General features: G+C 67.2%; 204 protein-coding genes and 2 tRNA genes (2 of these 206 cut by a window edge). 110 read left to right on the forward strand and 96 right to left on the reverse strand.

What is annotated here, in order from left to right; translation table 11 throughout:
* A protein-coding gene (locus ASG27_RS12730) for a ribonuclease catalytic domain-containing protein (protein ID WP_056417591.1) crosses the window boundary here: on the reverse strand, positions 1-391 show its 5' end (the start). 1,688 nt of this gene lie to the left of the window's left edge; only the first 391 of its 2,079 coding nucleotides appear in the window; it begins with the start codon at positions 389-391; its stop codon lies off the left edge, out of view.
* 136 nt (positions 392-527) lie between these two features.
* Between ASG27_RS12730 and ASG27_RS12735 the strand changes: the two genes are divergently transcribed.
* Positions 528-2,093, forward strand: a complete 1,566-nt coding sequence (locus tag ASG27_RS12735; RefSeq protein ID WP_056417594.1) for a Wzy polymerase domain-containing protein — start codon at positions 528-530, stop codon at positions 2,091-2,093.
* A gap of 66 nt (positions 2,094-2,159) precedes the next feature.
* On the opposite strand, the gene ASG27_RS12740 is transcribed toward ASG27_RS12735, so the two are convergent.
* The gene (locus tag ASG27_RS12740; protein ID WP_235504036.1) at positions 2,160-2,768 is read right to left on the reverse strand and encodes a YqiA/YcfP family alpha/beta fold hydrolase; all 609 of its coding nucleotides are present in this window, start codon (positions 2,766-2,768) and stop codon (positions 2,160-2,162) included.
* A gap of 108 nt (positions 2,769-2,876) precedes the next feature.
* On the opposite strand from ASG27_RS12740, the gene ASG27_RS12745 reads away from it, so the two are divergent.
* The 3 genes from ASG27_RS12745 (at position 2,877) to ASG27_RS12755 (ending at position 7,230) form a co-directional block, all read left to right on the forward strand.
* Entirely contained in the window at positions 2,877-5,330 is a 2,454-nt protein-coding gene (locus tag ASG27_RS12745; RefSeq protein WP_056418314.1) for a serine/threonine protein kinase, read from the forward strand.
* A gap of 172 nt (positions 5,331-5,502) precedes the next feature.
* On the forward strand, positions 5,503-6,690 hold the full coding sequence (gene rodA / locus ASG27_RS12750; RefSeq protein WP_056417596.1) for a rod shape-determining protein RodA: 1,188 nt from the start codon (positions 5,503-5,505) through the stop codon (positions 6,688-6,690).
* Positions 6,691-6,765: 75 nt separating this feature from the next.
* Positions 6,766-7,230 carry a hypothetical protein gene (locus ASG27_RS12755; RefSeq protein WP_056417598.1) on the forward strand — a complete coding sequence of 155 codons (465 nt, stop codon included), beginning with the start codon at positions 6,766-6,768 and terminating at the stop codon, positions 7,228-7,230.
* Positions 7,231-7,282: 52 nt separating this feature from the next.
* Here ASG27_RS12755 and ASG27_RS12760 read toward each other — a convergent pair whose 3' ends face one another.
* The gene (locus ASG27_RS12760) at positions 7,283-8,056 is read right to left on the reverse strand and encodes a hypothetical protein (protein ID WP_056417600.1); all 774 of its coding nucleotides are present in this window, start codon (positions 8,054-8,056) and stop codon (positions 7,283-7,285) included.
* A gap of 316 nt (positions 8,057-8,372) precedes the next feature.
* On the opposite strand from ASG27_RS12760, the gene ASG27_RS12765 reads away from it, so the two are divergent.
* The 5 genes from ASG27_RS12765 (at position 8,373) to ASG27_RS12785 (ending at position 12,845) form a co-directional block, all read left to right on the forward strand.
* Positions 8,373-8,711: a YegP family protein gene (locus tag ASG27_RS12765; protein WP_056417603.1), complete on the forward strand. Its 339-nt coding sequence runs from the start codon at positions 8,373-8,375 to the stop codon at positions 8,709-8,711.
* Between the two features lie 91 nt (positions 8,712-8,802).
* Positions 8,803-10,287, forward strand: coding sequence for a metalloprotease TldD (tldD, locus tag ASG27_RS12770; RefSeq protein ID WP_056417606.1), 1,485 nt, complete (start codon positions 8,803-8,805; stop codon positions 10,285-10,287).
* A 118-nt stretch (positions 10,288-10,405) separates the two neighbouring features.
* Positions 10,406-10,945, forward strand: a complete 540-nt coding sequence (locus tag ASG27_RS12775) for a hypothetical protein (protein ID WP_056417609.1) — start codon at positions 10,406-10,408, stop codon at positions 10,943-10,945.
* A 352-nt stretch (positions 10,946-11,297) separates the two neighbouring features.
* Complete coding sequence (locus ASG27_RS12780) at positions 11,298-12,419, forward strand: 3-deoxy-7-phosphoheptulonate synthase (RefSeq protein WP_056417612.1); 1,122 nt, start codon at positions 11,298-11,300, stop codon at positions 12,417-12,419.
* Between the two features lie 114 nt (positions 12,420-12,533).
* Positions 12,534-12,845, forward strand: a complete 312-nt coding sequence (locus ASG27_RS12785) for a hypothetical protein (protein ID WP_056417615.1) — start codon at positions 12,534-12,536, stop codon at positions 12,843-12,845.
* Between the two features lie 143 nt (positions 12,846-12,988).
* Here ASG27_RS12785 and mpl read toward each other — a convergent pair whose 3' ends face one another.
* The gene (gene mpl, locus ASG27_RS12790; RefSeq protein WP_056417617.1) at positions 12,989-14,416 is read right to left on the reverse strand and encodes a UDP-N-acetylmuramate:L-alanyl-gamma-D-glutamyl-meso-diaminopimelate ligase; all 1,428 of its coding nucleotides are present in this window, start codon (positions 14,414-14,416) and stop codon (positions 12,989-12,991) included.
* Positions 14,417-14,758: 342 nt separating this feature from the next.
* On the opposite strand from mpl, the gene ASG27_RS12795 reads away from it, so the two are divergent.
* The 7 genes from ASG27_RS12795 (at position 14,759) to ASG27_RS12825 (ending at position 21,750) form a co-directional block, all read left to right on the forward strand.
* Positions 14,759-15,358, forward strand: a complete 600-nt coding sequence (locus tag ASG27_RS12795; RefSeq protein WP_056417618.1) for a hypothetical protein — start codon at positions 14,759-14,761, stop codon at positions 15,356-15,358.
* A complete protein-coding gene (locus tag ASG27_RS12800) occupies positions 15,355-15,936 on the forward strand; it encodes a TlpA family protein disulfide reductase (protein WP_056417621.1) in 582 nt (193 codons plus the stop codon). The genes ASG27_RS12795 and ASG27_RS12800 overlap by 4 nt, the downstream gene beginning before the upstream one ends.
* 147 nt (positions 15,937-16,083) lie before the next feature.
* Positions 16,084-16,536 (forward strand): acetyl-CoA carboxylase biotin carboxyl carrier protein, encoded by a 453-nt coding sequence (gene accB, locus ASG27_RS12805; protein WP_056417624.1) that lies wholly within the window; start codon positions 16,084-16,086, stop codon positions 16,534-16,536.
* A 7-nt stretch (positions 16,537-16,543) separates the two neighbouring features.
* Positions 16,544-17,893, forward strand: a complete 1,350-nt coding sequence (gene accC / locus ASG27_RS12810; protein WP_010466452.1) for an acetyl-CoA carboxylase biotin carboxylase subunit — start codon at positions 16,544-16,546, stop codon at positions 17,891-17,893.
* A 244-nt stretch (positions 17,894-18,137) separates the two neighbouring features.
* Positions 18,138-19,040, forward strand: a complete 903-nt coding sequence (gene prmA, locus ASG27_RS12815; protein ID WP_056417627.1) for a 50S ribosomal protein L11 methyltransferase — start codon at positions 18,138-18,140, stop codon at positions 19,038-19,040.
* A 52-nt stretch (positions 19,041-19,092) separates the two neighbouring features.
* The gene (locus ASG27_RS25985; RefSeq protein ID WP_082485976.1) at positions 19,093-20,799 is read left to right on the forward strand and encodes a zinc-ribbon and DUF3426 domain-containing protein; all 1,707 of its coding nucleotides are present in this window, start codon (positions 19,093-19,095) and stop codon (positions 20,797-20,799) included.
* Positions 20,800-20,853: 54 nt separating this feature from the next.
* Positions 20,854-21,750 (forward strand): carbohydrate kinase family protein, encoded by an 897-nt coding sequence (locus ASG27_RS12825; RefSeq protein ID WP_056417630.1) that lies wholly within the window; start codon positions 20,854-20,856, stop codon positions 21,748-21,750.
* 241 nt (positions 21,751-21,991) lie between these two features.
* Here ASG27_RS12825 and ASG27_RS12830 read toward each other — a convergent pair whose 3' ends face one another.
* From ASG27_RS12830 to ASG27_RS12865, 8 genes are all read right to left on the reverse strand, one after another.
* A complete protein-coding gene (locus ASG27_RS12830) occupies positions 21,992-22,600 on the reverse strand; it encodes a hypothetical protein (protein WP_056418320.1) in 609 nt (202 codons plus the stop codon).
* Positions 22,601-22,784: 184 nt separating this feature from the next.
* On the reverse strand, positions 22,785-23,984 hold the full coding sequence (locus tag ASG27_RS12835) for a ribonucleotide-diphosphate reductase subunit beta (protein WP_056417633.1): 1,200 nt from the start codon (positions 23,982-23,984) through the stop codon (positions 22,785-22,787).
* A 135-nt stretch (positions 23,985-24,119) separates the two neighbouring features.
* Positions 24,120-27,062 carry a ribonucleoside-diphosphate reductase subunit alpha gene (locus ASG27_RS12840; protein ID WP_056417636.1) on the reverse strand — a complete coding sequence of 981 codons (2,943 nt, stop codon included), beginning with the start codon at positions 27,060-27,062 and terminating at the stop codon, positions 24,120-24,122.
* 378 nt (positions 27,063-27,440) lie between these two features.
* Positions 27,441-28,073, reverse strand: coding sequence for a 1,6-anhydro-N-acetylmuramyl-L-alanine amidase AmpD (gene ampD, locus ASG27_RS12845; protein WP_056417639.1), 633 nt, complete (start codon positions 28,071-28,073; stop codon positions 27,441-27,443).
* Complete coding sequence (locus tag ASG27_RS12850) at positions 28,057-29,601, reverse strand: sigma-54-dependent transcriptional regulator (RefSeq protein ID WP_056417641.1); 1,545 nt, start codon at positions 29,599-29,601, stop codon at positions 28,057-28,059. Before ASG27_RS12850 ends, ampD begins: the two co-directional genes overlap by 17 nt.
* 11 nt (positions 29,602-29,612) lie before the next feature.
* Positions 29,613-31,316, reverse strand: a complete 1,704-nt coding sequence (locus tag ASG27_RS12855) for a two-component system sensor histidine kinase NtrB (protein WP_056417644.1) — start codon at positions 31,314-31,316, stop codon at positions 29,613-29,615.
* Between the two features lie 3 nt (positions 31,317-31,319).
* Positions 31,320-31,553 (reverse strand): PP0621 family protein, encoded by a 234-nt coding sequence (locus tag ASG27_RS12860; RefSeq protein WP_056417647.1) that lies wholly within the window; start codon positions 31,551-31,553, stop codon positions 31,320-31,322.
* On the reverse strand, positions 31,550-32,347 hold the full coding sequence (locus ASG27_RS12865; RefSeq protein WP_056167431.1) for a cytochrome C assembly family protein: 798 nt from the start codon (positions 32,345-32,347) through the stop codon (positions 31,550-31,552). The genes ASG27_RS12860 and ASG27_RS12865 overlap by 4 nt, the downstream gene beginning before the upstream one ends.
* A 102-nt stretch (positions 32,348-32,449) precedes the next feature.
* Between ASG27_RS12865 and ffh the strand changes: the two genes are divergently transcribed.
* Positions 32,450-33,829, forward strand: coding sequence for a signal recognition particle protein (ffh, locus tag ASG27_RS12870; protein ID WP_056417650.1), 1,380 nt, complete (start codon positions 32,450-32,452; stop codon positions 33,827-33,829).
* Between the two features lie 172 nt (positions 33,830-34,001).
* Here the strand turns inward: ffh and ASG27_RS12875 are convergent, their stop codons facing one another.
* From ASG27_RS12875 to ASG27_RS12935, 13 genes are all read right to left on the reverse strand, one after another.
* On the reverse strand, positions 34,002-34,841 hold the full coding sequence (locus ASG27_RS12875; RefSeq protein ID WP_235504187.1) for a C13 family peptidase: 840 nt from the start codon (positions 34,839-34,841) through the stop codon (positions 34,002-34,004).
* 261 nt (positions 34,842-35,102) lie between these two features.
* The gene (mdoH, locus tag ASG27_RS12880) at positions 35,103-37,175 is read right to left on the reverse strand and encodes a glucans biosynthesis glucosyltransferase MdoH (RefSeq protein WP_056417652.1); all 2,073 of its coding nucleotides are present in this window, start codon (positions 37,173-37,175) and stop codon (positions 35,103-35,105) included.
* The gene (locus ASG27_RS12885) at positions 37,148-38,725 is read right to left on the reverse strand and encodes a glucan biosynthesis protein G (RefSeq protein WP_235504037.1); all 1,578 of its coding nucleotides are present in this window, start codon (positions 38,723-38,725) and stop codon (positions 37,148-37,150) included. The genes mdoH and ASG27_RS12885 overlap by 28 nt, the downstream gene beginning before the upstream one ends.
* Positions 38,726-38,906: 181 nt before the next feature.
* Positions 38,907-40,325 carry a sigma 54-interacting transcriptional regulator gene (locus ASG27_RS12890; protein ID WP_056417655.1) on the reverse strand — a complete coding sequence of 473 codons (1,419 nt, stop codon included), beginning with the start codon at positions 40,323-40,325 and terminating at the stop codon, positions 38,907-38,909.
* A 14-nt stretch (positions 40,326-40,339) separates the two neighbouring features.
* Positions 40,340-41,032 carry a hypothetical protein gene (locus ASG27_RS12895; protein WP_235504038.1) on the reverse strand — a complete coding sequence of 231 codons (693 nt, stop codon included), beginning with the start codon at positions 41,030-41,032 and terminating at the stop codon, positions 40,340-40,342.
* On the reverse strand, positions 41,022-42,488 hold the full coding sequence (locus ASG27_RS12900) for a sensor histidine kinase (RefSeq protein ID WP_056417658.1): 1,467 nt from the start codon (positions 42,486-42,488) through the stop codon (positions 41,022-41,024). The genes ASG27_RS12895 and ASG27_RS12900 overlap by 11 nt, the downstream gene beginning before the upstream one ends.
* A gap of 22 nt (positions 42,489-42,510) precedes the next feature.
* Positions 42,511-43,854 carry a tRNA (N6-isopentenyl adenosine(37)-C2)-methylthiotransferase MiaB gene (gene miaB, locus ASG27_RS12905; protein WP_056418332.1) on the reverse strand — a complete coding sequence of 448 codons (1,344 nt, stop codon included), beginning with the start codon at positions 43,852-43,854 and terminating at the stop codon, positions 42,511-42,513.
* A gap of 94 nt (positions 43,855-43,948) precedes the next feature.
* Positions 43,949-44,404, reverse strand: coding sequence for a hypothetical protein (locus tag ASG27_RS12910; protein ID WP_056417663.1), 456 nt, complete (start codon positions 44,402-44,404; stop codon positions 43,949-43,951).
* Positions 44,405-44,572: 168 nt separating this feature from the next.
* Positions 44,573-44,649 (reverse strand) — tRNA-Met (locus ASG27_RS12915).
* A 26-nt stretch (positions 44,650-44,675) separates the two neighbouring features.
* A complete protein-coding gene (locus tag ASG27_RS12920; protein WP_056417666.1) occupies positions 44,676-45,455 on the reverse strand; it encodes an enoyl-CoA hydratase in 780 nt (259 codons plus the stop codon).
* 126 nt (positions 45,456-45,581) lie between these two features.
* A complete protein-coding gene (locus tag ASG27_RS12925) occupies positions 45,582-47,381 on the reverse strand; it encodes a M61 family metallopeptidase (protein WP_056417669.1) in 1,800 nt (599 codons plus the stop codon).
* Positions 47,382-47,475: 94 nt separating this feature from the next.
* Positions 47,476-48,204, reverse strand: a complete 729-nt coding sequence (locus ASG27_RS12930) for a DsbC family protein (protein WP_056417673.1) — start codon at positions 48,202-48,204, stop codon at positions 47,476-47,478.
* Between the two features lie 58 nt (positions 48,205-48,262).
* Positions 48,263-49,399 (reverse strand): FAD-dependent monooxygenase, encoded by a 1,137-nt coding sequence (locus tag ASG27_RS12935; protein ID WP_056418336.1) that lies wholly within the window; start codon positions 49,397-49,399, stop codon positions 48,263-48,265.
* 106 nt (positions 49,400-49,505) lie between these two features.
* On the opposite strand from ASG27_RS12935, the gene ASG27_RS12940 reads away from it, so the two are divergent.
* From ASG27_RS12940 to ASG27_RS12955, 4 genes are all read left to right on the forward strand, one after another.
* Entirely contained in the window at positions 49,506-50,378 is an 873-nt protein-coding gene (locus tag ASG27_RS12940) for an MOSC domain-containing protein (RefSeq protein WP_056417676.1), read from the forward strand.
* A gap of 83 nt (positions 50,379-50,461) precedes the next feature.
* Positions 50,462-51,556, forward strand: coding sequence for a redox-regulated ATPase YchF (gene ychF / locus ASG27_RS12945; protein WP_056417681.1), 1,095 nt, complete (start codon positions 50,462-50,464; stop codon positions 51,554-51,556).
* 307 nt (positions 51,557-51,863) lie between these two features.
* On the forward strand, positions 51,864-52,751 hold the full coding sequence (gene rarD / locus ASG27_RS12950) for an EamA family transporter RarD (protein ID WP_056417684.1): 888 nt from the start codon (positions 51,864-51,866) through the stop codon (positions 52,749-52,751).
* Positions 52,752-53,033: 282 nt separating this feature from the next.
* Positions 53,034-54,227, forward strand: coding sequence for a GGDEF domain-containing protein (locus ASG27_RS12955; RefSeq protein WP_235504039.1), 1,194 nt, complete (start codon positions 53,034-53,036; stop codon positions 54,225-54,227).
* Between the two features lie 23 nt (positions 54,228-54,250).
* Here ASG27_RS12955 and ASG27_RS12960 read toward each other — a convergent pair whose 3' ends face one another.
* Positions 54,251-54,733: a YqaA family protein gene (locus ASG27_RS12960; protein WP_056418339.1), complete on the reverse strand. Its 483-nt coding sequence runs from the start codon at positions 54,731-54,733 to the stop codon at positions 54,251-54,253.
* Positions 54,734-54,914: 181 nt separating this feature from the next.
* On the opposite strand from ASG27_RS12960, the gene ASG27_RS12965 reads away from it, so the two are divergent.
* From ASG27_RS12965 to ASG27_RS12985, 5 genes are all read left to right on the forward strand, one after another.
* Positions 54,915-55,520 (forward strand): D-Ala-D-Ala dipeptidase, encoded by a 606-nt coding sequence (locus tag ASG27_RS12965; RefSeq protein WP_056417691.1) that lies wholly within the window; start codon positions 54,915-54,917, stop codon positions 55,518-55,520.
* Positions 55,521-55,745: 225 nt separating this feature from the next.
* The gene (dusB, locus tag ASG27_RS12970) at positions 55,746-56,792 is read left to right on the forward strand and encodes a tRNA dihydrouridine synthase DusB (RefSeq protein ID WP_056417693.1); all 1,047 of its coding nucleotides are present in this window, start codon (positions 55,746-55,748) and stop codon (positions 56,790-56,792) included.
* Entirely contained in the window at positions 56,789-57,022 is a 234-nt protein-coding gene (locus ASG27_RS12975; RefSeq protein WP_056167477.1) for a Fis family transcriptional regulator, read from the forward strand. Before dusB ends, ASG27_RS12975 begins: the two co-directional genes overlap by 4 nt.
* A 100-nt stretch (positions 57,023-57,122) precedes the next feature.
* On the forward strand, positions 57,123-58,736 hold the full coding sequence (purH, locus tag ASG27_RS12980) for a bifunctional phosphoribosylaminoimidazolecarboxamide formyltransferase/IMP cyclohydrolase (protein WP_056417696.1): 1,614 nt from the start codon (positions 57,123-57,125) through the stop codon (positions 58,734-58,736).
* Positions 58,737-58,820: 84 nt separating this feature from the next.
* The gene (locus tag ASG27_RS12985; RefSeq protein WP_082485977.1) at positions 58,821-59,333 is read left to right on the forward strand and encodes a c-type cytochrome; all 513 of its coding nucleotides are present in this window, start codon (positions 58,821-58,823) and stop codon (positions 59,331-59,333) included.
* Between the two features lie 160 nt (positions 59,334-59,493).
* On the opposite strand, the gene pobA is transcribed toward ASG27_RS12985, so the two are convergent.
* Entirely contained in the window at positions 59,494-60,690 is a 1,197-nt protein-coding gene (gene pobA, locus ASG27_RS12990) for a 4-hydroxybenzoate 3-monooxygenase (protein ID WP_056417702.1), read from the reverse strand.
* A 117-nt stretch (positions 60,691-60,807) separates the two neighbouring features.
* Here pobA and ASG27_RS12995 point away from each other — a divergent pair, with 117 nt between their 5' ends.
* The gene (locus ASG27_RS12995; protein ID WP_056417705.1) at positions 60,808-61,599 is read left to right on the forward strand and encodes an IclR family transcriptional regulator domain-containing protein; all 792 of its coding nucleotides are present in this window, start codon (positions 60,808-60,810) and stop codon (positions 61,597-61,599) included.
* A 73-nt stretch (positions 61,600-61,672) separates the two neighbouring features.
* On the opposite strand, the gene hemL is transcribed toward ASG27_RS12995, so the two are convergent.
* A complete protein-coding gene (hemL, locus tag ASG27_RS13000; protein WP_056417708.1) occupies positions 61,673-62,977 on the reverse strand; it encodes a glutamate-1-semialdehyde 2,1-aminomutase in 1,305 nt (434 codons plus the stop codon).
* On the reverse strand, positions 62,961-63,917 hold the full coding sequence (gene thiD, locus ASG27_RS13005) for a bifunctional hydroxymethylpyrimidine kinase/phosphomethylpyrimidine kinase (protein ID WP_056417711.1): 957 nt from the start codon (positions 63,915-63,917) through the stop codon (positions 62,961-62,963). Before thiD ends, hemL begins: the two co-directional genes overlap by 17 nt.
* A 94-nt stretch (positions 63,918-64,011) precedes the next feature.
* On the opposite strand from thiD, the gene ASG27_RS25990 reads away from it, so the two are divergent.
* The 7 genes from ASG27_RS25990 to ASG27_RS13035 all read left to right on the forward strand — a co-directional run bounded on the left by ASG27_RS25990 (position 64,012) and on the right by ASG27_RS13035 (position 75,534).
* On the forward strand, positions 64,012-64,185 hold the full coding sequence (locus ASG27_RS25990) for a rubredoxin (RefSeq protein WP_082485978.1): 174 nt from the start codon (positions 64,012-64,014) through the stop codon (positions 64,183-64,185).
* A gap of 57 nt (positions 64,186-64,242) precedes the next feature.
* Positions 64,243-64,641 (forward strand): response regulator, encoded by a 399-nt coding sequence (locus ASG27_RS13010; RefSeq protein WP_034692846.1) that lies wholly within the window; start codon positions 64,243-64,245, stop codon positions 64,639-64,641.
* Positions 64,641-65,006, forward strand: coding sequence for a response regulator (locus ASG27_RS13015; protein WP_056417714.1), 366 nt, complete (start codon positions 64,641-64,643; stop codon positions 65,004-65,006). The genes ASG27_RS13010 and ASG27_RS13015 overlap by 1 nt, the downstream gene beginning before the upstream one ends.
* Positions 65,007-65,021: 15 nt before the next feature.
* Entirely contained in the window at positions 65,022-65,549 is a 528-nt protein-coding gene (locus ASG27_RS13020) for a chemotaxis protein CheW (protein ID WP_056417718.1), read from the forward strand.
* Positions 65,550-65,570: 21 nt separating this feature from the next.
* Entirely contained in the window at positions 65,571-67,859 is a 2,289-nt protein-coding gene (locus ASG27_RS13025) for a methyl-accepting chemotaxis protein (protein WP_056417721.1), read from the forward strand.
* Between the two features lie 54 nt (positions 67,860-67,913).
* The gene (locus ASG27_RS13030) at positions 67,914-74,192 is read left to right on the forward strand and encodes an Hpt domain-containing protein (protein WP_056417723.1); all 6,279 of its coding nucleotides are present in this window, start codon (positions 67,914-67,916) and stop codon (positions 74,190-74,192) included.
* A gap of 172 nt (positions 74,193-74,364) precedes the next feature.
* Positions 74,365-75,534 carry a PilT/PilU family type 4a pilus ATPase gene (locus ASG27_RS13035; protein WP_082485979.1) on the forward strand — a complete coding sequence of 390 codons (1,170 nt, stop codon included), beginning with the start codon at positions 74,365-74,367 and terminating at the stop codon, positions 75,532-75,534.
* Between the two features lie 177 nt (positions 75,535-75,711).
* Here the strand turns inward: ASG27_RS13035 and ASG27_RS13040 are convergent, their stop codons facing one another.
* The gene (locus ASG27_RS13040; protein WP_056417727.1) at positions 75,712-77,196 is read right to left on the reverse strand and encodes a cryptochrome/photolyase family protein; all 1,485 of its coding nucleotides are present in this window, start codon (positions 77,194-77,196) and stop codon (positions 75,712-75,714) included.
* A gap of 21 nt (positions 77,197-77,217) precedes the next feature.
* On the opposite strand from ASG27_RS13040, the gene ASG27_RS13045 reads away from it, so the two are divergent.
* The 6 genes from ASG27_RS13045 to ASG27_RS13070 all read left to right on the forward strand — a co-directional run bounded on the left by ASG27_RS13045 (position 77,218) and on the right by ASG27_RS13070 (position 82,147).
* Positions 77,218-77,817 carry a YqgE/AlgH family protein gene (locus tag ASG27_RS13045; RefSeq protein WP_056167512.1) on the forward strand — a complete coding sequence of 200 codons (600 nt, stop codon included), beginning with the start codon at positions 77,218-77,220 and terminating at the stop codon, positions 77,815-77,817.
* The gene (ruvX, locus tag ASG27_RS13050; RefSeq protein ID WP_056167514.1) at positions 77,814-78,251 is read left to right on the forward strand and encodes a Holliday junction resolvase RuvX; all 438 of its coding nucleotides are present in this window, start codon (positions 77,814-77,816) and stop codon (positions 78,249-78,251) included. The genes ASG27_RS13045 and ruvX overlap by 4 nt, the downstream gene beginning before the upstream one ends.
* Complete coding sequence (gene pyrR, locus ASG27_RS13055; RefSeq protein ID WP_056417728.1) at positions 78,248-78,769, forward strand: bifunctional pyr operon transcriptional regulator/uracil phosphoribosyltransferase PyrR; 522 nt, start codon at positions 78,248-78,250, stop codon at positions 78,767-78,769. Before ruvX ends, pyrR begins: the two co-directional genes overlap by 4 nt.
* A 2-nt stretch (positions 78,770-78,771) precedes the next feature.
* Positions 78,772-79,734 (forward strand): aspartate carbamoyltransferase catalytic subunit, encoded by a 963-nt coding sequence (locus ASG27_RS13060; RefSeq protein WP_056167520.1) that lies wholly within the window; start codon positions 78,772-78,774, stop codon positions 79,732-79,734.
* A gap of 202 nt (positions 79,735-79,936) precedes the next feature.
* On the forward strand, positions 79,937-81,229 hold the full coding sequence (locus tag ASG27_RS13065) for a dihydroorotase (protein ID WP_056417731.1): 1,293 nt from the start codon (positions 79,937-79,939) through the stop codon (positions 81,227-81,229).
* A 177-nt stretch (positions 81,230-81,406) separates the two neighbouring features.
* Positions 81,407-82,147 (forward strand): lysophospholipid acyltransferase family protein, encoded by a 741-nt coding sequence (locus tag ASG27_RS13070; protein ID WP_056417735.1) that lies wholly within the window; start codon positions 81,407-81,409, stop codon positions 82,145-82,147.
* Between the two features lie 224 nt (positions 82,148-82,371).
* Here the strand turns inward: ASG27_RS13070 and ASG27_RS26740 are convergent, their stop codons facing one another.
* Together ASG27_RS26740 and ASG27_RS26745 are read right to left on the reverse strand one after the other, a co-directional pair.
* Positions 82,372-82,755 (reverse strand): DUF6869 domain-containing protein, encoded by a 384-nt coding sequence (locus tag ASG27_RS26740; RefSeq protein ID WP_156370729.1) that lies wholly within the window; start codon positions 82,753-82,755, stop codon positions 82,372-82,374.
* 153 nt (positions 82,756-82,908) lie between these two features.
* Complete coding sequence (locus tag ASG27_RS26745; RefSeq protein ID WP_156370731.1) at positions 82,909-83,334, reverse strand: tetratricopeptide repeat protein; 426 nt, start codon at positions 83,332-83,334, stop codon at positions 82,909-82,911.
* A 252-nt stretch (positions 83,335-83,586) separates the two neighbouring features.
* On the opposite strand from ASG27_RS26745, the gene ASG27_RS13075 reads away from it, so the two are divergent.
* The 3 genes from ASG27_RS13075 (at position 83,587) to ASG27_RS13085 (ending at position 86,128) form a co-directional block, all read left to right on the forward strand.
* Positions 83,587-84,819 (forward strand): Yip1 family protein, encoded by a 1,233-nt coding sequence (locus ASG27_RS13075; RefSeq protein WP_056417738.1) that lies wholly within the window; start codon positions 83,587-83,589, stop codon positions 84,817-84,819.
* A 332-nt stretch (positions 84,820-85,151) separates the two neighbouring features.
* Positions 85,152-85,742 carry a DUF4166 domain-containing protein gene (locus tag ASG27_RS13080; protein ID WP_235504040.1) on the forward strand — a complete coding sequence of 197 codons (591 nt, stop codon included), beginning with the start codon at positions 85,152-85,154 and terminating at the stop codon, positions 85,740-85,742.
* Positions 85,739-86,128 (forward strand): thiol-disulfide oxidoreductase DCC family protein, encoded by a 390-nt coding sequence (locus tag ASG27_RS13085; protein ID WP_056417742.1) that lies wholly within the window; start codon positions 85,739-85,741, stop codon positions 86,126-86,128. Before ASG27_RS13080 ends, ASG27_RS13085 begins: the two co-directional genes overlap by 4 nt.
* 88 nt (positions 86,129-86,216) lie before the next feature.
* Here ASG27_RS13085 and ASG27_RS13090 read toward each other — a convergent pair whose 3' ends face one another.
* Positions 86,217-87,281 (reverse strand): ABC transporter ATP-binding protein, encoded by a 1,065-nt coding sequence (locus ASG27_RS13090; RefSeq protein WP_056417745.1) that lies wholly within the window; start codon positions 87,279-87,281, stop codon positions 86,217-86,219.
* A gap of 130 nt (positions 87,282-87,411) precedes the next feature.
* Here ASG27_RS13090 and ASG27_RS13095 point away from each other — a divergent pair, with 130 nt between their 5' ends.
* Positions 87,412-89,037 carry an ABC transporter permease gene (locus ASG27_RS13095; protein WP_056417749.1) on the forward strand — a complete coding sequence of 542 codons (1,626 nt, stop codon included), beginning with the start codon at positions 87,412-87,414 and terminating at the stop codon, positions 89,035-89,037.
* A 39-nt stretch (positions 89,038-89,076) separates the two neighbouring features.
* Here the strand turns inward: ASG27_RS13095 and ASG27_RS13100 are convergent, their stop codons facing one another.
* The 12 genes from ASG27_RS13100 to ASG27_RS13155 form a co-directional block, all read right to left on the reverse strand.
* Positions 89,077-89,802, reverse strand: a complete 726-nt coding sequence (locus ASG27_RS13100) for a hypothetical protein (protein WP_056417751.1) — start codon at positions 89,800-89,802, stop codon at positions 89,077-89,079.
* A 144-nt stretch (positions 89,803-89,946) separates the two neighbouring features.
* Positions 89,947-91,506 carry a PepSY-associated TM helix domain-containing protein gene (locus ASG27_RS13105; RefSeq protein ID WP_056417753.1) on the reverse strand — a complete coding sequence of 520 codons (1,560 nt, stop codon included), beginning with the start codon at positions 91,504-91,506 and terminating at the stop codon, positions 89,947-89,949.
* Between the two features lie 18 nt (positions 91,507-91,524).
* Positions 91,525-93,795 (reverse strand): TonB-dependent receptor, encoded by a 2,271-nt coding sequence (locus tag ASG27_RS13110; protein WP_082485980.1) that lies wholly within the window; start codon positions 93,793-93,795, stop codon positions 91,525-91,527.
* A 115-nt stretch (positions 93,796-93,910) separates the two neighbouring features.
* A complete protein-coding gene (locus ASG27_RS13115) occupies positions 93,911-94,270 on the reverse strand; it encodes a DUF2946 family protein (RefSeq protein WP_056417756.1) in 360 nt (119 codons plus the stop codon).
* A 140-nt stretch (positions 94,271-94,410) separates the two neighbouring features.
* Positions 94,411-95,349, reverse strand: coding sequence for a hypothetical protein (locus ASG27_RS13120; protein WP_156370733.1), 939 nt, complete (start codon positions 95,347-95,349; stop codon positions 94,411-94,413).
* Between the two features lie 99 nt (positions 95,350-95,448).
* Positions 95,449-96,708 (reverse strand): vWA domain-containing protein, encoded by a 1,260-nt coding sequence (locus tag ASG27_RS13125; RefSeq protein ID WP_056417762.1) that lies wholly within the window; start codon positions 96,706-96,708, stop codon positions 95,449-95,451.
* Positions 96,705-99,125, reverse strand: coding sequence for a DUF5682 family protein (locus ASG27_RS13130; protein WP_056417774.1), 2,421 nt, complete (start codon positions 99,123-99,125; stop codon positions 96,705-96,707). The genes ASG27_RS13125 and ASG27_RS13130 overlap by 4 nt, the downstream gene beginning before the upstream one ends.
* 148 nt (positions 99,126-99,273) lie before the next feature.
* Positions 99,274-100,365: an ATP-binding protein gene (locus tag ASG27_RS13135; RefSeq protein ID WP_056417779.1), complete on the reverse strand. Its 1,092-nt coding sequence runs from the start codon at positions 100,363-100,365 to the stop codon at positions 99,274-99,276.
* Positions 100,362-101,939 carry a DUF5691 domain-containing protein gene (locus tag ASG27_RS13140; protein ID WP_056167564.1) on the reverse strand — a complete coding sequence of 526 codons (1,578 nt, stop codon included), beginning with the start codon at positions 101,937-101,939 and terminating at the stop codon, positions 100,362-100,364. Before ASG27_RS13140 ends, ASG27_RS13135 begins: the two co-directional genes overlap by 4 nt.
* Positions 101,936-103,294: an SWIM zinc finger family protein gene (locus ASG27_RS13145; protein WP_082485981.1), complete on the reverse strand. Its 1,359-nt coding sequence runs from the start codon at positions 103,292-103,294 to the stop codon at positions 101,936-101,938. Before ASG27_RS13145 ends, ASG27_RS13140 begins: the two co-directional genes overlap by 4 nt.
* A gap of 235 nt (positions 103,295-103,529) precedes the next feature.
* The gene (locus tag ASG27_RS13150; RefSeq protein WP_056417782.1) at positions 103,530-104,969 is read right to left on the reverse strand and encodes an aldehyde dehydrogenase family protein; all 1,440 of its coding nucleotides are present in this window, start codon (positions 104,967-104,969) and stop codon (positions 103,530-103,532) included.
* A 245-nt stretch (positions 104,970-105,214) separates the two neighbouring features.
* Positions 105,215-105,943: a FadR/GntR family transcriptional regulator gene (locus ASG27_RS13155; protein WP_056417785.1), complete on the reverse strand. Its 729-nt coding sequence runs from the start codon at positions 105,941-105,943 to the stop codon at positions 105,215-105,217.
* Between the two features lie 131 nt (positions 105,944-106,074).
* On the opposite strand from ASG27_RS13155, the gene ASG27_RS13160 reads away from it, so the two are divergent.
* The 8 genes from ASG27_RS13160 (at position 106,075) to ASG27_RS13195 (ending at position 115,004) form a co-directional block, all read left to right on the forward strand.
* Positions 106,075-106,893 (forward strand): NAD-dependent epimerase/dehydratase family protein, encoded by an 819-nt coding sequence (locus ASG27_RS13160; protein ID WP_056417787.1) that lies wholly within the window; start codon positions 106,075-106,077, stop codon positions 106,891-106,893.
* Positions 106,890-107,798, forward strand: coding sequence for an SMP-30/gluconolactonase/LRE family protein (locus tag ASG27_RS13165; protein ID WP_235504041.1), 909 nt, complete (start codon positions 106,890-106,892; stop codon positions 107,796-107,798). Before ASG27_RS13160 ends, ASG27_RS13165 begins: the two co-directional genes overlap by 4 nt.
* Positions 107,799-107,856: 58 nt before the next feature.
* Positions 107,857-108,834: a TRAP transporter substrate-binding protein gene (locus tag ASG27_RS13170; protein WP_056417793.1), complete on the forward strand. Its 978-nt coding sequence runs from the start codon at positions 107,857-107,859 to the stop codon at positions 108,832-108,834.
* An 82-nt stretch (positions 108,835-108,916) separates the two neighbouring features.
* Positions 108,917-109,405 (forward strand): TRAP transporter small permease, encoded by a 489-nt coding sequence (locus tag ASG27_RS13175; protein WP_056417796.1) that lies wholly within the window; start codon positions 108,917-108,919, stop codon positions 109,403-109,405.
* A gap of 60 nt (positions 109,406-109,465) precedes the next feature.
* The gene (locus tag ASG27_RS13180) at positions 109,466-110,755 is read left to right on the forward strand and encodes a TRAP transporter large permease (protein WP_056417799.1); all 1,290 of its coding nucleotides are present in this window, start codon (positions 109,466-109,468) and stop codon (positions 110,753-110,755) included.
* Between the two features lie 189 nt (positions 110,756-110,944).
* Complete coding sequence (gene garD, locus ASG27_RS13185; protein WP_235504042.1) at positions 110,945-112,519, forward strand: galactarate dehydratase; 1,575 nt, start codon at positions 110,945-110,947, stop codon at positions 112,517-112,519.
* A 380-nt stretch (positions 112,520-112,899) separates the two neighbouring features.
* The gene (locus ASG27_RS13190; RefSeq protein ID WP_056417802.1) at positions 112,900-113,850 is read left to right on the forward strand and encodes a DMT family transporter; all 951 of its coding nucleotides are present in this window, start codon (positions 112,900-112,902) and stop codon (positions 113,848-113,850) included.
* A gap of 11 nt (positions 113,851-113,861) precedes the next feature.
* Complete coding sequence (locus tag ASG27_RS13195) at positions 113,862-115,004, forward strand: aldose epimerase family protein (protein WP_056417805.1); 1,143 nt, start codon at positions 113,862-113,864, stop codon at positions 115,002-115,004.
* A 70-nt stretch (positions 115,005-115,074) separates the two neighbouring features.
* On the opposite strand, the gene ASG27_RS13200 is transcribed toward ASG27_RS13195, so the two are convergent.
* On the reverse strand, positions 115,075-116,022 hold the full coding sequence (locus tag ASG27_RS13200; protein ID WP_056417808.1) for a LysR family transcriptional regulator: 948 nt from the start codon (positions 116,020-116,022) through the stop codon (positions 115,075-115,077).
* A gap of 128 nt (positions 116,023-116,150) precedes the next feature.
* Between ASG27_RS13200 and ASG27_RS13205 the strand changes: the two genes are divergently transcribed.
* From ASG27_RS13205 to ASG27_RS13230, 6 genes are all read left to right on the forward strand, one after another.
* Positions 116,151-116,939 carry an SDR family NAD(P)-dependent oxidoreductase gene (locus tag ASG27_RS13205; protein WP_056417810.1) on the forward strand — a complete coding sequence of 263 codons (789 nt, stop codon included), beginning with the start codon at positions 116,151-116,153 and terminating at the stop codon, positions 116,937-116,939.
* Positions 116,940-117,218: 279 nt separating this feature from the next.
* Positions 117,219-118,745 (forward strand): DegQ family serine endoprotease, encoded by a 1,527-nt coding sequence (locus ASG27_RS13210; RefSeq protein ID WP_056167598.1) that lies wholly within the window; start codon positions 117,219-117,221, stop codon positions 118,743-118,745.
* Between the two features lie 162 nt (positions 118,746-118,907).
* Positions 118,908-119,567, forward strand: a complete 660-nt coding sequence (locus ASG27_RS13215; RefSeq protein ID WP_056417813.1) for a response regulator transcription factor — start codon at positions 118,908-118,910, stop codon at positions 119,565-119,567.
* The gene (locus ASG27_RS13220) at positions 119,567-120,940 is read left to right on the forward strand and encodes an ATP-binding protein (RefSeq protein WP_056417817.1); all 1,374 of its coding nucleotides are present in this window, start codon (positions 119,567-119,569) and stop codon (positions 120,938-120,940) included. Before ASG27_RS13215 ends, ASG27_RS13220 begins: the two co-directional genes overlap by 1 nt.
* Positions 120,941-121,323: 383 nt before the next feature.
* Positions 121,324-122,319, forward strand: a complete 996-nt coding sequence (locus tag ASG27_RS13225) for a 2-dehydropantoate 2-reductase (protein WP_056417820.1) — start codon at positions 121,324-121,326, stop codon at positions 122,317-122,319.
* A gap of 168 nt (positions 122,320-122,487) precedes the next feature.
* Positions 122,488-123,291, forward strand: a complete 804-nt coding sequence (locus ASG27_RS13230; protein ID WP_156370737.1) for a hypothetical protein — start codon at positions 122,488-122,490, stop codon at positions 123,289-123,291.
* A 12-nt stretch (positions 123,292-123,303) separates the two neighbouring features.
* On the opposite strand, the gene ASG27_RS13235 is transcribed toward ASG27_RS13230, so the two are convergent.
* Both ASG27_RS13235 and ASG27_RS13240 read right to left on the reverse strand, forming a co-directional pair.
* Positions 123,304-123,711 (reverse strand): hypothetical protein, encoded by a 408-nt coding sequence (locus tag ASG27_RS13235; protein ID WP_235504043.1) that lies wholly within the window; start codon positions 123,709-123,711, stop codon positions 123,304-123,306.
* A 325-nt stretch (positions 123,712-124,036) separates the two neighbouring features.
* Entirely contained in the window at positions 124,037-124,534 is a 498-nt protein-coding gene (locus tag ASG27_RS13240; protein ID WP_056418353.1) for an Lrp/AsnC family transcriptional regulator, read from the reverse strand.
* Positions 124,535-124,689: 155 nt separating this feature from the next.
* Between ASG27_RS13240 and ASG27_RS13245 the strand changes: the two genes are divergently transcribed.
* A complete protein-coding gene (locus ASG27_RS13245) occupies positions 124,690-125,577 on the forward strand; it encodes an EamA family transporter (RefSeq protein ID WP_056417830.1) in 888 nt (295 codons plus the stop codon).
* A 106-nt stretch (positions 125,578-125,683) separates the two neighbouring features.
* Here ASG27_RS13245 and ASG27_RS13250 read toward each other — a convergent pair whose 3' ends face one another.
* The gene (locus ASG27_RS13250; protein ID WP_056417833.1) at positions 125,684-126,166 is read right to left on the reverse strand and encodes a VOC family protein; all 483 of its coding nucleotides are present in this window, start codon (positions 126,164-126,166) and stop codon (positions 125,684-125,686) included.
* A 325-nt stretch (positions 126,167-126,491) separates the two neighbouring features.
* On the opposite strand from ASG27_RS13250, the gene ASG27_RS13255 reads away from it, so the two are divergent.
* A complete protein-coding gene (locus ASG27_RS13255) occupies positions 126,492-127,211 on the forward strand; it encodes a hypothetical protein (RefSeq protein WP_056417836.1) in 720 nt (239 codons plus the stop codon).
* Positions 127,212-127,406: 195 nt separating this feature from the next.
* Positions 127,407-127,607: a hypothetical protein gene (locus tag ASG27_RS26750; protein WP_056423024.1), complete on the forward strand. Its 201-nt coding sequence runs from the start codon at positions 127,407-127,409 to the stop codon at positions 127,605-127,607.
* A 193-nt stretch (positions 127,608-127,800) separates the two neighbouring features.
* Here ASG27_RS26750 and ASG27_RS13260 read toward each other — a convergent pair whose 3' ends face one another.
* Both ASG27_RS13260 and ASG27_RS13265 read right to left on the reverse strand, forming a co-directional pair.
* Positions 127,801-128,289, reverse strand: a complete 489-nt coding sequence (locus ASG27_RS13260) for an AtaL-like protein (RefSeq protein WP_056417839.1) — start codon at positions 128,287-128,289, stop codon at positions 127,801-127,803.
* 60 nt (positions 128,290-128,349) lie between these two features.
* Positions 128,350-129,219 carry an SDR family oxidoreductase gene (locus ASG27_RS13265; RefSeq protein WP_056417841.1) on the reverse strand — a complete coding sequence of 290 codons (870 nt, stop codon included), beginning with the start codon at positions 129,217-129,219 and terminating at the stop codon, positions 128,350-128,352.
* Between the two features lie 99 nt (positions 129,220-129,318).
* Between ASG27_RS13265 and ASG27_RS13270 the strand changes: the two genes are divergently transcribed.
* Positions 129,319-130,230 (forward strand): LysR family transcriptional regulator, encoded by a 912-nt coding sequence (locus tag ASG27_RS13270; RefSeq protein ID WP_056417845.1) that lies wholly within the window; start codon positions 129,319-129,321, stop codon positions 130,228-130,230.
* Between the two features lie 338 nt (positions 130,231-130,568).
* Here ASG27_RS13270 and ASG27_RS26755 read toward each other — a convergent pair whose 3' ends face one another.
* A complete protein-coding gene (locus tag ASG27_RS26755) occupies positions 130,569-130,742 on the reverse strand; it encodes a hypothetical protein (RefSeq protein ID WP_156370739.1) in 174 nt (57 codons plus the stop codon).
* Positions 130,743-131,245: 503 nt separating this feature from the next.
* Here ASG27_RS26755 and ASG27_RS27295 point away from each other — a divergent pair.
* The 4 genes from ASG27_RS27295 (at position 131,246) to ASG27_RS13285 (ending at position 134,182) form a co-directional block, all read left to right on the forward strand.
* On the forward strand, positions 131,246-131,641 hold the full coding sequence (locus ASG27_RS27295) for a tyrosine-type recombinase/integrase (RefSeq protein ID WP_200912431.1): 396 nt from the start codon (positions 131,246-131,248) through the stop codon (positions 131,639-131,641).
* Complete coding sequence (locus tag ASG27_RS27300; RefSeq protein WP_200912432.1) at positions 131,638-132,309, forward strand: tyrosine-type recombinase/integrase; 672 nt, start codon at positions 131,638-131,640, stop codon at positions 132,307-132,309. The genes ASG27_RS27295 and ASG27_RS27300 overlap by 4 nt, the downstream gene beginning before the upstream one ends.
* Positions 132,310-132,993: 684 nt before the next feature.
* On the forward strand, positions 132,994-133,437 hold the full coding sequence (locus ASG27_RS13280; protein WP_056417850.1) for a hypothetical protein: 444 nt from the start codon (positions 132,994-132,996) through the stop codon (positions 133,435-133,437).
* Positions 133,438-133,843: 406 nt separating this feature from the next.
* A complete protein-coding gene (locus ASG27_RS13285; RefSeq protein WP_156388139.1) occupies positions 133,844-134,182 on the forward strand; it encodes a hypothetical protein in 339 nt (112 codons plus the stop codon).
* Positions 134,183-135,657: 1,475 nt separating this feature from the next.
* On the opposite strand, the gene ASG27_RS26760 is transcribed toward ASG27_RS13285, so the two are convergent.
* Both ASG27_RS26760 and ASG27_RS26765 read right to left on the reverse strand, forming a co-directional pair.
* Positions 135,658-136,128, reverse strand: a complete 471-nt coding sequence (locus ASG27_RS26760; protein WP_156371527.1) for a hypothetical protein — start codon at positions 136,126-136,128, stop codon at positions 135,658-135,660.
* An 85-nt stretch (positions 136,129-136,213) separates the two neighbouring features.
* The gene (locus tag ASG27_RS26765; RefSeq protein WP_156370746.1) at positions 136,214-136,639 is read right to left on the reverse strand and encodes a hypothetical protein; all 426 of its coding nucleotides are present in this window, start codon (positions 136,637-136,639) and stop codon (positions 136,214-136,216) included.
* 239 nt (positions 136,640-136,878) lie between these two features.
* Here ASG27_RS26765 and ASG27_RS26770 point away from each other — a divergent pair, with 239 nt between their 5' ends.
* Positions 136,879-137,277 carry a DUF6228 family protein gene (locus ASG27_RS26770; protein WP_156370748.1) on the forward strand — a complete coding sequence of 133 codons (399 nt, stop codon included), beginning with the start codon at positions 136,879-136,881 and terminating at the stop codon, positions 137,275-137,277.
* Positions 137,278-137,470: 193 nt separating this feature from the next.
* Here ASG27_RS26770 and ASG27_RS13295 read toward each other — a convergent pair whose 3' ends face one another.
* The 8 genes from ASG27_RS13295 to ASG27_RS13330 all read right to left on the reverse strand — a co-directional run bounded on the left by ASG27_RS13295 (position 137,471) and on the right by ASG27_RS13330 (position 148,544).
* Positions 137,471-138,118, reverse strand: coding sequence for a hypothetical protein (locus ASG27_RS13295; RefSeq protein ID WP_056417861.1), 648 nt, complete (start codon positions 138,116-138,118; stop codon positions 137,471-137,473).
* 660 nt (positions 138,119-138,778) lie between these two features.
* Positions 138,779-138,853 (reverse strand) — tRNA-Arg (locus ASG27_RS13300).
* Positions 138,854-138,911: 58 nt separating this feature from the next.
* Entirely contained in the window at positions 138,912-143,441 is a 4,530-nt protein-coding gene (locus ASG27_RS13305) for a translocation/assembly module TamB domain-containing protein (protein ID WP_056417865.1), read from the reverse strand.
* Positions 143,441-145,357: an autotransporter assembly complex protein TamA gene (locus ASG27_RS13310; protein WP_442854091.1), complete on the reverse strand. Its 1,917-nt coding sequence runs from the start codon at positions 145,355-145,357 to the stop codon at positions 143,441-143,443. The genes ASG27_RS13305 and ASG27_RS13310 overlap by 1 nt, the downstream gene beginning before the upstream one ends.
* 207 nt (positions 145,358-145,564) lie before the next feature.
* The gene (locus ASG27_RS13315; protein ID WP_056417868.1) at positions 145,565-146,752 is read right to left on the reverse strand and encodes a vWA domain-containing protein; all 1,188 of its coding nucleotides are present in this window, start codon (positions 146,750-146,752) and stop codon (positions 145,565-145,567) included.
* A 21-nt stretch (positions 146,753-146,773) separates the two neighbouring features.
* Positions 146,774-147,373 carry a GNAT family N-acetyltransferase gene (locus ASG27_RS13320; protein ID WP_056417871.1) on the reverse strand — a complete coding sequence of 200 codons (600 nt, stop codon included), beginning with the start codon at positions 147,371-147,373 and terminating at the stop codon, positions 146,774-146,776.
* Positions 147,374-147,433: 60 nt separating this feature from the next.
* Positions 147,434-147,667, reverse strand: a complete 234-nt coding sequence (locus ASG27_RS13325) for a hypothetical protein (RefSeq protein WP_056417874.1) — start codon at positions 147,665-147,667, stop codon at positions 147,434-147,436.
* Positions 147,668-147,689: 22 nt separating this feature from the next.
* Positions 147,690-148,544, reverse strand: coding sequence for an AAA family ATPase (locus ASG27_RS13330; RefSeq protein WP_056417878.1), 855 nt, complete (start codon positions 148,542-148,544; stop codon positions 147,690-147,692).
* Positions 148,545-148,655: 111 nt separating this feature from the next.
* Between ASG27_RS13330 and ASG27_RS13335 the strand changes: the two genes are divergently transcribed.
* Positions 148,656-149,318 carry a c-type cytochrome gene (locus tag ASG27_RS13335; protein WP_056417881.1) on the forward strand — a complete coding sequence of 221 codons (663 nt, stop codon included), beginning with the start codon at positions 148,656-148,658 and terminating at the stop codon, positions 149,316-149,318.
* Positions 149,319-149,394: 76 nt separating this feature from the next.
* Here the strand turns inward: ASG27_RS13335 and ASG27_RS13340 are convergent, their stop codons facing one another.
* Both ASG27_RS13340 and ASG27_RS13345 read right to left on the reverse strand, forming a co-directional pair.
* The gene (locus ASG27_RS13340) at positions 149,395-152,010 is read right to left on the reverse strand and encodes a putative bifunctional diguanylate cyclase/phosphodiesterase (protein WP_082485982.1); all 2,616 of its coding nucleotides are present in this window, start codon (positions 152,008-152,010) and stop codon (positions 149,395-149,397) included.
* A gap of 140 nt (positions 152,011-152,150) precedes the next feature.
* Positions 152,151-152,585, reverse strand: coding sequence for a DUF1841 family protein (locus tag ASG27_RS13345; RefSeq protein WP_056417883.1), 435 nt, complete (start codon positions 152,583-152,585; stop codon positions 152,151-152,153).
* A gap of 193 nt (positions 152,586-152,778) precedes the next feature.
* Here ASG27_RS13345 and ASG27_RS13350 point away from each other — a divergent pair, with 193 nt between their 5' ends.
* Entirely contained in the window at positions 152,779-153,006 is a 228-nt protein-coding gene (locus tag ASG27_RS13350) for a hypothetical protein (protein WP_200912433.1), read from the forward strand.
* A 261-nt stretch (positions 153,007-153,267) separates the two neighbouring features.
* Here ASG27_RS13350 and ASG27_RS13355 read toward each other — a convergent pair whose 3' ends face one another.
* Positions 153,268-154,068 (reverse strand): IclR family transcriptional regulator domain-containing protein, encoded by an 801-nt coding sequence (locus ASG27_RS13355; protein WP_056417886.1) that lies wholly within the window; start codon positions 154,066-154,068, stop codon positions 153,268-153,270.
* A gap of 90 nt (positions 154,069-154,158) precedes the next feature.
* Between ASG27_RS13355 and ASG27_RS13360 the strand changes: the two genes are divergently transcribed.
* From ASG27_RS13360 to ASG27_RS13380, 5 genes are all read left to right on the forward strand, one after another.
* On the forward strand, positions 154,159-154,857 hold the full coding sequence (locus tag ASG27_RS13360) for a 3-oxoacid CoA-transferase subunit A (protein ID WP_056417889.1): 699 nt from the start codon (positions 154,159-154,161) through the stop codon (positions 154,855-154,857).
* Positions 154,858-154,897: 40 nt separating this feature from the next.
* Positions 154,898-155,551, forward strand: coding sequence for a 3-oxoacid CoA-transferase subunit B (locus ASG27_RS13365; RefSeq protein ID WP_056418360.1), 654 nt, complete (start codon positions 154,898-154,900; stop codon positions 155,549-155,551).
* Between the two features lie 146 nt (positions 155,552-155,697).
* Positions 155,698-156,909: a 3-oxoadipyl-CoA thiolase gene (gene pcaF, locus ASG27_RS13370; protein ID WP_056417891.1), complete on the forward strand. Its 1,212-nt coding sequence runs from the start codon at positions 155,698-155,700 to the stop codon at positions 156,907-156,909.
* Positions 156,910-156,914: 5 nt separating this feature from the next.
* Complete coding sequence (locus ASG27_RS13375; protein ID WP_442854093.1) at positions 156,915-157,646, forward strand: SDR family NAD(P)-dependent oxidoreductase; 732 nt, start codon at positions 156,915-156,917, stop codon at positions 157,644-157,646.
* A gap of 146 nt (positions 157,647-157,792) precedes the next feature.
* Positions 157,793-158,806, forward strand: a complete 1,014-nt coding sequence (locus ASG27_RS13380) for a Bug family tripartite tricarboxylate transporter substrate binding protein (RefSeq protein WP_056417897.1) — start codon at positions 157,793-157,795, stop codon at positions 158,804-158,806.
* A 114-nt stretch (positions 158,807-158,920) separates the two neighbouring features.
* On the opposite strand, the gene ASG27_RS13385 is transcribed toward ASG27_RS13380, so the two are convergent.
* Positions 158,921-159,523 carry a short chain dehydrogenase gene (locus ASG27_RS13385; RefSeq protein WP_056417900.1) on the reverse strand — a complete coding sequence of 201 codons (603 nt, stop codon included), beginning with the start codon at positions 159,521-159,523 and terminating at the stop codon, positions 158,921-158,923.
* Between the two features lie 128 nt (positions 159,524-159,651).
* Between ASG27_RS13385 and ASG27_RS13390 the strand changes: the two genes are divergently transcribed.
* Positions 159,652-160,539, forward strand: a complete 888-nt coding sequence (locus ASG27_RS13390; protein ID WP_056417902.1) for a LysR family transcriptional regulator — start codon at positions 159,652-159,654, stop codon at positions 160,537-160,539.
* Between the two features lie 57 nt (positions 160,540-160,596).
* Here the strand turns inward: ASG27_RS13390 and ASG27_RS13395 are convergent, their stop codons facing one another.
* From ASG27_RS13395 to ASG27_RS13435, 9 genes are all read right to left on the reverse strand, one after another.
* Positions 160,597-161,868 carry a type II toxin-antitoxin system HipA family toxin gene (locus ASG27_RS13395; protein ID WP_056417905.1) on the reverse strand — a complete coding sequence of 424 codons (1,272 nt, stop codon included), beginning with the start codon at positions 161,866-161,868 and terminating at the stop codon, positions 160,597-160,599.
* A 2-nt stretch (positions 161,869-161,870) separates the two neighbouring features.
* The gene (locus ASG27_RS27590; RefSeq protein ID WP_235504044.1) at positions 161,871-162,425 is read right to left on the reverse strand and encodes a helix-turn-helix transcriptional regulator; all 555 of its coding nucleotides are present in this window, start codon (positions 162,423-162,425) and stop codon (positions 161,871-161,873) included.
* A gap of 332 nt (positions 162,426-162,757) precedes the next feature.
* Positions 162,758-163,225 (reverse strand): PaaI family thioesterase, encoded by a 468-nt coding sequence (locus ASG27_RS13405; protein WP_056417908.1) that lies wholly within the window; start codon positions 163,223-163,225, stop codon positions 162,758-162,760.
* The gene (locus ASG27_RS13410; protein ID WP_056417910.1) at positions 163,222-163,932 is read right to left on the reverse strand and encodes a transglutaminase-like domain-containing protein; all 711 of its coding nucleotides are present in this window, start codon (positions 163,930-163,932) and stop codon (positions 163,222-163,224) included. The genes ASG27_RS13405 and ASG27_RS13410 overlap by 4 nt, the downstream gene beginning before the upstream one ends.
* Positions 163,933-164,053: 121 nt before the next feature.
* Positions 164,054-164,701: a trimeric intracellular cation channel family protein gene (locus ASG27_RS13415; RefSeq protein ID WP_056417913.1), complete on the reverse strand. Its 648-nt coding sequence runs from the start codon at positions 164,699-164,701 to the stop codon at positions 164,054-164,056.
* A gap of 129 nt (positions 164,702-164,830) precedes the next feature.
* Entirely contained in the window at positions 164,831-165,181 is a 351-nt protein-coding gene (locus ASG27_RS13420) for a hypothetical protein (protein WP_056417916.1), read from the reverse strand.
* Entirely contained in the window at positions 165,178-166,032 is an 855-nt protein-coding gene (locus ASG27_RS13425) for a hypothetical protein (RefSeq protein ID WP_056417919.1), read from the reverse strand. Before ASG27_RS13425 ends, ASG27_RS13420 begins: the two co-directional genes overlap by 4 nt.
* Positions 166,033-166,189: 157 nt before the next feature.
* On the reverse strand, positions 166,190-167,350 hold the full coding sequence (locus ASG27_RS13430; protein ID WP_056417922.1) for a PepSY-associated TM helix domain-containing protein: 1,161 nt from the start codon (positions 167,348-167,350) through the stop codon (positions 166,190-166,192).
* 35 nt (positions 167,351-167,385) lie between these two features.
* Positions 167,386-169,581 (reverse strand): TonB-dependent siderophore receptor, encoded by a 2,196-nt coding sequence (locus ASG27_RS13435; RefSeq protein WP_056417925.1) that lies wholly within the window; start codon positions 169,579-169,581, stop codon positions 167,386-167,388.
* A gap of 328 nt (positions 169,582-169,909) precedes the next feature.
* Between ASG27_RS13435 and ASG27_RS13440 the strand changes: the two genes are divergently transcribed.
* A complete protein-coding gene (locus tag ASG27_RS13440) occupies positions 169,910-170,425 on the forward strand; it encodes an O-acetyl-ADP-ribose deacetylase (RefSeq protein ID WP_056417929.1) in 516 nt (171 codons plus the stop codon).
* A 138-nt stretch (positions 170,426-170,563) separates the two neighbouring features.
* Entirely contained in the window at positions 170,564-171,523 is a 960-nt protein-coding gene (locus tag ASG27_RS13445; RefSeq protein WP_056417932.1) for a hypothetical protein, read from the forward strand.
* A 262-nt stretch (positions 171,524-171,785) separates the two neighbouring features.
* On the opposite strand, the gene kefC is transcribed toward ASG27_RS13445, so the two are convergent.
* On the reverse strand, positions 171,786-173,690 hold the full coding sequence (kefC, locus tag ASG27_RS13450) for a glutathione-regulated potassium-efflux system protein KefC (RefSeq protein ID WP_056417936.1): 1,905 nt from the start codon (positions 173,688-173,690) through the stop codon (positions 171,786-171,788).
* Between the two features lie 359 nt (positions 173,691-174,049).
* Between kefC and ASG27_RS13455 the strand changes: the two genes are divergently transcribed.
* The 4 genes from ASG27_RS13455 (at position 174,050) to ASG27_RS13470 (ending at position 177,174) form a co-directional block, all read left to right on the forward strand.
* The gene (locus tag ASG27_RS13455; RefSeq protein ID WP_056417939.1) at positions 174,050-174,688 is read left to right on the forward strand and encodes a LysE family transporter; all 639 of its coding nucleotides are present in this window, start codon (positions 174,050-174,052) and stop codon (positions 174,686-174,688) included.
* 171 nt (positions 174,689-174,859) lie between these two features.
* Positions 174,860-175,477 carry a ParA family protein gene (locus ASG27_RS13460; RefSeq protein ID WP_056417942.1) on the forward strand — a complete coding sequence of 206 codons (618 nt, stop codon included), beginning with the start codon at positions 174,860-174,862 and terminating at the stop codon, positions 175,475-175,477.
* A 105-nt stretch (positions 175,478-175,582) separates the two neighbouring features.
* Entirely contained in the window at positions 175,583-176,047 is a 465-nt protein-coding gene (locus ASG27_RS13465; RefSeq protein ID WP_056417946.1) for a MaoC family dehydratase, read from the forward strand.
* A gap of 185 nt (positions 176,048-176,232) precedes the next feature.
* Positions 176,233-177,174, forward strand: a complete 942-nt coding sequence (locus ASG27_RS13470; protein WP_056417948.1) for a LysR family transcriptional regulator — start codon at positions 176,233-176,235, stop codon at positions 177,172-177,174.
* A gap of 405 nt (positions 177,175-177,579) precedes the next feature.
* On the opposite strand, the gene ASG27_RS13475 is transcribed toward ASG27_RS13470, so the two are convergent.
* Positions 177,580-178,107 carry a tRNA (cytidine(34)-2'-O)-methyltransferase gene (locus ASG27_RS13475; protein ID WP_056417950.1) on the reverse strand — a complete coding sequence of 176 codons (528 nt, stop codon included), beginning with the start codon at positions 178,105-178,107 and terminating at the stop codon, positions 177,580-177,582.
* 63 nt (positions 178,108-178,170) lie between these two features.
* Positions 178,171-178,893: a ComF family protein gene (locus ASG27_RS13480; RefSeq protein WP_056417953.1), complete on the reverse strand. Its 723-nt coding sequence runs from the start codon at positions 178,891-178,893 to the stop codon at positions 178,171-178,173.
* A 38-nt stretch (positions 178,894-178,931) separates the two neighbouring features.
* Here ASG27_RS13480 and ASG27_RS13485 point away from each other — a divergent pair, with 38 nt between their 5' ends.
* The 8 genes from ASG27_RS13485 to ASG27_RS13515 all read left to right on the forward strand — a co-directional run bounded on the left by ASG27_RS13485 (position 178,932) and on the right by ASG27_RS13515 (position 185,453).
* Entirely contained in the window at positions 178,932-179,858 is a 927-nt protein-coding gene (locus ASG27_RS13485) for a hypothetical protein (protein ID WP_056417957.1), read from the forward strand.
* Positions 179,859-180,099: 241 nt separating this feature from the next.
* Complete coding sequence (locus tag ASG27_RS13490) at positions 180,100-180,576, forward strand: DUF2244 domain-containing protein (protein WP_056417959.1); 477 nt, start codon at positions 180,100-180,102, stop codon at positions 180,574-180,576.
* Positions 180,577-180,635: 59 nt separating this feature from the next.
* Positions 180,636-181,805: a cytochrome c oxidase subunit II gene (gene coxB, locus ASG27_RS13495; protein ID WP_056417962.1), complete on the forward strand. Its 1,170-nt coding sequence runs from the start codon at positions 180,636-180,638 to the stop codon at positions 181,803-181,805.
* A 33-nt stretch (positions 181,806-181,838) separates the two neighbouring features.
* Complete coding sequence (ctaD, locus tag ASG27_RS13500) at positions 181,839-183,470, forward strand: cytochrome c oxidase subunit I (protein ID WP_056167726.1); 1,632 nt, start codon at positions 181,839-181,841, stop codon at positions 183,468-183,470.
* 10 nt (positions 183,471-183,480) lie between these two features.
* Positions 183,481-183,591 (forward strand): cytochrome oxidase small assembly protein, encoded by a 111-nt coding sequence (locus ASG27_RS27595; RefSeq protein ID WP_232727916.1) that lies wholly within the window; start codon positions 183,481-183,483, stop codon positions 183,589-183,591.
* A gap of 17 nt (positions 183,592-183,608) precedes the next feature.
* Entirely contained in the window at positions 183,609-184,241 is a 633-nt protein-coding gene (locus ASG27_RS13505; protein ID WP_056417965.1) for a cytochrome c oxidase assembly protein, read from the forward strand.
* A complete protein-coding gene (locus tag ASG27_RS13510) occupies positions 184,238-184,468 on the forward strand; it encodes a DUF2970 domain-containing protein (protein WP_056417968.1) in 231 nt (76 codons plus the stop codon). Before ASG27_RS13505 ends, ASG27_RS13510 begins: the two co-directional genes overlap by 4 nt.
* Positions 184,469-184,571: 103 nt before the next feature.
* On the forward strand, positions 184,572-185,453 hold the full coding sequence (locus ASG27_RS13515; protein WP_056417971.1) for a cytochrome c oxidase subunit 3: 882 nt from the start codon (positions 184,572-184,574) through the stop codon (positions 185,451-185,453).
* A gap of 157 nt (positions 185,454-185,610) precedes the next feature.
* On the opposite strand, the gene ASG27_RS13520 is transcribed toward ASG27_RS13515, so the two are convergent.
* Positions 185,611-185,841: a twin transmembrane helix small protein gene (locus tag ASG27_RS13520; protein ID WP_056418363.1), complete on the reverse strand. Its 231-nt coding sequence runs from the start codon at positions 185,839-185,841 to the stop codon at positions 185,611-185,613.
* A gap of 15 nt (positions 185,842-185,856) precedes the next feature.
* On the opposite strand from ASG27_RS13520, the gene ASG27_RS13525 reads away from it, so the two are divergent.
* From ASG27_RS13525 to ASG27_RS13545, 5 genes are read left to right on the forward strand one after another with little or no spacing between them, the layout of a single operon-like run.
* On the forward strand, positions 185,857-186,642 hold the full coding sequence (locus tag ASG27_RS13525) for an SURF1 family protein (protein ID WP_056417974.1): 786 nt from the start codon (positions 185,857-185,859) through the stop codon (positions 186,640-186,642).
* Positions 186,584-187,330 carry a hypothetical protein gene (locus ASG27_RS13530; protein ID WP_056417977.1) on the forward strand — a complete coding sequence of 249 codons (747 nt, stop codon included), beginning with the start codon at positions 186,584-186,586 and terminating at the stop codon, positions 187,328-187,330. Before ASG27_RS13525 ends, ASG27_RS13530 begins: the two co-directional genes overlap by 59 nt.
* Positions 187,331-187,332: 2 nt before the next feature.
* A complete protein-coding gene (locus ASG27_RS13535) occupies positions 187,333-188,514 on the forward strand; it encodes a COX15/CtaA family protein (protein WP_056417980.1) in 1,182 nt (393 codons plus the stop codon).
* Positions 188,511-189,410: a heme o synthase gene (cyoE, locus tag ASG27_RS13540; RefSeq protein ID WP_056417983.1), complete on the forward strand. Its 900-nt coding sequence runs from the start codon at positions 188,511-188,513 to the stop codon at positions 189,408-189,410. The genes ASG27_RS13535 and cyoE overlap by 4 nt, the downstream gene beginning before the upstream one ends.
* Before the next feature lie 5 nt (positions 189,411-189,415).
* Positions 189,416-190,027, forward strand: a complete 612-nt coding sequence (locus ASG27_RS13545) for an SCO family protein (RefSeq protein ID WP_056417986.1) — start codon at positions 189,416-189,418, stop codon at positions 190,025-190,027.
* Positions 190,028-190,152: 125 nt separating this feature from the next.
* Here ASG27_RS13545 and ASG27_RS13550 read toward each other — a convergent pair whose 3' ends face one another.
* Together ASG27_RS13550 and rpoH are read right to left on the reverse strand one after the other, a co-directional pair.
* Positions 190,153-191,211 carry a Bug family tripartite tricarboxylate transporter substrate binding protein gene (locus ASG27_RS13550; RefSeq protein ID WP_082485985.1) on the reverse strand — a complete coding sequence of 353 codons (1,059 nt, stop codon included), beginning with the start codon at positions 191,209-191,211 and terminating at the stop codon, positions 190,153-190,155.
* A 133-nt stretch (positions 191,212-191,344) separates the two neighbouring features.
* Positions 191,345-192,286 (reverse strand): RNA polymerase sigma factor RpoH, encoded by a 942-nt coding sequence (rpoH, locus tag ASG27_RS13555; protein ID WP_056417989.1) that lies wholly within the window; start codon positions 192,284-192,286, stop codon positions 191,345-191,347.
* 557 nt (positions 192,287-192,843) lie between these two features.
* Between rpoH and ASG27_RS13560 the strand changes: the two genes are divergently transcribed.
* Both ASG27_RS13560 and ASG27_RS13565 read left to right on the forward strand, forming a co-directional pair.
* Positions 192,844-193,131 (forward strand): hypothetical protein, encoded by a 288-nt coding sequence (locus ASG27_RS13560; protein WP_056415001.1) that lies wholly within the window; start codon positions 192,844-192,846, stop codon positions 193,129-193,131.
* 91 nt (positions 193,132-193,222) lie between these two features.
* Positions 193,223-193,516 carry a hypothetical protein gene (locus ASG27_RS13565; protein ID WP_056167760.1) on the forward strand — a complete coding sequence of 98 codons (294 nt, stop codon included), beginning with the start codon at positions 193,223-193,225 and terminating at the stop codon, positions 193,514-193,516.
* 113 nt (positions 193,517-193,629) lie between these two features.
* Here the strand turns inward: ASG27_RS13565 and ASG27_RS13570 are convergent, their stop codons facing one another.
* Together ASG27_RS13570 and ftsY are read right to left on the reverse strand one after the other, a co-directional pair.
* Positions 193,630-196,287 (reverse strand): EAL domain-containing protein, encoded by a 2,658-nt coding sequence (locus ASG27_RS13570; protein WP_056417992.1) that lies wholly within the window; start codon positions 196,285-196,287, stop codon positions 193,630-193,632.
* A gap of 122 nt (positions 196,288-196,409) precedes the next feature.
* Positions 196,410-197,546, reverse strand: coding sequence for a signal recognition particle-docking protein FtsY (ftsY, locus tag ASG27_RS13575; RefSeq protein ID WP_442854094.1), 1,137 nt, complete (start codon positions 197,544-197,546; stop codon positions 196,410-196,412).
* A gap of 381 nt (positions 197,547-197,927) precedes the next feature.
* On the opposite strand from ftsY, the gene ASG27_RS13580 reads away from it, so the two are divergent.
* The 3 genes from ASG27_RS13580 to rsmD are packed head-to-tail and all read left to right on the forward strand — an operon-like array spanning position 197,928 to position 201,434.
* Positions 197,928-199,361: a M16 family metallopeptidase gene (locus tag ASG27_RS13580; protein ID WP_056417995.1), complete on the forward strand. Its 1,434-nt coding sequence runs from the start codon at positions 197,928-197,930 to the stop codon at positions 199,359-199,361.
* A gap of 22 nt (positions 199,362-199,383) precedes the next feature.
* Entirely contained in the window at positions 199,384-200,730 is a 1,347-nt protein-coding gene (locus ASG27_RS13585; RefSeq protein ID WP_056417998.1) for a M16 family metallopeptidase, read from the forward strand.
* Positions 200,727-201,434, forward strand: a complete 708-nt coding sequence (gene rsmD, locus ASG27_RS13590) for a 16S rRNA (guanine(966)-N(2))-methyltransferase RsmD (RefSeq protein WP_056418001.1) — start codon at positions 200,727-200,729, stop codon at positions 201,432-201,434. The genes ASG27_RS13585 and rsmD overlap by 4 nt, the downstream gene beginning before the upstream one ends.
* 285 nt (positions 201,435-201,719) lie before the next feature.
* Here rsmD and ASG27_RS13595 read toward each other — a convergent pair whose 3' ends face one another.
* From ASG27_RS13595 to ASG27_RS13625, 7 genes are all read right to left on the reverse strand, one after another.
* On the reverse strand, positions 201,720-202,151 hold the full coding sequence (locus ASG27_RS13595; protein WP_056418004.1) for a hypothetical protein: 432 nt from the start codon (positions 202,149-202,151) through the stop codon (positions 201,720-201,722).
* Positions 202,144-202,578: a lysozyme inhibitor LprI family protein gene (locus ASG27_RS13600; RefSeq protein WP_162240449.1), complete on the reverse strand. Its 435-nt coding sequence runs from the start codon at positions 202,576-202,578 to the stop codon at positions 202,144-202,146. Before ASG27_RS13600 ends, ASG27_RS13595 begins: the two co-directional genes overlap by 8 nt.
* Positions 202,579-202,655: 77 nt before the next feature.
* Positions 202,656-202,976 (reverse strand): hypothetical protein, encoded by a 321-nt coding sequence (locus ASG27_RS13605; protein ID WP_156370752.1) that lies wholly within the window; start codon positions 202,974-202,976, stop codon positions 202,656-202,658.
* An 8-nt stretch (positions 202,977-202,984) separates the two neighbouring features.
* Positions 202,985-204,727, reverse strand: coding sequence for a TPM domain-containing protein (locus tag ASG27_RS13610; RefSeq protein WP_056418014.1), 1,743 nt, complete (start codon positions 204,725-204,727; stop codon positions 202,985-202,987).
* Positions 204,728-204,780: 53 nt separating this feature from the next.
* Positions 204,781-205,956, reverse strand: coding sequence for a helix-turn-helix transcriptional regulator (locus ASG27_RS13615; RefSeq protein ID WP_056418016.1), 1,176 nt, complete (start codon positions 205,954-205,956; stop codon positions 204,781-204,783).
* Between the two features lie 341 nt (positions 205,957-206,297).
* Entirely contained in the window at positions 206,298-207,077 is a 780-nt protein-coding gene (locus ASG27_RS13620) for a DUF3667 domain-containing protein (protein WP_056418019.1), read from the reverse strand.
* 206 nt (positions 207,078-207,283) lie between these two features.
* Positions 207,284-207,730 carry an IPTL-CTERM sorting domain-containing protein gene (locus ASG27_RS13625; protein ID WP_082485987.1) on the reverse strand — a complete coding sequence of 149 codons (447 nt, stop codon included), beginning with the start codon at positions 207,728-207,730 and terminating at the stop codon, positions 207,284-207,286.
* Positions 207,731-207,930: 200 nt separating this feature from the next.
* Here ASG27_RS13625 and ASG27_RS13630 point away from each other — a divergent pair, with 200 nt between their 5' ends.
* Both ASG27_RS13630 and coaD read left to right on the forward strand, forming a co-directional pair.
* Positions 207,931-209,133 carry a helix-turn-helix transcriptional regulator gene (locus ASG27_RS13630; protein WP_235504046.1) on the forward strand — a complete coding sequence of 401 codons (1,203 nt, stop codon included), beginning with the start codon at positions 207,931-207,933 and terminating at the stop codon, positions 209,131-209,133.
* 183 nt (positions 209,134-209,316) lie between these two features.
* The gene (gene coaD, locus ASG27_RS13635; RefSeq protein WP_056161593.1) at positions 209,317-209,817 is read left to right on the forward strand and encodes a pantetheine-phosphate adenylyltransferase; all 501 of its coding nucleotides are present in this window, start codon (positions 209,317-209,319) and stop codon (positions 209,815-209,817) included.
* A gap of 166 nt (positions 209,818-209,983) precedes the next feature.
* Here the strand turns inward: coaD and ASG27_RS13640 are convergent, their stop codons facing one another.
* Positions 209,984-210,940 carry a LysR family transcriptional regulator gene (locus ASG27_RS13640; protein WP_056418028.1) on the reverse strand — a complete coding sequence of 319 codons (957 nt, stop codon included), beginning with the start codon at positions 210,938-210,940 and terminating at the stop codon, positions 209,984-209,986.
* Between the two features lie 111 nt (positions 210,941-211,051).
* Here ASG27_RS13640 and lysA point away from each other — a divergent pair, with 111 nt between their 5' ends.
* Together lysA and ASG27_RS13650 are read left to right on the forward strand one after the other, a co-directional pair.
* The gene (lysA, locus tag ASG27_RS13645; protein WP_056418030.1) at positions 211,052-212,299 is read left to right on the forward strand and encodes a diaminopimelate decarboxylase; all 1,248 of its coding nucleotides are present in this window, start codon (positions 211,052-211,054) and stop codon (positions 212,297-212,299) included.
* A gap of 477 nt (positions 212,300-212,776) precedes the next feature.
* A complete protein-coding gene (locus ASG27_RS13650) occupies positions 212,777-213,466 on the forward strand; it encodes an N-acyl amino acid synthase FeeM domain-containing protein (RefSeq protein ID WP_056418033.1) in 690 nt (229 codons plus the stop codon).
* An 85-nt stretch (positions 213,467-213,551) separates the two neighbouring features.
* Here ASG27_RS13650 and ASG27_RS13655 read toward each other — a convergent pair whose 3' ends face one another.
* The 4 genes from ASG27_RS13655 to ASG27_RS13670 all read right to left on the reverse strand — a co-directional run bounded on the left by ASG27_RS13655 (position 213,552) and on the right by ASG27_RS13670 (position 216,097).
* The gene (locus tag ASG27_RS13655; RefSeq protein WP_056418035.1) at positions 213,552-214,565 is read right to left on the reverse strand and encodes an NAD(P)H-dependent glycerol-3-phosphate dehydrogenase; all 1,014 of its coding nucleotides are present in this window, start codon (positions 214,563-214,565) and stop codon (positions 213,552-213,554) included.
* Between the two features lie 214 nt (positions 214,566-214,779).
* Positions 214,780-215,238 carry a protein-export chaperone SecB gene (gene secB / locus ASG27_RS13660; protein WP_056418039.1) on the reverse strand — a complete coding sequence of 153 codons (459 nt, stop codon included), beginning with the start codon at positions 215,236-215,238 and terminating at the stop codon, positions 214,780-214,782.
* A gap of 109 nt (positions 215,239-215,347) precedes the next feature.
* A complete protein-coding gene (gene grxC / locus ASG27_RS13665) occupies positions 215,348-215,611 on the reverse strand; it encodes a glutaredoxin 3 (protein ID WP_056418042.1) in 264 nt (87 codons plus the stop codon).
* Positions 215,612-215,689: 78 nt separating this feature from the next.
* Positions 215,690-216,097 (reverse strand): rhodanese-like domain-containing protein, encoded by a 408-nt coding sequence (locus tag ASG27_RS13670; protein WP_056418046.1) that lies wholly within the window; start codon positions 216,095-216,097, stop codon positions 215,690-215,692.
* 64 nt (positions 216,098-216,161) lie between these two features.
* On the opposite strand from ASG27_RS13670, the gene gpmA reads away from it, so the two are divergent.
* The 4 genes from gpmA (at position 216,162) to ASG27_RS13690 (ending at position 219,849) form a co-directional block, all read left to right on the forward strand.
* On the forward strand, positions 216,162-216,905 hold the full coding sequence (gene gpmA / locus ASG27_RS13675) for a 2,3-diphosphoglycerate-dependent phosphoglycerate mutase (RefSeq protein ID WP_056418049.1): 744 nt from the start codon (positions 216,162-216,164) through the stop codon (positions 216,903-216,905).
* A gap of 122 nt (positions 216,906-217,027) precedes the next feature.
* The gene (locus ASG27_RS13680) at positions 217,028-218,464 is read left to right on the forward strand and encodes a S41 family peptidase (RefSeq protein WP_056418052.1); all 1,437 of its coding nucleotides are present in this window, start codon (positions 217,028-217,030) and stop codon (positions 218,462-218,464) included.
* 95 nt (positions 218,465-218,559) lie between these two features.
* Positions 218,560-219,309 (forward strand): HesA/MoeB/ThiF family protein, encoded by a 750-nt coding sequence (locus ASG27_RS13685; RefSeq protein WP_056418055.1) that lies wholly within the window; start codon positions 218,560-218,562, stop codon positions 219,307-219,309.
* 114 nt (positions 219,310-219,423) lie between these two features.
* Positions 219,424-219,849, forward strand: a complete 426-nt coding sequence (locus ASG27_RS13690; protein ID WP_056418372.1) for a response regulator — start codon at positions 219,424-219,426, stop codon at positions 219,847-219,849.
* 117 nt (positions 219,850-219,966) lie between these two features.
* On the opposite strand, the gene ASG27_RS13695 is transcribed toward ASG27_RS13690, so the two are convergent.
* A complete protein-coding gene (locus ASG27_RS13695) occupies positions 219,967-220,599 on the reverse strand; it encodes a response regulator (RefSeq protein WP_056418058.1) in 633 nt (210 codons plus the stop codon).
* Between the two features lie 125 nt (positions 220,600-220,724).
* Between ASG27_RS13695 and ASG27_RS13700 the strand changes: the two genes are divergently transcribed.
* The 3 genes from ASG27_RS13700 to ASG27_RS13705 all read left to right on the forward strand — a co-directional run.
* Complete coding sequence (locus tag ASG27_RS13700; RefSeq protein WP_235504047.1) at positions 220,725-222,194, forward strand: sensor histidine kinase; 1,470 nt, start codon at positions 220,725-220,727, stop codon at positions 222,192-222,194.
* 335 nt (positions 222,195-222,529) lie between these two features.
* Positions 222,530-222,694 carry a DUF1328 domain-containing protein gene (locus ASG27_RS26000; protein WP_082485988.1) on the forward strand — a complete coding sequence of 55 codons (165 nt, stop codon included), beginning with the start codon at positions 222,530-222,532 and terminating at the stop codon, positions 222,692-222,694.
* Between the two features lie 56 nt (positions 222,695-222,750).
* Positions 222,751-222,863: the beginning of a hypothetical protein gene (locus ASG27_RS13705; RefSeq protein ID WP_056418061.1), read on the forward strand. Its footprint extends 280 nt past the window's final position; only the first 113 of its 393 coding nucleotides appear in the window; the start codon lies at positions 222,751-222,753; its stop codon lies beyond the right edge, outside the window.

The raw sequence follows: 222,863 nt of genomic DNA on the forward strand, positions 1-222,863 counted from the left end.
GCGCCTGCTGCAGGATCTCGGCCGATGCTTTCTTGAAGCGGCCCTTGCCCGCGCGGCGGAAGTAGTGCGGTGCGTCGTACAGGCGGAACAGGGCGCCGGCCTGCTGGACCAGGGTGGCGTTCTCGGAGAAGTAGTCCCGCGCCAGGTCGGCAAAGCCGAACTCGTCTTCGGGCGCGAACTCCCAGGCCAGGTCCAGTTCGATGGACTCGGCCACGGCCTGCGCCTGGGCGATGAGTTCCGCCGGGGCGGGTTTTTCGAACTTCAGGAGGATGTTGGCGGCCTTGACCTTGACCCGCTTGCCGGAGTCGAGTTCGACCTGGGCCGATGTATCGGCCTCCGACAGGATACGGCCGGCAATGAATTTGCCGGCTTCTTCAAACAGTGCATGCATGGCGGGGATTGTCCCATGGGTGGCCGTGGGGTCCGGCGGGGCGCTCTGGTGGCGGCCCGGGCGGCCCGCTGCCCCTATGATCCGCTGACGCCGCGCCCGGCCTTTCCCACCCTCTACCTGCCTTTTTGCCGCCGAGATGCCTTTTTCCGTCGCACCGTTGTTTGTCCTGGCGGTAGCGCTGCCGTTTCTTTTCTCCATCACCGACTCTCCCACCGGCAACTTCTGGCCGATGCTGGTGTCGTGGATGTGCGGCGGCGGGTTGCTGCTGATGGTGGCCGTGCAGGCGCTGCGGCCCCGGGCGCAGGGGCCTGCCGCGCGCCTGGCGTGGGCCCGGCTCCTGGCGCTGGGGCTGGCCGTGGCGGCCGCGGTGGGCAGCTTCATCGGGCTGATCCAGTACCTGGTCGGCGACGCGGGCCTGGCGCCGTGGATCCATGCATCGACCATCGGGCAGGCCGTGGGCAATCTGCGGCAACGCAACCAGCAGGCCTCGCTGCTCAGTCTGGGCCTGTGGGCGATCCTGTGGTGGGCATTGCATTCGCCGACATGGCGAGCAGCTCCCGGGCCGCTGGCCGGGGCCACGCCGCGCCGGCGCCTGCTGCAGGACATGGCCCCGGTGCTGGCCGTGGCCGCCATGGCCTGGATGGCCCTGGCGCAGGCCGCGACGGCATCGCGCACCGGCGCTGTGCAATGGCTGCTGGTCGTGGCGCTGGTGGCGTGCTGGCGGCGCACCGGGCCGGGCGCCGCGCTGCGTTTGGCGGTGGCGGCGTTGGCTATTTTTGTGGCCGCGGCCTGGGCGCTGCCCGAGCTGCTGTGGCAACTGCAGGGCGTGCGGGCGGATGCGCTGTTCCAGCGTTTTGCCGGCGATTCGCACTCCTGCACAAGCCGCCGCGTGCTGTGGTCCAACATGCTCACCCTGATCGCGCAAAAGCCCTGGCTGGGCTGGGGGTGGGGCGAGCTGGACTATGCCCACTACGTCACGCTGTTCCCGGGCGAGCGTTTTTGCGTGCTGCTGGACAACGCGCACAACCTGCCGCTGCACCTGGCGGTGGAGCTGGGCCTGCCCGCGGCGGTCGCCCTGTGCGGCGGCACGCTGGTCTGGGTGCTTTGGAGCCAGCCCTGGCGCGAGACCGAACCTGCGCGCCAGCTGGCGTGGGGCGTGCTGGCGGTCATCGGCCTGCACAGCATGCTGGAGTACCCGCTGTGGTACGGGCCGTTCCAGATCGTGACCCTGGCGGCGCTGGCGCTGCTGCTGTGGCCCCGCCACAGCGTGGTGTCGGCCCGCGGCGCAGGCGCCGTGCTGGGTGGCGCGGCCCTGGTGTGGGCGCTGTGCGCCCTGGCCGCGTGGGACTACCACCGCGTGAGCCAGCTGTACAAGCCCTATGCCGACCGGGCAGCCGCGTACCGTGACGACACGCAGAACAAGGTGGGCGACCCGGTGCTGTTCCGTGCCCAGGCCGACTTTGCCCGCCTGACCACCATGGCGCTCACCCGTGACAGCGCGGCCCAGGTGAACGCCCTGGCCCACCAGATGCTGCACTACTCCCCCGAGCCCCGCATACTGGAAATACTGATCGACAGCGCCCTGATGCTGGGCCAGGACGACGAGGCCGCCTTTCACATGAAGCGCTACCGGCTGGCCTACCCGCGCGAGTACAACCGTTACGTGGGTGGGCGCGCAGCCAAGGCATCCGCGCCGGGGTGATGGCCGGGTGATGCCGGGTGATGGCCGGGCGAGCCGGGCGATGGGCTTGCTGTGACCTGCTGGCGGTCAGGCCAGCGCCAAAAAGTCCACCACGGCAGGCAGGTATTCCTCGAAATTCACCAGCGCATGCTCGCCGCCCTCTTGCAGCAGCACGCGGGCTTGGGGGTAGCGGGCGACCATCTCGCGCCAGTCCAGCACTTCGTCGCCCTTGGCGATGATGGCCAGCTCACGGCTGGCCGGTGGGTGGCCTGACGTATCCATCGCCTTGAGCTCGTCGATGTATTCGGGCCGGAAGTAAAAACTCTCCGCCGGGTCGTGCCAGCTGGTCTGCTCGCCGATGTAGCGGGCCAGGTCGCGCGCAGGGTGCACGGCAGGGTTGAGCATCACGCTCGGGCACCCCTTGTGGTGCGCCACCCAGCTGGCGTAAAAGCCGCCCAGCGACGAGCCCACCACCCCCATCGCCGCGCCGGGCCACTGGGCAATGCCCTGTGCCACCAGCGCCATGGCCTCGCGCGGCGAGGGCGGCAGCTGCGGGCACCACCAGGTCACGCCCGGATGGTGCCGGGCCACGTGCGAGGCCATCTGGCGGGCCTTAGCCGATTGGGGCGACGAGCGAAAGCCGTGCAGGTACAGAAGGTGGGTGGCGGTGGGGGCGTCGGGGTGCATGGTGGTCATGGCGCAGAAAACGACAAGGCAGGGGAATCACTGCTGCGAAAACGCAGGGACGGGGCATAAGATGCAGGGCATGGGCGCCGTGTCGAAGGGCCCGCAATGATCCCCACCATGACCGATTTTGCCCCGCTTTCCACCGCCAAACGCTGGGCCCTGGGATCCAACAACGACAAGCCGCCTGCGTCGGTGGGCCGGTTCGAACTCAAGAAGATGCTCGGCCGCGGCGCCCAGGCCACCGTCTGGCTGGCGCTGGACCCACGCCTGCAGCGCGAGGTGGCCATCAAGCTCATGCGCCCCGTGCAGGAGCAGGATGCGTCGGTGCTGGAGCAGTGGCTGCGCGAGGCGCGGCATGTGGGGCGCCTGGCGCACCCGTTCATCGTGCCCGTGTTCGAAGCCGACGTGCATGGGAGCCAGCCTTTCATCGTGTTCGAGTACGTGCCGGGCAAGACCCTGGCCGAGCACCTGGCCCAGCAGGGGCGCTGCACGCCGCACGACGCGGTGGCACTGATGGTGGATGTGCTCGATGGCCTGCAGGCCGCGCACCAGGCCGGCATCGTGCACCGGGACTTGAAGCCGTCGAACATCATGATCGACACCCAGCGCCACGCGCGGGTGATGGACTTTGGCATGGCCGCCCCGGTGCATGCCGAGCCCGATGCGCAGCTGGCCAGCGGAACGCCCGCCTACCTGGCACCCGAGGCCGCGGCGGGCGCGGCGCCGTCGCCCGCGATGGACGTGTTTTCCGCGGCGCTGGTGCTGGTGGAGATGCTCACCGGCCAGCCGCTGATCCACCAGAAGGACACCTGGCAGGCGCTGTACCGCATCGCCAACGAAACCCTGCAGCTGCCCCAGGACCTGGGCCCGGGCGTGGACGACGGACTGCGGGCGATCCTGCAGCGTGCCATGGCGCGCGCGCCGGGCGAGCGCTACGGCTCGGCCGCGGATTTTCGGGATGCGCTGCGCACCTGGGCGGCGCCGGCCAGCGCGTCGAGCGCCGCGAGCAACGCCACGCTCGACTTCCTCCTGCGGCGCATGCGCCACAAGAGCGACTTTCCGGCGCTGTCCGATTCGGTAGCCCGCATCCAGCGCGTGGCCAATTCCGAGGACGACAGCATCAGCGACCTCACGCACGAGATCTTGAAGGACGTGGCGCTGACCAACAAGCTGCTGCGCCTGGTCAACAGCGTGCACTACGCGCACGCGGGGCGCGGCACCATCAGCACCGTGTCGCGGGCGGTGAGCCTGGTGGGCTTCAACGCCGTGCGCAACATGGCGCTCAGCCTGGTGCTGCTGGACCACATGCAGGACAAGGCCCATGCCAGCCAGATGCGCGAGGAGTTCCTGCGCGCGATGATGGCCGGCTCGGTGGCCGCCGAGCTCTGCGAGCCCGGCCAGGCGGCGGAAGAGGCCTTCATCGGCGCCATGTTCCAGAACCTGGGCCGCATGCTGTGCGAGTTCTACTTCCCCGAGGAAGCCCGCCAGATCCGCAGCCTGGTGGTTTCCGGCCGCATCGAAGGCGGCGAAGAGTTCGCAGCCTTGCAGGTGCTGGGCCTGGGGCTGGAAGACCTGGGCGTGGGTGTGGCCCGCGTCTGGGCGCTGCCCGACAGCCTGCAGCGCTGCATGCGCAAGCCGCTGGGCTCGCCCATGCAGCGCGCGCCCGAGCAGGGCGTGGAGCGCCTGCGCTGGGTGGCCCTGGCGGCCAACGAGGTCGCCAATACGCTGCTGCTGAGCGAGCCGGGCCAGGCAGATGCCCGCCTGGCGCAGGTCGGCACGCGCTATTCGCGCACGCTGGCGCTGCCGGCGCAGGACATTGCCGACGCCACCGTGCGCGCCCGCCACAAGCTGGTGGCGCTGGCCCAGGCACTGGACCTGCGGGTGGACCCCGGCACGCCGGCCGCGCGGCTGCTGAAGCTGCCCCCGGCAGCCGGCGCTGCAGCCAGTGCGGCGGCCGTGCAGGACGATGCGCTCAAGACGCACGAACTGCGCGAGAGCGAAACCCAGCCGCTGCCCGCGGTGCTGGAGTCGCAGGCACGCAGCGCGGTGTCGGTGGCCCAGATCAACGAGGTGCTGGCCGCCGGCATCCAGGACATCACCAATGCCATGGTGGAGAGCTTTCAGCTCAACGACGTGCTGCGCATGATCCTGGAGACGATGTTCCGGGCGCTCGGGTTTCGCCGCATGGTGTTTTGCCTGCGCGAGGCGCGCACCGACATGCTGACCGGCCGCTTTGGCCTGGGCGAGGGCAGCGAGGCGGCTGTGCGCGCCCTGAAAGTCCCGCTCAAGGTGCCGGGCGACCTGTTCGCGGCGGTGTGCCTGCGGGGCGCGGACACGCTCATCAACGACGCCACCGAGCCCCGCATGCAGGCCCGGCTGCCGGCCTGGTACCGCAGCGGGCTCGATGCCCCCTCGTTCCTGCTGCTGCCCCTGCAGATCAAGGGGCAGACCTTTGCACTCATCTATGCCGACCAGTCCACGCCCGGCGGCATCGTGGTGGACGACAAGGCCCTGGGCCTGCTGCGCACCCTGCGCAACCAGGCGGTGATGGCCTTTAGGCAGGCGGGTTGAGGGGGCTTGTAGCGGCTAGCGAAACTTTGTCTGGCGTCGTTGCCGCGTCTGGTCGTGCTCCTTGTACTGCCCGCGACGCGGCGCTTGGCCAGAACCGCTTCGCCGGGTTTTGTTATCCGTTCTCCATGCCGCTGCGGCCGCTGCAACCGGTGGGGTCGCCGATAATCGGGGGATGTCCGCCGTTTTTGACAAACCCACGCTCGCGCAGCGTTTCATGCCTCTGTTCCGTGGGTTCGACCTGCCACTGCTGCTGGTGGTGATGCTGCTGGCCTGCGCGGGGCTCGTGGCCATGTATTCCTCAGGCTTCGACCATGGCACGCGCTTCATCGACCATGGCCGCAACATGCTGATCGCGGGCGCCATCCTTTTCATGGTGGCCCAGGTGCCCCCGCAAAAGCTCATGGCATTTGCCGTGCCGCTGTATGCCGCCGGGGTGGCGCTGCTGGTGGCAGTGGCGCTGTTCGGCATCACCAAGAAGGGCGCCCAGCGCTGGGTCAATGTGGGCATCGTCATCCAGCCCAGCGAAATCCTCAAGATCGCCATGCCGCTGATGCTGGCCTGGTGGTTCCAGAAGCGCGAGGGCACCCTGCGCCCGCTCGACTTTGCGGCGGCAGGGCTGCTGTTGGTCATTCCGGTGGGGCTCATCATGAAGCAGCCCGACCTGGGCACGTCGCTGCTGGTGCTCGCCGCGGGGCTGTCGGTGATCTTTTTCGCGGGGCTGTCGTGGAAGCTGGTCCTGCCCCCCGTGCTCATCGCGGGGGTGGGCATCTTCACGCTGGTGCTGCTGGGCGACCAGCTGTGCGCCGACGGCGTGCGCTGGGTGGTGCTGCACGACTACCAGCAGCAGCGCATCTGCACCTTGCTCGACCCCACGCGCGACCCGCTGGGCAAGGGCTTTCACATCATCCAGGGCATGATCGCCATCGGCTCGGGCGGGGTGTGGGGCAAAGGCTTCATGGCCGGCACGCAGACGCACCTGGAGTTCATCCCCGAGCGCACCACCGACTTCATCTTCGCGGCGTTCTCCGAAGAGTTCGGGCTGGCGGGCAACCTGTTCCTGAACGTGTGCTTCCTGCTGCTGGTCTGGCGCGGCCTGGCCATCGCCGTGGGCGCCACCAGCCTGTTCGGGCGCCTGATGGCGGGCGCGGTGTCGATGATCTTCTTCACCTACGCGTTCGTGAACATGGGCATGGTCAGCGGCATCCTGCCCGTGGTGGGCGTGCCGCTGCCCTTCATCAGCTACGGCGGCACCGCCATGGTCACCCTGGGCATGGCCCTGGGCATCCTGATGTCGGTGGCGCGGGCGCAGCGGCAGGACCCGAAGGATGCGCGGCCGGCGCTGCTGGGGGCGTCTGGTTAGGTCTCCGCAGTGGCAGGTGAGCCGCGTTCACCCATCAGCAGGCCATGCTCAGCAGCCCCGGGGCTAGACTGTGCAATGCAAAAAATTCCGTTCAGCGCCAAGGCTGCGATTCGTTGGCTGGCCTTGGCCGTCGTGTGCTTCGGCATTGCCACTGTCGCCAAGACGGTGATTTTGTATCAGCTCACGCGCTGGGGGCGGCTGGTCTGCCCGGAGGGCTGGTGGCGCTCATCGCCTGGAATCTGTGCCTTTCCACCCGTATCCATTTCCATCTGGTCGCTGAGCTACGCTGCATTGTCGACGCTGCTCCTGTGCGCTGCCGTGGTGCTCGTCCCCGCGCACAAGCTGAGAGTGTGTGCAACGCTCCTGATGGCGTTGGTGTGTTGGCAAGCCAGTGTGCTTATCTTCCATGCCTTCTCCTGGGTGGCTCTTGGCTCGCTCTGCGTGGCCCTTGGCATCGCGACGTGCTTCAGTCTTGGCGCCTTGGCCTTGCACAACACCCGTTCCGGCGACAAAGCCCTGCCCATCCGCACCCGCGTATAAGGTGCCACCCGTGTGACTAGGTGGCACTGCCAATCGCCCGGCGCGGTTCAGTTCACCAGGGGCGACCCACCACGAAGCGCACCGGTTGCCGCACGGTCTTCATGCCGTCGTACAGCTGCGCCTGCAGCTCCCCCTTGGCCAGCGGTGCATCGAACTTCCATGTCTGGCTGTAGTCCGCGTTCGTACGCTGCCAACCGCCACGCTCGGCCTTGATCATCTGCCCGGACGGCAGCTTGAGAGACAGTGTCTTGATCCGCAGGAGCGTGTCGTTGCCCTGGAAGTGCACGCTGGTGCCATCCACCTTGAACTGCAGGATGTCGACGCTGCCCAGCTTGAGCGGACCAGGGCGTTGGGGGTCCAGCGCCTGGGCGGCCTTGCTGGTGCCGTTGGCCACGCTCAAGGGCAGGGTGCCCTCGAAGATCAGGCCGCTCACCGGTTTGTCGGGCAAGCGGTTGATGACCAGGTTGAAGCTGCGCGTGCGGCCATCCGCAGAGAACTTGGCGAACCCGCTCATCTCGGCATTGCCAAACGCCTGGCTGCTCTTGTCGGGAAAGACTGCGGTCACGTTCACATCGCCCTTGTCGGGGAAGCCGCCCGACGCTTCGACGAATTGGAGGGTGCGGCTCGTGGCGACGGCGTTGATCTCCACCTTTTCTTGCGATGGGGATGCGCCAAACGCCGTGAGGTTCTTGTCACGGCCCGGCGGGGCTTCGATGAAGGTGACGCCCGTCACTTTCAGATCAACGTCTTCGCGGGCATGCAGGACAGGGCTGAAGGCGGCAAAGGCTGCCATCAGGGGGAGGGCGAAGGCTGGAAGGTGGCGCATCGGTAGGGGTGCTGTAGGGGAGAAAGGAAATCCTGTCGGGGCGAGAATTTTCTCTCACAGTTCGATGGTTCGGGAGGGCTGGTTTGGCTCCTGGCAACGGGCAGGCGTCGCGCAAGCGTTGGCGGCAAGGCGCAGCGGCTGCTCGCCATGAGGGAGCCCGCGCAGTGCGGGATGCGCGCGTGCGCCTGGCTGCCTTGCAGTACATCCCGACCCGACCAGGGGTCTCTGCCCCGGCGTTGCATGTGCTGCGGCAAGCGGGTACAACGCGGCTGGCGGTCCCAGCATTTCTTGGCCTGTGCAACCGGAGGGCATCCCCATGGCGGCGAAGTTCGAGCTGAAGAAGTCGAAGAACGACAAATTTGTGTTCAACCTGCTGGCCACCAACGGCCAGGTCATCCTGACCAGCGAGATGTACGAGTCCCGTGCCAGTGCGCTCAATGGCATCGAGTCCGTGCGCAAGCACGCCCCGCAGGGCGGCCGGTTCGGGCGCCTGAGCGCCAAGGACGGATCGCCTTATTTCACCCTCAAGGCCGGCAACGGACAGGTCATCGGCCAAAGCCAGATGTACGCCGGGGCCAAGGCACGGGATGCGGGCATCGAGTCCGTGCAGGCCCATGCGCCCGAGGCGGGTGTGGACGACCAGACGTCCGCCTGACGGCAGTTTTGCGCAGGCGTCTTGCCGGGTCCGCGCAGGGGCTTGTGCGGCGGTGCCGTGCAGTGCGGGGCGGCGCGCCTAAAATGCCCTGATGACTCTCCGCACCTCCACTGCCGCCCCCCAGCGCGCGGCGACCAGCCAGCGCATCGATGTTGCCCGCGAACTGCTGCTGACGCCGTTCGGTCTCGATGAAAGCCACCTCGCCCGTGCCCTGGCCGAGATCCGCACCCACCAGGTGGACGATGCGGACCTGTACTTCCAGTACACGCGCAGCGAAGGCTGGAGCCTGGAGGAGGGCATCGTCAAGACCGGCTCGTTCAGCATCGACCAGGGCGTGGGCGTGCGGGCGGTCAGCGGGGAGAAGACCGCTTTTGCGTACTCGGACGACATTTCCGAGGCGTCGCTGCTGGATGCCGCGCGCACTGTGCGGTCGATTTCGGCTGCATCGCGCTCTGGTAAAGCGCGGGTAGCTCCTAAAAAGGTAGCGGCAGGCCGCAGCCTGTATCCGGGCGTGGACCCGATCGCCTCGCTCGACAGCACCGCCAAGGTGGCGCTGCTGGAGCGGCTGGAGCAGCGCGCCCGCGCCAAGGACCCGCGCGTGGCCCAGGTCATGGCGGGCCTGGCCAGCGAGTACGACGTGGTGCTGGTGGCCCGTGCCGATGGCACCCTGGCGGCCGATGTGCGTCCGCTGGTGCGGCTGTCGGTGACGGTGATCGCCGAGCAGAACGGCCGGCGCGAGGTGGGTTCGGCCGGCGGCGGCGGGCGCTTCGGCCTGGCGTATTTCGACGACGCGCAGATGAACCAGTACGTGGACGAGGCCGTCAACGCGGCGCTGGTGAACCTGGAGTCCCGCCCCGCACCGGCTGGCGAGATGACCGTGGTGCTCGGCTCCGGCTGGCCCGGCATCCTGCTGCACGAAGCCATCGGCCACGGGCTGGAAGGCGACTTCAACCGCAAGGGCTCCAGCGCGTTCAGCGGCCGCGTGGGCCAGCGCGTGGCGGCCAAGGGCGTCACCGTGCTGGACGACGGCACCATCGCCGACCGCCGCGGCTCGCTCAACGTGGACGACGAAGGCAACGCCAGCCAGCGCAACGTGTTGATCGAGGACGGCATCCTCAAGGGCTACATCCAGGATTCGCTCAACGCCCGCCTGATGGGCGTGGCGCCCACCGGCAACGGCCGCCGCGAAAGCTATGCGCACATCCCCATGCCGCGCATGACCAACACCTACATGCTCGGTGGTGACAAGGACCCGCAGGAGATCGTGGCCAGCATCAAGAAGGGGTTGTACGCCACCAACTTCGGCGGCGGCCAGGTGGACATCACCTCGGGCAAGTTCGTGTTCTCGGCCAGCGAAGCCTACTGGGTCGAAAACGGCAAGATCCTGTACCCCGTGAAGGGCGCGACCATCATCGGCAGCGGCCCCGAGTCGCTCAAGAAGGTGACCATGATCGGCAACGACATGCGCCTGGACAGCGGCGTGGGCACCTGCGGCAAGGAAGGCCAGAGCGTGCCGGTGGGGGTGGGCCAGCCCACGCTGCGCCTGGAAGGTCTGACGGTGGGCGGCACGGCCTGATCCGTTCTCGGTTGCCACTCATCCTGCAGCGCAGGCAAGTGTTGCAGGCACCCACCATCGGTTGCACCCGCAGTGCACAAATTGCCTTGACGCCCTGCGGGCGGCGCAAAATACCCGCATGCCCGCCACGATACCGAGCCAGCAGTTGACGCTCCAGTCGTTTGGAGACATCAGCCGCTTTCTGCGCGAGGGCGTGGCCGATGAAGAGTCCCGCCAGCTGCGCGACAGCCTGGGCGCGCTGTCGAGCCAGATCGACGAGGCCGTGCGCACCCGCCGCACCAGCAGCGACACGTCGGCCATCATGCAGCGCGTGGTGAGCCTGGCGCAGTGCGCGCGCGAGCACCAGCTGTTCCTGACCGGCCTGGGGTCGGCCTGGCATGCCTTGTACGAGTTCGGCGCCTACCAGCGGGCCCTGCGCGAGCTGCGCAATGCCATCGCCCACTGGCAGCAGATGCTCGAGCGCCGCAGCGCCAAGGAAAGCGCGGGCTTCGACCAGTTCGAACTCCTGGCCTGGCGCACCCTGGGAGAGGCGCTGCTGCTGATCGACATGTACGAGCACCACAGCGATCCGCCCAGCGATCTGCCCGACGGGGAGCGGCAGGGCAAAGTGCCTGCCCTGCAGCGCGTGCGGGAGTGGTTTCGCCGGTGGCGGCGCTGAACAGGCCGGCCCGTACAGTCACCGCCCACCAACCTGCTGAAGCCGGGCTGAAAACGCGTGCCGCGGGCCCCCTGGCGCGGGTTCTGGCGCACCGCCCTGTTGTGCGGCTGCAACGCACGCCGCTTGCTGCACTGCCGCACTCCTGTGCTACATTGCCTCCCATGCAAGTTCGCAGCGCGTTTTATTTTTGGTTTTTTATCTCAGTCCCCGGCGGATGAGAGGAAGACGCGCAAGCCAACACACCTCCCCATACCAACCGCCGACGCTGCAAAGCCCGGCGGTTTTTGTTTTTTCAGCCCTCCGTTTTTTCCCTTTCTTCACCCAACCAACGACTCCACGAGGAAGCAGCACCATGACGGTCTCCACCACCCCCACCAGCGATGCCTGGTACCGCAGCGTCGAGAAAACCAGCCAGACCGACGACGAACGTATCAAGGACATCACCGTGTTGCCCCCTCCAGAGCACCTGATCCGCTTTTTCCCCATCAGCGGCACGCCGGTGGAATCGCTGATCACCCAGACCCGCAAGAACATCCACAACATCATGGCCGGCGAAGACGACCGCCTGCTGGTCATCATCGGCCCGTGCTCCATCCATGACCCGGCCGCCGCGCTCGAGTACGCCCGCCGCCTGAAGGTGGCGCGCGAGCAGTACAAGGACACGCTGGAGATCGTGATGCGCGTGTACTTCGAGAAGCCCCGCACCACGGTGGGCTGGAAGGGCCTGATCAACGACCCCTACCTGGATGAGACCTACCGCATCGACGAAGGCCTGCGCATCGCGCGCCAGCTGCTGATCGACATCAACCGCCTGGGCATGCCGGCGGGCAGCGAGTTCCTGGACGTGATCTCGCCCCAGTACATCGGTGATTTGATCAGCTGGGGCGCCATCGGCGCGCGCACGACGGAGAGCCAGGTGCACCGTGAGCTGGCCTCGGGCCTGTCGGCGCCCATCGGCTTCAAGAACGGCACGGACGGCAACATCCGCATCGCCACCGATGCCATCCAGTCCGCCAGCCGCGGCCACCACTTCCTGTCGGTGCACAAGAACGGCCAGGTCGCCATCGTCAACACCAACGGCAACAAGGACTGCCACGTCATCCTGCGCGGCGGCAAGGCCCCCAACTACGACGCCGCGAGCGTGGCCGCGGCCTGCAAGGACCTGGAGGCGGCCCAACTGCCCGCTACGCTGATGGTGGACTGCAGCCATGCCAACAGCAGCAAGCAGCACCAAAAGCAGATGGACGTGGCGCGCGACGTGGCCGGCCAGATCGCGGGCGGCTCGCGCAGCGTCTTCGGCCTGATGATCGAAAGCCACCTCACGGCCGGCGCGCAGAAGTTCACGCCCGGCAAGGACGATGCAGCAGCACTGACCTACGGCCTGAGCATCACCGACGCCTGCCTGGGCTGGGATGATTCCCTGCAGTCGCTGGCCGAACTGTCCAACGCTGTGACAGCGCGCCGGGCGCGTTGATCGAAGCTGCAAGGGCCAGGGGCAGGCCACGCGCCGTGGCCCTAAACTGATGGCTGTGGGGCCGGTGCACGGGCACCCCCCACGGCCCCGGTTTCAGAAGAAAGGCAACCCACCATGCACAGCGAAGTCTCCGTCCGTCTGGCCGGCAACCAGGAATTCCGTTTTGACCTGAAGGGCGCCGAGCCCATGGGCCACGAGGCCGGCCGGCGCTGGCTGGATGAGCAGTTCACCGTGCTCGATTGCGAGCCCCTGCGCGCCAGCGGCAAGGTGCTGCTCGCCGACAAGGTGCTGACCGTGGCGCGCGCCGCGGGCGAGAAGCTGCTGGGCGACCCCGCCTGGCTGCAGGACTTTGCGCGCGCAGCCACCGCTGCGCTGGCCAAGCCAGTGGTGCGCGTGGACGTGCCCGCGATGGCCGTGACGTTCTGACGCCGGGCTGTCACCCCGCGGCGGGTGTGCATGGGTCTGCAAGGCGGCGGGTGCGTGGTCAACGCATGGCACTCCTGAAGTGCCTTGGGGCGAGAATTCAGCAGTAAAAAGCCCTCTACCGCTCGTCCAATAAGCGCTAGTAGCTATTTATTTTGTAGCGCCTGCAACAGCTTGGCGTGGACACCGCCGAACCCCCCGTTGCTCATGCACACGATGTGATCGCCCGGCCGGGCGGCCTCGGTGACCTGCTGCACCAGGGTGTCGATGTCTGCGGCCGTCTGGGCGCGCTGCCCTGGGCCCACGCCCAGCGGGGCCAGGGCTTGTGCGGCGTCCCAGTCCAGCCCTGCGGTGTGGCAGAACGCCAGGTCGGCCGGCTCCAGGGACCATGGCAGCTGGGCCTTCATGGCGCCCAGCTTCATGGTGTTGCTGCGGGGCTCGAACACGGCCAGGATGCGGGCATCGCTGCCGCCGATGCTGCGGCGCAGCCCGTCCAGCGTGGTGCGGATGGCGGTCGGGTGGTGCGCGAAGTCGTCATACACGGCGATGCCGCGCACGGTGCCGCGCAGCTCCATGCGCCGCTTGACGTTCTGGAACGCGCCCAGCGCCTGGGCCGCCTGCTGCGGGCCCACGCCCACATGGTGCGCCGCGGCGATGGCGGCCAGCGCGTTGAGCTGGTTGTGCACGCCGGTCAGGCCCCACTCCACGCGCGCGACCTTCTGGCCCCGGTGCAGCACGTCGAACGCATGGGGCGCTCCGTCGGCGGCGAAATCGCTCACCGCCTCGCCGAAGCTGCTCATCTCGCTCCAGCAGCCCATGTGCAGCACGCGGACCAGGCTTTCTTCCAGCCCGTTGACCACCACGCGGCCCGTCGGCGGCACGGTGCGCACGAGGTGGTGGAACTGCCGCTCGATGGCGGGCAGGTCGTCAAAGATGTCCGCGTGGTCGAACTCCAGGTTGTTCAGCACCGCGGTGCGGGGGCGGTAGTGCACGAACTTGCTGCGCTTGTCGAAAAAGGCGGTGTCGTACTCGTCCGCCTCGATGACGAAGAGCGGGGCCTCGCCCAGCGCCGCGTTGCCCGGGGCAGGGCGCCGGGCAGCGCCCAGACGGGCCGACAGGCCGAAGTTGAGCGGCACGCCGCCGATCAGGAACCCGGGCTGCTGGCCTGCGCTGTCCAGAATCCACGCCAGCATCGACGTGGTGGTAGTCTTGCCATGCGTGCCGGCCACGGCCAGCACGTGCCGGCCCTGCAGCACGTGCTCGGCCAGCCACTGCGGGCCGCTGGTGTAGGGCAGGCCGGCCTCCAGGATGGCTTCCATCAGCGGAAACTTCGCCGTTCCGTCCGGCAAGCGGGCGCGGCTGACCACGTTGCCCACCACGAACATGTCCGGCTTCAGGGCCAGCTGGTCGGCGCCGAACCCTTCGATGAGGTCGATGCCCAGCGCGCGGAGCTGGTCGCTCATGGGCGGGTAGACGCCTGCGTCGCAGCCGGTGACCTTGTGGCCGGCCTCGCGCGCCAGCGCCGCCAGGCCGCCCATGAACGTGCCGCAGATGCCCAGTATGTGTATATGCATGGGCGCAGATTCTAAGAGCGTGCCCAGGGTGGCCTGGCCGTGGCGGCGTGCATGGGCATGTGATGGGCGCGGCCCGGATGCGGCAGGGGCAGGCGTCGGGCCGGCGCGGGGGGCGCGCGGCAATGGCGCAGGCATGGCATGGGTGTCGACCTGACGCTGTGCCGGGTGTCCGAGTGCCGTGAAAATCGGCCCTGCCGCTCATCGGTATTGCGGTACCAGCTATGAAAATCGTAGCGTTCGCCGGGGAGGCACACCATCCCGCCACTTCCAAGGGTCAACCCTTACCCCAGGCGGCACTTGGCGCCACAATGCAGTGGTGTCCTTCTTCCATCCTTGCCTGCCATGCACACACCCCTGAGCGAAGAAATCGCCCACACCACGGCCCGGCTGGTGGTGGAAGAAGGCCTGGAGTGGGGGCCGGCCAAGCGCCGGGCGCTGCGCCAGATGGGCCTGCCGGCGCGCACGCCGCTGCCCGACAACGACCTGGTCGAGGCGGCGGTGCGCGAGTACATCGACCTCTTCTGCGCCGATACCCAGCCGGGCGAGTTGCGGGCGCTGCGGCAGCTGGCGCTGGTGTGGATGGAGCGCATGGCGGCCTTTCGCCCCTACCTGGCCGGGGCCGTGTGGCACGGTACGGCCACGCGGCTGTCGGATATCTACATCCAATTGTTCTGTGATGATTCCAAATCCGCAGAAATAGCGCTCATCGACCACCACGTGGACTATGAGCCGCGCACCGTCACGGGATTTCACGGAGAGTCGGTGGAAGCCTTGAGCCTGGGCAGCAAGTCGCCCGAGCTCAATGAAATGATCGGGGTGCACCTCATGGTCTACGACCTGGACGACATGCGCGGCGCGCTGCGGCCGGACACCAAAGGCCGTGTGCCGCGTGGCGACATCGCTGCGGTGCGGCGGCTTCTGCAGGAAAATGCGGCTCCATGAACGCACCGCAATCGCCAGATTCCCCTGTGCCGGCAGCCGCCGCACAACCCCCGTCGCCCGCGCGCCGGCGCATGTTGTATGCGGGCGTGGCGGGCGTTGCCGCGGTCGGTGGCGCGGGCCTGGCCTGGTGGAAGTTCCAGCCGCACGCCATCGACAGCGGCGCGGAACAGGCACTGTGGACGCAGGAATTCGAGCGGCCCGAGGGCGGGACGCTGGCGCTGCAGTCCCTGGCGGGCAAGCCCTTGCTGCTGAACTTCTGGGCGACGTGGTGCCCTCCGTGCGTGGAAGAGCTCCCCATGCTCAACACTTTCTTCCGCGAACAGGCTGCCAATGGCTGGCAAGTGCTGGGTCTGGCGATCGATCAGCCTTCGGCGGTGCGCAAGTTCCTCGCGCGCATTCCGCTGGAGTTTCCGGTCGGGCTGGCGGGCCTGGGCGGAACGGAACTGGGCCGTTCGCTCGGCAATCTCACCGGCGGGTTACCCTTCACCGTGGTCCTGGGTGGCAACGGACGGGTGCTGCACCGTAAAATGGGCCAGGTCACCCCGCAGGATCTGCAGCTCTGGTCCTCGCTGCGCTGAGTTTTTCCGCTGATTCCATGGCTCCTGCGAGCGCAGGCACCGCAAATTGTCAGCAGAAGTTCATGAAAAATAGCCGTGGAAGACGTTGATAGGGTGAAATTGGAGTAAATTCGCGCCCTATTCAGTTTTATAGCCGTTGGAGCTTCCATGGATCTGCGAAAACTCAAAACCCTCATCGATCTCGTGTCCGAGTCGAATGTGTCCGAACTCGAAATCACCGAGGCCGAGGGCAAAGTCCGCATCGTCAAGAGCGGTGGCGCGGTCGTTCAGCAATACGTGCCGGCCCCTGTGCAAGCCCCCGCCCCTGCACCGGCCGCAGCCCCTGTGGGCGAGCTGCCCGCCCCGACCGCCGCAGCAGCGCCTGCGGGCCACATCGTCAAGTCCCCCATGGTGGGCACGTTCTACCGCTCGTCCAGCCCGGGCGCCAAGGCCTTTGTCGAAGTGGGCAGCCAGGTCAAGGAAGGCGAGACCATCTGCATCATCGAGGCCATGAAGATCCTGAACGAGATCGAGGCCGACAAGTCGGGCACGGTCACCCGAATCCTGGGCGAAAACGGCCAGGCCGTGGAATACGGACAGCCGCTGTTCGTGATCGAATAAGGCGCTCATGTTCAAGAAGATTCTTGTTGCCAATCGCGGCGAAATCGCCCTGCGAATCCAGCGCGCCTGCCATGAGCTGGGCGTGAAGGCGGTGATGGTCTACTCCGAGGCCGACCGCGACGCCAAGTACGTCAAGCTGGCGGAAGAAGCGGTGTGCATCGGCCCCGCCCCGTCCCCGCTGTCCTACCTCAACATGCCGGCCATCATCTCGGCCGCCGAGGTGACCGACGCCGAAGCCATCCACCCCGGTTACGGCTTCCTGTCCGAGAACGCCGACTTTGCCGAGCGCGTGGAAAAGAGCGGGTTCCAGTTCATCGGCCCCACGCCGGACAACATTCGCACGATGGGCGACAAGGTCTCGGCCAAGCAGGCCATGATCCGCGCCGGCGTGCCCTGCGTGCCGGGGTCCGAAGGCGAGCTGCCCGATGACCCGGTGCAGATCCGCCGCATTGCCAAGGCCGTGGGCTACCCCGTGATCATCAAGGCCGCCGGCGGCGGCGGTGGCCGCGGCATGCGCGTGGTGCACACCGAAGCCGCCCTGGTCAATGCCGTGCAGATGACCAAGGCCGAAGCGGGTGCCGCGTTCGGCAATCCTGCGGTGTACATGGAGAAGTTCCTCCAGAACCCGCGCCACATCGAGATCCAGATCCTGGCCGACAAGCACCGCAACGCGGTGTACCTGGGCGAGCGCGACTGCTCCATGCAGCGCCGCCACCAGAAGGTGATCGAAGAGGCTCCGGCCCCGGGCATTCCCCGCAAGCTGATCGAAAAGATCGGCGAGCGCTGCGTGGCCGCCTGCAAGAAGATCGGCTACCGCGGTGCGGGAACGTTCGAGTTCCTGTACGAGAACGGCGAGTTCTATTTCATCGAGATGAACACGCGCGTGCAGGTGGAGCACCCGGTGACCGAGTGGATCACGGGCGTGGACATCGTGAAGACGCAGATCATGGTCGCCGCGGGCGAGAAGCTGCCGTTCACCCAGCGCCAGATCGAGATCCGCGGCCATGCCATCGAGTGCCGGATCAACGCGGAAGACCCCTACAAGTTCGTCCCATCCCCCGGACGCATCACCACCTGGCATCCGCCGGGCGGCCCGGGCGTGCGGGTGGATTCGCATGCGTACACCAACTACTTCGTGCCGCCCAACTACGACTCGATGATCGGCAAGATCATCGTGCACGGCGATACGCGCGAGCAGGCCCTGGCCCGCATGCGCACGGCGCTGAACGAGACGGTGATCGAAGGCATCAACACCAACGTGCCGCTGCACCGCGAGCTGATGGTGGACGCCAAGTTCATGGCCGGCGGCACCAACATCCACTACCTGGAAGAGTGGCTGTCGCAGCACAAGCGCTAGGCAGGCGGGGTACAACCCGCTGAGTCGCTTCTCGCGTTCCCCCTTCTCTCGAACCACTGCGTGGTTCGGCAAGGGGATGCCGCCAGCGCTGCGGGGCGGCCCTTGCGCGGCGGTCGCTGGCAAGTTCTGTGCGCTTTTCAAGAGCCATGGCTTTTGCCGGGCTGTTGCTGGCGCGGTGTTGGTTGGTTTACATGCTGGCCTCTGGTAACGGGGGCCGGCATTTCATTTTTTCAGAGAGTCGCCCATGTTTGAGCTCAGCCTGATGTGCCCGGAAGACAGTATCGAAGCGGTCAGCGAGGCGCTGGATGCGCTGGATGCGCTGTCGGTGTCGGTGGAAGACGCCGACGCGCAGACCGATGCCGAGCAGGCGCTGTTCGGCGAGCCCGGCATGCCGCCGCCCAAGGACGGGTGGCAGCGCAGCCGCGTGGTGGCGCTGTTCCCGACCGAGGCTGCGGCCCACGAGGCGCGGGACCTGCTGGCCGTGCAGGACTTCTTCGAAGGATGCCAGGTGCTGGGCGTGGCTGAGGTCGAGGATCAGGACTGGGTGCGGCTCACGCAGTCGCAGTTCGCGCCGGTGGACATCACGCCCGATTTCTGGATCGTGCCCACCTGGCATGAGCTGCCCGCCGAGGCCAAGCGCAGCATCCGGCTGGACCCAGGCCTGGCATTCGGCACCGGCACGCACCCCACCACGCGCATGTGCCTGCGCTGGATCGCGCGCCACGGCGTGACCGACGCGGCCCACGGCAATCCGCTCGGGCGTGTGCTCGACTACGGCTGCGGCTCCGGCATCTTGGCCATCGGCACCGCCAAGTTCGGCGCGACCGAGATCGACGCGGTCGACATCGACCCCGCGGCCGTGGAGTCCACCGCCCTGAATGCGGCCGCCAACGAGGTCGTGCTGCGTGCAGGCCTGCCGGACAAGGCGCAGGGCCAGTACCAGACGGTGCTGGCCAACATCCTGGCCACCCCGCTGCGGGTGCTGGCACCTTTGCTGTGCGGGCACGTGGCGGCTGGCGGGCACCTGGTCCTGGCCGGTATCCTGGAGCGCCAGCGCGATGAGCTCACAGAGGCGTACGCCCCCTGGGTCCAGCTGGAAGTGTCGGACACGGAAGACGGCTGGATCCTGATGACCGCCCGGCGCTGAGCGTGCAGCCCGCCCGTGGCAGGGCGCTATCGGCCCCTACAATCGCCCGCAGATGAGCCAGATCACCCGTTGCCCGTCCTGCTCCACCTCGTTCAAGGTGGTGGCAGACCAATTGCGCATCTCGGAAGGGTGGGTGCGCTGCGGCCATTGCAAGGAAGTTTTCGATGCAGCGGCCCACCTGCTGCCCGCGCCGCCACCGCCTCTGCTGCCCGATGTGTCCCTGACGGACGTGCGCCCGCCACCGTCACCGGTGGTGCGCAAGCCGGATATGGGCCGTGCCTGGGGCGCAGGGGCTCCGGCTTCGCCGCTCCCGGCCGCGCCTGCCAGGCCTGCGGCAACGCCATCTGCGCCGCTGTATGCAGCGCAGGATTTCTCGCTGTTCCCCGCGGATACGTCGGCCGAAGCGGGGGTTGCCGCTGGCGAGGCGCAAGGCTCCTCGGGCCTGCCTGTTTTTCCTGCCGGACCTGCGGAGCATGAAGTCCCGGAGCCGGTGCTGGCAGTGCCCGACCCTGCCGTGCCCGCCTTCCTGGCGGCGCCAGGCCCCGCAGGCCAGCGGCCCGGCGAAGACCTTCAACTCGAACCTCTCACGCCCTTTGGCTGGCGCTCCCGCCCAGCGGGGCAGTCTCCGAAGGCACCCGCTTCGGCGGCGGACGGCGCGGCCTTGCCGGAGCCTGCCGCGCCACCACACGTGCAAACCCCGCCTTCACCGTTGCGGGTCGACGCGGCGTCTGTATCGGAGACCGCCTCCCCGGCCCTCACGTCAGCACCGGCCATGGTTCCAGGGGCTGTGCCCGCTGCAGCCGCCCGCGTTGCTGTACCCCCGGTGCCCGATGTGCCCGCAGGGTACGAATTGCCGTTCGCCGACCTGCGCGATGACGAAGAGCCGCTCGACATGCCGTCGTTCGAATCGACAGTGCCCGCAGAGCTGACGCCCATGGGGTATCCCGCGCTGGAGTTGCCCATCCGGCCGATCGCGGCGCAGCCCTCGCCGGTCGAGACGGCCGCCAGTGCGGAAGAAGAGCGCGCAGCCACGGCCTTGCTGGTCACAGCCTCGGAGAAAGAGCGTGCGGCAGAAGGCCTGCCGCCAGTGGATTTCATTGCGCTCCCTGCGCAGCCGGCGCCGAGCGTGCAGGGGCTGGCCCTGGTGGAGGATGACTCTCCCGCCGCGGTGCTGCAGGCCAAGCCGCGCAAGAAGCCGCTGCGCGACGAGCCGGAGGATGACGAACCCGGGCCGCCTGCCGAAGAGGAGGTGAGCTTTGTCGTTGCCGCACGCCGCAAGGCGTTCTGGCGCAAGCCCGCCGTGCGTGCGGTGCTGGTGGTGATCATGCTGGTGGCCACGCTGGCGCTCGCACTGCAGGTGGCGGTGCAGGAGCGCGACCGCATCGCGGCGATGGATGCGCGGGCGCGGCCCTGGCTGATGAAGCTGTGTGCCCCGCTGCAATGCGAGATCGCGCCGCAGCGCCAGATCGCCGATGTGGTGATCGACAGTTCGTCCTTCAACAAGGCGCGGGGCGACAGCTACCAGCTCACCGTGGGCATGAAGAGCAAGGCGAGTGTTGCGCTGGCGATGCCGGCCGTGGAGCTCACATTGACCGATGCGCAGGACCAGCCAGTCCTGCGGCGGGTACTGCTGCCTGCCGACATGGGGGCGCCTGCCGAGCTGCCAGCGCGTGGCGAGTGGTCTACGGCGGTATCGGTGGTCGTGACCACCGGGGGCGCGCGCGTGGCCGGATACCGGTTGCTGGCGTTCTACCCCTGAGCCGAAGCAGCCCGTTGCTTCTTTCTTTCTTTTTCCCCAACCTACATCACCGATATGGCTGCCCTTATTTGCGGTTCCCTGGCGTTCGACACCATCATGACCTTCGAGGGGCGGTTTGCCGAGCAGATCCTGCCCGACCAGTTGCATATCCTGAATGTGTCCTTCCTGGTCCCGTCGCTGCGCCGCGACTTCGGCGGCTGCGCCGGCAACATTGCCTACAGCCTGAAGCTGCTGGGTGGTGAGCCGCTGCCCATGGCGATGCTCGGCAGCGATGGCGCCGAGTACCTGCAGCGCCTGGAGACACTGGGCATCAGCCAGCGCCATGTGGGCCAGGTGCAAGACACCTACACGGCGCAGGCGATGATCATGACCGACCGTGACAACAACCAGATCACGGCCTTCCACCCTGGCGCCATGATGCAGGCGCATGCCAACCGTATCGAGCGCGACGCAGGGGTGAAGGTCGGCATCATCTCGCCCGATGGACGTGACGCGATGCTGCAGCATGCGGCGCAGTTCGTGGCAGCGGGGATCCCGTTCGTCTTCGATCCAGGCCAGGGCCTGCCCATGTTCAATGGCGAGGAGCTCACGCGCTTCGTCGAGCAGGCCACCTGGGTCACGGTGAATGACTACGAAGGCAAGATGCTGTGCGACCGCACGGGCATGACCCTGGAAGAGCTCTCGCACAAGGTGCAGGGCTTGGTGGTGACGCTGGGCGCCGAAGGCTGCGAGGTGTGGGTGGGCGGTGCCAGGACGCATGTTCCCGCGGTGGCGCCCGCGCAGGTGGTCGACCCCACCGGCTGTGGCGACGCATGGCGTGGCGCGCTGCTGTTCGGCCTGGAAAAGGGCTGGCCGCTCGTGCGCTGCGCAGAGCTGGGCAATCGTGTGGGCGCGCTCAAGATCGCGCAGCGCGGTCCGCAGAACTACACGCTCGACTTCCAGCCGCAGTGATGCAGCAAGGCCTGCGGCGGATCGGTCTGCACTGATCGGCGCTGCGGCGGCTGACTCAGGGATTGGCGTCGCGCAGGGCCTTGTGCTTGGGTGTAGCCTTGTGCGCACGGCTTGTGCAAAGTTGCGTGCAGCTCCTGAACCGAGCCACGCCAGGCGCCCTGCCAATCCTCTCGCCCGACTGCGCGCGGGCATAAAAAAACCCGGTGCACAGGCACCGGGTCGAGGGCGTCATGCGCCTGTATCAGGGCTTGTTGCCCGTAGGGAATGGCCAGGCTGCCTGAGGGTTCAGCGTGGTCTGTGCAGCAGGCGCTGCGGCCGCAGGGGCAGGGGCCTTGGGCGCTTTCTTGGCGGGCGAAGCCTTCTTGGCAGCAGGGGCTGCCTTCTTGGCGGCGGGTGCTGCCTTCTTCGCTACCGTTGCCTTCTTGGCGGGAGCGGCCTTCTTGGCGGGTGCTGCTGCCTTTTTGGCAGGAGCGGCCTTCTTGGCGGGTGCTGCCTTCTTGGCGGGCGCAGCCTTCTTCGCTGCTACTGCCTTCTTGGCGGGAGCGGCCTTCTTGGCTGGTGCTGCCTTCTTGGCGGGCGCAGCCTTCTTCGCTGCTACTGCCTTCTTGGCGGGAGCGGCCTTCTTGGCGGGAGCGGCCTTCTTGGCTGGTGCTGCCTTCTTGGCGGGCGCAGCCTTCTTTGCTGCTACTGCCTTCTTGGCGGGAGCGGCCTTCTTGGCGGGTGCTGCCTTCTTGGCGGGCGCAGCCTTCTTGGCCGGTGCTGCCTTCTTTGCTGCTACTGCCTTCTTGGCAGGAGCGGCCTTCTTCGCGGGGGCTGCCTTCTTAGCAGCGGTCTTTTTCGCAGTTGCCATCATGTTCTCCTTGGGTCAATTTGCAAAGAGCACTTCCTGTCTTCAATGGACAAGAAGCGATCCATGGAGATGGAGGTCGACCCCATCCCCATGAACACGGGAACGCTCCACACGGCAATGCTCTGGGGCGCTGTCGGTGTGGTGCGTGGTGTAGATATCCATGGTGGTGCAATGCTAAAAAGTGCTAGTCCCAGGACAGCGCACCACCAGACTGGTATTCAATAACCCGGGTCTCGAAGAAGTTGCGTTCCTTCTTGAGGTCGATCATCTCGCTCATCCACGGGAACGGGTTTTCTTCATTGGGGAACAGCGTCTCCAGGCCGATCTGCGTGGCGCGGCGGTTGGCGATGTAGCGCAGGTAGCCCTTGAACATCGACGCATTCATGCCCAGCACGCCACGCGGCATGGTGTCTTCGGCGTAGCGGTATTCCAGTTCGACGGCCTTCATGAACAGCGCGTTGATCTCGGCCTTGAACTCGGCGGTCCACAGGTGCGGGTTCTCCAGCTTGAGCTGGTTGATCAGGTCGATGCCGAAGTTGCAGTGCATCGACTCGTCGCGCAGGATGTACTGGTACTGCTCTGCAGCGCCGGTCATCTTGTTCTGGCGGCCCAGCGCCAGGATCTGCGTGAAGCCGACGTAGAAGAACAGGCCCTCCATCAGGCAGGCGAACACGATCAGCGACTTGAGCAGCGTCTGGTCGGTCTCGAACGTGCCGGTGTGGAAGTTGGGGTCCATGATCGCTTCGATGAAGGGGATCAGGAACTGGTCCTTGTCGCGGATCGACGGCACTTCCAGGTAGGCGTTGAAGATCTCGCCTTCATCGAGGCCGAGCGACTCCACGATGTACTGGTAGGCGTGGGTGTGGATCGCTTCCTCGAACGCCTGGCGCAGCAGGAACTGGCGGCACTCGGGGGCGGTGATGTGGCGGTACGTGCCCAGCACGATGTTGTTGGCAGCCAGCGAGTCGGCGGTCACGAAGAAGCCGAGGTTGCGCTTGATGATGCGGCGCTCGTCTTCGGTCAGGCCGTTCGGGTCTTTCCACAACGCGATGTCGCGCGTCATGTTCACTTCCTGCGGCATCCAGTGGTTGGCGCAGGTGGCGAGGTACTTTTCCCACGCCCACTTGTACTTGAACGGGACCAGCTGGTTGACGTCGGTCTGGCCGTTGATGATGCGCTTGTCGGCGGCATTCACGCGGCGGTGCGTGGCAGCGGCTGCAGGAGTTGCCTGGGGGGCTGCGGATGCAATCATCGACGCGTGGACGTCCTGCAGTGAGGGGGTCTGGAAAGACAGGGGCGGCTGCTCCGCCGGGTGGCTTTTGTTCAGTCCACCGTCCAGTTGATTTTGCGATGAGGGCTTGACTTCTTCGTCCCAGGACAACATAGATTTTCCAGTGTTCGGATTATGAAAGCAGTGCTGCAAAAAGGAAAGCACTGCAGCGTTGTGCAGCAACGATTTGTTGCTTCACAGCACCGGAGCAGCGTGCATTGAACGCGATGCACGCTGCTTCGTAGGACCTTACTGACAGGCCTCGCAGCTGACGTCGTCGATCGCGGTGAACTGAACGTCCGTGGCGGGCCGTGCCGCGGCCTGCGCAGAAGCTGCAGTGGCTGCTGCTTCCGACGCGCCGGGCTTGGATGGAGCGGCTGCAGAAGCCTGCTGCGAACCACCCTCGTTGCCGGACGACACGGCGTTGAGCTGGCGTGTGTTCACGGTGCTCATCTCGACGTGCGTGGCGCTTTGCGTGCGCAGGTAGTACGTGGTCTTGAGGCCACGGATCCACGCCAGCTTGTAGGTGTCGTCGAGCTTCTTGCCCGATGCGCCGGCCATGTAGATGTTCAGGCTCTGAGCCTGGTCGATCCACTTCTGGCGGCGCGATGCGGCTTCCACCAGCCACTGCGCCTCGACCTCGAAGGCGGTGGAGTACAGCGCCTTGATGTCGGCCGGCACGCGGTCGATGGGGTGCAGCGATCCCTTGAAGTGCTTGAGGTCCATGATCATCACGTCGTCCCACAGGCCCAGGCGCTTGAGGTCGCGCACCAGACCGCCGTTGATGACGGTGAACTCACCGGACAGGTTGGACTTGACCGACAGGTTGCCGAACGAGGGCTCGATCGATGCATCCACGCCGATGATGTTGGAGATGGTGGCGGTGGGAGCGATGGCCACGCAGTTCGAATTGCGCATGCCGTCCTGCGCGATCTTCTTGCGCAGGGCGTCCCAGTCGAGCGTGGACGAGCGGTCCACGTCCACATAGCCGCCACGGGCCTCGGACAGCATGTCCAGCGTGTCGAAAGGCAGGATGCCGCGGTCCCACAGCGAGCCCTTGTAGCTGGTGTACTGGCCGCGTTCGCGGGCCAGTTCGGTCGACGCCCAGTAGGCGTAGTAGCAGATGGCTTCCATCGACTTGTCGGCAAACTCCACGGCCTGCTGCGACGCGTAGGGGATGCGCAGTTCGTACAGGCTGTCCTGGAAGGCCATCAGGCCCAGGCCCACAGGGCGGTGGCGCATGTTGGAGTCGCGGGCCTTGGGTACTGCGTAGTAGTTGATGTCGATCACGTTGTCCAGCATGCGCATGGCCACGGTGATGGTCTTCTTGAGCTTGTCGTGGTCGATCTGACCATCCTTCAAGTGCTGCAGCAGGTTGACCGAGCCGAGGTTGCACACGGCGGTTTCGGTGTCGCTGGTGTTCAGCGTGATCTCGGTGCACAGGTTGGACGAGTGCACCACGCCGGCGTGCTGCTGGGGCGAGCGCACGTTGCAGGCATCCTTGAAGGTGATCCAGGGATGGCCGGTCTCGAACAGCATGGTCAGCATCTTGCGCCACATGTCGGTGGCCTGCACCGTCTTGGAGGGCTTGATCTCGCCGCGCGCAGCCTTCTGTTCGTAGGCCACGTAGGCCTTCTCGAACGCGGTGCCGAACAGGTCGTGCAGGTCGGGCACGTCGGAAGGCGAGAACAGGGTCCAGGTGCCCTTTTCCATCACGCGGCGCATGAACAGGTCGGGGATCCAGTTGGCCGTGTTCATGTCGTGCGTGCGGCGGCGGTCGTCGCCGGTGTTCTTGCGCAGCTCCAGGAACTCTTCGATATCGAGGTGCCAGGTTTCCAGGTACGTGCAGACAGCGCCCTTGCGCTTGCCGCCCTGGTTCACGGCCACGGCCGTGTCGTTGACCACCTTGAGGAAGGGCACCACGCCCTGCGATTCGCCGTTCGTTCCCTTGATGTGCGAGCCGAGGGCGCGCACGCGGGTCCAGTCGTTGCCCAGGCCGCCGGCAAACTTGGACAGCAGCGCGTTCTCCTTGATGGAGTCGTAGATGCCTTCCAGGTGGTCGGGCACCGTGGTCAGGTAGCACGAGGACAGTTGCGAGCGCAGCGTGCCGCTGTTGAACAGCGTGGGCGTGCTGGACATGAAGTCGAAGCTCGAGAGCACTTCATAGAACTCGATGGCGCGGGCTTCGCGGTCGGATTCGTTGAGCGACAGGCCCATGGCCACGCGCATGAAGAAGCACTGGGGCAGCTCGATGCGGGTCTTGCGCACGTGCAGGAAGTAGCGGTCGTACAGGGTCTGCAGGCCCAGGTAGTCGAACTGCAGGTCGCGGTCGGCCTTGAGGGCGGCGCCCAGGCGGGCCAGGTCGAACGTCAGCAGGCGCTCGTCCAGCAGTTCGTTGTCCACGCCCTTCTGGATGAATTGGGGGAAGTACTCGACGTACGCCTGGCCCATGTCGGCCTGGGCCACTTCCTTGTCCAGCACCTCGCGCACGATGGTGTGCAGCAGCAGGCGGGCGGTGGCGTAGGTGTAGTCAGGGTCTTTTTCGATCAGCGTGCGCGCGGCCAGGATGGAAGCCTTGTAGACCTCGTCCATGGGGACGCCGTCGTACAGGTTGCGCATGGTTTCGGCAACGATGGGGTCGGCCTTGATGTCCGCGCCCAGGTTCACGCAGGCCGATTCGATCAGGCCCTGCAGGCGGTTCAGGTCCAGCGCCACGCGCTTGTCGCCATCCATCACATGCAGCAGCGGTGCCGCTGGCACAGCGGCCTGTTGCTCGGTGTGGCGGGCACGCTCCTGCGTGCGGCGCTCGCGGTAGAGCACATAGGCGCGGGCGATCTCATGGTGGCCGCCGCGCATCAGGCCCAGCTCGACCTGGTCCTGCACGTCTTCGATGTGGAAGGTGCCGCCAGCGGGGCGCGAACGCACCAGCGCGCGCACGACGTTCTGCGTCAGCGTGTCCACGACTTCGCGCACGCTGGCAGAGGCTGCGCCCTGGGTGCCGTGCACTGCAAGAAAGGCCTTCATCATCGCCACCGCGATTTTCTGGGGCTCGAAGGGCACCACCGCGCCGTTGCGGCGGATGATCTGGTAGTGCGGGAGCGATTGGGTGGCGGCCACTGGCGCTGCCTGGGATGCGGGCGCATCGACCGTGGCGGAGTGGGGGGTGACAGGCGTGTTCAAAGCAGCTTGCATGGGTGTCCTCTTCTATGGGCTGTCTGGGGTGTGATGCTCGGCTGGGAATGCAGCCGGGCCGGGAGATCGGTGTGCCGGGCTTTGGGGTGGGCACACTATATATGGTGTGTCTCGTGCGTTCAAGACACTACCGGTAGTGTATCGCGGTAAAACTGCCCCGAGGACGACACGGCTTGTGCTAGGCGTGCGAAGCAGAGGTCGGGCACCTCCGCGCAATCCATTGAAACGCGGGGATGTGGGACACGCAACCCGCATGCCGACACGCGTTGCGCGGGATTTCGCCGCCGAGCCCGCATGGTTCCTGGGGGCCACCCAGCACTGCAACAATGTGCAAGCGCACAAAGAAAAAAACGGGATGTGGCGCTGGGGCCGCAGTGATCAGCGGGTCGGTGGAGGACCGGCCAGCGTGGCGGCAGGAAACCGGCGCAACGGCCAACGCAGTGCATCCTGAAGACGGCGCCAGTCGAACCCTGGCCCGGGATCTTGCTTGCGACCCGGGGCAATGTGCTCATGGCCGGCGATGTGCTCGATGGCGTAGCGCTGTTCGATGTCCCGGCACAGTTGGGTGAGCATCTGGTACTGCGCCGCTTCGAACTCCAGGCCTTCCAGGCCCTCCAGCTCGATGCCGATGGAGTCGTCGTTGCACTGGCTGCGGCCGCGGTAGGCAGACTGGCCCGCATGCCAGGCGCGCTGGTCGCAGCTCACGAATTGCCAGAGCTGGCCCGTACGCTCGATGAAAAAGTGCGACGACACGGCCAGGCCGCGGATGCTCTGAAAGTACGGATGGGCGTCCCAGTCGAGGTTGTTCGTGAACAGCTGCTGTACCTTGCCCGTGCCGTATTCACCCGGCGGGAGGCTGATCGAGTGCACCACGATCAGGTCGATGGCCTGCGCGCCCTGCACCGGGCGCTCGCCGTAGTTCGGAGAGGGGAGCCGGTGTGCCCGCTGGTGCCAGCCGCCGTCCCAAAGTGGGCCCGAGTTGTCCTGCGCGGCTTCAACCGATCTCGTCATTCGCATCCTGGTCGTTGGGCGCGGCAATGTTCAGGCGGGCGATGCGGTAGCGGATCTGGCGCAGGCTGATGCCCAGGCGCGCCGCGGTGGCCGTGCGGTTGAAGCCGGCCTCGCGCAGGGCGCGGATGAGGATGTCGCGTTCCTGCTGGTCCAGCCAGGCCTGCAGGTCGCTGGGCAGCGGTACGGAACTGCCTGGGTTGTGGTGAGAGCCGGATGGTGCCTGCAGGGTGGCGTGCGCGTCGCCGGCCGCGACTGCCGGCGCACTGGACGTGGTGGCCGCCTGGTGCGGCACGGCCCGCGCGCCAGCGCTATCCAGCGGCAGCGCCGGGCCGTCCACATGGAGTTCATCGCCATCGCTGAGCGCCACCGCGCGGTGCAGCAGGTTTTCCAGTTCCCGCACGTTGCCGGTCAGCGGATGGGCCGCGATGGCGGCCAGTGCCTGTTCGGTCAGCCGTGGCACGGCCATGCCCGACTCCTGCGCGATGCGTGCCAGCAGTGCGGTGCACAGGGCGGGCAGGTCTTCGCGGCGCTCGCGCAGCGGCGGGATCACGATCTCGATCACGTTCAGCCGGTAGTACAGGTCCTGGCGGAACCGGCCCGACTGCACGTCGGCGGCCAGGTCGCGGTGTGTGGCGCTCACGATGCGCACATCCACGGTTTCTTCCTGTGTGGAGCCCAGGGGCCGCACGCTGCGCTCCTGGATCGCCCGCAGCAGCTTGGACTGCATGGCGATCGGCAGGTCGCCGATCTCGTCGAGGAACAGCGTGCCGCCACGCGCCGCCTGGAAGTAACCGTCGCGGTCTTGCGAGGCGCCGGTGTAGGAGCCCTTGCGGGCGCCAAAGAACTCGGCCTCGAGCAGGTTCTCGGGGATCGCGCCGCAGTTGACGGCCACGAGCGGGCCGTCGGCGCGCTGGCTGCTGGCGTGCAGGGCCTGCGCCACCAGCTCCTTGCCCGTGCCCGATTCGCCATGGATCAGCACGGGCGCCATGCCGCGCGCCACCTTGGCCACCCGCTGCTTGACGTTGCGGATGGCCGCGGACTCGCCCACCATCCGCTCCAGCGCCGGGGTCGATCCGGCCGGGTCCGCAGCCGCCGAGGCCGCACTCTTGTTCTGGTTGCCGCCGCTGCGCGCCGCACGCGGCGCGGGCACGCCGCCCGTGCCCTGGATGGCCGAGGCCACCACCGAGCGGAACTGCTTGAGGTCCACCGGCTTGGTGAGGTAGTCGAAAGCCCCGGAGCGCAGCGCCTCGACCGCGTTCTCGGCGGACCCGTAGGCCGTCATGACCACGCAGCGCTCCTTGCGCTGCTGTTCGCGCAGGTGCTGCAGCAGTTCCATGCCGAAACCGTCGGGCAGCCGCATGTCGGTGATGACCGCATCGAAGCGCTGGGCCTTGAGCTGCTCGCGCGCCTCCTGCACGCTGGAGGCCGTCTGCACGCGGTAGCCCTCGCGCAGCAGCGTGAGCTCATACAGGGTGCGCAGGTCGGGTTCGTCGTCCACGACGAGGATGGAGGCTGGGGTGGCGTTCATGGCGGTGGGGGTCAGACCACGATGGTGTCGAACAGGGTGGCGGCCTCGGCGGGGCGGGTCGTGCGGCGAAAGCCGACGGTGAAGGCGTTGCCCCCGGTCTCGCCCTGCGCCGTGGTGTGTGCAATCCGCTGGTAGCTGATGGAGGCACCGTGGCGCTGGCACAGCTCGCGGCAAATATAAAGGCCCAGGCCGCTGGATCGGCTCTCGGAGGAAAAGAAGGGCTCGAACAGATGGCGCTCCACGGATTTGTCCATGGGCGCGCCATCGCTCCACACCTGCAGGCTGACCTGTCCCGACGGCTGCGCGCGCGTGCTGACCCGCAGCGCATCGGGCGCCTCGCTCATGTAGCGCAAGGCGTTGTCCAGCAGGTTCACCAGCACGCGCCGCAGATGCTCGGGATCGAATTCGACCTGGATGCCCTCGGCCTCCAGCGTCACCACGGCCCGGCGCCGGGCCGGGTTCTGGGATTGCCAGTCGCTCCATATCTGCGCCACGGTGTCGTCCAGCGGCACCGTGGAGGCCGGAGCGTGGCTGATCTGGTGCTGCACGCGGGCGATGTCCAGCACTTCTTCCGCAATGCGGGCCAGTCGGTCGGCGTTCTGCTGCACCATGTGCGCCAGGCGCTTTTGTGCCGGGTCGTGCAGGTCTTCTTCGAGCAATGCGTTGGCCTGGACGATGGCCGCCAGCGGGTTGCGGATCTCGTGGGCCACGGCGGCCGACATGCGGCCCATGGCAGCGAGCTTTTCGGTGCGCAGCCGCGCTTCCATCTCCCGCAGGTCGTGCAGGAACATCACGCACAGCCGCTCGGTCTGCGCCTGCCGGGAGGCCTCCCGCGTGGACGTGAGCCAGGTGCGCACGTGCAGGCCGGTGGGGCTCTGCCCGGGGTGCAGCAGGTCGACATCGGCGGTCTGGGGTTGCTCGTGCCGGAAGGTGCGCCGGGCCAGGATGATCAGGGGGCTCCAGGGGGATTCCGTCGCCAGCACGAACGGCAGCTCGGGAAGGTCGCGCCCACCCAGCAGTTGCAGGCCTGCAGGGTTGGCCATGCGCACGGTATCGCTTTCATCCACCACCAGCACGCCGTCGGTCAGGTTCTGGATGACGAGGGCACTGACCTGGGTCTGCACGCGGGCCGCGACCTGGCTTTGATGGGCCAGCTCTTGCTCGCGCGCCAGGCGGGCGGCCAACTGGTGCACCAGATAGCTCACGATGAAGTAGCCGGTGCCCGTCAGCGCACTTTGCAGGTAGCGCGGGGCCGCATCGCCGGTCGTGCTGATGCCCTGCCACCAGGCCCAGCCCAGCAGCAGCAGCGTGGCCGCCGCCGTGGTCCCCAGGGCCAGCGTCAAGGTGCCGAGCACGGCCGCCATGAGGATGGGCAGGCCGAACAGGGGGGTGAAATTCATGATCCCCGCGTGCAGCAACTGTACGAGGGCGATGGCCAGCAGGTCGACCCCGATCGACGGCAGCCACCGAGCCCCGGCGCGCGGCGATGGCGGTGCGTGCCCAGCCAGCACGCGCAGCATGGCGGTGGCCACCAGGTACGCCACACACACAGCCAGCACGGCCGGCTCCGGCGCCTGGTTGACGATCTGCCCGATGCCTTGCAGCATCAACAGTGCCAGCGCCACCACCACCCGGCCGGTCAGAAAACCGCGCCACAGCCGCACGAACGGCGCATCCACGGTGGGCAGGAACATCCCTGCGGGGGGTACTTGCATGGCTCAGGCCGGACCGAGGCTGCGGTGCTCCGGGCAGCAATAGGCCTGGCTGCCCAGCATCAAGGCCTCGGCCTTGGGGATGTGCACGCCGCAATGCGCGCAGGCCAGGATGTCCTGCGGGCCACCCGGCGGTGGGGATGCCGGGCGCACCGGAGCCTCTGCGCCGTCCTTGTCGCGCCGGCTGCGCCAGATGCCGATGGCCACGACCAGAACGATGAGCAGGACCAGGTACTTCATGCGCTGCGCCCCAGCACCACTTCCATGACGAAGCGCGAGCCCACATAGGCCAGCAGCAGCAGCGTCGAGCCCGCGTACAGCACGCGCACTGCGTTGCGGCCCCGCCAGCCAAAGCGCGCGCGACCGATCAGGAGCGCGGCGAACGTGAGCCAGGACAGCAGCGAGAACACGGCCTTGTGGTCCCATCGCCAGGCACGGCCGTACAGGGTCTCGCCAAACAGCCAGCCCGCCAGCAGCGTGGCCGTCAGCAGGATGAAGCCGGCCGTCACGAAGCGGAAAGTCAGGCGCTCCAGCGTCAGCAGCGGGATGCCGCTGTGCGGGTCCTCGGCCTGCCGGATGTGCCGCTCGGCGCGGGTCATGAGCCAGGCGTGCACCACCGCAGCACCAAACAGGCCGTAGCAGGCAATGCCCAGCGCCAGGTGCAGCGGCAGCCAGGCAGAAGCCGTGACATGCAGTGGCTGCCCCGGGAACACCAGGGCCAGCACCACGGCCACCGCGCCCAGCGCAGCCAGCACCCAGCGCGACTGCATCTGGGGAAAGAGCTGCCGCTCGACCGCATAGACGGTGAGTACCAGCCAGGCCGTCATCGACAGGGCGGGCGCAAACCCGAAGCGCGGTGCGTCGCCCCACAGCCCCCACACCAGGACGGCGCCATGCAGCACCCACGCCACCAGCAGCGCATTGCGGGCTGCCGTGGTGCCCAGGCGCTTGGCGGCGACGGCGGGAACGCCATATGCCACCGCGGCGGCCAGGGCCAGCAGCCAGCTGAAGGGGGAGCTACTCGCTAAAATCATGGATCGCAGTTTAGCCTTTTGCCCCCACCGCCCGTACCTGGGCGTGCCTGCCAGCCACAACCGTTGTGTTGATCGCGCGCAGGCAACACCGGAACATTGCCCATGGCCTCCGCCCTTACCGACAAACTCTCGCGCCTCGTCAAGGAGATGCGTGGCCAGGCCCGCATCACCGAATCCAACGTGCAGGACATGCTGCGCGAGGTGCGCATGGCACTTCTGGAGGCCGACGTGGCCCTGCCGGTGGTGCGCGACTTCATCGCGCGGGTGAAGGAAAAGGCGCTGGGCGAGGAGGTCATCGGATCGCTCAAGCCTGGCCAGACCCTGGTCTCCATTGTCAACCGCGAATTGGCGGCCACCATGGGCCAGGGCGTCTCGGACATCAACCTGGCGGCCCAGCCGCCCGCCATCATCCTGATGGCAGGCCTGCAGGGCGCCGGCAAGACCACGACCACCGCCAAGCTGGCCAAACACCTGATCGAAAAGCGCAAGAAGAAGGTGCTCACCGTCTCGGGCGACGTGTACCGCCCCGCGGCCATCGAACAGCTCAAGACCGTCACCAGGCAGGCGGGTGCGGAGTGGTTCCCGAGCACGCCGGACCAAAAGCCCCTGGACATCGCGCGCGCGGCGCTCGACTACGCCAAGAAACACTATTTCGACGTGCTGCTGGTCGACACGGCCGGTCGGCTGGCCATCGACGAAGCGTTGATGAAGGAAATCAAGGACCTGCACGCCGCCTTGAACCCCGTCGAAACCCTGTTCGTCGTCGATGCCATGCAGGGCCAGGACGCGATCAACACGGCCAAGGCGTTCAAGGAAGCCCTGCCCCTCACCGGCATCGTGCTCACCAAGCTCGACGGCGACTCGCGCGGCGGTGCGGCGCTGTCGGTGCGGCAGATCACGGGTGCGCCCATCAAGTTTGCGGGCGTCTCGGAAAAGATCGACGGGCTGGAGGTGTTCGACGCCGAGCGCCATGCGGGCCGCATCCTGGGCATGGGCGACATCGTGGCGCTGGTCGAGCAGGTCACGGCTGGAGTGGACATGGAGGCTGCCCAGAAGCTGGCCGCCAAGGTCAAGAGCGGCGACGGTTTCGATCTCAATGACTTCCTGTCCCAGATCCAGCAGATGAAACAGATGGGCGGCCTGTCCAGCCTGATGGACAAGCTGCCGTCCCAGCTCACGGCCAAGGCCGGCGCGGTGGACATGGACAAGGCCGAAAAAGACATCAAGCGCAAGGAAGGCATCATCCAGAGCATGACGCCGCTGGAGCGCCGCAAGCCCGAGCTCATCAAGGCCACCCGCAAGAAGCGCATCGCCACGGGCGCAGGCGTGCATGTCCAGGAGGTCAACCGGCTGCTCAAGGAGTTCGAGCAGATGCAGGGCATGATGAAGAAGATGAAGGGCGGCGGCCTCATGAAGATGATGAAGCGCATGGGCGGCATGAAGGGTCTGGGCGGCGGTGGCATGCCCAAGATGCCTTTCTGAGACCCACCGTCGGAGCCGCTCCGTGTCATCGGCCCGGCTCGGCGGGGGCGCCTGACAGCGGCCATCCAAGGCTTTGACGGGCCCTAGCAGGGCCCGAGCGGGGCCCGCTCAAACCCGCCCTCTCACCAACTGCGCAATGGGCTGTGTGCGGTCCGGTGCGCAGCTCAAGATCTCAGGGCGCCTGCAACCAGTCTTTCAAGGGCTGGTCCGCCCAGACCTTGGCCTCTTCGCCGATGAAGGCCTGCGGCCTGGAAGCGGGCAGCTTGCGGCGCTTTTCCTGGGCGGCGATGGATTTTCTGGCCTCATCCATCCAGTCGGTCACTGACAGGTTCTCGGCGTCTGCCTGGCCGAACAGCGCTTCGGCGAACGGCGTGTGGGTGCCATCGTATTGGCAGCGGAACGAGGTGAGGCGCGTGTCGGAGGCCGTGAGCACCACGCGGTTCGGCGCCCTCAGTGGCTTGATGAATGCGCCGCTGTAGCAGGCGGACAGCACCACCAGCGTCGGTACCTTCAGCGGCGCCAGTGCATCGCTCAGCAACCTGGGGGTGATGGGCGGCTGGTTCTTGCCAGCCACGGTGATGTTGAGCAGGCCAGGGTTGGCATGCGTGGAGATCAGCAGCAAGACCCGGTCCCGCGGTTGCACCACCTCGGCCATTTTGGACATCACCAATGCGAAATTTTCGACCGTCGCCTGCGGCCACTCTGCGCTCTCGCCGCGGGCCGGGTTGGCCAGCTTGAGCATCAAGGCGTTGGCGTCGAGCTCGCGGACCAGCTTTTCAGCCAGCAACACGTCGTTGCGGAAGGCCTTGGACTGCGAGTGCATCGCAAAGCCGGCAAAGATGATGCGGCCCGGTGGCTCGGCAGGCGGTGCTGGCGCGGGTGCAGCCTGGGGCGCGGTGGGAGCTTCGGCCATCGGCGCCGGTGGAGCGATGCACCCCGCGGCTGCGGTGGCCAGTGCCAGTGCGCCGACTCGAAAAAAGCGCCTCAGGGTGTCGGGGGCGAGGGAAGACATGGGCATGGTGATCAAGAAGCTAAGACGGATGGAAAGGTGGCAGCTGCCCGGTGGCAGCATGCGTCCGGCCGAGTCCAAAGCGTCCGTATCCTAAAGGAGTGCTGTCACCCTGACGCAGTTGTCAGGGCAGTGTTTCAAGTGCTTGCATCGATCGTCCGCATCCAAATCGCGGGACCTGGATGTCGATTTGCCGCGGACTCACCGTAAAAAAGCCGGTGCATGCACCGGCTTCGTGGGGGTGTGACGTGGGTCACAGGGCCGTCATGCCGCGCGCAGTGCGGGCTGCGCCAGGCGGCTCGCATGCAGCCAGGCGCGGCGCAGCACGGGAGGCGACCACGATTCCTCGGGGATCAGCAGCAGCCGCTGCGCGCGCAGCGCCTTGCCCAGCGCAATCTGGCTCGTCACCACTGCCAGCGGAATCGCCAGCGCCAGGGGCAGGCCCACGGGCATGAGCCACAACAGCGCGCTGCTGTCGATGAAGGCCACACCCAGCGCCAGCACGGCGATGATCGCGCTCATGGGGGCCAGCTGGCGCATGGCGTGGAGCCAGGGCACGGCATGGGCCTCACGGGGGGGCGACTTCCATTCGAGCTTCAGGCCCGTCAGCGCGATCACCACGAACAGCGAGTGCGCCAGCATGCGGATGGGCGCTTGCAGGATGGCCAGCACGCTTTCGAGCACAGCGCTCTTGAGCAGGCTGAAAGCGCCGCCGTACTGCGCTTGCTCGCGGCGCATGAACACTGCTGCCACGCCCAGGATGCGGGGCAGGAACAGCAAGCACAGCGTCCAGGCCCACAGCGCCAGCAACTCGGCCGGCAGGATGTGCCAGTCGGCCACCAGCTTGGCGCCCGACAGCCACAGTGCCGTGCCCAGCGTCAGGAACGCGAGCCACAGGGGTGCCGACAGATAGGCCATGGCACCCGTCACGAACATCGAGCGGTGCACAGGGTGGATGCCGGGTTCGGCCATCAGGCGGGCGTTCTGCAGGTTGCCCTGGCACCAGCGGCGGTCGCGCTGCAGCTCGGCCAGCAGGTCAGGGGGTTGCTGCTCGTAGCTGCCGATCAGGTCTGACACCAGCCACACGTGGTAGCCGGCGCGGCGCATCAGCGCGGCTTCGACAAAGTCGTGCGACATGATGCCGCCGGCCAGGCCGCCCTTGCCCTTGATGGGCGCCAGAGCGCAGTGTTCCATGAACGGCGCCACGCGGATGATGGCGTTGTGGCCCCAGTAGTGGGACTCGCCCAGCTGCCAGTACTGCATGCCCAGCGTGAACAGGCGGCCGGTGACGCGGGATGCGAACTGCTGCGCACGGGCGTGCAGCGTGACGTGGCCGATGGCCTGCGTGGCGGTCTGGATGATGCCGGCAGAAGGGTTGGCTTCCATCAGCTTGGCCATGGAGACGATGCAGTCGCCGCTCATCACGCTGTCGGCATCGAGCACCACCATGTAGCGGTAGTCCTTGCCCCAGCGGCGGCAGAAATCTGCCACGTTGCCGGCCTTGCGGTGCGTGCGGCGGGTGCGCAGGCGGTAGTACACCTGCACCTGCGGTTGCTGGCCGTGCTGCGCCAGGGCGCTGCGCAGCTCTTCCCAGGCAGCACGCTCGGCGGCGGCAATGGCGGGGTCATAGCTGTCGGACAGCACGAACACGTCGAAGGTGGCGCCGTGCCCGGTGGCTGCGACGGATTCACACGTGGCCCGCAGGCCGGCGAACACGGTCGACACGTCTTCATTGCAGATCGGCATGATGATCGCGGTGCGCGCATCGGGCGCCAGATGGTGCTCGGTCACGCTGCGCACCGACAGCGCATGCTTGTCGCCGCGCACCATCACCCAGAACCCCATCAGGCCGGTCAGGAATCCCGTGACCACCCAGGCCGACAGCAGGGCAAACAAGGCGATCTGCCCATAGCCCAGCCAGGGGTTGTCGTACGTGGGCTGCACGCCCGCGAACAGCAGGCTGGCCAGCGCCGTGGCCAGCACCGTCAAGACCATGAATGTCCAGCGGCGGCGCTGCGCCGCACCTTGCCAGGCCTGGGTGTGCTCATCCTTGGGCTGCGCAGGGCCGGCATTGCGGGCGCGTCCTGTGAGGCGCAGCAGCACGGCGGTGCTCAGGCTGTTCCAGAAGCCGCGCCAGGGGACCGGGGTCATCGACCCGCGGTGCAGCGGAGGCGCCGTGACAGCGTTCGGGTGGCGCTCTTCGCGCACCACGCTGCGTGGGCTGGGCACGGCGCGCAGATAGGGCACGCGCTGGCCAGTGGACACGGCCGCGGCTGCCTTGGCAGGGGAGGGATGGGGCGCCTCGGGGCTTACTCGGGAAGAATGATGTGCGTCCATGTTTCACTCACAGCGTTGTTGTCGTGTTGAAGAAAAGCGCGCAGCTCGATCGGGCGATCGGCCTTTTGGCGCTGTACGCGAACAGTCATGCGCCACTGGTCGGTGGCGGGATTTCGGTAGACGATGTTTTCCAGCACCTTGCCGTTGGCATCGGTGCTCACCACCGCCTTCACGGCGGCTTCGGGTGGCAGGGCCTTGAGCGCAGGGCCGTCGAAGTCGACGACGAACTGGGCTTGCTGGCGCAGGGCGGCAGCGGTTTCCTTGGTGTAGCCCATGCCGCGGCGCGATTGCGTCACCCAGCCGCCCGGGGGGCGCTGTTGCTCGTCGCCCTGCCAGCTCAGCTCGTAGGCGAACTCCAGGGGTTGGCCTGGTGCGGGCAACTGGGCAGGCACCCAGTAAGCGACGATGTTGTCGTGCGTTTCATCGGGGGTGTTGAGCTGCACCAGCTCAACGCGGCCAGGACCCCAGTCGTTCAGGGGGCGCACCCAGGCGCTGGGGCGGCGTTCGTAGCGGGCCTCCACGTCCTCGTAGCTGGCCCACTGGCGGTCGCGCTGCATCAGGCCGAAACCCTTGGGGTTCTTGGTGGCGAACGATGTGACGACGGTCTGCTTGGGGTTCTGCAGCGGGCGCCAGAGCCATTCGCCCTCGCCGGTGGCGATCATCAGGCCGTCGGAATCATGCACCTCGGGGCGGAAGTCATCCTTGCGGGGCTGGTTTTCGCCAAAGAAGAACATGCTGGTCAGCGGCGCGATGCCCAGCGTGCCGATGGGCTTGCCTGCGCCCGGCCGCACAAAAATGCGGCTGCGCACGGTGGTGGTGGTCTGCGTGCCGGGCTGGATGTCGAAGCGGTAGGCACCGGTGGCGCGGGGCGAATCCAGCAGCGCGTACACCGTGACCTGGGTCGACAGCGGATCGGGCCGCACCAGCCAGAACTCGGTGAAGCGCGGAAACTCCTCGCTCTGCCCGGGGGCCGCGCCCACGGTGTCGATGGCCAGGCCGCGGGCCGACAGGCCGTACTGCTGGCCCTTGCCGAGCGCGCGGAAGTAGCTCGCGCCCTGGAAAACCACCAGCTCATCCTTGTAGGCGTTGGAGTTCAGGTGGTTGTGCAGGCGAAAGCCCGCAAAGCCGAGGTCGCCCCAGGCCTCGGGCTTGACCTGGTTCTTGCCGTAGTCGAAGTCGGCACGGTTGTAGCTGATGTGGCGGGCACCCTGCGGCGTGACCTCATTGATCAGCACCGGTTCCTTCTGGTACAGGCCCAGATGGAAGAACATGGCCTCGAAAGGCAGCTTCTCGGCGCGCCACAGCGCGCGGTCGGGGCGCCAGCGGATGTCGCGCACCTGGTCGTAGTTGAGCTTGGCCAGGTCGGCCGGCAGCTTGTCGCCAGCTGCCCGATAGGGCTTCTCGGCACGCTCACTGGCGAGGCGGGTGACGCTGTCGAAGTCGAAGCCTTGCGCCTGGGCCTTCGCGGCCACCAGAGCCAGCGCCAGCAGACCGACGGTCCGCTGGGCATGCCGGAGCAAAGGCGAGGAGGGAGAAAAAACAGCTTGCATGCGGCATATAGGGCAAACCCTGTGCCAGCTCTGAAAAACTGTTCTATATCAACGACTTAGGCCTTGATGTACATGTAAGCGATTGTGCAAGCAGTTTCTGCTGCCTCAAAAGCCATGTTTTTGTCGCTGTGTGGCGACAGGTATGGCGTTGCCTACAAAAAATGCTTTGAAAATCAAAGACTTAGTCGTGTCGCTCTTCGGCGACATCATCGCCGCCCGCCGTGTCGCTCTTGAAGTTGCCGGGGGTGAGGGCGTGCTTTTGCAGCAGGCGGTAGAACTCCGTGCGGTTGCGCTGGGCCAGGCGCGAGGCGTCTGCGACATTGCCGTCGGTCATCTTGAGCAGGCCCACCAGGTATTCGCGCTCGAACCGCTGCCGCGCTTCGGTAAAGCTGAGCACCTGGGCCGACGGGATGCGCAGCGCACGCTGCACCAGGGTCAGCGGCACGAGCGGCGTGGTGGACAGGGCGCACACCTGCTCCACCACGTTGAACAGCTGGCGCACGTTGCCGGGCCACGCGGCCATGGTCAGTGCCTTCAGGGCCTCGGGCGCAAAGCCCGACAGGCGCTTGTCGTACTTGCGTGCGAGGCGGTCCAGAAAGTGGTTCGCCAGCAGCGCGATGTCCTCGCGCCGGTCGGCCAGCGTGGGCAGCATCAGCGTCACCACGTTCAGGCGGTAGTACAGGTCCTCGCGGAACTGGGCCGTGGCCATGGCTGCTTCCAGGTCGCGGTGCGTGGCAGAGATGATGCGCACATCGATGGGCGTGGACTGGCTCGAGCCCACGGGCCGCACGGCGCGCTCCTGCAGCACGCGCAGCAGCTTGACCTGCAGGGCCGGCGGCATGTCTCCGATCTCGTCCAGCAGCAGCGTGCCGCCATCGGCCGCCTGGAACAGGCCCTTGTGGTTGCTGGTGGCGTCGGTGAAGGCCCCCTTCACGTGGCCGAACAGCTCGGATTCGAGCAGTGCCTCGGGGATGGCCCCGCAGTTCACCGCCACAAAGGGCTTGGCGGCGCGCGGGCTCGCCCGGTGGATGGCCTGGGCCAGCAGTTCCTTGCCCGCGCCGCTGTCGCCCAGCAGCAGCACGCTCGCATCCGACTGGGCCACCATGTAGGCCTCGGCGAGCAGGTCGGTCATGCGGTTGGAGCGGCTCACGATCTCGGCGCGCCAGGCGTCGTTGGCGTGGGCGTGGGTCACGGCCGGCGCGCTCAGCGCCAGGGCCTGGCCGATCTTCTCGAGCAGGTCCTTGCCGTCGTAGGGTTTGGTGAGGTAGGTGAACACACCGCGCGAAGTCGCTTCCACCGCATCCGGGATGGTGCCGTGCGCCGTCAGCAGGATGACCGGCAGCGAAGGGTGCCGCGCGCGCACTTCGTCGAACAGCGCGAGCCCGTCGCGCCCCGGTAAGCGGACATCGCTGAGCACCAGCTGCGGCCGCGCCATGTCGAGCTGCGCGAGCGCGGCTTCGGCAGAGCCCACCGCAATCACCTCGTACCCTGCGGCATTCAGGCGCAGCGACAGCAGCCGCAGCATGTCGGCATCGTCGTCCACCACAAGGATGCGGGCCGATGCGCCAGCGCGGGATGCAGGGGTGGAGTGGTTGGGCATGGTGATGGGGCAGGTCAGGGGGCAGAACGTTGCGGGCCGTTGCCGGGCGATGACGCAGGGGCCGCTGGCACCGGGGGGCGGGTGGTCAGGCTGCGCTCGATGGCGCGCACGGCTTCCAGCCGCTCGTTGAGCTGGTCGTTGCGCCGCTGCGCGTCGCGCAGTTGCTGCGTCTGCCGGTCCAGCTGGTCTTCCAGCCGGCGCAGGTTCAGCAGGCGGGCCTCCATCAGGCGTGCCAGCGGGTGCAGTGCCTGCGACGCCGCGCTCTGGTTGGCGAGCACGCGCTGCACCAGGCCCAGCGCGCGCGCCGTGTCCACGGCCTGGCGGGTTTGCGCCAGGGCGGTCGCCAGCAGCAACGGGGTTTCGGCAGAGGCCTCTTCGGCATCGCTCAGGCGCGAGATTTCCCTTGCCAGCTCTGCCGGCCCCATGCGCAGGGTCAGGTCGGTCTGGGCCAGGACCTGCAGCACCGGGATGGGAGCGGGCAGCGGCGGGGGCTCCGCGCGCGGGGTGTGGTCCTGCGTTTTGACCTCGACCGGAGCCGGCGCCACGGCGGCCACGGGGGGCGGTGGCGGGGTCGCGGCCTGCGGGGCCGTCGCACCGCAGCCGACCAGCAGCCACGCCGCCGCCAGCGGAAGAAGTGCTGCCGCGGGGCTCGTCAGTGCGCGGGTGCGCTCCGTGGCCGCGAAAAGATGAAGGTCGCTAGGCTGCATGCGGTAGTTCTATGCGAAAGAATGATGTGGCGCCTTCGTCCACCAGGCGCACCGTGCCCCCATGGGCTGCGATGTACTCCTGGACGATGGACAGGCCGATGCCGGTGCCGCGCACGGCGTCGTCCGGCTGGCGCACGCCGCGGTAGAAGGGCTCGAAGACGTGGTCACGGTCCGCCGGTGCCACGCCGGGGCCCTGGTCGATGACATCCACCCGGACAGTGCCCGCAGCGCGCGACAGCACGATGCGCAAGGTTCCGCCCTTGGGCGAAAAGCGGATCGCGTTGGACAGCAGGTTGCTCACCGCCGAGGCGATCTTGTCGGCATCGATCGGCAGCGAGACTGGCGAGCCTTCCACCAGCACCTTGAGGCCCCGTGACTGCCACTGCAGCCGCTGGCTTTCCACCTGCGCTTCCAGGAGCGCCAGCAGGTCGGTATCGCGCCGCTTCAGCTGGCGGGCCTCGAAGGCTGCGGCATTGAAGCGCAGCAGGGCCTCGATCTCGCTTTGGAGCACCAGCGTGTTGTGGTGCAGGATCTGCGCCACTTCGCGCTGTCCGCCATTGAGCTCGCCGGTCACACCGTCCTGCAGCAGTGCCACGCCTTCGCGCAGTGCAGCCAGCGGGGTCTTGAGTTCGTGCGATACGTGGCGCAAGAAACGCGCCTTGTCGGCGTCCAGTTCCAGGAGCCGCAGGCGCAGCCATTCGAGCTGCTGGCCGACGCGGCGCACGTCGTCCGGGCCGGAGATCACCACCGGTTCGTCCAGCTGGTTCTCGCCCAGCTGGCGGATGGCGCCCTCCAGGCGCTTGAAGGGACGGGCCAGCCAGATGCCCAGTGCCAGGGCCAGCACCAGCGCCAGCACGATCACGCCCACCACCTGGTGCGTCACATTGCGGCGGCTGGCTTCCACGCGGTCCTGCAGCTCGCGGTTGCGCTGGGCATTGATGTCCTGGATCGACTGCGCGATGTTCAGGTTCAGCGTCTCGATGGCCACGAACTCGTCGGCCACGAGCCGCTCGTTGTCCAGCGCGCGCTCGGGCGGGGCGTTGAGCAATTCCTTCACGGTATCGAGGTGCCGGCGCCATTCGATGGCCTGCTCCTCGGGGAGCCCGTCCTTTTGCAATTGGTCCAGGATGGCCGAGGCCTCGATCGACATCTCATCGAAGCTGCGGCGCAGGGGCGCATCGCGCAGCACCAGCGACTGCCGGGCCGCCCGCTCCAGGGCCTGGCTGCGCTGGTTCAGTGCCTGCGCGGCCGTGCCCATGGCGGTGGCATGGGTGGATCCGTGCCGGCTTTGCACCATGAGCTGCTCCAGCGTGTGCAGCGCCCGCAGCGAGCTCACGCCGAGCAGTCCCGCAATCAGCAGGAAGGCCAGCAGCAGCAGCTGCTGAAAGGAAAACCCGTTGAGCGGACCGCCCGCCCTGGGCGTGCCAGCGCTGGGTGGACTGCTGGGTGCGGACATGGGAGGGGCTGTTCCTGCGGTTTCAGGCCAGCGCGGCCTCGTGGGTGAGGACTTCGCCGCGCAGCGTGTAGGCCTTGGCTTCGGTGATGGTCACGTCCACCATCTGGCCGACAAGGCGGGGCTGGCCCACGAAGTTGACGACGCGGTTGCACTCGGTGCGGCCCATCAGTTCGGTGGTGTCGCGCTTGGAGGCGCCTTCCACCAGGATGCGCTGCACCGTGCCCACGCGGCTTTCGCTGATGGACTTGATGTTGGCGTTGATCACGCCCTGCAGGTGTTGCAGGCGGCGCAGCTTCACGTCGTGCGGTGTGTCGTCGTGCAGGCCGGCCGCGGGCGTGCCGGGGCGGGGGCTGAAGATGAAGCTGAAGCTGTTGTCGAAGTGGATATCGTCGATCAGCTTCATCATCTTGTTGAAGTCGTCCTCCGTCTCGCCGGGGAAGCCCACGATGAAGTCGCTGCTCATGGCCAGGTCGGGGCGGATGGCGCGCAGCTTGCGCACCGTGCTCTTGTATTCCATGGCGGTGTAGCCGCGCTTCATCGCCATCAGGATGCGGTCGCTGCCGTGCTGTACCGGCAGGTGCAGGTGGCTGGCCAGCTTGGGAATGCGGGCATAGGCGTCGATCAGGCGGGGCGTGAACTCGTTGGGATGGCTCGTCGTGTAGCGGATGCGCTCGATGCCCGGGATGTCGGCCACGTACTCCAGCAGCAGCGCGAAGTCGGCGATCTCGCTGGTGTCGCCCATCTTGCCCAGGTAGGCGTTCACGTTCTGGCCCAGCAGCGTGATCTCTTTGACGCCCTGGTCGGCCAGGCCGGCGACTTCCACCAGCACGTCATCGAAGGGGCGGCTGACCTCTTCGCCGCGTGTGTAAGGCACGACGCAGTAGCTGCAGTACTTGCTGCAGCCTTCCATGATGGAGACAAACGCGCTGGCGCCTTCGACACGTGCCGGCGGCAGGTGGTCGAATTTCTCGATCTCCGGGAAGCTGATGTCCACCTGCGGACGGTCCAGCCGTTCGCGCTGGTTCAGCAGCTCGGGCAGGCGGTGCAGGGTCTGGGGGCCGAACACCACATCGACATAGGGCGCGCGCTTGATGATCTCGGCGCCTTCCTGGCTGGCCACGCAGCCGCCCACGCCGATCTTCACGCCGCGGGCCTTGAGGTGCTTGATGCGGCCCAGGTCGCTGAAGACCTTCTCCTGCGCCTTCTCGCGCACCGAGCAGGTGTTGAACAGGATCAGGTCGGCTTCGTCCACGTTCTGCGTGGGCTCATAGCCCTGGGCTGCATTGAGCACGTCGGCCATCTTGTCCGAGTCGTACTCGTTCATCTGGCAGCCGAAGGTTTTGATGAAGACTTTTTTGGAGGCCATGGCAATCAATCTCGTGTCCGAATGGGGATGCGGCGGCGCGCGTCGGGCGGCCGCTGGGGCGTTGGGCAACCCGGCAGGGGCTGCGGGCGCCGGGTTACTTCTTCACCGGATCCGAGTCGGTGCGGAAATTGAACTGGATCGTGTCCGAGCCATTGCGCGGCTGGGCCGCTTCGCCTTCGGTCAGGATCCAGGCGGACAGCAGCATGCCCGTGCTGTTCTCGATCAGGTAGTTGACCTTGAAGGTCTGGCCCTGCACCGTGTGCAGCATGACCAGCGAGTTCTGGGGGCTGAACAGGCGCATGCCGGGCGCCATGCGGATGTTGCGCCCGTTGAGCACGGCATCGGAGCCACCCTGGACGGTCAGGCTGCCCCGCAGCGATGCGTCCGGAAAGTTGCGCGCCACCCCCAGGCCGGGCTGGACCTGTGCATGGGCGGGCATTGCCAGGCAGGCGAGGGCCGACAGGCTGGCCGCAGCCAGCGCACGCGCAGCATGCAGGCGCCGGCCGGTGCTGGCCGGAGGGGAGTGAGGGGCAGGGGTGCAGCGGTTCATGGTGTGTATCCAGAGGCTGGTAACAAGGTGGGGGAGGCCGATTTTACGGGCCAGGGGGCCCAGAAAACCGTTTTCGTACAAGGACTTACCGCTACGGCAAGGACGCCGCGGCCACAAAAAAGCCCGCAATCACTGGCGCGTTGCGGGCTTTTGGCGGTCACTCGAATGTGGTGGTCGTAGGTGGACTTGAACCACCGACATCAGCATTATGAATGCTGCGCTCTAACCAACTGAGCTATACGACCGTAAGACCAAGATTATAGAACAAAAATTATTGGTGTGTGAAGTTGGCCGTGCGTTTGTTCATGAACGCGTCCATGCCTTCCTTCTGGTCCTGGGTGGAGAACAGGGCGTGGAACAGGCGGCGCTCGAACATCACGCCGTCGGACAGGCTGCCTTCGAACGCCCGGTTCACCGATTCCTTGGCGGCCATCACCGCGATCTGCGAGAAGCCGGCAATGAGGATGGCCGCGCCCAGGGCCTCGTCAATGAGCTTGTCGTAGGGCACCACGCGGCTGACGAGGCCGGCGCGCTCGGCTTCGGTGGCATCCATCATGCGGCCGGTGAGGGCCATGTCCATCGCCTTGGACTTGCCCACCGCACGCGGCAGGCGCTGCGTGCCGCCGGCCCCGGGGATCACGCCGAGCTTGATCTCGGGCTGGCCGAACCGCGCGTTGTCGGCCGCGATGATGAAGTCGCACATCATCGCCAGCTCGCACCCGCCGCCCAGCGCAAAGCCGCTCACGGCAGCGATCACGGGCTTGCGGATGGAGCGGATGGCTTCCCAGTTGCGGGTGATGTAGTCGCCCTTGTAGGTGTCGGCAAAGCTGTACTTGGCCATCGCGCCGATGTCGGCGCCCGCTGCAAATGCCTTTTCACTGCCCGTGACGATGATGGCGCCGATCGCCTCGTTGGCGTCGAAATCCTTCAGGGCCGCGCCCAGCTCGTTCATGAGCTGGTCGTTCAGGGCGTTGAGCTGCTTGGGGCGGTTGAGCGTGATCACGCCGACCTTGTCCGCTTCGACGCGGACTTCGATGGTTTCGTAGGCCATGGTATCTCCTGGTTTATGGTTTCTTGTGAAGGGCTGTCGGCAATATACCCAAGCAGGTCCGCATTGCGGCCCGGCGCGTGGCGCGGTAGGTAAAAGGCCGTACCGCGGCCGCGCATCCGGCGGCGATCACGCCAGCCAGCGCCCCAGTGCGGTCGCGTCGGCGGCCGAGAGGCTGACGGTATCGGGGGCCGGAGCGTGCCGGGCGGGTTTGCGAGGCGCCGCGCTCTGGCCGCGGGGGGGCAGCTCCAGCGCCAGGCGCAGCAGCCGGCCGTCGCGCGCCACCAGGGCAGTCACCGAGGTTTCGGCGCCTGCATAGAACGCCACGTCGTCGAGCTTGCTGATGCGCCAGCCTTGCCCCTGCACCTCCACGCCCAGCCATTCGTCCCCGGGTGCGATGCCGGCCTGTTCGGCCAGGCCCGCGCGCAGCACGGTCTTGATCTGCACGCTGTGGTTTTCGGCCACGCGCAGCCCCAGGCGCTGGGCCCATTGCGGTGCCTCTGCCTGCAGGTGCACGCCGTGCGCCGCCAGCAGTTCGGCCAGGGGGAGTTCTGCCGTGCTGTGCACCCACTGCGCGATGTCCGCGTCGAAAGACCGCCCGCCCAGTTCCCGCAGCACGGTACGCAGGTCGTCCTCCGTCATGGGGCCGCCCTGGCAGCGTTTCCACAGCGCGCGCATCACGTCGTCCAGCGTGCTCTTGCCGTCGCGGCGCAGCGCCAGGTCCAGGCACAGCGCGACCAGCGACCCCTTGGTGTAGTAGCTCACCGTGGCGTTGGGGGTGTTCTCGTCCTGGCGGTAGTACTTGACCCAGGCATCGAAGCTCGCCTGGGCCACGGTCTGCACCATGCGCCCCGGGGTCTGGTGCACCTGGTTGATGGTCTTGGTGATGAGCTTCAGGTAGGTTGCGTCGTCGATCAATCCCGCCCGGCGCAGCAGCAGGTCGTCGTAGTAGCTGGTGAAGCCTTCGAAGAACCACAGCAGGTCGGTGTAGTTCTCCCTTGCGTAGTCGTGCTGTGCGAATTCGGCGGGGCGCAGGCGCTTGACGTTCCAGGTGTGGAAGTACTCGTGGCTGATCAGGCCCAGCAGCGTGGTGTAGCCGTCGCTCGCGCGGCTGTCGCCCACGCGGGGAAGGTCCCTGCGCCCGCAGATGAGCGCCGTGGAGTTGCGGTGCTCGAGGCCCCCGTAGCCGTCGCCCACGGCATTGAGCATGAACACGTAGCTCTTGAACGGGGCGGCGCCGTCGCCGTGCCAGAAACGGATCGCGGTCTCGCAGATCTTCTGCGTATCCGCCAGCAGGCGCTTGTCGTCGAACGATGGCGCGGCGCCGGCCACGACGAAGCGGTGGGGGATGCCCGCCGCAGTGAAGCGGCCCACCCAGAAGCTGCCCAGCTCGACCGGGCTGTCCACCAGTTCGTCGTAGTCCTCGGCCTGGTACAGGCCAAAACCTTTTTTATCGACCTTGAGCGCCGTGAGCCCGGTGGCCACCGACCAGTCGGCCGTCGCCGGGGTGCTGGCCATCTCCAGCGTGTGGGCCTGCTTTTCCTGGCCGCGCACCTGCAGGCACAGGCTGGTGCCGTTGAAGAAACCGCGCGATGCATCCAGCCAGGCCGTGCGCACCGAGGTGTCGTAGGCGCAGACGGCATACGTCAGCACCAGGGGCTTGTCCGCGCTGCAGTCCGCGCGCCAGCGGTGCTTGTCCAGCTGCGTGAGCGGCACGGCGTGTTTGCCCTGGTGTGCCGTGAGCTCCTGCAGGTTCTTGGAGAACTCGCGCACCAGGTAGCTCCCCGGAATCCATACCGGCAGGGACACTTCCTGCAGCGCCTGGGGGTGGGCGATGGTCAGGGTGACGCTGAAGAGATGGGCATGCAGGTCCGCAGGCTCCACGCGGTAGTGGATGGCTGCGGGCTCGTGGTGGCGGGTGGAGGGCATGGGCGTGTGCTGTGTTCTGGCGTGGTGGCCAGCAGCGCCGGGCCCTGCTGGCAGGCTCGGGAACGCCATCGCGTTCCCGCGGGTGCGGTGGGGTTCAGTTGCCGCCGGTGGCTTCGCTGCCGGCTTCGGCCAGGCGTTTTTCCACTTCCTGCGCGCCGATGGCGCCCGGCACGCGCGTGCCGTTGGCGAAGATCAGGGTGGGGGTGCCGGTGATCTTGTGCTTGCGGCCGAAGGCCAGGTTGCGTTGCAGGGCGCTGGTGTCGCAGCTGGCGGCGGGTGCGGGCTTGTCGCGCACCATGTGGTCCTGCCAGGCCGTGACCTTGTCCTTGGCGCACCAGATGTTGCGCGACTTCTCTGCCGAGTCGGGGCTCAGGATGGGGTACAGGAACAGGTACACCGTCACGTTGTCCACGTTCTGCAGGTCGCGCTCGAAGCGCTTGCAGTAGCCGCAGTTGGGGTCCTCGAACACCGCCACCTTGCGCTTGCCGTCGCCGCGCACGATGGTGAAGGCGTCCTTGAGCGGCAGCGCCGAGAAGTCCACCGCGGTCAGCTTGGCGATGCGGTCTTCGGTGAGGTTGCGGCGCGCCTTGGCGTCGATCAGCTCGCCCTGGATCACGTAGTTGCCCTTGGCGTCGGTGTAGAAGAGGTCGGTGCCGATGCGCACCTCGTACAGCCCCTTCATGGGCGTGGGGCGCACCTCGTCGATCTTGTCCATCTGCGGGATGCGCTCGGCCAGCGCCTTGCGGATGTCGGCCTCCTGGGCGGATGCCGCCGCGCTGGCGAAAAGGCCGATGGCCGTGATCAGGATGGGAATCAATTTCATGGTGTTCTCGGGTTCAATGGTCGGCGGCCGCCAAGGCGTCCGCTGTGGTCGTCGTCAATCAAATTCCCATGGCCTGCCGGGCCACAAAGTCCTTCAGCGGGCCGCTTCTCTCGAAGCCCTTCATGCCCCAGTTGCGCAGCGCCTGTATCGGACCTTCCTGCCGTGCAAACAGCTGCTGCAGCCCGTCGGTGGCCAGGCCCATCGGCACCAGCGCCGCCTTGCGTTCGCGCTCGTAGCGCCGCAGCAGCCGCAGGTCGGCTACGCTGCGCCAATAGTCACGCCCATGCAGCACGGCCGCCAGCGCCTGCGCATCCGCAAGCCCCAGGTTCAGCCCCTGGCCCGCCAGCGGGTGCACGTTGTGGGCGGCGTCGCCGGCCAGCGCCCAGCTGCGGGCCGGGCGGCCGGCAGCGGTGCCGGGCACGGGCCCGCACCAGCGGTCGGCCCGGGCCAGCTGCAAGGGCCAGGCAGCGCGCTCGGCCGTCAATTCCAGTGCGCCCAGGGCCTCCTGGCTCGCAGTCTGCAGCCGCTGGGCGAATTCCTGCGGTGACAGCGCCAGCAACGGCGCCACCTGCTCCTGCAGGACGGACCACACAACCGCGACGGAGTTCCCCTCCCGCCCGCCCAAAGGCAAAAAAGCCAGGATGCCGTCGGGCAGAAACCACTGCCGGGCCACCTGCCCGTGGGGGCGCTCGCACCGCAGCCGGGTGGCGATCGCGTGCTGGGCGTAGGGCGTGACGTCGAAGTTCACGCCAAATTCGTCCCGCGTGCTGCTGGCCCGGCCCTCGCACACCACGGTGAGCGCGGCGGGGACGGGGGCGTTCACCACCTCGACATGGGGCTGGTAGCGCACCGCCTCGGCCAGGCGTGATTCCAGGGCGGGCACGTCCACGATCCAGGCGAGGGCCTGCACGCCCTGGGCCGCCGCGTCGAACCGCACGGCGCCGCCCTGGTCGCCCTGCACCTGCATCTGGCGCACGGCGGTGGCGTGTTCTTCGTCGGGCCAGCTGCGCAGGGATTCCAGCAACTGCCGGGACGCCAGGTTGAGTGCATAGGCCCGTACGTCGGTTGCGGCAGGATTCTTGGGGCCGGGGGCGGGCAGCAGCGCCACTTTCAGCCGGTCCCGTGCCAGCAGCAATGCCAGGGTGGTGCCCACCACGCCGGTGCCGCGAATGCAAATATCAAAGGTTTGGGCCATGAGGGGCATTGTAGGAGCCGTGCCGGGCCGCCGTGCGCAGTGCAAAATTGCGGGGAAGGGGCATCTTCCCCGTGTCCAAGGGTCCGTTTTTCAGGAGCGTGCTGGCGTGAGTTTCAACCCCGATTCCGATCTGTCCGGCACCATCGCGCGCCTGTTTGTCTACCCCGTCAAGTCGTGCGCGGGCATCGAGGTGCGGGAGGCGCTGCTCACCGAGACGGGCCTGGACCTGGACCGCGCCTGGATGGTGGTCGATGCCGATGGCATGTTCCTGACCCAGCGTGCGCTGCCGCGCATGGCCTTGATCCGCCCGCAGCTCAAGACCGAAGAGATGGTGCTGCGCGCGCCCGGCATGCTGGCGCTGCACGTGGCCATCGACGCGGTGGAGGCGCCCGCCACGGTGACCGTCTGGCGCGACACCGTGCCCGCCTGGGACATGGGCGCGGTGGCGGCCCAGTGGTTCACCGACTTCCTGGGCCAGCCCTGCCGCCTGGTGCGCTTCGATCCCGAGCACCGGCGCCTGTCCAGCATGGACTGGACGGGGGGCGTCGAGGCGCCCAACCAGTTCTCGGACGGATTCCCGGTGCTGGTGGCGAGCGAGGCATCCATGCAGGAGCTGAACGACCGCCTCACGGCCGCCGGCCACGGCGCCGTCGGCATCGAGCGCTTTCGGCCCAACGTGGTGCTGGGCGGCGTGGATGCCCACGACGAAGACCGGGTGGACATGGTGCGGGTGGACGGCGGGGCCGAGGGCGAGATCCATCTGCAGGGCGTCAAGCCCTGCGCACGCTGCCCCATTCCGGACATCGACCCGGCCACCGCCGAAAGCAGCCCCGAGGTCGGGGCAACGCTGCGGACCTACCGCGCGGACCGGCGCCTGAACGGTGCCATCACCTTCGGCATGAACGCCATCGTGCGCCAGGGCGCCGGCCATGTGCTGCGCGTGGGGCAGCGGGTGGCGGCCGATCTGCGGTTTGACTGAGGCCTGAACAGACCCTCGCGGAGGGCCATGGCTGGCGCGCCGTAAAATCGGCGGTTTGTCTCCGAATTCCAGAAAGCCCTGCCATGAGCCTCCAATGCGGCATCGTGGGCCTGCCCAATGTGGGCAAGTCCACTCTCTTCAACGCGCTGACCAAGGCTGGCATCGCCGCCGAGAACTATCCCTTCTGCACGATCGAGCCCAACACGGGCGTCGTGGAAGTGCCCGACCCGCGCCTGCAAAAGCTCGCTGAGGTGGTCTCGCCCGAGCGCGTGGTCCCCGCCATCGTCGAGTTCGTGGACATCGCCGGCCTGGTGGCCGGTGCCTCCAAGGGCGAAGGCCTGGGCAACCAGTTCCTGGCCCACATCCGCGAAACCGACGCCATCGTGAACGTGGTGCGCTGCTTCGAAGACCCGAATGTGATCCACGTGGCCGGCCGCGTGGACCCGATCGCCGACATCGAGGTCATCCAGACCGAGCTGTGCCTGGCAGACATGACGACGGTCGAGAAGGCACTGAACCGCTACAGCAAGGCCGCCCGGTCGGGCAACGACAAGGAAGCCGCCAAGATCGTCGCGCTGCTCACGCCCATCCAGGCGGCCCTGGACCAGGGCAAGCCCGCCCGCAGCGTGCCCGTCAGCAAGGAAGACGCGCCGCTGCTCAAGCAGTTCTGCCTGATCACGGCCAAGCCTGCGATGTTCGTCGGCAACGTGAGCGAAGACGGTTTCGAGAACAACCCGCTGCTCGACCGCCTGAAGGAATACGCCGCCGCCCAGGGCGCCCCGGTGGTGGCCATCTGCGCCAAGATCGAGGCCGAGATGGCCGAGATGGGCGACGAGGACCGCGACATGTTCCTGCAGGAGATGGGCCTGGAAGAGCCCGGCCTGAACCGCCTGATCCGCGCGGGCTTCAGCCTGTTGGGGCTGCAGACCTATTTCACGGCCGGTGTGAAGGAAGTGCGCGCCTGGACGGTGCCCGTGGGCGCGACCGCGCCGCAGGCTGCCGGCGTGATCCACGGCGACTTCGAGCGTGGCTTCATCCGTGCGCAGACCATCGCGTTCGACGACTACATCCACTACAAGGGCGAGCAGGGCGCCAAGGACGCGGGCAAGATGCGCGCCGAAGGCAAGGAGTACATCGTCAAGGACGGCGACGTGCTCAACTTCCTGTTCAATGTGTGACGCCCCCTGAGCCGCTGTGCGGCTCGGTGCCGGCCGCCAGCGGCTGCAGCTCTTCAGGCCGTCCAACCCTGCGCAGGCAGGCTTGGAGCCGCGGCCCTCAGCCCCCGCTCTCGCATTGCCGCGCAATGCGGGCAGCGGGACGACGCCGGTGGCCTGGCGGAGCCCGTTCCACGGCGTCCGCTGATCTGGGGGCGCGCCAGTTTTGTGCGCAGCTCCGTGGCTCACTGATTTCAAGAAAAATGCCGCTAGCGCAGGCAGATAAAGCGGTAACAGCTATGCTTTCAATAGCGCAACCGGGTTTGCTGCCATGAACACCGGAATCCTCTACGCCGCGCTGGCCTATGTCGCCTGGGGCCTGTTCCCGCTGTACTTCAAGCAGGTGGCCGATGTGCCGTCGGTGGAGGTGGTGATGCACCGCACGCTGTGGTCGCTGGTGTTCGTGCTGGCGGTGCTGCTGGTGCGCCGGCAATGGGCGTGGATGGGGGCTGTCGTGCGCCAGCCCCGGGTGCTGGGGGCGTTTGCGCTGTCGGCGCTGCTGCTGTCGGGCAACTGGCTGACCTATGTGTGGGCGGTGCAGAACCAGCACGTGGTGGATGCGAGCCTGGGCTACTTCATCCTGCCGCTGGTGAACGTCGCGCTGGGCTATGTGTTTTTGCACGAGCGTCCGCGCCCCGGGCAGTGGGTGGCGGTGGCCGTGGCGGCCGCGGGGGTGCTGTGGCTCACGGTGCAGGCGGGCCGGCTGCCCTGGATCGCGCTGGTGCTGGCCTCGAGCTTCGGGGTCTACGGGCTGCTGCGCAAGGTGGCCACCCTGGGGGCCCTGGAGGGCCTGGCGCTCGAGACGATGCTGCTGGCCCCGGTGGCCGCCGTCGTGCTCGGCTGGTGGGCCTGGCAGGGGCAGGGGGCGGTGGTGCAGGGCGACAACGCAGCCACCCTGGGCTGGCTGCTGGTGGCCGGGCCGCTCACCGCCGTGCCGCTGCTGCTGTTTGCGGCGGGCGCGCGGCTCATTCCCATGTCCACGCTGGGCATCCTGCAGTACATCTCGCCCAGCCTGCAGTTCGCGCTGGGCGTATGGGTGTTTCATGAGGCCTTCGAGCCCGCGCGATTGGTGGGTTTTGTGCTGATCTGGGCGGCTCTTTGCGTCTATTCTGCTGAAGGCTGGTGGTCGGTGCGCAGGACGGAGCCCGCGCGCCTATGATGCGCCGCACTGAAGTGCGCGGCGGCCGCTGCGCACGGCGGTCCATACCCCCCGTCGGTTGATCTTTCTCAAAACTGGGCGTGTGGCGCTGCCCGCTACTGGAAAACACCGTGTGGTGTGATGTCAGTTCTGCGTAAGATGCGCGGGGCCTGCCCCAGGCAGCTTGCCAAGGGCCCGCGCACCCCGGCAAGATGTTGCCACCCGAACGAACCCAGGCTCCGCCTGCCCTCCCACATGTTTTTTGGACGCAAGAATCCGTTTTCTGCCACGGATGCCTTTCCCTTGTCCGACGCAGTCATGGAGTTCGATGACTCCTCGTCGGCCGCGGCGGTGCGTCCGGCCCGGCGCGCCATGGACGGACTGGGCGCGCAGGGCGCGCGCGGCATGAGCGTGGCGCAGCAATGGCTGCAGGCGACGGGGCTGATCGGGCTGTACGCGGTGGCGTTGGTGGGTTTTTACGCGCTGGACGTGGTCTCCGCGCAGGTGCTGCTGGTGCTGGCGGGCTTGGCGGTGCTGTGCTGCCTGGTCTTCTGGGCGGTGTTTGCCACCAGGCTGCACCAGAAGCTGCGGCACCGGCACCTCAAGCTGGCCATCGTGGCCGCCGCGCTGGCGTGCATGCTGGTGCTGTTCTACCTGGAGCCCGTCACGCAGATCTTGCTGGCGCCCTTCGCGTTCGTGGCGGTGGCCTATGGCACGTTCACCGTGCCGCGCCGAACGCTGCTGGGCTTGTCGGCCTGCCTCATGGTGCTGTACGCGGGGGTGGTGGGGCTGCATTACCTGGACCAGCGCAATGCCGCGCTGCTGCGCCTGGAGGTGCTGCACGGGCTGGCCTTGCTGATGGCGCTGCCGGCGTTCATCTTGCTGATGGGCCGGGTGCAGCGCCTGTACCGCAGCCTCTACCATGCCAGCCGCAAGATCAAGAACATCCAGGAAGACGCGCAGCGGGACACCCTGGTGGGCTGCTTCAACCGGCGCTACGTGCTGGCCGCGCTCGAAGAGCAAAAGCAGCTGGCCGACGAAAGCGGCATCCCGCTGTGCCTGGCCGTGCTGGACATCGACCGCTTCAAGCGCATCAACGATGAACTCGGCCACCTGGGCGGCGACGAGGTGCTGCGCACGTTCGCGCGCATCGCGCAGCAGGGCGTGCGCGGCGGCGATGTGTTCGGGCGCTACGGCGGTGAGGAGTTCCTGCTGATCTTCCCCGCCACCTCGCTGCTGCCAGCACTCAATACCTGCGAGCGCATCCGAGCGCAGGTCGAGTCGCACGCCTGGAGCGGCCTGCTCAAGGGCCGGGTGACGGTGTCCATCGGCGTCACCCAGTATGTGCTGGGCGAGTCGGTGCTGGAGTTTTTCTCGCGCGCCGACACGGCGATGTACATGGCCAAGGAGGGTGGTCGCAACCAGGTGGTGGTCGAGGAGCCCGTGGCCAAGGGCGACTCGGTACTGTCGGAGTCGAGCGCCCACGCTTTTCTGTAGGCCTGCGCTCAGGGCGCAGGCGGTCAGCCGCCCAGCTTGCCGGGCATGAAGTGCAGCAGCACGCTGGTCATGACCAGGTAGCGCATGAACTTGCCGATGGCCATGTAGGCCAGGCAGGGCCAGAACGGCAGCTTGAGCCAGCCGGCCACCGCGCACAGCGGGTCGCCCACCACCGGCAGCCAGCTCAGCAGGCAGGCGCGGGCGCCGAAGCGCTGCAGCCAGGCCAGGGCACGCACGTCCGTGTGGCCGCCCCGTGCCTTGTCCACCGCCTTGTGCGCGCCCACACCCATCCACCAGCTCACGCCACCGCCCAGCGTGTTGCCTGCCGTGGCCACCAGGATCGCCGGCCAGAACATTGCGGGGTTGATCTTGATGAGGCCGAACACGGCGGGCTCCGAGCCCAGCGGCAGCAAGGTGGCCGAGATGAACGAGACGATGAAGACCGTGCTCAGGCCGAATTGCGGCAAAGCCAGCCATTCCAGCAGCTGCTGCATCCAGTTTTGCATCCAGATTTCCATAGCGGCGAAGTGTAGGGCGGCAAAACAGGGTGGTCCGCGCATGGGGGCGCTGTCCTACGCCGGCCCGCGGCATCTGCGCATGGGCCTGCCAGGGCCCGATTTGTATCGTGAAGCAACACGGTGCCGCTGAAATCTGTTCTTCCTTCCAGGCGCCGCACAGGAGGCCCCCATGCAGAAAAACTCCCTGTCCCCACTGGCACAGCATGCAGACCGTGCAGGGCGCGCCAGCGCCAAGGTGCCTGCGGGCACGCGCTGGTCGTCGGTGGCCATGGCGCTGCTGCTGGCGGCGTGCGTGCACAGCCCCCAGGCGGCGGTATCGACATCGCCAGAGCCGCTGGTGGGCGTGACCGGGCCTGGTCGCGGGGCGGCGCAAGGTTGTGCCGAGACTGCGGCCTCACGCAACGCGCTGCAGGGCATTGCGCAGGAGCTCAAGGCCCAGGGCCTGGCCTTCCGTGCGTCGTGCCAGGTGGCGCAAAGCCGCAGCGGTTGGGTGGTGCAGGTGAAGGTGGTGGATGGCGCCAAGGCCAGCAAGGTGGTGCGCGGCCCGCTGGCCGATGGCCACGATGTCGACATGGGCACCCCGGCCGGTGTGGAGCTGGCGGGTGCGCAACCCGGCGCACAGGGCTTTTCGCCCGACGTGCAGCACAACCGCGAATGGCTGCGCGGCCTGATGGCCCGCCATCAGTTCGACAACCTGCCCACCGCCTGGTGGCTCTTCGCGCAGCGCGGCGCGGTGCCCGCCCCATCGTCCGAGACCGATCTGGCAGCGCGTTGATCGGAGGCTGGCCGCCACGGCCACCGGCGTGCGAGGGTGAATCGGGCCGTGCCATCGTGTGCGCAAGCGGCGGCCTCTGCTGGGCTGGGCGCGAGGGGCATGTCCGGCCGCACCGGCAGCCCCTGGTTTTCACGGGACGGAACATTTCATTTGCTGAAATTTTGAGCAGGTACAATCCCGCCTCCTTTTTCAGCATTCGCTGCTGCCCCCTCCCGCACCCTACCCATGCACATCGGCCACATTCCTTTGGCGAACCGGTTGTTCGTCGCCCCGATGGCGGGCGTCACGGACCGGCCGTTCCGCCAGTTGTGCAAGGCGCTGGGCGCGGGCTACGCGGTGAGCGAGATGGTGACCTCGCGCAAGGACCTGTGGAACAGCCTCAAGACCTCGCGCCGGGCCAACCATGAGGGGGAGCCCGGGCCGATTGCCGTGCAGATCGCCGGCACCGAGGCGCAGATGATGGCCGAGGCCGCGGTCTACAACGTGGAGCGTGGCGCGCAGATCATCGACATCAACATGGGCTGCCCCGCGAAAAAGGTCTGCAACAAATGGGCGGGCTCCGCCCTGATGCAGAACGAGGCCCTGGCGGTGGAGATCGCCGAAGCGGTGGTTGAGGCCTGCGCGCCCTTCAACGTGCCCGTCACGCTGAAGATGCGCACCGGCTGGTGCCAGGAGCACAAGAACGCCGTGGCCCTGGCCCGCGCGTTCGAAGGCGTGGGCATCCAGATGCTGACCGTGCACGGCCGCACGCGCGAGCAGGGATACAAGGGCCATGCGGAGTACGACACCATCGCTGCGGTCAAGGCCGCCGTGAAAGTGCCCGTGGTGGCCAACGGCGACATCACATCGCCCGAAAAGGCGCGCGACGTGCTGGCCGCCACCGGGGCCGACGCGATCATGATCGGCCGCGCCGCCCAGGGCCGGCCGTGGATCTTCCGCGAGGTCGGCCACTTCCTGGCCACGGGCGAACACCTGGCGCCGCCCCTGGTGGCCGAGGTGCGGCGCCTGCTGCTGGAGCACCTGCACGACCACTACAGCCTGTACGGCGAGCTGACCGGGGTGCGCAGTGCGCGCAAGCACATTGCCTGGTACCTGCGTGCGCTGCCCGGCGGCGAGGCCTTCAGGCAACACATCAATACGATCGAAGACAGCGCCACGCAGTGGCAGGCCGTGGCCGACCACCTGGAGGCCCTGGGGCAGCAGATGGACCGGCTGCCCGCCGCCACCGGCGTGGACGCTGACACAGAAGAACAAGAGGGAATGGCTGCATGAGCAAGAAACACATCGAGGAATGCGTGCGCGAGAGCCTGCAAGGCTACTTTCGCGACCTGGGCGGAGAGACGCCCGACGGCATGTACGACATGCTGGTGCGCGTGGTCGAAAAACCGCTGCTGGAAGTGGTGATGCAGCAGGCCGACAACAACCAGTCCCGCGCCGCCGAATGGCTGGGCCTGAACCGCAACACCCTGCGCAAGAAGCTGTCGCTGCACAAGCTGCTGTGACGGCCCGCACAACCTATTGCTATTAAATTTATAGCTGCTAGCGCTTATCCATAAAGCGGTAGGCCCTGTTTTTATTCAAACTCTCCCCACCACCACTGCCATGAACGCACTTCTTTCCGTCTCCGACAAGACCGGCATCGTCGAATTTGCCCAGGCCCTGCACGCGCTGGGCATCAAGCTGCTGTCCACCGGCGGCACCGCCAAGCTGCTGGCCGACAACGGCCTGCCCGTGACCGAGGTGGCCGAGGTCACCCGCTTCCCCGAGATGCTGGACGGCCGCGTGAAGACGCTGCACCCCACGGTGCACGGCGGCCTGCTGGCCCGCCGCGAGCTGCCTGAGCACATGGCGGCCTTGAAGGAGCACGGCATCGACACCATCGACCTGCTGGTGGTCAACCTGTACCCGTTCGAGTCCACCGTGGCCAAGGCCGGCTGCACGCTGGCCGACGCCATCGAGAACATCGACATCGGCGGCCCCGCCATGGTGCGCAGCGCCGCCAAGAACTGGAACGACGTGGGCGTGATCACCTCGGCCGACCAGTACGAGGCTGTGCTGGCCGAACTGAAGGCAAGCGGCAAGCTCTCCCACAAGCTGCGCTTTGCGCTGTCGGTGGCCGCGTTCAACCGCATCGCCCAGTACGACGGCGCCATCAGCGACTACCTGTCGTCCGTCACGTTCGAAGAAGACAAGCTGTCGGAGACCTACGTGCCCACGCGCGCCCAGTTCGCCGGCCAGAGCAACGGCATCTTCACCAAGGTGCAGGACCTGCGCTACGGCGAGAACTCGCACCAGCAGGCCGCGCTGTACCGCGACCTGCACCCCGCGCCCGGCTCGCTGGTGACGGCCGAGCAGGTGCAAGGCAAGGAGCTGTCGTACAACAACATCGCCGACGCCGATGCGGCATGGGAATGCGTCAAGAGCTTCGAGGCGCCTGCCTGCGTCATCGTCAAGCACGCCAACCCCTGCGGCGTGGCCGTGGGCCTGGATGCCCTGGATGCCTACAGCAAGGCCTTCCAGACCGATCCCACCAGCGCCTTCGGCGGCATCATCGCCGTGAACCGCACGCTCGACGGCGCGGCTGCCGCGCAGATCAGCAAGCAGTTCGTCGAAGTGCTGATGGCCCCCGACTTCACCGCCGAGGCGCTGGAAGTCTTCAAGGCCAAGGCCAACGTCCGCCTGCTCAAGATCGCGCTGCCACCGCACGCCTCCAAGACCGACACGCTGACCGACTGGCAGCGCGGCCGCAACGCCATGGATGCCAAGCGCATCGGCTCGGGCCTGCTGCTGCAGACCGCCGACAACCACGAGCTGTCGCTGATCGACCTCAAGGTGGTCACCCAGAAGCAGCCCACGCTGGAGCAACTGGAAGACCTGCTGTTCGCCTGGAAGGTCGCCAAGTACGTCAAGAGCAACGCCATCGTCTTCTGCAAGGGCGGCATGACCATGGGCGTGGGCGCCGGCCAGATGAGCCGCCTCGATTCCGCCCGCATCGCCAGCATCAAGGCCGGCCACGCCAACCTGTCGCTGCAGGGCACCGTGGTGGCGAGCGACGCGTTCTTCCCCTTCCGCGACGGCCTGGATGTGGTGGTGGACGCAGGCGCCACCTGCGTCATCCAGCCCGGCGGCTCGATGCGCGACAACGAAGTCATCGACGCAGCCAATGAGCGCGGCGTGGCGATGGTGTTCAGCGGCGTGCGCCACTTCCGCCATTGATGCATGCGGCTGCGGTTGAACAAGCCCGTGCGGTGCCGGGCGGTGGAGTGCCGGTGCCTGGCACGGCGGGGCTGAGCCAACGCGATGGCCCCACAACCTTCCGACGACGAGCGGGACAACCCACGCCCCCGCTGGGTGGCGTGGGCCATCGGCTTGCTGGCCGCTGCCATCGCGCTGGGCATGGCGAATCTGGCGTGGATGATGCTCACAGGCCGGCTCGGTCCCAAGGCCGAGAAAAGTGCTGCAGCATCTGCCGGTGCGCCTTCTGCTTCCTCGGCTGCCGTGCGGCCCTCAATCCCCTCGACGGCCAGCAGCTGCATGCGCTGCCATGGGGTGGACCGCACCTACGTAGGCCCTGCTTTCGCCAGCATTGCCACGCGGTACCGTGATCGCGCCGATGCGCAGGCCTACCTGGCCGGCAAGATCCGCAACGGAAGCGTGGGCGAGTGGGGCCGCGTCGTCATGCCCCGCCAGGTGGGGGTGACGGACGCTACCGCCCTGGAGCTTGCTGCGTGGATCCTGCAACTGGCACCGCCTGCCGAATCCGCTGCGCACCGCGGGAAGCCGCCGCCGGCCGATGACGACACCGTGAAGTGATGCCGATCGGTGAGAGCCAGCAACAAGGGCCAGCTGAGAAGATTTTGGCCTCTAGCGCCCGCCGATAAGGCGTCAGGCGCTATCCTATTTGCAGCATTCCCGCCGATGGTCGCCGCCTGATACGCCCACGCGCACAGGCCGACAGTCCTGCGGGGCTGCCTCAGCGGATTGCCCCCACCGCAAAATCCAGCGGCAACCCCACATAGTTCTCCGCCAGCGACGTGGACGCAGCACGCGAGTTGACCAAGTAGTCCAGCTCCGCCTCCTGCATCTTCTGCCCGAACTCGCCCGTGTCCGGAAAGCGGTGCATCAGCGAGGTGAACCACCACGAGAAGCGCTCGGCGCGCCAGACGCGGCGCAGGCAGCGGTCCGAATACGTGTCGATGCCCGCGCTGGATTGGTCGCGGTAATAGTCCGACAGCGCATTCCACAGGTACCCCACATCGCTCGCCGCCAGGTTCAGGCCCTTCGCGCCGGTGGGCGGCACGATGTGGGCGGCGTCGCCCGCCAGGAACAGGCGGCCAAAGCGCATGGGCTCGGCCACGAAGCTGCGCAGCGGGGCGATGCTCATCTCCAGGGCCGGGCCGGTGACCAGGTTCTCGCGCGCCTCGGGGTCCAGGCGGTGGCCCAGTTCGGCCCAGAACTGCTCGATGCTCCACTGCTCCACCTTGTCGGTCGATGGCACCTGCAGGTAGTAGCGGCTGCGCGTGTTGCTGCGCATGCTGCACAGCGCGAAGCCGCGCTCGGTGTTGGCGTAGATCAGCTCGTGCGACACGGGCTTCACGTCGGCCAGCACGCCCAGCCAGCCGAAGGGGTAGACGCGCTCGTAGGTGCGCAGCGCGCCCTCGGGCACGCTGGCGCGGCACACGCCGTGGTAGCCGTCGCAGCCTGCGATGAAGTCGCACAGCACCTCGTGCGTCTGGCCGTCCTTCTCGTACGTCACGCGCGGCTGCTGGCCGTCGAAGTCGTGCACGCTCACGTTTTGGGCGTCGTATACCGTGGTCAGGCCTTCGGCGGCGCGGGCGTCCATCAGGTCGCGGGTCACCTCGGTCTGGCCGTACACCGTCACCCGGCTGCCGCCGGTCAGCGCGTGCAGGTCGATGCGGTGGCGGGCTCCCTTGAACAGCAGCTCGATGCCGTCGTGCGGCAGCCCTTCGGCATGGGCGCGGGCGCCGACGCCGGCCTGGTCCAGCAGGTCCATGCTGACCTGCTCCAGCACGCCGGCGCGGATGCGGCCCAGCACGTAATCGGGGCTGCGCTGTTCGATGATGACGGCGTCGATGCCGGACGTGTAGAGCAACTGGCCGAGCAGCAGGCCGGCGGGGCCTGCGCCGATGATGGCAACCTGGGTACGCATGGTGGGGCAACCTCGTGGGGAAAAGATGCTGCCAAGCGTAGGTTGATCTGCGTCAAACGGGCAGGGCGCGCAGGCGGTTGCGTGCGATGGGTGGATGTGTTGTGCGATCATCGCGCAATGACCACCGTTCAGACCGCGTCCCCCATCGCCAAGGCGGACTTCATCGAAGGCATGGCCAAGGGCATGGCGGTGCTGGAGAGCTTCGACACCGAGCGCCAGCGGCTGAACGCCACGCTGGCGGCGCAGCGCACGGGCCTTACGCGCGCGGCGGCGCGCCGGCACCTGCTGACGCTGGCGCACCTGGGCTACCTGGAGACGGACGGCAGCTACTTCTGGCTGGCGCCCAAGGTGCTGCGCTTTTCGGGCAGCTACCTCGCGTCGGCCCGGCTGCCGCGCGTGCTGCAGCCCACGCTCAACCGGCTGGCGGCGCAGACGCAGCAGTCGTTTTCGGCGGTGGTGCTGGACGGCAACGAGGTCGTGATCGTGGCGCGCAGCGGTGTGTACGGAGCGCCGTCCCGTGTGCTCGCCTACGGCCTGCACCTGGGCGCGCGGCTGCCGGCGCACCCCACGTCGACCGGGCGGGTGCTGCTGGCGGCGCTGCCTGCGGCGGAGCTGACGGCCTGGCTCAAGGGCAACACGCCGCAGCGGCTTACGCCGCACACCATCACGCAGGTCGGGCCGCTGCGGCAGGTGATTGCCAGGGCGCGGCGGGACGACTGCTGCCTGGCGGTGGAGGAGCATGAACTGGGCGTGCACGCGCTGGCCGTGCCGCTGCGCAACCTGCAGGGCCGCACGGTGGCGGCGCTGAACGTGGTGGCATCACCCAAGCAGGTGGACGAGGGCAGCCTGCAGCGCGACATGCTGCCGCTGCTGCAGGACGCCGCGCGCGAGTTGCGCGGGCTGTTGTGACGGCCCTGCAGCCAGGATTTCGATAAAAAAATGCCGCTACCGCGCTATGAATCAGCGCTGGTAGCTATGATTTTTATAGTGTCTTGAGCACTTCGCGCGCGGCGGACACGGTGGCGTCGATGTCGTCGGCCGTGTGGGCCGAGCTCACGAAGCCTGCCTCGTACAGCGCTGGCGCGATGTAGACGCCGCGGTCCAGCAGGCCGTGGAACAGCGTGTTGAAGCGCGCGTTGTCGGTCTTGAGCACCTGGGCGTAGTTCTGCGGCAACTCGGGCAGCAGGAAGAAGCCGAACATGCCGCCTTCGCAGTCCGCGCTGAAGGGCACGCCCTCTGCGGCGGCGGCGGCAGACAGCCCATCGACCAGCGAGCGGGTGCGGGCCGAGAGCGCGTCGAAGAAGCCAGGCTTCTTGATCTCGCGCAGCGTGGCCAACCCGCAGGCGGTGGCCACCGGGTTGCCAGACAGCGTGCCCGCCTGGTACACGGCACCCAGCGGGGCCAGGTGCTCCATGATGGCGCGCGGCCCGCCGAAGGCCGCCAGCGGCATGCCGCCGCCGATCACCTTGCCCAGCACCGTGATGTCGGGCTTGAAGCCGGGGATCGACTTCGCGTACACGCTCTGCGCGCTGCCCAGCGCCACGCGAAAGCCGGTCATCACCTCGTCGAGCACCAGCAGCGCGCCGTACTCGGTGCACAGTTCGCGGCAGCGCTTCATGAACGGGACGCTCGCGCGCACCAGGTTCATGTTGCCCGCGATGGGCTCGATCATCACGCAGGCCAGCTCCTTGCCGTGCAGGGCAAAGGCTTCTTCGAGCTGGGCGACGTTGTTGTATTCGAGCACGATGGTGTGCTGCACCACTTCGGGCGGCACGCCGGCGCTGGTGGCGTTGCCGAAGGTGGCCAGGCCCGAGCCGGCCTTGACCAGCAGCGAGTCGGCATGGCCGTGGTAGCAGCCTTCGAACTTGATGAACTTGCTGCGGCCCGTGGCGCCGCGCGCCAGGCGGATGGCGCTCATGCCGGCCTCGGTGCCCGAGCTCACCAGGCGGATCATCTCCATGGAGGGCACGAGGCCCAGGATCTCCTCGGCCAGTTCGACCTCGCGCTCGGTGGGCGCGCCGAAGCTGAAGCCATCGAGCGCCGCCTTCTGCACTGCGTCGAGCACGGCCGGGTGGCCGTGGCCCAGGATCATCGGGCCCCAGGAGCCGATGTAGTCGATGAAGCGCTGGTCGTTGGCGTCCCAGAAGTACGCGCCCTGGGCGCGCTGGATGAAGCGGGGCGTGCCGCCCACGGCCTTGAAGGCCCGCACGGGCGAGTTCACGCCGCCGGGGATGAGCGCCTTGGCGCGCTCGAACAGGGGGATATTGAGGTCAGTGCTTGGTGTCATGGGGGGGCATCACAAAGCCTTCGATGGCCTGTGTTTCGTCGATCGGGGTGTCGTCATCCGCATCGTCTTCATCGTCGTCGGGCTGGGCCCAGAACATGCGGTCGGGCACGATGTGGCCCATGCCGGGGCGAAAGCCGGCATCCAGGCAGCGGTCCAGGTAGCTCAGCGCCTCGCTGGTGGCCTCGCCCAGGTCGTTGCCGGCGCCGACCAGCGCGGTGAGCGCGGCCGACAGCGTATCGCCCGCGCCGGCGAAGGTCGCGTCGAACAGCTCGAACTTGCCGGTGCCCAGGATGGCCTGGGGCGAGGCGAGCACGTTCTCGACGAACTGCTCGGGCAGGGGGATGCCGGTGACCAGGGTGTAGGGCACGCCCATCTCGGAGGCCGCGCGGGCGATGTCGCGCGCCGTGGGGCTGCGCTCGCTGCCCCAGTCCGGCAGCAGCCAGCGCCACAGCGTGCTGTGGTTTCCTACCAACACCGAGGTCTGCGGTAACAACAATTCCCGGAAGGCATCCAGATACTCGTCGATCTGCTCATCCGTCCACCAGGACAGGTTGGGCATGTAGGCGATCACGGGGACTTCGTCGTAGTCGGTGGTGATCTCGGCGATGGCGCTGATGTTCTCGGGACTGCCCACGAAGCCGACCTTGATCGCCTGCACCGGCATGTCTTCCAGGACGGTGCGGGCCTGTTCGGCCACGGCCTCGTCCTCGAAGCTGAAGTGATCGAAGATCTGGGCGGTGTCCCTGGCGTAGGCGCCGCACACCACCGCAATGGGGTGGCCGCCCACCGAGGCGATGGTGGTGATGTCGGCGGTCAGGCCGCCCGCGCCGCTCGGGTCGCTGGCGTTGAAGACCAGGATGCAGGCGGGGCTGGCGTCTTCGGAACCGTCATCTTCGATATCTATGATTTCGGGGGAGGGTTGGGATGCTTTGGTGGTCATGGACCAGATCCTGCTAGAGGGGTGGCACAGAAGCCGCAACCCGCTGAGATGACTAGATACAATCGTTGCATTCTATGTGAAGGCCCTTTAAGCTGTGACCGACTCTAAAACCTGGATGTGTTTGATTTGCGGCTGGATATATGACGAGGCGGAGGGTTCCCCTGAGCACGGCATTTCCCCCAATACTCCCTGGGAGCAGGTCCCCATGAACTGGACCTGTCCCGAGTGTGGTGCACGCAAGGAAGATTTCGAGATGGTTCAGATTTGAGACGCTCTAGATCATGGACTACAGCGTTGTTTATTTTTCCATCGGGAGCAGTAACAATTGACTACAACAGGCGCATCTTTCAAAGTGCTCGTGGTGGATGACAGCAACACCATCCGTCGAAGCGCCGAGATTTTTCTCAAGCAGGGGGGGCACGAAGTCTTGTTGGCGGACGACGGCTTTGATGCTTTGGCGAAGGTCAACGATTACCAGCCGCAGCTGATTTTTTGCGACATTCTCATGCCCAAGCTCGACGGGTACCAGACCTGCGCCATCATCAAGCGCAACGCCCGTTTTGCAGATACACCGGTAGTCATGCTGTCCTCGAAGGACGGTGTGTTCGACAAGGCGCGCGGGCGCATGGTCGGCTGCCAGGAATATCTCACCAAACCGTTTACCAAAGACCAGTTGCTGCAGGCTGTGCAGCAATTTGGCAATGCCCAACAAGGAGCGATGTAATGCCCATCCAGAAAGTACTGGTCGTCGACGATTCGAAGACCGAGCTGATGTTTTTGACCGACCTGCTGCAGAAAAAAGGCATGCAGGTTCGTACCGCAGAAAATGCTGACGAAGCTTTTCGCCGTCTCGCAGAAGAAAAACCCGACCTGATTCTGATGGACGTGGTCATGCCTGGCCAGAACGGTTTTCAGCTCACCCGTGCGATCACGCGTGACCCGCTGTATGCCGATGTGCCGATCATCATGTGCACCAGCAAGAACCAGGAAACAGACCGCGTCTGGGGCATGCGCCAGGGCGCGCGCGGCTACATCACCAAGCCCGTGGATCCCGCAGAGCTGCAGGCCAAAATCGACGCTCTCAGCTAACGCGGCGGCGCGCTCATGGCCAACCGCGAAGCCCTGCGAGAGCTCCAGACCCGACTTGCCAGCCGCCTGCAGGCGGCGCGGGTCGAAGGAACCTCTGTATCGTCCTGGCTGGCTGTAGAGTCCGCCGGGAGTTTTTATTTGCTGCCGCTCGCGCAGTCCGGCGAGATCTTCTCCTGGGTGTCCGTGCAGGCCGTGCCCTACACCCAGAGCTGGTTTCTGGGCGTCGCCAACCTGCGCGGCGGCCTGGTGGGCGTGGTGGACCTGGCCGGCTTGCTCGGTGCCACGGCGCCCCGCACCGACCAGGCGCTGTCCGAGTCCAGCCTGCTGGCATTCAACGCCGCGCTCGACGTCAATGCCGCCCTGCTGGTGGACCGCCTCGCGGGCCTGCGGGGCACCGACGCTTTCGTGTCGTCCCAGCCCCCGGCCGAAGATGCGCCCGCATTCTTTGGCACCACCTATATCGATTCCAGCGGCACACGCTGGCAGGAGCTGAACCTGCAGCTCCTGTCCCAACATCCCGCTTTCCTGAGCATCAGTGCTTGAGTTTTTCTGTAAGGCTGCACCATGTCCGTCGTCAATCAATTTGGAAAACTGTTCAACCGGAAACCTGCCACGCCGGACAACGGCGCGACGGCGGGCACTGCCGACGATGGGCAGGATCTCCTGGCCACGGGTTCGCTGGACGGCGCGCAACTGCGCGATGCGTACCAGGCCGAAGCCATGAACAGCGTGCAGGGCGACCCTGACGGCTACGCGCCGGAGCTTTCGGCTGCAGACGTCGAGGAAGACCTGATCTCCCTGCCCATCCTGGGCCGCGCGACGGCCGCGGCCCACCAGCGCCGGCTGCTGGCCCTGCTGGGCGTGGGCGTGCTGGTGCTGGGTGCCATTGCCTTCTGGGTGCTGCAGCAAGCCGACCGCTCCGCACAGCAACTGGCCGCGACCGGCCAATCGCTGATGCAGTCGCAGCGTCTGGCCAAGTCGGTGTCGCAGGCGCTGGTGGGTAGCCCCCAGGCCTTCCCCGACGTGGTGGAAAGCTCGGGCGTGCTGGCGCGCAACGTGCGCGGCCTGAACGCTGGCGACAACGAACTGGGCGTGCAATCGCTGGGCGAGCCCTACAAGCCGGACCTCGATGCCGTGAACCCGCTGATGGAACGCGCAGAGCGCAACGCCAGCGTGGTGATGGGCCAGCAAAAGATCCTGACCCAGGTGGGTGACGCTCTGCGCACCATCAACCGCCAGTCCTCCGACCTGCTGGAAATCGCCGAAACGGTGTCGTCGCTCAAGCTGCAGCAGAACGCGCCCGCCGCTGAAATCTCCGCCGCCGGCCAGCTGGTGATGCTGACCCAGCGTATCGGCAAGTCCGCCAACGAATTCCAGACCATGGAAGGCGTGAGCCCCGAGGCCGTGTTCCTGCTGGGCAAGGACTTGAACTCGTTCAAGGAAATCGCCCAGGGCCTGCTGGACGGCAGCCCCGAACTGCGCCTGGCCGCCACGAAGGACGCCCAGACCCGCGAGCAACTCGAGTCGCTGATCAAGCTGTACGAACAAACCCGCACGCAAGCCAGCGCCATCCTGGGCAACCTGCAAGGCCTGGTGTCTGCGCGTGAAGCCCAGTCCGCCATCATTGCCGACAGCGAACCCCTGCGCCGCCAGCTGGAAGGCCTGCAGTCCAAGCTGTCCGCACAAACCGGTGTGGGCGGCGGCCAACTGGCAGCCCTGGCCCTCGCCGGCCTGTTCGTGATTCTTTGCGGCGTGGGCATCTCGCGCGTGCAACTGCTGGACAGCCGGGGCCGCCAGGCCGCTGCCGAATCGCAGCAAAAGGACGCCAAGCGCCAGGAGCAGGAAGCCAAGCGCGTCAACGACGCCAACCAGGCCGCCATTTTGCGTTTGATGAACGAACTGCAGTCGGTCGCTGAAGGTGACCTGACCCAGGAAGCGACCGTGACCGAAGACATCACGGGCGCCATTGCCGACTCGGTGAACTACACGGTGGAAGAACTGCGCCAGCTGGTGGGCAGCGTGCAGAACACGGCGACCCGCGTGGCACAAACGACCGCCCAGGTGGACAGCACCTCGACCGAACTGCTCGCCGCCTCGACCGAGCAGCTGCGCGAAATTCGTGAAACCGGCCGCTCCGTTCTGGACATGGCGACCCGAATCAACGAAGTGTCCACACAGGCGCAAGAGTCCGCCACGGTGGCCCGCCAGTCGCTGCAAGCTGCCGACTCCGGTCTGCAGGCCGTGCAGAACGCCATTGGCGGTATGAACTCCATCCGCGACCAGATCCAGGACACCTCCAAGCGGATCAAGCGCCTGGGCGAATCGTCGCAGGAGATCGGTGAAATCACCGAGCTGATTTCCGACATTACCGAACAGACGAACGTTCTGGCCCTGAACGCTGCCATCCAGGCAGCGTCCGCTGGTGAAGCCGGTCGCGGCTTCTCGGTGGTGGCAGAAGAAGTGCAGCGACTGGCTGAACGTTCCGCAGACGCCACGCGCCAGATCTCGGCGCTGGTGAAGGCCATTCAGACCGACACGCAGGATGCCGTGGCCGCTATGGAGCGCTCCACGCAGGGTGTGGTGGAAGGGGCCCGACTGTCCGACAGCGCCGGTACCGCACTGACCGAAATCGACCGCGTGTCGCGCCGCCTTGCTGAACTGATTGAGCAGATTTCGTCTTCGACATCCCGCGAAGCCGTGCTGGCCAACGAAGTGGCCGACAACATCCAGCACATTTTCGCGGTGACCGAGCAAACCGGTGAAGGTACCCGGACCACCGCACAGCAGGTGCGCGAACTGTCGCACATGGCCGAAGAACTGCGCCAATCGGTGGCACGGTTCAAGATCGCCTGACGCGTCAGCAGTTAGTCATCAATCAGCTGGCTCATAGCGGCCGGGGACGAATACATGTCATCTATGGATGTCAACAATGCACCGGCCGCAGACTGGTCCCAAGGGGACCAGGACCTGGGACCTTTGGCCTGGGTGCTGGATGAACTGCGCAAATCGCTGGACGGTGCGGTCAAGGCCATGCGCCGCTTCGTGCGCGATGCCGAAGTGGCCCGGGAGTCGGATCTGGCCGCGCTGGACGCGGGCTCTCTGCGCATAGCGCGCCAGCAACTGCACCAGGCGTGCGGCGCGCTGGAAATGGTGGGCATGGGCCCGCCGGCGCTGGTGCTGCGGTCGATGGAGTCTGCCGTCCAGAAGTTCGTGCAGCGCCCCGAGACCTGCAGCGACGAAGCTGCGGCCGTGATCGAGCGCGCCAGCTTCGCCCTGATCGAATACCTGGAGACGGTGCTGGCGGGCAAGCCTGCCTCGCCGGTGGCGCTGTTCCCGCAATACCGCGAGGCCCAGGCCCTGGCCGGGGCCGACCGCGTGCACCCCGCAGACCTGTGGCCCGTGGAGCGCCGTTTCCGCGAGCCGGAAGGCACCGTGTCCGTGCCGCCGCTGCCCTATGGGCCCGAAGCCCGCGCGCGCCTGGATTCCGCGGTGCTGCGCATCGTCAAGTCGGGCGACATCAAGGCGGCGATCAGCCTGCGCGATACCTGCCTCGGGTTCGTCGCTGCCCAGCCGGACCGCCAGTCCCGCGCCTTCTGGAAGATCTGCGCCGGCTTCTTCGAAGCATTCGGCACGGGCCTGCTGCCCCCTGACGTGTATGTGAAACGCGTGGCGTCCCGCGTGCTGATGCAGTACGCGACGCTGGCCAAGGGCGACACCACCATCGCCGACCGCCTGGTTCAGGACCTGCTGTTCTTCTGTTCCCAGGCCAAGCCGGCCGAAGGAACGCTGGACCAGGTGCCTTCGCTGCGCGCCGTGCGCCAGGCGTTCTCGCTGGACCGATTCAAGCCGGTCGACTACGACACGCCCCGCTTCGGCCGCTTCGACCCTGCCGTGCTGGCGCAGGCCCGTAAGCGCATCGCTGCAGCCACGGAAACCTGGTCCGGCCTGGCCGGCGGTGACCGCAACAAGCTCAAGCCCGCGGCGGACCAGTTCAGCCTCGTGTGCGATTCCTTGCGCAAGCTGCACCCCGGCAGCGAGAACCTGGCCCAGGCGCTCACGCGCGTGGTCGAATCCACCACCCGTTCGGGCGAGCCACCGTCGGCCGCCCTGGCGATGGAAGTCGCCACCTCGGTGCTGTATCTGCAGGCTGCTTTCGAAGAACTGGACGCTGGCGACGAGCAGATGGGCGTGCGCGCCACCCGCCTGGCGGAGCGCCTGGACGCCGTCGGCGCCGGTGCGCAGCCGGAGCCGCTAGAACAATGGATGGAAGAGCTGTACCGCAGGGTCAGCGACAACCAGACCATGGGCAGCGTGGTGGACGAGTTGCGGGCCACCCTGGGCGAGGCCGAAAAGGCGCTCGACCAGTTCTTCCGCAACCCCCAGGACACGGCCATTCTGGCCGCGGTGCCCGGCCATCTGGCGCAAATGCGCGGTGTGCTGTCGGTGCTGGGCCTGGACCAGGCCTCGCTGGCCGTCGTGCGCATGCGCGACATGGTCGAGCGCCTGTTGATCAACGAAGTGCCCGAGGCCGAGCGCCAGGGCGTCTTCGAGAAGCTGGGCAACAGCCTGGGCGCGTTGGGCTTCCTGATCGACATGCTCAGCTACCAGCGCACCATGGCACGCAAGCTGTTCGTGTACGACGAGGACTTGGGCGAGCTGCGCATCCTCATGGGCAAGGCCCGTCCCCGTGCATCGGACGCCGTGGAAGAGTCGCCGGCCAAGCTGGAAGAGCGCTCTGCGATTCCGGTGCCCGACGTGCTGCCGCGCTTTCCGGTGCAGGAGCCGATCAGCGCACCGACCGACTTCGGCTCCTTGCAGGAGCTGCCGGATTTCCCCGCGGCCGCTCCGGCCGAGGAACCGGCCCTGGCCCCCGAAATATCCTTCGACGCACCGGACCTGGGTGCCGGTGCCGCAGCACCCGCTGCCGCTCCCGCCCCCACGATCACCCTGCGCGAAGCGCCCGCCATCGAAGACGAACTGCTCGAGGTGTTCCTCGAAGAAGCGCGTGAAGTGGTGGTCAACGGCCTTGCCGCCATCGACCTGCTGCGCGACGAACCCGGCAACCTGAGCGAGCAGACCACGCTGCGGCGTGCTTTCCACACGCTCAAGGGCAGCTCGCGCATGGTCGGGCTCAACGACTTCGGCGAAGCCGCCTGGTCGATGGAGCAACTGCTCAACGCCTGGCTGGCCGAGCAAAAGCCCATGCAGCCCGAGTTGCTCCAGCTGTCGTCGGATTCCTTGCAGGCCTTCAGCCGCTGGGCAGACGACATCGCGGCCGGACGGCATGCAGGCTGGGAGCCTGAACCCTTCCGCAAGTCGGCCGATGCGATGCGCCTGGATGGCACGCTGCTGCCGCTGGCGCTCCCGTCTGCCGACGGTTCGGTGGCCCCTGCCGCCGCCGAGCCCGAGCTGGTGCCCGCAGAGCCCGAACTGGCGGCTCCCGAAGCGCAGCCGCTGGTGGCCGATCTGCCACCGGTGTTGCCCGAGCCCGTGGCCGAAGAAGCCGCTCTGGCGGTCGAAGAAGAATTCACGATTCCCGACTTCGAGGCCACGGAGATCGCGGAGCACGGGCCCGAAGAAATCGCTGCAGTGCCCGAAGTGGCCGAGGACATCGACTTCTCGGTCTTCAGCGCTGCGCTGAACGAATCCGCGCCTGGTGGCGAGGCACCTGCCGCGCTGGATACGTCCAGTGTGGACTTCGTGCTGGACCTCGAACTGCCCGACCTTGAGCCCGTGGCCGCCGCCGAGCCGCGCGCCGACGATGCGCTGTCTCTGGCTGCCGAACCGGCTGCCGAGATGCCCGTTCAGGAGGCCGATGCGCCGCCCGCCCTGCCGCCCCTGGAGTCGGTGGAGGAAGTCGAATTCCTGGAAGCCCAGGAATTTGCGGAGCTGGAAAAACTGCTGGACGCCGGCGAGCCGGAGCCCGAGGCTTTGCTGCCAGCCGAACTCCCGGAAGCCTCTGTGGAGGCTCCCGTGGAGTCGCCCGTGGCCTTGGTGGCCGACGAGGTGCCCGATGCAGAACTGCAAGCACCAGCGCCTGCCGCGGCCGAGCTGGACGAGCCCCTGCAACTGGACGACTCCGCCAACGATGACGCCGTCAAGGTCATCGACACGCTGCGCATTCCGATCCCGCTGTACAACGTCTACCTGAACGAAGCCGACGAATGGTCGCGCCGCCTGGTGACGGGTCTGCAGGAATGGTCGCTGGAGCTGCACGAGCCGCTGCCCGACAACGCGGTGGCGTTGTCGCACTCGCTCGCCGGCAGTTCCGCCACCGTGGGTTTCACCGGCCTGTCCGAAATGGCCCGCACCCTGGAACATGCGCTGCAGCATGTGCAGTTCCAGTCCGGCGGCACGCAGGAGCAGGCCCAGGCCTTCATGGCTGCGGCGGAAGACATTCGCCGCCTGCTGCACCAGTTCGCTGCGGGGTTCCTGAAGGAGCCCAGCCAGGAAGTGCTGGAGCAACTGCGCCAGATCCTCGAGACCGAGGTCGAGAACACCCTCACGCCGCCCGAGGAAGACCTGGTGGATGCGTTCGCGGCCGAGTCCGTGGAGCCAGAGCCCGCGCCACCTGCCGTGGCACAGGCGCCCGCCGTGCCCGAAGAGGCCGAAGAACCCCAGTCGTTTGCCGAGTCGACGCTCGACCCCGCGCCGCTGATCGTGCCGCAGGGCCATGTGGCCCCGGCCCTGTCGGTGGTGGCCCACGACCAGGACCAGTTGGTCGACGATGCCATCGCCCACGCCGTCGCCTTGTCGTCGGACGTGGACGACGATATCGACGCCATCGACGTCATCGACCCCGACCTGTTCCCGATCTTCGAGGAAGAGGCTGCTGAACTGCTGCCCCAGCTGGGTGGTGCACTGCGCCAGTGGGCGTCCCGCCCCGACAACCTGGGCGCACGCAGCGAGGTGCTCCGCGCACTGCACACCCTCAAGGGCAGCTCGCGCCTGGCCGGTGCCATGCGCCTGGGCGAAATGGCGCACAGGCTGGAATCGGCCATCGAACACCTCGATGCCGAGACCGTCACGTCCGACCAGATCGAGCCGCTGCAGGGCAGTTTCGACGGCCTGCAGGCCAACTTCGAAGCCTTGCGCGCGATTGGCCAGAACGCATCGGACACCGTGGTGTCGCTGCCCGTCGAGCCCGCACGTGGCCCGGCTGCGGCCGCAGCACCGGCGGTATCCGCCGCTGGCGATGCAGCCGCTCCGGCAGCCACAGCGCCTGCGCAAGCGGGCGTGCCTGCAGCCCGGCTGCCCGGCCCGTCCCAACTGGCGCCCTTGCGCGTGGCCGCCAACCAGTCGGTGCGCGTGCGCGCGCAGCTGCTGGACCGCCTGGTCAACCAGGCGGGCGAGGTCATGATCAGCCGTTCGCGCCTGGATGTGCGCCTGGGCCAGTTCCGCAGTTCGCTCACCGACCTGTCGGGCAACCTGGACAGGCTGCGCCAGCAGCTGCGTGACATCGAAGTGCAGGCCGAGTCGCAGATGCAATCGCGCCTGGCGCTGTCCAAGGACTCCGCTGCCGGGTTCGACCCGCTGGAGTTCGACCGCTTCACCCGCGTGCAGGAACTCACCCGCATGATGGCCGAATCGGTGAACGACGTGGCCACCGTGCAGCGCAACCTGCAGCGCGCCATGGAAGGCGCCGAAGACGATCTGATCGCCCAGGGCCGCCAGGCCCGCGAGCTGCAGCGCGACCTGCTGCGCACCCGCATGGTGGAGTTCGAAGGCATTGCAGAACGCCTGTACGCCGTGGTGCGTCAGGCCTCCAAGGAGACCGGCAAGCAGATCAAGCTCGACATCACCGGCGGCTCCATCGAAATGGACCGCGGCGTGCTGGACCGCATGACGCCTGCGTTCGAACACTTGCTGCGCAATTGCGTCGCCCACGGTATCGAAGACCCGCAGGTGCGCACGGCGGCGGGCAAGCCGGCCTCCGGCACCATCACGGTGGACCTGCACCACGAAGGCAACGACGTGTCGGTCGAGTTCCGCGACGACGGCGCAGGCCTGAACCTGCCCCGCATCCGCGAGAAGGCGCTGGCGCAGGGCATCGTGGAAGCCGGTGTGGAGCTGAGCGACGCCGATGCCGCCAACCTGATCTTCATGCCCGGTTTCTCCACAGCATCCGAAGTGACCGGCCTGTCGGGCCGGGGCATCGGGATGGACGTGGTGCGCGCCGAGATCAACGCTCTGGGCGGCCGCATCGAGACCTCGACCGAAGCCGGCAAGGGCGCTGCGTTCCGCATGGTGCTGCCACTGACCACGGCGGTGACGCAGGTGGTGATGCTGCGTGCAGGCGACCTGGCCATTGGCGTGCCCGCCAGCGTGGTCGAGATCGTGCGGCGCACCTCGTCGCAGGATCTGGAAGAGGCCTATCGCACGGGCACCTTCGACGACGGCACCGAAAAGCTGCCGTTCTTCTGGTCCGGCGCGCTGCTGCAGGCTTCGGCCCGCAGCCACGAGCCTGCCGGCAAGACCCGCCCTGTGGTGATCTTCCGAAGCGCCGCTCAACGCATTGCCATGCACGTGGACGAAGTGCTGGGCAACCAGGAAGTCGTGGTGAAGAACCTCGGCCCGCAGCTGTCCCGTCTGCCTGGCCTGGCCGGCATGTCGGTGCTGGCCTCGGGTGCCGTGGTGCTGATCTACAACCCCGTGGCGCTGTCCACGGTGTACGGCGACCAGGTGCGTGCTGCCAGCGTCGGCCTGCCACCCATGCAGGATGCGGCCGGTGCAGGTGCAGGTGCGGGTGCGGGTGCCGGCAAAGCCGTGGTGTCGCCCCAGCTGGCGGGACCGAGCCAGGTGCCCCTGGTGCTGGTGGTGGACGATTCGATCACGGTGCGCCGCGTCACGCAGCGCCTGCTGCAGCGCGAAGGCTACCGGGTGTCCCTGGCGGCCGATGGCCTGCAGGCGCTCGAACGCCTGCAGGAGGAGCGGCCGACCGTGGTGCTCTCCGACATCGAAATGCCGCGCATGGACGGGTTCGACCTGGCGCGCAACATCCGGGCCGACGGTGCACTGCGCGACCTGCCCATCATCATGATCACCTCGCGGATCGCTGAAAAGCACCGCGAGCATGCGATGGAGCTGGGCGTGAACCACTACCTGGGCAAGCCGTACTCGGACGAGGAACTGCTGAGCCTGATCCAGCACTATGCGCGCCTGGAGGCCGCGGCCGCCGAGGCTTGACCAGGGCACTGCAGGAGCAGATGCCCGGATCGGTGGACGAAAGAGATAGAGACGAGACGAGACGAACGAATGTGTGCCGCGGCATGCGGCCCCCTGAAGGAGCTGCATGCCCGGTTCTCACACAGTTCCTGCAACGGGCGCCCTGGAGGCGCCCTTTTTTTTCGAGCGTGCCATGCCCTCAGAGTCCGATGTCGTGATCGAGCCCCACCCACCCGCACCGTTCGGTGACAGCCGGCTGCTGGCCTGCCTGGCCCTGGTGGCGCGGGAAAGGGCCTCGGACCTCTTCCTGCTGGCGGGGGCGCCGCCCACCGTCAAGCGGCAGGGGGACTTTCTGCCGATCAGCCAGCAGGTGCTGCCTGCGCAGGACATCCGCACCATGGCCTATTCGATCATGGGCAAGGCGCAGCGCCATGAGTTCGAAAGCACGATGGAGTGCGACTTCTCGTACGCGACGGCAGAGGGCGATCGCTTTCGGGTCAACGTGCACCTGCAGCGCGGCCAGGTGGGCATGGTGATCCGCCACGTGGCCTCGCGGATCGCCACCCTGGACGAGCTGGGCCTGCCCAAGGTGCTCAAGGAGCTGGCTTTCCTGAAGGGTGGCCTGGTGCTGACGGTGGGCTCTGCGGGCTCGGGCAAGACGACCACGCTGGCCGCGCTGCTGGACCACCGCAACACCAACGCGCCCGGCCACATCCTCACCATCGAAGACCCGATCGAGTACCTGCACCCGCACAAGAAATCGCTGATCACGCAGCGCGAGGTCGGCATCGACACACGCTCCTACGACGAGGCCCTGCGCCGCGCGATGCGCGAGGCGCCCAACGTGATCATGATCGGCGAGATCCGCGACCGCGCCACGATGCAGCATGCGCTGCACTACGCCGAGTCGGGCCACCTGTGCGTGTCCACCCTGCATGCGCACAACGCCAACCAGGCGGTGCAGCGCATCCTCAATTTCTTTCCGGAGCATGCGCACAAGCAACTGCAGATGGACCTCTCGCTGAACCTGCGGGCGGTGATTGCGCAGCGGCTCATCAAAGGCGTGTCGGCCCGCCTGGTGCCCGCCACTGAAGTCATGCTGCTCACGCCCTACGTGGCCGACCTCATCCAGAAAGGGCAGGTCGACGAGCTCAAGACGGCAATCAGCCGGGGTGTGGAGCAGGGCATGTGCAGCTTCGACCAGTCACTGTATGCGCTGGCCGAGTCCGGCGCGATCAGCGCCGAAGAGGCCATTGCCCATGCGGACAACCGCACTGACCTGTCGCTCAAGCTGCGGCTGGCCGCCGGGGGCTCGCTCACGGTGGCGGGGATGAGCATGCGGGAGAACACGCCGCTCGTCTGAGCGATGTGGCGGATACCGATTTGCCTCCAGAAAATACGAGAACCTGTCCCTGCTGAGCATTCCACGAGCTCAGGACGGGGCTTGGGGGCGGGCCTGAGGAAGCGCCGCGCAAGGCTTCGACAGGCTCAGCTCGAACGGTGTTGCATCATCGACCGCCCCTCGGTACGAAGGTCAAGCTCAGGCGCTGGCCTTCACCACCGCATACCGCTCCAGCGTCTGCTGCCGCGCGGTGTCATGGTCCACGATGGGCAGGGGGTAGTTGCCCCCCAGTTGCACACCGGCGCTCTGCAGCTCCAGAGGCTTGGCCTTCCAGGGGGCATGCAGCGCCGCGTTCGGCAACCCGGCCAGCTGGGGCAGGTAGCGGCGGATGAACTTGCCCTCGGGGTCGAACTTCTCGCTTTGGCTCACCGGGTTGAAGATGCGAAAGTAGGGCTGCGCATCGCAGCCGCTCGAGCTGGCCCACTGCCAGCCGCCGTTGTTGGCCGACAGGTCGAAGTCGTTCAGCTGCAGCGCAAAGTAGGCCTCGCCCCGGCGCCAGTCCAGCCCCAGGTCCTTGACCAGAAAGCTGGCCACCACCATGCGCAGCCGGTTGTGCATGTAGCCCGTCTGGTTGATCTGCGCCATGGCGGCGTCCACCAGCGGGTAGCCGGTGCGGCCCTCGCACCAGGCCGCGAACAAGGCATCGGCCTCGGGCCCGGTCTCCCACGCGATGGCGTCGTAGGCGGGCTTGAAGCTATCGGTCACCACGTGGGGGTGGTGGTACAGGATCTGAAAGTAGAAGTCCCGCCAGATCAGCTCGCTCAGCCAGGTGGCAGCGCCGGGGCTGCCTTGGCTGGCGCGCTCGTGGGCGGTGCGGGCCAGCAGGCGGGGCGATATGGTGCCAAAGCGCAGGTGCACGCTCAGGTAGCTTGGGCCCTTGACGGCCGGGAAGTTGCGCGTGTCCTCATACTTGTCGATGCGCTCTATAAAGTCCGCCAGCAACTGGTGGGCGCCCTGGCTGCCGGTGGGGATCTTCAACTGCGCCAGGCCCGCGGGCTCGAAGCCCAGCGCCGCCAGCGTGGGCACGGGCCTGCGGTGGCCCGCTGGCCGGGGCGCCAGCCGCGCGGCGTGCCGCTCCACCGGGTAGCTGCTCAGGTAGAACGCATCCACCTTCTTGAGCCACGCGTTCTTGTACGGCGTGAACACGCTGTAGGGGTGGCCCGCCTGCGTCATCACCTCGCTGCGCTCGAAGACCGTGTGGTCCTTGAAGGTGTGCAGTGCACGGCCCTGGGCCGCCAGCCGGGTGCGGACGGAGGCGTCCCGCGCGATGGCCTGCGGTTCGTCGTCATGGTTGGTGTACACGGCCTCAACGTCCAGCGCGGCGGCCAGGTCCGGCACCGCATCGGCTGCCGCGGCGTGGTGCACCACGATGAGCCCGCCATGATCGTGCCCTGACAGGGTGCGCAGGGCGGCGTCCAGCTCCACCAGCGTCTCGCGGATGAACTCCACCCGCCGGTCCGTGCGGGGCAGCGCATCGAGGATATCGGTGTCGAAGACAAAGGCGCAGTGCACCTGCTGGCACTGGGTGAGGGCGTGGTACAGGGCGGCCTGGTCCTCGGTGCGCAGATCGCGCCGAAACCAGACCAGCCCGCTTGAATAGGAGGGCGCCGAAGGGGGCTGCATGTTCACCGTTAAAATTGCGGAATGTCCTCCGATTCTGCGCCCATCAACCTGACGCATCACTTCCTGATCGCGATGCCCGGCCTGGAGGATGAGTCTTTCGCGCGCAGTGTGGTCTACCTGTGCGAGCACAGCGAACGCGGTGCGCTGGGCCTCATCATCAACAAGCCCACCGACATCACCCTGAAGGGCCTGTTCGACAAGGTCGATCTGTCCCTGCGGCGCGAAGACCTGACCCAAGAGCCCGTGTTCCAGGGCGGCCCGGTACAGACCGAGCGCGGCTTCGTGCTGCACGAGCCCATGCTGTTCGAGAGTGCCGAGGCGGATGAATCCGTGTACGCCTCCACCATGACCATTCCGGGCGGCCTGGAGATGACCACTTCCAAAGACGTGCTCGAAGCCCTCTCCACCGGTGCGGGCCCCCGCCGCGTGCTGATCACGCTGGGCTATTCGTCCTGGGGCGAAGGGCAGCTCGAGACCGAGCTGGCCGAGAACGCCTGGCTCACCGTGGCGGCCGACCTGTCGGTGATCTTCGACACCCCCGTGCCCGAGCGCTACGACCGGGCCCTGGCGCTGCTGGGCCTCAAGGCCTGGATGCTGTCGCCCGAGGCGGGGCACGCATGACCGTTGCGCCCGTTCACCACGAGCCCCCCGAGCAACCCGCCGTTCCCGCGCATTTCCAGACCTTTTTAGCTTTTGACTTCGGCCTCAAGCGCACGGGCGTGGCCACCGGCAACCGCATGCTTCGCAGCGCGACACCCCAGCGCACCATCCAGGCCGAGGGCGACGCCCGCTTTGCCCATGTGGCCGAGCGCATCAAGGAGTGGCAGCCCGACGCCCTGGTGATCGGCGTGCCCTACCACCCCGACGGCGCCAGCCACGAGAACACCGCGCGCGCGCTCAAATTCGGCCGCCAGCTGCGCGGACGCTTCGGCCTTTCGGTGTTCGAGGTGGACGAACGCTACAGCACCACCGAGGCCATCGCCGGTGGCGCCAAGGACGCCGATGCCGCCTCGGCCTGCATCATCCTGGAACAGTTTTTGAGGACCCTCCCATGACCACCCCGACCCCCTCCATCGCGGGGAGCCTCGTGCTCGATGCCGAGGCCCTGTACCGCGAGCTTCTGCGCGGCGTGCGCAGCATGCACACCGGCACCACGCGCCTGGTGGGCATCGCCTCCGGCGGTGCCTGGCTGGCCGAGCGCCTGCAAAAGGACCTGGGCCTCGAAGGCCCCGCCGGCGTGCTGTCGTCGGCCATGCACCGCGACGATTTTGCCCAGCGCGGCCTGGCCGCCAGCGCGCAGACCACGCTGCCGTTCGACGTGAACGGCGCCGACGTGCTGGTGCTCGACGACGTGCTCTACACCGGGCGCACCATCCGCGCCGTGCTCAACGAATTGTTCGACTACGGCCGCCCCGCCAGCGTGCGCCTGGCCGTGCTGGTGGACCGCGGCGGGCGCGAGCTGCCGGTGCAGGCCGACTTCGCCGCCGCGCGCGTGGCGCTGCCCGCATCGCAGTCGCTGGCCCTGGCGCGTGACGACAGCGGCACCTTCCATTTCCAAGTCAAAGAGGCCTGACCGTGCTGAAGAAGCGCAACCCCCAACTCAACGGCAACGGCGAACTCATCCACCTGCTGTCCATCGAAGGGCTGCCGCGCGACATCGTCACGCACATCCTCGACACGGCGGCCAACTTCGTCTCCGTCAACGACCGCGAGGTCAAGAAGGTGCCGCTGCTGCGCGGCAAGAGCGTGTTCAACCTGTTCTTCGAGAACAGCACGCGCACGCGCACCACGTTCGAGATCGCGGCCAAGCGCCTGTCGGCGGACGTGATCAACCTGGACATCGCGCGCAGCTCGGCCAGCAAGGGCGAGTCGCTGCTCGACACCATCGCCAACCTCTCGGCCATGGCGGCCGATTTGTTCGTGGTGCGGCACAGCGAGTCGGGCGCGCCGTACCTGATTGCCCAGCACGTGGCGCCGCATGTGCACGTGATCAACGCGGGCGACGGCCGGCATGCCCACCCCACGCAGGGGCTGCTGGACATGTACACCATCCGGCACTACAAAAAAGATTTCAGCAACCTCACCGTGGCCATCGTGGGCGACGTGCTGCACTCGCGCGTGGCGCGCTCGGACATCCACGGCCTGACCACGCTGGGCTGCCCCGAGGTGCGCGTGGTGGGCCCGCGCACGCTGGTGCCGTCCGACATGTCGCAGATGGGCGTGCGCGTGTGCCACACGCTCGAAGAAGGCATCAAGGACGCCGACGTGATCATCACGCTGCGCCTGCAGAACGAGCGCATGAGCGGCGCGCTGCTGCCGTCCAGCCAGGAGTACTTCAAGAGCTTCGGCCTCACGCAGGAGCGCCTGCAACTGGCCAAGCCCGACGCCATCGTGATGCACCCGGGGCCCATCAACCGCGGCGTGGAGATCGACTCCGCAGTGGTGGACGGCAAGCAGAGCGTGATCCTGCCGCAGGTGACTTTTGGCATCGCGGTGCGCATGGCGGTGATGTCGATCGTTGCCGGAAATGAAGCGTGACCCCCCTGAGCCGCTTCGCGTCTTCCCCCCAAGGGGGGACGCCCCCGGTGGCCCGGCGAAGCCGGTTCCACGGGGGCACTGGCGTTGGTACTGCTGCGGTGCATGCGATGGCGGGCATGGTTGCATGTAATGCAATTGCTATGTTTTTTGTAGCTGCTGGCGCTTGTCTATCAAGCGGTAGCGGCCCATTTGGCTTGAAATCATGAAAATCCTGATCCAGAACGGCCGTGTGATCGACCCTGCCTCGGGGTTCGACCAGACCTGTGACATTGCGCTGGCGGCGGGCCGCATCGTGGGGGTGAACCGCGTGCCGCCCGAGTTCGCGCCCAACCGGGTGATCGATGCGGCGGGCTGCATCGTGCTGCCCGGGTTGGTGGACCTGGCGGCGCGCTTGCGCGAGCCGGGGTATGAGCACGAAGGCATGCTCGAATCCGAGATGGCCGCCGCCGTGGCCGGGGGTGTGACCAGCCTGGTGTGCCCGCCCGATACCGACCCCGTGCTCGACGAGCCGGGGCTGGTGGAGATGCTCAAGTTCCGCGCCGAGAAGCTGCACCAGTCGCGGCTGTTCCCGCTGGGCGCGCTCACCCGCAACCTCGCGGGCGAAGTGCTGACCGAAATGGCCGAGCTGACCGAGTCCGGCTGCGTGGGCTTCGGCCAGGCCGAGGTGCCGCTGGCCAGCACGCAGGTGCTGCAGCGCGCGCTGCAGTACGCGGCCACCTACGGCTACACCGTGTGGCTGCGCCCGCAGGAGATGCATCTGGGCAAGGGCGTGGCCGCCAGCGGCCCGCTGGCTACCCGCCTGGGCCTCTCGGGCGTGCCCGTGGCGGCCGAGACGATCGCGCTGCACACCATCTTCGAACTGCTCAAGACCACCGGCGCGCATGTGCACCTGTGCCGCATCAGCAGCGCGGCCGGCGTGGAGCTGCTGCGCCGCGCCAAGGCCGACGGCCTGAAGGTCACGGCCGACGTCAGCATCAACTCGCTGCACCTCACCGACGCCGACATCGGCTTCTTCGACAGCCGCGCGCGCCTGTCGCCGCCGCTGCGCCAGCAGCGCGACCGCGATGCACTGAACGCCGCCCTGCTGGACGGCACCATCGATGCGCTGGTGTCCGACCACACACCGGTGGACGAAGACGCCAAGACCCTGCCGTTCGCCGAAGCCGAGCCCGGCGCCACCGGCCTGGAGCTGCTGCTGTCGCTGGCGCTCAAGTGGTCGCAGGACAGCGGCGTGCCGCTCGCGCGCGCGCTGGCCGTGGTCACCTCTGAGCCCGCCCGCGTGCTGGGTTCTGCCCTGGGCACGCTGCAGGCCAGCGTGGGCCAGATCGTGGAGGGCGGCGTGGGCGACCTGTGCATCCTGGACCCCGGCGCCGCCTGGGTCGTGCAGGGCAACGCGCTGCGCAGCCAGGGCAAGCACACGCCGTTCTCCGGCTACGAGCTGCCGGGCCGCGTGCGCATGACGCTCGTGGGCGGACAAGTCGCGTTTGATCGGTAGCCCCCCTGTGCCGCTTCACGCCATGCACCCAAGGGGACGCCACCCTTGGCCCGGGAAAGCCGGTTCCATGGTGGAACGGTCGTCGGCCGCGCCAGTCGTGCCTGGCGTGCCGGGCATGCTGATTGGGCGACCGCTGCAGGGCCGGTCCGTACGGATGGATCGATACGGACCATTGGCATGAGGCATCTGCGCGCCGGCTGGCGCTTGCTGCGTCTGCTGGGCCACATTGCCAAGGGGCTGTGGATCGTGGCGCTGCGCTTTCCGGCACTGTCCGAGGACCAGCAGCACGCGCATGTGCAGGCGTGGTCGCTGCAGCTGCTGGCCCGGCTGGGCATCCGCCTGCGCGTCGTGGGCCAGCCGCCGGTGGCGGGGCCGGTGCTGCTGGTGGCCAACCACATCTCGTGGCTCGACATTCCGGTGATGCACGCCGGGCGGCACTGCCGCTTCGTCTCCAAGTCCGACGTGCAGGGTTGGCCGCTGATCGGCACCCTGGCCACCGCGGCCGGCACCCTGTACATCGAGCGCGGCTCGCGCCGCGACGCGCTGCGCATGGTCAAGTCCATGCAGGACGCACTTGGGCGCGGCGAGGTGCTGGCCGTGTTCCCCGAAGGCACCACGGGCGATGGCCGCGACATGCTGCCCTTCCACGCCAACCTCATCCAGGCCGCCGTCGCCGCCCAGGCGCCGGTGCAGCCCGTGGGCCTGCGCTTTGCCGACAAGGCGACGGGCGCAACAAGTTTTGCGCCCAGCTATATCGGCGACGAGACCCTGGTCGGCTCCATCTGGCGCACGCTCAGCGCACCGCCGATCGAAGCGGTGGTGCACTACGGCGAGATCCAGCAGCCCGAGGGGCGCGACCGCCATGTGTGGACGCAGCATTTGCACGATACGGTGGATACGCTGCGGCAGACGGGGTGAGAATTTCGGGACTTGAATGGGTTGTGTTTTGACTCTCCTGCGCTGCGCGGGAGTACAGGCTGAATGGTTTGGACAAGCGGCCTGAACCGATGACTGGGATCGGCCAGGAGCCGCCGATGGCGCTTATCGAAAGCGGACATTCAATGCCAAATTTGCCCGAAGGAGTGCACCCCTCGTGGACTTTAGCAATCGGGCGTCAGCGTCAAACGACTCGGTAGATCTCACTACCACCCCCGCGTTGCAACAGCACCCATACGCTCCCACACGGACTCGGCGATCTCGCTCCGCCACACACCACCAAGCAGCAGCGCAAACCGAGGATCGAGTTGTGCCTGTCCGACAGCTCGGTCAATGAACGCTTCGCCGTGAAGATTCATCAGTTCTTCCAAAGGATCCGCAGCCAGAACTGAAAAGCGCCGGTCTTCGTCTGGACGACCGATTTGCTCCAGTATCAGGAGGATGCAGGTCCATGCAAGCTCGGGGAAGTCGCGCGGCAACTCCCAGTCCAAACTGGAGTCGCCAACGCCGGGGCCACTTGCTGGCGTGTTTGATTCGCGCCAGGCATGGAGCCATTCTTCAGCAATCTCGGATGGGGGGCGGTCGATCATGGGCTAACGTTGGGGTTAAGTGGCACGCAGCGGGAACGCGTCTCTATCGTTTCTCTGAGGGGTAATTGCGCCGAAAATCTCCCGTGCAATAGGCCTGGACGCGCCCGCGGTGGTGCCTGATTACAGTTCGTGCTCGTGGTCAGCTACTGATGCTCAGGGGTCCCGCGCCGCACGGCAGATCTCTTCGCGAAGTAGTTCAAACTGGCGCAAGTAGTAGGAGCGTGGGAGCTCTCGCGAGGTATCAAAGTCTGGTGAAGTGAGACGTTGCTCGGCTTCTTGAAGCACGCTCTCCGCCAAATTTGACATTTCAAATGCACTAATCAAACTCTGCGCATAGAACAGCAGAGGTTGCGGACTTAGCGGATCAATCAAAGCCGCTTCCCGATACAGCTCGTGCGCTTTGTCATAGCACCCAGCACGAGCCTCCATTTCACCAAGGTTGTGTAGAAAGAAGCCCAAAGACTCGTTGTCGCCTGCCTCTCGCGATTGAGCAATCAGCTTGTTGAAACCTGCTCTGGCAGCGGTGTAATCCTTGGCAGTTGCTGCGAAGACAGCTGCGCGGTACTCAGGGTTGGTCATGGAAGCGACTGTAGAGTGAATGTATGGCCGCTCTGGGGAGTTAGACCCACGGGCTGCTCAGGGCCCTGAGTCGACAGTGGGCACCCTTCCCGAAAGCAGCCACTGGCCTCGCTCGCTAAAACCGTGCATATTCCACGGTTATAGCCGCGGGGGCTGCTACACACCGGCCCCATCCACGCGTTTTTTCCGTATCGTCCGCATCTTTCGCCGGCCTGCAGCCTTCTGCAGGCCTTTCACTGCCGGGAGGGCACCATGAACCTGATCGAACGCGCCAAGAGCATTCTTTTGCAACCCAAGGAGACCTGGGTCGCCATCGACACGGAGTCCACCGACGTCGCCACGCTGTTCACCCGCTACGCGATGATCCTGGCGGCCATTCCGGCGGTCTGCGGGTTCATCGGTATGTCGCTGATCGGGTTCGGTGGGTTCGGCGTCACCATCCGCGTGCCGTTTCTCGCCGGGCTGGCGAACATGGTGGTGTCGTACGTGCTCAGCCTCGTGGGCATTTTCGTGCTGGGCCTCATCATCGATGCGCTGGCCCCCACGTTCGGCGGGCAGAAGAACCCCATCCAGGCCCAGAAAGTGGCGGTGTACGCCAGCACCGCCGCGCTGCTGGGCGGCATCTTCAGCCTGCTGCCGTCGCTGTCCGTGTTGATGCTGGTGGCTTCGCTGTATTCCATCTACCTGCTCTACACCGGCCTGCCGGTGCTGATGAAGAACCTGCCCGAAAAATCGGTGGTCTACACCGTGGTGGTCATCGTGGCGGCGATCGTGGTGGGCGTGATCATCGGTGCGGTCAGCTCGATCTTCATGCCGCGTGGCGGGGCGTTGATGGGGGGTGCGGCAGGCTCTGCCATCACCATGGAGACCGCGGGCGGCAAGGTGTCCATCGATACAGCCGGGCTGGAGGCCGCGGGCAAGAAGATGGAAGAGGCCGCGCGCAAGATGGAAGAAGCGCAAAAGAGCCAGGACCCGGCCGCCATCGCTGCCGCGGGCCAACAGGCTGCTGCGGCGGCTGCGGGCGCCCTGGGCGGCGGCCAGGTGGTGGCCGCGCAGTCGCTCAAGGCCGCGCTGCCCGAGAAGCTGGCGGGCCTGCCCCGCACGGGTTTCGACGTGCAGGACGGCGCAGCGCTGGGCCTGCCCACCAGCCAGGCCCGTGCGCAGTACGGCAGCGACGAAAAGCAGGTGCGCCTGGAGATCGTGGACGTGGGCGGCCTGGGCCAGATGGCCGCGATGGCGATGGGCATGGCCCAGGGCGAAAAGGAAGACCCGTCCAGCGCTGAAAAGACCTGGCAGGAAGGCGGCCGCACGCTGCACACGCGCTACCAGAAGGACGGCAGCCATGCGGAGTTCAAGGCCATCCTGAAGAACGGCCTGGTGGTCAGCCTCGAAGGCGACAAGGTGGGCGTGAAGGAACTGCAGGGCTACATGTCGCAAGTGGACTTGAATGCCCTGGAAGGCCTGCAGCGCAAGGGCAAGTCCTGAAGCGCAATAGCACCCTCTGAAGCGCTGCGCGCGTCTCCCGCCTCTCTAGATTCGCTGCGCGATTCTGGAGGGGGATGTTCAGAGCACACCAGCGAAGCGCCGCATCCGCGCTCGCGCCCGCGCCCGGGGCGGCCCTTGCGCGGGGGGCACTGGCTTTGGCCGCGCCAGTGGCATGCGCTGCGGGTGGTGCGGGTGGCGCGTTGCACCGGTATGCATGCCGGCTTTTGAGCGTGGGGCACTGGCAGGGTCGGTAGACTGGTCGGCATCGGCAGCGTGGCCGTCCGTCCGTTGGCGACGGTGGTCTTCGCTGGACTGATACCCTCACTTTGCCCATGCCCGACACGTCCGCACCCTCCCACCCCTTGCCTATGTACCAGCGCGCCATGGGCCCGGCCTTCGCGCGCCTGGCACCGGCGCTGGCGCGTTTTCACAGCCTGTCGGGCCAGCACCGGCTGGAAGGGCAGGTCGCGGTAGAGGCCCCCGCGGGCGTCGTGGGCCGTGTGCTGGCCTGGGCGCTGGGGGCGCCGCAGGCATCGGTGCGCGGCAGCATCGTCTTCGAGCTTCAGGCCACGCCGCTCGCCGAGGTGTGGACCCGCCACTTTCCCGCGCGCACCATGCGCTCGACGCTGCGCGCATCGGGCGGCCAGGTGGTCGAGCACCTGGGTGCGGCGCGCCTGGGCTTCACCTTGGTCGAGGCACAGGGCCGCCTGGTCATGCGCCTGGAGAGCCTTCACTTTCTGGGCGTTCCGTGCCCCGCATGGCTGCGCCCGCAGATCGTGGCCGAGGAGACGGGGCAGGGCGACACGCTGCACTTTCATGTGCAGGCCACCGTGCCCTGGGTGGGGCGGGTGGTGCACTACCGGGGCCACCTGGTCGTGCCGATCGCGCCGGCCGTGCCGGCTGGGCAGGAGGCGTCCGCATGATCGTGGTATTCGACGCGCAGTGCCTGCTGTGCAATGGCTGGGTGCAATTCATCTTGCGGCACGACCGCGCCGGGCGCATTCGGTTCGCGTCCATGCAGGGGGCCACGGGCCGGCAGCTGCTGGCCGACGCCGGCCTGCGGGTGGACTCGTTGCAGACCCTGCTCGTCATCGATGGCGCCCGGAGCTGGCAGCACACCGCCGCCATCCTGCGCGTGTTGCACGCGCTGGGCTGGCCGTGGCGGCTGGCGTGGGTGGGGTGGCTGGTGCCCGCACCGCTGCGCGATGCGCTCTACCGCTGGGTGGCGCGCAACCGCTACCGGATCTGGGGGCGGTCAGAGGTGTGCATGGTGCCTTCGCCCGAGACCGCTGCACGCTTTCTGGACTGAAAAATCGCAGCGCTGTTTCATCAAAAATGATAGCTGCTTGCGCTTGATGGACAAGCGGTAGAGCCCGTTCTGGCTCACATACGGGCCATCATGCACGCGGGAAGGTCACCACATGGTCCACCTGCGCGCGAATGCCGATCCACTCGCCCAGCGCATGGTTGTGGTGGCTGGGCACATGGGCCAGCACGGTGTGGCCGCTGGCCAGGCGCAGCGTGTACAAGAACTCCGACCCGCGGAACGACTTGCGCAGGATCTGCGCCTGCACCGGGGCGGCGTCGTCGTGCACCACGTCGTCGGCGCGCAGCAGCACGTCGCACTCGCCGCCCGCGTAGCTGCCGGGCAGCGGGCATTCCTCCAGGTCGGTCAGCTCGCCCAGCGGCGTCTGCGCGATCACGTTGTCACCGCGCTGCACCAGCGTGGCGGGCGCGAACACGCCGTGCCCGATGAAGTCGGCCACGAAGCGGGTGGCCGGGCGGTGGTACAGGGTGTACGCGTCGTCCCACTGGTGCAGATGGCCTTCGTGCATCACGCCGATCACATCGCCGATGGCAAAGGCTTCAAGCTGGTCGTGCGTCACGAACAGCGCCGTGGCGCCCGCGGCCTTCAGGATGCCGCGCACCTCGTGCGCGAGCCGCTCGCGCAGGTCCACGTCGAGGTTGGAAAACGGCTCGTCCAGCAGCATGAGCTGGGGGCGCGGTGCCAGGGCCCGGGCCAGCGCCACGCGCTGCTGCTGGCCGCCCGACAGTTCGTGCGGAAAGCGGTTCTCGCTGCCTGCCAGGCCCACCAGCTCCAGCACCTCGGCCACGCGCGCAGCCTGCTCGGCCTTGGACAACCGGTGGATGCCGAACGCCACGTTGCGGCCCACGGACAGATGCGGGAACAGCGCGTAGTCCTGGAACACCATGCCGATGCGCCGCTCTTCGGGCGGCACGCTCACGGTGGCGCTGCTCACCACCTGCTGGGTCAGGCGGATCTGGCCGCCGGCCACGGGCTCCAGCCCGGCCACCGCGCGCAGCAGCGTGGTCTTGCCGCAGCCCGACGGGCCGATCAGCACGCCGATATCGCCTGCATTGAGGCTGAGATTGACGCCTTGCACGGCGGCCTGCGCGCGGCCGGCATAGCGCACGTCGAGTTGGGAGACCTCAAGAAACATGCCCCAATTCTAGGCGTACGCACGAATGCTTAAAATTCGCATTTGCATTCCCGAACCATGCCTGGCCCCGCCACGCCGGGCGTGCGTCCCTGGTCCCTGATTCCCTGACTCCTTCGCCGAGCCCCCTGCCTTGCGCCGCATCTCCTTCGCCCTTCGCTCCATCCCGCTGATCCTGTTTGCCGGTTTCCTGTCGCTGCCCGTGCTGGCGGTGCTGGCGTCGTGGCTGCCGTTCGGCCAGGGCGACGCGCAGGCGGGCAGCATCCTGCGCGAGATGGCGTCCACCGTGCTGCCCGGCTATGTGTGGACCACGCTGTGGCTCAGCCTGCTGGTGGCGGTGGGGGCGGCCATCGTCGGCACGGGCACGGCGGCGATGGTGACGCTGTTCGACTTTCCGGGCCGGCGCACGTTCGAATGGCTGCTGCTGCTGCCGCTGGCCATGCCGGCGTATGTCACCGCGTATGCGTACACCGACTTCTTGCAGTTCAGCGGGCCGCTGCAGGTGGGGCTGCGCAACACCTTCGGCCTGGAAGGCCGCCTGCTGCCCGAAGTGCGCAGCCTGGGTGGCGCGGTCTGGGTGTTTATCTTCTCGTTGTACCCGTACGTCTACCTGCTGGCCCGCACCGCGCTGGGCGAGCGCGCAGCGCACCTCATGGAAGCCGCGCGGCTGCTGGGCGCGCCGCTGTCCCGCCGCATCCGTACCGTGGCCCTGCCGCTGGCGCGCCCCGCCGTGGCGGCCGGGGTGGCGCTGGTGCTCATGGAGACGCTGGCCGACTTCGGGGTCACCAGCTACTTCGGCATCCAGACCTTCACCACCGGCATCTACAAGGCCTGGCTGTCCATGGACAACCGGCTGGCCGCCGCGCAGCTGGCCACCATCCTCCTGGTGCTGGTGCTGCTGCTGCTGCACATGGAGCACCGCGCGCAAAAGCGCATGCGCTTTGCGGCCGGCGGTGGCCGCGCGGGCTCGGCCGAGGCGCAGCCTGTGCGGCTGCGCGGTGCGCGCTGCGCGGCCGCCTGGGCCATCTGCCTGGTCCCGGTCGCCATGGGCTTCGTGGCGCCGGTGTTCTTCATGCTGCGCCCGCTGGCAGCCGACTGGTCGGTGCTGCCGTGGGAGCGCTTCGTGGGCTGGGCCTGGAACAGCGTGCGCCTGGGCGGCATCACCGCCGGCCTGGCCGTGGTCGTGGCGCTGGGCCTGGCGTTTGCGCTGCGCCGCCAGCCCGACCGCATCACCCGCGGCGTGGTGCAACTGGCCAGCGTGGGCTACGCCGTGCCGGGCGCGGTGATCGTGGTGGGCCTGCTGCTGCCCGTGGGCTGGCTGCAGGCCGCCGTGCCGCAGTGGGGCGTGGGCGCGCTGGTCACGGCCACGGCGTTCGGCATCGTGTGGGCGTACCTGGTGCGCTTTTGCGCGGTGGCACTGCAGTCGATGCAAAGCGGCTATGCGCGCATCCCGCCCAACCTCGATGCCTCGGCCCGCATGCTGGGCGCGGGCAGCGCGCGGCTGTTGGCGCGGGTGCACTGGCCGCTGCTCAAGCGCTCCACCGCCGCGGCGGCGCTGCTGGTGTTCGTGGACGTGATGAAGGAGCTGCCCGCCACCATGGTGCTGCGGCCCTTCAACAGCGACACGCTGGCCGTGGTGGCCTACCAGTTGGCGCGCGACGAGCGCCTGGGCGAGGCGGCGCTGCCGTCGCTGGCGCTGGTGGCTGTGGGGCTGGTGCCGGTGATTTTGCTGAGCCGCACGCTGCGCAGCAGGAGCTGACGCTGACGCAGGCGGTGCGCGCCCGGCCGGCCTGAGGGCCTAGGGCCGCGGATAGACGGCGGCGGTGTAGAGCCCCGCGGACGACGGGATCGGCGGGTGCACGATCAAGGTGCTGTACGACCGGTAGTTGCCGTCTTTCCTTTCATCCGTCACCCAGACGATCCATTCGACAGGGCGAGGTTTTGCCGCCCCCTTCGTGGCGGGCCGTCGCACCACTGCGACCACTTGAAGCGCGAAGAACTGATCGCCGGTGTCGACCTCCAGCGTGCTGCCGGTCGACGTCACCTTGCCAGAGGCCAGCAAGGTCTTCAGCGTGTGGGCTCGCTCATCCGTGCGGTTGTGCAGCGATGACGGAAAGGAGCGCAGATCCAGGCGCTCGAACAGCGCCTGGGCACGGCCGGCCGTGCGCGCGCGCGGCGGGGTTAGCTCCACGGTGAACGGGTCACTCGCGATATAGCTGACCGCGTCGCACACGAGATATTCGGACTGGATGCTCGCGTTGTTCACGGACTCTTGCGGCGCACTGGTGAGCACCAGGTTTGAATATTCTGCGCAGTTGTTGGCAGACGTGCCGTTGTCGAATTCCAGGGGCGTGCGAGCCCGGAACAAGCTGGTCTTCAGGTCTTGCAGGGCCACCGCCAGGTCGGGGTGGGTGACGACCACCTGGGTGAGGTGGATGGGACCGGGCAGTGGGCGATCCGCCGAGTGCGCTGCGGTGTGAAATGCAGCTGCAGCAGCCAGCGCGATGTACCAAGGGCTTGTCACTCGATGTCTCCAAAAAAGGCGGGGCTGTGGTTCAGCGATGGCGTGGATTGCAGACCGGACCAGGAGAGTACGTCAGAAATCCTCCGCGAAGTCTCTCGCAAAAAAAGGCCCAGCCATCGTTCAGCGTTCAGCGCTTGTGCGCTGTCATGTCTTTACCCGCAGCTTCAACCCCAGCCTCCGCCACCCGATCACCACCCCCGTCACGCTCATCACCACACCGCCCAGGCTCAGCACGATCAGCACCACATCCCACACGGGCCTGCGCTCCAGCAGGGGCAGCCAGTCCCAGCTGTGCAGCATGGCAAACAGCCAGCGACTGGTGCGGCGGTGGGTATCGGTGCGGCCCAGCACCGCGCCGGTGTGCGGGTCGATGTGGACCCAGGTGGCCTGTGGGTCGTCGAACACCACGCGAAGCACGGGCAGTGGCTTGTCGCCGCCGCCGGTCATGGTGTGGGCGGCGCGGTCGTAGTAGTGCAGGTCGTAGGCCTGCAGGGTGTCGGTGCGCACTACCGGGTAGGGCAGCAGTTGGGCGGCGGCGTGGGCCAGTGCGCCGGGCTGCCAGGCGTGGGGGGCGCCTGTGCCCGCGTGCAGTACCAGGGGCGCGCCGGAGGGGCTGTGTGCCTGTACCAGGGCGTGGCCGGCGGTCTGCGTCCAGCGCAGCTCGCGGGTGTTGGGCGATGCGGCGGCCAAGAGCGCGGGCACGCTGGCGGCGGGCGCGGGCAGCACCAGCGGGCCGCCGTGCATCGCTTCGGTGCGCAGCGGGGCGGCGCCGCTGTCGAAGATCTTCCAGGGGTTCATGGACATGAGGCCGCTGAAGATCCAGGTGAAGGTGACCAGCGCAAACACCAGGCCGAACACATGGTGCCAGCGCATCATGAAGCCGCGGTACGGCGTGCGTGCACCGGTCTTGTAGCGGCCCGCAAAGCGCCAGCGCATCACGCCCACCACGGTGCCCGTCACTGTCAGCACGATGCCTGCGATGGACAGCCAGTTGACGATGTCCGTCCAGTAGGGGTTGAACACGTTGCCCCGCAACGGGTACAGCCAGTGGATCCAGGCGCCCGCGTAGTTCCACACGCGCTCCTGCAGCGTGGCGTCGCGCACCACCTCGCCGGTGGCGCCCGATACGTAGACGACGGTGCCGGCCGCGTCGCCCAGGTGCAGGCGGTGCAGCGGGCGGTGCACGTCCAGGGCGCGGGAGTGGGTGAACGCATCTTCGTCCACCGTGCCCAGGTGCTGGATGGAGCCTGCAGCGCCCTGTGCAAAGGCGCTCGCGGAAGCGACGGCGTGCTGTGCATCCACCTGCTGCAGCACGGCGCCGGTGATGGCGTCGATGACAGCCGGGGCCGGCGGCCTGCGCGGGGATGCGGCCTTTGACGCGGGGGCTGTTGGCGATGCCTGCGCCGTCGCCGGCACCACCAGGTACACGGCGCGGCCTGCGCTGGCCACGGCCAGGCGCAGGTCCTGCAACGGGCCGGTGATGCCGGCGCGCTGCAGCGCCTCGGCAGGCTCCAGCACGCGGTCGGGCCCCTGCGTGGCAGGGCGCAGCGGCGGCAGGTGCGCCAGCCGCTCGGCCTGCGTGAGCTTGGGGTAGCCCACGTACATCATCACCACGCCCGAGACGAACCACATGGCGAAGAAGGCGCACAGCAGCACGCCCAGCCACCGGTGAACCAGGTACAGCCAACGCTTGGCATGCAGCATGTGCGTGGGCTCCCTGCGTCAGAAGGCGGTGTGCAGCGTCACGTCCAGCGTGCGGGGCGCGCCCAGGTACACCTGGTCGCGCGTTTCGGCGGCGTAGATGCGGTCGGTGGCGTTGCGGATGCGGCCGGTGAGGGTGGTGGTGGGGCTGACCTTCCACGCCAGGCCCAGGTCCAGCAGCGTGTAAGACGGCCAGAACTTGGTGTTGGCGGCGTTGCCATACACCTTGCCCACATGGCGCACCCCGGCGCTGGCCGTGATGGCGGGCGTGACGGCATACGACGCCCACAGGTTGGCCACGGCCTGCGGCACCAGGGCCGGCACGTTGCCCGCGCGCGAGACGCCGCCCTGCACGAAGTGCTCGTAGCGTGCGCGGGTGAGCGACAGGTTGCCCTGCAGCTGCCACTGCGCGCTGGGGCGCACGCTGGCCGCCAGCTCGATGCCTTTGGACGATTGCTCGCCCACCAGCACCGTGAGGTTGGGGTTGGCCGTGTCTTGCGTGGCGATGTTCTTGCGGCGGATCTCGAAGGCCGCCACCGTGGCGCTGCCCTTGCCGTCCCAGAAGTCCCACTTGCTGCCCACCTCGACCTGGCGGCCGGTGGTCAGCTCGCTGTTGTTGCGCACGTCGGCGAACGAGGCCGATGCCAGCGAGCCCGAGGGCGGGTCGGCCGCGTTGGAGGCCTGGGCGTACAGGTTGGCCCCCGGGGCGATGTCCCACACCACGCCCAGGCGGCCGGTGGTGGGGCTGTAGCTGCGGCTGAACGTGGCGGGCGCGGCGGCCGTGACGGCGCGGCGGTTGACCAGGTCGAGCCCGATGCGCTCGTGCCGCAGCGCGGTGACGAGGTTCACGCCCGGCACCACGGCCGTGCGGTTCTCCAGGTACAGCGCGGTGGTGGTGGCCTTGTTGTCCTTGTCGGCGCTCAGTACCGGCGACATGCCGGGGATGTCGAAGAAGTTCTCGGTCGAGAACTGGTAGGGGTTGACCGTGCTCACCGTGACCGAAGGGCCCAGCGGAAAGCGCGTCTGCTTGTTCACGCTCACGTCGAGGCCAAAGGCCCAGTCGCTTCGGCGGCCCGCGAGCTGGCCCTGGTAGGTGCCCTCCAGCCGGTTGCCCACCAGTTGCTGGTCGTGGCGCTGCAGGTAGGGCGAGGTGCGCACGACGGCCGTGTTGGCCGCGTTGAAGGTGTAGATCTCCACGTTACGGTAGTCGCGCAGCGCGTCGTACGCGTACAGCGTATTCGTGAACTGCAGCGCGTCCGACACGCGCCACTGTGACACCGAGCGCAGCCACTGCACGCGGTGCCCGTACATGCCGTCGGCGCTGTTGTAGTTCGCAAAGCGCGTGGCCCGGTCGATGCGCAGCGCGCCCACGGCGGGGTTGAGCACCGGCGTGCCCCAGTAGGGGCGGTCCACGTGGTCCTTCTGGTACTCGTAGGCCAGCGTGTGGGTGAAGCCGCCACCCAGGTCCGACAGCAGCGACGCAGCCAGTTGCGTGGCCTGGGTTTGGGTGCCGTGGGTCCAGCTGCCGGCGTCGCGGTGGTTCAGGTCGATGCGTGCGAAGTGGGCCGGGCCGGTGCCATCGGTGCTTGCGGCGATGCGCCGGTTCAGGCCCACCGACACCTCCTTGTGCCCGTAGGAGCCCAGGCGCACCTGGCCTTCGGCGAAGTCGCTGCGCTCGGCCGTCTTGGTGATGTAGTTGATCGAGCCGCCCACGCCGCCCGCGCCGAACAGAAAGCTCGACGCCCCGCCGATGGCCTCCACCCGGTCGTAGATCCAGCTGTCCACCGCGCGCGTGGCGCTGCCGTACTGCGGGTTGATGCCGTTGTACAGCTGCGCCACCGAGTTGGCCGTGAAGCCCCGGTAGTTGGCGGCCATGGAGCCGGGTGCGTTGTGGGCGGTGACGCCCGGGATGCCCCGCAGGATCTCTTGCGTGTCCTGCGCGCCGCGCGCGTCGATGGTGGCGCGGTCCACCACGGTGACGGCGGCCGGGGTCTCGCGCGCCGTGAGGCCCAGGCGGCTGCCGGTCTCGGTGGGGGTGTCGAGCTGCAGCTTGCCGCCAGCCGATGCAGCGGGCTCGGCCACGGTCACGCTCTGCAGCGTGGGTGTCGGGGTGGCGTCTTGCGCCTGGGCTGCTGCCAGCGGGCCCAGTGCCAGCAGGGCCAGGACGCCGCTGCAGATGGGCGAGGGCGACAGGGCGAAGCAACGGCCCACGGGCTGCAGGCAGGCGCTGTCAGCGAAACGGGGCGCGCAGGCGCGGGTGGCCGCAGTGCGGCGGGGGGAAGTACGGGACATGGAAACGCTCGGAATGAACCGCGCAGCCCACCCCACAGGATGCGCTGGCGCGTTGGTACGGACAGGGATGCAGCGCCGTCCCACCAGGAACGCGGCGCTGCGAAGGCGTGTCAGCTCACGAGCGTGCGGGCGGGCCGCGGGCCGGCAGCGGCGCTGCCGTGGCCGCCGCAATGCGGGCGGCCTCCACCGGCTGCAGCGCATGGGCCAGCGGGTGGTGGGGGAGCGGAAGGGTCACCGCAGCCGGCGGTGGTGCAGCCGGCGTGGCGCACAGGGGGCAGTCCATGGGGGTGGCGGCCATCTCCACCGTGCCGTCGTCGGTCTGCACCAAAAGCTTGATGGTGCCGGCGCCCGAGCAGATCACTTCGATGGTCTGCGGGTTGACGAACGGGGTCGCCACGGCCATGCCCATCGACGCCACGAACCATGCGAGCACCCACAGGCGCAGCGCAGAGAAGGTTCGTCGGGTGGCGGTCATGGGGCGCGATGATACCGCGCCGCGTGCTGGAACGTGCCAGCACGCCTGGCAGGTCTGATGCTCCCAAAATGATAGCTGCTACCGCTTGCTGGATGAGCGGTAGAGGGCTCTGGGGCCTATAAAAATCCCGCTGTTCGGCCTCAGAGCCCCGTAAACCGGGCGGGGTCGTAGCTCTCCAACACCGGGTTGCAGTGGTAGCTCGCCACATACGAGCCCGTGTCTTGGTCGAAGCTGATGCTGGTGTCGTAGATGATTCCGCCGATGGCATCCTTCTTGGGGCAGAACACCGCGCCGTCCTTCGTGACCGAACCATCCGCCACGGCCTGCCGGACCTGATCGCGCACCACTGCGGCTGTGTTTGCGGTGTGCCAGGCCAGACCGCAACTGGCGGGGAATTCGGTACCCCGGCCGCCCGAATACGGGTCCAGGCCGGTGATCTCGGGCGACTGGTGCTTGTTCTGGTGGGGCTCCAGGATGACGTCGATGTGCTCGTCCCCGAAGTCTTCCGACAGCAGGCCCAGATGCCCCTCAGGCACTTCGAACTTCGCAGCGTACTTGCCGCCGGATTCCCACAGCCTCTCGAGTGCCGGCCCGTCATCGTGCGTGAAGATGCCGCCCTTGAGCTCCAGCAGCCACTTCAACGACGAACTGTCGAAATCGCCGGATTTGCCGTATTCGTTGCGCAGCGTGTCCACCACTGCGGCCTGGAAGTCCTCGCTGGCGGGCAGCTCGCCCCCCAGGGCGTTCGATACGAGCACGGGCAGCGCTTCGGCGCGCAGCTCGTTCTTCTTTTCGCGGATGTACGCCTGCACGTCCTGGAGCGTCACGTCGCCATTGCCGGTCGCAGCGCTGTTCGATTTGCCGAAAACGAAGTCGGACTCGTTGCGGGTGACCAGCTCCAGCAATTGCGACTCCATGCCGCCCATGTCGGCGCAGGTGAACAACTCCGTCGGTGTGGCAAAGATCGCCTCGAAATTTTCCTCGATGCTCGCCTTGGACTTTGGGGGAATGGTGTGCTCTGGCGGGGCGCTCCGAAGCGCGGCAAGACTGGTGTGCGGTGTTCCCTGTACATACGACATGCTGGACCTCCTTGAATGTGGAGCGACATGCTCGATGGGAAGCTTTGGGGCGTCAAATTCTTTTTGGCGCCCGCCACCACCTCCTCATCATCATCAGCATTACCGCGCCTTGGCGCTGGTCACCATGCCCTGGGTCGCCGCCCACGCGTTGATGTCGTCGCGCCGGATGGCCGCCGCCATCAACTGCGGGAAGGCGTCGGGCGTGCACGCGAACGAGGGCACGCCCAGGGCGGCCAGCTTGGCCGCCAGCGCGTGGTCGTAGGCGGGCGCGCCTTCATCGCTGAGCGCCAGCAGGGTGATGAACTGCACGCCGCTGTCCACCAGCTCCGCGGCGCGGCGCAGCAGGTTGGCCTCGACGCCGCCTTCGTACAAATCGGAGATCAGCACGAAGATGCTGTTGCGCGGCTCCTTGATGAGGGACTGGCAGTACGCCACAGCGCCGTTGATGTCGGTGCCGCCGCCCAATTGCACGCCGAACAGCACGTCCACCGGGTCGTCGAGCTTTTCGGTCAGGTCCACCACCGCGGTGTCGAACACCACGAGCTTGGTGGATACGGCGGGCAGGCTGGCCAGCACCGCGCCGAATATGCTGGAGTACACCACCGAGTTGGCCATGGAGCCGCTCTGGTCGATGCACAGCACCACCTCGCGCTGCGGGCGCCGGGCCTTGCGGCCGTAGCCGATCAGCGTCTCGGGCACCACGGTGCGGTAGTCGGGCTGCCAGTGCCTGAGGTTGGCGCGGATGGTGCGCTGCCAGTCGATCTCCGAGTGGCGCGGGCGGCGGTTGCGCTGGCTGCGGTCCAGCGCGCCGCTCACGGCCGAGCGCATGGGGTCTTCCAGCCGCTTCATCAGGTCGTCCACCACGCGGCGCACCACCATGCGCGCGGTGTCCTTGGTGCCCGCAGGAATCACGTGCGACAACGCCAGCAGGTTGGCCACCAGGTGCACGTCGGGCTGCACGGTCTCCAGCATCTCGGGCTGCAGCAGCATGTCGCGCATGTTCAGGCGCTCCATGGCATCGCGCTGCATCACCTGCACCACCGAACTCGGAAAGTACTTGCGGATGTCGCCCAGCCAGCGCGCCACGCTGGGCGACGAGGCGCCCCGGCCCCCACGCCGCTCGCGCGACTGCAGGCCGCCCGGGCCGTCGGCCTCGTACAGTGCGGCCAGGGCCTGGTCGATCTCCACCGCAGGGCCCGTCAGGGGGCCGCAGCTTTGCGCCGCCTCGCTGCCCAGCACCAGGCGCCAGCGGCGCAGGCGCTCTTCATGGGAGAGCGGGGTGGGCTGGGTGTCCGCCTCAAGTTCCGGTGCCGATGGCGTTGCGTGGGCGGCCGGCGCGGGGTTCGGGGTTGTCGTCATGCCGTCAGTCCCATCAGTTCGCGCAGCAGCGGAAGCGGCAGGGCCGCGCGGGTTTCGTCCCATGCGGGGGCGGCCAGCGGTGCGGCGGCGGTGCGCGCGCCCTGGCTCGCTCGCTGCCCCAGGTCGCGCCGCTCGCTCGGGCCGAACGCCGAGAACGTGCGGCGCACCAGCGGCAGCACCCGCACGAAGTGTTCTTCATTCAGGCTGGAGAGCCACTGGTCCACCAGCTGCCACACATTGGCATCGTGCAGCAGCACCACGGCGTTGCGGTTGAGGAAGCCGTCCAGCCACGCCGCCGCCTTGCCGGGCTCCGCGCCCGCCGACAGGTGCAGCGACAGCGCGGGTCCGACCTGGTCTGCCGACCAGACGCCATCGTCGAGCAGCAGCCGCACCGCCACGCCCTGCAGCAGCTCGTGCGCGCTCTGGTGCTGCTGAGCCACCTGGGCCAGCGCACGCTGCCACTGCTCGGTCTGCTCAGGCGACTGCCGCAGTGCGATGGCAGCGTGGGCGCCCAGGAACTTTTCGCGCAGCTGGTCGGCGGCGTCGTCGTCGATGGCGCTGCAGGCCAGCGGCAGGCTGATGGCCGCACGCACGATGAGGCTGTCCAGCACATGGCTGACCAGGGTGGCGTCGGTCTGCCGCACATTGCCGTAGCGGAACACGTTGGACAGCGGCGGCAGCGCGGCCAGCAGCTGCAGCGCATCGCCGGTGAGCGCCGCGCGGTTTTCCAGCGCGCGCGTGGCGGCGGCCACGGCCGTGTCCAGGTCGGCCAGCAGCACGCGGTCCACCAGGGACGACAGCTCGCCCAGGCTCTCGGCGCGTGCGGACTCGTCGGTCACGCGCGCCGTGGCGGCCTGCGCCAGCGTCTGCCCCCACTGGCTGGCCTCGATGAGGCGCAGCACGAACTCGGGCTGCCACTGCAGGTTCCACACCTCGTGGAAGGTGCCGCGCGACGAGCGCCCCACACGGGCCAGCGTGCCCCAGGGCACGTCCAGCAGGTTCAGGCGGTGCAGCAGGTGGCTGCGCGCCAGGTCGTTGGCGTTGCGCAGGTCCAGGTCCAGCGTCTTGTGCGTGGCCTCGGGCTTCAGGCGCAGGCTCTTCTGGGCCTGCTCCACATCGCGCTGCAGCGGCACCATGGGCACGTCGGGCGGCACCGCGCCCAGGCGGTCGCCCACCACCAGCGCATCGTGGATGAAGTGCAGCACCGACTCGTCGCCCAGCGTGAGCACGGTGCGGCTGGCCTCGTGCAACTCTTCCAGCCCCGGGGCGGGCCGCTCGCGCAGCGCGGCCAGGGAATCGGCCAGCCGTGCGGCCTCGATCAGGTGGGCGGACGAGCAGTCCAGGTCGCGCTCGCGCATCAGCCGCGCCACACGGGCCAGCCAGCCGACGGCGCGCGGCTGCGTGCTCTGGTGGCTGGTCCACAGGTGCTCGTACCAGCCGGGCGCGTGGATGCCGGCGCCATAGCCGCTGGCGCGGGCCAGGTGGCGGTAGGTCCAAGGCACCCAGGTGCTCTGCACCTTGACCTTGGGCAGGCCCTTGAGCAGCGCCTGGTCCGCCTTGGCCGTGGCCTTGGCCTGCAGGCCCCCCAGGTGCCAGGCGCCGCAGACCACGGCGATGCGCTCGAAGCCTTCCTTCTGCGCCGCGCGGATGCACTGGCGCATGTGCGCCTCGCGCAGGGCTTCACGCTGCGCTTCCTCGGGGCTGCGGTGGCGCTCGCCCCACTCGCTGCGCAGCGCCAGCATGGCTTCGGAGATGGCGGCAAACAGCTCTTCGCCGTCACCGCGCTCCTCGACCATGTGGTTCCACCAGGCTTCGCCGTCGGCATAGCCTGCGGCCTGTGCCAGCCAGGTCAGCGGGTCGCCGCGTGCGCCCTCTGCGTCGGCTCGCGGGTCCAGGTCAGCATCGGCGTCGCCGGGGTGGGTGGGGGTGGCTGCAGCGGCGGGCTCTTCGGTGGAGCCTGTGGCGGGAGCGTCGGCCGACTCGCCGGGCGTGTCGGGCGCTGCAGGCCCGGCCCGCGGAGTGTCTGCATCGCTCCCGGCCGCTGGTTCCGCCTGGTCGGCTTGTTCTGCCTTTTCGGCGTCCGCACGTGCCTTCTCGATGCCCAGGCTGTGCGCCACCGGCAGGTCGATGAAGCGCACCGGCACCTGGGCCTGCACCGCCCACAGGGCGGCCTGCCACTCCGGCGAGAACACGGCGAAGGGGTGGTACACCGCCAGGCCTTTTTCATCGGGAGCGTGGCTGAGCAGGGCCACCGGCGGCTTCATGTCGGCATGCACCATCAGCGGCAGCAGCGCGTCGCCCTCCGGCGGGCCTTCGATCAGCACGCAGTCGGGGCGCAGCGCCTCGAACGCGCGCACCAGGCTGCGCGCACAGCCGGGGCCGTGGTGGCGCACGCCGAAGTAGTGGGGTTCGCTCATGTCAGGGGTCCACGGTGCACGGCACCGGCGCGCAACCCGCCGGCACGGGGGGCGCAAGTGGCGCAAGTGGCGCAAGTGGCGCAAGTGGCGCAAGTGGCGCAAGTGGCGCAGGTTGCGCCAATGGAACCGGTGTCACAAGGGGCCTGCGTCATGCCATTTCGCGGAAGGCGCGGTACAGGTCCTTCCAGTCGGCGCGTTCCTTCACCACGGTTTCCAGGTATTCGTTCCAGACCACCTGGTCCTGCACCGGGTCCTTGACCACGGCGCCGATCAGGCCCGAGGCCACGTCCAGCGAGCTCAGCGTGCCGTCGCCGAAATGGCCGGCCAGCGCCATGCCGTTGTTGATCACCGAGATGGCCTCGGCGGTGGACAGCGTGGACGAGGGCGACTTGATCTGCGTCTTGCCGTCCTCGGTCTTGCCGTTGCGCAGCTCGCGGAAGATCTGCACGATGCGCCGCACTTCCTTCAGCGCCGGGGGCTCGGCGGGCAGCTGCAGCGCGCGGCCCATCTCGGCCACGCGCTTGACCACGATGGCGACCTCGTCGTTCTCGTTGCCGGGCACAGGCAGCACCACGGTGTTGAAGCGGCGCTTGAGCGCGGCCGACAGCTCGTTCACGCCCTTGTCACGGTTGTTGGCGGTGGCGATGATGCTGAAGCCACGCACGGCCTGCACCTCGCTGCCCAGCTCCGGGATGGGCAGGGTCTTTTCGGACAGCACGGTGATGAGGCTGTCCTGCACGTCGGCCGGGATGCGCGTGAGCTCTTCGATGCGCGCGATCTTGCCCGCGCGCATGGCCTGCATCAGCGGGCTGGGCACCAGGGCCTTTTCCGACGGGCCATGGGCCAGCAGTTGGGCGTAGTTCCAGCCGTAGCGCAACTGCTCTTCGCTGGTGCCGGCCGTGCCCTGGATGAGCAGGGTGGAGTCACCGCTAATGGCGGCCGACAAATGCTCGGACACCCAGGACTTGGCCGTGCCCGGCACGCCGTACAGCAGCAGGCCCCGGTCCGTGGCCAGCGTGGCCACGGCGACCTCCATCAGGCGCGCATTGCCGATGTACTTGGCGCTCACCTGAAAGCCATTGGCGAGCGTGGCGCCCATGAGGTACTGCACCACGGCCCAAGGCGACAGGGCCCAGTTGTCCGGGCGCTGGCGCTGGTCGTGCTTTTTCAGTTCCGCCAGTTCTTCGGCGAACTGGTGCTCGGCGTGCTGGCGCATGACGGAAGAAGGTGTGGAGCTCATGGCGTGGCGTGGGTGGTGGGTGTCGTGGACAGGGGTTGAAGGGCGCGGCGTGTGGCGATGACCTGCATCACGTCATGCACCACGGTGGCAAAGGATGGGGTCTCGTCGGCATGGCGCGGCCACTGGGCCAGCGCGGGCAATACATCGGGGTGCAGCGCGCAGGCCAGCTCCGCCAGGTCCGAGCGCAGCCCGTAGTCGTCCCTCAGCGTGCCCTGGCGGGCCCGCTGCAGCAGGATGTCTGCCAGCGCCGCGGACAGCGGGGCCGACAAGGTGTCCGCAGGCGGGCAGGCCGCCAGCATCTGCGGCGCAAGGGTGTACAGCTGCACCGTCACGCCCTCCTTGTCCAGCCGCTGCTGCCAGATCTTTTCACGTGCGGCGCGGGGCAGCAGCGCCAGAATGGCCGCCACATCGGTGCGCAGCTGGTGGGCAGCGCCGGTGTCGATGAAGGCCTGGGCCCAGTCGGTCTGCGGCGCTGCCAGCAGCACGTCGCGCCAGCCGCGCAGCAGCGACTGCGCCCAGTCGGTGCCCCGGGCCCACTCGATCAGCTCGCTGGCCGACAGGCTGGTGTGCATGGTCCACCAGCCCAGCGGCACCTGGCGCACCAGCTGGTACAGCCACCAGGCACGTTCGCCGAGCGCCTCGTGCTGGGGGCGGGGCGTGTCCAGGTTGTCGGCTTTCCAGTCGGCGCCCACGGCCTCGGGCGCATCGATGACCCAGCGCTTGCGCAGCAGCGCGCGTTCGTGGCGCACCAGCGGGGCCATGCGGTCTGCGGCGCGCCGGGGATGGGCGGCGTCGGGCAGGCGCAGCAGCAACTCCAGCGCGCTGGCGCGCACCTCGCGGCTGCGGTCGGTGCGCAGGCCGTCGAGCAGCGGCTCGTCCTGCAGCGAGAGCTGGTCGGCCAGCACGCCCACCAGGTCGGCGCGCTCCTTGGCGCCCAGCTCGGCCAGCGCCTGCGCGAGCCGCTGCCGGGCCTGCTCGGGCTGCGTGGCGCGCTCGGCCGCCAGGAAGGCGCGCCGCTGTTCCAGGCTGCCGTCGGTCCACCGTGTTTCTTCGGGGGCCGACGCGCTCACGCCCACGGCGTAGCGCCAGTCCTCGCGCTGGCTGGCCAGCCACCGGCCCCGCTCGCCCAGCACCGGCGCCAGCACGGGCCGCAGCGCGACCGAGCGGCGCCCCAGGTCCAGGGCTGCGGGCAACAGGCGCGGCGGCAGCCGGTACCCCGCCCCGGCCAGCGCCAGGCAGATCTGGTGGTGCAGCCGGGGCGGCCCCTCTTGCAGCGCCCAGGTGATCAGGTGCGGCAGCTGGCCGTCAGGCCAGGCCTGCAGCGCGGGCCGCGTGTCGGGCTCTGCCTGGGTGGCCGATGCGGGCAGGGGGCTGGGCACGCCCTGCAGGCCCGCCAGGCTGCAGGCCGCGAGCATGCCCGAGGCGCGCAGCAGGGCCGTGGGTGCATCCGCCGCCTGCGCCATCGCGTCGTCGATGGCCTGGCCGATGGCGCCGGGCCAGTGCGGCTGCGCGCTGCTCTGGCGCTCGGTGCCCACCATCGCGGTGGCCAGCAGCGGGGTCCATGCGGCGCTCATGCGGCACTCCTTTGCCACAGGGGCGACGGCGCCGGGGCTTCGGCCTGGTGTTGGGGCGGAGCGCTCTCCCACGCGGTCATCGGCACCAGGTTGCTGCCGTCCCATTCGCAGGCCAGGTGCACCGCGTGCCCACCGGTCGCGGCCAGCAGGGTCCACAGGTCGGCGTCGCCCACGGCCAGGGGCAGCAGGTGCCCGTCGGCATGCAGGTACGGCTGGCCGTCGCGCAGCAACGGCACGGCGTGGTGCATCACCACCGGATGGCTGAACACCCAGGGGCTGGCGGCGATGCGGCGCGCCACGCCGTCCCATTCGTGCGCCGTGCCGGCATCGGGCCACTGCGGGGCGGCCGGAGGGCCCGCCTGGTCCACCACCTGCGCGCGCAGGCCCGCCGTGCCGGGGAAGAAGGCCAGCGTGGCGCTGACACCCGTCCCGGCGAAGAAGGATTGCTCGAAACCCCGGCCGCCGAAGGCGTGGTCCCACAGCAGCGCCCGGCGCTGGCTGCGGGCGCCGTGCAGCCATACGCGGCGTTCGGTGAGCTTGTCATCGCGGTCCTGGGCCACCACGCCCAGCACGGTCCAGTGGTCGTCCACGCGCTCGCCGTGCTCCAGCACCCCGGCCTTGTCGTGCGGCCAGCCCAGCATGGCGCGCAGCTCGGCCTGCAGGGCCGGCGGCAGGCTGGCGCGGCGCTGCAGGGCTTCGCAGGCCAGCTGCATGAGGCCCAGGCGCGCCAGCGTGCGCTCGGGCCAGTCCTCGCCGTCACGGATGCCTGCGGCGGCTTCGCGGATGCGCACGCCCAGGCCCGGGGCCTGCGCATCCACCATGCGCGCGGCCATGGTCTGCCAGGTCTGCAGCACCTCGGCGTTCAGCGAACCGAGCCCGCGGCTCACCTGGTCGCACAGCCAGCGCTGCAGTTCCTGCGCGGCGGTTTCCATGCGCTGCCAGCGCTGGGCTTCGCGTTTGGCCTGCGCCTGTTCGTCCACCGGGGCGGCGGCCTTCTCGGCCTGGCGCACTTCCTTTTGCTGCGCCTTGTCGGCGCGCGAGCCGAGCCATTCGCTCACCCACGCGGGCGGTGTCGTGGCCTGAAAGAGTTGGGGGTTCTGCGCCTGGATCATGAGCAGCGCCAGGCCGTGCTTGCACGGAAACTTGCGGCTCGGGCAGCTGCAGCGGAAGGCGGGGCCGTTCAAGTCCACCTGCGTCTGGTAGGGCTTGGAGCCGCTGCCCTGGCACTCGCCCCAGACGGCGTGGTCGTCGGCGCCCAGCAGGGGCCATTTGGCGGGGGATACCAGGCCCTTGGCGGCCTTGGCCGAAGCGTCGTCGGGCGCCAGCGCCACCACGCCTTCCATCGTGAATGCCATACGGATCCCGCGCCCCCTCGCCCTGTTGGTTGTGTGAATCTGGTCCGGGCAGGATCATACGGGCGGCCTGCGGCCCATTCGGGGCCCACGGCCCACCGTTGCAATGCGTAACGATTGGGGCTGTCATCGCCCCCGCCCAAAAAGAAACCTCGCCATGGCGGGGCGCCGTGGCGAGGTTGCGGGTGGCAGGCTGCCCAGCCCGTACGGGTGGGCGGCCTGGCGCGGTGCGGACGGGTCAGGCCTGGGTGTAGGCCGTCTTCACGGTGGTGTAGAACTCGGCGGCGTAGCGGCCTTGCTCGCGCGGGCCGTAGCTGCTGCTCTTGCGGCCGCCGAACGGCACGTGGTAGTCCACGCCGGCCGTGGGCAGGTTCACCATCACCATGCCGGCCTGGGCGTGGCGCTTGAAGTGCGTGGCGTGCTTGAGGCTGGTGGTGGCGATGCCGCTGGCCAGGCCGAACTGCGTGTCGTTGGCCAGGGCCAGCGCTTCGTCGTAGTTCTTCACGCGCTGCACGCTCACCACGGGGCCGAAGATTTCTTCGCGGTTGATGCGCATGCCGGGCGTGGTCTCGGTGAACAGGGCGGGGCGCAGGTAGAAGCCGGGCGCGCCGTCCGCGTTCTTCTCCAGGGCCTCGCCGCCGAAGGCGAGCTTGGCGCCTTCCTGCTGGCCGATGCCGATGTATTCCAGGTCCTGCGCCAGCTGGCGGTCGTCCACCACGGGGCCGATGTCGGTGCCGGCCTTGCGGGCGTCGTCCACCTTCAGGGTCTTCATCTTGTCGATCATGGCGGCCACGAAGCGGTCATGGATGCCTTCGGTCACGATCACGCGGCTGCTGGCGGTGCAGCGCTGGCCAGTGGAGAAGAAGCCGCTGTTCACGGCAGCGCCCACGGCCACGGCCAGGTCGGCGTCGTCCAGCACCACGAAGGGGTTCTTGCCGCCCATCTCCAGCTGCACCTTGGCGCCGCGCGGCACGCAGGCGGCGGCCACGCGCTGGCCCGTGCCCACCGATCCGGTGAAGCTCACGCCCGCGATGCGCTCGTCTTCCAGCAGCACCTGGCCCACGTCCGAGCCGCGGCCCATCACCAGGTTGAACACGCCGGCCGGCAGGCCCGCGCGGTGCAGGATGTCGGCCAGCGCCCAGGCGGAGCCGGGCACCACTTCGGCGGGCTTGAACACCACGCAGTTGCCGTAGGCCAGGGCCGGGGCGATCTTCCAGGCCGGGATGGCGATGGGGAAGTTCCACGGCGTGATGATGCCGATCACGCCCAGGGGTTCGCGCGTGATCTCGATGCCCACGCCGGGGCGCACCGAAGGCACCAGCTCGCCGCCAGGGCGCAGCGCCTCGCCGGCGAAGAACTTGAAGATGGCGGCCGCGCGGCCCACTTCGCCGATCGCCTCGGGCAGTGTCTTGCCTTCTTCGCGGGCCAGCAGGTCGCCGAGCTCGGCCTTGCGGGCGATGATCTCGTTGCCCACCGCGTCCAGGATGTCAAAGCGCTGCTGGGGCGTGGACAGGCTCCATGCCGGGAAGGCCGCGTGGGCTGCCGACACGGCCTCCAGCGCCTGCTCGCGGCTGGCCACGGCGTAGTCGCCGATCACGTCGCGCGTGTCGGACGGGTTGGTGTTGCGGTAGTTGCGGGCGCCTTCGGTCCAGGTGCCGCCAATCAGGTTTGCATGCATGGCTGTGGTGGGAGTGAGTGAGGTGGATGGATGGGGGTCGACAAGTCTTCAAGCCCTCCGGGCTGTGGACGTCGTGGCGCTGTGATACGGCGCCGTGCCGCAAGCGCCGTGGTGGTGCGGCGGCCCAAGGACGACGCACCCAGGCAAAAGAATATGTTGTATGTCATCGTACAACAATGTGCACATACTTTTGCCAGGGTAACTACTTAGGCGCCGAGACTGTGGCCTGCCAGTGGCGGGGGCGTTCAGCTGGCCTCGGCCTGTGCGCGCCGGCGGCGTTCACGGCTGTTGGCCAGGTGGGTGCGCATGGCGGCGCGGGCGGCGTCCGGGTCCTGCGCCACGATGGCGTCGTAGATGCTTTCGTGCTCGCCGTTCACGCGCCGCAGGTACTGGCTGCGCTCGTTGCTCGCGCCGTCCACCGAGTCCAGGCGCGCGCGTGGAATGATCATGCTGCCCAGCGTGCCCATGAGTTCCGCGAAGTGGCTGTTGTGCGTGGCGCGTGCGATCTCCAGGTGGAACTGGAAGTCCGACGCCACCGCGTCGCGGCCTGCCTCTACAGCGGCGGCCACGGCATCAAGCGCTTCGCGCATGGCCTTGAGGTTGCCCTCGGAGCGCCGCTGGGCGGCCAGGGCCGCCGCCTCGGTCTCCACGCCGATGCGCAGCTCCAGCACGGCGATCACGTCGCGCAGCGTGCTGAACTGGTCGGGCGTGATCTTGAAGCCGGGCGCCTGGCCCAGCCCCAGAACGAAGGTGCCGATACCGTGGCGCGTCTCCACCAGGCCCGAAGCCTGGAGCTTGGAAATCGCCTCGCGCACCACGGTGCGGCTCACGCTGAACTCCGTCATGATCGCGGCTTCGGTCGGCAGCTTGTCGCCCAGGGCCAGGCGGCCGTCGCGGATGCGGTCGCCCAGGGATTCGACCAGCTCCAGGGCCAGGGTGCGGGGCTTGCGGCGAAGCTCGGTAACGGTGTTCATTTCTTGGTGTTATCCCTATGTGGCCTCGTGGGGCAGAAGCGGTACATTGCTCTTTCTTTGTTGTACGACAACTGATGACGTATAGCAAGAGTGTTGTCACTGTACCAAGAACCTCTGCCTTTGTAACCGCCATGCCTTGCCATCCGACGCCGATCCGTTTTCAACGCTTGCTTCTGACGGGCGCCGCCGGGGGGCTGGGCAAAGAGCTGCGCACGCGGCTGCCGGCGTATTGCACCACGCTGCGCCTGTCGGACATCGCGGACCTGGGCGCAGAGGCCGAGGGCGAGGAAGTGCGCCCCGCACGGCTGGAAGATGCCGGCGCCGTGCTCAGCCTGCTGGAAGGCGTGGATGCCGTGATCCACCTGGGCGGCGTGTCCACCGAACAGCCCTGGGACCTGATCCTGCAGGCCAACATCGTCGGCGCATACAACCTGTACGAAGCCGCGCGCAAGCAGGGCGTCAAGCGCGTGGTGTTCGCCAGCTCCAACCACGTCACCGGCTTCTATCGCCAGGACGAAGTCGTGGGCCTGGCAGACCCGGCCCGCCCGGACGGCCTGTACGGCCTGTCCAAGGCGTTTGGCGAAGACCTCTCGCGTTTCTATTTCGACCGCTACGGCATCGAGACCGTGTGCCTGCGCATCGGCTCCTCGTTCCCCGAGCCACGCAACCGCCGCATGCTGGCCACCTGGATGAGCTACGACGACCTGGAGCGCCTGGTGGTCGCCAGCCTCACCGCGCCGGTCGTGGGCCACAGCACCATCTACGGCATGGGCGACAACACCACCACCTGGTGGGACAACACCCTGGCGCGCCACATCGGCTACCGCCCGCAGGACAGCTCCGAGCCCTTCCGCGCCAAGGTCGAGGCGGCCGACCCCCACCCCGACCTGACCGACCCCGCCGTGATCTACCAGGGCGGCCCCTTCGTGCGCACCGGCCCTTTCGAATGAGCGCCCCAATGACGCCGTCCGTGGACCTTCTGCTGCCCGACCACCGCGACCAGGTGGGCGAAAGCCCGGTGTGGAGCGCTGCCGAGCAGGCGCTCTGGTGGGTGGACATCGAAGGCCGCCAGCTGCACCGCTGGACCTATGCGGACCAGCACCTGCAAAGCTGGGACACCGCCGAGCGCCCCGCCTGCATCGCGCTGCACGCAGCCGGCGGGCTGATCGCCGGCATGGACACGGGCGTCTTTCACCTGCAGCCCCAAGTGGGGGGTACGCTGGCCGCCACGCTTCTGGCCGGCGTGGACCACCCCCAGCCCGGCATGCGCTTCAACGACGGCCGCTGCGATCGCCAGGGCCGCTTCTGGGCGGGCACCATGGTGCGCGACATGTCGCTGGCGCAGGCCGCGGGCAGCCTGTACCGCATGGATGGAGAGCGCGGCCTGTCGGCACCGCAGGTGCAGGGCCTGGTCACGCAAAACGGCCTGGGCTTCAGCCCCGACGGCAAGACCATGTACCTGAGCGACAGCCACCCGAGCGTGCAGCAGATCTGGCAGTTGCCATTGCACGACGATGGGTCCCTGGGCGAGCGCTCGCTGTTCGTCGACATGCGCGATCTGCCCGGCCGGCCCGACGGCGGCGCGGTGGATGCCGACGGCTGCTACTGGATCTGCGGCAACGACGCCGGCGTGGTGCACCGCTTCACGCCCGACGGCCGCCTGGACCGGTCCATCGCCGTGCCCACCAGCAAGCCCTCGATGTGCAGCTTCGGCGGCCCGGGGCTGGACGTGCTGTTCATCACCTCCATCCGCCCGGGGCAGCCCCAGGGCGACGACGTGGCGCTGGGCGGCGCCATCTTTGCCACCCGGCCCGGCGTGGCGGGGTTGCCGGAAACACCCTATCGGAGCGCCTGAGGACAACAGGCCCCGGAACTCTCCCCCAATTCACAACATTTCAACCCAGGAGACAACCATGAAAATCCCCCATCTGTTTGGCCGCGTCGCACTGGCTGCCAGCGTCCTGTTCGGCAGCCTGGCCGCGCAGGCCACGGAATTCCGCTCGTCGGACATCCACCCCGAGGACTACCCCACCGTGCTGGCCGTGCGCCACATGGGCGAGACGCTGTCCAAGGCCACGGGCGGCAAGCACAGCATCAAGGTGTATGCCAAGGGGTCGCTCGGCATCGAGAAGGACACCATCGAGCAGACCAAGCTGGGTGCGATCGCCATGACGCGCGTGAACGTCGCGCCCATGAACAACATCTGCCCCGCCACCATGGTGCCCACCATGCCCTTCCTGTTCCGCGACAAGGAACACATGCGCAAGGTGCTCGACGGCGCCATCGGCGACGAGATCCTGAAGGACTGCGAATCGCAAGGGTTCGTGGGTCTGGCGTTCTACGACTCCGGCGCCCGCTCGATCTACACCGTCAAGAAGCCCATCAAGACCCTGGCCGACGTCAAGGGCCTGAAGGTACGCGTGCAGCAGAGCGACCTGTGGGTGTCCCTGCTCGAAGCCATGGGCGCCAACGCCACCCCCATGCCCTTCGGCGAGGTCTACACCGCGCTCAAGACCGGCCTGGTGGACGCTGCCGAAAACAACTACCCCAGCTACGAAAGCTCGCGCCACTTCGAAGTGGCCAAGTACTTCAACAAGACCGAGCACTCGATGGCGCCCGAGATCCTGTTGTTCAGCAAGCGCGTGTGGGACACCCTGAGCGCCGACGAGCAAAAGGCCATCCGCGCTGCCGCCAAGGAATCGGTGGGCTTCATGCGCAAGATCTGGGACGAGCGTGAAGAAAAGTCCCTGGGCACGGTGAAGGCCGGCGGCGCACAGATCGTGGAGATCGACAAGGTCGCGTTCAAGAACGCGATGAAGCCGGTGTACGACAAGTTCCTGAAGGACCCCAAGCTCCAGGACATGGTCAAGCGCATCGACGCGGTGCAGTAAGAAAAAGCCAGCGTCTTCAGGGCAGGTGGCACACAGAGCAGTGCGCCGCCTGCCCACTTCCAGTTGTTTTTGAATGTCCACTATGTACACGCGACTCTGCGCTTTCATTGCGCGCACCTGCCTTCAACTCGGGGTAGGAGGGCTCGTCCTGCTGGTTTGCGCCGTGCTCTACCAGGTCATCGGCCGCTACGTGTTCAATGACACCCCCACCTGGGCCGAGAGCGGCGCCGTGCTGCTCGTGCTCTACGTGACCATGCTCGGCATGGCAGTCGGCGTGCGCGATGCCGGCCACATCGGTCTCGAATCCTTTCTGGTGCTGGCGCCCGACTGGCTGCGCACCAAGCTCGAGTTGCTGATCCACGCGCTGGTGCTGGTGTTCGGCGCCGTCATGGCCTGGAACTGCGGCGTGCTGGCCGAATCGGTGGCTCCTTACAAGATCCCCACGCTCGGTATCTCCGAAGCCTTCAAGTACGTGCCGCCCGCCATGGCCGGCGTGCTGGTGGCCATGTTCTCGCTGGAGCACATCATCGCCATCCTGCGCGGCGTCGAGGTCGAGCCCGCCTGGCATTGAGCGGCCGTTCCTGCGCGCTCACACCGTCTTCTCACCGATTTCCACCGAGATTCCACCACCATGGCGTTGACCATCCTCTGCGTGACCTTCACGCTCCTGCTGCTGCTGGGCGTGCCCGTGGCCTTTTCCATCGGCCTTTCGTCGCTGGCCACCATCCTGTATGAAGGCCTGCCGCTGGCGGTGGGCTTCCAGCAGATGATTTCGGGCATGAACCCGTTCTCGTTCCTGGCGATTCCGTTCTTCATCTTCGCCGGCGAAATCATGATGTACGGCGGCATCGCCGACAAGATCGTGGACTTCGCCAAGAGCGTGGCCGGCCATGTGCGCGGCGGCCTGGGCATGAGCAACGTGCTCGCCTGCACGCTGTTCGGCGGCGTCTCGGGCTCGCCCGTGGCCGACGTGTCCGCCATGGGTGCCGTGCTCATCCCGCAGATGAAGAAAGAGGGCTACCACGCCGACTACGCCGTCAACGTGACCACCCACGCATCGCTGGTGGGCGCGCTCATGCCCACGTCGCACAACCTCATCATCTTCACGCTGGCGGCCGGCGGCAAGGTGAGCATCGCGGCGCTGATCCTCGCGGGCATCGTGCCCGCCCTGCTGCTGACCATCTGCAACCTGGCGGCCGCGTACTTCGTGGCCGTCAAGCGCGGCTACCCCGCGGGCACCTTCCCCGGCTGGGAGATCGTGTGGATCTCGTTCCGCGCATCGCTGCCGGGACTGGCCGTGGTGGTGATCATCATTGCGGGCATTCTGTCGGGGGCCTTCACGGCGACCGAGTCCGCGTCGGTCGCGGTGCTGTGGGCGCTGATCCTGTCGGTGTTCGTCTACAAGCGCCTCACCCGCGAGCAGTTCCTCAAGGCCGCGTCCAAGGCCGTCAAGACCACCGGCACGGTGCTGCTGCTCATCGGCATCTCGTCGATGTTCGGCTACCTCATCGGTTTGTACGGCGTGGCCGAACTCACGGGCGATGCGCTCAAGTCCATGACCTCGTCGCCGTGGGTCATCTTCCTGTGCGTGAACATCATCCTGTTCGTTCTGGGCACGTTCCTCGACATGGCGGCGACCATCCTCATCTGCACGCCGATCTTCCTGCCCATCTGCCAGCAGTTCGGCATGTCCACCGAGCAGTTCGGCATCGTGATGCTGATCAACTGCGCGCTGGGCCTGAACACGCCGCCCGTGGGCACCACGCAGTTCATCGGGTGCACCATCGGGGGCGTTTCGGTGGGCGAGGTGATGAAAACCATCTGGCCGTTCTACGGTGCGCTCATCGTGGCGCTGATGCTGGTGACCTATGTGCCGCAGTTCTCGATGTGGCTGCCGGACCTGGTGCTCAAAGGCGGCTGAAGCGACGTGATGTGACCTGAAGCACAGGGGGCGTGGCTGCAAGCCTGCCCCCTGACTGCATTTGAGCCGTGCGGCGTGATGGTGGATGAAGTGCCATGCGCGCTGCCGGTGGTGACCCTGGCGGCGCAGGGCGCATGTTTTGTGCACGCTGTGCAGCGCCAGCAAGAAGTGAAAGAAGTGACAGACCCGATGCGAGAAGCCCTCACCATCCGCATGCATGCGGAAGACAACGTCGCCATCGTCGCCAACGACGGTGGCCTGCCCGCCGGCACCGTGCTGCCGCCCGGCGTGCCCGGCGCCGGCATCGCGCTGCGCGACAAGGTGCCCCAGGGCCACAAGGTGGCGCTGGCGGACATCCCCGAAGGCGGCGTGGTGCGCCGCTACAACGTGCCCATCGGCTACGCGCTCAAGGACATCGCGGCCGGCAGCTGGGTGCACGAGCGGCTGCTGCAGATGCCCTCGGCCCGTGCGCTGGAAGGCCTGCCCATGGCCACGGTGAAGCCCCCGGTGCTGGAGCCGTTGACGGGCTACACCTTCGAGGGCTACCGCAACGCGGACGGCTCGGTGGGCACGCGCAACATCCTGGCGATCACCACCACGGTGCAGTGCGTGGCCGGCGTGGTCGCGCAGGCCGTGCACCGCATCAAGACCGAGCTGCTGCCGTTGTTTCCGAACGTCGACGACGTGATCGGCCTGGAACACACCTACGGCTGCGGCGTGGCCATCGACGCGCCCGACGCGGTCGTCCCCATCCGCACGCTCAAGCACATCAGCCTGAACCCCAACTTCGGCGGCGAGATCATGGTGGTGAGCCTGGGTTGCGAGAAACTGCAGCCCGATCGCCTGCTGCCCCCGGGCAGCTTCCCCATCACCGACGAGCGCGATGCGGCCCTGGGCCCCGAGACGGTGTGCCTGCAGGCCGACCACCACGTGGGCTTCATGTCGATGCTCGACGACATCGTGCAAAGCGCCAGGCCGCATCTGGAACGCCTGAACGCCCGCCGCCGCGAGACCATCCCGGCCAGCGAGCTGGTGCTGGGCGTGCAGTGCGGCGGCAGCGACGCGTTCTCGGGCGTCACCGCCAACCCGGCCGTGGGTTTCTGCGCCGACCTGCTGGTGCGTGCCGGCGCCACGGTGATGTTCAGCGAGAACACCGAGGTGCGCGACGCGGTCGAGCAGCTCACCAGCCGCGCCGCCACGCCGGAGGTGGCCGAAGCCATCGTGCGCGAACTGGGCTGGTACGACCGCTACCTGGACCGCGGCCGCGTGGACCGCGCGGCCAACACCACGCCGGGCAACAAGGCGGGCGGCCTGTCCAACATCGCCGAGAAGGCCATGGGCTCCATCATCAAGAGCGGCACCGCGCCCATCTCGCACGTGCTGGCCCCGGGCGAAAAACTGCGCCGCGACCAGCGCGGCCTGGTGTACGCCGCCACGCCGGCCAGCGACTTCATCTGCGGCACGCTGCAGCTGGCCGCCGGCATGAACCTGCACGTGTTCACCACCGGCCGGGGCACGCCCTACGGCCTGGCCGAATGCCCCGTGGTCAAGGTGGCCACGCGCAGCGACCTGGCGCGCCGCTGGCACGACCTGATGGACATCAACGCCGGCAAGATCGCCGACGGCGAGGCCACCATCGAAGATCTGGGCTGGGAGATGTTCCACCTGCTGCTCGACGTGGCCAGCGGCCGCAAGAAGACCTGGGCGGAGCAGTGGAAGCTGCACAACGCACTGGTGCTGTTCAATCCGGCGCCGGTGACTTGACGAGGCTCGCGTGTATTAGCCAACCGTTCGGGCTGAGCCTGTCGAAGCCTCGCGCCGCGCTTCAACAGGCCTGTCCTGAGTCCGTCGAAAGGCTTGGCGTGAACGGTATGGGTTGTTGAAAGGGTTCGCAGGAGTCTTTTGAAGCGTACGTTGTGAGGGACCTCACCCATCTGTCCCGCATCCGCTCCCATCCTTCAAACCCACCAAATACCCGGTCGGGCTGAGCTTGTCGAAGCCCTGCGCGGCGCTTCGACAAGCTCAGCGTGAACGGGTTTTAAGTTTTTTTGCGAGACAGATCCATGAGACACGATCTGCCGAAATCCCATCCCCACAGCCCGTCACTGCACGGGCTGTGTCACTAGAGAGAAAGACGAACTCCCATGCCCCACACCCGATTTTCCGACCGCAAGGTCGTGGTGGCGCTGGCGCTGCTGTGTTGCCTGCTTTGGGGCAGTTCCTACCCCGCCATCAAGACCGGCTACGCCTGGTTCGGCATTGCCCGCACCGACATCCCTTCGCAGCTGGTGTTCGCGGGCTGGCGCTTTCTGGGCGCGGGGCTCATCCTGCTGGCCTGGGCGCTGAGCCAGCGCAAGTCCATCGTGAACCTGGGGGCGGGCAGTGCGCGCCAGCTGGTGGTGCTGGGCCTGTCGCAGACCACGCTGCAGTACGTGTTCTTCTACGTGGGGCTGGCCTACACGACGGGCGTCAAGGGCTCCATCATGAACGCCACCGGCACCTTCTTCAGCGTGCTGCTGGCGCACTGGGTCTATCACAACGACCGGCTGAGCCACGCCAAGCTCTGGGGCTGCCTGGTGGGCTTTGTGGGGGTGATGGTGGTCAACCTGGGGCGCGGCACGCTGGACATGGACTTCACGCTACTGGGCGAAGGCTTCGTGGTGATCGCCGCCTTCGTGCTGGCCGCGGCCAGCATCTACGGCAAGCAGGTGTCGCAGCGCATGGACTCGGTGGTCATGACCGGCTGGCAACTGGGCATTGGCGGCGCGGCGCTGCTGGCCGTCGGCGGGGTGCTGGGCGGCTCGCTCACGGGCTTTACCTGGGGCTCGGCTGCGCTGCTGGTGTACCTGGCGCTGCTGTCGTCGGCCGCGTTCTCGCTGTGGAGCATCTTGCTCAAGCACAACCGGGTGAGCCAGATCACGGTGTTCAACTTCACGGTACCGATCTTCGGCGCGGCGCTGTCGGCGCTGTTCCTGGGCGAGGCGCTGCTGGAGTGGAAGAACCTGCTGGCCCTGGTGCTGGTGTGCGCCGGCATCTGGCTGGTCACGCGCGATGCGCCTGCGGCCACGCCGGCCACGCCCCCTGCCAAGCCCTAGACTCGCTGCCCATGGCCCATACCCTCCATCGCGACGCTTTCACGCACACCCTCCACGGTCAACCCACCGACCTGTACACCCTGCGCGGCGCGGGCGGGCTGCAGGTGGCGGTCAGCAACTACGGCGCCCGCCTGGTGCAGGTGGCGGTGCCGGACGGGCAGGGCGGCCTGGCCGACGTGGCGCTGGGCTACGACAGCCTGCAGGGCTACCTGGATGGGCAACTCTCCATGGGCGCCATCATCGGCCGCTGGGCCGGGCGGCTGCGCCACGGACAACTGAAGTTGCCCGATGGCACCACGCTGCAGCTGCCCACCAACAGCGGTCCGCACCACCACCACGGCGGCCCGCTGGGCAGCCGGTTCCAGGTGTTCACGGTGGCCGAGGCGCGGCCCGATGCACTGCGCCTGCAACACGTGTTTCGCACGCAGGACGACGGCGTGCCCGGCACCGTGCGGCTGACGCTGGACCTGGCCATCGCACCCGACAACGCGCTGCACATGGCCTGGACGGCCGAGGTGGCCGATGCGCCCACGGTGGTCAACATCACCGGCCATGCGTTCTTCAACCTGGCCGGTGCGGGCAGCACGCACGGCCATGTGCTGCAGGTGCCCGCCAGCTACTATGTGCCGCTGGCGGCGGATGTGTGCCCCGTCGGCACGGTGGAGCCGGTGCAGGGCACGCCGTTCGACTTTCGTGCGCCCCGCCGTGTGGGCGATGCCGTGGCGCACCCGCACGGGCAACTGGCGCGCGCAGGCGGGCTGGACCACTACCTGGCCTGGGGCGACGCTCCCGGCGCCGCGCTGCCCGCCTGGGCTCTGCAAGCACCCGCGCTGGCCTCGCCGATCACGCCGGGGGGCCTGCGGCCCGCAGCCCTGCTCAGCGACCCTGCCAGCGGGCGCGCAATGCAGGTGTGGACCACTGCTCCGGGCGTGCAGGTGTATGCGGGCCACGGCCTCAAGGCCGACCCGATGCGCGACAGCGGGCGCAGCGCTACCGATGCCCCTGGCACGCCCTGGCTGTGGCAGCCCGGCGACGGCATTTGCCTGGAGCCCATGGAGTACCCCGACGCGCCCAACCACCCCGGCTTCGGCGCGCGCTGGTGGCAGCCGGGCGAGGTGGTGCGCGGGGCCATCGTCTACCGGTTCACAGGCTGATGCGTCCGACTGCCTTCATGGGTTATCAAGCTTTTCAGGCCTCTACCGCTTGTCTGGCAAGCGCTGTCGGCTATTGAATTGATAGCGATGCCTGCTGGGCTGCTGCGGCCGCCTCGCGCTGCAGGTGCTTCTGCACCACCGCCGCCAGCCAGTCCATCACCACCCGCACGCGCTGGGGCAGGTGGCGCCGGTGGGCATACAGCAGCGTCACGGGCATGGGCGGGGCAGGGTGGTCCTGCAGCACTTCCACCAGCAGCCCCTTGTCGATCAGCTCGCGCACGCCCAGCAGCGGCGCCTGGATCAGGCCCAGCCCGGCGGCGCAGGCGCCCAGGTAGGCCTCGGCACTGTTCACGGTGACGCGCCCGTCCATGGGGTGGAACTGCGGGCTGTCGCCGTCCTGCACCTCGAAGCCCGCCGAGCGTGTGCCCAGCGTACTCACGTAGTGCACCAGGTCGTGCTGCGCCAGGTCGGCCAGCGTGCGGGGCGTGCCCTTGCTGGCCAGGTAGCCGGGGCTGGCGCAGGTGGCCACGCGCACCACGCCCAGCGGGCGCGCCACCAGGCCGGGCTCTGCCACCGGGCCCACGCGGATCACGCAGTCAAAACCCTCGCGCACCAGGTCCACGCGCCGGTCGGTGCTGCTCAGCTCCACCTGCAGCAGGGCGTGGCGCTGCAGCAGCTCGGGCAGGCGCGGCAGCACCAGCTGGCGCGCGATGCCGGTGGACATGTCGATGCGCACCCGGCCCTGCAGGTCGGCGCCCTCGGGGTGGGTGAACAGGGTTTGCAGCTCTTCCACGTCGGCCAGCAGGTCCTTGCAGCGCTCGTAGTAGACCTGCCCATCCTGCGTCAGTTGCACGCGGCGCGTCGTGCGGTGCAGCAGGCGCGTGCCCAGCTGCGCCTCCAGTTGCTGCACGGCCAGCGAGGCGTTGGCCTTGGGGATGCCCAGCACCTGCGCGGCCTGCGTGAAGCTGGCCAGCTCGGCCACGCGGGCGAAGATCTGCATGCGGTCAAAGGGGTTCATTGGCTATTTATTTTTGAACAATCAATTCAATTTTGCCTGGTTTATGTATCCATGGGGAATCAATAAAGTTCTCTTCATGCCCGCTGCACCCCGTGGCAGGCACCCCACCCCTACCCGAGGACCTTCCCATGACCGCACCGGCACACACTTCATCGTCTTCCTCCACCCCCATCGTTCTCATCACCGGCGGCAGCCGGGGCCTGGGCCGCAGCGCCGCGCTGGCGGCTGCGAAGAGCGGCATCGACGTGGTGCTGACCTACCGCCAGCAGGCCGCCGAAGCCCAGGCCGTGGTGGCCGAGATCGAGGCCCTGGGCCGGCGCGCCGTGGCGCTGCCGCTGGATGTGGGCGACGTCGGCAGCTTCGAGGCCTTTGCCGGCCAGCTGTCGCAGGCCCTGCAGTCCGGCTGGGAGCGCGAGCGCATCGACTTTCTGGTCAACAACGCCGGCATGGGCGTGCACGCACCGTTTGCCGAGACCACCGAGGCGCAGTTCGATGCGCTGGTCAACGTGCACCTCAAGGGCGTGTTCTTTCTCACGCAGCGCCTGCTGCCGCTGATGAACGACGGCGGCCGCATCCTGAACCTGTCGTCGGGCCTGGCCCGCTTTGCCTTGCCCGGCTATGCGGCCTATGCGGCGATGAAGGGCGCCATCGAGGTGCTCAGCCGCTACCTCGCCAAGGAGCTGGGCCCGCGCGGCATCGCCGTGAACGTGGTAGCCCCGGGTGCCATCGAGACGGATTTTGGCGGCGGCGCCGTGCGCGACAACGCACAGCTCAACGCCTTTGTCGCCGGCCAGACCGCGCTGGGCCGCGTGGGCGTGGCGGAGGACATCGGTCCGCTGGTCGCAGCCCTGCTGCAGCCCGCCACGCGCTGGGTGAACGCGCAGCGCATCGAGGCCTCGGGCGGCATGTTTTTGTAGAGTGCACCCCCTGAGGCGCTACGCGCCTTCCCCCTCTCTCTACGCGCTTCGCGCTGGGGAGGGGGACGCCACCGGTGCACGCAAGCGCAGCGCCGCATACGCAGCATGGCGGCCCTTGCACGGTGGCACTGGCCTGGGGTCGCGCCAGCATCGAAGGCCCTTGGGCGGCAAAAGAATGCTCCAAAAGCACCCACATGCACATCCCGCAGCCTAAGTTTCGTCTAAGTGTCGCTGCCCACACTGCCTTCCATCGCAACCCCGATTGAAAAGGCAGACACCATGAGCAACACGCTTGCATCCACTCCCCGCCGCCTGATCCTGGCCCTGGTGGCCGCGGGCGCTCTGGGCGCCACCGGCGCCGGGCTGATCAGCGGCCACCAGGCCCGCGCGGTCACGCCGGCTACCCCCATCGTGGCGCAGACCCCTGCGGCACCCTCGGGCGGCGCACTGCCCAGCTTTGCGCAGATCACCGCGCAAAATGGCGCGGCCGTGGTCAACATCAGCGTCACCGGCAGCACCAAGGCCGCCATGGCCAACGACGACGATGACGACGACGAGAGCCAGCCCACCGCCCGCCAGGGCCGGGGCCCGCAGATCGATCCGAACGATCCGTTCTACGAATTCTTCCGCCAGTTCGGCATGCCCGGCGCCGGTGCGCAGGGCCGGCCCAACGTGCCCACCCATGGCCTGGGCTCGGGCTTCATCGTCAGCCCCGACGGGCTGGTGCTGACCAACGCGCACGTGGTCAAGGGCGCGAGCGACGTCACCGTCAAGCTCACCGACCGGCGCGAGTTCCGCGCCAAGGTGCTGGGCTCGGACCCCAAGACCGATGTGGCCGTGCTCAAGATCGACGCCAAGGACCTGCCCGTGGTGCGCCTGGGCAGCACGCGCGACCTGCAGGTGGGCGAATGGGTGCTGGCCATCGGCTCGCCCTTCGGCTTCGAGAACAGCGTGACCGCCGGTGTGGTCAGCGCCAAGGGCCGCTCGCTGCCCGACGACAGCCTGGTGCCCTTCATCCAGACCGACGTGGCGGTGAACCCCGGCAACTCGGGCGGGCCGCTGTTCAATGCGCGCGGCGAGGTCGTGGGCATCAACTCGCAGATCTACAGCCGCTCGGGCGGCTACCAGGGCGTGTCGTTCGCCATCCCCATCGAGCTGGCCGCCAAGATCAAGGACCAGATCGTCGCCACCGGCAAGGTGCGCCATGCGCAGCTCGGCGTGGCAGTGCAGGAGGTGAACCAGGCGTTTGCCGAATCCTTCCAGCTCGACAAGCCCGAAGGCGCGCTGGTGGCCAGCGTGAGCAAGGGCAGCCCCGCCGAGAAGGCGGGCCTGCAGCCCGGCGACGTGATCCGCCAGGTGGACGGCCATGCCATCGTCGCCTCGGGCGACCTGCCCGCCTGGGTGGGCCAGGCCCAGCCCGGCCAGCAGGCCAAGCTGTCGGTGTGGCGCCGCGGCCAGCCGGTGGAGCTGACCGCCACCCTGGGCGACGCCAGCGACAAGGCGGGCAGCAAGCAGGCGCGCGCCGAAGAAGCCGTGGGCAAGGCGCAGCTGGGCCTGTCGCTGCGCCCCCTCGATGCTGACGAACGCCGCGAGGTGGGTGTGAGCGAAGGCCTCGTGATTGAGCAGGCCCGCGGCCCCGCCGCTGCCGCGGGCGTGCAGCCCGGCGACGTGCTGCTGGCCATCAACGGCGCACCAGCCAAGAACATCGACCAGGTGCGCACGGCGATGGCCAAGGCCGGCAAGTCGGTGGCGCTGCTGATCGAGCGCGACGGCAACAAGATCTTTGTGCCGGTGCGTTTGGGCTGATGGGCTGATGGGGGGATGGGGGTGAGGTGGGTGGGGTGGGAGGAGCGGGGCGGGGTGCCCCAACCTCCACACCTCAGCCCGACCCGACCCCACCCGTTCGGGCTGAGCCTGTCGAAGCCAGGGCGCAACCCCACTCCCGCCATTCGCTATGCTCGCCCCACCATGCGATTGCTCCTCGTAGAAGACGACACCATGATCGGCGAAGCCGTGCAGGACCTGCTGCGCGCCGAGCACTACGCGGTGGACTGGGCCCGCGACGGCAACGCGGCCGACACGGCCTTGCGCACGCAGGCCTACGACCTGGTGCTGCTCGACCTGGGCCTGCCCCAGCGCGACGGGCTCTCGGTGCTGCGCGACCTGCGCACGCGCAAGGACCGCACCCCAGTGCTGGTGGCCACGGCCCGCGACTCGGTCACGCAGCGCATCGAAGGGCTCGACGCCGGCGCCGACGACTACGTGCTCAAGCCCTATGACCTGGACGAACTGCTCGCCCGCATCCGTGCCCTGCTGCGCCGTGCCGCCGGCCGGGCCGAGCCGGTGTACGAACACAAGGGCGTGTGCATCAACCCCGCCACGCGCGAGGCCTCGGTGCAGGGCGTGCCGGTCGTGCTCTCGGCGCGTGAATGGGCCGTGCTCGAGCCGCTGATCGCCCGGCCGGGCATGGTGCTGTCGCGCCAGCAGCTCGAAGACAAGCTCTACGGCTGGGGCGACGAAGTCAGCAGCAACGCGGTGGAGGTGTACATCCACGGGCTGCGCAAGAAGCTGGGCGCCGAGGTGCTGCTGAATGTGCGCGGCGTGGGCTACCTGGTGCCCAAGGCATGATGGAAAAAATCACCCCAGCCCTGCAATCCGTGCGCGCGGTGCTGCCGCGCTCGCTGCGCACGCGGCTCTTGATCTTCATCCTGGCCGCCATCGTGCTGGCCGGCGCCGTGCAGGGCGCGCTGGCCTACCGGGGCGCGCTGGCCGAGGCCGACACGCTGTTCGACTACCACATGCAGCAGACCGCGCTGGCGCTGCGCTCGGGCCTGCCGGTGGACGCGCAAGGCCTGGGCCCGGGGCTGGACCCGGAGGACGAGAACCACGAATTCATCGTGCAGGTGTGGACCAACGAAGGCCTGCGCATTTTTGAATCCGCCGTGGGCGCGGCGCTGCCGCAGATCGCGGTGCTGGGCTTCACCGACGTGCAGGCACGGGGCGGCACCTACCGCGTGTTCTCGATGCAGACGCGCTCGCAGGTCATCCAGGTGGCGCAGAACATGGCGGCCCGCCGGGGCATGGCGCGCGCCCTGGCGCTGCGCACGCTGGCGCCGCTGGCCTTCATGGCGCCGCTCTTGGTGCTGGCCGTGTGGTGGGGCGTGAGCCGGTCGCTCGCGCCGGTGGAGCGCGTGCGCCGCCAACTGGCCCAGCGCCAGGCCGACGACCTTTCGCCCGTCAGCGACGCGCAGTTGCCCGACGAGGTACAGCCCCTGGTGAGCGAGCTCAACCTGCTGTTCGAGCGCGTGCAGCGCGCGTTCGACGCGCAGCAGCACTTCGTGGCCGACGCCGCGCACGAGCTGCGGTCCCCGTTGGCCGCGCTGCGCCTGCAACTGCAGGGCCTGCAGCGCGCGGGCGACGACGCTGCGCGGGCCGCCGCCATCGAGCGCCTGTCCTCGGGCATCGACCGCGCCACGCGGCTGGTGGAGCAATTGTTGACCCTGGCCCGCCAGGAGGCGGGTGCGGCGGCCCCCGGCGCACACACCGAGCCGGTGGATCTGCAGGCCGTGGCGCAGCTGGCGCTGGCCGACGTGGCCCCGGCGGCGCAGGCGCGGTCCATCGACCTGGGCCTGCTCGACTCCGATGCGGCCACCGTACCCGGCAACGCCGAGGCGCTGCGCATGCTGGTGCGCAACCTGCTCGACAACGCCGTCAAGTACACGCCCGCGGGCGGCCGGGTGGACCTGCAGGTCCGGCGTGCGGCCGACGGCCAGGCTGTTGAACTGACGGTGGAAGACAGCGGCCCCGGCATTGCCGAGGAACACCGCGCCCGCGTGATGCAGCGCTTCGTGCGCGAGACCAGCGACGGCGCACCGGGCAGCGGCCTGGGCCTGGCCATCGTGCAGGCCATTGCGCAGGCCCACAGCGCCGTGGTCGCGCTGGACGCATCGCCCCGGCTGGGCGGGCTGCGGGCCACGGTGCGGTGGCCGGGCGTGGCGTAGGCGGCTCCCGCGCGTGGGCACGGCTGCCTGCGCGCAAGCCCGACCGGGTGAGATGCCCGTGGCACTGGCCCCGCACTGACGCCGCACGGAGGCAGCACGGAGGCAGCACTCATGGGGCGCTGGTCAGTGCGTTGTGTGGATGCTATAGTTTTGGTAGCTATTTGCGCTTGTCCATCCAGCGGAAGGTGCCAAAAAAGGTCAAACTCTGGCGTGCGGCGTGGCGCTGGGTGGAGAGCGGTAGCGCTGCTGCGTCGCCCGGGTGCCAGGGCACGCGCCGGCATCGCCGCACAATGCGCACGCTGCGGGCCGCCGTGTCGCACGGGGGGCCGTGCGAGCCTGGCCTGCCGTGCGTTTCCTCAGGGCTTCAACGGGATCGTCATCACATGAATTTCATCGTTCTGGGCGCGGGTGCCATCGGCTGCTACGTGGGCGGGCGGCTGGCTTCGCAGGGCCATACGGTATGCCTGGTGGGCCGTCCCCACGCGCTGGAGCCCATCGCGCTGCAGGGCCTGCGGGTGACGGACCTCGACGGCCTGGACCAGCAGGTGCCGCCCACCGCGCTGCGCATGGCCACCACCCTGGTCGACGCGGTGCCCCGCGCGCAGAGCGTGGTGCTGCTGTGCGTCAAGAGCGGCGCCACCGAAGCCGCCGCGCGCGAGCTGGCTGCTGCCTGCCCGCCCGGCACCCCCGTCATCTCGCTGCAGAACGGCGTGGACAACGTGGCCCGGCTGGCCGCGCTGGCCCCCGGCCTGAAAGTGCTGGCCGGCATGGTGCCCTACAACGTGGTGCTGCGCGGCGCCCATGTGCACCGCGCCACGGCGGGGCACCTGCAGCTGCAGCGCGACGAGGTCACCGAAGGCCTGGCGCCCCTGTTCAACGCCGCGGGCCTGGCCACCGTGCTGCCGTACGACATCCGGTCGGTGCAGTGGGGCAAGCTGCTGCTCAACCTCAACAACCCGGTGAATGCGCTGTCCAACCTGCCGCTGCGCGAAGAGCTGCTCGACCGCGACTGCCGCTTCGTCTTTGCCGCGCTGCAGTCCGAGGCACTGGTGGCGATGGCGCGCGCCGGCATCTCCCCGGCCAAGGTCACCGCGGTGTCGCCGCGCCTGCTGCCCCATGTGCTGCGCCTGCCCAACTGGCTGTTCACGCGGCTGGCCCGGCGCATGCTGCAGATCGACGAAAAGGCGCGCTCGTCCATGTGGGACGACCTCGAAGCGGGCCGCGTGACCGAGATCGACGCCATCTGCGGAGCGGTGGTGCGTCTGGCTGCGCAGCACGGTGGGCAGGCGCCGCGCAGTGCGCGCATGTGCGAGTTGCTCGGTGGCCCGCGGCTGCGGTTGACGGGCAGAGAGATGCGCAACGCGTTGGGTCTGGCGTGAGACCGGATGTGCCGTGAAGAAGCTTGGTGCCTTGCCGTCGAACCCAGGTCGGTGGCTTGCCAAGGCGCATGCGCTCCCTGTCCCAACCTTCCATCCCTGCGTTGCGCAGACCCTGCCGCCAAGCTGCGTTCACGTCAACGCTGCGTTGGGGCCGCTAAGCTTTTGATCATGCGAAAATTCGTTCTCCTTGCAGCCGCTGCGCTCGTGGCATCGGCCCCCTCCCTCGCCGCACCACCGCGCACGGATACGCTGGTCATCAGCCCATCCGAAGGATGGGCCGCGGTCGGTTGTACGCCAGACCAACTCTGCGTGGAAATCGCTCCCTCCGAGCCTGGCTGCGAAGGCCAGGCATGCCCCAACGGCGCAGCCGATGGCACGGACGTGAGCCTGCAGTTGCCTGGCGGTCAGGGCGATCCGGCGCACACGCTCTATCGGATAGCAGGGCTGCCATCCGCAGATGCTTATGCCCGGCTGTGGCCCAAGCTCATCCGCTTCCAGGGCGGCATCCTTGTGGGTGTGCAAATGGAGGAGCGCGCCATGTATTCGGGCGGCGGGGCCAGTGCAACCACCCTGCACCTCATCGCCTTTGTGCCCGACCAACTACCGTCCGAGGTCCTGCGTGTTCCACAGAGCTCCAGCGCGACGATCCGGGCGTGTTTCAGCGAGCGCCACATGAAGCAGCGCGCCGGGGCCTGCCACGATCAATACAGCTTCGACGCGAGCCTCGCCCTGATGCAAGCATCCGCTGCAGGATGGCCGGTGCTGCGCTATCGCAGCAAGGCGACATCGTTTCCGGGGCGCGTGTCGCGGTCCAAAGACTCGCTGGCGGCGCGGCCACTTCGCCAACGCGACCTGGTGACCGTGACCGATCCCCGATGCAGCTACCAGCGGTTGTATCGCTTCACCCCGCAGGCCCGCACTTACGTGCCCGACACCCCAGCGCCCGATTGCACGGATTACACCGTGCCCTGATGGGCTGCACGCTCACCGGTGGTTGCCGGGCCTGACGGCCAGTGCGACGATGGCGATACCGCCAGCGATGATCAACGCGTCTTCAATGAGGCCGCTGCGCGTCTGGCCGATGCGTTTCATGGCGCTTTTTCTGGCGTTCAAGGTGACGTAAGCCAGAGGCACCGCGGTGGCCACCGCTGCCAGCGCTCCGGCTTGCTCACGCCCGCGCGGGGCCAGGGCCGCACCGGCGATCCCGGCGCTCATGGTCCGCGCCAGCAGGCCCAGGGCCACCGTCCTGTCGGGAGCTGTCTTCATCTTGTCGCCGGCCAGTTCCCCGGCGCCCATGGCGAGAGCGCCATACTTGAACAAGGGGCGGTCCAGCAATGCGAGCCTGCCGGGCGTGGAGCGCCCCAGCAGCCTCGCTGCCGACAGCGTGGCCATCGGTGTCATCGAGCGGGCACTGGCAACCGCGCCAATGAGCACGGACCAAAGGAGACCAGGCGTTTTCATGTGTTGTTCCCATCGGTGATGTTGATGGGAAATCGTCGGCGCCAGCTGGCGATCCAGCTAGGGCCCGAATTCGCTGGCAGCCGTAGGACGTTGGGCCGTGGGGTCATTGAGGGGCTCATTTCGTTCGGACCCCTTGCGCCCCCAAGCTCCTCAACCAAAGACCAAAGACCAAAGACCAAAGACCAAAGACCAAAGACCAAAGACCCACGATGACAGAGCCAAGCACCAACATCACCCCTGCAGCCGGGGTCGCCATTCAGGCCGCACCACCCTCACGCATGCCCATTCCCAGCGGCACCTTGAGCCCCGCTTTCAAACACCCCAGCGATACCGACGTGCGAAAGCGCCGCACGTTGTCGTCCCCGTCGAACAGCCGCCGCGTCAGTGCCTCGTAGTCCGCCATCGACGCCACGTTGACCACCAGAAGGTAGTCCGCCTCGCCGGTCACGCTGTAGCACTGTTGCACCGCGTCTTCGGCGGCGATGCGCGCGCGCAGCGGGGCCGTGCGGTCGGGGCGCTCGTTCTCTAGATGGATCTCGAGCACGATGGTCAGCGGCATGCCCACCTTCACCGGGTCGATCACGGCCACGTTGGCGCGGATCACGCCGCTGTCCTGCAGCCGCTTGATGCGCCGCTGCACCGCGGGCGCCGACAGATTGACTGCCCTGGCGATCAGGCGCTGCGGCGTGGTGTTGTCCGTCTGCAGGATGTCGAGGATGGCCAGGTCGAAGCGGTCCAGGCCCGGGTGCGGCAGGGGCGCGGTGGCGGAGGCAGAGGCGGAGGCGGCAATGGGCGTGGTGGGCATGTCGGCAAGCCTTCCAGTGCAGGGCAGGGGGAGTGAGCGAAAGTTGCGTGAAGGGCTTCGAAACAGAGCCAAAAACACGCCGCGGTCGAACTATATTTTTACCCATGACCGCGTCCCCCTTTCAACGATTCATTCCCTTCCTGGCCGTGCTGGGCTCCGTCACGGCCCTCGGGTTCGGCACATCGTGGGCCAAGCAGATCCTGTTTCCGGCGGTGGGCGCGCAGGGCACCACCGCCGTGCGCGTGGGCCTGTCGGCCGTGCTGATGCTGCTGCTGTGGCGCCCCTGGCGCTGGCGTCTGTCACGCGCCGATGCCGTGGCGATTGCCTGCTACGGCGCCGCGCTGGGCGCCATGAACCTGATGTTCTACATGTCGCTGCGCACGCTGCCGTTCGGCCTGGCCGTGGCCATCGAGTTTTCGGGGCCGCTGGCGGTCGCCATCTGGTCGTCGCGCCGCGCGGTGGACTTCGTGTGGGTGGCCCTGGCGATGGCAGGCCTGGGCATGCTGCTGCCGCTGGGCCTGAACGGCAGCGCGCTCGACCCGATGGGCGTTTTCTACGCGCTGGCTGCCGCCGTGTTCTGGGCGCTGTACATCGTGTTCGGCAAGCGCGCCGGCCACCTGCACGCGGGGCACACGGTATCGCTGGGGCTGCTGGTGGCCGCGCTGGTGGTGGTGCCCGTGGGCGTGGTGCATGCGGGCGCCGCGCTGCTCACGCCCACCGTGCTGCTGGTGGGGCTGGCCGTGGCGGCCATCTCCAGCGCCATCCCGATCTCGCTGGAAATGATGGCCTTGAAACGCCTGCCCAAGGAGGCCTTCGGCATCATGATCAGCATGGAGCCCGCCGTGGCCGCCGTGCTGGCCATGGGCCTGCTGGGCGAGCATCTCAACTTCAATCAGTGGCTCGCCATCGGTCTCATCGTGTCGGCATCGATGGGCACGGCCATGACGGCCGGGCGGAGCAAGCCCGCGCTGCGCGAACCCGCCGTCGCCTAGGGGTGGAGGGCGCTGGCGCTCCGGGCTCGCCATGGCGAAACAGAACCCGGTGGTTGCGGGTTCGTGCCCGCGATGGCAGACCCGTGGTTCGGTCCACCTGCGGCGGCTACTTGGCCCGCCATGCCTTTTCGATGGTGGTGATGTCGATCTTGCGCATGGTCATCATCGCCTCGAACACCCGCTTGGCCGCTGCGCGGTCGGGGTCGGCCATGGCGGTGGTCAGCACGCGCGGGGTGATCTGCCACGACACGCCCCAGCGGTCCTTGCACCAGCCGCATGCGCTCTCCTGGCCGCCGTTGCCTACCACCGCGTTCCACAGCCGGTCGGTCTCGGCCTGGTCGTCGGTGGCGATCTGGAAGGAGAAGGACTCGTTGTGCTTGAAGTGCGGGCCACCGTTGAGCCCCACGCAGGGAATGCCCGCCACGGTGAACTCCACAGTCAGCACATCGCCCTGCTGTCCATCCGGGTAGTCGCCCGGCGCCAGCATCACCCCGCCGACGGAACTGTCGGGAAAGGTGGCCGCGTAGAAGTTGGCGGCGCTCAAGGCATCGTGCTCGTACCACAGGCAAATCGTGTTCTTGCTGATCATGGGTTGGCTCCTGGAAAAGGTGGATCCGCCGTGCATCCGGGTGGTCGTCATCGTAGTCATGTCCGGCGCAGTGTCCAAGGGTTTGTCGCACGTGACGGGAGTGGCCCCGTGCGTCGGTCATGGCCGGTTCGCCTTGGCTCGCAGGCCCGTGCGCCGTGCCGCGGGTGTGCAACGTTTATGGCGTGAATGTGCACATCTGTATCGCAGCCACAGCACTACAGACGCGTAAGGAATGGCCTACAGAAATGGGCCCTGTGTTTTTTCAACATGGGTTTTCGCATGAGGAATAGGCCCATGCGCTTTTCATTGAAACGAGGAGATTGCAATGGCATACCGTGACGACGAAGAACGCAACCGCAACCACGCACGCGAGTACGACAGCGACGGCGGTCGGCATCAACAGCATCAGCAGCAGGAATACCGCAGCGGCAGCGGCTATGGCAGCCACGACGGCCAGCACGACAGGCAATACCAGGCACAGAGCGACGGCGGCCGGTACGGCTCCGACAGAGACTTTGGCGCCCCGCAGTCCCAGTACCAGGGCGGCCGCAGCGATGAGTCGCAATACGGCGGCTACGGCCACAACGGGCCGGGCAGTCGTTACGGCGGCGGCAGCTTCGGCCCCCGGGGTGGCCAGCAGGTTCAGCAAAACCGCTACCCGCAAGGTGACCAGCAACAACAAGCCTACGACTGGGGCGGTGCACGCCAGCCAGGCGGCAGCTATGGCGGGCGTGAGCAGTTCTCCGAAGGCTATGGGGGTGGCGGCCAGTACGGCAGCCAGCAGGACCGCTTCGGCGGCGGGTTCTACGGAGATTCAGACCGTTTCAGTGCCGGGCGCCACCAAAGCCAGCAAGGCCACGATCCGGACTACCTGCAATGGCGCAACGAGCAGATCCGCAGCCTGGACAAGGACTATGAAACCTTCCGCGGCGAGCGCTACCAGAAATTTTCGGACGACTTCAGCACCTGGCGCAGCAACCGCACCAAGAGCACCGACCAGAACCAGCAGACCGCCAGCGCGAAGAACAAGGACCAGAGCAAGTGACCGTGCTGCAGCGCAGTTTTGTTAGCGCTGTGCATCGCGAGGCCTCGGCAGCCCTGCCGGGGCCTTTTTTTGCGCCTTGGCCGCGCATGCAAGGGTTGGGTGAACCTCTCGCAGCGCACCCCGTTCTGGGCCCGCCTCCTACGCCGAGCGCGTGCGCCACCGGGCCCAATTCAATTTTTGTCCCAGGAGAACGCCATGGCCACCGACCCCGCAGAACACCCCATCCACAAAGTCCCCGATACGTTTCCCTTGCCGCCCGGCGACCTGCCGCCCAGCACGGAGCCGCTCACGGTGCCGCCACAGCCGCAGTTGCCGCAGTCGTCTGCTCCGGATCCGTATGAGGGAGAGCAAGAGGATGAAAGCGGCGATCCCGTGGGCCAGCCACCCCGGATGTGACGAGGGTGAGGGTGATGCCGACGGCATCACCGTGCGGCAGTGAGGCCTGCGCTTCGATGGCCTGATGGGGAAAGCCCGGGCCGCTGCGAGCGATCTTCAAACAGGCTTTTGCCGCATCTTGCGCAGGCACCGCCTGCCGCCGCCAGCCCCCGCAATTGGATGCGCGTGTGGCTGGTGGTCGGCGTGGCGTGGTTCATGCGGCAGCGCCTGTCAGCTGTCCTTGCGCCAGCAGTTCGCGGGTGCGCTGCAGCGTCGACAGCAGCGCGCTCCGATAGCCCTTGTCGCCGTCCGTCCAGGCCTGCTCTGCCTGCTCCTCGGGCCCACCGGGCGCCTTGCCCCGCAGGCCCAGATAGCCGTAAAAGCGCAGTTGCAGGTTCCCTTGCTCGTCCTCGAACAGCTCGTTGACGATGGCGCCTTCGCGCGGGCCGGTGGCCTGGAAGAAGGTCACCTTGTTGTGCAGCTCCAAGGTGATGATCTCGCGCAGTGCCTGGCCGGCGATGGTGGCCTCGCGCACGAAGTGGGTATCGCTCTCTTGCACCACCTCGCAGTGGGTGCACAGGTTCGGCGGCAGAAACAGCCTTGCATCGCGGGCCTTGAGCACCAGACCCGCCCACGCCTGGGCGCGGGTGAGCGGGACTGGGCCGGCAGGGTTCACGGGGACGGTGGCGGTGGAGTAGATCATGGTGGTGTCCTCTGGGGCAGATTGGATCTGGGGTGGGGGCGAACGTTGTGCGTGCAGCACTCAGGCCGCCGAGGCGACGGCGTGCGCAAAGTCGCGGTACGCATGCAGCGGGCGCCCGAGCAACTGCACCAGGCGCTGCACGTCGCCAGCCTCCGGCACCATCCCGTCGGTCAGAAAGCGCTCGCTCATGAGACGCATGTCATACGCCATCCAGTGCGGCATGGCGTGGCGCAAGTTGGCCTCGAAGCCGGCGGTGTCGTCGCCGCCGTAGGCAACGGGGCGGCCCAGTACCGACGACCAGATGCCGGCCACCGCTTCGCCGGTGAGCGTGTCGGGGCCCACCAGGTTGATGCGTGCCAGCGGCAGCTGCCCGCTGGCCTGCTCGCGGCGCAGCAGTTCGATGGCAGCGACCTCGGCAATGTCCCGCACATCCACCATGGCCAGGCCCTTGTTCCCGATGGGCATGGGGTAGATGCCATGGTTGCGCACGACATCCTTGATGCTGTGGTCGTTGTCCATGAAATAGGCCGGCCGCAGGATGGTGGCGCCGAATCCCATCTGCTCCAGCATGCGCTCCACGCCGAACTTGCCCGCGAAGTGCGGAACGTTCAGGTAGCGGTCGCTGTGGATCACCGACAGGTAGACCACGCGCTCGATGCCCGCTTCGCGTGCAAGGTTCAGCGCCACCAGCGCTTGCGTGAACTCGTCGGGCACCACCGCATTGAGCAGGAACAGCGTGGAGACACCGTCGAAGGCGCGGCGCAGGGCGTCGATGTCGAGCAGATCGCCCTGCACGGTGTGCACGCCCGCCGGGAGGTTCGCCTGGGCCGGCTTGCGCACCAGCGCGCGCACATCGGCGCCCCGGTTCACCAATTGCTGAACGACTTGGCGGCCGACGTTGCCCGTGGCGCCGGTGATGAGAATGGTCATGAAATTGCTCCGTTGCGTTGAAGAAGCCCGAATCTTCATCGTTTCATTCCATGTGCGATAGACGTTATATTTGGACTTTGCGTCTCACTGGTGGAACACATGGACTTGCTTGCTCTGGCGGACTTCACGCTGGTGGCCCGGCACGGAGGCTTCGGCCGGGCTGCCCGCGCATCGGGCCGCCCGAAGGCCACCCTCTCGCGCCGGGTGGCGGACCTGGAGAGCGGTCTGAACCTGCGGCTTTTCGAGCGCGGGCCGCGGGTGCTCAAGCTCACCGAAGAGGGGCGGGCGCTGTTCGAGAAAACCTCGGTGCTGCTGGCCGAGCTGGACGAAACCACCGCCGCCATCGCCTCCGGTGGCGATGCGCCCCGAGGCCGGTTGCGGGTCAGTGCCCCGCTGCTGTTCTCGCAGGCTGCCATGGGCAAGCTGGCAGCCCGCTTCGCCTTGAAGCACCCGGAGGTGCGGCTGGAGGTCACGACCGAAGACCGGGCGGTGGACATGGTGGAGGAGGGCTACGACCTCGTGATCCGCGTCGACCCCGACCCGGACGAACGCCTGGTCGGCCGCATCTTCCTGCGCGACCGGATCGTGGTCGTTGCAAGCCCCCAACTCCGCAAGCCGCGCGCTGGCGCGACCACTGCGGCGGTGGTGCGGGGAAGCGCGGGTGCGGACGTCAGCGCCGTTCCTGCCGCCATCTGGAACCTCACCAACGCGAAAGGTGCGCCGCAGCGCCTGGCGGTGCAACCCGTGCTTCATCTCTCCTCGCTGTTCATGGTGCGCGACGCGGTGCGTGCGCAGGTGGGCGCTGCGCGGCTGCCCCTGTCACTGGTGCTGCACGACCTGGTAGCCGGAACCTTGGTGAAGTGGGGGGATGTTCCAGGGCCTGAAATAGCGCTGTGGGCGCTCTACCCCTCGCGCCGCCTGCTCAGCCCCCGTGTGTCGGCGTTTCTGGATCTGCTCAAGGAGGCCTTTCCAGAGGGGACGCCGCAAGAGTTGGCGGCTTACGTCGCTTGACCCTCGTGCAGCGGCGAACTGGCTGGAGCGTCGCTGCGCATGGCGTGGCCGCGATGCGCTACAACGCGAGTGTTTGGCAATGCGGGGAAAGCCAGGCTGCCGTTTCTTGAGTGTCCGTACGGTGATCTCGGTTCAGTTGACTTTTCCAGGACGCCGTTTGAACACCAAGCGGCTACCGTCCGATGTGTGCAACGTCAACCGCGGCAAGCCATCTTCATCTGCATCGACGTGGGCCCGATTCTGGCCGATGGCAACCACGGTAAAAGGCCCCGACATCACTGCGGGGGCCTTTTGCATTTCAGCGCCCAGTGCGAGCCTGGCTGTCATCATCGCGAGGCTCAGGCCGCCGCAGCGTCCTCCGCGCGCTTGAGCTGCAGCGGCTGCACTGGCGTGAGGTAAGCAAGCCCCGCAAACGCCCCCAGTTTCAGAATGCCCTGCGCCTCCACCTCAGGCCGCTCCAACGCCGCAGCCGTGAGGCGATCCCCGGCGAACTTCCTTCGGTAGGCCCGCATATCCGCTGCGTGCCGATTAAAGCCCACGGGTGGGATGCGTGCGCCAGCAGCGCCATGGCCTTCGAGAAGGCCTCTTCGCACTCTGCCATGGCCTTGTATACCTGCAGACAGTCATAGGCCGCAGGGGCCTCATTGTGGGCGTTTGCGACTGCTCCGCAGCCCGTGATGCGCTTGCGCGGAGTGGCAGCGCAGTGCGCTGCGAATCGGCCACCGCCTAGGGCAGCCCTTCTGCGAGGTTGACGGAGGACTGGGCTCGGTCTTGGCACGTTCAGCGCTTGCAAAGGGGCGCCAATGAAACCGCACTCCTTGGGACATAGCTCCCAGATATGCCCTCAATTTTGCTGGGAGGAGCGTGGAAGGAGCTGAAGGGCCCCCCAGCCCTTTTTGGTGCCCCCTTGCAACTCACCGACACGAAGCTCCGCACCCTCACAGAACCCGGCAAACACTCAGACGGCCTGGGCCTCTACCTCGAAATCACCAAGGCAGGCGGGCGCTACTAGCGCATGAAGTACCGCTTCGCCGGAAAAGAAAAGCGTCTGGCTTTCGGCGTGTACCCCGACATCAGTTTGAAGATGGCCAGGGAGTCCGCTACCAAAGCCCGCAAGCTGCTGCAAGACAACCAAGACCCCGGCGAGGCCCGCAAGGAGCAAAAGGCCCGTGTCATCCACGAAAATCGCAACACCCTCGAAGCCGTGGCCCGCGACTGGATCGAACACCAGTCGGCCCGCTGGGAGCCCGTCACCATGGGCCGTATTCAAGTCTCACTCGAAAACGACATCTTCCCCACTCTGGGCTCGCGCCCCATGGCCAGCCTCAAAGCCCGCGATGTGATGGAAGCCGTCAAGCAGGTCGAAGCAAGGGGGCCGCCGACCAGGCCGGCCGCTTGCTGCAGCGCGTGAAAGCCATCTATCGATGGGCCGTCACGCACCAGCGCATCGACACCAACCCCATGCTCGACCTGGTGCCCTCGGAAATCTTGAAGCCGCGCACCGTCCAACACCGGGCCGCCCTGGCAGAGAAAGAGCTACCCGAGTTCATGCGCAAGCTCGCAGCCTATGACGGTGCCCCCAGCATCGTGTTGGGCCTGCGCATGCTCATGCTCACAGCCTGCAGGCCCGGGGAAGTGCGCGGCGCGCGCTGGGTGGAGTTCGACCGCAAGGCGGCCCTGTGGACCATCCCAGCAGAGCGCATGAAGATGCGCGAGGAACACCGCGTGCCCCTGTCCAAACAGGCTCTCGAAGTGCTGGGCAAGATCGAAGCCATCAGCGGTGGCCGCGAGCTGGTGTTCCCCAGCCCGTACTACCCCAGCAAGCCACTGAGCGAGAACACCTTCAACTCAGCACTCGCGCGCATGGGATACAAGACCATCGCCACGGCCCACGGGTTCCGGGCCTTGTTCTCGACCGTGGCCAACGAGCACGGGTGGAACCCGGATGTGATCGAGCGACAGCTTGCGCACCGGGAGCAGAACGAGATTCGGGCCGCGTATCACCGCACTACGTACATGGCCGACCGGATCAAGCTGATGCAGTGGTGGGCGGACCACTTGGGAGGCGGAGTTCGCTAAGTCTGGTCTTAGTGTCGCTTCGACCGCAAGCAGTCGGTCAAACCGCCCGCTTGGTTTACTGCTTCAGGCTGATCTGAGCCATTGGTGTCGCCCGCCTGGGTGGCAGTCGGTCGCCACGGCCTTAGTCAACAAGGGCATCATCCAAGGCCGACTGAAGCCACCACGAAGCTAGTACAGCCCCGCGCGGCCCCGGTGTCCTCGCAGCATCCCCAGGCTCGTGCCATTCACCCCTTGGCGGCCTCGCCAGCGCCCTCAGCAGTACCCCCGCCCCAAACCCTGGCGCGCTATCGAGACCCCGCCTCGTCTGAACTTTTGATCGACCGTTTCTGCCTACTCTGCCGAGTTGCTGCAACTCAAAATCGGCCCAGCTGTCTCTGTTGGCAGTTAGTGCCGCGCGCCAAACGGCCAGACTGGCTATCTGTATTCTCCGAAGGCCTCGAGAACCCCGGCGCGCAGTGTGCCCCGCGCCTGCCCTCTCGCTAGACAACACGCTTTTGACGTGCTGATCGGAACGGCTAAAACGCCAGCTGGCTTGAGAGTTGGGGGGGCGCCATAGCCTTTGGCTGACGTGTTTTGACGGCTTTTGTCGCCCATAGATAGGCGAGATAGAAAGCCCGGTTACGTTACGGACTTATGATGAGTGTGAGACGGAATTCGGCCAGAAGCGGACTTTTCAATACTGCTATGACATCAGGTTCCATAGACACTGCACATTGCAAAACGTCGGACCGCGTTCTCGAACTTCTGCTATCGCTTGACCACGGTGCTGATCTGGATCTACTGGACGACCGTGAGGTTCTGGCAAAGCTTTTGGCCAGTCCCGAGCAGCAAGAGGTCGCCGCAAAAATTCGGCTTCTTTTGGAGGCGTATGTTTATGAGCAATCCCTCGAATTCAATGAAGCGGCGAGTGGCAAATCGGCCGTGTATAAAGCCTATCTCACTAAACAAGCTGCTCAGCCGCTTCGGCGGAACGAGAACTCCAAGAGATTTCGGGATGCCTTGCGAGACCTCCTCGAATCAGATCGCATCTTTCAGCTTCTTCCCAATGAAGCAAACCCCGACGTCGTGGAGGTGCGCCGCCAGCTCAACATGTTGAACTTGAATTCGGCCAAACGCCAAACGAATTGAATTCGATGTTTGCTGTAGGGCTGAACACGGGACCGCTTTGGGCCCGCTAGCGTCCCTCGGCGTGGGGCAGAATCCGGCCAAGAGCAGACTCCGGTAGAGCGCATAAGCGGTCATTTCAATTCACCGGCGGAACTACCCTAGTAGCGCACATGTGTTCCGAGATTCCAGACCTGTGAGAGGCGCAGGCTATTTCTCGCATGGCATCTTGGACACTGTTGGTCGTCCAGGAGAGGTAGGAATTCAGCTTCCAAGCGAAACAGCCCCTTTTCTGATGCCTCGACCACCATATCGCGGAAGCCTGGATGTTGTTGCAGCGCATTCGCCAGCGGCAGGGTCTCAGGCACTTGCCCGCTAACGTCCATTCCGTGCGGCAGAATCCGGCCATAAGCCGACATTCATACACGCGTTGAAGATGACACCTGAATTTGCTGAAGCTCTGAAAGCCAAGATGGACGCATTTCTATCTTGGTCCTCCCACCGTCCTGCAGCGGATGGCCGCCTTGTGAAGTACGAGGGCGTTCTGTTTGTTGGTGCTATGGACGTGCCTTTTGACGAGTTGTCAGAAGAGGTTGAAGGCTTGTTCTGCGAGGGGTACGCCCTCGATTGGAGCGAGCACCTCGGCAGAATTTATCTCGTCGCATGGGAAGCTACTGACCCGGTGGTGCCATGGGAACTTATCTACCAAGAGAAAGACTTGGTGGACATCAAGGTGCTTATGGCCGCAGAACAGAACGGTCAAGAATAGGTCTTGGTGAGCCAGCTACAACCTTCGGCTGTGGGGCAGAATCCGGCCAGGAGCAGCCTGTGGAAGCGAATGGAAGCAGACGCTCAACGCCCAGTTAGGCTGGTGGCTGGCGCGAGTGAGCTGAGCATTTTCACTCTGCCTCGATGGATGCGTCAGCAACCGAACCGCTGGGCTTGAATCTTACGACCAATGTGCTGTGCCGCCAGTCCCAGTGGCACTGGCCGAGGCCATAGCGGAGTTGGGTGGCGTGTCCGGCCTCAGCTTGCCCCAGTTGCTCAAGTATTTTCTCTTTGGATAGACCTGGAAGTCCGCCGCTCTGAACGAGTGTCAGCGCCATGCCACCACGGACGCAGCCTGGGTCGTTTAGAAGAGTCTGGTCCGAGCGCTCTTGCCATTGATGTGCGTTGAATGGTTCGGGCTCTGCGTGAACGGCGCTAATGTGCCTGTAGCCAATAGCTGCGATGGCGAGTACGACCACGATGGCTGCGAGCGAGAGATATCTACGCATAGGGGGCCTAACGTCGGGCGTAACCGGCGACCAATGAACGGCGCCGCATTGCGGCGGGACGACTTTGGGCGTCCGCGTTGACGGACCTGTTAAATCTGCGGCGCCAACCCAGTTGGAACGCGTGCGCAACTCTTCGCGAATTCAATATGCCACCCCAGAAAGAGCCCAAACACGCCGACCCCCGCTGCGACTGAAGACCATATTGCAATCTCGCGACGCGCTCTGGGCGAGATGTGCGACGAGACATATTTCCTTGAACCCAGGACTGCCCCAACAACTATCGTCGAAGACTTGCCGCTGGTCAGGGCGCACGCTCGGGCAATGGCCTCCTCCGCTTCCTCGCGGGTCCGAAAGACATTGTCAGAATGCCACGGAAAGACCTCAATTCGCTGTTCTCGGCCATCCTTGGTTTGAACCGAAGCCGTCAATTCGAAGAGAGGCTCCAATGACTCAGCGGTGGAACTGCGGCCAATCTGAAACTGAACAGGCTCACTGACGTGCTCGAAAGACGAGCGCATCACCTTCCAATACGGATACAAATAGTGCAGCCCGCCTACCGACAGCGCGAGGAGGAGCAAGCATTCAGACCACATCGCGTTTCCGCAATTTAACGTGATGTATCCCGCAAAACCTGCGGGATACACTGGACCGTGCGGGATATTCTGGACACTGATTTCTCCTGGAAGCGGCTTGCAGCATAGGTTTGCAAGGAGTGCCCTGCTCAAATGTCCAGGTATAAAGACTCCATGAAACCCGGCACGCCTTAAGTCAGCAAACTATAGCTTGCAGTTGTCAGACAGCGGGATTTCCAACAGCAGCGTGCAGCGGGTCAAAGGCAGCTTCCGGGTGGTGCCTCGCAACGGCGGCTCAGGGCCCAAAGCCGCCTAACGTTCGTCGCCAAAGCAGACGCTCAACAGCTAATCTACGCCATCTACGCCATCTACGCCATCTACGCCATCTACGCCATCTACGCCATTGGTCCGTTCCGGTGATAGCCCACCGTCAAATTGAGTCGTTCATGCTGCTGCCCAACTGCCTTCCTCGATAGCAACAAAATGACAAAGCCCGGACGCAAGAATTGCGTCCAGCAATCCCCGTTTCTAATGTTGGACGCGAGAAACGGCCCGCAGGCAGCCTCGATTCTTTCTACGGCATTGGGCACCCCGCCCAACGGAACTCGAAGCCAGCAGGAAAGTGCTTTCAGCGGCTGCTTTCCGTCTATGTCAAAGATGAACCTCAAGGGCAGATGCCCGACCAACTCAGTGCCGAAGAGCTTGCCCGGACTCTTCACGCTGTATTCGAGACAAGCAGTGCCGGCTTCAGTCCGTCGATTCCACTTGCCACCGGGGTGGGCTAGTTCGAGGTCTTCATGGGAGACGTCCCAGGAGACACCAAGCAGTCCCTGTTCAAGTTTTGGGTCGGACATAGAGTTGTTCATCTAAGGGCTGCTTCTGGCCGGAGTCTGCCCCACAGCGAGGGACGCTAGCGGGCCAATGCAGTCTTTAGCTCTATCTGCAAGTGCTTTAGTTGGGCACTTTCACTCTACCAACCTCTCGACCGTCAACGCGCACGATTAGGTGTGTTCCAGACCAGATAGCAGTCGGTTTACTTTTCATCGACTTGATTTCCCCAAGGTGGACGACAGTAAGCAATTGGCAGTCATCGTTGAGAGGCCCGCATGCGTAGTACCAGCCAACAGCTCTGATAATTCCCGACCCTTGCATACCGTAGAACGCGACGATTCGTCCCGCCTCACCCTTTCGGACTGGCTTACTTTCAACTTCATAGTGCGGATATGCCTGAGCAAACCATTTTTTTGCCGCTTCAAGATTTGAAAATTCAGCGGGCTCCGTTTGCGCGAAACCAGCGGATGCAGATAGCGCAAAAGCCGACACGATGACGCTCCGAAGCCAACGCTGCTTTTTGCCTCCATAGGCCAACTTGGTCATATACAGTGCTAAGCGAAGTTGATGTCACGGTCGTGGGGCTGCTGTTGGCCGAATTCTGACCCACAGCGAGGGGCGCTAGCGGGGCCCGCAGCAGACGCTGGGCGCCCAGAACAAAACCTATCATGGCATTCGCACACCGGCCTATTCCTAGTCCGATACGTGCAGCCAGAGAACCCGGGCCTTGCGATGTTGAAGCGATACTTGTCTAGGCTGAGTTTCCAAATTGCCGAGCGTTTTACATGCTGTCTATCAAATCTACCTCGTCAAATCGTGAGTTGCAAATCCGCAGGGGCCAGGGCGGCTACTTCATCGTTGAGATATTGGGACATCGCGTAGCCGCCCAAACAGAAGTTTGGATTGACGACGACGCCCCTAGTTTGGGGCGCTTTTTTACTGATCTTGGCGCGAAAAAAGCACCTTGGAATAGCGCTCTCGAATGGGGGTCACTTGAAGGCGATCTTTACTTCTCTGTCACTTGCACATCGCTTGGGAGTGTGACATTCGACATCCGCCTCGAGGGCATGCCTGGAGCGCCGGAGAAGTGGAGTGTGCACGCCGGACTTGAGACCGAGTTCGGGCAACTCACAAGAATCGCTAGCGAAGCGCAGGAACTGGTGGAAGCCAATAGCGCCTACTAACTGGATCTCGTCTGGAAGCTACATAAGCTTCGCAAACTAACCGCTGAAATACCAGTTGCTCGCCCGCTATTAGGCACCCGCAAACGGCTGCTTTTGGCCGAATTCTGCCCCAAGCAAAAAGGCCCCGACATCACTGCCGGGGCCTTTTGTTTTTCAGAGCCAGGCGCACACCTGGCTCGCTTCATCGTGACGCTCAGGCCGCCGCAGCCGCCTCAGCCTCCGCACGCTGCAGCCGCATCGCCTGCACCGGTGTGAGGTACGCCCGCCCCGCGAACGGCCCCAACTGCAGCGGTCCCAGCGCTTCGACCTCAGGCTGCTCTTGGGCTTCAGGCAACTGCTTGGCCACCGCCACCAGCCGGTTCCACACGAACTTCATGCGATGCTCCCGCGCGTCCTGCACATGGCGTTCGACCTCGACAGCATCCGATACATGCGCCAGCAGCGCCAAGGCCCGAGAAAGCCTGTCTTCGGACGCTGCCAGGGCCTTGAACACCTCCAGCCGTGCATAGGCCGCATAGGCCATGTCATGGGCGTTGGCATAGGACTGCGCAGCACGCGAAGCACTGGCCCGCAGGGGCAGCGCAGTGCGCTCCGAATCAGCCAGCGCCTCGCGCAGTTCTTCGGCAATGGCCACTGCGTCGTTCTTCTTAAACAGAGCGTCTTTCACGGCCTTGGTCTTCTCGTAGTTCGCAGCCGCGAGCAACTGCTTGAACTCCACGGTGGCGGCCTCTGCCGTGGCCTCATGGGTGGCGATCTTGCTGCGCAGGTCCGCATGGCGCTGCATCAGCTCCGCGTACTCCTTGCCCGCGCCTTCATTGAACTCCGCGCAGGCCTTGAGCAACTTCTCCAGCGCGCTGTCGTAGGCCGCCTGGGCTTGGGCCAGCTCGTCGTGAATCGGGGGTGATGTTGTGGGATGTGGTTGTCTGTGGATGAGTGCATGCCTCTATGGTCATGGACGGACGGCCGTGGACAAACGAGTGCTGCATGTGCGTGCGCTCTAAACATGCTGAAGTTGGGCGAAGTGGGCGGGTCGGACGCCGAAAGGCGGACTTTGGGGCCGGTGGTCAGCTCGCCGCTTGGTGGGTTTGGTGGGTTTGGGGGGGGTTGTGGACGGCTAATCGCACGCACAAAAAATTGGCTCAGGGGCCGGAGAGGTTAGGGCGTCCGGTCAGGTTTGGGGGCACAAACCGGAGTGGCGGGGGGGCACATCCGGGCCGAACTGGGGGCACAACCGGCGGGCGGGTGGTGGGTTCGGTGGGTTTCAGGGGCTTGTTTTGGCCTGCTGGCGCGAAAAAGAACGCCCTCTGCCATGGGGCATCTGCGCCTCTGGTGGGAGCATAAAAGAAATGTGCCCCGCTTTTGAAAAATGTGCCCACAAATGTGCCCCCAAGTTGCGCGGATGGGGGTGGATGGGGCTGGACGGGTGCGGACAGCTAAGTTGCTGATTTCAAAAGGGAAATAAAAAAGTCCGGAAGAGTTTGGACTCTTGCGGACTGGCCACTGGTCCCTTCGACAGGAATCGAACCTGTATCTAGCGCTTAGGAGGCACTCGTTCTATCCATTGAACTACGAAGAGACAGCCGCGCATTGTAGGGGCTGCGCGGGGCAGTTCCTGGCGGCCTGGTACGCCCGCCTCAGTCGTACTTCACGGTATAGATCAGATCCACCGCGCTCTTCTCCCCCGTCTGCCCGCGCAGCGTCAGGCGGCGCGACAGGTCGTAGAAGATATACAGCGTGCCCAGCGTGCCCGACAGGCTGCGTTCGTACGTCACGTACAGATCCTTGGACAAGCGCTTGCCAAAAGTGAGTGCAGCGCCCGTGGCGTCTTCGCCGGAGCCGGGGCCCTTGAAGCCGATTTCGTCCAGGCCCACGCGGTTGGCGATGTTGGCGGCGGTGTTGTTGCCGCCGCCGCCTCGGCCCAGCAGGGCCAGGGCGGCTTGTTGCAGCACGGCGGCTTCGGCGCCGCCGGCGGCGGCGTTGCGGCCCAGGACCACCCACGACAGCTTTTCGGCGTCGGGCAGTTCGGGGTCCGAATACAGGCGCACGCGCGGGGCCTGGGCGCTGCCAGTGACCTGCACGCCCGCGCGCACGCTGATGTTGGGGCGCAGGGCCAGGATGTCGAGCGACGGGTTGTTGTACGGGCCGTTGAAGCGGATGAGGCCGGTCTCCACGTCCAGCATCTGGCCCCAGGCGCGGTAGCGGCCCTCTTCGGTGCGCACCTCGCCGGTCACGCGCGGCGGGGCGCCGGCCACGGCGCTGCTGCGGATGTCCACTTCGCCGGTCAGGCGCGTGGTGATGCCGTGGCCATGCAGCGCGAAGTCGCGGCCCAGGTTGAGGGTGATGGCGATGTCGGGGGGCTTGGCGGTTTCGGCCTGCGCGGCCACCTGGTTGGCGCGGGCGGCGGCCTGGGCCTTGGCCTGGTCTTCCTTGTCCTTGGCGGCAGACCGCACGACCACGTCCGAGCCCAGGCTGGGCGCGCTTTCGTCGGGCAGGATGATGGTGGCGCGGTCGGTGGTCAGCTTGCCGCGCAGGCTGATCTGGCCTTGCTGCAGCTGGGCCTTCAGCTCGCCCGACACGCTGATCTGGCGGTCGGCGCGTACCAGCACCTGCAGGGCCTTGGCCTCGGCCTGCATGGCCATGGCGATGCCCGACATGCCGTTGCCCGCCTGGCCCCAGGTGATGCGGCCAGAGCCCGTGAGGGTGCCGCCGTCCTGCGGCGCGGCGGTGCGGTTGCCGCTGAAACCTGCGATGCGTGCGCCGCTGCCGCGCCCGCCCTGCAGGCGGAACTCGGTGATGTCCAGTTGGTTGCCGCTCAAATTGGCGCGCAGGCGGCCGCCTTGCAGGTCCACGCCGTCGACCACGGAGCGCACGGCCAGTTCGTCGGCACCCAGCGTGCCGGCCCAGCGGGGTGCGTCGCGCGTGCCGGACAAGGTGGCGCTGGCGTCCAGCGTGCCGCGCACGCGCCAGCCGGGCGGTGCCAGGGCAGACCACACACCCACGTCCGGCAGGCGGGCGCGCAGCGTGCCGGCCAGGGGGGCGTCGGCCGCCCAGGTGATGGCGGCCAGGTCGGTGCCCGCGCTGCCACCGGCCAGGGTGAGCCGGGTGCTGGCGCTGGCATCGATCTCGCCGGCGCGGTCGCTGGCCCAGGCCAGACGTGCGCGCAGCGCGTCGCCTTCCACATCGATCGACACCTCGGCCTGGCGCACACCGGCGGGCGTGCCCGCGGCTGGGGTGGACGTGGCCTCGGTGGCGATCACGGTGGTGGCGCCGGCACCCGCGCCCTGGCCGCTGCTTTGTACGGCAGTGACGGCAGTTGGGTCGCCCGCCAGGATGCGCAGGTCGCCGCTGGCGCGCCGCAGGCTGGCGCTGGCACGCAGCGCACTGGTGGTGTCCAGGTTCCATTGGCCATCCAGCACCAGGGTGCTGCCCAGGCCCATGCGGGCCAGCAGCGGCTGCGTGGGGCGGCCCGCTGCTGCGGGTGTGCCGCCCATGCCCAGCGCATCCACCCAGGCCATGGGCAGGCCCTGCAGGGTGCCCTGTGTCTGCAGCTGGAATGCGGGGCCGGTGGTGACTCGCACGGGCTGCCAGCGCAGTACCACGGTGCCAGGCTGCGGGCCGGTCAGGCGGGCCTGGCCTGCGGATGTCTGGATGGTCAGTGCGGGCGCGGGCTGGGGCGCGGGGGCGGTGCCACCTTTGGTGTCGTTGTTGTCGTTCCTGTTGCGCCGGCTTGCCGTGCCGGCGGCGGGGGCCGTGCTGGCCGTGGTGTTCACGGTAATGGACAGCGGTTCGGCCAGCTGCACGGCCCAGGGGCCGGGGCGCTGAGCGTCCTGCGCCTGCAGGCGCAGTTCGTTGATCTGTGCTCGCCATTGCGAGGGGGCGGCCAGGCCACCGGACAGTCGGGCCTGCAGGGTGGCGCGCTGCATCTGCTGTGCCTGGCTGGCGTTCAGGCGGGCTTCGCCGTCCACCGACAGGGCGGCCTGCAGTACGTTGCCCGACAGCTCGGCCTTCACGCCGCGCAGTTGCACGGCGGTGGGCCTGCTGCCGGCTTCCTTGGTTGGGGGCAGCGTCAGGTCGAGCTGCGATGTGGCCAGCGTGGCCTGCAGCTCGAAGGCGTCCTTGGTTGCTGGCAAGGCTGCGCCGGTTGGGGCGGCCTGCAGTTGGCGCGCCAGTGTCTGCCAGCCGCCCTTCCAGCGCGCGGTGACCGACGCTGCGCCCTTGGCCGTGGCACCCTGCAGCGCGTCCTGTGCTGCGCTGCCGGCGAACGGCAGGCTGGTGAGCCAGCGCTGCGTGGCATCCAGGTCGGCCCATTGCACCTGCAGGTCGCCAGCGCCGGTGGTGGGTGCGATGCTGCCTTGCGCCCGGGCCGTGGCGCCCGGCACGGTGATGGCAAGCTGGCCCTGCACGGCGGGGCCGGCCAGGGCGATGCGCACACCGGTGCCTTCGGCGCGCGCCTGCAGTGCATCCACCAGCAGGCGGTCGAGCTGCACCGTGCCGCCACCGGTCTGGGCCCCGTGTTGCCAACTTCCCTGCGCCGCCAGGGTCTGGATGCTGAGCAGGGCAGGGCGGCCCTTGGTGGCCCGTGCAGACGCTGCAGCGGGGCCCGACGCACGGATGTCTGCGCTGAAGCGCACCTGGTCGCCCTGCGTCTGTGCGCTGGCGCGGCCTGCCAGCGGCACGGCAGCCATGGCGGTGTGCAGCAGGTCGGGGCGCAGGTTGCGCAGTTCGGCCTGGCCCTCCAGCGCCTGGGTGGATGGCGTGTAGTGACCTTGCAGCGTGGCCGTGCCGGTGCCTGCGCTGGCAACGGCGCTGGGCACGGTCCAGCGGGTGCCATCGTAGCTGGCGTCTGCCTGCAGCGCGGACAGAGGCAGGCGGCCCTGGTCCCACGGGCCCGCCAGGTCGTTGCGCAACTGGGCTTGCAGCGTCCATCCGGTGGTCGGTGCCGGCGACACTGGGGCAGGCACGGGTGGGGCACTGCCCTGCGTGCTGGTGGGTGGATGGGGTGCGGGTGGCTGCTGCGTGGTGTTTGCTGCGGGGGTGATCGCCACCGGACCGGCCGTCACCGTGCCATGCAACTGTGTGCTGGGTGCCTGGGGCCAGAGTGCGGCCAGGTCCACGGCGCGCAGCGCTGCGGTGGCGGCCTGCAGGGGCTGGGCGGTCCATGGGGTGACTGTGGCCGTCAGGTCGGCCTGCATGGGCTCAGCAGGCGGTGGCGTTGGCGTGCGCTGGCCTGCGCGTGGTGTGCGGGTACCGTTGGATGCGGGTTTGGCTGGCTTTGCTGCAGAGGCGGATGATGCAGCCGATGCTGGTGGCGCCACCTCTGCGGCCACCGGGCTGATGCGCGCCTTCAGTTCCAGCTGCGCCGCAGCCGTGGCCAGCGTGCCCTGCAGCGTGGCGTGTGCGCCCAACTGCAGCGCTGCGCCGCCACCGGGCACGGCGGTGTGCACCGCGCCGTCCACCGTGGCGTCCAGCGCCATGGGCGCATCGGCCTGCAGCGTGGCGCTGGCGCTGTAGCGGCCCTGGGCCAGCTCCACGTTGTCGATCTTCAGACGGTGATCGCGCCCGTCGTAGCGGTACGTGCCCTGCAGGCCCAGCACCTGCACGGCCGGCGTGCCTGCCCACTGGATCTCGTCCACCCGAAACGGCACGCCGATCTGCAGCGGCAGCTTGAGCTGCGTGAGGGGTTGTGGTGGCTCGGTGCTGCGCGGTGCGTCCGCGGCCGGTGTGATCTGCACCCGGGCGGCGTGCACCTCGCCCAGCTCCAGGCGCCGTTGCAGCAGGGGCATGAGCTGCCAGCCCAGGGCGATGTCGTTCACCTCCACGGACAGCGCCGGGCTGCTCCAGCGCAGCCAGCCGATGTGCCCGCCGCCGCGCAGTGACCCGCTGACGTCGCGGCTTTCCAGTTGCTGGTCGGCGGGCAGGTACTGCGCGGCGCGTGCCAGTGCCGCCGCCAGCGAGCTGTTGCTGCCGGCCCACCACCACAGGGCTGCGGCGGTGGCGATGAGCAGGGCCACCACGGTGGCCAGCAACCAGCCCAGGCCCCGCAGCGCGCGGCGTACGCGCCGCCGTGGGGGCTTCTTGCGGCCGGACGCGCCAGCGCTGAAATCCGAATACCTGGCGCGTGGCGGAGCGGGGGCTGGAACGGGCGTGGGGTCCTGGTTTGCCATCAGAAGCTGAACCCCAGACGCAGGTGCACCCGCACTTCCTTGGTCTTCACACCGTAGGCCAGGTCGGCCTGCAGCGGGCCCACCGGGCTGCGCCAGCGCACACCCGCGCCCACGCCGACGCGCGGGTCCAGGTCGCCTGCGCGGTCGGCCACCGCGCCTGCGTCCACGAACAGTGTGCTTTCCCAGTCGGTCATCTCACCCTTGTAGACGATGGGGCGCTGCCATTCGACGCTGCCCACGGCCATGTAGCGGCCGCCGTACAGCATGCCGTTGTCGGTGCGGGCGCCGATGCTGCGGTAGCCGTAGCCCCGCACCGTGGTGTCGCCACCGGTCAGAAAGAGCTGCGTCACCGGCACCTGGGCACTGTCGCGCGCCAGCACGGCCCCAGCCTCGGTGCGCACGGCGATGCGGGCATTGCGGCCCTGGCCGGCGTCGTCCTGCACGCGGCCTGCGGGGATGAAGGTCTGCCAGCGCACCAGGGTGCGCACGAAGGGGTCGCGCTCGGGCCGCAGCGTGGTGCCCACGCCCAACTCCACGGCGATGCCGTGGCCGCGCGTGGGTGCGGTCATGTTGTTGAAGTAGCGGCCCGTCCAGCCGTAGTTGAGGCTGACGGCGGTGCCCGACGGCGGTGCGCCCACACCCTGGCTGTTGGCGTAGTCGTACTGCAGGAAGTAGCTGCGGTCGATGGCTTTGGTGCTCTTGCTGCGGCCCGATCGCAGGCGGCCGCTGTTGGTGTCGAAGTCGCCCGTGTCCTCGCGCTGCAATTGGCCGCCGGCGAACCAGCGCCAGCCGTTGGTGTCGGGCAGTGCGGTCCATTCGGTGCTGGCCAGTTTCGTCTCGCGGTCCAGCGACAGCTTGCTCACCGCGCGCCAGCCGATGCCGGGCAGCTTGTTGTGGATGTGCTCCAGCGACAGGCGCGCGCCGCTGTCGGTCGAAAAGCCGGGGCCGAACACCAGCTTTTGCAGCGGCGCTTCGCGCACGTGGGCCACCACCGGGGCGGCCTGCGGGTCGGTGCCTTCGGTGTCGAGCGTGAGGAACACCGCGTCGTAGTAACCGCTGCTGGCCAGGCGCAACTGCGCGTCCAGCAGCTCGGCCTCGTCGTACACCGCGCCCGTGGGCAGGCGCGCCAGGCGGCGGGCGCCATCGGGGTCGTAGCGCTCGCTGCCCTGCACGCGCAGAGGGCCGAAGCGGTAGGCCGGGCCGGGCTCGTAGGTGACGCTCAGCTTGGCCTCGTGCTTGTCGGCGTCGACCTCTGCACGGCTGTTGGCGATGCGGGCGGTGGGGTGGCGGCGGGCCTGCAGCTGGCGCAGGCCATCGGTCTTGGCCGAATCCCACGCCGACTGCGTGAAGGCCTGGCCCGGCGACAGCGACCAGTTGCGCTGCACCCGTTGCTGCTGGCGGGTGGTGGCCTTGGCGTCTTCAGGGTCTGCCGCAGGGTTGCCCGAGAAGTCGATGTCCGCGCTGGCGATGCGGGTCTGCGGCCCGGGCTGCACGGTGACCACCACGGTGCGCGGCGCAGCCTTGGAGTCCGGGGTTTCGGTCAGCTCGACCGTGATGGTGGGCGCAAAGTAACCCATGGTGCCCAGCAGCTCGCGCGCATTGGCGTCAGCCGCGCCCAGCAGGCGCTGCAGCTCGCTGGCGTTGACATCGGGCAGGTTGCGAAAGCGCTGCAGCTCCAGGTGCCGCTCCAGCGTGCCGCGCACGGCATCGGGGGCGCGCACTTCGACCGCGAACGATGGCGACGAAGACTCTGCGATGACGGGCCCCGTGCCCGATGCGCTGTCGCCCTCGTCCTTGTCGACCCCGGGCCGCAGCATGCTGCAGCCTTGCAGGCCGAGCACGCCAACAAGCAGCAACGCCGGCCACAGGGCCGGCGTTGGGGAGATGGCGGTGGGGCGCAGGGGGCTGAAAGGCACGGTGGGCAAGGAGTGTTGGGCGTCCGGGGCGTCAAAAACGGCGTTTCAGGTGTCTTGCACGCCGCACCTGCACCTTGTTGGTGCCCTGCCACTATGCCCTGAAAGTTGGGCGGTCCTTGTCAGACAGCTTCGCTCACTGTGCCCGCTATGCCGAGGCGCCCCCGCCGGTCCCCTGCGCGGTGGGCGCCGGGGGCAGTGCCTGCGGTCCTACTTGGACAGCAGGCGCATGGTCTCTTCCAGCCCCTTGAGCGACAGCGGGTACATGCGGTTGCCCAGCAGCTGCTGGATGATGCTGATGCTCTGGCGGTACTGCCACACGCCCTGGGGCTCGGGGTTGATCCAGGCGTGCTTGGGAAACGCGTGGGTCAGGCGCTGGATCCACTCGGCGCCGGGTTCTTCGTTGTTGTATTCCACGCTGCCACCGGGCTGCAGGATCTCGTACGGGCTCATGGTGGCGTCGCCCACGAAGATCAGCTTGTAGTCGCGGTTGTACTTGCGGATGATGTCCAGGGTCGGGAACTTCTCGGCGAAGCGGCGGCGGTTGTTCTTCCACATGAAGTCGTACACGCAGTTGTGGAAATAGTAGAACTCGAGGTGCTTGAACTCGGACTTCACGGCGCTGAAGAGTTCTTCCACGCGCTGGATGTGTTCGTCCATGGTGCCGCCCACGTCCATCAGCAGCAGCACCTTCACGTTGTTGTGCCGCTCGGGCACCATCTTGATGTCGAGGTACCCCGCGTTGGCGGCGGTGCTGCGGATGGTGTCGGGCAGGTCGAGCTCCAGGTCGTGCCCTTCGCGTGCGAACTTGCGCAGGCGGCGCAGCGCCACCTTGATGTTGCGCGTGCCCAGCTCCTGCTGGTCGTCGTAGTCCTTGTAGGCGCGCTGCTCCCACACCTTGACGGCGCTCTTGTTCTTGCCAGCGCCACCGATGCGCACGCCCTGCGGGTTGTAGCCGCCGTGGCCGAACGGGCTGGTGCCGCCGGTGCCGATCCACTTGCTGCCGCCTTCGTGGCGCTCCTTCTGTTCTTCAAGGCGCTTCTTGAGCGTCTCCATCAGCTCGTCCCAGCCCATCTTCTCGATGGCGGCCTTTTGTTCGGGCGTGAGCTCGTTCTCCAGAATCTTGCGCAGCCAGTCGGCCGGAATGTCCTTGGTGAAGTCGGCCACCATCTCCACGCCCTTGAAGTAGGCGCCGAAGGCCCGGTCGAACTTGTCGTAGTGCTTCTCGTCCTTGACCAGGGTCAGGCGCGAGAGGTTGTAGAAGTCGTCCAGGCTCCAGGCGTCGTCCGAGCGGGGGCCCACCACGCCGGCCTGCAGGGCTTCGAGCAGGGTGAGGTATTCCTTGACCGACACCGGCAGCTTGGCCGCGCGCAGCGTGTAGAAGAAGTCGATGAGCATGTTGTGGGCTCCTGCCGCTGGTCAGGCGGGCGTGTGGCGCTCTAAAAGATATAGCAACTGCGCCCGCGCTTCGGGCCACTCGCCGGCACGCATGCTGTACATCACCGTGTCGCGGATGGTGCCGTCGCGGCGCAGCGCGTGGCCGCGGATGACGCCGTCCTTCCTGGCACCCAGGCGCTCGATGGCGCGCTGCGAGGCGAAGTTGTAGTTGTCGGTGCGCCAGCCCACCACGTGGCAGCCCAGCATGTCGAAAGCATGGCCCATGAGCAGCAGTTTGCAGGTGGTGTTGACGTGGCTGCGCTGCACGCTTTGGCGGTACCAGGTGTAGCCGATCTCCACGCGGCGCACGGCGGGCACGATGTCGTGGAAGCTGCTGGACCCCAGCACCTGGCCGGTGGCTTCGTCGATGACGGCGAAAGCGAAGCGATGGCCTTCCTCGCGGCCTTTGAGCGCGGTGTCGATGTAGGCGCGCGTGTCCTCTGGCTCGGGCACCGAGGTGATGCGCAGCTTCCACAGCTCGCCATCGGCTGCCGCCGCGGCAAGGCCCGCTTCGTGCGACAGCGCCAGGGGCTCCAGGCGCACGCCGCGGCTGCTCAGGGTGACGGGTTCTACAAAGGCCATGTTGCTGTCGTTGCTGTCGTTGCGATTGGTGCTGCCAGAGCGTGCGGTGCCCCAGGCCAGTCAGTCGGGGGTGCGCTCGCGGCGGCTCGCCTGCCAGCGGCGCGCCGCGTGTAGGCCCAGTCCGCCGCCCAGGCCCACCAGGGCAATGCCCAGCAGCGTCTTGGTGCCGTAGCCGGGCGCGAAGATATCGAAGCCCAGCCACTGGCCGATCCAGAAGCCGGCCAGCGCGCCGCCGACGAAACCGATGGCATCGGCAATGCCGTCTGCGAGAGAGGGTGTGTGGGGTGCGCTCATGGGGCCGGGCTTGGCTGCGGCATCAACGATTTCTTTGGTTCATGAACACGAGCTTTTCGAACAGGCTCACATCCTGTTCGTTCTTGAGCAACGCGCCCACCAGCGGCGGCACGGCCACCTTGTTGTCGGCGCTTTGCAGCGCGGTGAGCGGGATGTCCTCGGCCACCAGCAGCTTGAGCCAGTCGAGCAGCTCGCTGGTCGACGGCTTCTTCTTGAGGCCGGGCAGGTTGCGCACGTCGTAGAAGGTCTTCATCGCCACGGACAAGAGCTCGCTCTTGAGCGTGGGGAAGTGCACGCCCACGATCTGGCGCATGGTGTCGGCCTCGGGGAACTTGATGAAGTGAAAGAAGCAGCGGCGCAGGAAGGCGTCGGGCAGTTCTTTTTCGTTGTTGGAGGTGATGAACACCAGCGGGCGGTGCTTGGCCTTGATGAGCTCGCGCGTCTCGTAGCAGTAGAACTCCATGCGGTCGATCTCGCGCAGCAGGTCGTTCGGGAATTCGATGTCGGCCTTGTCGATCTCGTCGATCAGCAGCGCCACGGGCCGGTCGGCCGTGAAGGCCTGCCACAGCACGCCCTGCACGATGTAGTTGCGGATGTCCTTCACGCGGTCGGCGCTGTCGCCATCATTGAGCTGGCTGTCGCGCAGGCGGCTCACGGCGTCATATTCGTACAGGCCCTGCTGGGCCTTGGTGGTCGACTTGATGTGCCATTGCAACAGTGGCATGTCCAGCGCCTGGGCCACTTCTTCGGCCAGCATCGTCTTGCCGGTGCCGGGCTCGCCCTTGATGAGCAGCGGGCGCTGCAGGGTGATGGCTGCGTTCACGGCCAGCATCAGGTCTTGGGTGGCGACGTAGTTCTGGGAACCTTGAAATTTCATGAGGGAAATCACCGGATCGTTGATGGATGGGGCTTGACAGGCGCTGGCTATAATCTGCTGTTGATCAGATCCCCAGAGCTGACTGAACTTCCACGAGATTGTGCGCGCAAAATGAACAAAACGCTGACCACGCTATTCGCCCTGGCTGTCGCTTCCGTGACCGCCGTCTCCCATGCCCAGGAAGCCAAAGGCGACGTGGAAGCAGGCAAGCAGAAGATCGCCATGTGCATCGGTTGCCACGGTATTCCGGGCTACCAGGCCAGCTTTCCGGAAGTGCACAAGGTGCCGATGATTTCGGGCCAGAGCGCCAAGTACATCGCCGCTGCGCTGACCGCCTACCAAAAGGGCGAGCGCAAGCACCCCACCATGCGCGGCATTGCCGATTCGCTGTCTGAAAAGGACATCGCCGACGTGTCTGCCTACTACGAGCAGCATGGCAAGACGGGTGCAGAGCTGCCCGCCAAGCCCGCCCGCGAACCCAGCGTGCAAGTGGCCGAGCTGCTCAAGAAGGGCGCCTGCGTTTCGTGCCACGGCGACAACTTCGCCAAGCCCATCGACCCGTCCTACCCCAAGATCGCCGGCCAGCACGCCGACTACCTGTTCGTCGCCCTGAAGTCGTACAAGGCCGAGAAGAACCCCAACGTGGGCCGCAGCAACGCCATCATGGGCGGTGTCGCCAAGCAGTTCACGAACGCCGAGCTGAAGGCGCTGTCCAACTACATCAGCGGCATCGACGGCGACCTGCACGTGGTGCCGCAATCGCGCTTTCGCTGATCGCAGCAAGAGCCCGGCGGTGTGATCAGTCACCCGCCCGCGACCAGAACAACCCGCCATGCCCTGGCGGGTTTTTTCATGCCTGCGTGGATGGCGTTGATGGCGCTGACGACGGTGTTGGCGATGTTGGGGGTGTTGGCGGTGAGCCCGTGCCGTCGCCGTCCAGCGACCGCACCGACAGGTCCATCTCCTGCAGCAGCGCGGGGCGGCCGAACCAGTAGCCCTGCGCGCTGGCGCAGCCCATTTCGCGCAGGCGCTGCGCGGCGGCCTGTGTCTCCACGCCTTCGGCCACCACGGTCACGCCGAAGCCTTGCGACATGTTCAGCACGGCGGTGACGATGGCAGCGTTCTGCGGCGAGTCGAGCAGGTTGCGCACGAAGCTCTGGTCGACCTTCACGCAGTCGAACGGCAGGCGGCTCAGGTACGCCAGCGACGAGTAGCCGGTGCCGAAGTCGTCGATGGCGATCTTCACGCCCAGCGCACGGATGCGTGCCAGGCGCTGGCCGGTCACCGCATCGCCCTCGATCAGCACCGACTCGGTCAGCTCCAGCGTCAGGTGCTGCGGCGGCAGGCCGCTGGTGGCCAGCACCTGCTGCAGCGCGGCCGGAAAGTCCGACTGGATGAGCTGCCGCGCGGACACGTTCACATGCAGGTCGAAGCCTTCGGGCAGCCGCGGCAGTTGCTCTGCGATGTCCCGCGTGGCGCGGCGCAGCACCCAGTCGCCCAGGGCGAGGATCAGGTCCGACTCTTCGGCCACCGGGATGAACACACCCGGCGGCACCATGCCCCGCGTGGGGCTGTGCCAGCGCAGCAGCGCTTCGGCGCCGCTCACGCGGCCGGTGGCCAGCTCGATCACGGGCTGGTAGTGCACGAGGAACTGGTCTTTCTCCAGGGCCTGGCGCAGTTCGGTGGCCAGCCGCGCGCGCTCCTTGGACTGCTCTGCCATGCTGGGCTCGAACACCACGCACTGGTTCAGGCCGCGCCGCTTCGCCTCGCCCAGCGCGATGCTGGCGTTGCGCAGCCATTCGGGCAGGTCGTCGCCGCGCAGGTGCCCGCCCACCACGCCCACCGATGCATGCACCATGACCTCGTCGGCGCCGGCAGAGAACGGCGTGGAGAACAGCGCCAGCACTGCCTTGGCGATCTGCGCCTGCGTTGAAGACTCGCCGCCGGCCAAATGCAGCAGCGCGAATTCATCGCCGCCCAGGCGCGCCATGAGCACGGGGGCGGGCAGGCGGGCGCGCAGGCGCTCGCTCACGGCCTGCAGCAGGCGGTCGCCCGTGCCATAGCCCACGTTGTCGTTGATGGCGCGAAAGGCGTCCAGCCCCACCAGGGTCAGCACCGCAGGCTGCGGCTCGGTCCAGTTGGCCTGCTCCAGCAGGCCCCGGCGCGTGAGCAGCTGGGTGAGGCTGTCGTAGATGAGCAGCTCGCGCATCTGGTTGAACGAGCGCTGCAGCCGCTCCGCCATCTGGTTGAAGGCGTGCACGAGGATGGTGGTCTCCAGCAGCGGGCTGCTTTTTTCGATGCCGGTGCTCCATTCGCCGCGTGCAATGCGGTTGGCAGCCTCGGCCGTCATGAGGATGGGGCGCGCGGCGCGCTCGATCACCCACAGCCCGAGGATGAGGCCCAGAACGGCGATGGCGGCGGTGGCCAGCAGCGCCCGGCGGCTGGAACTGCGCGAGTCGCCGAGCAGGTCGGACTCCGGCAGCAGCACGACGATGCGCCAGTCGATGCCGCGTGCGTCCGCGTACCGCGTGACCCGGCCGAAGTACTGCTCGCCCTGGACCGTGAAGCGAAAGCCCGTTCCCTCGGCCGTGGTGGGCGCCTGCTGCAGGTAGGCTCCGGCAGCGCGGATCTGCGCGCTGGCGCTTTGGTCCACGCTCAGGCGTTCGCGCTGGCCGGCGGTGTCCTGCCGGTCGCTGACCAGCGCGCCGGGCTCGGAGTGCGCGACCATGCGGCCCTGCGCGTCGGTGATGAAGATCTGGCCTTGCCCGCGCAGCGGCTCCTCGCGCAAAAAGCGGTTGAGGGTGTCCAGCCGCACGTCGGCCTCCATCACACCCACCAGCTGGCCCTTGACCACGACGGGCGACGCGGCCGAGATGGTCACGTCACCCCGCTCGCCGGCGGTGGTGTAGATGGGCGACCACAGGGCCATGCCCGACTGCGCCACCGGTGCATACCAGGGCCGAACGCGCGGGTCGTAGTGGGGGAAGGCCGCGGCCACCTTGGTGGGGGTGGCGTCCTCGTACACGTTCATGAGGCCGCGGGTGGAGCCGTCCTTGAGGATCAGCTTGAAGCCGCTGCGTGCGCTGGCGTCCCGGCGGATGCCGGCGTACTCGCCCGTCTGGCTGCCGAAGCTGAGCAGGCTGATCTGCTGGTGGTCTGTATAGAGCTCGGAAAAAATGCCCTGCAAATGCTGGTACACGGGCTTGAGGTTGCCTGGCTGGTACAGGCCATGGCGCGCTATGGCATCGCCGATGCTGCGCTGGATGAGGAAGGGCGCCTCCAGAAACTCGGCCAGCCGCCCGCGCGAGGTGTTGGTGATCGCATCGAGCAGGCGCACGCTCTCCTGGTCGATCAGATCGGTGATCTGCCGGTGCTGCGTGACGGCCTGCAGTGCCACCGTGGCTGCGAACAGCGCGGCAAAAGGCACGGCGATGGCCGTTCGCAGGGAGAGCTGAAATGCGCGCATCCGTGGGGGCTCCTGGACCGGACTGGACAGGCTGCACGCAAGGAGCGTGCCTCGCGTGGCCGGTGTCGGTGTGTCCTATTGTGTGCGCCAGCGGGAAGAAGCGGCAAGCTCCCTCGGCAGGGCGTGTTTTCCGTGCCCTGTCAGTCCTTGGTGGCGCGCCGCTGTACGCAGGCGATGTAGGCCTGGCCGTCCGGCGGGCGGCCGGCGCGCTGGCTTTCCCACAGCATCTCGCCCAGGCAGTCCATGGCCGCGTGGTGGGCGTCGTGCAGGGAGTCCAGCCGCGCGGTCAACAGCTCCACCGCCTGGCGGATGCCGCGGGGCTGGTCGATGCTGCACTGCTCGCTGATGGACAGGTGCATCGACAAGTGCAGAAAGGGGTTGGTCTGGCCCGGGGTCTCGTCGTAGTTGCGGGCGACGGCGGCATCGGCGTCGGACAGCTCGCCGTGGTATTCGGGGTGCTCCGCGATCCACAGGCTGGCCAGCGTCTCGATGGCTTCCATGGGGGCGCCGGCCTGGGTCTTGGTGTGCACCCCGCAGAGAAAGCGGCGCACATCGGCTTGGGAGGGGCTGAACATGGGGCGGAAGGTTAGCACGCACCCTGTGGGCCTGGGGCGTGCAGGGTTGCGGGGCGCGCCGTCAACGCAGCATAGTCTGCGGCCATGTCCTACGCGGCGGCTTTCGGGCCGCTTCTACATTTGCGTTGCGCAGAGAGAGCCGGGCCCTATCTGCCAGATTCCACGGATGGCCCGGTGTTGGGGAGATACGTTCATGACTGCACTGCGAATTGCGGGCGCCTTGCTGCTGGTGGCCGGCATGGCGGTTTTTGTGACCGGCGGCTTCAGCATCGGCAGCGACGTCCTGCAGGCGCCCCTGGGCGCGCTGGAGCTGACGGCGCAGGACAACTACGAGTCCGTCGTCATTCCACAGTGGATGAGCCTGGGTGCCATGGTGCTGGGCGGCATGGTGCTGGTGGTGGGCTTTCGCCGCAAGGTCTGATCCCACGTGTTTTCTGCCACGGCCGCACCCTGCGCGCCCTGGCGCCAGTCACCGCAGCGAGCTGTTGGGCGGTGGTGCCCCGGCCTTTGCACCCACGCAAGGCAAAGGCCACCAGGGTGTCAGCCCCGGCAACTCGTTGCGGTGAATCGTCCCATCGGTGATTCTCACCGCGCCGCGCGGCCCGCATGAAATTGCAGTGCACTGCACTGCATAGTTCCCCCGAATCACACCTGGCAGTGCTGCCTCTCAAAGCGCTGCCGCTCAGGTACGCGGCGCACCCATCATCCGTGAGATGGTCCTGGCCGCACGCAGCAGCGCGGGCAGCAGGGTCTCCTGCATCATCTGCGCACTGGTCCGGTTGGCCTGGCCGCTGATGTTGAGCGCCGCCACCGTGCGGCCTGTGCGGTCGGCCAGCGGCGCGGCAATCGATATCAAACCCTCCTCCAGCTCCTGGTTCACCAGGCACCAGCCTTGCTGGCGTGCCTCGCGGATGCGTGACAGCAGTGTCGGCAGGTCGGTGGTGGTGTGCGCGGTGAAGCGCTCGAGCGGGTGCTGCTCCAGGCGCGCCTCCAGCTCCTTATCGGGCAGCCCGGCCAGCAGCACCCGGCCCATCGACGTCCAGGGCGCCGGCAGGCGCGAGCCCACGCCCAGGTTGGTGCGCATGATCTTGTGCGTGGGCACCCGCAGCACGTAGACGATGTCCAGGCCGTCGAGCACGGCGGCCGATGACGACTCGCGCACGTCTTCCACCAGGTCTTCCATCACCGGCTCGGCCAGGTTCCAGATCGGCAGCGACGACAGGTACGCAAAGCCCAGGTCCAGGATGCGTGGGCTCAGCCGAAAGAGCTTGCCGTCCGTCTCCACATAGCCCAGCGTCTGCAGCGTGAGCAGGATGCGGCGCGCGCCCGCGCGGGTCAGGCCGGTCTGCGCGGCCACTTCGCTCAGCGTCTGCTGCGGCCGGGCGGCGCTGAACGAGCGGATCACCTCCAGCCCGCGGGCGAACGACTGCACATAGCTGTCGCTGGGTTTGGGGTCTTTGGTGGGGAGCGTTTCGGTATTCATGCAGCGGCCCTTTATAATTCTTTATGCGAACATTTGTTCTATAAGCGAACAAATTCTATCCCGAGACAAGCACATCATGAAAGCGGTTCGATGATCAACAAGCTGGCGGAGTCGGTGGCCCAGGCCCTTTCGGGGGTGAAGGATGGTGCCACGGTGTTGATAGGCGGGTTCGGCACGGCCGGCATTCCCGGTGAACTGATCGACGGCCTGATCGCCCAGGGCGCGCGCGACCTCACGGTGGTCAACAACAACGCCGGCAATGCCGACCAGGGCCTGGCCGCGCTGCTCAAGGCCGGCCAGGTGCGCAAGATCATCTGCAGCTTTCCGCGCCAGGTCGACAGCTACGTGTTCGACGACCTGTACCGCAGCGGCAAGCTCGAACTCGAACTCGTGCCCCAGGGCAACCTGGCCGAGCGCCTGCGCGCTGCGGGCGCGGGCATCGGCGCGTTCTTCTGCCCCACGGCCCACGGCACCGAGCTGGCCGCCGGCAAGGAGACGCGCGAGATCAACGGCAAGCACTATGTGCTGGAGTACCCCATCCACGGCGACGTGGCGCTGATCAAGGCCGAGCAGGGCGACCGCTGGGGCAACCTGACCTACCGCATGTCGGCCCGCAACTTCGGCCCGGTGATGGCCACGGCCGCCAAGACCACGATCGCCACGGTGCACGAGGTGGTGGAACTGGGCGCGCTGGACCCGGAGGCCATCGTCACGCCCGGCATCTACGTGACCCATGTGGTCAAGATCGACCGCACCGCCACGCAGGCCGGTGGGTTCAAAAAGCCGTGAAATCCGCATGAAATCGGCCTCTACCGCACAAGGAATCAGCGTGAGCAGCTATCAAAAGCGTAGTAAAGACGAGTTGGCACAACGTGTGGCGCAAGACATCCACGACGGCGCCTACGTCAACCTGGGCATCGGCCAGCCCACCCTGGTGGCCAACCACATTCCCGCTGGCCGCGAGGTCATCCTGCAAAGCGAGAACGGCATCCTGGGCATGGGCCCGGCGCCCGCTGCGGGGCTGGAGGACTACGACCTCATCAACGCCGGCAAGCAGCCGGTGACGCTGCTGCCCGGCGGCGCGTATTTTCACCACGCCGACAGCTTTGCGATGATGCGCGGCGGGCACCTGGACATCTGCGTGCTGGGCGCCTTCCAGGTGTCGGCCACGGGCGACCTGGCCAACTGGAGCACCGGCGAGCCCGGCGCCATCCCTGCCGTGGGCGGCGCGATGGATCTGGCCATCGGCGCCAAGCAGACCTGGGTGATGATGGACCTGTTGACCAAGCAGGGCGCCAGCAAGATCGTGACGCAATGCACTTACCCGCTCACCGGTGTCGCCTGCGTGAAGCGCATCTACACCGATCTGTGCACACTGGCCTGCACGCCCACGGGGCTGCAGCTCATCGACACCGTGCCCGGCCTGTCCTTGGCCGAGCTAGAGCAACTGGTGGGCCTGCCCATCCGTGCAGCCGCTGTTTGAATGCGTCATTTCGTCATCACCACACCCCACCCGTTCGGGCTGAGCCCGTCGAAGCCAGGGCGCTGTCAGCGCAGCCCTTCGACAAGCTCCGGGCGAACGGTCTGGGGGCATTTCCACTGAGTCCATAGAAACGAGGAGACAACACCATGAGCACACAACGCCAAGCCTTCATCTGCGACGCCATCCGCACCCCCTTCGGCCGCTACGGCGGCGCGCTCTCCAGCGTGCGCACCGACGACCTGGGCGCCATCCCCATCAAGGCGCTGATGGACCGCAACCCCGGCGTGGACTGGGCGGCCGTGACCGACGTGCTTTACGGCTGCGCCAACCAGGCCGGTGAAGACAACCGCAACGTGGCCCACATGAGCAGCCTGCTGGCAGGCCTGCCCATCGACGTGCCCGGCGCCACCATCAACCGCCTGTGCGGCTCGGGGCTCGACGCCGTGGGCACCGCAGCGCGTGCCATCAAGTCGGGCGAGGCGGGCCTGATGATCGCGGGCGGCGTGGAGAGCATGAGCCGCGCGCCCTTCGTGATGCCCAAGGCAGAAAGCGCCTTCAGCCGCAACAATGCGGTGTACGACACGACCATCGGCTGGCGCTTCATCAACAAGCTGATGAAGGAAAAGTACGGCGTCGACTCCATGCCCGAAACTGCCGAGAACGTGGCTACCGACTTCGGCATCGAGCGCGAGGCGCAGGACCGCATGGCCCTGGCCAGCCAGCTCAACGCCGTGGCGGCCATCAAAGCCGGCCATCTGGCGCGCGAGATCGTGCCGGTGCACATCCCGCAAAAGAAGGGCGACGCCATCATCGTCAGCCAAGACGAACACCCGCGCGAGACCAGCCTGGAAGCGCTGGCCAAGCTCAAGGGTGTGGTGCGGCCCGACGGCACGGTGACGGCGGGCAATGCATCGGGCGTGAACGACGGCGCCTGCGCGCTGCTGCTGGCCGACGAGGCCCATGCTGCCAAACATGGCCTCAAGCCCCGCGCCCGCGTGGTGGGCATGGCCGTGGCCGGTGTGGCGCCGCGCATCATGGGCTTTGGCCCCACGCCTGCCACGCAAAAGGTGCTGGCGCAGACGGGCCTGACCATCGACCACCTGGACGTGATCGAGCTCAACGAAGCCTTTGCCGCGCAGGGCCTGGCGGTGCTGCGCGCCCTGGGCATCAAGGACGACGACGCTCGTGTGAACGCCTGGGGCGGCGCCATTGCGCTGGGCCACCCGCTGGGCGCCAGCGGCGCGCGCCTGGTCACCACGGCTGTGAACCGTCTGCACGAACACGCCGGCCAGTACGCGCTGTGCACCATGTGCATCGGCGTGGGGCAGGGCATTGCCATCATCCTGGAGCGCGTGTGACCGCCATTGATAAAAGCACTCCCGTCACGGTCGTCACCGGCGCCAGCAACGGCATCGGCCGCGCCATCGCCGAGGCCGTGCTGGCCCAGGGCCGCGCCGTGGTCAACCTGGACTACGTGCTGCCCAGCTGGAGCCACCCGCTGCTCACGTCCTACCAGGGCGACCTGACCGACGAGGCCTCTACCCGCGATCGCGCGGCCGAGATCGCCGCCAAACACGACGTCACGGCCCTGGTCAACAACGCCGGTGCCACGCGCCCCGGCACCATCGACACCGCCACCACGGCGCACCTGGACGACGTGGTGGGCCTGCACCTGCGCGCGCCCATGCTGCTGGTGCAAGCCTTTTTGCCCAGCCTGCGCGCGAGCGGCCAGGGCCGCATCGTGAACATGTCGTCGCGCGCGGCGCTGGGCAAAGGCGACCGCATCGTGTATTCGGCCACCAAGGCCGGGATGATCGGCATGACGCGCACGCTGGCCATGGAGCTGGGGCGTGACGGCATCACCGTCAACGCCATCGGCCCCGGGCCCATCGCCACCGAGTTGTTCCGCCAGAGCAACCCCGACGGCGCGCCGCAAACGCAACGCATCCTGAACAGCATTGCCGTGGGCCGCATGGGCACGCCCGACGACGTGGCCCGCGCGGCGCTGTTCTTCCTCTCGCCCGACAACGGTTTCGTGACCGGGCAGGTGCTGTACGTGTGCGGTGGTACCACGCTCGGCGTGGCACCTGTCTAGCCACCTGAACGCATTTGCACTGCAGCCCTGAAAGGGGCGCACCCCCTGTTCTCGCCCGGAGGCCTTGGCGCCCGGTTGAGGCCACGGCGCGGCGAGTTCCGCGCTCGTGACACCCATTTCATCCACCTTTCTGAAGGAGACAAACCATGACCCGTTCCATCCACACCACCCGCCGCTTAGCGCTGTCGGCCGCTGCCTGCGCGGGCATTGCCGCCATCGCCGGTGCTGGCCTGCTGTGCAGCAGCGCAGCAATGGCCCAGGCCTACCCCACCAAGCCCGTCACCATCGTCGTGCCCTTTGCCGCGGGCGGCACCACCGATATCCTGGCCCGCATCATCGGCCAGGCGCTGACCACCGAACTCGGCCAATCGGTCATCGTGGACAACCGTGCCGGCGCGGGCGGCAACATCGGTGGCGCGCTGGCGGCCAAGGCCCCGGCTGATGGCTACACGCTCTTCATGGGCACCGTGGGCACGCACGCCATCAATGCCAGCCTGTACAAGAAGATGCCGTTCGACCCCATCAAGGACTTCGCGCCGCTCACGCGCGTGGCCAATGTGCCCAACCTGCTGGTGGCCAACCCGGCACAGCCCTACAAGAGCGTGAAGGAGCTGATCGCCTACGCCAAGGCCAACCCCGGCAAGGTGAACTTCGGCTCGTCGGGCAACGGCAGCTCCATCCATCTGTCGGGCGAGCTGTTCAAGAGCCTGGCCAAGGTGGACATGGTGCACGTGCCCTACAAGGGCAGCGCACCGGCCGTCACCGACCTGCTGGGCAACCAGATCGGCATCATGTTCGACAACATGCCGTCTGCCATCCAGCATGTGCGCAGCGGCAAGCTCGTGCCCATTGCCGTGACCACCGCCAAGCGCTCGCCCGAGCTGCCCAACGTGCCCACCATCGCCGAAGCCGGCGTGCCGGGCTACGAGGCCACGTCCTGGTTCGGCATGTTCGCGCCCACCGGCACGCCCGCACCGGTGCTGGCCAAGCTGAACACCGCGCTGGTCAAGGTGCTGAACCAGGCCGAGGTGAAGAAGAAGATCAACGAACAAGGCGCCGAGACGTACAGCGAGACGCCCGAGCAGTTCGCCGCCTTCATCCAGGCCGAGTCCGTGAAGTGGGGCAAGGTGGTCAAGGAGTCGGGCGCCAGCTTGGACTGAGCTGCGCCTTCGGTCATTGCAGCTACTAAAATGATAGCTGCTGACGCTTGATAGACAAGCGGCAGCAGCTATTTTCTTTTCATTCCCAGCTGGGTGGGGTGCAGGTGGCCGTGATCACTGCACGCGGTACACGCGCCCCGTCTGCGCGCCTTCCACGCTGCGCTGGTAGCCGCGTGCGGCGCGCTCGGCAGGCACGGTGTCGAAGCCTGGGAAGAACGGCCCGTACACGCCCACCGATTCGGTGAGGATGGTGGGGCTCACGGCGTTGATGCGCAGGCCGCGCGGCAGCTCGATGGCGGCGGCGGCCACGAAGCCCTCGATGGCAGCGTTCACCGCCGTGGCGCTGGCGCCGTTGCGGATGGGCTCGATCGACAGGATGCCCGCGGTCAGCGTGATGGAGCCGCCATCGGTCAGGTACTTCTGGCCGATCAAAGCCAATTGCACCTGGCCCAGGAGCTTATCTTGCAGCCCCAGGTTGAACTGCTCGGGCGTCATGTCGGCCAGCGGGCCGAAGTGCAGGTTGCCGGCGGTGCTGACGATGGCATCGACCGTGCCCACCGCCTCGAACAGTTGTGCGACCGCACCCGGCTGAGCAAAGTCCACGCGGTGCGTGCCGCTGCTGCGGCCCACGGTGATCACCTCGTGGCGTGCGCCCAGGTTGGCCATCACGGCCTGGCCGATGGTGCCGCTCGCGCCGATGAGAAGAATCTTGGACATGGTGTTTTCCTTGAAGGTTGAAAAAGAACGGGGGGAGTAACAGACAGGCCCTGATTCTTTTGTGAATCAAACAATGCATAAAGTACATTGAAGTTCTTCTTGTGCTAACCATTGATTAGGAATCTGCCATGGACAAACTGCGCAACATGGAAGTCATGGTGGCCGTGGTCGAAGCCGGCAGCTTTGCCGCCGCCGCGCGCCAGCTGCAGGTGTCGGCGGTGATGGTGGGCAAACACATCCAGCAGCTCGAAGCCCACCTGGGCGCGCGCCTGTTCCAGCGCAGCACGCGCCAGAACAGCCTGACCGAGGTGGGCGCCGCGTTCTATGAAGACAGCAGGCGCGTGCTGGAGCAAGTGCGCTGGGCCGAGTCCGCCGTGGAGCGCAGCCGCGCCGTGCCCCAGGGCCTGCTGCGGGTCAGCGCGCCCTTCACCCTGGGCACCCACGTCATTGCGCCGCTGGTGGCCGACTTTCTGCGGGTGCACGACCAGGTGCGCGTGGACCTGCAGCTCACCGACAGCGTGGTGGACTTGGCGGGCGAGGGCTTTGACGTGGCGGTGCGCATCGGCCGGGTGGTGGATGAAGGCCTGGTGGCCCGCCCGCTGCGCCCCTACCGCATGGTGATCGCCGCCGCACCCGCCTACCTGCAGCGCCACGGCACGCCCGGGCGCGCGGCCGACCTGGACCGCCACCAGTGCCTGAGCCATTCGGCATGGCAGCGCCGCGTGGAGTGGACGCTGCGCGATGGCGACACGGATTTCTTCTGGCCCGAGAACGCCCGCCTGACCTGCAACCAGGGCGAAGGCCTGCGCCAGGCCGCGTTGCGCGGCCTGGGCCTGATCATGCAGCCCGAGGTATTACTGGCCGACGACCTGGCCCGCGGCGCGCTGGTGCCGGTGATGCAGCACTGCCTGCCCGCGGCGCGTGCCGTGCAACTGGTCTATGCGCCGGACCGGCGGCAGCTGCCCAAGCTGGCGCGGTTTGTGGAGCATGTGGTGGCGGTGATGGGCGTGGCTTGATGCGTGGCAGTGCAAAGCAGCGCAGCGCTGTGCAGCGCAACGTTCTGCGACGGCAGATCAGCAGAAAGCTTCGCGCTGCTGCCTGAGCGCATCGCGGTCGATGCTGGCGGCGAGCTGCTCCATGTCTGCGGGGCAGACGCCATGCTGCACAAAATGCCGGGGCCACAGCGCTACCACCTGGGCGACGTCCTGGATCAATGCGATGGCCCGGGCCCGTGTGATGCCGAACTCGTTCAAGTCGGTCAGCGCGTTGTCCAGCGTGGACTGCGCCCCGTGCCGGCCCACCACCATCGCCTGGTAGCCCATGTTCTGCAGTGTGGGCACCACGTCGAACGCCGGGGCCAGGTCGTAGTAGCCATCAAAGCCCAGGCGCAGGCAGTGGTTGCGTTCGTGGTCGTCCGTGTTGTCCATCAGGATGTTGAACACCATGCGCCTGAAAAGCTCTTCGCGCAGGGCCTTGTGGCGGTCCGGGTGGGCCTGGCGCAGCAGTACCGTGGCCAGCGCGCCATAGCTCTCGGCCAGGCCCGCCGCCGCCAGCGCGGTCTTGGCAGAAATGCAATGCACGCGCAGGTTCAGTGCCTCGGTCTGCAGACGGTCAAACCGCTGGATCGTCAGCGCATGGCGTTTGGATGGGCGCGCCTGGCGCGATGCAATGGGCAGCACACCCGTGGTGGCGACATGGATACCCGCCTGCGCTGCCAGCGTCATGGTGGCGTGTTCGATGAGGGGCGTGTCCACGGTGTCGTCGAGTTCGCTGAACTTGATCACGCAGGGGCCGTTGTCGGTTTGCAGCAGCGCCTTGGGCCGGGCCCCGCCCAGCGTCACGCCGGGCTGCACCAGGCGCTGGATTTCGGGGGTGACCGGGGCTTGGGACTGCACGTCTTCCACCGCCCGCACCATGGCGTCCAGGTCGCGCAGCTGCGGGTACGGCCCGATGCGGCGGGGAACGTAGTGGTCGGCCGATGTCGAGATGCCCAAAGCGCCGAAGCGGTCGTCCCCCGCGAACAGCAGCATCTCCAGGATCGACAGGCGTGCAGGGCGGTCGATGTGGCGGATGATGCGCTCGCCCCAGCGGTCGGGGCGGGCATCGTCGATGGCGCCGGGCGCACTGTCCTTGTGGCCAGCGCTGAACATCTGGCCGGCCAGCAGGGGCAGGTCTTCGCTCAGCGCAAACTGCCACCAGTCTGCGGCGTAGTGGAAGGTGGCGCAGTTGGGCACCAGTTGCGACAGGCTGACAGCGCCCGCCAGAACAGGGTTGGCAGGGTTGACCAGCGCCCACACGTACAGCGTGTCCTGCGGCTGGTAGGAGCGCGGGGTGACGTCGGCCATGCTCACGGCCGCACCTTGTTGTGGCCGGCGATGAGGGCCGCCAAACCCGCTGCGGTGCTGTTGGTCTTGTGATCGGACATGCCCAGCCCAGCGGCTACCTGCGTGGCCCGCTGCACGTTGTCATCCTGTGGTGGGCCCCAGGGACTTGTCGTTGCTTCCCGCGCAACGTGAGAAGCCCGAGGTTCGGCTTGGGCCGTTTTTCCCTTTGCGGGTTTCGGCTCCGAATACCCCATCTGGCCTTGCCGCACATCAGTGGAGGACGCCTCTTGCACCGCAGCCCTGGTGGCTTGGGGCCGGCTGCGGGTCCGGGCCACTTCCCGCTCCAGCGAGGCCATGTCGTTTTGCGGCGCAACCAGGTCAGCCAGGCCCAGGGCCGGGTTGATGATCCACATGCACATGACGTAGGACGCCATCGCGACGGATGGGTCGCCCCGTTCGATGCGCGCCATGGTGGGTTGCGACACCCCCAGCCGCTGCGCCCACTGCGCCTGCGTTTCCTTGCGGCGCTTGCGCGCGATCACGATATTCTGCGCCAGCCATTCGATCTGCTGCAGCACAGCCTGGGGGTGGTCAGTGGGCCTGGTGTTTTGAACGGGCATTCATAGATGTTAGTGCGAATTGAATTTTCTGACATCTATGAATTTCACTGTATTGTTGTGAAAACCCTATTTTCATTCATAGATGAATGAAAATCGACAAAATCATGTATCTATGAATGAATCTGTCGAAGAGGTGATGTGGAAATAGGCTTCCGGCTTCCGGCTTCCGGCTTCCGGCTTCCGGCTTCCGGCTTCCGGCTTCCGGCTTCCGGCTTCCCGCTTCCCGCTTCCCGCTTCCCGCTTCCCGCTTCCCGCTTCCCGCTTCCTGCTTCCTGCACGCCCACAGCCACTCATTCCGCCGCGTCGTGTGCCGCGGCCGGCCCGATCTTGAACACCCCGCTCACCCGCGCGCAAGGAACGCCATCGGCCGTGACCAGCCCCTGCGCAAACACCAGCGAGCGCGTGATGCGCAGCGGATCGGCCTCGCCTTCCACCCACGCGCCCAGCGGGGCAGGGGCGAGGTAGTCGATCTGCAGGCTGATGGTCGGTAAAAAACGGTCGGCCACCTCGGTGCTCTTGCGGTGCACGGACAGCGGCAGCAGCATGTCGCAAAAGCTGGCCATCATGCCGCCGTGCAGGTTGTTCATGGGGTTGACGTGGCGGCGCTCCACCCGAAAGCCGAACCGCACCATGTCGCCCTCGTGCCGCACATACAGCGGGCCGTTGTGCTCAATGAACGGCCCACCGGAGGCCAGCGCCACGAAACCATCGGGGATCTGCGGCGACGGGGCGTGCGCTGAGGAGGGGTTGGACGTCACCGCGCGGCCTCCTGCTCCACATCGTCGGCAAAGCTGGCGCCGTGCAGCACGCTGGTGGTGCTGCTGCTAGCACCACTGCCGCTGTCGAGCCAGCCGCCGTACACCGCCTGAAAATCCGCCACGATCTGCGCGAGCGGCATGTCGTCAAACGCGCCGCGCTGGTGCACGTACTCCATGTGGCGTGCGCCGGATTTGTCGAACGGGTGGTAGATCGAATCGTTCTCGCCATCGAACGTGAGCGGCAGCAGCCCGAAGCGGTCGCACAGCTCGATGTTGAAGGCCGGCGTGGCCTTGCGCCATTGGCCATCGAGCCAGATGTCCGTGTAGCCGTGCCAGATGAAGAGGTCGGTCTTCATGGTCTCGCGCATGCGCTCGGTGGAGAGGTGATTGCGCACGTCGGCAAAGCCCATGCGCGCGGGGATGCCCGCTGCGCGGCACGCGGCGGTGAGCAGCGCGGCCTTGGGCACGCACCAGCCGTGGCCGTGGGCCAGCACGCTGCTGGCTGCCATGCCCTCGGGCGACAGGTCGATGCGGTAGGGGTCGTAGCGGAAGCCGTCGCGCACGGCCAGGTACAGGGCGACGGAACGCTCACGGTCGGTGGCGCCGCGTGCATGCTCGGCCGCGAAGGCCTGCACGGCCGGGGCGTCGCTGTCGATGAGCGCTGTGGCGCGCAGGTGGGCGGGGGTGGGGTGGTCGGGGGTCGTCATGGTTCGATGGCTCCTCGTGGCCCAGTGTGCAGGTAGCGGCGGTGCTCAGCTGTCACGGGGGCGGCAGGCCAGTGTGCCGCATCGCATGCCGCGGAGCGTCCACACAGCGTCTGGCCGCGCCTCACACCCGCCAGGCCGGCAGCTCCCAGTTGCGCCACAGCGCCAGGCCGCGCAGGCCCGCGGTGAGCAGCACGCACGCCACCAGCGGAGCCCAGTCGGGCGCGTGCAGGTGGCGCAGGGCCACGTCGGCCCAGCCACCGGCAAACGCGCACAGCGCATACGGCCGGTGGTCGCTGAAGGCCTGGGGTACTTCGTTGCACAGCACGTCGCGCAGCACGCCGCCGAAGGCGCCGGTGATCACGCCCATCATCACGGCGATGATCGGCTCCATGCCGACGGCGGTGGCGATGTCGACACCCACCGCTGCGAACAAGCCGAGGCCGATGGCGTCGGGCACGAGCATGGCGCGCTGGGTGGGCTCGAAGTGGCGCTGGCGCATGAACAGCATCGCGCCCACGCACAGTGCCAGGATGCCCCAGACAAAACCGGTGTGGCGGATCCAGAAGAAGGGCCGCTGGTCCAGCAGCAGGTCGCGCAGCGTGCCGCCGCCAAAGGCCGCGACGAAGGCCAGCACGCACACGCCCACGGCGTCGAGCCGCTTGCGCGCGGCAGCGATCACGCCGGAGAGTGCAAACGCGATGGTGGCAGCCACCTCCAAAAGAAAGCGCAGGGTGTGCACCCAGGGGGCGTCGAGCAGCAACTGGTCCATGGCCGCGATTGTGCCGTGGCGCCGGGTGGGCACTCAGCATTCAGTGCGTGGTTGTGATGCTATAAAAATAGTAGCTGCTAGCGCTTATTCAACAAGCGGTAGCGGCATTTTTGATTGAAGAAAGAAGGCTCAGGTCTGGAAGAAGAAGTGCCACGCCAGCGCCAGCACGCAGCCCACGCCGCCCAGCGCGCCCAGCCGGCGAGCCCACTGCAGGCTGGCAGTGGGCCACTGGTTCATGGCCAGCACCAGCAGCCAGCCCAGCACCATCCAGGCGGCAACCACCAGGGCGACCCCTGCCGCCAGCCCCGCCGCTGCAGTCGCGGTCAGCACCTGCAGCACGACGGTGGCCAGTGCCACGGCCCAGGCGCGGCGGGGTGCGGGACTGCCGTCGCCCCACGCGCGGGTGGGCACGCTGCGCGCCCAGCAGGTCAGGGCCATCAGCGAAGCGACTGCGGCGCACAGGCCGGTGAATTCGTTCATGCAGCCTCCGGGGGGTGAGGGTCCGCCGCTGGGGCTGGTGGGTGCGGCGCGTTATTGCCCGTCCGCCGCCAGCGCAGTGCCCGGTGCGCGCGCAGCAGCAGTGGGGCCCCGGCTGCCACTGCGCACAGTGCACACGCCACAGCCCACTGCACCAGCCCCGCCTTGGCCGCCAGGCCGCCATAGGCCAGCGCGGCCACCGCCCACAGCAGCACGGTGGTGCGCGGCGCCCAGTGGCGCAGCGTGGCGGCGGGCAGGGCGATGAAGAAGGCGAGCAGCAGGCCCAGCATGCCGGACGAGCGCGCGGGTTCGGTGGCCACGATGTGGGCCAGGCGGAAAGACTCCACAGCCAGCAGGCCGCTCAGCCAGAAGGGCAGATGCGCCGGCACCACAAGGCGGCCCCAGCCGCGCGGGTGCCAGCGCGAACGGGGAGCGACCGGGTGCGCTGCCGGGCCCGATGTGGCCACTGTGGCGTGGCGCGCTGCCTTGCGCCGGTGGGCCTGCACCCGCCGCGGCCCGATGAAGGCGGCGATGCCCGCAAACGCCAGGCCCACGGCGAGCAGGCTGGCGCACATGCCCACCGCGTGCGCGCTGCCCAGCGCCAGGCCCACGACGCCGGCGATGGCCAGCATGGCACCCGCACCGCCCAGCGCCACGCGCCACAGCGCGAGCGTGCGCAGCGCCCATGCGGCCATGCCCGACATCAGTAGCCACGCGCCGATGAGCACCCACGTCGCCCATACCGGCCGCTGGGCCAGCGACGGCATGCCGGAAGGCCCCCATAAATGCACGAACACCGCCACGACGAGCGCGGCGGGCGTGGTGGCGTGCAGGGCCAGGAAGAAGCGTTGCATGGTCAAGGAGAAAAACGAATGGGGGGCCTGGAGGTAGACATGGGGGTGGATGGGCCTCGCAAAGACGGGCTTTCAATCATTCAATACCGTTCGGGCTGAGCCTGTCGAAGCCTTGCGCGGCGCTTCCGCAGGCCCAGCGTGACCGGTTCAATGACCATCAACTCGCCGCAGCGATGCCGCCGCCTGCGGCCTCGGCCTCGCGCCGGCGTTGCTGGCGCGCGTCGAGCCAGATCAAGGTGCCCGAGATCGACAGGAACGCGGGTGTCATGCCCAGCAAGAAATACAGCCACTTGAGCGCCAGCCCGCCGAAGTCACCAAAGTGCAGCGGCTCCATGAGGCCATTGACCAGCGACCAGAAGCCGGCCGTGCGCGGGTCGTGCACCTTCCGGGGCACGCCGGTGGCGGCGTTGATGTCCACCCGCGCAGTGCTGGCCAGGTGGTCGCTCAGGTTGCCGGTGAAGCCCGCCTCAGCGGTATCAATCCCCCAGCGGCGCATCGACACGTAGCGCGCCTCCAGCCCCGGCACGGCCTGCTGCGCAGTGGCGTACAGGGCATCGAGCGACTGCATGCGCACGGGCTCTGCGGCATCGCCCGCGGCCTTGCGCGCAGGCTTGGGGGCTTTGGCGGCATCGGTGCCGCTGGTGTTGCTGTTGACGGTGCTTACGTATTTGTAGCCCTGCTCGAACAGCGGCGCCAGGCCCATCCATGCGCCCGTGGTCGCGATCAGGATGTGAAAGAACAAACCCCAGATGCCCGCGGACTTGTGCAGGTCGGACATGACCACGCGAAAGCTGCGGCCCCAGCGCTGGGTGAACAGCTCGGCCAGGATCTTGCGGTGGATGACGATGCCCGTGACGATGAGCACCAGCATGGCTGCGCCCAGAAAGCCCACGATCCACCGCGGCCCGAAGAACAGGAACACGTGCAGCATGCGCAGGTACTGGCCGAGCTGGCTGTCCACCGGGCCCACCACCGCGCCCGTGTCCGAGCGCAGTGCCACCTTGGTCCGCGTGCTGGCCGGCGCGCCGCGCTCGCGCACGAAGGCGAAGTAGCTCGGGTTGACCGCATCGGGCAGCGCGATGGTCTCCACCGTGGCGCCGGGGTAGCGGGTGTGCAGCTGGGTCAGCACTGCGTCGAGCGAGGCAGGTTTGTCAGAGCGTGGCAACTGCGCCAGCGACGGGTTGGCCCACAGGTCGATCTCGTTCTTGAACACCACCACCGCGCCCGAGAAGCACACGATGAACAGCAGCAGCCCCGTGACGATGCCCGCCCAGGAGTGCAGGACGAAAAGGCGATTCAGGGTGCGCTGGCTGGTCATGGTCGGCTGGCGGTGGCGGAGTGATGGCGCTGCGGTCAGAAGAAGTACGTCACGCCCAGGTTGAAGCTGCGGGGCAACGCGGGCGAGACCACGTTGGCGTTGATCGCGCCGTCGTAGTACGCCTTGTTGAACACGTTCTTCACGCCGGCCGTCACGCGGTAGTTGTCGCCCGCGTAGCTGATGGACGCATCCGCCACCACATACGACGGCAGCGTGAACGGGTAGGAGCCGATCTGCTCGCTGACATAGCGCCCGCCCATGCCCAGCGTGATGCGCTGGACCTTTGGCAGCTTGTAGGTGGCCCAGGCCGTGAGGGTGTGGCGCGGCGTGAGGTTCAGCGGCAGGCCCACGATGGCGGCGTTGTTGTCGCGCGTGACCTTGGTCTGTGTGTAGGTGTAGGCGCTGGTCAGCTTCCAGCCGTTCTTCATGTCTGCGCCCAGTTCCACCTCGAGGCCGCGCGCACGCTGCTGGCCGGTCTGCACGCTGAAGCCGGTGTTTGCCAGGTCGGCCGTGGTCACGTTTTCGCGCACCAGGTCGAAGACGGCGAGGGCGCCGGTGAGCTGGCCATTGGGCGACTCGTACTTCACGCCGGCCTCCCACTGCTTGCCGGTCTCGGGCACGAAAGGCGAGCCTGCAAACGTCAGGCCCGACTGGGGCAGAAAGGATTCGCCGTAGCTGCCGTACGCGGCCCAGCCGGGCTTGAACTCATACACCAGGCCGGCGGACAGCGTGGTGGCGCTGTCCTTCTGGCGCGTCTGCGTGTTGGTCACGCGGTTGTCGGTGTCGTTGGTGGACCAGTCGCGGCGCAGGCCCACCAGGGCCGTCCAGCCCTGGCCGAACTTGATCTGGTCCTGCGCATACAAGCCAGCCACGGTGAGCTTGGCGGGCGCGTCGCTGGTCAGCGCCGTGGGGCACACGGCCTGCATGCCGTAGACGGGCGCGAACAAATCCAGCGCGCCGATGCGGCAGGTGCGGCTGGCCAGCAGGCTGTGGCCGCTGCGCACGTCCAGGCCCGTGACGATCTGGTGCTTGGCGCCCAGCGCCTCGAAGCGCGTGAGCAGCGAGGTGTCGGTGGCCAGCAGGTCGTAGTCCATGTACTGGCGCGAGGCCTGGCGGTTCTGCAGCCGCTGGTTGGCCTGCAGCGCCTGGTTGGAGACGAAGTTGCCCGTGCCCTTCTCGGTCTCGTAGCGCACGTTCTGGCGGAAGGTCATCGCGTCGGACACCTTGTGCTCCAGCGCATAGCCCAGCGTGGTGCTCTCCACGTCGTACACGCCAAAGGCAGGGTCGCCGGTGAACATCGTGCGGGACAGCGTGCCGTTGCGGTTGGGCAGCAGCGTGCCATATGGCGTGATGCCCTGCTGGCGCATCCACTCGCTGCGGCTGTAGGTGGCAAACAGCACCAGGTCGGTCTGCGCGCCCAGGTCGATGGAGAGCGAGGGCGCGAACCACCGGTCCTTGCGGTACACGAACTGGGTGGGGTCGTCGGCGTTGGACACCTGGGCATTGATGCGCAGCGCCGTCTTGCCCGATTCGGACAGCGGCTTGTTCACGTCGGCCTGCAGCGTGCGCTGGCCGAAGCTGCCCACCTCGACGCCCACTTCGTTCAGCGCGTCCTTCTTGGGCCGCTTGCTCACCGCGTTGACGATGCCGCCGGGCTGCACCTGGCCGTACAGCACCGACGCCGAACCCTTGAGCACCTCGAAGCGCTCGTAGCCGTAGGGCTGCAGCTTGGCCCACATGCCGGGGCTTTGCACCAGGCCGTCGACCAGGATGGATTCGGTAGAGCGAAAGCCGCGGATGTTGATGTCGTCAAACCCCCGGCGCCCGAAGTTGACGGGGCTCACGCCCGCCACGGTTTGCAGCGCCTGCTGCACGTTCACGATCTGGCGCGACTCCATCTGCTCGCGCGTGACCACGCTCACCGACTGCGGCGTCTCCAGCCGGCGCATGGGCGCCTTGCCGGCGGTCTGGGCCTCGACCGGGGCAAAGCCCATGTCCTTTTCGGTGCTGGCGTTGATGCGGACTTCTTGCAGCTGGGGGGCGGTAGCGTTGGCGTTGGATGTCGGTTCAACGGCGGGCGCGGGGGCCTGCTGCGCCATCGCAGCATGAGCAAGGCACAGGGCCAGCGGGGTCAGGGCGAACAGGCGGGCCTTGCGGGCCGATGGAGTGGGAGACGCAAACGTGCGTGCAGCGCTGGACGCCAGGGCCGCGCAGGAGGGCTGGAAAGACATGAAAGTCCCGTTGGAGAGTGGGCAAAACGCGAAGGGGCACTGGCTCGCGTTTCTCTATCCGGGGACGCTGGCTGGCTGAGGAGTGGGATTCTAATGCGAATAGTTATCGTTTGGGGTCCATCGCCGGCACCGAATCCGATGCTGCATCAGCAGTTCATGCTGCGGCAAGTCGATGGCGGGGGGGTGAGTTGGCCCATCGCAATATATTGAACCCTGCCGCGAAGAAGCGGTTGAGAGCCCTGGCTGCGCAAAGATTGGCAAACTAGCGCATCGACTTTTTTTGTGCCCTGCTCCGTCGCGACCACTTCTCCGTTCAGATTGTTTTTTGATGCCCATCGTTTTACGCGCGATTCAAGCTGACATCACTTCGTTGCACGTGGACGCGATCGTCAACGCTGCGAACTCGTCCCTGTTGGGGGGTGGGGGCGTGGACGGAGCCATCCATCGCGCTGCTGGCCCGGATCTGGTTCACGAATGCAGGCTGCTGGGCGGCTGCAAAACGGGGCAAGCAAAAATCACCAAAGGCTACCGGCTGCCCGCGCGGCACATCATTCATACGGTCGGGCCGGTGTGGCGCGGAGGAACCCATGGCGAGCCTGAGCTGCTGGCGTCTTGCTACCGGCGGTCATTGGAACTGGCGTCAGCGAATGGCGTTTCGTCGCTGGCATTCCCCAGTATCAGCACCGGCATCTACGGCTATCCGGTCGAGCTTGCCGCCCACCTGGCCGTGGCGACTGTCCGTGAAACTTCCCAACAAGTCGAAACCTTGAAGGAAGTCCTGTTTTGCTGCTTTTCGCCAGCCGACCTTGCGGTGTACGAACGCGCTCTGAATGCTGAATGTTGAGTGTTGAGTGAACAGTCCTGCCAAGCCACCTATTGCCACCTCACATCCGTCTGTGGAGTGGTGACGGCCTTATCCCCGCGTCCTTGCTCTGTTGGCAGGCGAATCTTTCAAATAGCCATTGGTATCAGAAAGCACATCGTGACCGTCGCACTGGCTGTGGGTGATACGCATTGGAGATGGGCTGCCCGCTGCGCCGCAGGAGCCATCGGCAGCCTGTGTCTGGCGCATGCCGCCCTGGCCGACGACACCAGCGAGGGTGTCGCCCCCCGCATGCTTTCGGCGCCGCAGGACGGCCCCCAGCGCAGTGTGGTGGCCCGCAGTGCGGTGCGCATGGAAGGGAGTGAGGTGACGGTCTCGCTGACGGCGCAGCCCACGCTGCCAGGCCCGGCGCAATGGTTGATTCAAGGCCCGCTGTTCGGCTGGCTGGGGGATTCGGAAACGTACCCGGACCGCCACTTTCCCGAGTTGCAGGTGCTCCGTGCTGGGCAGCCGGTTCCTGTCACGGAATCCGTCAAGGCCGTGGCGGGCGGCGTCGATGTCTCCACCCTGCTGCAACAGGCCGGCATCAACCCCTGGCTGATCGCCGACACGCCCCCGTTCGTCCCCACCGAAGGCATCTCTGCCGACCTGCTCGCTCAACTGGTCCGCGCAGGTGCGGTGGGCACCTCGGGCACCGACCACCTCGCCCAGTGGCGCGCGCAGCGCACACTGGGCGTGGCGCTGCCCGCGGGCCAGACGCTGGACATCCGCTACCGGCTGCGCCCCGGGTACGCGCTGATGACGCAGCAGGCCCTCGCAAAAGCCAACCTGCGCCAGCGCTACTGCCTGGCGGACGCGCCATTGCGCGCGCTGGGCACACGGTTCGGACGCTCTACCCAGTTCATCGCCAAGCGCTACGAGATTGCCGTGGGCGCACAAGACCGCACGCCGCCCCCTGTACGCCTGAGCGTGGTGCCGCAGGCAGGGGTGGCGTTGGTAGCGGCCTGCACACGGGGCCATGCGCGTTCGGCTGGCGCGGGCGGTTGGACCGATGTCGAGGTCGTACCGGATCAGCGTGCGGTGCTGCATGTCCTGACGCTGGAGCCTGCCGGCCGCTGATTCTTTAGCGTTGGGGCCAAAGCGCCCTTGCTTGGATCCACGATTTGGTGCGCAGCGTACGTGGGTGTCGCATGCGGTGGGCGCCAACTAAAAAATGGCGCGAAATTATTTTACGCGCCAAATTAATGGGCGCGAAATAGATTTACGCGCCAATCTAGAGGTCAATGTCGATGCGGGTGGTTGAAGCAGAAGGTGATGTTGTCGTTTTTTAAAGACGTGGATAACTATCAAATAGATAGCTATCAGCGCTTGACGGACAGGGCTAAGACCGGTTTTTATCCCCATTTTGCGTGCTAGCGATCGCACCGTCTCCCTCGCCGACCTGCTCTGCGCCATACCCCGGATACGCGCCACCCGCAGAATCCAGCGCCGCGCTCTCCTGCCGCTCCCTCGCCATCTGCTCCGCGAACTGGTTGCGCCCTTCGCGCGCCACGGCGATGAACTTGGCGCGGTCTTTGTGGTGGGGGTACATGCGGTCGGCCAGCGCGATGTTGTGGGCGCGAAAGCGCTGGGCGATGGCGGTGGCTTCGGCGGGTGTCAGGCCCATCAGTTCCAGCACGGTGTGCGCGCTTTGCAGGCTGGACTCGAACAGCTCGCGCTGCACCAGCGTCACGCCTGCGTCGCGCAGCTTGTTCCAGTGGGTGACGTCGCGGGCGCGGGCCACGATCTGCAGGTGGGGGAAGTGCTCGCGCGCCAGCTTGGCGATCTTGAGGGATTGCTCGGCGTCGTCCACCGCCACCACCAGGATGCGGGCGTGCTCGGCGCCAGCGATGCGCAGCAGGTCCAGGCGGGTCGCGTCGCCGTAGAACACACGGTAGCCGAAGGTGCGCGCCACTTCCAGCATCTCCACGCTGTGGTCCAGCACGGTGGTGCGATAACCCTGCGCCAGCAGCACGCGCGAGACGATCTGCCCGTAGCGGCCGAAGCCCGCGATGATGATGGGCGCCTCTTGCGGTTCGGAGATTTCCTCGGCCGCGGGGGCCTTGACGTGTGCGTAGCGGCGCAGCAGCGCCCGGTCGAGCACCACCAGCAGCAGCGGGCTGATCAGCATCGACAGCGCCACCGCGCCGATCAGCAGCGATGCGGTCTCGGCCGGGAACACGCTGGCACCGGCGGCGGCCTGGAACACCACGAAAGCGAACTCGCCGCCCTGGGCCAGCAGCAGCGTGAACACCGGGCGCTCCTGGTAGGGGATGTTGACGAGCTTGGCCAGGGTGTAGATGACGATCGCCTTGGCTGCGAGAAAGCCGACCAGGATGGCGGCCATGAGGCCGGGCGAGCGCAGGATCACGCCGAAGTCGATGCTCATGCCCACGGCGATGAAGAACAGCCCGAGCAGCAGGCCCTTGAAGGGCTCGATGTCGGCTTCGAGCTCGCGCCGGTACTCGCTGTCGGCCAGCAGCACGCCGGCCAGAAAGGCGCCCAGCGCCATCGACAGGCCCACCATCACCATCAGGTAGGCGATGCCCACCACCAGCAGCAGCGCGGCGGCGGTGAAGATCTCGGGCGTGTTGCTCTTGGCGATCCAGCGCAGCACGGGGCGCAGCAGCAGGCGCCCGCCCAGGATGATGGCGGCGATCACGCCCACGATCTTGAGCACCTCCAGCGCCATCTCGCCCGGCGTGTGGCCCGCGCCGTCGCCCGCAGCGGCGCCCAGCACCGGCAGCAGCGCCAGGATGGGGATGGCCGCCACGTCCTGGAACAGCAGGATGGAGAAGCCCGCTTGCCCGCTCTGGGTGCGCATGAGGTTGCGCTCGGCCAGCGACTGCAGCGCGATGGCGGTGGATGACAAGGCCAGGCCCAGGGCGCCCACCAGGCTCACGCGCCAGGGCAGACCGGCCACGGCGCCCAGCGCAAACAGCACGGCCGCACAGCCCAGCACCTGCGCGGAGCCCGTGCCGAAGATGGGGCGGCGCAGCGCCCACAGGCGGCTCGGTTGCAGCTCCAGCCCGACGAGGAACAGCATCAACACCACGCCGAATTCAGCGAAGTGCAGGATGTCCTGCACGTTGCTCACCAGCCCCAGGCCCCAGGGCCCGATGGCGATGCCCGCCGCCAGGTAGCCGATGATGGCCCCGAGGCCCAGCGCCTTGGCAATGGGCACGGCCAGCACCGCGGCGGTGAGGTACAGGAAGCCGTAGGTGAGCCAGGTAGGGGCGTGTTCCATGTCTGAATAAAGGCTGGGGCGACGGCCAAAGCCGTGGCCTGCTCAAGGTGTGGGGGAGCGTGTGCGGAACGTACGAGCGGGCCTGTGCGGGGCTTGAGGCCGCACGTCCGCATGCCCGTGCTAAAGGCGTACGGATGGCATGGATTTTGGCACCGCTGAGGCCGCGCGGCAGCGGGTGTGCCGTGTTTACTGCACCAGCCTGACGTGGTTGCGCGGCAGTCCACCGGCGTGCTTCTGTTTTGATAGCTGCTTGCGCTGGATGGCTGAGCGCGAGCGGCTGTTTTTGCCTGCGTCAAGCCGCCAGGCAGGCCGCGTTGCTAAGATGCGGGCCCCTCTTGGCTTTCTCTTGGTGTGACCTCATGGACTTGCAGACCTGGCTGGCGTTTTTTGCGGCATCGTGCCTGATAGCGGTGTCGCCGGGCTCCGGCGCCGTGCTGTCGATGAGCCACGGCCTGTCGTACGGCGTGCGCAAGACGGGCGCCACCATCCTGGGCCTGCAGCTGGGGCTGCTGCTGATCTTGCTGGTCGCAGGCGCGGGTGTGGGCTCGCTGCTGCTGGCGTCCGAGGTGGCCTTCAGCATCGTGAAGGTGCTGGGCGCCTGCTACCTGATCTACGTCGGCTTCAACCAATGGCGCGCGGGCGATGCGTCGCCCGTGCAGGGCGACGAGGCCGCGTCGGCGGGCACCTGGCAAAAGCGCTGCCTGACGGGCTTTTTGACCAATGCCACCAACCCCAAGGGCATCATCTTCATGGTGGCCGTGCTGCCACAGTTCATGACCGACACGCGCCCGCTGTGGACGCAACTGCTGGTGATGGCCGCCACCACGCTGACGGTGGACGTGGTGGTGATGCACGGCTACGCTTTCGGGGCCAGCGCGTTGCGCCGCCTCATGCGCAGTGCGCGGGCCGTGCGCACGCAGAACCGGGTGTTCGGCGGGCTGCTGATGGCGGTGGGTGCGGGGCTGTTCTTTGTGAAGCGGGGCGGGCAGCACGCCTGAGGGCGGACCGCCCCGGGTGGCTGCAGCGCCGCCGTGCAGGTGGTCTGTGCGGTCCGTGCGGTCTGCACGGTTTTGCTCTGAATTTAATAGCTGCTAGCGCCTATCCATCAAGCGGTAGGGCACGATTTGGCTTGTAGTTTTCATGAACCCAAAGATTCGAAGGAGCTCGCCATGCCAGTGATCGTTGTCGCCAATCCCAAGGGCGGCGTGGGCAAGTCCACGCTGTCCACCAACATCGCGGGCTACTTTGCGAGCCAGGGGCACCCCGTGATCCTGGGCGACACGGACCGGCAGGAGTCCGCCAAGCTGTGGCTGGGCCTGCGGCCTCCGGCCGCACGCACCATCGGCGCCTGGGATGCCAGCTCGGACGTGATCAGCCGCCCGCCCAAGGGCACCACGCACGCGGTGCTGGACACCCCCGCCGGTCTGCACGGCTGGCGGCTGAACGACGTGCTCAAGCTGGCCGACAAGGTCATCGTGCCCCTGCAGCCCAGCGTGTTCGACATCTTCGCCACGCGCAGCTTCCTGGACCAACTGGCCGAGCACCGCCACGCAGCGGGCGTGCCAGTGGGCATCGTGGGCATGCGGGTGGATGGGCGCACCAAGGCGGCCGAGCAGTTGCACCACTTCGTGGACAACCTCGGGTTTCCGGTCCTGGGCTATCTGCGCGACACGCAGAACTATGTGCACCTGGCGGCGCACGGCCTCACGCTGTTCGACGTGGCGCCGGGCCGTGTGGCGCGGGACCTGGAGCAATGGCAAGGCATCCGCACCTGGCTCAACGCATGACGGACGCGGTTTTGAAGGACGCTGTGAACCAAGAAATCCTGCGGGAAAACACCTGCTGTCCCGCGCCAGACAAGGCGCGCCCGGGTGCGGCGCTACATTGGGGCGATGAAAATCTTCCGCTCCTACTCCGAAGTCAGCGCCAGCGTCGGCCAGGAGGTCGCCGTGACCGACTGGATCACCATCACGCAGGAACAGGTCAACCTGTTCGCCCAGGCCACGGGCGACCACCAGTGGATCCATGTGGACCCCGAGCGTGCGAAGGCCGGGCCGTTCGGCGCGCCGATCGCGCACGGGTTTCTCACGCTGTCGCTGATCCCGCAGTTCTTCGAGACGGGCCTGGCCATCGAGGGCTCGCGCATGGGCGTGAACTACGGGCTCAACAAGGTGCGCTTCACCGCGCCGGTGCCGGTGGGCAGCCGCCTGCGTGCGCGCCTGACGCTGCAGGCCGCCGAGCCCGTGGCGCCCGATGGCATGCAGATGACGTGGCTGGTGACCGTGGAGCGCGAGGGCAGCGACAAGCCGGTGTGCGTGGCGGAATCGCTGGCGCGCAACTTCGGCGCTCCGGCGTAGAAGGACAACCCCCTGAGCGGCTGTGCCGCTTTCCCCTTCTCTCGAATGGCTGCGCCATTCGGGAAGGGGGACACCGCCAGCGCGGCGGGGCGGCCCTTGCGCGGCGGTCGCTGGCCTGGATCGCGCGTGTTCCACGGACTGCGCTCTCGTTAGACGCTCGTGTTTTTAGGCAGGAGGCTTGAACCATGGACCGTCTGCAAGCCATGAAAGTCTTCGAGCGCGTGGTGGAGGAGGGCGGCTTTGCCGCCGCCGCCCGCGCCATGGACATGTCGCCCCCGGTGGTCACCCGCATGGTGGCCGAGCTGGAGCAGCACCTGGGCACGCGCCTGCTGCAGCGCACGACGCGCAAGCTGGCGCTCACCGACGCGGGGGAGTCGTACCTGCAGCGCGTGCACACCATCCTGCACGAGATCGATGACGCCGAAGCCGCGGCCGCCGCCAGCACGCGCGACCTGCGCGGCACGATCCGCATCGTGGCAGCGCCCGTGCTGGCCAGCAATTTCCTCGCGCCCATGGTGGCGCTGTGGCATGCCCACTACCCCAAGCTGATGCTGGACATCAGCATCGACGCTTTCGCGATGGCCCGCGTGGACGAGTTCGATGTGACCATCATGGTCGCGGGCGAGGACTTCGACGCCAACATCGTGGCGCGGCCCCTGCTGCAGGGCGAAGCGATCGTGGTCGCATCGCCGGACTACCTGGAGCGCCGCGGCATTCCGCGCGAACCGCAGGACCTGGTGCACCACGACCACCTGCGCGACTCGGGCATGGCCGCGCGCTCGCAAGCGGGGCCCGGGCGCAAGCTGCGCCTGCAGTCGCTCAGCGGCAAGCAGCCCGCGCAGGAAATCGACATGCCCGCGGTGCTGCAGTCCGTGAGCACCGAGCTGCTGCTGCGCGCCGCCGTGGACGGTGCCGGCGTGGCCGTCACTTCGCGCCTGCTGGCGGAAGAGCACCTCGCACGGGGCGAGCTGGTGCACATCCTGCCCGCGTGGATCTTCTCGCGCTACACCGTCTACGCTGCTTTGCCCTCGGGCCGCATGCTGCCGGCACGCACCAAGGTGTTTCTGGATTTCCTCAGCGAGCAGGTGCCGCTGGCGATGGCGGAGCAGCAGCGCCAGAAGAGCTAGGGACCCTCTGCACGAATCATCGCGCCGTGTGCATCTGCGGTCTCGGGCGGCCTGCGGCGTTGCCAATACTCGCAATAGCTATAGCTATAGCTATAGCTATGGCTACGGCTACGGCTATGGCTATGGCTATGGCTATGGCTATGGCTGCGTTTTGCGCCTTGTACTCCATCCCGATCCGCAGCGCACACGTGGCAGCTCGATGCGTGCAGAGGATCCCCAGGTCCTGGCTGGGATGGATTGGACCGGGCGAGGCAAGGCAGGCAAGCCAGGCAAGGCGTTTTGCCTGCCTTGTTCAAACTCCAACGTGCCGGGGTAATGCGCGGTGCCACTACCGTGCTGGTGCGGCCTGTCTTGAGCCCAGGCCGTGCAGTCCGGGCGCTTTGCCGCAAGCGGAGCCGGCCTGGATCAGCTCAGCTGCGCAAAGCCGCTGATGATCGTACCTTCAGGTTCCACTTCGATGCCGCCATCGGGCATGGCGAAGCTGTTCTGGCGCCACGCCTCGAACACGGTCACCGCCACCGCGTTGGACAGGTTCAGGCTGCGCTGGCCCGCCACCATGGGCAGGCGCAGGCGCTGGGCGGGCGGGAAGCTGTCGCGCAGCTCGGGCGGCAGGCCGCGCGTCTCGGCGCCGAAGACCAGCCAGTCGCTCAGGAAGAACGGGGTGGAGTGCACCGGCTGCGAGCCGTGCGTGGTCATGGCGAACATGCGCGCCGGGTCCGGTTGCGCGTCGCGCAGGAAGGCGGTCCACCCGGCGTGGCATTGCACCTGGGCGTATTCGTGGTAATCCAGCCCGGCACGGCGCATCTGCCGGTCGTCCATCGAGAACCCCAGGGGTTCGATCAGATGGAGCGTGCAGCCCGTGTTGGCCGCCAGGCGAATCACATTCCCCGTGTTGGGCGGGATCTCGGGCTCGACGAGGACGATATGGAACATAGGCCCCTATTGTCATCGTCGCAAGTGTGAGTTGAGCAACCGCTGGTAATCAAAAGTATCCCGTCAGTCGGCCCCGGTGCGGGCCAGCACGATGGCCGTGACGTGCGCCGCGCCGGCTTCGCGCAGGGCTTGTGTGGCGGCATGCAGGGTCGCTCCGGTGGTCATCACGTCGTCCAGCAGCACGACGCGCTGGCCCTGCAGGCGGGCGGCGCGTGCCGGTTCCACTGCAAAGGCGCCGTGGAGGTTGCGCAGGCGCTGCGCGCGCGGCAGGCTGCTCTGGGCTTCGGTGGCATGGATGCGCAGCAGGGTGAGCGCGTCGGCCTTGGCGCCAGCCAGCTGCCGCGCCAGCAGCGCCGACTGGTTGAAGCCCCGCTCGCGCAGGCGGTCGGTGGACAACGGCACGGGCAGCACGCGGTCGGCGGCCTCCAGCGCAGGTTCGATCCAGGGCGTGCTGCGCATCAGTGTCGCCAGCGTGGCCGCCCACCCTGCATCGCCCCGGAACTTGAAGTCGCCCAGTATGTTCGCCCAGGGGTAGGCGTAGTCCACCGCTGCGATGCAGGCATCGAACAGCGGAGGGTGCAGCGTGCAGGCCCCGCAGACGGCGACTCCGTCCGGCACGCGCAGGGCGCAGCGCTGGCAGCGTGCAGCCGGCTGGGCGAACCGCGCGGCGCAGGCATTGCACACCCTTTGCGACGGCCAGGCATGGCACACCGCGCACTGGCTGGGAATGTGGGCGGCCGACGCGCGCGTGCGGCGGGAAATCCCTAGAAGGGCCTTGAAGAGCATGAATCAATATACTCGCGCGTCCCCGTGCACACCCCTCCATGTCTTCCGAGCGTCCCCCCACCATCGACCCCACCGCCGCAGCCCGCTGGCATGCGGCTGCGCCCGCCACATCGCCCTGGCTGCACGAAGAAGTGGCGCGCCGCATGGAAGACCGCCTGCAGTGGATACGCAAGCCCCCCGAATCCTGGTGCCACTGGGACGCCCTGCGCGGCGGCCTGCAGGGCCATGCGCTGGTGAGTGCCCGCTATCCCAAGGCACGTTGCCAGGTCTACGAAAGCGCGCCCCGGCATGACGGCGCAGCGCAGCATTCCCTGGCCAAGCCCTGGTGGAGCCCCGCGCGCTGGGGTGCGGGCAGCCCGCAGTTCGGCATGCCGCCGGATGCAAGCGTTCAGATGCTGTGGGCCAACATGGCGCTGCACACCGCCGCCGACCCGCAGGCGCTGATCGGCCAGTGGCACCGTGCCCTGGCTGTGGACGGCTACCTGATGTTCTCGTGCCTGGGCCCGGACACCCTGCGCGAACTGCATGCCGTCTACGCCGCGCTGGGCTGGCCGCCGGCAGGCCATGCCTTCACGGACATGCACGACTGGGGCGACATGCTGGTGCACGCCGGCTTCGCAGAGCCCGTGATGGACATGGAGCGCATCCGGCTGACCTTTGCCACGCCCGAGCGGCTGGTGCAGGAGCTGCGCGAACTCGGCTGCAATCTGCATCCCGAGCGCTTCGGCGCGCTGCGCGGCCGGCGCTGGCGGGACCGCCTGTACGAGGCGCTGGCAGAGCGGCTGTCCGACCCGGCGGAAGGCGGGCAGCTGGCACTGAACTTCGAGATCATCTACGGCCACGCCTTCAAGCCCGCGCCCCGCCTGCGCGTGAGCGAGAGCAGCGCCGTGTCGCTGCAGGACATGCGCGCCATGCTGCGCCAGGGCAGCAAGGACAGTCACAACGGCGGGCCGCGCAACCCCTGACGGGGCAGACCCGCACAGGGTTTTCCAGACTTGCTTTTCGAGAGTGTTGCGACGGCGGCGCACCCATATGGGGGTATGGCCTTCACTTGCAACAGCGTGTCAATGATGTGGAACAAGGCACGGTACAATTCAGGGTTATTGGGATTTCGGGCACATCCTCCCGCGCAACGTGGCGGCTGCGCATGCAGCACCGGTATTTTTGCTGGTGCGGCGGCAGTCGCCGGTCTTGTGAGCACCACCGGTGACAGGCTTGATCTTTCGTTTTGCCACTGTCTCGGGCCAGCGCATCGATTGGCGCCTGGCTCGCAACTGCTCGGTCACCCCCGCGCAGATGGGGTGGATGTACCTGTCGCTGTGTTCGGTATCACTGGGCATTGCGACTTTTTTCTGGATGCTCGGAGCCCGGCTGGTCATGCCGTTCGCATGGCTGGAGATAGTGGTTGTTGGATGGGCATTCGCCATGTACGGACGTCATGCGGCCGACGGCGAGAGGATTTCACTGCAGGGCTCGCGCCTGGTGGTGGAGCAGGAGACAGCAGGCAAGCTGAAACGCGCCGAATTCGACCGGCACTGGGTCCGTGTGGAACCCAAGACCGGCGACCGATCGCTGATCACCTTGTCTGGCCAAGGACGGTCGATAGACGTGGGGCGTTACGTGCGCCCCGAGCTTCGCCCGGCCCTGGCATCGGAGATCCGCATGGCCTTGCGCGCAGCCTGACCCCACGCAGGCGCACACAGGGGATTGGTTAAATTGAGGCTTAGAAGTAAGTGAGAACTATGAAGAGCATTTCCAACAAGCTGGCTTCTCTGCTGCTGATTGCCGGTGCATGGGTAGGTTCCGTAGCCCATGCCGTTCAGGACCTGCCTGGCGGCCCCGCAGTCAACCAGCTGAACCTGGCCCCGCCCGTCACCAAGATCGCAGAAGAGCAGCATTTCCTGCACTGGATGATGCTGATCATCTGCACGGTGATCTTCGTGGCAGTGTTCTCCGTGATGTTCTACTCGATCTGGAAACATCGCCGCTCCAAGGGTGCCAAGGCGGCCAACTTCCATGAGTCCGTCACTGTCGAAGTGGTCTGGACCATCGTCCCCTTCATCATCGTGATCCTGATGGCCCTGCCGGCGACCAAGGTGCTGGTGGCGCAAAAGGACACGACCAACGCCGACCTCACCATCAAGACCACGGGCTACCAGTGGAAGTGGGGCTACGACTACATCACCGGCGAAGGCGAGGGCCTGGCCTTCATCTCCACGCTGGACAGCAGCCACCGCGTGATGTCCGACAGCGGCAACGTCAAGGAAGCGCCCGCCAACTACCTGCTCAAGGTCGACAACCCGATGGTGGTGCCGGTCAACAAGAAGATCCGCATCATCACCACCGCCAACGACGTGATCCACGCGTTCATGGTGCCCGCCTTCGGCATCAAGCAGGATGCGATCCCCGGCTTCGTGCGCGACACCTGGTTCCGCGCCGAGAAGATCGGCGACTACTACGGCCAGTGCGCCGAGCTGTGCGGCAAGGAACACGCCTACATGCCCATCCACGTGAAGGTCGTCTCCGCCGAGGACTACACGGCGTGGGTGGCCGACCAGAAGAAGAAGGCCGCCGCCAAGCTGGACGACCCGACCAAGGTCTGGACGATGGACGACATCATGAAGCGCGGCGAGAAGGTGTACGCCGCCAACTGCGCAGCCTGCCACCAGGCCAACGGCAAGGGCGCCGGCCCCATCAAGCCACTGGACGGCTCGGCCATCGTGCTCGACGCCGACCACGCCAAGCAGATCCAGATCCTGCTCAAGGGCGCGGCCAATGGTGCGATGCCTTCCTGGGCGCAGCTCAGCGATACCGATATCGCCTCTGTGGTGACCTACACGAAGAACTCCTGGTCCAACAAGACCGGACAGCTGGTGCAGCCGGCTGAAATCGTGGCCCAGCGCGGCAAGTAATCATCGCCCTACGTATTGATTGAGGAATCCAACATGAGCGCAGTTCTCGACAACCACGGGCACGCTGGCGACCACGCACACGACGACCATGGCCACCATGGTCCCACCGGCTGGCGCCGCTGGGTGTTCGCCACCAACCACAAAGACATCGGTACGCTGTACCTGCTGTTCTCCTTCACCATGCTGATGGTGGGCGGCATCCTGGCCCTCTTGATCCGCGCCGAGCTGTTCCAGCCCGGCCTGCAACTGGTCAATCCCGAGCTGTTCAACCAGCTCACCACCATGCACGGCCTGATCATGGTGTTCGGCGCCATCATGCCGGCCTTCGTGGGCTTTGCGAACTGGATGATCCCGCTGCAGATCGGCGCCTCCGACATGGCCTTCGCGCGCATGAACAACTTCAGCTTCTGGCTGATGATTCCTGCGGCGCTGATGCTCGTGAGCTCGTTCTTCATGCCCGGTGGCGCACCCGCTGCCGGCTGGACGCTGTACGCACCGCTGACGCTGCAGATGGGCCCCTCCATGGACGCCGGCATCTTCGCGATGCACATCCTGGGTGCCTCGTCCATCATGGGCTCGATCAACATCATCGTGACCATCCTGAACATGCGCGCCCCCGGCATGACGCTGATGAAGATGCCCATGTTCGCCTGGACCTGGCTCATCACCGCCTACCTGCTGATCGCCGTGATGCCCGTGCTGGCTGGCGCCATCACCATGACGCTGACGGACCGCCACTTCGGCACCAGCTTCTTCAACCCCGCCGGCGGCGGCGACCCGGTGATGTACCAGCACATCTTCTGGTTCTTCGGCCACCCCGAGGTGTACATCATGATCTTGCCGGCCTTCGGCATCATCAGCCAGATCGTGCCCGCGTTCGCCCGCAAGAAGCTGTTCGGCTACGCCTCCATGGTGTACGCCACCTCGTCGATCGCCATCCTGTCGTTCATCGTGTGGGCCCACCACATGTTCACGACCGGCATGCCTGTGACGGGCCAGCTGTTCTTCATGTACGCCACCATGCTGATCTCCGTGCCCACGGCCGTGAAGATCTTCAACTGGATCGCCACGATGTGGCGCGGCTCCATGACGTTCGAGACCCCCATGCTGTTCGCAGTGGGTTTCATCTTCGTGTTCACGATGGGTGGCTTCACGGGCCTGATCCTGGCCATGGCGCCCATCGACATCCAGCTGCAGGACACCTACTACGTGGTGGCCCACTTCCACTACGTGCTGGTGGCCGGCTCGCTGTTCTCCATGTTCGCTGGCGTCTACTACTGGCTGCCCAAGTGGACCGGCGTGATGTACTCCGAAAAGCGCGGCCAGATCCACTTCTGGGGCTCGCTGATCACCTTCAACATCACGTTCTTCCCGATGCACTTCCTGGGCCTGGCCGGCATGCCCCGCCGCTATGCCGACTACCCCATGCAGTTCGCAGACTTCAACGCCATCGCTTCGGTGGGTGCGTTCGGTTTCGGCCTGATGCAGGTGTACTTCTTCCTGGCCGTGGTGGTCCCCGCGATGCGCGGCAAGGGCGAAAAGGCCCCCGCCAAGCCCTGGGACGGAGCCGAAGGCCTGGAGTGGGAAGTGCCATCGCCTGCACCGTTCCACACCTTTGAAAACCCGCCCAAGCTGGACGCCACGGCAACCCGCGTGATCGGTTGATGCCATGCCCATGACGCCCGAACAAAAGAAGAGCAACCTGCGGATGGCATTGATCCTTGCCTCCGTGGCCGTCGTCTTCTTCGTCGGGTTCATGGTCAAGGTCGTGCTGATGTCCCGCTGAACAATGCACCGACTGCCATGAGCCTGCACCGCGAAAACGCCAAGATGGTCGGCAAGCTGGTCGTGATCGCGGCCGGCATGTTCGCCTTCGGCTACGTGCTGATCCCCATCTACAAGCACATCTGCGAGATGACGGGCATCAACATCCTGTCGCTCTCCGAGCGGCAGGTGCCAGGCAACGGCGTGGCGGGCAAGGACGTGAAGGTGCCTGCCAACACGCAGGTGGACAAGACCCGCACCATCACCGTCGAGTTCGACGCCAATGCGCGCGGCCCCTGGGACTTCAAGCCCGCGCAGCGTTCGGTGCAGGTGCACCCTGGCGAGCTGACGACGGTGATGTACGAGTTCCAGAATGTGCAAAACCGCCGCATGGCGGCCCAGGCCATCCCGAGCTATGCGCCCCGTCAGGCGGCAGCGCATTTCAACAAGCTCGAGTGCTTTTGCTTCAACCAGTACACGCTCGAGCCGGGTGAGAAGAAGGAGTGGCCGGTGGCCTTCGTGATCGACCCGCGCCTGTCCAAGGACGTGACCACGATCACGCTGTCCTACACCTTCTTCGAAGTTGGCGGCAAGACGCCTGCGGCACCCGAATCGACCGCAGCCGTGAGCCCTGTGTTGCCAGCCGCACTGGCGACGGGGGCCGGTTCATGAATGCGCCGGTGGAGCAGCCCGCCGTGGCGGCGAAGCCGCACGAACGCAAGGGCTCGCTGCTGCGCACGGTGCGCGCCGTGGCCTGGTCGCTGATCGGCCTGCGCAAGGGCAGCGAGTACCAGCAGGATGTGGAGAAGCTCAACCCGCTGCACATCATCGTGGTCGGCCTGGTGGCTGTCTTCCTGCTGGTGATCGGCTTGATCGGGCTGGTGAACTGGATCGTGTGAGTTGCGTGAATAAGTAGATGAATATTGGTCGAATCGGGTGGGGGACGACGTACCCCGAAGACAAGACCGAGACAAACAAAGATTTTGAGAGCCAGGAGCTGAAATGAGTGCATCGACCCACGGCGGAACCCCGTACTACTACGTGCCTGCAGAGTCTCGCCACCCGGTGATGGCGGCAGCTGGGCTGTTTTTCGTCATCCTGGGCGCAGGCCAATGGATCAACGGCCACGACTGGGGCAAGTATTCCCTGGCCCTGGGCATGGTGTGGTGGCTGTTCGTGCTGTACCAGTGGTTCGGCGACGCCGTGCGCGAGAGCCAGGGTGGCCTGTACGGCCACAAGATCGATATCTCCTACCGCTGGAGCATGAGCTGGTTCATCTTCTCCGAGGTGATGTTCTTCGGCGCGTTTTTCACGGCCCTGTGGTGGGCGCGCTCGCACTCGGTGCCCGCACTGGGCAGCCTGGACAACGCGCTGCTCTGGCCTGACTTCAAGGCCGTCTGGCCCAGCATCGCCGCGGGCGTCACGGCATCGCCCGCCGGCATCGTGGAGCCCTTCCAGACCGTCGGTCCCTTCTGGCTGCCCACGATCAACACCGCGCTGCTGCTGACCTCGGGCGTGACGCTGACCATCGCCCACCACGCACTGCGTGAAAACCACCGCGGCAAGACCATCGCCTTCATGTGGGCCACGGTGCTGCTGGGCTTCGTGTTCCTGTGCGTGCAGGGCTACGAGTACTACCACCTGTACACCGACCTGAACCTCAAGCTCAACTCGGGCGTGTTCGGCTCCACCTTCTTCATGCTGACCGGCTTCCACGGCTTCCATGTGTTCCTGGGCATGCTGATGCTGCTGGTGATCACGCTGCGCCTGCAAAAGGGCCATTTCACGGCCGACAAGCACTTCGGCTTCGAAGGCGCTGCCTGGTACTGGCACTTTGTGGACGTGGTCTGGCTGGGCCTGTACGTGCTGGTCTACTGGATGTAGGCAGAGCGCCAGGCACTGACAAAAAAAGCGCCGCAAGGCGCTTTTTTGTTGGTTGTTGGACCAGCCAAAGCGCACCGCTCGCGGCTGCAGGCAGCTTGGTGGGCCCTGCCGGGATGCTTGGCTGCGGGCGACCAGGGGCACGCACCCCAAAGGGCGTTCAGCGGCTCGCAGGCAGCCCCGTGGGTTGGATGTAGCCGAGCTTCCAGGCCAGCAGCAGGCACAAAAACAGCACAATGGACAATCCGACCCGCACTGCCAGGGCCTTGGCCATGTGGTTGCCCTTGGCCCGGTCGTCCGTCTCGCTCCGGCCTCTGCGCATCATGAAGAACAGCGCCGACGCGAGGCTCGCCAAAATAGCAATGAACGCCATCACCACAAGATATTTCATGGAGCCCATTATCCCGTGACCACTGTCCAACGTCCTGTGGGCCTGCGTTTTTGGCTGATCGCGCTGGCTGCGCTGGTAGGCATGGCCATCACGGCTTCGCTGGGCCGCTGGCAGCTGTCGCGCGCGGCCGAGAAAGAGGCGCTGCAGGCTGCGCTGGACGAGCGCGGGCGGCTGCCCGCGATCGATGGGGTGAGCCTGTTCGCCAGCGCGGGCCCCGCAGTGCCAGCCGCAGACACGCAGGCGCTGGTGCACCGTGCGGTGCAGCTCGAGGGGCGTTGGCTGCCTGCGCACACGGTGTACCTCGACAACCGCCAGATGCAGGGCCGCCCGGGGTTTTTCGTGCTCACGCCGCTGCAGCTGAGCGCGCCCGGCGGTGGGGTGGTGCTGGTGCAGCGCGGCTGGGCGCCACGCAATTTCCAGGACCGCACCCAGTTGCCGCTCATCCAGACGCCGGCAGATGCCGTGGTCCGGGTGGAGGGCCGCGTGGCAGCGTCGCCATCGCGGCTGTATGAGTTCCAGGGCGCCGATAGTGCTCAGGGGTCTTCCCGCATCCGGCAAAATCTCGACCTGGCAGCGTATCGCACCGAAACCGGTCTTGCGCTCGCCAACCTCACGGTGCTCCAGACCGGCACGGCTAGCGAAGGCTTGCAACGCGACTGGCCTGTGGTCGGCGCCGGTGTCGACAAACACTACGGTTACGCATTTCAATGGTTCGGGCTCTGCGGCCTGATTGCACTTCTCTATGTCTGGTTCCAACTCGTCCGACGGTTCATTCGCCCGCGCAGCCAGCCTGCCGCCTGAGGGCCAGGGGGACGAGCATCCCCTGGGCCTGACCGTGCACACACTGCCTGCTGCAGGCGATGCGGTGGCGTCGGCACAGCGCACGCACCACGGCCGCTGGAAGATGCTGGGCGTGTTGCTCATCTGCGCGGCCCCGGTCGTCGCCTCCTATTTCACCTACTACGTCATCCGCCCCGAAGGCCGGCGCAACTATGGCGAGCTGATCGATCCCCAGCGCACCATGCCGGCCTTGACCGCCACGGCGCTCGATGGCAGCCCGGTGCCGCTGTCCTCGCTCAAGGGCCAATGGCTCCTGGTCAGCGTGGCCGGGGGGGCTTGCGATGCTGCGTGCCAGAAGCACCTGTACCTGCAGCGGCAGCTGCGCGAGAGCGTTGGCAGGGAGAAGGACCGCGTGGATTGGGTGTGGCTCGTGAACGATGGCGCGCCCGTGCCTGCCGAGCTGCAGCCCGCGCTGCAGAAGGCCACGGCGCTGCGGGTGGACGCTGCGGCGCTGGGTGCCTGGCTGGCCCCGGCCGACGGCCACCAGCTGGCCGACCACCTGTACGTGGTCGATCCCATGGGCAACTGGATGATGCGTTTTCCGGCTGCCATGGACAGCAGCGGTGCGGCCAAGGCCAAGCGTGACCTGGAACGCCTGCTGCGCGCGTCGTCGTCCTGGGACGAGGCCGGCCGGCCAGGAAAGCCCTGACGATGGACGCGTCACAGCCTTTGTACGACCTCGCGCCGCTGGCCCGCATGATGCTGCTGGGCGTGGTGATCGCGCTGGGCCCGCTCGTGTGGGTGGGGCTGCGCAACCGCGGCACGTCGCCATTGCGCCGCCTGCAGGCCCTCACGGTGCTCACGCTGTTCCTCACCTTCGATCTGGTGCTGTTCGGTGCGTTCACGCGCCTGACCGACTCGGGCCTGGGCTGCCCGGACTGGCCCGGCTGCTATGGCAGCGCCAGTCCCGTGGGCGCCCGCAGCGAAATCGCGGCCGCACAGGAGGCCATGCCCACAGGCCCGGTGACGCACGGCAAGGCCTGGGTCGAAATGATCCACCGCTACCTGGCCACCGGCGTGGGCGTGCTCATCATCGTGCTCACGGTCTCTGCCTGGGTGCAGCACCGCCGCGCGGCGCGGGGCGAGGGCGACCGACCGCCGCTGAGCCCCTGGTGGCCCACGTTCACGCTGTTCTGGGTGTGCCTGCAGGGCGCCTTTGGTGCGCTGACGGTGACCATGAAGCTCTTTCCTGCCATCGTCACGCTCCACCTGATCGGCGGCTTGGTGCTGCTGGCGCTCCTCTGTGTGCAGGCCGTGCGCCACACCCACACCGCACTGGGCAAGGTCCCCGTGGCGGTGTCCCCAGGTCTGCGCCGTGCGCTGGTGTGGACGGGCGTGTTGGTCAGTGCGCAGGTGGTCCTGGGCGGCTGGGTCAGCACCAACTACGCCGTGCTGGCCTGCACGACCTTCCCCACCTGCCAGGGCAGCTGGTGGCCCGACATGGAGTTTGCGCAGGGCTTTCAGATCTGGCGCGCGCTCGGCATGCTGCAAGACGGCAGCCACATCAGTTTTGCGGGCCTGACCGCTATCCACTATGTGCACCGGCTCGCGGCCTATGTGGTGCTGCTGGCGCTGGGCCTGACCGCATGGCGCCTGCACCGCACCGGCGCGCTGCCGGTGCAGGCGCGTTGGCTGGCAGGCCTGGCGCTGCTGCAGCTGGCCACGGGCCTGTCGAACGTGGTGCTGGACTGGCCCCTGGTCGCCGCCGTGCTGCACACCGGCGGCGCTGCTGCGTTGGTGGTGGTGCTGACCTGGGCCCTGGCGTCCAGCCGCGTGGCTGCCGCCACCCACAATTTTCCTGTGCGTTCCACCGCACCGAGAGTCTCTGCATGACCGCTGTCCCTGCCCTTGCCGCCCCGCCATCGCGCTTTGCGCAGTTCTACGCCCTGACCAAGCCGCGCGTTGTGCAACTCATCGTGTTCTGCGCGCTCATCGGCATGGTGCTGGCGGTGCCGGGCATGCCCACCGCGGCGCAGTTCGGCCTGATGCTCATCGCCTGCGTGGGGGTGTGGCTGGTCGCCGGCGCGGCCGCCGCGTTCAACTGCATCGTGGAGCAGGGCATCGACGCCAAGATGAAGCGCACCGCCTGGCGCCCCACGGCCAAGGGCGAACTGTCCAATGCCCAGACGCTGCTGTTTTCGGCCGCGCTGTGCGCAGCCGGGTCGCTGCTGCTCTACTTCTGGGTGAACCCGCTGACCATGTGGCTCACCTTCGCCACGTTCGTCGGCTATGCCGTCGTGTACACGGTGATCCTCAAACCCCTCACGCCGCAGAACATCGTGATCGGCGGCGCGTCCGGCGCCATGCCCCCGGTGCTGGGCTGGGCGGCCATGACGAACGATGTGGGCCCCGAGGCGCTGATCCTGTTCCTCATCATCTTCCTGTGGACGCCGCCGCACTTCTGGGCACTGGCGCTGTACCGCGTGGAGGACTACCGCAAGTCCGGCCTGCCCATGCTGCCGGTGACCCACGGCAACGAGTTCACGCGGCTGCAGGTGTTCCTCTACACGCTGATCCTGTTCGCGGGCTGCCTCATGCCCTTCGTGTACGGCATGAGCTCGTGGATCTACCTGGCGGCTGCGGTGGTGCTCAGCGCGGGCTTTTGCGGCTACGGCTTTGCACTGTGGCGCAACTACTCGGACGCGCTGGCGCGCAAGACCTTCCGTTTTTCACTCATCCACCTGAGCGTGCTGTTCGCGGCGCTGCTGGTGGACCACTATGTGCTGTAAATACCATGCTCAAGAGAAATGCTCTTAAAACGATAGCTGTTGCCGCCCTTTCCATCAGCGGTGGCGGGCTTTTGACGGCATGCACCGAGAAGAAGGCAGAGTTCCGTGGCGTGGACATCACCGGCGCCGACTATGCACGCGACCTGCCCCTGACCGACCACAACGGCCAGCCGCGCCACATCAAGGACTTTGCGGGCAAGGTGGTGGTGGTGTTCTTCGGCTTCACGCAGTGCCCCGATGTCTGCCCCACGTCGATGCAGGAGCTGGCCGAGGTCAAGCAGATGTTGGGCAAGGACGGCGAGCGCCTGCAGGGCATCTTCGTCACGGTCGACCCGGAGCGCGACACGCCCGAAGTGCTCAAGGCCTACATGACCAACTTCGACCCCAGCTTCCTGGCCCTGCGCGGCACACCCGAAGAGCTGGCCGCGGTCGCCAAGGACTTCAAAATCTACTACAAGAAGGTCGACGGCAAGACGCCCACGAGCTACACCATGGACCACTCCGCCGGCAGCTACGTGTACGACACGGCAGGACGCCTGCGGGTGTACAACCGCTACGGCAGCGGCGCACAGGCACTGGCTTCGGACGTGAAGGCGCTGCTGGGCGAAGCGGGCTGAGCGGCCGAGCGATCCTCGCCGCCACCACCTCAGTCACTTCCACCACGTCTGCATCGGCAACGCGTGGCGAAACAAAAAGGGCCCGCTTGCGGGCCCTTGGTTTTTATCAGGTACAGCCGAGGCCCTTATTCGGCCTTGATGCCCCGCATGGCGATCACGCCGCCCAGCAGGTTGGTGTCTGCCTTGATGCGGTTGGCCAGGCCCTCGGGCGAGGTGCCCACCACCTGCCAGCCCTGCTGGAACAGCTTGCTGCGCACGTCGGGGCTGCGGGCGATCTCGCTGATCAGTGCCGCCACCTTGGCCTGGATGGGCTTGGGCATGGTGGCTGGTGCCGCGAAGGCGTTCCAGATCTCGAGGTTGAAGTTCGTGATGCCGGCCTCCGCGAGGCTCGGTACGTCCGGCACCAGCGGGCTGCGGCCCGCGGATGTGACGCCGATGGCGCGCAGCTTGCCGGCCTTGACCTGGGCCTGGGCCAGGGCGGGGGGCAGCAGCGCCATCTGCAATTGGCCGCCCAACATGGCCGTGGCCACCTGCGGGTAGCCGGGGTAGGGCACGTGCACGGGGTTGATGTTGCTGCGCGACTTGAGTAGTTCGGTGCCGATGTGGCCGACCGTGCCCACGCCCGGCGTGCCGTAGCTCCACTTGTCGCCACCATTGCGGGCGGCCACGAAGAATTCGCGGGCATCGGCCGTGGCGGATACGCCGGGCTGGCTCACGGGCGCGGTCAGCACCAGCGGCGAGGTGCCGATCAGGCTCAGTGGGGCCAGGTCCTTGATGGGGTCATAGGGCACGGCGGGGTTGAGCATCTTGGCGATGGTCATGTTGCCGTTGATCATCAGGCCGATGGTGTGGTCGTCACGCGCCTTGGCCACTGCATCGGCGCCGATGTTGCCGCCCGCACCCACCTTGTTCTCCACGATCACCGGTTGGCCCAGCGCCTTGGACAGGGGCTCGGCGATGGTGCGTGCCGTCAGGTCCGGCGAAGAGCCTGCGGGAAAGCCCACGATGATGCGCACCGGCTTGGTGGGCCACGCCACGGGTGCCGCAGCCGCAGCGGGGGCAGCCGCCGCCGCGGGTTTGGTGGCGGGCTTCTGCGGGGACTGCTGTGCAAGGGACCATGGCGACAGGGCGGCAAGCGCCAATGCCAGGGCGGCGCGGCGGGGAACAGGGCGTGACAAGAGCATCTCCTTGGAATTGTTCGTTCGGTAGGCTGGAATGACAGAGGGCCCCGACGGGGCCCTCTGGTGGTTGTGCCAGCCGCGAAGCAGCGATGTTAACGCGCTACTTCGTGCTGCCTCTGGCTAACGGTGCGGAAGCTCATGCGTATTCCGCCAGTGCCTTCTTCATCTTCTTCATCGCAGCCACTTCGATCTGGCGGATGCGTTCGGCGCTCACACCGTAGACCGCCGCCAGCTCGTGCAGCGTCATGCCGCCGGTGCCGTCGTCGTTGACCTTGAGCCAGCGCTCTTCGACGATGCGGCGGCTGCGGTCGTCCAGGCTTTCCAGGGCCGTGGCGATGCCGTCGGTGGCCAGCGCGTCACGCTGGCGCGACTCGATCATGGCGGTGGGCTCGTGCGAAGCGTCGGCCAGGTAGGCGATGGGGCCGAACGCCTGCTCGCCGTCGTCCGACGGAGCCGGGTCCAGCAGCACGTCGCCGCCCGACATCCGGGTTTCCATCTCGATCACTTCCTCGCGCTTGACGTTGAGCTGCGCGGCCACCGCGTTGATCTCGCTGTCCGACAGGGTGTCGCGGTGGGTCGCAGCATCGGCCGCAGCAGCGTCTGCCTTGAAACCCTGCTTCATGGACCGCAGGTTGAAGAACAGCTTGCGCTGGGCCTTGGTGGTCGCCACCTTCACCATGCGCCAGTTCTTCAGGATGTATTCGTGGATCTCTGCCTTGATCCAGTGCATGGCGTAGCTCACCAGGCGCACGCCCTGTTCGGGGTCGAAGCGCTTGACGGCCTTCATCAGGCCCACGTTGCCTTCCTGGATCAGGTCGCCATGGGGCAGGCCATAGCCAAGGTACTGGCGAGCGATGGACACCACGAGGCGCAGGTGCGACATCACGAGGCGTCCGGCAGCGTCCACATCGCTGTGGTCGCGCAGTTGGCGGGCGTAGGTCTGCTCTTCCTCGGGGGTCAGCAGCGGCAGGCGGTTGACGGCCGAAATGTAGGCGTCCAAATTGCCCAGCGGGGGCACGAGCGCCCAAGGGTTGGAAGGCGCCAAAGTCGTCGTCGCGGTTCCATACTGAATGTTCATTCCAGGAATCCTTTCCTCTAAGCCGTGAATATTAGCACTCGTTCTGATCGAGTGCTAAGCCCCAAGTTCCCTCTGGTTGTTCAACTATGGTGCCATGGCATGCAGGCAGCCATGGGTAGGGCGGCATGCGTCGCGGATGTCGGCCAATTCGCACGCAGGCCATTGATTCATATGGAATTTATGAAAACTACAACGCCCGCCCAATCACTGCGAGGGTGTTTGAAAAGGAGTCCTATTGCTGCATTGTGTGCGGCTAAAAGAACAAAATTTCGATGATTCCTGCGTTCATTGCGTGTATTCGGTGCTGAAAGCGATTGTTGCCATTTACAGAACAGTCAGTTCGCGACCAAGCGGTTTTTCTTTGAACACCACCGGCGTACAGTTCAACCCATCGATGAGCCGAACCCGCAAGGCGACTCACCGAACCCGGTTCAAGAATGGTTTTTGTACCGGCTTTATTGAGACGCTTTTCCCGCAAGGCGACTCACCGAACCCGGTTCAAGAATGGTTTTTGTACCGGCTTTATTGAGACGCTTTTAACTTCAAGGACTTTCATCATGAACAAGACCGCACGCTTCCTCTCCATTGCCGCTGTGTCCGCTTTCGCTGCCTTCGGCGCCCACGCTGACGAAGCCGATGCTTCGCAATTCGCCACGAAGTTCGACACGAACCGCACCCGCGCTGAAGTGGCTGCCGAAGCCTCCACCGTCGCCCAGACCCGCAGCATCGAACCCGCAGGCTCCCGCGTCGTGACCTACAAATCCACCGCCGACCGCGCTGCCGTGCGTGCCCAGGCTGCTGACGCTGTGCGCACCGGCCAGATCCCTTCGGGTGAGCAGGGTTGATCTGAATCCAATCGATTCAGCGCCCCGTATCACTGAGTACCTAGGTACTTTCGATCCTCATCCTTATTCACCGCATCACAGGAGTTCCATCATGAACAAGACCGCACGCTTCCTCTCCATCGCCGCTGTGTCCGCTTTCGCTGCTTTCGGCGCCCACGCTGACGAAGCCGATGCTTCGCAGTTCGCCGCCAAGTTCGACACCAACCGCACCCGCGCCGAAGTGGCTGCTGAAGCGACCAGCGTCGCCCAGACCCGCAGCATCGAACCCGCAGGCTCCCGCGTGGTGACCTACAAGTCCACCGCTGACCGCGCTGCCGTGCAGGCCCAGGCTGCCCAGGCTCTGCGCGCAGGCCAGATCTCGTCGGGCGAAATCAGCGCGATGTAATGGCTGGGCTCTGGCCCCGCTGACAAGAAAGGCGCCTCGGGCGCTTTTTTTGTGGCCGGGCGCACTGTGCGGCGCCGGGCGCTGGCCGGGGAGCAAGGCTTGCGAGGTGCAAATCAGCCAGGCAACGATGATTCGCGCGCCTGACGCTCGAACACATCGAGCGCCAGCGGCCGCCCGAACAGGTAGCCCTGGAAGGACCGGCAGCCGTGCGCCAGCAGAAACTCGTGGTGCGCCACGGTTTCCACGCCTTCGGCGATCACGTCCAGGCCCAGGCTGCCTGCCAGCGCGATGATGGAGCGTGCGATCGCCGCGTCGTTGGGCTCTTGCAGCACCCCGCGCACAAAGCCCTGGTCGATCTTGATCTGGTCCAGCGGCAGGCGCTTGAGGTAGCTCAGCGACGAGTACCCCGTGCCGAAATCGTCCAGCGAGAAGCCCACGCCGTGGGCCCTCAGGGCGCGCATGGTGGCGATCACGCTGTCCACGTTGTCCAGCAGCAGGCTCTCGGTCAGCTCCAGCTTGATGCGCGTGGGGTCCGCGCCGGTGTCCTGCAGCAGCTGCAGCACCTGGGCCACGAAGTCGTCCTGCAGGAACTGCCGCGCGCTCACGTTGATGGCCAGCGCCAGCCGGGCCAGTGCGGGGTGCGCGCGCCACAGCGCCTGCTGGCGCAGCGCGGTCTGCAAGACCCAGCGGCCCAGCGGCACGATCTGGCCGGACTCCTCGGCCGGCGCAATGAACTCCGCCGGCGGCACCATGCCGCGCACCGGATGCATCCATCGCACCAGGGCTTCGGCGCCGATGACGTGCCCGTGGCTGTCCACCTGCGGCTGGTAGAGCAGCAGGAACTGCGACTGCCGCAGGCCCGCATGCAGCTCGGTTTCCAGCTGGGCGCGGCGGTTCACGGCCTGCTGCATGTCGGGGTCGAAAAACCGCAGGGTGTTGCGCCCGGCATCCTTGGCGCGGTACATCGCCATGTCGGCCTGCTTGAGCACTTCGTCCACCGAGTCCTGGTGACCGCGCAGCAGCGTGATGCCGATGCTGGCCGAGAAATGGTGCTCGTGGCCTGCCAGGACCGAGGGCTGGCGCAACTGGGCCAGGATCTGCTCGCCCAGCGTGCGCGCCTGTGCGGCGGCCTCCGCTGCATCGCTGCTCAGCGCCTGCAGCACCACCACGAACTCGTCGCCGCCCAGGCGGGCCACGGTGTCCTGCTCGCGCACGCAGCGGCGCAGCTGGTCGGCCATGTCCTTGAGCAGCAGGTCGCCCACCTCGTGGCCGCGGGTGTCGTTCAGCGTCTTGAAGTTGTCCAGGTCCACAAAAAGCACCGCGGTGGTCAGGCCCGAGCGCGCGCCGCTGGCCAGCACCTGCTGCAGGCGGTCCACCAGCAGGCGGCGGTTGGGCAGCTGGGTCAGCGCGTCGTAGAACGCCAGGTATCGCGCCTCGTCTTCGGCGGCTTTGCGCCCCGAGATGTCGATGTCGATACAGAACATCTCGGCCGGCTGGCCGGGCACGTGGATGTAGGCGTGGCTGGAGAAAACGTGCACGGGCGTGCCGTCCTTGCGGCGCAGTTGCAGCTCGCCCGCGGGGATGGCCTCGCCGGTGGCGAACATCTGCTGCACGTTCTGACGCACCGCCTCGCGCATCGGCGGCGGGATGATCAGGTCCAGCAGGTTGCTGCCCAGCGCCTCTTCGGCCGTGTAGCCGTACAGGTGCTCGGAGGCCTGGTTCCAGTAGCTCGTGGTGCCGTCGGCCAGGTAGCCCTGCACCGAGATGGACGGTATGTTGCGCAGCAGCGACCGAAAGCGCAGTTCCGACTCGCGCAGCGCGCTCTCGGCCTGCTTGCGGTGGGTGATGTCGCGCGCGAGGAACACCACCGCCGGCTGGCCGCTCACCGTCACGCCCAGTGGCTGCGCACGCCCCTCGAAATGCCGCAGCCCGGACAACGTCTGCATCTCGTACTCCATGCTGTGGGTCTGGCCCGACGCGAGTGTCTGCGTGACCAGGTGCAGGAATCTGTCTGCCTGCCCGGCGGGCAGCACGTCATGCAGCCGCTGCCCGATGAGGTGCGACGGGCTGGCCGCCAGCGCCGCATCGTCGGGCGACAAGACCTCCACATAGCGGCCTTGTGCATCGAGCACCAGCAGCACGTCCGGGATCGCATGCGCAATGGCCCGCAGCCGGGCGGCGCTGCCCGCCAGCGCGCGTTCGGTGGCCAGGCGCTGCTCCACGTCGCGCAGCAGCAGGCCCAGCGCCACCGTGGCAGGCGTGAAGGTCAATAGGAAGGGCAGCGCCAGCGTCTCGTTCACACGCGCCACCACCGCGGCTGGCAGCCACTGGAACACGCCCAGCAGCGCCGCGTGCACCAGCAGCCCGAACAGTGCCAGCGGCAGCGGCTTCACGCTCAGGTGTCCGCGCGTGCGGGCTTCACGGTAGAGCAGCCCGAGCACCGTGCACAGCGCGATGCTGGCCAGGCCCACGGCGGTGCCGCCGCCGCCCAGCCACAGCCGGCCTGCCGCGGCCAAGGCGGCGGCGATGCAGGCCACCAGCGGGCCGCCGAAGAGGCCGGCCATGCTGAGCACCACCGACCGCGCGTCGAAGATCACCCCCGGCATCAGCACCACGGGGGTCAGCATGCCGACCACGCAGATGCCGCCGAACAACACGCCGGAGACGGCCTGCCCGGTCAGTGGGTGCTGGCGCCACAGGCGAATGCTGGTGCTGTGCAGAAAACACAGAGCCAGCAACAGGGCGAGACCTTTGACCAGCTCAATGAACATGGGCCTTCCGCACGCTTCTTCCAGAAGGGGAAAGCCCCATCATGGGGGAATTGCCGGGATCCGTAAACGTGAAAATGGCCCCGGGGCGGGGCCATGGTGTCGGGCGGAGCGTGGTGCCAGGGTCAGTTCAGCAGTGCCTGCGCGAATTCGCGGGCGTTGAAGGTTTCCAGGTCTTCCAGCTTCTCGCCCACGCCGATGAAGTACACGGGGATGGGGCGCTCCTGCGCGATGGCGGCCAGCACGCCGCCCTTGGCCGTGCCGTCGAGCTTGGTCACGATCAGGCCGGTGAGCTGCAGGGCATCGTCAAAGGACCGTACCTGGGCCAGCGCGTTCTGGCCGGTGTTGCCGTCGATGACCAGCAGCACCTCGTGCGGCGCCGTGGCATCGGCCTTGGTCACCACGCGGCGGATCTTTTTCAGCTCTTCCATCAGGTGCAGCTGCGTGGGCAGGCGGCCGGCGGTGTCCACCAGCACCACGTCCTTGCCGCGGGCCTTGCCGGCCGTCACGGCATCGAAGCTCACGGCGGCCGGGTCGCCCCCTTCCTGGCTCACGATCTCCACCGTGTTGCGGTCGGCCCAGACACCCAGCTGCTCGCGCGCCGCGGCGCGGAAGGTGTCGGCCGCCGCCAGCAGCACGGCGGCGCCTTCGTCGGCCAGGTGCTTGGTGAGCTTGCCGATGGACGTGGTCTTGCCCGCGCCATTGACGCCCGCCACCATGATCACGGTGGGCGTGAACTCGCCGATGACCAGCGGCTTTTCCAGCGGGCGCAGCAGGTCGGCCAAGGCGTCCGCCAGCAGGCCCTTGACCGCGGCGGGGTCGGTGGCCTTGGCGTCCTTCACCCGCCGCTTGAGGTCCAGCAGCAGGTGCGTGGTGGCCTTGACGCCGGTGTCGGCCATGAGCAGGGCTTCTTCCAGTTCTTCATACAGCGCATCGTCGATCTGCGTGCCGGTGAAGACCGTGGTGATGCTGGTGCCGGTCTTGCGCAGGCCGGACTTGAGGCGGTCGAGCCAGCCCGTGCGTTCCGCCGGTGGCGGCGCGACGGCGGGGGCCGGTGCCGGTGCGGGCGTCAGGGCAGGCGCGGGCGGCACGGGGGCCAGCACCGGGGCTGGTGCCGGGATGGACGGCGAAGGTGCTGGTACCCGAAGCGCGGGGGACAGCGCGGGAGGTGAGGTGGGGAGTGACGTGGGCGCAGGCGCCGGTGCGGGCACCGACGGCGTCACCGGGACGGGCGAAAACACCGGTGTGGCTGCAGGTGCCACCGCAGGAGCAGATACCGGTGCGGGTGCGTTTGCAGGTGCGGTTGCAGGTGCAGCCACCGGTGCGGCTGCCGGCGCCGCGGGTGCAGGCTCCGCCGCCTTGTTGCCGAAGGGATTGCGCAGCCAGCCAAAGGCCGACGGGGCCGGTGCAGCGGCCGGGGGCACGGGGGGCACCGGCGCCGGAGCCTGGGTGGCCGGCGCGGCAGGCCACGACGATGGCACGGGCGCGGCTACAGGGGCTGTGGGGGCGATGGGCGGAGTCGGCGCGGCTGTGGCCGGGGGCGCGTCCGCAGGTGCGGCGACTTCCGGGGCCGGGGTGGACTCGGGGGAGGGCTTTTTCTTGAAAAAACTGAACATTGGCGGGTTCTTAGAATCAGCCATTCTATGAAACGCGCTTTCACCCTCCTGGCCCTGGTGGCCTGCCTCTCGTCCGGGGCTGCCTTTGCGGCGACCACCCCGGCTGTCCCAACCCCCGCCACGCCGTCGAGTACGGCCTCTGGCGCAGAGCTGTTCACGCTCAAAAACGGCATGCAGCTCATCGTGCAGCCGGACCGCCGCGCGCCGACCGCGGTGCACATGGTGTGGGTGCGCGTGGGCTCCATGGACGAGGTCGACGGCGTCACGGGCGTTGCCCACGTGCTCGAGCACATGATGTTCAAGGGCACCAAGACGCTGCCGCCCGGCGAGTTCTCGCGCCGCGTCGCGGCCCTGGGCGGGCGGGAGAACGCCTTCACCAGCCGCGACTACACGGGCTACTACCAGCAGATCCCGTCCAACCGGCTCGAAGACGTGATGAAGCTCGAGTCCGACCGGTTTGCCAACAACCAGTGGCCGGACGAGGAGTTCAAGAAAGAGCTGGAGGTGGTGAAGGAAGAGCGCCGCCTGCGCACTGAAGACCAGCCCCGGGCCATGCTGTCCGAGCAGCTCTTTGCCACCACCTTCATCGCATCGCCCTACCGGCGCCCCATCATCGGCTGGATGAGCGACCTGGATGCGCTCACCCCCAACGACGCCCGCGCCTTCTACCGCCAGTGGTACACGCCCACCAATGCGGTGGTCGTGGTGGCCGGCGATGTGGAGCCCGCCAAGGTGCGCGCGTGGGCCGAAAAGTACTACGGCAGCATCCCCGCCCATGCGCTGCCCGAGCGCAAGCCGCGCATCGAGCCCGTGCAGCAGGGCATGCGCCGCATCGCCGTCAAGGCCCCTGCGGAGCAGGCCTACGTGGCGCTGGCGTTTCGCACGCCCAGCCTGGAGCGGCTGGACAAGCTCACCGACGCCGACAACGACGCTTTGGCATTGATGGTCCTGTCGGCCGTGTTCAGCGGCTACGACGGCGCCCGCCTGGACCGCGCCCTGACCCAGGGCGAGAACCGTGTGGCCGACAGTGCCAACAGCGGCGCCATGGTCACGGGCCGCGGTCCCAGCCTGTTCATGCTCAGCGGCGTGCCGGCTGCAGGCAAGACGGCGCAGCAGGTCGAAGACGCGCTGCGCGCCGAAGTCACCCGCGTGGCGCGTGACGGCGTGAGCGAGGCCGAACTCGCACGCGTCAAGACGCAGTGGATCGCCTCCACCGTGTACGAGCGCGACTCCGTCATGAACCAGGCCCAGGAGCTGGGCGGCAACTGGATCCAGGGCTTTCCGCTCGACGCCAACGAGCGCCTGCTGGCGCTGCTGCGCACCGTGACGCCCGCGCAGGTGCAGGCCGTGGCCGCCAAGTACTTCGGCGACGACCAACTGACCGTCGGCACGCTGCTGCCGCAGCCGCTGGATGGACCCCGCCCCCGCCCCACACTGCCGCCCGGCGCTGTGATCCGTTGAACCCGCACTGGGGCCATTGCACATGATTACTATCAAAAATATAGCTGCTCGCGCTTGTCTGATAAGCGCTGGAGCAATTTTTTCTTCAAGCCCGGCCTGGGCGCTGCTGCCCATCCAGCACTGGACGGAGGCCAACGGCGCCAAGATCTACCTGGTCGAAAGCCCGGTCATCCCGATGGTGGACGTGCAGATCGACTTCGATGCCGGCAGCCGCCGCGACCCTGCGGGGCAGGAGGGCCTGGCCAGCGCCGTGGCCGCCATGGCGTCCAAGGGCGTCAAGGCCGCGGGCAATGAGCCCGCGCTGGACGAAAACGGCCTGGGCGAGGCCTGGGCCGACCTGGGCGCGAACTTCGAAGCCGGCGCCGAGAACGACGTCCTGCACTATTCCCTGCGTTCGCTCACCGACCCGCCACTGCTCGACAAGGCCGCCCGCCTGGCCGCGCGCCAGATCGGCGAGCCCAGCTGGCCCGCCGACGTGTGGCCCCGCGACCGCGCACGCTGGACCGCCAGCCTGAAGGAAGCCAACACGCGTCCGGCGACCGTGGCGGGCTACGCGTTCGCCTCGGCCGTGTACGGCAGCCACCCGTACGGCCGGCGCACCACCGAAGAGAGCCTCGCCCGCGTCAACATCGCGGACATGCAGACCTTCCACACCCAGCTCATCGCGGCCTGCCGCGCCAAGGTCAGCATCGTGGGCGCCGTGTCGCGCGCACAGGCACAGACGCTGGTGGCCACGCTGCTCTCGCGCCTGCCCGCCACGTCGGGCTGTGCGCCGCTGCCAGCGGTGGGCGAGATCAACGCGCTGGCCGCGCCGGCCGAGCAGAACATCCCGTTCGCGTCGGCCCAGGCCCATGTGCTGATCGGCCAGCCCGGTTTTCAGCGCCGCGACCCGGACTTCATCGCGCTGCTGGTGGGCAACCACATCCTGGGCGGCGGTGGCTTCGTCTCGCGCCTGACCAACGAGGTGCGCGAAAAGCGCGGCCTCTCGTACAGCGTATACAGCTACTTTGCGGCCGGCATGCATGCCGGTGCCTTCACCGTGGGCCTGCAGACCCGCCCGGACCAGGCGGCCCAGGCCGTCAAGGTCTCGCGCGACGTCATCGCCCGCTTCGTGGCCGAAGGCCCCACCGAGGCCGAGCTGCGCGCGGCGAAGGACAACCTCATCGGCGGCTTTGCGCTGCGCATCGACAGCAACAAGAAGCTGCTGGGCAACGTGGCCAACATCGCCTGGAACGACCTACCGCTCGACTACCTGGACAAGTGGACCCAAAAAGTCGACGCATTGACCGTGGCCGAAGTGCGCGCCGCCATGGCCCGCAAGCTGCAGCCCGAGCGCATGGTGACCGTGGTGGTGGGAGGCAAGCCATGAGCCGCTCCACCCTGCGCCCAGGCGCACTGTCGCGCATCCTGCCCGGTGGCGGACCCGCTGGCGGCAAGGCCGGTGCAGTTGCGCCAGCGCCTGCCAAGAAAACGTCCAAGGACCCCGCCGCATCTGCCGTGGTGCACAAGGGCGCGGGCGAGATCCGCATCATCGGCGGCCAGTGGAAGCGCACCCGCCTGTCCGTGGCCCGCCACCCGGGCCTGCGGCCCACGCCCGACCGCGTGCGCGAAACGCTCTTCAACTGGCTGGGCCAGGACCTGACCGGCTGGCGCTGCCTGGACGCATTCGCCGGCACCGGTGCCCTGGGCCTGGAAGCCGCGTCGCGCGGCGCCGCAGCCGTGCAACTGGTCGAAAACGATGCCGCCCTGGTCGCGCAGCTGAACACCCAGCAGCAGCGCCTGAAGGCCACCACCGTACGCGTGACCCGCGGCGACGGCCTGTCCGCGCTGCAACAGGCCGGCCCCGGTAGCCTCGACCTGATCCTGCTCGACCCCCCGTTTGGCAGCGATATCTTCGGCAAGGCATTGCAGGCCGCAGCACGCGCCGTGGCGGCCGATGGGCACATCTACCTGGAAGCACCGCGGGTGTGGGTGGACGAGGAACTGGCGGATTGGGGTCTGGTGGTGCACCGGCATCTGAAGGCGGGGGCGGTGCACGCGCACTTGCTGCGCCGGGGAGCGGTCAGCACCTGAATAGGTCCGCTCGTCGTTCGTGGCGATCTGGCGTCTGGTGGGGGTTGAAGCGCCCCAGCGTTGGGCTTCCAGACTTTACGGTGTGTGGTGGAGGCGAGCTGGGCCGATGTGTACGACGTCACGGCCTCACGCAAAAGTTTGCTCTGCGCAATCGTTTGTCGTGCTCCGCGCGCCAGGTCCCACTGCTGCGGTTGGGGTGGTGTCTCGTACGGTCCTGGAATGTGGCGTCTCCAGTGCTGCTTGCGCTTGTCTGCAGTGCGCAAATGCCTATGCTTTCAGGGGCAATCAGGACTGTGAGGCTGTATCTGGCGGCCGGGTGCCTTCTTCGATCACGGTCAGTGCCAGTCTGCGGTCGGTCAGTGCGTAGGCCAAGGTGTAGCGGTGGTTGGCAGCGAGTGTGGCCCGGCCATCGGGGTAGGCACCATCGTTCACGTGGATGATCTGGCGCCGGGCCAACTGGATGCGCGTCTTGCGGTAGTGCGCGGCAGGCTCTGCCGGCAGGGCGTGCCAGCGGCTTGTCTGGCCCGGGGCCAGGGGGCCCAGTGCCACGGCGGTACCGTGGGTGGGCAGGCCCTGCCACACTTGCTCGAAGGGTTCATGGGAGTCGTTGCGGATGCGCAGCCACACGCGTGCGCCGCCCTGGGCGCGGCCTGGGTGGGCCAGCAGTGCGCACCACGCGGCCAGCAGGGCTCGGCGGGCAGTGGGCCGCTCATTCATTTTTCAGGCTTTGCAGGTCGCGGCTCAGGTCGCACACGCGGGCGCGCCGGCGCTCCAAGGCGGCCCCGCCAATGTTCAGGGCGGCCGAACTGCCTTGGTCGGCATGCATCGCGACGTCCCATTGGCCCTGTGCGGTGTCGAAAGCCAGCCATGCGCGCTGCGCCGCACGCAGCGCCTCAAGCCGGGCAGGGCCTGCGGCTTTGAGTGTCTGGGCGTAGATGCGGTTGAGCTCCTTGTCCCACGCCGCATAGGCGGCGGACTGGGCGTCGTGCAGGTCGACGGTCACGCCACCGCTGCGCGCGGACGCAGCGCCAAGGGCCTTGTCGATGGGGTGGGCGGTGGGCTGGCCGCAGAAGTGCTCGGCTGCGTGGGCGGCGCCGGAGGCCATGAGTAGGGCGAGAGTGATGGTGTGCAGGGTGCGGAGCATGGTGGGTTGGGAAAGGTTGTCGCTTTTCATATAGCCCAGGCGTTGGTGCCCGCATTGCGGGATGCGGCGGCACTCGTTCATGCACCCACCCACAGCAGCACCATGAACGTAGCCAGCACCGCCATAACGGTATAGACCGCTACGGCGCATGTGCCAGCTGCCGCTACGCTGGCCAGGCCCGACCAGCCGCGCTCCATCCCCCACTGCGCCATGTGCCGGGCCAGGAACAGGCCCGCGATCCAGATGAGCGCCAGCAGCAGTGCCATCGTGCCCAGCAGGCGGGCGCCCTGTGCGGAGTTGAGGCCGTTGCTGCCCAGCAGGACGGTGAACATGAAGAACAGCGCGGGCAGCAGGTTGGCGGCGCCGGTGAGCGCCATGGCCAAGGTGGTGGTGCGCATGCCGGTCGTCACTCCGTGACCGCGTAGCTCAGCAGGTCCAGCGACTGCGTGTCCTTGGGGTTCCACGACAGGCCGGCCGCGCGCGCGATCACGGTGTAGGTCTTGCCCTGCTCGAGTTTGCCGCCCGGCATCAACGCCTCGGTCCGCGGATCGATGTAGAGCATGGTGGTCAGGCCCTCGGCGCTGCGCATGAGCACGGCTTTCGTGCCGGCCTTCAACTTTGCCTCGTTCACCCAGGCGCTTTTGACGCCCGTGGGCGGTGCCAGGTTTTCCACGGTGCCCGACAGGCGGGTGATCTTGCGCCAGGTCTTGCTTTGCTTGGGGTCCGTCACCTTGCCGTTCTCGGCAGCATCGGTTTTTTGCAAGTCACCCAGCGAGCTGTAGGCGATGGTCCAGTCCGAATGGCTGTTGTCGCGGCGGATGTGGTCGGCCGCGAGCATCAGGTTTTCCGTCCAGTTGCCGCACGCGTTCTTCTTTTTGCACAGGGTCCAGGCAGTCTTGATCCAGCGGTCGAGCTGGGCAGCCTTGTCCTGGCTGCCCATGTCCAGTGCCACGCCCGCGCCCAGCACGGCCGCGGCCTGGCCCTGCTCCGGGGCGACCACCAGCACGGCGCCGTTGCCCACGTCGAGCTTGCCCACGCGCAGCTGGCGCATCATGGCCTGGGCGTATTCCTCTGCGGTCTTGCCGTTCAGGTCCTTCACCAGCAGGGTGACGATCTCCACGCCGGTCTTCTGTGCATGGTCGTGCATCTGCTTTTCGAACTGTGCGCGGATCGCAGGGTCGAGGATGCCGAACTCGTCGTAGATGAACTGGACCCCCTTGGAGGGCAGGGCGTTGGCGTCTGCCTTGGGCAGGACCTGGGCCACGGCTGCCGTGGCGGCGGGTGCCGGTGCGGGCGCTGCCGCAATGGCAGGGGCATTGGCGGGTGCAGGGGCGGGCTTGGCGACTGGCGTCTGCGCTGGGGTGGCTGCGGTCGCTGCAGGCGCAGGAGTGGCCGCTGGCGCAGGCCCCTGGGCCACGGCGACGGACTTGCCGCCTGGGGTGCCGCCCTGGCATGCAGCGCCACCGCCCTGCAGCTCGCAGGCTTCCGTCCAGCCTGCGGCAATGGCGGCCAGGCGCTTGCGGCGGCCGGGGTGGGTCTCGCCGTCCTTCTCGGGGATCAGCGTGGCGATGGCGTTCTGCGCGTCCTTGAGCGGCGCGCCCATCTTGTACAGCACGAAGCCGCTGAACTTGTCCGATTCCAGCTCGATGGGCGGCTGGCTGCCGCCGGGCACGATCGTGTGCCCCGACAGGTGGTGTCCGATCTCGTGCGCCATGATGCTCACGGGCGCCCAGTTGTTGGCCTTGGTGGCACGGATCACGTCGCCCATGAAGGACGGGTTGTAGGCGATCACGCGGCGCGGCACCTTGTCGGGGCCCTGCATGATGACGGCTGCCGCGTTGGGCACCTGGCCTTCCACCACCACGAAGTTGGCGGGCAGGCCGGTGTATTTCATGATCTCGGCCACCACCTGCTTGCCGGTGCCGCCGCCCTTGGACAGGTCGGGCGGCGAGAACGCCACCGGGCTGCCGTCGTACGAGCAGGCCTGCAGCGTGGCGGCCAGCTCGGCGACGAGCTGCGCCTTGGTGGGCTTGGGGCCCGCGGTGGCGGCGGCCTTTTGCGCCAGCGCGACGCCCGCGCAGGCCAGGCCCAGCAAGGCGGCGCAGGCGATGGCGACGGGGCGGATGTTGGCGGTGGGGATGTGCTTCATGCGGTCAGGCTCCTGGGTCTGGGATATGTATGGAGAAGGAGAGGGATGGAAATTCAGGGCTGGACGATGGCCGCCACGCGCAGCACGCGCTGGGCCAGTTCGGTCTGGCCGCGGGTGCCCGTCTTGGCATACAGGCTGGCCAGCTGGGTGCGCACCGTGGGCATCTTCACGCCCTGGTTGTCGGCCATCTCGCGCGGGGTCATGCCCTGCAGCAGCAGCGGCAGCAGGGCGCCTTCAGCGGGCGTGAGGCCGTAGAGCGCGCTGCACACGGGCATTGCGGCCTGCGTGTCCTGCACGGTCTCCGGCACCAGAACGAACTGCACCAGCGGGTCTTGCAGTGCGGCCCCCGGCTGGCCGCGCAGGGGCGCGGCCAGGGCGACCAGCGCTTGGTGGTGCGGGGTCTGCAGGCGTGCCGACACCGGTGTGCGTGTGCTCAGGCAGGCCGTGAGCAGCGGCGGCAAGGCTGCGTGGACCTGGGCGAGTTGCAGCGGCTGGCGCGCATGCCAGCCCGTGGCATGGCGCAGCAGTACGCGGCAGTCGTCCTGCACGCCCATCCAGCGGCGAGCGTGGTCGTTCAGGTAGCGCACGGTGCCGTGGGGGTTCACATGCAGCAGGCCCAGCGGCAACTGGTCCAGCGTGCGCTCCAGCGCGGCGGTGTGGCGCTCGGCCAGGCGCAGGCGGCGCTGGGCGCGCATGAGGCTGCGCACCCAGGGCGTGACCGCGCGCAACTGGGCGAACTGGGCGGGGGTGAATTCGGGTTGGCCCAGTTCGTTGTACAGCGCCAGCACGTGCATGCCGCACTCGGGCGACGCCTCGACGATGCTGTTGACCATGGCGTCGATGCCCAGGGGCCGCAGGTAGTCGGCGTAGAACGCGCTTTTCTTCAGCGCGCTGGTGGCCACCAACTGCTGGCTGAGGGAGCCGCCGCGTGCCAGCGCCTGCTCGTGCTGTCGCTCCAGCGCGTCGCTCCAGGCGTCCTTCACCTGGATGAGGTCGGCGTAGCGCTGCAGAAAGTCGTCGGGCATGCCCCACTGGCTGGCCGCGAGCGGGTCGCCTTCGCCGGGCAGCGGGCAAAACAGCACGAGCTTGTGGCTGCCCAGGGCCTCGCCCAGGTGGCGCAGCAGGCGCGGCGCCATGTCGGGCTCGCCCAGGGCTTCCAGGCTCTCGGCCATCAGGGTCTCGAACCCTGCAATCCCGAGCTGTTGCCCATGCCAATCCTTGCTGCTCAATGCGCGCTCCCCGGTTGTGTCGATGAATGCGCCGGATGGTAGGAGCGGCAGGCTCGCAGTCACATCATTCAGGTGAATGATGTGGCGGACTTTTCACACATTTCATGAAGTTTTGAGGAGCGTTGTGGCGGCCGTGCGTGCCGAACCTCAACCGCCGGCGCGACCGCCGCACGCTCTAGGGACCCTCTGCACGAATCATCGCGCCGTGTGCACCTGCGGTCTCGGGCGGCCTGCGGCGTTGCCAATACTCGCAATAGCTACGGCTATGGCTGCGTTTTGCGCCTTGCACTCCATCCCGATCCGCACTGCACACTTGGCAGCTCGATTCGTGCAGAGGATCCCTAGAGCCCCATCTGCCACAGCACGACCTCGACCACGCCGCGGGCATACAGCGCCGTCGCCTGCCACTTGAGCACGGCGAACAGCGCGCCGGCCAGCAGCAGACGCACCGCGTCGCGCCGAACATCGAGCAGGTAGAACTGCCGAAGGGCCAGCATGAACGCCAAAGCCTGCAGTGCGGTCATGTACCAGGGAGACCACTGCTTGTGCCACTTGAGCAGGGCCGGGGAATGCGCCAGCACCAGGGGCAACTGGTTGGCCATCTGCAGCGCGATGAACACCGCCTGGCAGTACAGCGCCAGCGTCAGCAGCTCGGTGGCGTTATAGCCCAGCCGGCGTCGAAACAGCAACCAGGCGCTGGCGAATGCGGCCACCGCGCCCAGCGAAAACGACCACTTCGAATAGGCGCTCACCAGGGCATACATGCTGGCGGCGGCCTCGCTCGGAAATTCGGGCTTGAGGTAATCGGTATGGCCCAGCACGATCAGCAGCAGGCCGATGGCCAGGCACAGCAGCGTGAGCGGGTGCGGATGGTCCTTGCGCTGCCCGAGCACGTATTCGCGCGCCAGCGTGCCTGGCTGCGGCAGCACGCGCAGGGCGTGGCGGATCACCTCCCATTCAAACCACCGAAACCGGGCCCACGCCTCCTTGCGCACCGTCGCCGCGCCCATGCGGCCGGCCTTCTTTTGCCCGCACTGCGCGCAGTAGGGGCCGGTGAGGAGGGCGGTGCAGTTCAGGCACTGCGGGGTGTCGAAAATCGCGTCGGTGGTGGGGGAGGTCACGGGTGGGGCATCAAGGCAAGGGCTGCGCATCGTAGGGCGGCGAGCCCGTGCTTGGCATCGTTCAGGTGAATGATGTGAAAGGCCCCGACGCTTGCCCGTGTGCCCGTCGCATCGATGTTTTGATGCCCGCCGGCAGAACCATGGGATGCTCCTTTTTTGATAGCTGCTGGCGCCTGCTGGGTGCGCGCCGGCAGGTGGGAATGACCTTAGATTCTCTTGTGGCGTAGCGCTCCCAGGCCCAGAGCTGCGGCCACCAGCGCCATGACGATCAGCGCCCATTCGCTCAGCGTGGGAATGGCCGCCGTGCCAGCGGTGGGCGCTGCGGTGACCCGCAGATCGCAGGTGGCGGTGGGCGGGTTGGCCGGCCGAGGGCCTACCTGGTAGAGCCAGGTATTGGGCTGGAGCGGGTCGTCGGGCAGGAGCAACTGCCCGCCACAGTTGCCGCTGACGGTGCCCCCCGCTGCGGAAGGCGGCGGCGTGACCGCGCAAACTTGCTGGCTGGAGGGGATCGGGTAGTCGGTACAGGTGATGGTGAACTGGCCTGCAGGCTGGCTGATCGGGTTGATCACGGCCCATTGCGCTTGCGCGGCAAGGGGCGCTGCCAGCGCAAGGCTGGCAAGGGCGAGGCGGAACAATGGGCGATGGAGGTTCATGGGCAGCTGGATGAAAAGTAACGGTCACACATGGCCGCAGCCCGGTTTGACTGCAGCGTGGCGGGACTGTAAAAACGCCTGTGTCCGCCGCCCATCCGCCAGGTGAAGGAGTCGGTGCTGCGCCGCAACATCATTCACATGGACGATGACGCCTGCAGCGGATGTGCCTAGCATCCGCCCCTTTTCACAAGGACTTCCCCTTGCACCCTGCCTTGGGCAATCTGATGGGTTCGGTGGCCGACGGCGAGCGTTTCAGCGAGGCGCTGTCGGGCTACGCCGCGAGCTTTCGTGCCGACCTGCTGGGCGGTGCCTTCCTGGCCAGCGGGCTGGACCAACTGGCGCAATGGGGCGCGCAGTTTGCCGCGCATCCCGAGGTGGATTACTGGCTGCAGTCGCCGTCGAGCGACGGCGCCCCCGCGCTGCTGGCCATGGGCGTCACGCCCGAAGCCGCACAGCGCTACGCCACGCACTACCGGCTGAGCGACCCGCTTTGGGACGACGCCATGGCACGGCGTGCGCGCATGGGGCTGTCGGGTGTCTGGGTGGCCACCGATGCGCCGCTGGAGGCCACGCGGGGCTTTCGCCGCACCGAGATCTACAACGACTTCTTGCGCGAGTACGGCATCGGCACGCGCATGTTCGGGGGCAGCCAGGGCGCGTCGAGTCCGGTCGGCAATCTGTTCATGTCGATGTTCCGCCAGGGCGACGACGAGGGCTTCTCGCGCGAGGAGGTGGCCCGCTTCGAGGCGGAGTTCGCCACCGTGCAGCGCGCCGCCTACCTGCACCGAGAGATGGTGGCCCTGCGTGCGCGTACGCGCGGCATGGAGGCGCTGATGGAGCAGATGCCGATGGGCATCCTGTTCTTCGACACCGCAGGCCGGCTGCTGCACGCCAATGCCCGGGTGCGCGCGCTCTGGGCTGGGGCAGGGCAAGGCGGCTTGCTGCAGACGCTGCAGCGCGGCCCGCTCTTGGCAAGCACGGCCGACCCGACCCTGCGCGCACTGTTCGTGCAGTCGCTGCAGGGGCACAGTGGCTGTGTGGAGCTCGACGGCGGGCTGTTGCTGGTCGCGTTGTCGATCAGCGACCTGGCATCGCTCGGCATGCTGCAGCAGGCGCCGGGCGTGGCCTGGGTGGTGATGCAGCGCAGCCTGGGCTGCGAGGCGGCGGTGGCGCTGGCGCGCCAGGCGTATCGCCTGAGCCCGGCAGAGGCGGACCTGCTGCAGGCGCTGATGCGCGGGCAGACGCCGCAGGACTTTGCCGATGCACGCGGGGTGCGCATCACCACTGTGCGCACGCAGCTCAGTGCGCTTTTGTTCAAGACCCGCACGGTGCGCCAACAGGACCTGGTGGCGCTGGTGGCGCGCCTGATGCTGCTGGCGCCGGGTGGGCAGCCGCTGGCCTGAGCTGGCCTGACGTCACTCAGGCGCCGTCCTGTGGCGGTGGACAGGTGGGGGACCTCAGAGCACCCGCCCCGTTTCATGTTGCACTGCACTGCATAATGCGCGCACGCGGCCCGGCAGGCCCCGGGAGCCCTGGCTTCCAGAGGCCGGGGCCAACGTCATTCGCCAGACAGGAGACAACCAGCCATGGCCCAGAACGTGCTCGCCGTATACCCCGGAACCTTCGACCCCATCACGCTGGGGCATGAAGACGTGGTGCGCAGGGCCACCCAGTTGTTCGAGCGCGTGATCGTCGCCGTGGCGGCGGGGCACCACAAGAAGACCCTGTTCTCGCTGGAAGAGCGCATCGACATGGTCCAGGAAGCCGTCAAGAACTACCCGCAGGTGCAGGTGGAAGCCTTCTCGGGCCTGCTGCGCGACTTCGTGGTGGCGCGCGGCGGCAAGGCCATGGTGCGCGGCCTGCGGGCGGTGACCGACTTCGACTACGAGTTCCAGCTCGCCGGCATGAACCGCAGCCTGATGCCGCAGGTCGAGACCGTGTTCCTCACGCCCAGCGACAAGTACCAGTTCATCAGCAGCACCTTCGTGCGCGAGATCGCGGTGCTGGGTGGTGAGGTGGTCAAGTTCGTCTCGCCTTCCGTGCAGGAGCGCCTAGCGGTGAAGGTGCGCAGCCTCACGCCGCCCTGATTCAGGGGAAAAACGCCTCTACCGCTTGCCTATAGTGGATTTTGTGCTATTTAAAGAATAGCAATGGGTTTTGGCCTGGTGAGAAAGGCTGGGTGCCTGCGCGGGGCCACGCACGGCTTTGCATCGAGATTACGGGATTGCGGTTTTGCCGCGCTCGGGCCTGGCGCTAGGCAATCCGCGCCCACTGCTTCGCGAGGACTTCGGCCTGCTGCCGGAGGGCGTCGAGCATGGGCTCCAGCTCGGGTTGCGGCGGCCGGTACAGCGGGCGCAGCGCCGTCACGCTGAACGGGATCGAAAACCCGAGCTGCCGCACCACCTGCCGGTCGCTGGCTTCGGCCAGGGCCGTCAGGGGGTTCACGATGGCCACGCCCAGGCCGTGCTGCACCATGGCGCAGACGGCGGTAGCGCTGTGGGTTTCCACGCGCTGGCTGCGGGTGATGCCTGCTTCGGCAAAGCGCGCGTCGATCTGGCGGCGGTAGGGGTCGTCGGGTGAAAGGCTCACGAACGGCTGGCCGGCGAAATCCTGCAGCTGCAGGATCGCCTGGTGCGCCAGCGCATGGCCTGCGGGCAGCACGGCCACCTCATCCAGCGTGAGCAGCACTTCGGCGCTGGTGCCGGGCGGTGCGGCGGTCTGCTCGCACAGGCCCAGGTCGAAGCGCTGGGCGCTCATCCATTCCTCCAGCAGCGGTGATTCCTGCGGCGTGACCGCCAGTCGGGTATCCGGGTGGGTCTGCACCAGCTGCGCGGCCGCAGCGGGCAGCAGCGCATGGGCGAGTGCGGGCAGGCACAGCACCGACAGTTGCACTGCGCCGTCACGCCCCAGGGCGACTGCGCGGTCCACCACCCGCTCCAGCCCTTGCCAGGACCGCTGGACCTCGTCCCACAGCGCCAGCGCGCGGGCGTTGGGGCGCAGGCGGCCCTGGGCACGTTCGAACAGCGCGTAGCCCAGCAAGGACTCCAGCCGCGCCAGCTCGCGGCTCACGGTGGGCTGGGAGCTGTGCAGCAGGTCGGCCGCACCCGTGGCGCCGCCCGCCGTCATCACGGCGCGGAAGACTTCGATGTGTCTGTGGGAGATGCGGCTGGCCAGGGGCGGTGCAGGGGCGCTCTGGGTGGGGGAGGGCATGGACGAAAGCATATCTATTATGAATAGGGTGTGCACATTTCGGTATTTGCTGAAATGGGCAACGGTCGGCATCATTCCGGCTTTGACACAGCGCCTTCTGGAGACTTCTGCATGTCCAACCCTTTCTCGCCCGCCCAGCTGTGGGCCCTGGCCGACCAGTTCGGCACCCCCACCTGGGTGTATGACGCGGCCACCATCCGCCAGCGCATTGCCCAGGTGTCCAACTTCGAGACCGTGCGGTTTGCGCAGAAGGCGTGTTCCAACATCCACATCTTGAAGCTCATGCGCGAGCAGGGCGTGAAGGTGGATGCCGTCTCGCGCGGCGAGATCCTGCGGGCACTGGCCGCTGGCTATGTGGCGGGCGGCGAGTCGTCCGAGATCGTCTTCACCGCCGACCTGTTCGATGCCGCCACGCTCGACTGCGTGGTCGAGCACGGCGTGCCTGTGAATGCGGGCTCCATCGACATGCTGCACCAACTGGGCCCGCGCTCGCCAGGCCACGGCGTCTGGCTGCGCATCAACCCTGGCTTTGGCCACGGGCACAGCAACAAGACCAACACCGGCGGCGAGCACAGCAAGCACGGCATCTGGCACACCGACCTGCCCGCGGCGCTGGCTGCGATCGCCCAGCACGGCCTGAAGCTCGTGGGCCTGCACATGCACATCGGCTCCGGCGTGGACTACAGCCACCTGGCTGAAGTGTGCGGCGCCATGGTCAACCTGGTGCGCACCACGCACGCGGCGGGGCACGACCTGCACGCCATTTCGGCTGGCGGCGGGCTGTCCATTCCGTACCGCAGTGGTGACCCGGTGGTGGACACCCAGCACTACCACGGCCTGTGGGACGCGGCGCGCCAGCAGGCCGAGGCGGTGGTGGGCCACAAGCTGGGCCTGGAGATCGAGCCGGGCCGTTTTCTGGTGGCCGAATCCGGCGTGCTGATCGGCGAGGTGCGTGCCACCAAGAACGCGGGCAACAACCGCTTCGTGCTGGTCGATACGGGCTTCAACGAACTCATGCGCCCCTCGATGTACGGCAGCTTCCACGCGATGGAGCTGCTGCGCCGCGATGGCACCACCACCGGTGCATCGCAACCCACCGTGGTGGCGGGGCCGCTGTGCGAGTCGGGCGACGTGTTCACCCAGGGTGACGGCGGCGTGGTGCTGCCGCGCGACTTGCCTGCGGCGCAGGTGGGCGACCTGCTGGTGATCCACGACACGGGTGCCTATGGCGCATCGATGTCTTCCAACTACAACACGCGCCCCTTGATCGCCGAAGTGCTGGTGGACGGCGGCCAGGCCCGCTTGATTCGCCGCCGCCAGACGGTGGACGAATTGCTCGCGCTCGAACTGGGGCTTTGAGAGCAGTCGCGCGCGGCGGGCGCAGGGCCGACACCCGGTAGGCAGGGGACTACGCGCATGCGCAGTGGTGGCGCACATTCTGCTGCCGGGGTGGGCGATAAGGTGAACACATCTCAACACCTCACCCCTTCAAGGAGTTCACCATGCCCATCATTGCCTGGCTTCTCGGCGTCCCACTGTCTGTCGTACTGCTGCTCATGCTGTTCGGCGTGTTCTGACCCGTCACCCTCCAAGGTATGACGCCGCCCGGCGCTTGCAAAAGCGCGGTGCGGCGTTTTTTGTTGGCTCGCTGCATCATGCTCCGTGCGCCGCAGATGCCGCTGGCATACCGCAATGCGCCGTTCGTCGCACTATAAAACCCTGTCACGACAGGCGCCCCGCATCCCGCTAAGCTGGCAGTCTCAACACACACCAGGGACTTGGCTGTAGGCCCCGTGCATCGCTGTCGGCCGGTCCTCCAACACAGGGAAGCCGTCCATGCATGCCGAAGGACACACCATCGTCGAGCTCGCCTATCCGGGGGAGTACCTGAGCGTCCTGGGCGGCGTCGAGACCAAGACCTGCAAGATCCGCCTGTCGCGCAAAGGCCAGGGCCTGCTGGCCCGCATGTATGCCAGCCGGGGCTATCACATGCAGGCCACGCTGTCGCACGACAGCGACCTGAGCAGCATCGTGGTGCAGATCGACGGGCAGGCCCAGGGCACGTTGTCAGTCCACATGGACGACGGCCACCTGGGGGCCGAGGAGCAGTACCCCGAATACATCGAGGCCCTGCGCGCGCGCGGCGCCCGGATCTGCGAGATCGGCAAGCTGGCCATGGACCCCGGCGTGCGCTCCAAGCAGGTGCTGGGCGCGATCTTCCACATCGGTTGCATCGTGGCCTTTCGGGCACGGCGGGCGACCGACATCATCGTGGAGGTGAATCCGCGCCACGCGCCGTTCTACAAACGCATGCTGCGCTTCGACGAACTGGGGCCCGAACGCATCTGCCAGCGGGTGGGAGCCCCGGCGGTGCTGTTGCACATGAGTGCGGAGAAGGCGCGCCGGCTCATCGACCAGTTTGGCGGCCGGCCCAGTTTGTCGAAGGAAGAGCGCAGCTTCTACCCGTATTTCTTTCATCCCGACGATGAAGAGGGCTTGCTGCTGCGGTTGTCGGTGGGTGGGTAGTCCAGCGTTCAGCGGTGCGGCAGCTTGGGCGGCGGGAACTCGAACACAGCTACGGTTACGGCCACACCGGTGCCGGGGTCACCGATCAAATTTCGTCGCGGGGCCCACGTCCCATGAGCTGTGCCACTGCCTCCGCCGGCTGCAGGCGGCCATCGAGCAGCGCCACTGCCGCCTCGGAAATCGGCATATCTACACCCAATGCCTGCGCGCGCTGCACCACGGTGCGGGCGCTGTAGACGCCTTCTGCCACATGTCCCAGCGACTCCACCGCCTGCGCCAGACTGTGGCCCTGCGCCATCAACATGCCCACGCGCCGATTGCGCGACAGGTCGCCCGTGGCGGTCAGCACCAGGTCGCCCAGGCCTGACAAACCCATGAAGGTATCGGGCCGTGCGCCCAGCGCCAGGCCCAGGCGCGTCATCTCTGCCAGGCCGCGGGTGATGAGCGCCGCCCGGGCGTTGAGCCCCAGCGCCAGCCCGTCGCACAGGCCGGTGGCAATGGCCAGCACATTCTTCACCGCGCCGCCCACTTCCACGCCGACGATGTCTTCGTTGGCGTACACGCGCACGCTTTTGCTGTGAAAAGCCGCTACCAGCGCATCGCGCACAGCGGCATGGCTGCTGGCCGCGACCAGCGCCGTGGGCTGGCCCAGCGCCACTTCCTGCGCAAAACTGGGGCCACTGAACACGCCTGCTATTAAATCAGGAGCTACCAGCGCTTGTACTTCGTGCGCCAGCAGACCAAAAGCTTGCGGATCGCCGCCTGGGGCTGCCGCCTCAAAGCCCTTGCACAGCCAGGCCACGGGCGCGGTGCAACCACGCAACGACGTCAGCATGCCGCGCAGGACGGCCATGGGCGTGGCCACGATGACCAGGTCGGCGCCGGGCAGCAGGGCGGTAAAGTCGCCGTCGGCCAGGGTAAGGGATGAAGGAAAGGCAATGCCCGGCAGGTAGCGCGCGTTCTGCCCCTGGCTGCGCATCTGCAGCGCCTGCGCCGCATCGCGCGCCCACAGGGTGACGGCATGCCGTGCAGGATGCTGGGCCGCGCTCATGGCGACGGCCGAACCCCAGGCGCCTGCGCCCAATACTATGATTTTCATAGCTGTTTGCGCTTGTCAGGCAAGCGGTGGAGCCCAAAAAGATCGTGAATTTAATGGCCCATGACGCGGTGTCTCGGCCTGAGCCCAGCAGCCAGCACTGTCCGGGCGAGGTCGCCGCGAAACCGGCTTTGCCAGGCCGCTGGCTGCATCCCCTCCCGAGCACACAGCGCGACGAGAGAGGAGCAGGGCGCGAAGCAGCCCCGCGGGCGTTACATCACTGCGTGATGATCGGCGAAGGCTGGCCGGCGGCCTGGGCCTGCTGCTGCTCGTACATGGCCTGGAAGTTGATTTCGGCCAGGTGCACGGGCGGGAAGCCGGCGCGGTTGATCAGGTCGGCCACGTTACCGCGCAGGTAGGGGTACACGATCTGCGGGCAGGCGATGCCCATGATGGGGCCCATCTGGTCTTCGGGGATGTTGCGGATCTCGAAGATGCCGGCTTGCTTGGCTTCGACCAGGAACACGGTCTTGTCCTTGATCTTGGTCTGCACCGTGGCCGTCACCGCAACTTCAAAAATGCCTTCGGCCACAGGAGTGGCTTCCACGCCGAGCTGGATGTCCACGCTGGGCTGCTCTTGTTCGAGCAGGATGCCGGGGGAATTGGGCTGCTCCAGCGACAGGTCCTTGAGGTAGACGCGCTGGATCTGGAAGATGGGGTTTTCTTGGTCGGCCATGGTGGATAGTCTCTTTGCGCTAACGGATTTTCAGCAAAACAAAACCCGCCGTGGGAAAGCTCCCGCAGCGGGCACATGGGGCAGCATTATGCAGCCGCCGGGGATGGGGTCAGGCGGCAGCGCCCAGCAGGGGCATGAGCTCGCCCCGGCCGTCCAGGGCCACCAGGTCGTCGTGGCCGCCCACGTGGGTGGTGCCGATGAAGATCTGGGGCACCGTGCGGCGACCGGTGATCTCCATCATGTGGTTGCGCGCAGCGGGGTCGGTGTCGATGCGGATCTCTTCGATCTGCTCGACGCCCTTGGACTTGAGGATCTGCTTGGCCCGGATGCAGTAGGGGCAGACGGCGGTGGTGTACATCTTCACGGGTTGCATAAAGAGCCTTCCTTTTCTTTCCTGTGGGGCGACAAAACGGGTCGCAAGCCTATCGCGATGGGAATAGCTGGGGGCGACTCAGGCTTTTTCCACAGGCAGGCTGGCTTCGCGCCAGGCTTTCAGGCCGCCGGCCATGGCCTGGGCGTTGTCGTAGCCCAGCTTCTTGGCAATGGCCACTGCGCGGTTGGCACGGGCGCCGGTGGCGCAGACCAGCACCAGGGGCAGGGCTTTGTTCTTGACCACGGTGGGCAGGCGCTCTTCGAGCTGGCCCAGGGGCACGTTCTTGGCACCGTTCACGTGGCCGGCCGCGAATTCCTCGGTCTCGCACACATCGATGACGACGGCTTTTTCGCGGTTGATGAGCTGCACGGCCCCGGCCGGGGTGAGCGAGCCGCCACTGGCGCTTTTGAGCACCGGCCACAGCAACATGCCGCCCGCAGCCGCTGCAACAAAGATCAGATACCAGTTGTCGATAATGAATTTCACGAAGATTCCTTGGGTTGGCGAACGGCGTAATTTTAGAATGCTCAGTTTTGACCTTAGGGAAGCCATGTACAAACTCGTCCTGATCCGCCACGGCGAATCCACCTGGAACCTTGAAAACCGCTTCACCGGTTGGACCGATGTGGACCTGACGCCCACCGGCGTGTCGCAGGCCATGTCTGCCGGCAAGCTGCTCAAGGCCGAAGGTTACGAGTTCGACCTGGCCTTCACCAGCGTGCTCAAGCGCGCCATCCACACGCTGTGGTACACGCTCGACGAGATGAATTCGACCTGGCTGCCCGTGGTGAAGGACTGGCGCCTGAACGAGCGCCACTACGGCGCCTTGCAGGGACTGAACAAGGGCGACATGGCCAAGCAGTACGGCGACGAGCAGGTGCTGGTCTGGCGCCGCAGCTACGACACGCCCCCGCCAGCCCTGGAAGCGACCGACGCCCGCAGCGAGCGCAGCGACCGCCGCTACGCCGGCTTGGCCGAAGGCAGCGTGCCGCTGACCGAATGCCTCAAGGACACCGTGGAGCGCGTGCTGCCGTTCTGGAACGAAGCCATGGCCCCGGCGATCCGTTCGGGCAAGCGTGTGGTGGTGGCGGCCCACGGCAACTCCATCCGTGCGCTGGTGAAGTACCTCGATGGCATTTCCGAGTCGGACATTGTGGGCCTGAACATTCCCAACGGAATTCCACTGGTATACGAACTGGACGCCGACCTCAAGCCCATCCGTCACTACTATCTGGGTGACGCCGAAGCGGCGGCCAAGGCTGCGGCGGCCGTGGCATCGCAAGGCAAGGCGTAAAAGTCGCGTAAAGACGGGGAAAACCTGCCAAATACCCCGTCAGAACGAGCGCCCGAGCGGAACTGCGGCGGGTTCTACCCCTCCAAGGTGTATATTGATTTCGAAGCGGTAAAAGGTGCTCTATGGGCCAGAAACTCAAAATTGCGGGATGGGTGTCGGTAGGTGTGGTGGCGGGTGCGCTCACCACCGTGTCGCTGCAGACAGTGGCGCGCGGGGCGATGACGCCGCTGCCGCTGGAGGAAATCCAGCAGTTGTCGGCGGTTTTCGGGCTCGTGAAGACCGATTACGTCGAACCTGTGGATGACAAGAAGCTCATCACCGACGCCATCTCGGGCATGGTGTCGAGCCTGGATCCGCACTCCCAGTACTTCGACAAGAAGTCCTTCAAGGAATTCCGCGAGGGCACCTCCGGCCGCTTCGTGGGCGTGGGCATCGAGATCACCCAGGAAGACGGGCTCATCAAGGTGGTCTCCCCCATCGAAGGCTCTCCCGCTTTCCGCGCAGGCCTCAAGACCAACGACCTGATCACCAAGATCGACGAAACCGCGGTCAAGGGCCTGTCGCTCAACGACGCCGTCAAGCGCATGCGCGGCGAGCCCAACACCAAGGTCACGCTGACCATCTTCCGCAAGGACGAGAACCGCTCCTTCCCCGTGAACATCACGCGGGAAGAGATCAAGACCCAGTCCGTCAAGGGCAAGGTCGTGGAGCCCGGTTACGCCTGGATCCGCCTGTCGCAGTTCCAGGAGCGCACGGTCGATGACTTCGTGCGCAAGGTGGAAGAGGTCTACAAGCAGGAGCCCAACCTCAAGGGCCTGGTGCTCGACCTGCGCAATGACCCCGGTGGCCTGCTCGATGCGGCCGTCGCCATCTCGGCCGCATTCCTGCCCGAGAACGTCACGGTGGTCAGCACCAACGGCCAGCTGGCCGATAGCAAGGCCACGTACAAGGCCTCGCCGGACTTCTATCAGCGCCGTGGCGGCGGCGACCCGCTGCGCCGCCTGCCGGCCGCGCTCAAGTCGGTGCCGCTGGTGGTGCTGGTGAACGAAGGCTCGGCCTCGGCCAGCGAAATCGTGGCCGGTGCGTTGCAAGACCACAAGCGTGCCACCGTGATGGGCAGCCAGACCTTCGGCAAGGGCTCGGTGCAAACCGTGCGTCCGCTGGGGCCCGACACCGGCATCAAGCTGACCACAGCGCGCTACTACACCCCGAGCGGCAAGTCGATCCAGGCCAAGGGCATCGTGCCCGACGTGATGATCGACGAGTCGGAAGAGGGCAACATCTTTGCCGCCCTGCGCATGCGCGAGGCCGACCTGGACAAGCACTTGAACAGCGGCCAGGGCGAAGAGAAGAAGGACGAGGCTCGTGAAAAGGCCCGCGAGGATGCCCGCAAGCGCCTGGAAGAAGAAGCCAAGAAGCCCGCTGCGGACCGCAAGATCCCCGAGTTCGGTTCGGACAAGGACTTCCAGCTCGTGCAGGCGCTCAACCAGCTCAAGGGCCGTGCGGTGTTGGTCAGCAAGACGCAGACCGAACGCAAGGAAGAAAAGAAAGAGAATTGAGCTTTCGCTTCTGAGCCCTGAAAGCCGGATTCCTGCGGAATCCGGCTTTTTGCTTTTGCGCCATCGATTGTGTTTTCCAGCCTGAGATTGCCCCCATGACCGACGACCAGCTCCTGCGGTACTCCCGCCACATCCTGCTCGATGACATCGGTATCGAAGGGCAGGAGCGGCTGCTGGCAGCGCATGCGGTCGTCATTGGCGCGGGGGGGCTGGGCTCGCCCGCAGCCCTGTACCTGGCCTCGGCAGGCGTCGGGCACATCACGCTCGTGGACGACGATGTGGTCGACCTGACCAACCTGCAGCGGCAGATCGCGCACACCACGGAGCGGGTGGGGCAGGCCAAGGTGACGTCCGCGGCAGCGGCCATGGCGGCCATCAACCCCGAGGTGAAGGTCACTGCGCTAAAGACGCGGGTCGATGACCAGGTGCTCGACGTGCTGGTGCGCGATGCCACGGTGGTGCTCGACTGCTGCGACAACTACACCACCCGCCACGCGGTCAACCGGGCGTGCGTGCGCCATGGCAAGCCCCTGGTGGCGGGGGCGGCGATCCGCTTTGATGCGCAGATCACCGTGGTCGACCCGCGCGACGCCGCCTGCCCGTGCTACGCCTGCATCTTTGCGCCGCAGGCCCAGTTCGAGGAAGTGCGTTGCTCCACCATGGGCGTGTTTGCGCCGCTGGTGGGTATCGTGGGCGCCATGCAGGCGGCCGAGGCCCTGAAGCTGGTGGCCCGAGTGGGCACGTCTTTAGCGGGCCGGCTCTTGATGCTGGATGGTCGCACCATGGAATGGAGCACGATGCATGTGCCGCGCGCCCCTGATTGCGCAGTATGTGTTGCGCGGTAGGAATGTTCCTACAGGCCTCGCGTCCGGCCGCTGGCAGAATCCCAAGTCATGAGCATCTAAATTTGAGGCTCGACCAACGTCAACCCGGCGTTGCTCGTGAAACTGGATACTCCTGTGAAACTGCGCACCTACATTGTTGAAGACAACGCGACCATTCGTGAGAACCTGATCGGAACCCTCGAAGAGTTGGCGTCGGTAGAGGCCGTGGGGGTTGCAGAAACGGAAGATGAAGGCAAGAACTGGCTGTCCGCCAATGCCGGCATGTGGGACCTGGCCATCGTGGACCTGTTTCTGCGCCAGGGCAGCGGGCTGGGAGTGCTGGCGGCCTGCCGCACGCGCCGGCCGGGCCAGAAGATGGTAGTGCTGAGCAACTATGCCACCCCCGATGTCCGCATGCGTTGTGCGCAACTGGGTGTGGATGCCGTGTTCGACAAATCCAATGAAATCGACGCGCTGGTGGACTACTGTGTCCAGCACAGCACAGCCCCCGCCGTCTTGGAATCTGGCCAGCCCTTGGCGGCGCCTGGTCAGCCCTTGTGATCCCTCGCAGCCTCCCCGTCGCATGCGGGAGGCTCGTTTTTTACCCGTGTGTGTGGTGCGACAGCCATGGCCGGCCCTGTCCGGCCGGTCCGGACTAGAGGCCGTTGGCGCAGCATGTCAGTCGATCAGGCGATTCTTGAGCGCGTAGTACGTCAGGTCGCTGTTGGACGACAGGCTCATCTTTTCCATCAGCCGTGTGCGGTAGGTGCTCACGGTCTTCACGCTGAGCGACAGGGCCTTGGCGATATCGCCCGCCGTCTCGCCCTTGGCCAGCTTCAGGAACACCTGGAACTCACGCTCCGACAGCTGCTCGTGCGGTGGTGCGTCGTCCTTGCGGTTGAGCTGCTGCGCCAGCAGCTCGGCCACGGCGGGCGTGAGGTAGCGGCGGCCCAATGCAATGGTGCGGATCGCTTCCACGATCTCCGCAGGCTCGCATTCCTTGTTGAGGTAGCCGCTGGCGCCCTGGCGGATCAGGTTGATCGCGTAGTGCTCTTCGGGGTAGCCGCTCAGGATGAGGATCCCCATGTCGGGGGCCTTGGCGCGCAGCATGGCGAGGGCGTCCAGGCCGCTTTGGCCGGGCATGGACAGGTCCATCAGCAGGACATCGATTTCCTTGTTGCGCACGAGATCGATGGCTTCGCGGCCATTGGAGGCCTCACCTTCGACCCGCAGGTCTACATGCTCCGACAGAAACTGCCGCAGGCCGGAGCGAACAATCGCGTGGTCATCCACAATACCAATCTTGATCATCGATCTTTCTTTCACAGGGCGGGGTGCCGCACCCGATGCTTGTTGGTTGCACAGGTTCTCCAGCCTCATGCTGCGCAATGGCAACATGACGCCCGGGTCACCGGACATTATCCAGAATAACGCGTATGAGCCTCAAAGAAAACACCCGTCGATGGTTACCCAAGGTCCGGAGGATGGCGATCAGCCTGCCAATGGCCCTGCTGGCAGCCATGGTGCTGGTGGGTATCAACGAGACCGGGCACATGCGGTCGCAGGACGCCGTGGCGCAGATGGCGCATGGCCAGGATACGCGCAAGGCCGTCAATTCGCTGCTGCAGAGCATGCTGGACGCGGAGACCGGCCAGCGCGGCTACCTGCTCACCGGCAATGAAGCTTACCTGGAGCCGTACGACAAGGCTGTCGCCACGGTGCAGACCAATCTGGACGGGCTGCGCCAGCAGTTCATGGATGCCCCCGACGACATGCAGGAATTCGCGCTGCTGTCGCGGCAGATCTCGCGCAAGCTCGCCGAGATGGAGCTCAGCCTGCGGCTGCGCCGCCAGGGCAACGACGACGCCTGGAAGTTCATCCTGCACACCGACCTGGGCAAGGAGCACATGGAGGCGATCCGCAAGCACTCGCAGGAGTTGATCGCCCGCAGCGACCGCTATGTGCAGCAGGGGCAGCAGCAGGTGGAGCAGTCCCTCATGCTCTCGCGCATCGGCATTGCCACCGTGACGGCCATCGGCCTGCTGGCGTTCTACATGTACCTGCGCCAGACGCAGGCCGTGCAGCAGGTGAGCCAGCGCGAGCAGGCGCTGCTTGAGCGCGAGCGCGACCGGCTCGAAGGCCTGGTGAAGGAGCGTACGGCCACGCTGTCCGAACTGGCGAACCACCTGCAGCAGGTGCGCGAGGAAGAGCGTGCCCACCTGGCGCGCGAACTGCACGACGAACTGGGTGCGCTGCTGACGGCGGCCAAGCTCGATGTGGCACGGCTCAAGTCCAAGATCGACGCCACCGCGCCGGATGTCTCGGAACGGCTCAAGCACCTGACCGAGACGCTCAACAGTGGCATCGCGCTCAAGCGCCGCATCATCGAAGACCTGCGGCCTTCCTCGCTGTCCAACCTGGGGCTGACTGCGGCCATCGAAATCCTCACGCGCGAATATGCCGAGCGCGCCGCCATCGAGGTCGAGACCAGCCTCGAATCCGTGCAGCTGCCCGATGCCTCCCAACTCACCGTGTACCGCATGGTGCAGGAGGCCCTCACCAACATCGGCAAGTACGCCAAGGCCGACAAGGTGCTGGTGTCGGTGCACGCCTATCCCACGCATGTCTCGGTGCAGGTGCGCGACAACGGCCAGGGCTTCGACCCCAGCAGCGTGCGGCCCACCTCGCACGGGCTGTCCGGCATGCGCCACCGGGTGGAGGCTGCCGGCGGCCGCCTGTCGATCACCTCGCGGCCGGGTAACGGCACGCTGGTATCTGCGGTCCTGCCCTTGAAGCGCGAAGAGGGCGACGAGTCCTCTCAGCAAGACAACGCGACCCAGACCGCTCAAGCCACGTCAGCGACTGCGACTGTGGCTGCGGCCCCCGTTTCTTCCTCGACCTTCTGAGCCGGTGCGCCACGGGCGCGCCGATCCACGGCGGGCTTGCAGGTACACGGCACCTGCGCCGGTGCGCGCTGCGTCATCGCAGCGCCGCTCTCCCTGGGTGACCCTTGCTGCGCTCTGGGGCCAGAGCGCATGGCGCTGCGCCCGCAGTCGCGCAGTCAATTCGCCATCTACACGGCGCCGTCCTACACGGCCCGCGCGGTGCCGCCGACACGGGGGCGCGCCGGGCACCGGCATCGGCCAGCCTGGTTCATCCATACAGTTGACCCCAGGCGCTGAAGTTCTCGTGCCAACCGACCGACCAGCCGGCCAGCCCGGCCCCTCACAAGGAGAAGGAAATGTTGCACTACGCAGTTGTTTTTCTGGTGATCGCGCTGATCGCGGCACTGTTCGGCTTTGGCGGCATCGCTGCTGGCGCCGTGGGCATTGCCAAGATCCTGTTCTTCGTGTTCGTGATCATGGCCGTTGTGACCTTTGTCCTGGGGCTGCTGCGAAAGGGCTGACGCCCGCCGGCAACCCGACCGCACACCAGCATCCCCATTTACCAGGAGTTTGAACAATGAGCATCCAGACCGCCACCGATAAAGTCGCCGACAACGCCCGCCACCTGGCTGACGACGTTCTGCAAAGCGCCCAAGACGCCGTGACATCCACCCGCAAGGCCGCCGACAA

It is taken from the genome of Acidovorax sp. Leaf191 (genome assembly GCF_001424425.1).
Lineage (GTDB): Bacteria > Pseudomonadota > Gammaproteobacteria > Burkholderiales > Burkholderiaceae_C > Acidovorax.

What these genes read in the sequence shown, in the direction of transcription:
- accC (WP_010466452.1), top strand. Translation starts at nt 16,544, where the DNA reads ATGTTCAAGAAGATTCTTGTTGCCAATCGCGGCGAAATCGCCCTGCGA.
- accB (WP_056417624.1), top strand. Translation starts at nt 16,084, where the DNA reads ATGGATCTGCGAAAACTCAAAACCCTCATCGATCTCGTGTCCGAGTCG.
- ASG27_RS12875 (WP_235504187.1), bottom strand. Translation starts at nt 34,841, where the DNA reads ATGTCTTCCCTCGCCCCCGACACCCTGAGGCGCTTTTTTCGAGTCGGC.
- ASG27_RS12840 (WP_056417636.1), bottom strand. Translation starts at nt 27,062, where the DNA reads ATGCAAGCTGCTTTGAACACGCCTGTCACCCCCCACTCCGCCACGGTC.
- ASG27_RS13335 (WP_056417881.1), top strand. Translation starts at nt 148,656, where the DNA reads ATGAACAAAACGCTGACCACGCTATTCGCCCTGGCTGTCGCTTCCGTG.
- ASG27_RS13700 (WP_235504047.1), top strand. Translation starts at nt 220,725, where the DNA reads ATGAGCCTCAAAGAAAACACCCGTCGATGGTTACCCAAGGTCCGGAGG.
- ASG27_RS26750 (WP_056423024.1), top strand. Translation starts at nt 127,407, where the DNA reads ATGGCCACCGACCCCGCAGAACACCCCATCCACAAAGTCCCCGATACG.
- ASG27_RS13475 (WP_056417950.1), bottom strand. Translation starts at nt 178,107, where the DNA reads ATGTTCCATATCGTCCTCGTCGAGCCCGAGATCCCGCCCAACACGGGG.
- ASG27_RS13250 (WP_056417833.1), bottom strand. Translation starts at nt 126,166, where the DNA reads ATGATCAGCAAGAACACGATTTGCCTGTGGTACGAGCACGATGCCTTG.
- secB (WP_056418039.1), bottom strand. Translation starts at nt 215,238, where the DNA reads ATGGCCGACCAAGAAAACCCCATCTTCCAGATCCAGCGCGTCTACCTC.
- ASG27_RS13580 (WP_056417995.1), top strand. Translation starts at nt 197,928, where the DNA reads ATGAAACGCGCTTTCACCCTCCTGGCCCTGGTGGCCTGCCTCTCGTCC.
- ASG27_RS13550 (WP_082485985.1), bottom strand. Translation starts at nt 191,211, where the DNA reads ATGCTCTTGTCACGCCCTGTTCCCCGCCGCGCCGCCCTGGCATTGGCG.
- ASG27_RS13355 (WP_056417886.1), bottom strand. Translation starts at nt 154,068, where the DNA reads ATGAATACCGAAACGCTCCCCACCAAAGACCCCAAACCCAGCGACAGC.
- mpl (WP_056417617.1), bottom strand. Translation starts at nt 14,416, where the DNA reads ATGCATATACACATACTGGGCATCTGCGGCACGTTCATGGGCGGCCTG.
- ASG27_RS12775 (WP_056417609.1), top strand. Translation starts at nt 10,406, where the DNA reads ATGCCCGCCACGATACCGAGCCAGCAGTTGACGCTCCAGTCGTTTGGA.
- ASG27_RS13425 (WP_056417919.1), bottom strand. Translation starts at nt 166,032, where the DNA reads ATGCAACGCTTCTTCCTGGCCCTGCACGCCACCACGCCCGCCGCGCTC.
- ASG27_RS12850 (WP_056417641.1), bottom strand. Translation starts at nt 29,601, where the DNA reads ATGAACGCCACCCCAGCCTCCATCCTCGTCGTGGACGACGAACCCGAC.
- ASG27_RS13390 (WP_056417902.1), top strand. Translation starts at nt 159,652, where the DNA reads ATGGACAAACTGCGCAACATGGAAGTCATGGTGGCCGTGGTCGAAGCC.
- ASG27_RS26745 (WP_156370731.1), bottom strand. Translation starts at nt 83,334, where the DNA reads ATGACCAACCCTGAGTACCGCGCAGCTGTCTTCGCAGCAACTGCCAAG.
- ASG27_RS12895 (WP_235504038.1), bottom strand. Translation starts at nt 41,032, where the DNA reads ATGCAGCCTAGCGACCTTCATCTTTTCGCGGCCACGGAGCGCACCCGC.
- ASG27_RS13160 (WP_056417787.1), top strand. Translation starts at nt 106,075, where the DNA reads ATGCCTTGCCATCCGACGCCGATCCGTTTTCAACGCTTGCTTCTGACG.
- kefC (WP_056417936.1), bottom strand. Translation starts at nt 173,690, where the DNA reads ATGGAACACGCCCCTACCTGGCTCACCTACGGCTTCCTGTACCTCACC.
- ASG27_RS13235 (WP_235504043.1), bottom strand. Translation starts at nt 123,711, where the DNA reads ATGGCCACGCTGTCGGCAGCGAGGCTGCTGGGGCGCTCCACGCCCGGC.
- ASG27_RS13415 (WP_056417913.1), bottom strand. Translation starts at nt 164,701, where the DNA reads ATGGACCAGTTGCTGCTCGACGCCCCCTGGGTGCACACCCTGCGCTTT.
- ASG27_RS13220 (WP_056417817.1), top strand. Translation starts at nt 119,567, where the DNA reads ATGGAAAAAATCACCCCAGCCCTGCAATCCGTGCGCGCGGTGCTGCCG.
- ASG27_RS12835 (WP_056417633.1), bottom strand. Translation starts at nt 23,984, where the DNA reads ATGTTGTCCTGGGACGAAGAAGTCAAGCCCTCATCGCAAAATCAACTG.
- ASG27_RS13090 (WP_056417745.1), bottom strand. Translation starts at nt 87,281, where the DNA reads ATGTTTCTTGAGGTCTCCCAACTCGACGTGCGCTATGCCGGCCGCGCG.
- ASG27_RS13535 (WP_056417980.1), top strand. Translation starts at nt 187,333, where the DNA reads ATGGACGCGTCACAGCCTTTGTACGACCTCGCGCCGCTGGCCCGCATG.
- pcaF (WP_056417891.1), top strand. Translation starts at nt 155,698, where the DNA reads ATGAGCACACAACGCCAAGCCTTCATCTGCGACGCCATCCGCACCCCC.
- rodA (WP_056417596.1), top strand. Translation starts at nt 5,503, where the DNA reads ATGTCCGCCGTTTTTGACAAACCCACGCTCGCGCAGCGTTTCATGCCT.
- ASG27_RS13040 (WP_056417727.1), bottom strand. Translation starts at nt 77,196, where the DNA reads ATGCAGCCCCCTTCGGCGCCCTCCTATTCAAGCGGGCTGGTCTGGTTT.
- ASG27_RS13225 (WP_056417820.1), top strand. Translation starts at nt 121,324, where the DNA reads ATGAATTTCATCGTTCTGGGCGCGGGTGCCATCGGCTGCTACGTGGGC.
- thiD (WP_056417711.1), bottom strand. Translation starts at nt 63,917, where the DNA reads ATGACCACCAAAGCATCCCAACCCTCCCCCGAAATCATAGATATCGAA.
- ASG27_RS12910 (WP_056417663.1), bottom strand. Translation starts at nt 44,404, where the DNA reads ATGAACCGCTGCACCCCTGCCCCTCACTCCCCTCCGGCCAGCACCGGC.
- ASG27_RS13330 (WP_056417878.1), bottom strand. Translation starts at nt 148,544, where the DNA reads ATGAAATTTCAAGGTTCCCAGAACTACGTCGCCACCCAAGACCTGATG.
- ASG27_RS13680 (WP_056418052.1), top strand. Translation starts at nt 217,028, where the DNA reads ATGGGCCAGAAACTCAAAATTGCGGGATGGGTGTCGGTAGGTGTGGTG.
- rsmD (WP_056418001.1), top strand. Translation starts at nt 200,727, where the DNA reads ATGAGCCGCTCCACCCTGCGCCCAGGCGCACTGTCGCGCATCCTGCCC.
- ASG27_RS13350 (WP_200912433.1), top strand. Translation starts at nt 152,779, where the DNA reads ATGACTGCACTGCGAATTGCGGGCGCCTTGCTGCTGGTGGCCGGCATG.
- ASG27_RS12885 (WP_235504037.1), bottom strand. Translation starts at nt 38,725, where the DNA reads ATGCAAGCTGTTTTTTCTCCCTCCTCGCCTTTGCTCCGGCATGCCCAG.
- ASG27_RS13190 (WP_056417802.1), top strand. Translation starts at nt 112,900, where the DNA reads ATGCCCCACACCCGATTTTCCGACCGCAAGGTCGTGGTGGCGCTGGCG.
- ASG27_RS12965 (WP_056417691.1), top strand. Translation starts at nt 54,915, where the DNA reads ATGCAGAAAAACTCCCTGTCCCCACTGGCACAGCATGCAGACCGTGCA.
- ASG27_RS12785 (WP_056417615.1), top strand. Translation starts at nt 12,534, where the DNA reads ATGCACAGCGAAGTCTCCGTCCGTCTGGCCGGCAACCAGGAATTCCGT.
- ASG27_RS13305 (WP_056417865.1), bottom strand. Translation starts at nt 143,441, where the DNA reads ATGGCAAACCAGGACCCCACGCCCGTTCCAGCCCCCGCTCCGCCACGC.
- ASG27_RS13035 (WP_082485979.1), top strand. Translation starts at nt 74,365, where the DNA reads ATGCCCTCAGAGTCCGATGTCGTGATCGAGCCCCACCCACCCGCACCG.
- ASG27_RS13020 (WP_056417718.1), top strand. Translation starts at nt 65,022, where the DNA reads ATGGCCAACCGCGAAGCCCTGCGAGAGCTCCAGACCCGACTTGCCAGC.
- ASG27_RS13395 (WP_056417905.1), bottom strand. Translation starts at nt 161,868, where the DNA reads ATGGCCGACGTCACCCCGCGCTCCTACCAGCCGCAGGACACGCTGTAC.
- ASG27_RS13685 (WP_056418055.1), top strand. Translation starts at nt 218,560, where the DNA reads ATGACCGACGACCAGCTCCTGCGGTACTCCCGCCACATCCTGCTCGAT.
- ASG27_RS13230 (WP_156370737.1), top strand. Translation starts at nt 122,488, where the DNA reads ATGCGAAAATTCGTTCTCCTTGCAGCCGCTGCGCTCGTGGCATCGGCC.
- ASG27_RS13650 (WP_056418033.1), top strand. Translation starts at nt 212,777, where the DNA reads ATGCATGCCGAAGGACACACCATCGTCGAGCTCGCCTATCCGGGGGAG.
- ASG27_RS13155 (WP_056417785.1), bottom strand. Translation starts at nt 105,943, where the DNA reads ATGAACACCGTTACCGAGCTTCGCCGCAAGCCCCGCACCCTGGCCCTG.
- ASG27_RS13360 (WP_056417889.1), top strand. Translation starts at nt 154,159, where the DNA reads ATGATCAACAAGCTGGCGGAGTCGGTGGCCCAGGCCCTTTCGGGGGTG.
- ASG27_RS13175 (WP_056417796.1), top strand. Translation starts at nt 108,917, where the DNA reads ATGTACACGCGACTCTGCGCTTTCATTGCGCGCACCTGCCTTCAACTC.
- ASG27_RS13170 (WP_056417793.1), top strand. Translation starts at nt 107,857, where the DNA reads ATGAAAATCCCCCATCTGTTTGGCCGCGTCGCACTGGCTGCCAGCGTC.
- ASG27_RS26000 (WP_082485988.1), top strand. Translation starts at nt 222,530, where the DNA reads ATGTTGCACTACGCAGTTGTTTTTCTGGTGATCGCGCTGATCGCGGCA.
- ASG27_RS13410 (WP_056417910.1), bottom strand. Translation starts at nt 163,932, where the DNA reads ATGACGACCCCCGACCACCCCACCCCCGCCCACCTGCGCGCCACAGCG.
- ASG27_RS13260 (WP_056417839.1), bottom strand. Translation starts at nt 128,289, where the DNA reads ATGATCTACTCCACCGCCACCGTCCCCGTGAACCCTGCCGGCCCAGTC.
- purH (WP_056417696.1), top strand. Translation starts at nt 57,123, where the DNA reads ATGAACGCACTTCTTTCCGTCTCCGACAAGACCGGCATCGTCGAATTT.
- prmA (WP_056417627.1), top strand. Translation starts at nt 18,138, where the DNA reads ATGTTTGAGCTCAGCCTGATGTGCCCGGAAGACAGTATCGAAGCGGTC.
- ASG27_RS26740 (WP_156370729.1), bottom strand. Translation starts at nt 82,755, where the DNA reads ATGATCGACCGCCCCCCATCCGAGATTGCTGAAGAATGGCTCCATGCC.
- ASG27_RS13180 (WP_056417799.1), top strand. Translation starts at nt 109,466, where the DNA reads ATGGCGTTGACCATCCTCTGCGTGACCTTCACGCTCCTGCTGCTGCTG.
- miaB (WP_056418332.1), bottom strand. Translation starts at nt 43,854, where the DNA reads ATGGCCTCCAAAAAAGTCTTCATCAAAACCTTCGGCTGCCAGATGAAC.
- ASG27_RS12825 (WP_056417630.1), top strand. Translation starts at nt 20,854, where the DNA reads ATGGCTGCCCTTATTTGCGGTTCCCTGGCGTTCGACACCATCATGACC.
- ASG27_RS27595 (WP_232727916.1), top strand. Translation starts at nt 183,481, where the DNA reads ATGACGCCCGAACAAAAGAAGAGCAACCTGCGGATGGCATTGATCCTT.
- ctaD (WP_056167726.1), top strand. Translation starts at nt 181,839, where the DNA reads ATGAGCGCAGTTCTCGACAACCACGGGCACGCTGGCGACCACGCACAC.
- ASG27_RS12900 (WP_056417658.1), bottom strand. Translation starts at nt 42,488, where the DNA reads ATGTCCGCACCCAGCAGTCCACCCAGCGCTGGCACGCCCAGGGCGGGC.
- ASG27_RS13145 (WP_082485981.1), bottom strand. Translation starts at nt 103,294, where the DNA reads ATGGCATTCACGATGGAAGGCGTGGTGGCGCTGGCGCCCGACGACGCT.
- ASG27_RS12995 (WP_056417705.1), top strand. Translation starts at nt 60,808, where the DNA reads ATGACCACCGTTCAGACCGCGTCCCCCATCGCCAAGGCGGACTTCATC.
- ASG27_RS13140 (WP_056167564.1), bottom strand. Translation starts at nt 101,939, where the DNA reads ATGAGCGCCGCATGGACCCCGCTGCTGGCCACCGCGATGGTGGGCACC.
- ASG27_RS13065 (WP_056417731.1), top strand. Translation starts at nt 79,937, where the DNA reads ATGAAAATCCTGATCCAGAACGGCCGTGTGATCGACCCTGCCTCGGGG.
- ASG27_RS13045 (WP_056167512.1), top strand. Translation starts at nt 77,218, where the DNA reads ATGTCCTCCGATTCTGCGCCCATCAACCTGACGCATCACTTCCTGATC.
- ASG27_RS13340 (WP_082485982.1), bottom strand. Translation starts at nt 152,010, where the DNA reads ATGCGCGCATTTCAGCTCTCCCTGCGAACGGCCATCGCCGTGCCTTTT.
- ASG27_RS13270 (WP_056417845.1), top strand. Translation starts at nt 129,319, where the DNA reads ATGGACTTGCTTGCTCTGGCGGACTTCACGCTGGTGGCCCGGCACGGA.
- ASG27_RS13545 (WP_056417986.1), top strand. Translation starts at nt 189,416, where the DNA reads ATGCTCAAGAGAAATGCTCTTAAAACGATAGCTGTTGCCGCCCTTTCC.
- ASG27_RS25985 (WP_082485976.1), top strand. Translation starts at nt 19,093, where the DNA reads ATGAGCCAGATCACCCGTTGCCCGTCCTGCTCCACCTCGTTCAAGGTG.
- ASG27_RS13255 (WP_056417836.1), top strand. Translation starts at nt 126,492, where the DNA reads ATGGCATACCGTGACGACGAAGAACGCAACCGCAACCACGCACGCGAG.
- ASG27_RS13605 (WP_156370752.1), bottom strand. Translation starts at nt 202,976, where the DNA reads ATGCGCACCACCACCTTGGCCATGGCGCTCACCGGCGCCGCCAACCTG.
- ASG27_RS13280 (WP_056417850.1), top strand. Translation starts at nt 132,994, where the DNA reads ATGACATCAGGTTCCATAGACACTGCACATTGCAAAACGTCGGACCGC.
- hemL (WP_056417708.1), bottom strand. Translation starts at nt 62,977, where the DNA reads ATGACACCAAGCACTGACCTCAATATCCCCCTGTTCGAGCGCGCCAAG.
- ASG27_RS26770 (WP_156370748.1), top strand. Translation starts at nt 136,879, where the DNA reads ATGCTGTCTATCAAATCTACCTCGTCAAATCGTGAGTTGCAAATCCGC.
- ASG27_RS13570 (WP_056417992.1), bottom strand. Translation starts at nt 196,287, where the DNA reads ATGTTCATTGAGCTGGTCAAAGGTCTCGCCCTGTTGCTGGCTCTGTGT.
- ASG27_RS12975 (WP_056167477.1), top strand. Translation starts at nt 56,789, where the DNA reads ATGAGCAAGAAACACATCGAGGAATGCGTGCGCGAGAGCCTGCAAGGC.
- ASG27_RS13505 (WP_056417965.1), top strand. Translation starts at nt 183,609, where the DNA reads ATGAGCCTGCACCGCGAAAACGCCAAGATGGTCGGCAAGCTGGTCGTG.
- ruvX (WP_056167514.1), top strand. Translation starts at nt 77,814, where the DNA reads ATGACCGTTGCGCCCGTTCACCACGAGCCCCCCGAGCAACCCGCCGTT.
- ASG27_RS13075 (WP_056417738.1), top strand. Translation starts at nt 83,587, where the DNA reads ATGAACCTGATCGAACGCGCCAAGAGCATTCTTTTGCAACCCAAGGAG.
- ASG27_RS13625 (WP_082485987.1), bottom strand. Translation starts at nt 207,730, where the DNA reads ATGAACCTCCATCGCCCATTGTTCCGCCTCGCCCTTGCCAGCCTTGCG.
- ffh (WP_056417650.1), top strand. Translation starts at nt 32,450, where the DNA reads ATGGCCTCCGCCCTTACCGACAAACTCTCGCGCCTCGTCAAGGAGATG.
- ASG27_RS13460 (WP_056417942.1), top strand. Translation starts at nt 174,860, where the DNA reads ATGCCAGTGATCGTTGTCGCCAATCCCAAGGGCGGCGTGGGCAAGTCC.
- ASG27_RS13120 (WP_156370733.1), bottom strand. Translation starts at nt 95,349, where the DNA reads ATGTCGTATGTACAGGGAACACCGCACACCAGTCTTGCCGCGCTTCGG.
- ASG27_RS13465 (WP_056417946.1), top strand. Translation starts at nt 175,583, where the DNA reads ATGAAAATCTTCCGCTCCTACTCCGAAGTCAGCGCCAGCGTCGGCCAG.
- ASG27_RS13530 (WP_056417977.1), top strand. Translation starts at nt 186,584, where the DNA reads ATGTCTGGTTCCAACTCGTCCGACGGTTCATTCGCCCGCGCAGCCAGC.
- ASG27_RS12745 (WP_056418314.1), top strand. Translation starts at nt 2,877, where the DNA reads ATGACCGATTTTGCCCCGCTTTCCACCGCCAAACGCTGGGCCCTGGGA.
- coxB (WP_056417962.1), top strand. Translation starts at nt 180,636, where the DNA reads ATGAAGAGCATTTCCAACAAGCTGGCTTCTCTGCTGCTGATTGCCGGT.
- ampD (WP_056417639.1), bottom strand. Translation starts at nt 28,073, where the DNA reads ATGACGAGATCGGTTGAAGCCGCGCAGGACAACTCGGGCCCACTTTGG.
- ASG27_RS13430 (WP_056417922.1), bottom strand. Translation starts at nt 167,350, where the DNA reads ATGACCAGCCAGCGCACCCTGAATCGCCTTTTCGTCCTGCACTCCTGG.
- ASG27_RS13560 (WP_056415001.1), top strand. Translation starts at nt 192,844, where the DNA reads ATGAACAAGACCGCACGCTTCCTCTCCATTGCCGCTGTGTCCGCTTTC.
- ASG27_RS13595 (WP_056418004.1), bottom strand. Translation starts at nt 202,151, where the DNA reads ATGAATGAGCGGCCCACTGCCCGCCGAGCCCTGCTGGCCGCGTGGTGC.
- ASG27_RS12755 (WP_056417598.1), top strand. Translation starts at nt 6,766, where the DNA reads ATGCAAAAAATTCCGTTCAGCGCCAAGGCTGCGATTCGTTGGCTGGCC.
- pobA (WP_056417702.1), bottom strand. Translation starts at nt 60,690, where the DNA reads ATGCGTACCCAGGTTGCCATCATCGGCGCAGGCCCCGCCGGCCTGCTG.
- ASG27_RS13105 (WP_056417753.1), bottom strand. Translation starts at nt 91,506, where the DNA reads ATGCTGCATGCCAAGCGTTGGCTGTACCTGGTTCACCGGTGGCTGGGC.
- ASG27_RS12735 (WP_056417594.1), top strand. Translation starts at nt 528, where the DNA reads ATGCCTTTTTCCGTCGCACCGTTGTTTGTCCTGGCGGTAGCGCTGCCG.
- dusB (WP_056417693.1), top strand. Translation starts at nt 55,746, where the DNA reads ATGCACATCGGCCACATTCCTTTGGCGAACCGGTTGTTCGTCGCCCCG.
- ASG27_RS13435 (WP_056417925.1), bottom strand. Translation starts at nt 169,581, where the DNA reads ATGTCTTTCCAGCCCTCCTGCGCGGCCCTGGCGTCCAGCGCTGCACGC.
- ASG27_RS13265 (WP_056417841.1), bottom strand. Translation starts at nt 129,219, where the DNA reads ATGACCATTCTCATCACCGGCGCCACGGGCAACGTCGGCCGCCAAGTC.
- ychF (WP_056417681.1), top strand. Translation starts at nt 50,462, where the DNA reads ATGAGCCTCCAATGCGGCATCGTGGGCCTGCCCAATGTGGGCAAGTCC.
- pyrR (WP_056417728.1), top strand. Translation starts at nt 78,248, where the DNA reads ATGACCACCCCGACCCCCTCCATCGCGGGGAGCCTCGTGCTCGATGCC.
- ASG27_RS13195 (WP_056417805.1), top strand. Translation starts at nt 113,862, where the DNA reads ATGGCCCATACCCTCCATCGCGACGCTTTCACGCACACCCTCCACGGT.
- ASG27_RS13080 (WP_235504040.1), top strand. Translation starts at nt 85,152, where the DNA reads ATGCCCGACACGTCCGCACCCTCCCACCCCTTGCCTATGTACCAGCGC.
- ASG27_RS13470 (WP_056417948.1), top strand. Translation starts at nt 176,233, where the DNA reads ATGGACCGTCTGCAAGCCATGAAAGTCTTCGAGCGCGTGGTGGAGGAG.
- ASG27_RS13200 (WP_056417808.1), bottom strand. Translation starts at nt 116,022, where the DNA reads ATGAACCCCTTTGACCGCATGCAGATCTTCGCCCGCGTGGCCGAGCTG.
- rpoH (WP_056417989.1), bottom strand. Translation starts at nt 192,286, where the DNA reads ATGAACATTCAGTATGGAACCGCGACGACGACTTTGGCGCCTTCCAAC.
- gpmA (WP_056418049.1), top strand. Translation starts at nt 216,162, where the DNA reads ATGTACAAACTCGTCCTGATCCGCCACGGCGAATCCACCTGGAACCTT.
- ASG27_RS12830 (WP_056418320.1), bottom strand. Translation starts at nt 22,600, where the DNA reads ATGGCAACTGCGAAAAAGACCGCTGCTAAGAAGGCAGCCCCCGCGAAG.
- ASG27_RS13510 (WP_056417968.1), top strand. Translation starts at nt 184,238, where the DNA reads ATGAATGCGCCGGTGGAGCAGCCCGCCGTGGCGGCGAAGCCGCACGAA.
- ASG27_RS13600 (WP_162240449.1), bottom strand. Translation starts at nt 202,578, where the DNA reads ATGCTCCGCACCCTGCACACCATCACTCTCGCCCTACTCATGGCCTCC.
- ASG27_RS12930 (WP_056417673.1), bottom strand. Translation starts at nt 48,204, where the DNA reads ATGAAATTGATTCCCATCCTGATCACGGCCATCGGCCTTTTCGCCAGC.
- ASG27_RS13245 (WP_056417830.1), top strand. Translation starts at nt 124,690, where the DNA reads ATGACCGCGTCCCCCTTTCAACGATTCATTCCCTTCCTGGCCGTGCTG.
- ASG27_RS13485 (WP_056417957.1), top strand. Translation starts at nt 178,932, where the DNA reads ATGTCTTCCGAGCGTCCCCCCACCATCGACCCCACCGCCGCAGCCCGC.
- ASG27_RS13210 (WP_056167598.1), top strand. Translation starts at nt 117,219, where the DNA reads ATGAGCAACACGCTTGCATCCACTCCCCGCCGCCTGATCCTGGCCCTG.
- ASG27_RS26755 (WP_156370739.1), bottom strand. Translation starts at nt 130,742, where the DNA reads ATGCGGGCCTACCGAAGGAAGTTCGCCGGGGATCGCCTCACGGCTGCG.
- ASG27_RS12765 (WP_056417603.1), top strand. Translation starts at nt 8,373, where the DNA reads ATGGCGGCGAAGTTCGAGCTGAAGAAGTCGAAGAACGACAAATTTGTG.
- ASG27_RS13015 (WP_056417714.1), top strand. Translation starts at nt 64,641, where the DNA reads ATGCCCATCCAGAAAGTACTGGTCGTCGACGATTCGAAGACCGAGCTG.
- ASG27_RS13380 (WP_056417897.1), top strand. Translation starts at nt 157,793, where the DNA reads ATGACCCGTTCCATCCACACCACCCGCCGCTTAGCGCTGTCGGCCGCT.
- ASG27_RS13125 (WP_056417762.1), bottom strand. Translation starts at nt 96,708, where the DNA reads ATGACGACAACCCCGAACCCCGCGCCGGCCGCCCACGCAACGCCATCG.
- ASG27_RS13325 (WP_056417874.1), bottom strand. Translation starts at nt 147,667, where the DNA reads ATGAGCGCACCCCACACACCCTCTCTCGCAGACGGCATTGCCGATGCC.
- ASG27_RS12935 (WP_056418336.1), bottom strand. Translation starts at nt 49,399, where the DNA reads ATGGCCCAAACCTTTGATATTTGCATTCGCGGCACCGGCGTGGTGGGC.
- ASG27_RS13695 (WP_056418058.1), bottom strand. Translation starts at nt 220,599, where the DNA reads ATGATCAAGATTGGTATTGTGGATGACCACGCGATTGTTCGCTCCGGC.
- ASG27_RS12865 (WP_056167431.1), bottom strand. Translation starts at nt 32,347, where the DNA reads ATGATTTTAGCGAGTAGCTCCCCCTTCAGCTGGCTGCTGGCCCTGGCC.
- ASG27_RS12855 (WP_056417644.1), bottom strand. Translation starts at nt 31,316, where the DNA reads ATGCAAGTACCCCCCGCAGGGATGTTCCTGCCCACCGTGGATGCGCCG.
- ASG27_RS13150 (WP_056417782.1), bottom strand. Translation starts at nt 104,969, where the DNA reads ATGCATGCAAACCTGATTGGCGGCACCTGGACCGAAGGCGCCCGCAAC.
- ASG27_RS12925 (WP_056417669.1), bottom strand. Translation starts at nt 47,381, where the DNA reads ATGCCCTCCACCCGCCACCACGAGCCCGCAGCCATCCACTACCGCGTG.
- ASG27_RS13085 (WP_056417742.1), top strand. Translation starts at nt 85,739, where the DNA reads ATGATCGTGGTATTCGACGCGCAGTGCCTGCTGTGCAATGGCTGGGTG.
- ASG27_RS26760 (WP_156371527.1), bottom strand. Translation starts at nt 136,128, where the DNA reads ATGAACAACTCTATGTCCGACCCAAAACTTGAACAGGGACTGCTTGGT.
- ASG27_RS12920 (WP_056417666.1), bottom strand. Translation starts at nt 45,455, where the DNA reads ATGGCCTACGAAACCATCGAAGTCCGCGTCGAAGCGGACAAGGTCGGC.
- ASG27_RS13025 (WP_056417721.1), top strand. Translation starts at nt 65,571, where the DNA reads ATGTCCGTCGTCAATCAATTTGGAAAACTGTTCAACCGGAAACCTGCC.
- ASG27_RS13455 (WP_056417939.1), top strand. Translation starts at nt 174,050, where the DNA reads ATGGACTTGCAGACCTGGCTGGCGTTTTTTGCGGCATCGTGCCTGATA.
- ASG27_RS13640 (WP_056418028.1), bottom strand. Translation starts at nt 210,940, where the DNA reads ATGCCCTCCCCCACCCAGAGCGCCCCTGCACCGCCCCTGGCCAGCCGC.
- ASG27_RS13585 (WP_056417998.1), top strand. Translation starts at nt 199,384, where the DNA reads ATGATTACTATCAAAAATATAGCTGCTCGCGCTTGTCTGATAAGCGCT.
- ASG27_RS13655 (WP_056418035.1), bottom strand. Translation starts at nt 214,565, where the DNA reads ATGAAAATCATAGTATTGGGCGCAGGCGCCTGGGGTTCGGCCGTCGCC.
- ASG27_RS12985 (WP_082485977.1), top strand. Translation starts at nt 58,821, where the DNA reads ATGGCCCCACAACCTTCCGACGACGAGCGGGACAACCCACGCCCCCGC.
- ASG27_RS12795 (WP_056417618.1), top strand. Translation starts at nt 14,759, where the DNA reads ATGCACACACCCCTGAGCGAAGAAATCGCCCACACCACGGCCCGGCTG.
- rarD (WP_056417684.1), top strand. Translation starts at nt 51,864, where the DNA reads ATGAACACCGGAATCCTCTACGCCGCGCTGGCCTATGTCGCCTGGGGC.
- tldD (WP_056417606.1), top strand. Translation starts at nt 8,803, where the DNA reads ATGACTCTCCGCACCTCCACTGCCGCCCCCCAGCGCGCGGCGACCAGC.
- ASG27_RS13215 (WP_056417813.1), top strand. Translation starts at nt 118,908, where the DNA reads ATGCGATTGCTCCTCGTAGAAGACGACACCATGATCGGCGAAGCCGTG.
- grxC (WP_056418042.1), bottom strand. Translation starts at nt 215,611, where the DNA reads ATGCAACCCGTGAAGATGTACACCACCGCCGTCTGCCCCTACTGCATC.
- ASG27_RS12960 (WP_056418339.1), bottom strand. Translation starts at nt 54,733, where the DNA reads ATGCAAAACTGGATGCAGCAGCTGCTGGAATGGCTGGCTTTGCCGCAA.
- ASG27_RS13610 (WP_056418014.1), bottom strand. Translation starts at nt 204,727, where the DNA reads ATGAAGCACATCCCCACCGCCAACATCCGCCCCGTCGCCATCGCCTGC.
- ASG27_RS13205 (WP_056417810.1), top strand. Translation starts at nt 116,151, where the DNA reads ATGACCGCACCGGCACACACTTCATCGTCTTCCTCCACCCCCATCGTT.
- ASG27_RS12860 (WP_056417647.1), bottom strand. Translation starts at nt 31,553, where the DNA reads ATGAAGTACCTGGTCCTGCTCATCGTTCTGGTCGTGGCCATCGGCATC.
- mdoH (WP_056417652.1), bottom strand. Translation starts at nt 37,175, where the DNA reads ATGGACGCACATCATTCTTCCCGAGTAAGCCCCGAGGCGCCCCATCCC.
- cyoE (WP_056417983.1), top strand. Translation starts at nt 188,511, where the DNA reads ATGACCGCTGTCCCTGCCCTTGCCGCCCCGCCATCGCGCTTTGCGCAG.
- garD (WP_235504042.1), top strand. Translation starts at nt 110,945, where the DNA reads ATGCGAGAAGCCCTCACCATCCGCATGCATGCGGAAGACAACGTCGCC.
- ASG27_RS13420 (WP_056417916.1), bottom strand. Translation starts at nt 165,181, where the DNA reads ATGAACGAATTCACCGGCCTGTGCGCCGCAGTCGCTTCGCTGATGGCC.
- ASG27_RS13315 (WP_056417868.1), bottom strand. Translation starts at nt 146,752, where the DNA reads ATGCTCATCGACTTCTTCTACACGCTGCGCGCGGCCAAGCTGCCGGTG.
- ASG27_RS12800 (WP_056417621.1), top strand. Translation starts at nt 15,355, where the DNA reads ATGAACGCACCGCAATCGCCAGATTCCCCTGTGCCGGCAGCCGCCGCA.
- ASG27_RS13385 (WP_056417900.1), bottom strand. Translation starts at nt 159,523, where the DNA reads ATGTCCAAGATTCTTCTCATCGGCGCGAGCGGCACCATCGGCCAGGCC.
- ASG27_RS13115 (WP_056417756.1), bottom strand. Translation starts at nt 94,270, where the DNA reads ATGACCGCCACCCGACGAACCTTCTCTGCGCTGCGCCTGTGGGTGCTC.
- ASG27_RS13135 (WP_056417779.1), bottom strand. Translation starts at nt 100,365, where the DNA reads ATGAGCTCCACACCTTCTTCCGTCATGCGCCAGCACGCCGAGCACCAG.
- ASG27_RS12890 (WP_056417655.1), bottom strand. Translation starts at nt 40,325, where the DNA reads ATGCCCAACCACTCCACCCCTGCATCCCGCGCTGGCGCATCGGCCCGC.
- ASG27_RS13030 (WP_056417723.1), top strand. Translation starts at nt 67,914, where the DNA reads ATGTCATCTATGGATGTCAACAATGCACCGGCCGCAGACTGGTCCCAA.
- ASG27_RS13520 (WP_056418363.1), bottom strand. Translation starts at nt 185,841, where the DNA reads ATGAAATATCTTGTGGTGATGGCGTTCATTGCTATTTTGGCGAGCCTC.
- ASG27_RS13130 (WP_056417774.1), bottom strand. Translation starts at nt 99,125, where the DNA reads ATGAGCGAACCCCACTACTTCGGCGTGCGCCACCACGGCCCCGGCTGT.
- ASG27_RS12740 (WP_235504036.1), bottom strand. Translation starts at nt 2,768, where the DNA reads ATGACCACCATGCACCCCGACGCCCCCACCGCCACCCACCTTCTGTAC.
- ASG27_RS13320 (WP_056417871.1), bottom strand. Translation starts at nt 147,373, where the DNA reads ATGGCCTTTGTAGAACCCGTCACCCTGAGCAGCCGCGGCGTGCGCCTG.
- ASG27_RS13070 (WP_056417735.1), top strand. Translation starts at nt 81,407, where the DNA reads ATGAGGCATCTGCGCGCCGGCTGGCGCTTGCTGCGTCTGCTGGGCCAC.
- ASG27_RS27295 (WP_200912431.1), top strand. Translation starts at nt 131,246, where the DNA reads ATGAAGTACCGCTTCGCCGGAAAAGAAAAGCGTCTGGCTTTCGGCGTG.
- ASG27_RS26765 (WP_156370746.1), bottom strand. Translation starts at nt 136,639, where the DNA reads ATGACCAAGTTGGCCTATGGAGGCAAAAAGCAGCGTTGGCTTCGGAGC.
- ASG27_RS13110 (WP_082485980.1), bottom strand. Translation starts at nt 93,795, where the DNA reads ATGTCCCGTACTTCCCCCCGCCGCACTGCGGCCACCCGCGCCTGCGCG.
- ASG27_RS12760 (WP_056417600.1), bottom strand. Translation starts at nt 8,056, where the DNA reads ATGCGCCACCTTCCAGCCTTCGCCCTCCCCCTGATGGCAGCCTTTGCC.
- ASG27_RS13440 (WP_056417929.1), top strand. Translation starts at nt 169,910, where the DNA reads ATGCCCATCGTTTTACGCGCGATTCAAGCTGACATCACTTCGTTGCAC.
- ASG27_RS13480 (WP_056417953.1), bottom strand. Translation starts at nt 178,893, where the DNA reads ATGCTCTTCAAGGCCCTTCTAGGGATTTCCCGCCGCACGCGCGCGTCG.
- ASG27_RS13515 (WP_056417971.1), top strand. Translation starts at nt 184,572, where the DNA reads ATGAGTGCATCGACCCACGGCGGAACCCCGTACTACTACGTGCCTGCA.
- ASG27_RS13345 (WP_056417883.1), bottom strand. Translation starts at nt 152,585, where the DNA reads ATGTTCAGCCCCTCCCAAGCCGATGTGCGCCGCTTTCTCTGCGGGGTG.
- ASG27_RS13565 (WP_056167760.1), top strand. Translation starts at nt 193,223, where the DNA reads ATGAACAAGACCGCACGCTTCCTCTCCATCGCCGCTGTGTCCGCTTTC.
- coaD (WP_056161593.1), top strand. Translation starts at nt 209,317, where the DNA reads ATGGCCCAGAACGTGCTCGCCGTATACCCCGGAACCTTCGACCCCATC.
- ASG27_RS12780 (WP_056417612.1), top strand. Translation starts at nt 11,298, where the DNA reads ATGACGGTCTCCACCACCCCCACCAGCGATGCCTGGTACCGCAGCGTC.
- lysA (WP_056418030.1), top strand. Translation starts at nt 211,052, where the DNA reads ATGTCCAACCCTTTCTCGCCCGCCCAGCTGTGGGCCCTGGCCGACCAG.
- ASG27_RS13165 (WP_235504041.1), top strand. Translation starts at nt 106,890, where the DNA reads ATGAGCGCCCCAATGACGCCGTCCGTGGACCTTCTGCTGCCCGACCAC.